This is a genomic window from Asanoa ferruginea (genome assembly GCF_003387075.1).
Classification (GTDB): Bacteria; Actinomycetota; Actinomycetes; order Mycobacteriales; family Micromonosporaceae; genus Asanoa; species Asanoa ferruginea.
The window spans coordinates 5,842,878-6,068,024 of sequence record NZ_QUMQ01000001.1 but is presented as its reverse complement, the minus strand read 5'-3'; the positions used below and the strand labels follow the sequence as shown (position 1 = coordinate 6,068,024).

Here is a 225,147-nt window from a genome sequence, read left to right as displayed (position 1 = left end):
CCGGGGTGCAGGCCGAGCAAGCGCAGGAGGCGCGCGGCCGAGGGCGTGAGCGCGCGGTATGACGACGAGAGGACCGCTCGGAGCCGGGTGGCGGCGTCTCCGCCGTCCAGCGCGTCCAGTGGCCGGCTGACGCCGCCCAGCTCAGTGGCCACCGCCGCCAGCGGGAACCCTGTCTGCTGGGCGCGGGCGGCGACGATCGCCAGCGCGAGCGGCAGCCCGGTGCAGACCGCAACGATCCGCTGCGCCACCTCCGGCTCGCACCGCAACCGTTGCGGGCCGAGCCGACCGGTCAGCAGGTCGTAGGACTCGGTAGGCGACATCAGGTCGAGGTGGAACGGGCGCGCACCCTCGGCCACGACCAGCCCGGTCAACTGGTCGCGGCTGGTGACGACGACGACAGCCGTCGGCGTGCCCGGCAGCAGCGGGCGGGCCTGCTCGGCATCGCGGGCGTTGTCCAACACGACGAGCATCCGGCGGCCCCGGATGAGGCCGCGGTATTGCGCTGCCCGGGCGTCGAGGCCCTGCGGGATTCTGGCGGCGGGAACGCCGAACGCGTCGAGGAAGTCCCGCACCGCGTCGGCGGGATCCAGTGGCCGGCCGCCGGGGTCGAAGCCGTGCAGGTTGACATACAACGTGCCGTCCGGAAACTGGTCGGACACCCGATGCGCCCAGTGCACGGCCAGGGTGGTCTTGCCGACGCCGGCCGTGCCGGACACCGCACCGACCCGTTGGTCTGCCCGCAACAGGCCGTCGAGCCAGGCGAGGGCGTCGGCCCGGCCGGCGAACGAGGGGACGCCGGCGGGAAGCTGCGCCGGCGGGCCGGACCGGCCGCCGGCAGTGTCCGACGCGCCGGTCTCCTGCCGGAGAACCCGCCGGTGCGCCTCGACCAGCGCGGTGCCGGGCTCGATCCCGAGATCCTCGACGAGGCGGCGGCGGATGTCGGCATAGACCTCCAGAGCGGCGGCCTGGAGGTTGCTGGCCGCGAGCACCGCCATCAGCCGGGCATGCAACGGCTCGTGCAGCGGATTGGCTGCCGCCAGCTCGCGCAGGCGCGGCAGGCTGCGTTCGGCTTGCCCGCCCGCCAGCGCGAGGTCGGTGTGCAGGAGCATCGCCCCGATGTATTCGTCGAGCACGCCGGTGCTCAGCGGATGCAGCCGCAACTCCGGGATGTCGGGCAGGACGCTCCCGCGCCAAAGGCCGAGCGCGTCGTCGAGCACCGCGAGCGCCTGACCCGGCTCGGCCGCGCGGGCCCGGCGCACCTGACGACGGAAGTCGGCCAGGTCGAGCTGGTCGTCGCTCAGGTTGAGCTGATAGCCGCCCGCCGTCCGGGCCACCGTCCGCACCGGACCGGCGTCGTCGGCCCGGAGCGCGGCCCGCAGCCGGGACAGGTGGGTCTGCACCGCCTGGGCCGGATCCGGCGGCGGATCGGCACCCCAGAGCAGGTCGATCAGATCGGCCGTCGACACCGTGCTGTTGGGTGACAGCGCCAAGCGGCCGAGCAAAGCCCGCCGCCGCCCCCGACCCACCCGCACCGGGGTCGCTCCCCGGCTCACCGTCAGAGGTCCCAGCACCTGCACCCGCAACGGACCCGACGGCGCCGGCACGGGTCGCGGCCGGTCGCTGGCCGCATCCCGGAACGCCGCGGCCGTGTCCGCGGTCAGCTCCAGCGCGGCGACCATCGCGTCCACGATCCCCCGCCGAGGCCGGCGCGTGCGTCCCTGCTCGAGATCGCGGACGGCGGTCACGCTCAGCCCGACCCGATCCGCGAGCTGCTGCTGGCTGATCGACACCGCCCGGCGCGACACCCGCAACAACTCGCCGAAGCCACCGTCTTCCGAAGTGATGCCCACGTAGCGTCCCCCTTCGCACACCCCATCGAAGGTGACGCTAGTGCCGGGCGGCTGGCAACGCTCGGCAGCGGGGATACGGCGACGTCGGTGGGATGCAGGGGCGACCAGATCGCGCCGCTATATACCGCGATGGTGGTATTTGGCCTGCGGTTCTTTGCCCCAGCTCACCGGAAAAGCACTGTTCCGCTGAGGTAGTAAGGCGCAAAGCCGTCGTCGCAGGTTCGCACGGACACGTTGTTGACGTCGTGCCATGCGTCCAACGCGGCCGCCGGACCGGCCGTCGCGACGAGCGTGCCCACCGAGGTGCTTACCGCGAGGGTCGCGACCGCGGCCGGCCGCTTCAGTTTCGAACGCATCTCTACTCCCGTTCGTGAGCGCGACGTGGAATGCGGTCACCCTCGCAGAGACACCTGGTCAAAGTTCTGTCGATTCGCTGCCCGCACCAAACCCGTACCAGCCCCGGGAGATCAACCAACCCGCTTTGTCAGCTTGCGGTCGCCGCGGTGATGGCCCGCTCGATACCCAGGTGCTCACCGGCCTGCCAGGCGCGGTCGTAGGCGTCGGCGCCGAGCCGGGACCTGGCCTCGTCCCGGTCGGGGCCGGTCGCCGGCCAGGGCGCCACGAACGCGCGCATCCACATCTCGTTCGAAGGGGTTCGCAGCGCCTGCGCGGCGGCGGCGAGCTGGACCGCCCGTTCCAGGTCGCCTCCGCTGGCGTCCACGTCGGCCAGTGCGGCCAGGAATTGGGCGATGGCGGCCTCGTCGCCCGAGACGGCGGCCAGTGACAGCCCTTCGATGAGGTGGTGGCGCGCGTCTGCGGGCTCGTCAACGGCGACCGAGCAGGCCGCCCAGGTGTAGTGCGCGACGAGCGCGACGAACTGGTCCTGCGCCCCTCGGGAGACGTCGACCGCGTGGCGCAGGTGTGCCAGCGCCTCGTCGTAGTCGCCGTTGGCCATCCTCACTCGGGCGACCCGGCTGTGGTAGAGGCTGGTCTGCCACTCCTCGCCCTTGTCCCTGGCTTCGTCCAGATAGGTCTGGGCACGTGCGGCTTCGCCGCGCAGGGCGGCGAACTGGCCGAGCGGCCCCAACGCGAGCGACACACCCGGGTCGTCGCCACCGGCCCGCAGGAACGGCAGGGCCCGCAGGAGATAGTTTTCCGCCTGCTGGTATTGCCCGGATACGAAGGTCAGCACGCCGGAACCGAGCAGGGCTCGGCCGGTCTCCGGGCCGTCCAGCAGCTCGCCGCGGTCGCGGATCCGGGCCACGTAGCGGCTGGCCTCCTCGATGTGTCCGCGACGCCACCAGAAAGCCCAACTGGCCCACAGCAGCCGCAGCGCCTGTGCCGGGTCGTCCTCCTCGAGGAACCAGTTCAACGCCGCATGGATGTTCTCCCGCTCCAGTTCGAGACGGCGCAGCCAGGTCGGCCCGTCCGCCCGGTTGAGATGCGGTTCCGCGGCCTGGGCCAGCGACAGGTAGTGCGCGGCGTGCGCGGCGCGTACCGGCGGCTGCTCGCGGCTGTCCTGTAGGCGCATGCGGGCGTAATGCCGGACGGTCTCCAGCATCGTGAACCGGCCCCGGCCGTCCGGCTCCGTGGTCCGCTGGACCAGCGCCGACTCGACCAACGCCTCGAGAATCGGCAGTGGGTCATGGTCGGGTAGGACGACCGCTTCGGCGGCGTCGAGATCCCAGCCGCCGGCGAAGACGCCGAGCCGGTCGAGAAGCGCGCGCTCGCCGGGGTTCAGCAGCTGATAGCTCCAGGCGATCGTGTCGCGGAGCGTGCGTTGCCGGTCGGGCAGGTCGCGGGCGCCGCCGGTGAGTAGGCGCAACGGGTCGGCGAGGTGCGCGACGATGGCCGCCGGTGACAGCAGCCGGACCCGCGCGGCCGCGAGCAGGATGGCCAGCGGCAGCCCGTCGAGGCGGCGGATGATCTCGACAACGGCGCCGGTGTTGTCCGGCGTCAGCCGAAAGTCCGGCGCGGCGGCGGTCGCGGCGCTGACGAACAGTCGCACCGCGGGCGACGCCGCGGCCGGGCCACCGGAGTCCGGCGGCGCCAACGGCGGCACCGGATAGACCCGCTCGTCGGTCAGGCGCAGCGGCGCCCGGCTGGTGACCAGGGCGGTCACCCCCGGTGCGGCGCGCAGGGTCTCGCCGATCACGGGTGCGGCGTCGGTGAGTTGCTCGAAATTGTCGATCACGAGGAGCAGTCGCTTGGTACGCAGCCACGATGCGAGGTCGGTGCCGGTCGGGACGGCGCCGGAGGTGCGTACGCCGAGCCCCTGGGCCAGCGCCTCGGCGACCAGGTCGGGTGAGACGACCCTGGAGAGGTCGACGAATCGCACGCCGTCCGGGAACCGGTCGACGACCTCCTGCGCGGCCGCCATCGCCAGCCGGGTCTTGCCGATCCCGCCGGAGCCGATCAGGGTGACCAGCGGGACCGCCGCGTCGGTCAGCATTGCCGCCAGGGCGACCAGGTCGTGCTCGCGGCCGATCAGCGGGGTACGCGCCGCCGGGAGCAGGCCCGTGGTCGGCGCGAGCCGTGGGGGCCCGGTCTGGTGGAACCGCTCCGACAGCAGCAGCGCCAGATCCTGCTCGACCTGGTCACGCAGCTCGGCCGGGGTGCGGAACCGGTGGTAGGAGACGCTGGCGTCACGTCGGATTCCGTCGAGCATGGTCGCCAGCCGATGGTCGCGCCGGTCAGCGGGTTCCTTGACGTAGATCAGCCGCGGCAGCGGTGTGGCAAGGCGGAGCTCGTCTTCCAGGCCCGACACGTCCATGCCAGGTGCGGTCCAGCCGTAGCTGTCGCCGTACACCCCGACAAAGATCCCGCTCTGCTCCAGGTAAGCGCGGTAGACGGCGTGCGGCGGGTGGGGGCGTGCGCCCTGCTCGAACATCACCGGTAGCTGCCCCAGCCGGCCAACCGCCTGCCGCACGGCGCGCCGCTCCGCGGCCATCTCGTGCAGCGTGGAGCTGATGAACACGCGTACGCGCTGGTCCGGGGTCAGGATCCCCGGCTGGGCGCCGTCACCCATATCTGAACCCTAGCGTCGATCGCGTTGGCGACCACGAACACCTAGGCGGGGCTGGTGGGTCTGGTGAGGAACCGGCGGCGCATGCCCGATCTGCTACTGCTCCGGCCGGAGCGTCACGGCGCTTTCGGGCCCGGCGATGGCGAACGATGCCGTGCGGCCGGCGTGCCGCAGCCGGTAGTCGCCGAGGAAACCGCGCACCTGGACGCGCCCGGCCTCGTCCGTCCGCAGTTTCGTCGGGGCCAGCCACCACTCTTCCTTGACCAGAGTGCGCAGCGCGTCGTAGGCGGGTTTCGGCGTGCCGTCGGCGCGCACGAGACCAGCGGGAGCACCGAGCCAGGCGCCGTCGTCCGACAGCCCCCAATAGGTGATCGCCTGGACCGAGGGGTGCGCGAGGAGCGTGCGGTAGTGCCGCACGATCTCGTCAGCCTGACGCTGCTCGCCGGCCGGAGTGGAGGGCCACGACGGTATCTGGTAGTCGTTGAGGTCTACGATCTCCGGCGGCATGAGCTGGCCGGAGACCAACGTGGTCTCGGTGAGGTGAATCGGGAGCCCGTAGCGGGAGAACCGCTCGAGGATCGCCAGCGTCTTCTCCTCACCCCAATAGCCTTGGTGCATATGGCTCTGCAAGCCGATCGCGTCGACCTGAACGCCGGCGTCGAGAACACCCTCGATCAGACACTCGTACGCCGTGGACATGTCGAAGTCGTTGAGGACAAGAGTCGCCGCCGGGTCGGTGGCGCGGGCCTCTTCGAATGCGAGGCGGACGGTCGCGATCCGGCCTCGGTCCCAGGCCAGCCGGGTGATCGCGTTGCGGTGCCGCTCGTTGCGGAACACCGGCATGATCACGGCCTCGTTGATCGCGTCCCAGGCTTGCACGACGTCGGCGAAGTCGGCTACGTCGCGCCTGATGCGCGCTCGGACAGCCGCCTCGACCTCGTCGGTCGACGCCTCTCGTAGCCAGTCCGCTGTCAGGGTGTGCCACACCAGCGGGTGCCCCTTCACCCGGCAACCGTGGTCGACGAACCACTTCGCGGCCCGATGCAGCCGCGCGGTGTCAGGCCGGCCGCGCTGTGGCTCGAAGAGACCCCAGTAGAACGGCAGTGTCGCCGTGTTGAAGACGTCGAACCACAGGTCGGCGAGCGCGCTGCGCGGCGCGTCGGTCTCTTCGGACGCCAGGGATATCAACTCGAAGCCGATGTTGCCGAAGGAGAAGGCATGGGCGCACTGCTCGACGCTGACCTCGCGGTCGCTCAGCGGTTGCCCATCGACGTCGAGCACGGTGACCAGGACGTCGCCGAAACGGTGACCAAAGTGGACCTCCGGCACATCGGGCCTCCTGTCGCATCCATCAAGACCTCCGAAACTTCCATATAGTTTCTCGGAGACTTTCAGTCGATCTTTGACGCCGAGCTCCCCCATCACGTTCGGTATCGAATCGTTAGCTGCCGCGTCCACTTCGCCTAGACGAACATCTTGACATGCACATGGCTCTGTTCCTAGCTTTGGCGTCACATTCCGGAAACACTCCGAAACTTTCGGTTCCGAGAGGTGAGCTTCATGGCACCTAAGAAGGCCCTGGCGATGGCAGCCGTGGTGGCGTTGACAGCCGCGAGCCTGGCCGCCTGCGGTAGCGGCGACGACAACGACAACGGCAGCTCCGGCGGCAACGTGACGATGCAGCTGTGGATCAACGCTACGACCGGTCCTGGCAAGGCGTACTGGGACAAGGCGGCCGTCGATTACCACACGGCTCACCCGAACGTCACGATAAAGATCCAGGCGATCCAGAACGAGGACCTGGACGGCAAGCTACAGACCGCGTTGAACTCCGGGTCCGCGCCCGACATCTTCCTACAGCGTGGCGGCGGAAAAATGGCCGCGATGGTCGAGGCCGGCCAGCTCAAGGACATCAGCAACGACATCACCGACAACACCGAACAGGCGGTCGGCGAGGCCGCGCTGAAGACCGGCGTGGTCGACGGCAAGGCGTACGCCGTGCCGATCTCGATCTTGCCCGGTGGTCTCTGGTACAGCAAGGATCTGTTCCAGAAGGCCGGAATCGCCACGCCGCCGACGACGCTGGACGAGCTCAACACCGCGGTGACCAAGCTCAAGGCCAACGGCACGCCGATCGCTCTCGGCGGCAAGGACGCGTGGCCGGCCGCGCACTGGTTCTACTTCTTCGCTCTGCGCGCGTGCAGCCCGGACACGCTCGACGCCGCGGCCAAGAGCAAGACCTTCAACGACGCCTGCTGGACGAAGGCCGGTGAAGACCTCAAGGCCTTCGCCGACACGAAGCCCTTCAACGAAGGTTTCCTGACCACCTCGGCTCAGCAGGGCGCGGGAAGCTCGGCCGGCCTGGTGGCCAACCACAAGGCGAGCATGGAGCTGATGGGCGCCTGGGACCCGGGCGTGATCGCTTCCCTGACGAAGGACACCAAGCCGCTGCCCGACCTGGGCTACTTCCCCTTCCCCGCGGTCCCCGGCGGTCAGGGTGACCCGGCCGCGATCATGGGCGGCGCCGACGGCTACTCGTGCTCGAAGGACGCGCCGAAGGAGTGCGCCGACTTCCTGAACTTCATCCTGACCAAGGACCAGCAGGAGGCCTACTACAAGGCCTTCAACGCGCTGCCGGTCAACAAGGAGGCGCAGGGCGCCGTCACCGAAGACTTCCTGAAGGCCGTTCTCGACGCCTACAACAAGGCACCCTACGTCTCGCAGTGGCTCGACACGGTCTACGGCCAGAGCGTGGGCAACGCGCTCAACGTCAGCGTCGTGAACCTGCTCGCCGGAAAGGGTGACGTCGCCGGAATCATCAAGGCCGTGAACGACGCCGCCAAGAAGGGCTAAGAGGTAACCAAGCGATGAGCGACAACTTCGGTGGCGACGGCTTAGCGGTCACTGAGGATGTGCCCGGCAATCGCGGGCGGGAGGGAGGTGGCGTGCAAGCGCCGCCTCCGTCCCGTGCCCGCCGGCGCGGAATCGGTTGGGCCCAACGCCTGGAGATCGCGGCGCTGTCCGGCCCGGCAATCCTGGTATTCCTCAGCTTTGTGATCTTTCCGGTGCTGATGGCCGCCTACTACGGCTTCTACCGGTGGAAGGGTTTCGGGGTACCGACCAACTTCGTCGGTCTCGACAACTACAAGACCATCCTCCAGGACAGCGCCTTCCTCGCGGCACTGTGGCACAACGGCCTGATCGTCGTGCTGTCGCTCGTCATACAGGGCCCGATCGCGATCGGGCTCGCCCTGCTGCTCAACCAACGCGTACGCGGCCAGTCGATCATCCGCGTGCTCATCTTCGTCCCGTTCGTGATCGCCGAGGTCATCGCGGGCACGGGCTGGAGCCTGATGCTCCAGGCCAACGGCGCGGTCAACGGCATCCTGCGGTCGATCGGCCTGGGCGGGCTGGCCGAAGACTGGCTGGCGAATCCGAAGCTCGCGCTCTGGAGCTTGATGGCGATTCTGACCTGGAAATATATCGGGTTCGCCGTGATCCTGTTCCTGGCCGGAATGCAGAACATTCCCGAGGAGCTGTCCGAGGCCGCCGCGGTGGACGGCGCCTCCTACTGGCAGACCCAACGCCGGATCACCCTGCCGCTACTCGCGCCCACGATCCGGATCTGGGCGTTCCTGTCGATCATCGGCGCGCTCCAGTTGTTCGACCTCGTCTACATCATCTGGGGCCAGTACGTCGCGTCGACTGCCGGCACCTCGACGATGGCGACCTACATGGTCACCGAGGGCCGGAACGCGGGCAACTACGGCTACGGCAATGCGGTGGCGGTCGTCCTGTTTGTCATCTCGTTGATCATCGCGCTCCTTTACCAGCGCTTCGTTCTGCGCCGGGACACCGACGGCGCGCTCACCGGAGGACGGTAGGACATGGCCAGACGCACTTCCGCCCGGCGCAGGCCGAGGAGGAACGGCTGGGGCAACCCGATCGTCTACCTGGCCGCCCTGCTGCTGGTCGGTCTCATGCTGGGACCCGTCATCTACATCATTCTCGGCGGCTTCCGGACCAACTCGCAGATCACCGTTGACCCCGCGGGTCTGCCGCACCCGTGGGAGTTCGGCAACTACGCCGATGTCCTGACCAGCGACACGTTCTGGCGACAGGTGACCAACTCGACGATCGCGGCTCTCGCCACGACCATCGGGGTCGTCGTGTTGGGTGTCATGGCGAGCTACGTCCTGGCCCGCTACAAGTTCCGGGGCCGCGGAGCGATGTACGCGTTGTTCGCCGCCGGCCTCATGTTCCCCATCACAGTGGCCATCACGCCGCTCTACATCCTGGTGAAGAACCTGGGCCTGGTCGACACCCTGCCCGGCGTCATCCTTCCCCAGATCGCCTTCGGTCTGCCCACGACGATCATCATCCTGGTTCCGTTCCTTCAGGCGATCCCCAAGGAGATCGAAGAGGCCGCCGCCATCGACCGTTGCAGCCGCCTCGGCTTCTTCTGGCGGATGGCGCTCCCGCTTTCGGTGCCGGGTCTGATCACCACCGGCATCCTCGCGTTCATCGGCAGCTGGAACAGCTACCTGTTGCCGCTGTTCATCCTGAACAACCAGGACACCTTCACGCTGCCGCTGGGGGTGCAGTCCTTCGCCTCGCAATATTCGGTCGACACCGCGAAGGTGCTCGCGTTCACGTCATTGTCGATGATCCCGGCGTTGGTGTTCTTCAGCCTGTTCCAACGCCGCATCGTCGGCGGTCTCACCGGCGCGGTCAAAGGATGAGCTGATTCAGAAGACGAGGGGCGGTGGCGGGCCGTCCACAGCGTCACCGGGCCGAATCTCCGCCGTGGCCGGAGTGAGAACGATGTCGGTCTTGCCGTCGTTCATCGCGATCAGCGCCTTCAACAACCCGATGTCAGGGGTCCACGTCAGCATGGCCTCATCGGCTCGGCATCCGGCCCGTCGGACTACTGGGCGCTCGGTGTTCGAGAGTGTACGAGGTTGTTCGAGAGCGTTCGTGCACTGTGGACGCCAGCGTTCCGTTGACTGACGATCCTCGATGACGGCCATTCCCGGTCGTCGTTCCAGGGGGAGGTTGAATGAACCGGAACAGCTCGGCGGTGCGGTGGACCGGCCGCACGGTGCTGGCGCTCGCGGTGGCGGTCGGTGGTCTCGCGGTCGCGCCCGGCGCGGCGTTCGCCGACTGGGCATACAACGCGACGTCGGCGAAGAGCCCTAAGGGCGGTTACGCCTCGGCCTACTACACGGGCGCGGGGGCCTACTACCCGGAGATCACTGTGTGTGACCTCGGCCCGGCCGACGGCCTGCGGGCGCGGGTTGAGTTCTGGTACGGAACAAGCGGACAAGGAGTCAACATCGAGGCCGCGGGTGGGAGCGGCAGTTGCGTGACGCGCGACTATCCGATCCCCCGCGACACCCGCTTCACCATGCGGGCGTGCCTTCGCGACGGGTCGGTGTCGGGCAGCCTTCCGAAGTACTGCGGACCCCTCACCCAGGGCGTGGTGCCGTAACCGCACCCCCGTCTCCTGAGGCCGGGCCGCCGACCAAGGCGGGCCGGCCTCGGGGCGTGCGATCATCGTGTACGGGATCGGGCCTGGGGAGGCTGCGATGGACGAGGATGGCGACGACCCATACCTGTGGCTCGAGGAGCTCGACTCGCCACCCGCGGTGCGGTGGGTCAGGGAGCGCAACGCCGAGACGCTGGCCGCGTTCGCCGGTGACGGGTTCGTCCGGACGAAGAACGCCCTGCGGGAGGTGCTCGACAGCAAGGACCGGATCCCTTATCCCGACTGGTACGGCGATGGCCTCTACTACGACTTCTGGCAGGACGCGGCTCACCCGAGAGGGCTGTGGCGGCGGACCACGCCGGAGCAGTACCGGCGCGACGAGCCGGAGTGGGACGTCCTGCTCGATGTCGACGCGCTCAACGCGGCCGAGGGCGAAAACTGGGTGTGGGGCGGCGCGACGGTGCTGCGGCCCGGTTACGACCGGTGCCTGGTCAGCCTCTCCCGGGGCGGCGCCGACGCCGTGGTGGTCCGCGAGTTCGACCTGCGCGGCCGGGTCTTCGTCGAAGACGGGTTCATGCTGCCCGAGGCGAAGAGCGATGTCGACTGGATCGACGCCGACCACATCTACGTCGGAACCGACTTCGGGCCCGGCACCCTGACGGCCTCCGGCTACCCGCGCGTGGTCAAGCGGTGGCGGCGCGGCACCGCGCTGTCGGAGGCGGAGCTCGTCTATGAGGGGCACGTCGACGACATCGCGGTCAGCGGGGGCCACGACCCGACGCCCGGCTACGAACGTGACTTCGTCGGCCGCTACCTGGACTTCTACCGCAGCGAGCTATACCTGCGCCGCGCGACCGGCGACCTCGTCAAGATCGACGTACCGGACGACGCCGGCTGTGACGTGCAGCGCGACTGGCTGCTGATCCGGCTGCGGTCAGCGTGGACGGTCGGCGGCGTGACGTATCCGGCCGGGGTCCTGCTGGCCACCCCGTTCGGCGCCTACCTCGACGGCCGGCGCGACCTGAGCGTGCTGTTCGAGCCCGACGACCGCACGTCGCTGCGCTCGTATGTGTGGACCCGCGACCATCTGATCCTCACCACGATGACCGACGTCCGGACCGCGCTGCAGGTTCTTACGCCCGGCGCCTCCGGCTGGCAACGGCGGCCGTTTCCCGGGGCCGGCGAGCTCGACAACGCGTGGATCGTCGATACCGACCCCGACAACGACGACTCCTACCTGACCGCCTCGGCCGGGTATCTGCGGCCGGAGACCCTCAGCTTGGGGACGGTCGGCGGTGGCGTCGAGGTGCTCAAGCGGGCGCCGGCGTTCTTCGACCCGGGCGGCATGGAGGTGCGCCAGCACTTCGCCACCTCCGCCGACGGCACGCGCGTGCCCTATTTCGTCGTCGGCGGAGCCACCGCCGCGCCGACTCTGCTTACCGGGTACGGCGGCTTCGAGATCTCGAACACTCCGCACTACAGCGGCGTCATCGGGCGTGGCTGGCTCGCGCGGGGCGGCACCTATGTCGTGGCGAACATCCGTGGTGGCGGCGAGTTCGGCCCGCAGTGGCACCAGGCGGCGCTGCGCGAGAAGCGGGTCAAGGCGTTCGAGGACTTCGCAGCGGTCGCGGCCGACCTGGTGGCACGCGGGATCACCACCCGGGCACAGCTCGGTATCGAAGGCGGCAGCAACGGCGGACTGCTGATGGGTGTCATGCTGACCCGCTATCCCGCGCTCTTCGGGGCGGTCGTCGCGACCGTGCCGCTTCTCGACCTGCGCCGCTACACCAAACTGCTCGCCGGTGCCTCGTGGATCGCCGAATACGGGGACCCCGACGACGAAGCCGACTGGGCCTACCTGCGGGAGTTCTCGCCTTACCAGAATGTCCGGCCCGACCGGCCGTACCCTCCGGTGCTGTTCATGACCTCGACCCGCGACGACCGTGTGCATCCTGGACACGCGCGCAAGATGGCGGCCCTGCTGCGCGAGCACGGCTACGACGTCTCCTACTACGAGAACCTGGAAGGTGGGCACGGCGCGGCCGCGGACAACGAGCAAGCTGCCACGCTCTGGGCGCTGACCCTGGAATACCTCTGGCGCGAGCTGCGCGGCGCCGCAGTCGTGTGCGGTGAGTGACTGCCTGGTCACTCATTCGTTATGTGGTGTGGGTCAACACGGCCCGCCAGTAACGGATCGCAGGAGGCTTCGTTGGACAAGTCCCGCTCGTCGTCAGGGGTGCGCGCCGGCAGCCCTTGGTGGCGGCATCTGCTCCAGTTGATCGTTGTGGCGACGTTGATGTCGCTCTCCCTCGCGGCGACGGGTGCCGCACCGGCCGCTGCCGGCGGGGGCTACCCGAGTGCCAAGCCGACCATCGTGCTCGTGCACGGCGCCTGGGCCGACGGCTCATCGTGGAACGGCGTCACGCAACGGCTGTTGAATGAAGGCTTCGTCGTACGCGTCCCACCGAACCCGCTGCGCAGCCTGCCCGGCGACTCGGAAACCATCGCCGACTTCCTGTCCACCATCCGGGGGCCGATCATCCTGGCCGGGCACTCCTACGGCGGCGCGGTCATCACCAACGCGGCCAGAGGCAACCGCAACGTGAAGGCGCTGGTGTTCGTCGACGCGTTCGCACCCGCGCAGGGCGAGAACGTCTTCCAGCTCTCCGGACCCGACTCCGCACTCTCCGGCGACCCCGCCCAGACCTTCGACTTCGTTCCCTACCCCAACTCGCCGCCCGGTGACGTCGACCTCTACATCAAGAAGAACGTCTTCCTCCAGTCCTTCACCAACTTCGTGCCCAGGCCGACGGCGAACATCCTCTACACGATTCAGCACCCGTTCGCGTTCAGCGCCGGCGGTCAGTCGTCTGGCCCGCCCGCCTGGCAGAACATCCGCTCCTGGTGGGTGCTCGGCACCCAGGACAAGATCATCCCACCGGCACAGCAGCTGTTCATGGCCAACCGCGCCCATGCCAAGATCACCCAGGTGCGCGCCGGCCACCTGTCGCTGGTCACCCGCCCAGACGTCGTAGCCGGCGTCATCCTGCAAGCCGTGCACAGCACAACCTGACGTGTTGGGCCGTGCCGGCTTCCAGGCCGGCACGGCCCCGCCTCATCGGTCCCCCACCCGCCGGCTGATCAGCAATCAGTCGCGGGGCAGATTCCGCCGGCGTCAGGGCCGTTCTGTGCCGCGCGTGCGACGCGCGTGATCATCGAGGAGAAGGCCGCCGCCTCCGCCGCGGTCAGCGGAGCCAGCAGGCGGCGCTCGTCCTCGCCTACCCGGTTGCTGTATTCGGTCAGGGCGACGCTTCCCGCGTCGGTGATCAGGACCTGCCTGGCCCGGCGATCAGATGGATCCGGGCGACGTTCGACCAGGCCGGCGGCCTCGAGTTCGTCGAGCAGGTAGGTCACCACGGTGCGGTCGAGCCCCAACTGGTTGGCCAACGCCAGTTGCGAAGGACGCCGACCCAGCGACAGCGCGGCCAACATGAGATATCCGCGCGGGCCGCCCGGCAGATCGCGTACCGAATCTGCGACCTGGTCGTAGAAGACGCGCTTCACCACTGCCAGGGCCCAGCCGAGCTGCGCGCCCGCCGCATAAGGCGGCGGGCTCTCCTCGCCCCGCGTTGCGCTGTCACCGGCGGGATTCATGCGGGAACCATACGTCGCCCATCGAGGCCGCCGGTCACCAGACCGATGTGCGGTCGATCACATCATCAGAACTCAGATAGTCTTGCCGACAGACGATCTGCGGGGTTGCATAGTCCACCTGGCCGGCAGCCCTTGCCGCGCGACTCCGAGGAGCCCTGATGACCACCGAACTGACCGCCCGCCTACTCGAGCCCGACGCTGTCGTCGGCTCGTGGGCGCTTGACCCCGCCCGCACCAAGGTCCGCATCTCCCACCAGACCCTCTGGGGCATGGGGACCGTGAGGGGCGCCTTCGCCGATGTACGCGGCGGCGGGGAACTCGGACCCGACCACTCCCTCACCGGCGTCGTCACCGTCGGCGCGGCGTCGATCGACACCGGGAACGCGACCCGCGACAAGCACCTGCGCGGCCCTCGGTTCCTCGCCGCCGAGAAGCACCCCGACATCGTCATGACGGTCAGGTCCGCTCGGACCTCCGGCAGCACGGTCGAACTGGCCGGCGAACTGATGATCAAAGGTGTACGCGAGCCGGTCACGCTGACCGCCGAGATCACCGCCTCGACCGGGACCACCCTGGCCGCACATGTCACCGGGAGTGTCGACCGGCACCGCTTCGGCGTGTCCGGCAACCAGCTAGGCATGATCGTCGGCCCCACCACCGTCGACGTCGACGCGGTGTTCACCCGCGCGGACCGGACGGAGCACGCCAAATGAGCGACACCAGCACCGGTCCGAAGATCGCGGTCATCTACTACTCGTCGACCGGCAACGTCCACGAACTGGCGAAGTCCGTCGTGGAGGGAGCGGAGAAGGCCGGCGCCGACGTGCGGCTGCGAAAGGTCCGCGAGATCGTCCCGGACGACGTCGTCGCCACCAACACCGCCTGGGCGAACCACCGGGCCGACACCGATGGCATACCCATCGCCGCACCTGACGACATGACCTGGGCCGACGGCGTCATCTTCGGATCGCCGACCCGGTTCGGCAACGTGTCCAGCCAGATGAAGCATTTCCTCGACAGCCTCGGCGGCCTGTGGGCACAGGGCCTGCTCGCCGACAAGGTCTACAGCGGCTTCACCTCGACCAGCACCCAACACGGCGGCCAGGAGTCCACCCTGCTCGCCCTCTACAACTCCGTCTACCACTTCGGCGGCATCATCGCCGCGCCCGGATACACCGACCCCATCAAATTCGTCGACGGGAACCCCTACGGAACAAGCCACGTCGTCGGCCAAGGGGACATCCCGGTCGACGACACCGCCCGCGGAGCGGCCCAGCACCAAGGCGCCCGAGTCGCCGCGATCGCTCGCATCACCCGGGCACTTCGGAACTAGATCACGCTTCGGCGGAACATCCAGACGCGGGCCGTGCCGGCTTCCGGGCCGGCACGGCCCGACGTCAACTCCCCCGCCCTCAGCCGGGGGTGCAGGAAATGATGCGGGGCCTGGCCGAGGTGTTGCCGTTGGTCATCGTGGTGAAGCCGAACGTATTGCCGCTGCCGTTGGGTTTGACCGTCATGGTGCTGCCGCCGCTGGTCCAGGCGAAGGTTCCGCTCCAGGTCGTGGAAACCCGCTGCGGCGCGGTGATGGCGACGGTCACGGTCCAGTCAGTGGCTCCGGCGACAGTGACCGAGGTGTTGTAGCGGTCGCCCCAGACCGTTCCCGGGGTGACCGTCGCGGTGCAGCCGCCAGGGGTTGTCGGCTCACCGGTCGGCGGGGTGCCCGGCCCGCCGAGGATCCGGTAGGTGACCAGCGAACGGGCCGGCACGGTGGCGGTGAACGTGCCGCCGTTGACGGATATACCGGGCTGGGCGGCCATGCTGTTGGCGTTGTTCGTCAGGTATGGGCTCGCGGTGCCGGTCGTAACACTATTGCGGAGCGCGTACGTCGTGGATTGGGCAGCGCTGCCCGCGTTGAGCGCGACCACGATGACCGACCCGTCGGTGTTGCGGAACGCCGACAGACGCGAGTTGCCGTCGGCCGTGGTGGCCCCGATGCGGACCGCGCCGGGACGGATGTAGCGGCTGTATTGGGCCATCGCCCACAGTCGCTTGGAGACGGTGTAGTTGCTGCCGTTGGCCTGGATGAAGGCGCGGGTGTTGGCGAGCGACACGGCATACCAGTAGACGTAGGCGTTGACGTTGCCGCTCGTCAGTGCGGTGTGGATGGAGCTGGCGACGGTGAAGCCGTCGATGCCGCTGCCGTCGTCCCAGTTGGTGTTCCAACTCGAGCTGCTGCCGCCGGGCGACCATTCCGACATCCAGGTGGGACGGCCACCGACCGAGATCGGCGAGCTCGGTGCGCTGCTGTAGTGGTGGCCGGTGAAGGTCTGGACATAGCGGTTGGCGTCGGCGTCGGCCGTGATGGCCGACGCGTAGGACCGTTCGTCGTTCCAGCCGACCGGGTCGCAGCAGGCCAGCTTGAGGCCTGCGGTGCTCGCCAGTGGGCCGACGATCTTCGCGAAGTTGGCCGCCTGGGCTGGGGTGAACAGCATCGAGGAATAGTTGGTCGTGTAGTTCGGCTCGTTGGTGAAGCCCAGATCGGTGATCGGGATGCCCTCTTGGGCGTAGAACTTCGCGTACTGGATCAGGTAGTTCGCGTATGCCTGGCGCCAGTCACCACTCGCGCACGAGGCACCGGGCAGCCCGCACAGCGTCCCACCGTTAGCCTCGTTGCCGTTGGTCTTCATATAGCCGGGCGCGCTCCACGCGTTGGCGTAGAACCGCTTGACGCCATACGACTGGGCCTGTTTGGACAGCCACACCTGGCCGTCGTCGTCGCCGTCCCACACATATCTCGGTGTGGCGCCCGGGCCGCCCGGGTTGGTCGGCTGGATGGAGCTGGCGGTGGAGCTGATTCCGTTGCGAACAATGCTCAGCCCGGCGCCGGTCTCCGGGCTGAAGATCAGGTCCAGGACCTGCCGCTGGTTGGTCTCCGACAGCGCCTGGATGACGGCGGTGCGATCGAAGGCCTGGGAGAAACCAAAACCTTCGATCGGTTGGTACGTGGTGGCGCCGTCGATCGTCGCCGTCGTCGCGGCGTACGCCTGGGACTGGTGCAGGACGACGGCACCGACGCAGAGCAGGGGAAGCGCTGCGGCGAGCACGCGTCTGGCGACACGGGTCATCGTGGTCCTCCGGTTCGGGAGCGCGGTCAACCCGCGGTGCAGGAGGTGATGCGGGGTCGGGCGCCGCTGTTGCCGTTGGTCATCGTGGTGAAGCCGAAGGTGTTGCCGCTGCCGTTTGGTTTGACGGTCATGGTGTTGCCGCCGCCGCTCCAGCTGAAGGTGCCGCTCCAGGTGGTGGAGACGCGTTGGGGTGCGGTGATGCCGACGACGACGGTCCAGGTGGTGGAGCCGGTGACGGTGACGGAGGTGTTGTAGCGGTCGCCCCAGACAGTGCCGGGGGTGATCGACGCGGTGCAGCTACCACCGGCCGGTGGAGGGGTGGTCGGCTCACCAGTCGGCGGGGGCGTCGTCGGGCCACCGCCGCCGCCGGTGTTGAGGCCCAGGAAGCTGATGGCGTACGCGATCATGCCGGTCTGTGGCAACGAGTGCCCGACACCCGCGACGCTGATGCCCTCCACCGGAGGCGTGAGGCTGTTGTTGCCGTAGCGGGTCCGGGTCCAGCCCGATTTCGGCGCGTCGGTCTGCACCGCCGTCTGGGAGACGCCGCTGACGTTGGTCCACTGCTTGAGCTCTTCGCCGAAGTTGTTGTAATTCAGCGTGGCGTCCACGGTGCCGTGCCAGAGCTGCATCCGCGGCCGGGCTCCGGTGTAGCCGGGGTCCATCGAGCGGGCCAGGTCCCCCCACTGCTGGGCGGTCTTGGAGACCTGCCCGTTGGCACACTGGGAGTTCCAGGTCGAGCCGCCGGTGGTGGCGAAACAGCCGGCCGGCACGCCCATGAACGCCGAACCCGCCGCGAACACGTCGGGATAGTCGGCCAGCATGACGTTGGTCATCATGGCGCCGGAGGAGACGCCGCTCGCGTAGACCCGGCTCGGATCGACGTTGTAGCGCGACTTGGCGTAGTCGACCATCGAGATGATGCCGACCGGGTCGCTGCCACCGCCCCGCCGCAGCGCCTGCGACGAGTAGACGTCGAAGCAGTTGCCGCTCCTGGTCGCCTCCGGGAACACGATGACATACCCGTATTGGTCGGCGGCGGTCTCGTAGTCCTTGAAATATCCGTTGGCCACGGCGGAGGCACTGCCACCGCAGTAGTGCATCGCGACCAGCAGGGCGGGCCGGGCGGCGACCCGGTCCGGCACGTAGATATACATGTTCAGGTTGCTGGGGTTGGCGCCGAAATTGGTCACCCGGACCAGCGACGCCGCGGCCGCTGGTCCGGCGCTGACCAGAACGGCCGCGGCCGACAGCGAGATCGCCGCCGCGGCCAATGCGGCGATGAATATCCGTTTCATGGGACGGTCCCTTCTCGACAACGGTCCGGAACAGCCGGGGTGGGGACTGGCAGGTCCCCACCCCGGGTCCGATTCGCAGAACTCAACTCGCGGTGCAGGAGGTGATGCGGGGCCGAGCGCTGGAATTGCCGTTGGTCATGGTCGTGAAGCCGAAGGTGTTGCCGCTGCCGTTCGGCCGGACCGTCATCGTGTTGCCGCCACCGCTCCAGGCGAACGTGCCGCTCCAGGTGGTGGACACCCGCTGGGGCGCGGTGATCGCCACGGTCACGGTCCAGGTGCTGCTGCCGGTGACCGTGACCGAGGTGTTGTAGCGGTCGCCCCAGACGGTGCCGGGGGTGATCGACGCCGAACAGCTTCCACCGGCCGGCGGCGGGGTTGTCGGCTCACCGGTGGGCGGCGGGGTCGTCGGCTCGCCGGTCGGCGGGGGCGTCGTGGGTCCGCCGCCGCCGGTCAGGGTCGGCGTCGTCCAGGTTCGCCACTCGGCGAGGTTGCCGAGCGCTTTGCTGGCGATCCTGATCGACCCCGGATCGTTGCCGGTCTTCAGCAGGAACTTCCTGATGTTCTGCTGCAACGGCGTCGTCCACTCCGGACGGTTGGCGCAGTGGTTGCCGTTGGCGACGTCGGACCAGTAGGTGATGTTGCTGCCCGCGCCGAGGGCCTTGTAGACCTCCGCACCACCCAGAGCCGCGACACTGCCCGACTTCGGCCCCAGGTTGGCGATGTGCGGGTTGTCCATGATGAACAGCCCACGCGGCGCCACCATGGCCACCATCTCGTGCGTGTCGACCGGCAACCTGCCCGGAGCGCTGGTGAACGAGCCGAACGCGTCACCCAGCCATGGCTGCTCGCCGTAGGCGCTGCTCAGGCTCTGCGCGCCCTCACCGGGAATGCCGCGGAAGATGGGCACGCCGGCGCTGCCCGACTCGATCGGCATCGTCAACGCGATCCGCTGGTCGAAGACCCCGGCCACGAACGCGCCCTTGCCGAACCGGGAACATCCCGTCACACCGGTCGCGTCGGCCCTGAGGATGCTGCCGTTCGACTTGGCGATCACGTCGATGATCCGGCTCACGCCCCAGCCCCAGGCCTGCAACAACCCGGTCGTGCTGGTGGAGCCGTAGAGGGTGTAGAACGCACCCTGCTTGTTGGCGCGCCCGGTGCCTTCCTTACCGACCGAGTACGGGTCGTAGTTGATGACCGCGGCACCGGCGGCCCGGATCGTGGCCGTGTCGGCGAACCCGCCGTAGACCACCACCACCGGGAACGGCCCGGTGCCACTCGGCAACGAGACCGACGCCGAGAAACTGGCACTCCTTCCGTTGTCGGTGACGTTCACGGTGATGTTCGTCGACGAGACCGTGCCCGTCACATTCGCCGGCGGAGCCGGCTTCGTACCGTAGACGTATTTCTCCGCCTGCTTCTTGATTTCTTCCCGCCGGCAGCGCCAATCCGCGATCGTCGAAATGCGCGTGCCGTCGATTCTCGTGAAGGGATCGGGAAGTTTGGCGTTGGTGGGCAACGAGCCGGCATCGGGCAGCGCCGGCACGGCGCAGTCGGCGCCCTCGTCCTCGACAGCCGCGGCGGCCGCGAGCACGGCGGTGGTCTGAGCGGTGGCGGTGTTGGTCAGGACGGCGACTGTTCCGGCGACCGCGAGCGCGCAGGCCAGCAGCGCGACGACCGTCGGACGGGCCCTGGAACGGCCCGAGCTGATATTCACCAGGGCTCTCCTTTCGGCGAATTCCGAAACTTCCGACGCCTTATCGGACACTTCCGGAGTGGTGAAGCGCACGTTACGACGCTGTATCCGGCCGGTCAATAGCAGTGACGTTGCTGAATTTACCGGGACTTTGTTGATAAGTTTCCGAGCGCGCTGAAACAGTTTCCGATCGACTCGATCGAAGCCGCGCGTGCCGTGCTCCGCGCGCCGCGCACGAGCGCCACGGGGTGGCGGAAGCACCGGCGCGTGGAGCTATGTGGAGTTGACGTGGAGCCACGCCGCACTAATGTTGGTCTATGGCATCGCCGGGTCGGCAACGCGCGGCACGCGGCGAGATCGAGCGGCTACCCAGCGGATCGCTGCGCGTACGGGTTTATGCGGGCATCGACCCCGCGACCGGCAAGAGGCGCTACCTACAGGAGACCGTTCCCGCAGGAGACGGCGCTGAACAGGCCGCCGAGGCCGCCCGCACCCGTCTCCTCCGCCAGGTCGACAAGCAGCGCAACCCGACCTCGCAGGAGCGGCCCGGGCGCCGGCGGGGCGAGCTCACGGTGGCGGCGGTCGCCCGACTCGCCGGCGTCTCGGCCCCGACGGTGTCGAAAGTGCTCAACGGCCGGTCCGGCGTAGCCCTGGAGACCCGGCGACGGGTGGAGGCGGCGCTGCGGGAACACGGCTACCGCCGCCCGGGAAACCTCGTTCAGGGCGCACACCTGGAGGTGGTCTTCTACGGCGTGCAGAGCAAAATGGCGATCGACATCCTGCACGGTGTGGAGATGGTCGCCGGCGCGCACGCACTGGCCGTCAGCTTCACCGACATTCTCCATCAGGCGTCGCAGGGCCGCGTGTGGGCAACCGAACTGCTCGCCCGCCGCCCCGTCGGGGTGATCGCCGTCCATCTCGGCCTCAGCGCGGAACAGCACACCCTGCTGGCGACCAGCGGGATCCCGGTGGTGTCGCTCGACCCCAACGGCGAGCCGGAGCAGCCGATCCCGTCGGTGGGTGCGACCAACTGGAGCGGCGGGTTCGCCGCCACCCGGCACCTGCTCGGGCTCGGGCATCGCCGCATCGCCGTGGTCGGCGGACCGGCCGACCGGTTGTGCGCCCGCGCCCGCCTGGAAGGTGCCCGGGCGGCGATGTCCGCCGCCGGGACGCCGCTCGACGAACGAATCCTCCGCATCGGCCGGTGGTTCGCGTTCGAAGACGGTCTGACCTACGGCGGCGAGTTGCTGCGCCTACCCGACCGCCCCACCGCCGTGCTCTGCGGCAACGACCTCCAGGCGCTCGGCGTCTACGAGGCGGCCCGGCAGGCAGGCCTGCGCATCCCGCACGACCTCAGCGTGGTCGGCTTCGACGACATCGCCTACAGCCGATGGTGCGGCCCGCCGCTGACCACCGTGCGCCAGCCCCTCGTCGACATGGCAGCCGCCGCGGCCGAACTCGCGCTCGCCCTCGCCGCGGGGCAGACGCCCACGCACACGCGGGTCGAGTTGGCGACCACCCTGATCGTCCGCGACAGCACAGCGCCACCAGCGGGCGGCTGATCGTCGTGGGAGATTCACAGTTCGGCGTGCGGCTGTGGCGCCTGCTGTCGCACCGCCGGCCGACGTTCGGCACCTCGATCGAGCAGATGCGGGCTGTCCTGGCCCAGGATGCCCGGGTGCCGGATGAGACGCTCGCCGAGGTCGTCGACGACGGCACGACACCGAGCCCAAACCTCGTCCGGAAGCTGGCACCGGCACTCGGTATCCACAGTGCGGACCTGTTCGTCTTCGCCGGCCTACCGGTGCCGGACGACCTGGCCTCGGCCTGGCCGACATCGCCGTGGAACGTGGGTTCGATCGTGGGGCACGCCTCGAGAATGGGCACGACACAGCGAAACCGGCTCGCGGCGCTGGTCAGGTCGATGCCGGCGCTGCCGCGGGCCGGGCCCGAGCCGACCGATGACTACCCGGACGTACCCGGTGCGTTGTTGCTCCGTCTCCTGCGCAACCGCAACATCCGCCCAACCGCGCGCATCCTCGCCGAGATCGGCGACGGTCCTTACGTCTCCGACTCCACCGTCGCCATGTTGGGGCGAGGGAAGGTCGTCATCACCGCGCGCTACGTGACGGCGTTCGCGCACCTGCTCGGCATCGCGCCCGGCGACCTGGTGGCGCTGACCGGCGTCGGGCCGGTCCGCGGGGACGCGCGGGTTCACCCGGCGAGCACGGAGATCGCCGCGCTGGCCTGGCAGGCCCGCCGGCTCAGCAGCGAACAGCTGAGCGAGGTGATGGACGCGGCCCAGGCCCCGCGATACGCCTGAGCCGCGACGCCGACTTCGGCGTCGCGGCTCAGCGCATGTCACCTCAGGCTGTACGGCCTGTCATGCCTCGACGTTGCGGCGCCGATAGAGGTGAAGGACGAGGACGCCGACAGCGAGCAGGAGTCCGCCGGCCGTGATCATGATCGGCACCGCGGGGCTGCCGGTGGTGGGCAGGTTGCCCTGTCCCCCGGGGCCGAAGGTGGGTCGGACATCGGCCGGAGCGTTGGAGCCGTGCGGGAACCCGGGGCCGTTCGGACCGTTCGGACCGTTCGGACCGTTCGGGCCGTTCGGACCGTTCGGAATGTCCGGACCGTTGGGGAAGTCCGGGCCGTTCGGGAAGTCCGGGCCGTTGGGGAAGTCCGGGCCGTTCGGGCCGTTCGGGAAGTCCGGGCCGTTAGGGCCGTTGGGGAAGTCCGGGCCGTTCGGGAAGTCCGGGCCGTTCGGACCGTTAGGGCCGTTCGGGAACCCGGGGCCGTTGGGGAAGCCAGGACCATTCGGGAACCCGGGACCGTTCGGGAACCCAGGACCGTTCGGGAACCCAGGACCGGTGGGCGTGGGTGTCGCGGTCGGCGTTTGAGTCGGCGTCGCAGTCGGTGTCGCAGTCGGCGTCGCCGTCGGCGTGGCGGTCGGCGTTGCCGTGGGCGTGGCGGTCGGAGTCGCCGTTGGACTCTGCGTGGGCCCAGCACACACCGGCGCGGTGATGGTGTTCGTGTCAAGCGTGACGGCCCCGGTCTGCGCCAGCGCGCGGCCTTGCAGCGTCGCTCTGGTCTGCATCGCGATCGAGGCGGACGCCATGATGTTGCCGATGAAGTCGGTGTCGACGCCGATCGTCGCCGAGCTTCCGACCTTCCAGTAGACGTTGCAGGTCGAGGCGTTGTTGAGGAAGACGACGCTGCTCGCGACGGCCGTGACGAGGGTGGAGTCGATCTGGAAGATGAAGACCGCCTGCGGGTCGTTCACCGTGTTGAGCGTCAACGTTCCGGTCAGTTGCGCGGCACCGATCCGATACACGCCGGGAGTGAGCGTCAAGCCGCCCAGTTCTGCCGGAAGGGGAATGAACGGGGTGCGGCCGGCGGCGTCGTTGTAGGCGGTCGTCAGGTCGTTCTTCGCGTTGAGCGCGACCATGTCACCCAGGTGGGTCTCGCCGCCGACGGCCGGTGCGCCGGTGACCGCGCTGCCGGGATGCACGCCGAGGCTCTGCGCCAGCGTCGTCGTCCCGGTGTTGGTGACCATGGAGCCGGCGAGCACGGAGAAGTTCGCCGCGGTGCCGAGGCCGACCGGCGGGTCGGCCGCGCGGGCGTCGGTCGGACTCAACACAACCAGGGCGGCGGTGATGGCGACGGCCGCACACCCCGCCAGCACGGACGGCATGGCGCGGCGCGCGTGGTGGGTTAAGGAAGAAGGCACAGCGGACCCTTTCGTGAGGGAATCACCTGGACGCGCCACAGCACCCCCATCCACCTCGGGCGTCGCTGTGGTATGCCCCCAAGGCCCACCATAAGACGTGAGATTCACATTTGTTGCGGAAAGGGACAAAGCCGCCAGGCACTCCGTGCGGACCTGGCGCGCCGCGAGCCCCGGCTCAAGGGGCGATCAACGAGGCTGCCGCCTCCGGGTCAGCGTGGCGACCAGGGCCACCGCCCAGACGAGCGCGAGGATGATCAGGAGCCCGCGGCCGTAGTCGAGCGGTAGGGCGGACGGGTCGTCCGGCCGGCGACCCCGGCCGAGCACGAACGGGATCGCGATGAGGGTGACAGCGAGGCTGATGATCGCCGCCACCCGGATCGGGCGCCGGACCGGGATCGGCGCGAACCGTCCGATCAGGAAGCCCAGCCCGATGATCAACGGCATCAGGATCGCGTCGTGGGCGATGACGACGGCGGCGAGGAAGGCGAGCTGGCCGGCCGGTTCGGTGGCCGGGTCGGTCAGGGCGCCGAAGAGGGCGTAGGCCATCACGCCCGTCCCGGCGGCGACGAGGATCCGGCGGGTCCATCTCATGGCGCGCGCCGCACGGTGAGCCGGGCCAGCCATTTGGTCTGGAGCACACCGGGCCGGTTGGGTGCGATCAGCCGAGCGGGATAACCGTGGTCGAGGTGCAGGGGTTCGCCGCGGAGCCGCAGCGCGACGACGGTGAGTGGGTCCCGCGCGTGTGCCGGGTCGACCGTGGTGCTGCGGTAGAGGCCGGCTGTCTCCAGCGACTCGGCGAAGACCTCGTACCCCGCGGTGTCGGCACCGGCCAGGGCCATCAGGTCGCGGAGGCGGACGCCCGACCAGACCGCGTCGGCGCTCCAACCCTCGACGCAGGCGATCGGGAGCGAGACGGTGTGTTGGGGAAGCGCTTGGAGGTCGGCCATGGAAAGCCGCGTGGTGCCGCCCGGGCCGTCGAGGACCAGCCGGTACGCCGGATCCACGGCCAGCGCGCGGACGCCGGCGGCCCCGGCGGTGCGGTTGACCGGGAGCTGCTGCGGCCCGGTCCGGGGACGCCGCGGGGCGAGGAGCGAGATCGACGACAGCGGGGCGACCGTCTGACCCACGGTCGCCAGCGTGATGACGCCCGCCGCTCCGGCCGTGGCCGCGAGCAGCCCACGCCGGGTGAGGGTGCCGGGCGGCACGGTGCGGCGGGGCCGGTGCGTGAGGCCGGCTCGGATCAGCGGGAGCTGCACACCGATGTGTGCCACGATCGCGCCGATCGCCAGCCACGCCGTCCAGTAGTGGGCGCTCGGGAAGAAGAAGTGCATCGGCCGATACCAGAGCGCGATGTTGAGCACTCCGGTGACGAGCTGGAACAGGCCGGCAGCGATCAGCACGAAGACGCTCAGCCGCTCGACCGCGTGCGCGAGGTCGCGTGCGGGTGGCCAGCGGAACAGCCGCGGATAGACCGACCACAGTTTGACGCCGAGGAGCGGGATCGTGGCCAGGCCGGTGGCCACGTGCACGCCCTGGGTCACCCGGAACAGCCAGATCGGCCGGGCCGGCCAGTGGAACCAACCAGGCGGGTGCTGGATGAGATGGTCGAGCAGGCCGGTGACGAAACAGGTGCCGAAGGCGACGGCGAGGCCCAGCCCGAGGAAGCTGGTCAGCCGCAGGGACCGCAGCTTCGACGGGAATGCTCCTTTGTGGAATGGCATCCGACGCCGAGCGGCCGGCCGCTCGGTCACGGGCGGGTCAGCGTCGCGAACCATCGGTTCGCCTCCGTCCATGTCGAATGGACTCGCATTGCCGCGGCCGCGGCGACCGCGGCGATGTCGTCGACGCCGACGTAGGCCCAGCGCAGCGGCGGGCTCTCGGCACCGTGGTGGGTGTGCAGCCGCACCTCGCCGGCCCAGAACGGCATCCCCGGCGGGTCGAGCTCCGCGATGATCCGCCCGTCGGGGGTGAGCAGCCCGGCGCACCGGCGCAGCAGTCGAATCGGGTCGCCGCCGATGCCGATGTTGCCGTCGGCCAGCAGGACGCTGCGCCAACTCCCCTCCAGCGGCAGCGGTGCGAAGACGTCGCTCAGCAACGCGGGGCCGCCGCGCCGCAGGGTGGACCGCACCGCCGCGCGGCTCACGTCGATGCCGAGCGCGATGCGCCCCCGCCCGGCCAGCGCCGCGGTCAGCCGGCCCGGGCCGCAGCCGACATCCAGTGTGGATCCGCTGGTGCGGGAGAGCAGCCCGGTGTCGCCCGGAATCTCTTTCGCGTGCCACCCCAACGGGTCCAAGGGGCGCCACCGCCCGGCCCGGTCGACGAGCCGGGCACCCGTGTCGTCACCGACGGCCGCCGCGCGGAGCACGGCGTCGAACGTCGGCGCCACCGACGCGGTCATTGAGCCAGGACCTTGGACATGTCGCGGACGGCGCGCGCGGTGCCGCGTACGGTCCCGGTCACCTTCGACCGGCTGCCGGCGGCCCGGGGCGCGTAGTCGACGTCGACCTCGGCGACCGCCCAGCCGGCGCGGGCGGCCTTGACCACCATCTCGAGCGGATAGCCGAAGCGGCGGTCGCGCAGGTCGAGGTCGAGCAGATCAACCAGCCGGGCGGCACGCATCGGGCCGAGGTCATGGAGTTGGAGCCCGGTGGTCCGGCGCAGCCGCCAGGCCAGGACCGCGTTGGCGAACCGGGCATGCGCCGGCCATGCTCCGGCGCTGGTCGGGCGGCGCCGGCCCAGCACGAGTCGGGCCCGCCCGGCGCGGACCGGATCGGCGACCCGGGGAAGTTGGGCGGGGTCGAACGAGCCGTCGGCGTCCATCACGCACACCAGCCCGTCGTCGGGGTCGGCGGCCATCAGTCCGGTGTGGACGGCCGCGCCGAATCCGCGCTGTGGTGCGGTCACGACGATCGCGCCGAGGGATGCTGCGATGTCCGGCGAGCCGTCGGTGGAGCCGTTGTCGGCCACGATGGCGCGGTAGCCGGACGGCATCCGGGCCAGGAGCCAGGGCAGCGCTGCGGCCTCGTCGAGGCAGGGAAGTACGACGTCCGTCATGAGCGTTGAACGTAGCGACAAACCGTACGCTAAAGCCTTACGAATCGCAGATCAGATATTAGGAACCAATTACACCCGGCGACGGTACGGGAGTTTGGGCGCGCCGACCCATACGGTCGGTGGGTGATGCGGGTTCTGGTCACCGGCGGCGCCGGTTTCATCGGTTCACAGGTCGTCGCGGCGCTGGCGGCGGCCGGCCATGACGTGCGGGTGCTCGACGTCGGTCATCCCGCGGCGCACCGAGTGCCGTTGCCGGCGACGGTGGCCGGCGCGCCGCTGCGGCTCGCCGACGTTCGCGACGCCGGCTCGGTCGAGGCCGCGCTCGCCGGCGTCGACGCGGTCGTCCATCAGGCCGCGATGGTCGGCATGGGCGTCGACCTCGACGACCTCCCCGAGTACGTCGGTTGCAACGACCTCGGCACCGCCGTGCTGCTGTCGGCCATGGCGCGGGCCGGCGTCGGCCGGCTGGTTCTGGCCAGCTCGATGGTCGTCTACGGCGAGGGCGCCTACGCCTGCCCCGCACACGGCCCGATCCGGCCGGCTCCGCGGGCACAGGCGGATCTGCTCGCCGGTCGGTTCGAGCCCGCCTGTCCGAAGTGCGCCGCCCCGCTCATCCCAGGGCAGGTCGACGAGGAGGCCCGGCTCGACCCGCGCAGCGTCTACGCCGCGACCAAGCTCGCGCAGGAGCACCTCAGTGCGGTGTGGGCGCGGCAGACCGGCGGGTCGGCGATCGCGCTGCGCTACCACAACGTCTACGGCCCGGGGATGCCACGCGACACCCCCTACAGCGGGGTCGCCGCCATCTTCCGGTCGGCGCTCGAGGCCGGGCGGGCGCCGCTGGTCTTCGAAGACGGCGGCCAGCGCCGCGACTTCGTCCACGTCCGGGATGTGGCCGCCGCCAACCTCGCCGCGCTCACGGCCACGGCCGGCCAGGCCGGGTTCCGGGCCTACAACGTCGCGTCGGGCCGGCCGACGACGATCGGGGCGATGGCGGCCGCGCTCGCCGAAGCGATGGCCGGCCCGGAGCCTCAGGTGACCGGGGCCTTCCGCGCCGGCGACGTGCGCCACGTCGTCGCCGCGCCGCGGCGGGCGGCGGCCGAGCTCGGCTTCGAGGCCCGCATCGAGCTGGCCGACGGCATGGCGGAGTTCGCGTACGCGCCGCTGCGGGGCTGACCGGTGACCGCCTCCCGCGAGAGCGTGCGAGCTCCGCTGCGCAGCACACCGCGCGCCGGTCTCGTCCGTGCGGACCTGCTCGCCGCCGGGATCGCCGTGGCGCTCGTGTGCGCCGCCGTGTTGGTCGCCGTCGCCGATCCGGCCGTGACCGGCGTGCCGTCGACCCGGATCGCCGCACCGTTGTTCGCCCGATGGCTGCCACACGTGGGTCCCGGCACGCCGGCGGCGTTGGTGCTCGCGGCCGCCGTCAGCTGGCACGGCCCGGCCCTGGCCGACCGGCTGCCCTGGCGCAGGCTGCTCGGCGTCAGCTACGTCGCCGCCGTCGCCTGGACGATGGCGCTGGCCATGGTCGACGGCTGGCAACGCGGGCTCGCGGGCCGGCTGACCACACCACACGAATACCTCGCCGAGGTGCCCGGCGTCACCGACCTGCCGGCCACGTTGCGCGGGTTCACCGGCCGCATCCTCGACTTCCAGCCCGACTCCTGGACCACCCACGTGGCCGGACACCCGCCGGGCGCGCTGCTGGTCTTCGTCGGCCTCGACCGGATCGGGCTGGGCGGCGGCGGATGGGCGGCGCTGGTCTGCGTGCTCGGTGGCGCGCTCGCCGTCGTCGCCGTTCCGGCCACGATCCGGACCCTCGGCACCGAAGAAGCCGCACGGGCGGCCGTACCCTTCCTCGTGCTGTTTCCTGGCGCGGTCTGGGTGGGCGCTTCGGCCGACGGCCTCTTCACCGGGGTGACCGCGTGCGGCATCGCGCTGCTGGCCGCCGCCGCTACCCGCACCGGAACGACCGGACGTTGGCTCGCCGCCCTCGCCGGGCTGGTCCTGGGGTTCGGCTGCTACCTGTCCTACGGGCTCGTGCTCATGGCGCTGCCCGCCGTCGCGGTGCTCGTGGCCGCCCGCCGGATCACCCCGCTGTTCTGGGCGGGCCTGGGCGCGTTGGCGGTGGTCGCGGCGTTCACGCTCGCGGGATTCTGGTGGCTCGACGGCTACCACACGCTGGTCGAACGTTATTACCAGGGAATCGCCAGCGACCGACCGTACGCCTATTGGGTCTGGGCCAACCTCGCCTGCCTGACCCTGGCCGCCGGGCCGGCGATGGCACCGGTGGTCCGCCGCGTTGTGGTCGACGCGGTTCGCGGCCCGCGGCGGTGGCCGACCGCCACCGTCGCGCTCCCCCTCGGGGCTCTCGTCGCCATCCTCGCCGCCGACGCTTCCGGGATGAGCAAGGCCGAGGTCGAACGGATCTGGCTCCCGTTCGCCGTCTGGCTACCCGCGGCCGCGGTGCTCCTACCGACCCGCGGCCGCCGTGGCTGGCTCGTCGTGCAGGCGCTCACCGCCATCGCGGTCAACCACCTGCTGCTGACCACGTGGTAGCCGCGCCGCCACGCGGCCGACGACGCGTGCGAACGCGGTGTCGGGGATGAGGCGGGCGACCGCGTGGGCGGCGGGCCAGTCGTCGACGTCGGTGAGCGTCGGCAGTTCGGTGATCCGCAGTCCCCGCGCGGCTATGGCGGCCCGGGTGTGGTCGAAGGTCGTGGCCGTCGACATTGGAACGTCGCGCAACGCGGCGGCGTGTGTAGGGTCGCGGAATCCGACCGCCCACCAGCCCCCGTCGGCCGCCGGGCCGATCACCGCGTCGGTGTCGTCGAGCTTGCGCAACGCGGCGCCCAGCAGCGCCGCGGTCACCTGCGGGGTGTCCATGCCGATCTGCACCACCGGCTGACCGGGCAGCGTGACCGCGACATCGGCGTGCGCGTTGGCGAGCCGCTCCGCGAGACCGTCGCCGCGCTGGGGCAGGCGGCGCCAGCCGGCGAAGACCCGGCGCAGCCCGGCCGGGCCTACGGCGTCGCCGAACGAGCCGGTGTGGGCCAACACGGGCGTGCGCGTCGCCGCGCGGACTGCCGCCGCCGTGCACAGCAGCGCCGCCCGGGCGACCTCGGCGGCCTGGCGCAGCGTGGCCGGCGGGCACAGCCGGGTCTTGGCCAGTCCCGGCACGGGTGCCTTCGCCACCACCAGCACCACGCCGGCCCGACGGTCGCCGAGCGGCAGCAACGGTGAACCCATGTGCGCAGGTTAGCCAGCCGGGCGCCGCCAGCACCGGCGTTCGCGCTTACGGAAGCCTTACGCCGCAACACTTTCCGGCGAGCGAAGGTGAGGCCCTCTCGCGTCGGCAGAGTTTCCCTCCGTAGTCGACGCGCTACCTACAGTTGCGGGGAAAGCGGTAAGGAACCCGCAAGATTTGCCGTGCCGCCCGGTCTCCGCGCGCTGGCTAACCTTGCGGCATGGCAGCAGGCAACGCGGTGGCCCAGCGGGTGCTGGTCGTCGACGACGACCAGACGGTCAGCGACGTGGTCTGCCGTTACCTGGAACACGCCGGCTACGAGGTCAGCCACGCGGCCGACGGCGTCGCCGCACTCGTCGCGGTCGCCGAACAGTCGCCCCATCTGGTGGTGCTCGACCTCATGTTGCCCGGCATCGACGGGCTTCAGGTCTGCCGGCGCCTGCGGGGACGGCCCGACAGCGTCCCGATCATCATGTTGAGCGCGCTCGGCACCGAGCAGGACCGGCTCGTCGGCCTTCAACTCGGCGCCGACGACTATCTCACCAAGCCGTTCTCACCCCGCGAACTCGTGCTGCGGGTGCAGTCGGTGCTCCGCCGCGCCGGCGCACCCGCCGTGCCCGAGCGTCCCGAGGTCCTCCGCGACGGCGACCTGGTCGTCGAGACCGGCCCACGGATCGCGTCCCTGGCCGGCGTCGAGCTGGCGCTGACGCTGCGCGAGTTCGACCTGCTCGCGCACTTCCTGCGTCACCCGGGCCGCGCGTTCACCCGCGCCGAGCTTCTCGACCAGGTGTGGAACTGGAGCATCGGCGACCAGTCCACCGTCACGGTCCACGTGCGGCGACTCCGCGAGAAGATCGAGACCGACCCGGCGCAACCGCGCCGCATCGTGACGGTCTGGGGCGTCGGCTACCGCTACGAACCGCGCAGGACCGCCGGTGCATGACCTGGCCGTGATGCTCGCGCTCGCCTTCGGCGCGGCCCTCGCGGTCGGTGCCGTCGGTGCCGCCGCGCTCCGCCTGCTGCGCCGGCGCTCGATCACGGTGCACGTGACGGTGCTGCTCGCGACGACGGTCGTGGCCGTTGTCGCGGGCGTGACCGCGGTGGCCGAGGCGATGTTCCTGTCGACCCACGATCTCGAGGTCGTGATCATCACCGTGTCGGCGGCCGCCGTGGTGAGTCTCGGCGTCGGTGTCGCCTTCGGCCGGCGGTTGGCGGCCGCGGCCGTCTGGGCCGACCATGCCCGCGCCCGCGAGCGCCGGCTGGAGAAGGAGCGGCGGGACCTGGTGGCATGGGTCTCGCACGACCTGCGTACCCCATTGGCGGGCTTGCGGGCGATGGCGGAGGCGTTGGAAGACGGCGTGGTCGACGACACCGCGACCGTCGCCGAATATCACCGGCGGATCCGCATCGAGTCCGACCGGATGGCGCGGCTGGTCGACGACCTGTTCGAGCTGTCCCGGATCAACGCCGGGGCCCTGCGGCTGTCGCTGTCGACCGTCCCGCTCGGCGACGTCGTCTCCGACGCCCTGGCCACGGCCGCACCGCTGGCGGCGGCCCGGCGGATCCGCCTCGAGGCCGGCCAGGACGGCTGGCCGACGGTCACCGCCAGCGAGCCCGAGCTCGCCCGCGTGGTGGTCAACCTGGTGCTCAACGCGGTCCGCTACACCCCGCAGGACGGCACCGTGCGGGTCGAGGCGGGCCGCGAAGACGACGCCACCTGGCTCGCCGTCGCCGACACCTGCGGCGGCATTCCCCCACTCGACCTGCCACACGTCTTCGACGTGGCGTTCCGCGGGGAGCCGGCCCGCACACCGCCGACGGGCGACGCGACCGCCTCCGGCGGCATCGGGCTGGCCATCGTCCACGGCCTGGTCGAAGCACACGGCGGCAGCGTCAAGGTGGAGAACACCGCCGACGGCTGCCGTTTCCTCGTCCGCCTGCCCGCGGCGTGAGGCGGTCTACAGCTCGGCGAAGCTGCCTTTGCCGATCGCCTTGAGCGTCTCGGTCCGCACGTCGGGGCATTCCTTCGTGGTGAGCTCGTCCATCACGGACCCGTCGGCCACCTTGCCGTTCTCGGAGAAGAAGTTGGCCAGTCCGACGGCCAGTTGCGCCATCGCGCCGACCTCGCTGCCGACCGCCTTCACCTTCGGCAGTTCAGCGCGCAGATAGTCACAGAGCGCCGCCGCGGACACCGTGCCCGAATCGGCCGGCGCATCGCTCGCGGGCGCGGCACTCGCCGGCGCCGACGTGCCCTCGTCCGTCGCGCTCGAACACCCGCTCAGCACCAAAGTGGACAGACAGACAAGCGCGAGGACCCTGGTCCGGACCATGGGGCATCCCTTCATCGGGCGAGGGCTGGTCTCGTGATCACGACGCCCCGGCGGGCACATCGTGGCACGGCCCGGCTGGATAACCCCGGTCCATGTCAGATCAATGACCCGGCGACCGATATGGATGGTGTGGCTCCGGCGCCGGTGGATCAGGTGGCTGACCGAGCCCGTTGATAGACGGCGAGATTGACGTCGGTCGCGTCGAGCAGTGGAGTGGCGACGTCGAGGGCTCTCGCGCGGCGTACCAGATCGGTGATGATGGCGTCGTTCTCGAGCGGCCGGCCTTGGCGAAGGTCGCGGAACACCGATGAGGTCGTGGCCGCTCCCGGTTGGGTGACCGTGTCGAGCAACCGTCGCGTGGCTGCGGCCCGCGGAGCGAAGCCGGCCGCCACCGCGACCCGGTTCCCCTCCTCGGTGACCGCGGTCGCGAACTCTCGGCCGCCCTCGACGGCGTTCACGTCGCCGACCGTCCCCCGCGCCAAACAGGTCACCGCCGTGACCGACGCCAGGAAGATCCACTTCTCCCACATGTCCGTCTCGATGGTGTCGGACAGTTCAGCCGGAAACCCGGCACCAGCGAGCGCATCGTGTACGTGGGCCGCGTGCTCGCCGGCACCGCTCCCGTTGGCGAGCGGACCGTACCGCAGCTCCTGCGCGCCTCCGAGCCAGACGATGTCACCGTCGTCGGTCAGCGTGCTGGCAACGTAGCAGACCCCGCCATACACGCGGCGGGCGCCGAACGCCTCGGTGAGCCGGCCGATGTGACCGATGCCGTTGAGGAACGGCACGATGGTCGTGGCCGGGCCCACGGCGGGGGTGAAGTCGCTGATCGCACCGTCGAGCGCGTAGGCCTTGACGGCCAGCAGCACGATGTCGAACGGATCGGCGAGCCGGTCCTTGACGACCGTGTTGACGTCGATCCGGTCGTCGTGGCCATCCGGTCCCCGGACTCGCAGGCCCCGCTCCGCGAGCTGGTCAGCACGGCGCGGCCGGACCAGGAACGTCACGTCCCGGCCGGCCTGGGCCAGCCGGGCACCGAAGTAGCCGCCGGTGGCACCGGCGCCGACCACGAGGATGCGCATGCCGCCTCCCGCCTCGCGTTGAGCCCGGTCACACCGACGTTACGTGCCGGTCGACACCGGTGCCGCCACGTCGCCGGAATTGTCCACGGCCCAGGTCCGGCCTTGACCGAAGACATGACCGCCACCGAGGTGGCGGTCATCGAGTCCTCGAGCGGGAGGCCGCCCGCCTACTGCTGGTAGATCCGGACGTGGTCGATGTCGTACCGGGTGGGGAACGAGGCCACGTCGACGCCGTAGCGGCCCGCCCACGGGCCACCGACCGCGAGATTGAGCATCACGGTGGCCGGGTTCGACTGGGTGCCCTCGTTGGTCTGCCAGTGGTAGTTCTGGCAGGAGATCTTGGTGCCTTCGACATACCAGCACATGCCGTCGACGGTCCACTCCATGCCGACCTCGGTCCACCGGTCCCGGATCGAGCTGGGCGCGATGTAGTTCTGCCACTGCGGGTCGTAGAGGTCCGGGTCGGCGTAGGTGAGCTGCGAGTGGCCGTCAGCGGTCTGCCCGCCCGGCACGCCGCCGTTGATGGCGTTGATGTGCAGCATGTTGACCTTGTCGTCCTGGACGTTGAGGGCGCCCTCCAGGATGTCGATCTCCGGCGGCCAGTTGGCCGACCCGAAGCGGCTGAAGCCGGGAGCCAGCCAGAACGCTGGCCAGGTGCCCTGCATGCTGGGCAGGCGCACCCGGGCGGTCAGGTAGAGGCTGTGGCCGGCCGTCGGCTCGATCTCCTTCTTGCTGCGGATCATCGCCGACTCGTATTTCAGGAAGGGGTCGTCCGGCCGGGTCGCGGTGGCGTGCAGCGACAGGTAGCCGTCCTGGACGGTGTGCATCGGCGCGCCGTCCACGTTGAAGTCCCGGTAGACCTGGTCTTCCTGGCCGGCGACCTGGTTGCCGTCGCTGTCGAACTTGAGGCCAAGGGTGTCCAGCCGACCCGCGACACCGTCGGCGCTGAGGCAACCCGGGTCGGGAACTTCGAGTGCGGGGCCGCCTTCGTACGGGAATCGCGTACACCAGATGGACCGGTTCAGTTCGGTGCCGGAGAACTCGTCCCGCAGCACTGTCTTCCGGTATCCGGGCAGGTGGTGGTCGGCGGTCGCATTGGTCACCCGCAGCACCAGCGGCACGGCGAAGACCTGGGGCGCGACCGAGTGACCGGCACCCCAGCCCCAGGCGGACAGGACGGTCAGGCCGTCGCGGAACTGGGCGGTGTCGACGGCGGCGACCGCCGACCTGCCGTCGGGGCTGACGGTGGCGGTGGCGATCGGCCGGCCGAGCCGCAGCACGCGGACCGCCGTCAGGTTGGTGCCGGTGAACGAGATGTCGACGGTGTCGTTGACCTTCGCACCCTGGCTGGGCGACGCGAACGCCAAGGTAACGCGGGGGCGAGCGGCCGCCGGCGCGGGCTGCGCACCGGCCAACACCAGCACAGCCACCACCGGAAGCACACTGAGGCGTCGAAAGCGACGCCATCTGGACCGCACCTGAACCGGTTCAATAGAGCGCATGCAGAAGGGTCTATCAGATCCGAAGGTCGCTGTCACCCCTCGGATCCGAACGACGAGGTCAGGCCTCGTGGACCCTCGCTAGCTCCGCGGAAGCACGCTCGCCGAGACGATGACGTTGTTGACGACGGTCGCCGTGACGGTGCGGGCGACGGCCTCGGCGGCGGCGCCGGCTCCCCAGTTGCCCCGCTCGAGTTCCTTTGCCCGGGTGATCACCGGTGACCTCCAGGGGATCTCCGGGTCGAACTGGGGAAGCGTGCCGCTTCCCGAGATCAGCGCGGCCAGCGCGGCGACTCGAGGCCGCGGCTCGACGCCGTCGACGAGCACCTCCCGGACGTCGTGCAGCAGCCCGGCCCGGCGCCCCGTCGCCCCGTCCTCGAGGGCTGTCGTGGTGAACAGCCCGAGTGCCTTGCGGCGGGTGCGGCGGATGTCGCCGCGTTCGACGAGGCGGTCGAGCAGCGGGCCACGCAACCTCGGCCCGATCGCGGCGAGCACGGTCTGGATGCCACGGGGCTTCTCGGACAGGTAGTCCCATGTGGAGCGAAGGAGCTCATCCGACGGGGCGCGATCGGCGACGGCCCGCACCCGAACCGTTCCGGCCCGACCCGGCGTCGTGGTCACCTGCTCGTGCAGGGCCAGATCGGCGACGACGGCGCCGCCGAGCACGTAGAACAGGGTGTTCTCCCCAGCGATGGTCCCGGAGTCGGGCTGGAACAACAGGAGCAGAAGGTCCTCCGCGAGCGTCGGCGCGACCCGGTCATCCATCATGGTTCCCTTCATCCGCTTCTCGTGCGATGCGTAGTTGTTCGTGCGCGAGGATGCTGGCGCGCCGCAGCACGTCGAGCTGAGCGGTGTTGTAAAGCTCGACCACCGCCTCGATGAACGTCTCCTGCGTCACGTGCTCGCTCTTCGACAGGTGGTGTGCCGGATCGGTCAGCCAGGGATAGTCGATGAGGTTCCGCGCGATGGTCGGCGCGAGTTGCTCGGCGAGGCGCTGCCGGGTGGCCTCGTCGGCGTCGGGCGGCAGGGCGTCGATCTCCTTGCTCAGCGAGTCGGTGTCGGCCTCCACCATGCGCCGCAGGTCGGCCATCGCATCCTCGTCGTACAACTGCGTGTAGATGTGAATGATTGAGGTGTCCGCTTCGGACAGACGTGACGCGACCGACTCGAAGCCCGCGGGCGCGTCGGCCGGCGCGCTGTTGTGCAGGATCGCGGCGATGTCCGACCGGGCTCGCTGCAGGTGCTCGATCCGGGCCGCGAGGTCGGCGTCGAGCTGTCGCAGGGCTTCCGGAGTGCTGGCCCCGCCCGCGCCGACCTCGCCGATCCGCGACAGCGGCACGCCGAGGTCGGTGAGCCGTCGGATGCGCAGCAGGCGCACGAGATCCTGCACTCCGTATTGCTTGTATCCGTTGTATCGGCGCTCGGGTTCCTCGAGCAGGCCCTGCCGGTGGTAGTGCCGGATGGTGTTCACCGTGGTGCCAGCGAGTTCCGCGAGTTCCCGTGTGCTCCAAGCCATCTTCTCCCCCTTACCGACCCGGCTCCCAGCGGAACATCTTCAGGGCGAACGCGATCGCCACGACGACCCAGGCGAGGGTCGGAGCCAGCAACGGCAGCGAGTCGGTGACCGGAACGCCGCCGTTCCAGGTGTTGACGACCAGCTCGGTTGCCGACCCTCCAGGTAGGAGCCGCTTCACCAGGGTGAGGCTCTCGGTACCGCTGATGCCGACCCAACTGGCCACGGCGATGGTCCCCAGACTCAACGGCAGCGTGGTGACCTGGGCGTGCTCGGGCGAGCGGGTCACGCCGGCGGTGGCCATGCCCAGGGCGAGCAGCATCACGAACGTCGACACGATCGCCACCGCGAGGAGCGCGGCGTTGGCCGGCCCGTCGCTGATCGCGGCGAACACGCCGAGGATCAACCCGACCTGGACGAGGGCGAGCACGCTGACCGGAAGCACCAGACCCGACAGGATGGCCGGATCGCGGGCCGCGGTGGACCGCAGGCGCTTGAGGAACAGGTTCTGCCAGCGAGCGGCCAGCGTCGTCACCGCCGTGGTGTAAAGGCTGAACGCGCCGATGGTGAAGACGATAACGGCAGCGACGTAACCGAGACTGCCGATCCGCTCGAACGCGTCGCGGTAGTAGACGAAGAAGACACTCACCGCCACCGGCATGATGAGGTTGGTGACCAGCACGGCCCGGTTGCGAAAGAGCTGAATCAATTCGCTGTACGCGATGGAAAGCATGACGGCTCCTGTTCTGTGGCGTTCAGGAGGAGACCGGATCGGTCTCGATCGCACGGAAGACGTCGTCCAGCCGGGTGGGCGCGGCGGAGAGCCCGAGCAACTCGACCCGATGCGCTGCTGCCCAGTCGAGCAGGTGCTTGAGGTCGGTCTGCAAGTCGAAGGTCTCGACGAGGTAGGACTGATCCGACAGCGCGGCTGCTCCCGCCGGCGGCGCTGGGGCGTCAGGCGGAAGTGCGAACTGGATGGCCGCGGGCAGGGTCCGGGTCAGCTCCGCGACCGTTCCCTGGGCGCGGAAGGTGCCGCGGTGCATCAGCCCGATGCGGTCGGCGTGCTGCTGCGCCTCTTCGAGGTAGTGCGTGGTCAGCACGATGGTGGAGCCGTCCGCGCGCAACTGCTCCACCGCCGCCCAGAGGGCGTCACGGGACTGGATGTCCAGACCAGTGGTGGGCTCGTCGAGGAAGATCAGCTCGGGCCGCCCGTACACCGTGGTGGCGAAGTCGAGTCTCCGCTTCTCACCACCGGACAGCTGGGACACCCGGTTGCCGGCCTTGCCGTTGAGGTCGACGATGCCCAGCACCCGCTCGACCGAGTCTGACCGCCCGGTAAGCCGGCCGATCAGCCGAACCGACTCCGCGACGGTGAGGTCGGGAGAGAACCCGCTCTCCTGGAGCATGATCCCCATCCTGGGCCGCACCGCACGCCGGTCCCCCGGACTCCTGCCGAAGACCCGCACCGTGCCCGACGACGCGTCCCGATGTCCTTCGACGATCTCCAGCGTCGAGGTCTTGCCCGCGCCGTTGGTGCCCAGCAGCGCGTAGAGCTCCCCCTGCTCGACGCGGAACGACAGGTCTTTGACTGCCTGGAAATCCCCGTAGGTGAGGTTGAGCCGATCGACCTCGATGACGGGAGACGTACCTGCGGACATGCCCGGTGACCCTTCCCAGCTTTAGATCCGATCGGTACAGAAGTCAAGGCTAACAGATCTGGCCCGATCGGTACGGAACTAGCGCGTTGCGGCTCCGCCGAATCAACACCGTGTTCCAGGCACAGGGTCAACGGACTGTCAGCGCGATCACAGCGGGTCAGTTCGGCTTCTGTACCGAGGGGTACGGTAGGGGTATGGGTGGTTCCTCGAGCACTGTTATCGGCCGGCCCAGGGGGTTCGACACCGATCAGGCGCTGGAGCGCGCCATGGAAGTGTTCTGGGCACGGGGCTACGAGGGTGCGAGCCTGTCGGATCTGACCGCCGCCATGGGGATCAACAAGACCAGCATGTACGCGGCCTTCGGCAACAAGGAGCAGTTGTTCCGCAAGGCCCTGTCGCGCTACGCCGAGGGGCCGGCCGCCTACGCGATCCACGCCCTGGCGGAGCCCACCGCCCGCGAGGTCGCCGAAGCGCTCCTGCGCGGAGCGGTTCGCACCACGACCCTGCCGGGCAGCCCCGCGGGATGTCTGACCGTGCAGGGCGCACTCGCCTCGAGCGCCGGCGGCCGACCCGCCTACGACGTGCTGGTCGCCTGGCGCAACGACGCGAGCCAACGCCTCACGGAACGCTTCCAACGGGCCGTCGACGAGGGCGACCTACCGCGCGACACGGATGCCCAGCAACTCGCCCGCTACGTCATGACGCTCAACTTCGGCATCGCCGTGCAGGCCGCCAACGGCCTCGGACACGACGACCTCCAGCAGATCGCCGACACCGCACTGCGCAACTGGCGGCCGTGAAGGCGAAAGCAGGGTTAGCGGCGACCCCTCGCGGACTAGATGGTCCGGTTCAGCGGGACGGCCGCACGAGGAACGACTTGATGTGGTCGAGCGCCATGTCGAGGGCGACCTCCATGGGTGCGACGTCGTGGGCGGCGTTCGCCAGCAGGTAGCCGCCTTGCAGAGCCGCCATCAAACCCGTGGCCAGCTTCTCCGGGTCGGCGTCCTGCCGCAGGGTGCCACTGTCCCGCATCCGGTGCAGACCGTCACTGATCAGCTTTTCCCACTCCGCGAACGTCTCCGACAGCATCGATCGGGACTGCTCATCCTGATCGGAGAGCTCGACGGCCATCGACCCGAGACCACACCCGTATTTGCCGTTGTTCAGCGAGTTGGCCTGGACCAGCGCGTTGCGCCACCGGACGAGCCCCGAGAACGACCTCAGCCGCTCGAGCCCGCCGCGTTCGCGCTGCAGCACGAGGGCGCCTCGATATTTGACCAACGCGCGCACGAGCTCCTGCTTGTCGGCGAAGTGGCGGTAAAGCTGGGACTTGCTCGTCTGGCTGGCCTCACGAACGTCGTCAAGGGTCGTGGCGTTGACTCCGCGCACGAGCATCAGCCGGTTGGCCGCGTCGAGGATCCGCTCTCGGGTCGCGATCCCGCGTTGGCTGATCCGCTGCTGCTTCGCCGGCGCAGCCAGTTGCTCGTCGCCCATCAGTCCAGTGTATCCAGCGGTGCGCCGGATAAGCCACGAACAATGGGACCTTTCGGTCCGCGAGCCATGACGCTGGACCGAGCAAGCGCCCCGCCATGGTGTTCGATCGAGGACTATCTGGTCCCCTTTGAGACCCGCACGAACGGTATGGTCGATCGGCCACGGCGAGGCGTTTCCGTTTGCAGGCGAAGCGTTCCTGGCCGCCTCACCACGAGGTGGCTGCCGGGCGACCCTCGCTATACTGGACGGGTTAGTCCCGCGAAGGCGGGGAACCAAGACGAACGGGAAGCCGAAATGTCCGATTCCTCCTCGCTCCCCACCGTACCCGAAGACGTCGTCCCGGCGCTGGTCGAGCGATTCAACTCCGGCGACGTCAACGCGATGCTGACCTTGTACGAGCCGCAGGCCGTGCTCGTCATGCGAGACGGGCGCACCGTCAGAGGGCACACCGAGATCGCCGCCCAACTCGCGCCCGATCTCCAGCACGGCCTGCCACTTGCGGCCAAAGCTCGCCATGTGTTCGTCAACGGCGACATCGCCGAGATCGTGCTGGACTGGACGATCGAGGGCACAGGTCGCGACGGCGAGCACGTGCACGTCGGAGGCTCGGCGAGTGATGTCGTGCACCGCGGCGCGGATGGATTCTGGCGATACCTGATCGACAACGGTCTCGGGACCGCGGTGCGCCAGCCCGCCTGACCACCTGGCCGACACATTGGACCAAATAGTCCCGCATGCGGGGAGGTGCTCGATGAAGGCCATCGTGGTCACGGACGAGGCCGCGGGAACGGGCGGGATGACGCTCGCCGAGCGCCCCGAGCCGGAGGCCGCCGGCAACGACGTACTCGTTGAGGTTCATGCCTCTGGTTTCACTCCTGGAGAATTGACGTGGCCCTCGACCTGGACCGACCGCCTCGGCCGTGACCGGACGCCGTCGATTCCCGGGCACGAGCTGGCCGGTGTGGTCAGCGCCCTCGGTTATGGAACGACGGGCCTGTCGGTCGGACAGCGGGTGTTCGGCCTCACCGACTGGACCCGCGACGGCACGCTGGCGGAATACGCGGCCGTCGAGGCACGCAACCTCGCGCCGCTGCCGGGAGACGTCGACTTCACGGTCGGCGCGAGCCTGCCGATCTCGGGACTGACCGCCTGGCAGGGTCTGTTCGAGCACGGTCGCCTTCAGCCGGGGCAGAGCGTGCTCGTGCACGGTGCGGCCGGCGGTGTCGGCTCGATGGTTACCCAGCTTGCCCGTGAGGCCGGCGCTTACGTCATCGGCACGGGACGCTCCCCCGAATCGCAGCCAACTGAGTCAGGTTGCCCAGCGGGTGCGAGACCGACGGCTGCGGACGGTCATCGGCAATGTCGCGACCCTCGACGATGCCGTCAAAGCCTTCAACCCGACCGAGCGGGTCAAGGGGAAGACAATCATCCGCGTTCGCCCCGCTTCCGGTTGACGAGGGACGAGGAGGAACAGGCATGACCACGATTCACCTTCATCAGACCACCACGGCTACACCCGGGCAGTTCGTCGCCGCGTTGACCGATTTCGGGCCCGGGCGGTCCGAGGTCTTCAGCCGCAGCGCTGACGGCTACCTGAAGGTGCACGACCGGGGCACCGATCAGGCCGACGTCACCGAGGGATCGGGCGGCATCTGGGAACGCATGCACTACGACTGGTCCGACGTGAACCACGTCGTGGTCACCACCACCGATTCCAACACCTGGGGTGGCAGGTCGGGCTTCACCTACACGCTGAGCCCGCAGCCCGACGGCACGACCGATGTGGACCTGGTCGAGGTGCGTGACGGCAAAACCGTCAAGGGACGTGCGCTCGGCTTCCTGATCGGTTTCATCGGCAATCGGGTGCTGGGCAAGGAACTGGCGCACGCCATCAAGGCCATCGAGGCCCGCAACGACGATGGTGGCGGCGAGCGCGACCTCTTACCGGCATAAGGCAGCGAGGCGGCAATCAGATGAAAGCGATCGTGGTTACGGACCGGGCCGCGGGCACGGCCGGGATGACGCTGGTGGAACGGCCCGGGCCCGACGCGGCGCGGCTCGCCAGTCTCGAGGGGGCCAACTACGGCGACGTCGTCGTCGAGGTGCACGCGTCGGGGTTCACCGGAAATGAGTTGGAGTGGCCCTCGACCTGGGTCGATCGCCTCGGCCGAGACCGGACGCCGTCGATCCCCGGGCACGAGGTGGCCGGTGTGGTCAGCGCGCTCAGCTATGGAGCAGCCGGGCTGTCAGTGGGACAGCGGGTGTTCGGGCTCACCGAGTGGACCCGCGACGGCACGCTGGCGGAGTACGTCGTGGTCGAGGCGCGCAATCTCGCGCCGCTGCCGGGCGACGTCGACTTCACGGTGGGCGCGAGCGTCACGATGACCGGCCTGACCGCGTGGCAAGGGTTGTTCGAGCACGGCGGCCTGCGGCTCGGCCAGAGCGTCCTCGTGCACGGCGCGGCGGGCGCGGTCGGTTCGATGGCGACCCAGCTCGCACGTGAGGCCGGCGCCTACGTCATCGGCACCGGACGCGCGGCCCAACGTCAGAAGGCGCTCGACTTCGGAGCGCAGGAATTCGTCGACCTCGAGAACGATGCGCTCGAAGGCGTCGGCAACGTCGATCTGGTCTTCGATGTCTTCGGCGGCGACATCGGCCGGCAGTCCGCGGGTCTCGTTCGAGGCGGAGGAACACTGGTGACCATCGCCGGCCCGCCCGAGGCACGGCCGGCCAACGGTCTGGCGGTCGACTTCGTCGTCGTGTCGGATCGCGCGCAACTGGGCGAGATCGCCCGGCGGGTCAGGGACGGACGGCTGCGCACGAACATCGGCCAGGTCGCGCCTCTCGATGAGGCCGTCGCCGCCTTCAACCCGACCGAGCGGATCAATGGGAAGACGATCATCCGCGTTCGTCAGTGACGACTTCTGCCCGGGCGCGTCCCTCGCTTCGACGGTGGACGCGCCCGCTCAGCTTCGCGTCAGGCTGAGGTCGCGGAGCGCCTGGGCAGCACCCAGTCAGGCCGCGGGAAGTGGCAGGTGTAGCCGGACGGGTAGTTGACCAGGTAGTCCTGGTGCTCGGGCTCGGCCTCCCAGAACGAGCCGGCCGGCTCGATCGTCGTGACCGCCTTGCCCGGCCACAACCCTGAGGCATCGACGTCCGCGATCGTGTCGCGGGCGACTCGCTCCTGCTCGTCGGTGAGCGGGAAGATCGCCGAGCGGTAGCTCGAGCCCATGTCGTTGCCCTGCCGGTTCAACGTCGACGGGTCGTGGATCTGGAAGAAGAACGCCAGGATGTCGCGGTAGGTCGTCTGCGTCGGATCGAAGACGATCTCGACCGCTTCGGCGTGGCCAGGGTGGTTGCGATAGGTCGCGTGGTCGTTGTCGCCGCCGGTGTAGCCGACGCGCGTGTCCAGCACTCCCGGCTGCCGGCGGATGAGATCCTCCATGCCCCAGAAGCACCCGCCGGCCAGAACGGCCGTCTCGGTGCCCGGCTCGCGGCTGACCTGTCCGGTGTCGTTGATTCCGCTGGTCATGATGCGTTCTCCTTCGTGGCGTTCGGGGCGGCCGGCTCGAACAGCGAGCGGTACTCGCCGTAACCCTGGGCCTCGAGCTCGGCGACCGGGATGAAGCGCAGCGCAGCCGAGTTCATGCAGTAACGCTGGCCTCCGGCGTCGGCAGGGCCGTCATCGAAAAGGTGGCCGAGGTGGCTGTCAGCCCCGGCGGACCGCACCTCGGTGCGGCTCATCCAGAGCGTTCTGTCGGTCTTTGTCCGGACGACGCCCGCTTCGATCGGCTTGGTGAAACTGGGCCATCCGGTGCCACTGTCGTACTTGTCGGTCGACGAGAACAGCGGCTGCCCCGAGACCACGTCCACGTAGATCCCGGCCTCGTGATTGTCCCAGTACTCGTTCCGGAATGCGGGCTCGGTCCCGTCTCGCTGAGTGACGCGAAACTGGCTGTCGGTGAGACGGCTGAGCGCGTCCGGAGTCTTGCTGTAATCGTGTGACACGATCTCTCCTCTTCTGCGCCGCTGGCTGCGGCGTCATCTGCAACAACACCGCGGTGAGCCGTTTTGGTCCCCCGCTTCCTGAGAACTCGCTGTGACTGAGGCCATCGCCGAAGGTAACGAGTTCTGCGCAAGACAGCCGGCTTGACGTGTTAGCGCAACGGCACCGGGGCGCCTCCGGACCGCGCTGAGCGATAGAGAGCGCACACCGCCGCGACGGCTTGCCGACCCTCGTCGGGGGTGGCCAGCGGTTGTCCGTGCAGCAACGCCTCGTATTGGCGGCGAAATGACGCCGTGTATTCCTGGTCGCCGTCCACCTCGACGACACGGCGGTCGCCGACGGTCAGTCCGGAGCCGTCAATGACGAGCCGGCCTCGCTCGCAAATGATCGTGGTCTCGTGGAAGAAATCCGGGGAGTCGACCAACGTGAGGTGAGCCCGCAGTCCCTCGGCGAAGTGGAGCGTCATCGCCGCGGCCGTCTCGACCGCCCAGCCCGCCGGGACCGCGACCGAGCCGGCTACCGCCTCCAGCTTGCCGCCGAGCAGCCAGCACGCCCGGTCGATGCTGTGCACGCCGACGAGCATGGCGATGCCACCGCCGGCCAGTGCGGGGTCCGCGAACCACGCGGGCACGTCGGCGCGGGCGTAGTCGGTCGAGCGGCGCTCCAGATACAACAGTGGCGCGCCGAGCCGCTCGAGTTCCTGCCGTGCGGCGCTGACCTGGGCGAAGAAGCGGCCCTGTTGACCGATGTGCAGGCGGTCGCCGATTTGCGCGATCATGCGGTCGCACTCTTCGACGGTGGTCGCCATCGGCTTCTCGACCAGCACCTCGCATCCGGCCGCGGCCGCGCGCAAGGACAGGTCGGCGTGGTAGGCGTGCGGCACGGCGAGCACGACCAGGTCGACCTCGGCGAGCAGCCCGTCGACGTCCGCCACGGCACGCGCGCCATACCGGTCCGCCAGCCGGCGAGCCCGGTCGCCGGCTGTGTCGGTGACAGCGGTGAAGGCCAAGCCGTCGACTTGCGTCGCCGCGGCCGCGTGGCGCTGCGCCACCTCACCGGCTCCGACGATGCCCAGTCGCATTGCGCGCTTCATCGGGCTGTCGGGCCGAACATCTTGCGGCGGAGCGCTGGCAGGTGTGTGCCGGCACGGAGGAGGGCACGGAAAGCGGCCCGGTTGGCGCGGGTGGCGAGGGCGGCGTTGGTGGCGTTGCGGGTGGAGAGCTTCAGGGCCTGGTTGGCGTAATCGCGCATGGCGGTCTCGTACGCGTTGATGGCCTGGACCGGATTGTCGCTTGTGGACAATGCGCGGCGGAGTTGGTCGGCGTCGCGTAGGGCGGTGTTGGCGCCGATGCCGGCCATGGGGGTCATGTTGTGGATGGCGTCGCCGAGCAGGGTGATCCGCGACGAGGTCCAGTCGGGGAGCTGGGGCATGGTTCGCAAGGGCACGGTGGTGATTGTCCCTGGATCGGTGGCGTGGACAAGGGTGCGCAGGGGTGTGGACCAGGTGCTGGTTCGCTCGGTGACGAGATGTTTGAGTGCGGTGCCGTCGAGGTCGCGCACGCCGGGCGGGTAGGAATCCTCGGCTGCCGCCCAGGCCCAGACGAGGTAGGGGTCGCCGGTGGCCCAGGTGGACAGGAACATCCAACCCGTCCTGGTGGGCACGACGTTGTTGATGCCACCGTCGGTGAGCTCCGCGGGCAGGGTGGCCGCGACGTCGCCGGCCAGTGGGACCCGTCCGGCGATGTTGACGATGCCGAGTTCCTGGCGTCGCAGATCCGGCAGGCGTTGGTGGCGGACACGCGAGTTGCTGCCGTCGGCGCCGACCAGGATGTCACCCTCGGCGTGGGTCCCGTCGGCGAAGTGGGCCCGCACGCCGTCATCGGTGAGCCCGTAGTGGGTGAAGGCCTTGTCCCAGTGCACGATCGGAGCCGAGTCGGTGCCGCGCAGCAGGGCTTCCCGAAGCTCACCGCGGCTGATGGCGCGGCGTTTGGTGACGGGGTCGGTGGCGTTTTCGGGGAAGCGTTTGTCGATGGTGGCGATCACGCCACGGTGCGGGTCGTGGAAGCGGACGACCATGGGGGCGGGCACGCCGTCGGCGTCGAGGTGTTTCCAGTTATCGGCCGGCAAGCTGTTGTGCAGGGCCCGCAGGCCGTTGGCGTCGAGGTGGATGCCGTAGCTGGCGGGCTGGCCGCCTTGCCGTGCCGAGCGTTCGTAGACGTGGGCGTCGATGCCAGCGGCGCGTAGGCCGTGCAGCAGGGTCAGGCCACCGAGGCCGGCGCCGACGATGAGGACACGCATGGTGCAGCCTTCCCAGAGGTGGTTCGGGAGGTTCAGTCGCCCGTTATCTTGCGGAGCAGGGTTTGCAGTTGCCGGGTTTCGCCCGGGCTGAGGGCGGCGGTCACCCCCGCCTCGGCTGGTCGGGCCGCCTGGTAGGCGGCGGCGAAGATCTCCCGGCCGTGGTCGGTCAGGGTCACCGCCCGCAGTCTGCGGTCGCCCTGCACCAACTGACGTGTGGCCAGGTCGAGCCGCTCGAGGTCGTCGACGATCCGCACGATCGAGGCCTTGTCGTGGTTGGTCTGGATCACCAGGTCGCGCTGGCTGAGGGGCCCGGCGGCGTGCAACAGCATCAGCACCACCAGATGCCGCCGTTCGATGCCGAACGGGGCCAGCGCCACGTCGACCGCTGCCGCGACCCGGTCATGCGCCCGGCGCAACAGCAGCCCCATCGCGAACGGTGAGCCCTCCTGCGGGTTGTCCGGGGTTTCGGCCGCGGCGGGCGTCTCGGCGCGGACTCGTTCGGTAGGCATCATCCGACACTATCTCGCCCGAGAAAGGTTTGCAAGAAACCGTTTCACGTGCAACCTTTGGCGTATGAACCAACGACACCATGCGCGGGACGCCGCACCGGCCTCGGGCTGGGCTGCGATCCGGCAAACCTGGAGCGACCCGCAACGCTGGATCGCCGTCGGGCTGGCCGCCGCGCCGAGCCTGCTGTTCGTGGCGGTCAACGCGATCGCCGGGCTGTATCCGGCGATCATCGCCGCGGCGCTGACGGCGGTCGCCGGGTTGGGCTACCGGCTGGCGCGCCGGCAGTCCCCGCGGTCGGCCCTTGTCGGCATCGCGGTGGTCGCGGTGTGCGCGGTCGTCGCCGCTGTCACCGGCCAGGCGCGTGGGTTCTTCCTGGTGCCCACGCTGATCCCGTTCGCCGTGATCCTGATCTGCCTGGCCAGCATCCTGTGGCGACGACCGCTGACCGGGCTCATCCTCAACCGGGTCACCGGCGGGCCCAGAGACTGGTATCGCAACCGCGCGCTACGCCGGGTCCATCTGATCGCGACGACCGCGGCCATCGCGATCAACATGGTGAACGCCGCCGTGCAGGTGATCTTCTACGGCCGCGGTGACACCGTCGTGCTCGCGGTCGCGCACGTCGCGACCGGTCCGGTCTTCGCGACCCTCGTGGCGGTGACGATCGTGGCCGTGCGCGCCACGCTGGCGCGGCAGCCGGAGGCGGGCTAGTACCGCTGCGCGTACCAGGTCGGTGGCTCGCCGAACATGCTCTTGAAGTCACGGATGAAGTGGCCCTGGTCGGCGTAACCGAGGTCGGCCGCAAGCGCGGCCCAGTCGATCGCACCGCCGGCGGCCATGCGCGCGGTCACCTCGTGCAGGCGGTAGCGGCGGATCACCCACTTGGGCCCGATGCCGACGTGCTCCGCGAACAGCCGTTGCAGCCCGCGCACGCTCAGCCCCAGCTCAGCGGCGAGGCGTTCGACCCTGGTCACGGCGTTGTCTTCGGCGATCAGCTCGACCGCTGACACCGCCTCGCGTACCCCTGGATCGTCGTCTGGCAGGTGTTGGAGCAGGAACGCCTCCACGGTCGGCACGTCGAGCGTCGTGGGCAGGTCTGTGCCGAACACCTCGGTCGCCGGGACGACCCGGTCGGTGATCGTCGAGACGGAGGCGCCGAGGAACGGGCGGAAGCCGCCCGGCCGGAACGCGACGCCGAAGACGTGGTCGTTGCCGTCGAGGACCTTGATCTGGTGGCCGCTGCACACGCCGTTGACGTCGGCGCGGCCGCCGCCGAACGACAGGTGCACCTTCGGGTAGGGCACGACCTTCTGCCGGTAGGGCTCGGCGTAGTCCCAGCGAGCCTCCCAGTATTGCTCCACCCACGGCGCGAGCGCCGGCGACGGGGTGTGGAACGCGTGGCGCTGATATCTGGTCCACGCACTCCGCAGCTCACGAACGTCCCGCCCCACACGGCAGAGTGTATGCCGGTCGCCTTTGTTCAATACCGCTCCGGCCCGCGCCGCCTAGCGTCGCCGCCATGTCAGCACACCTTTCCGACGCGGCCGAGGCCATGGCGTCAGTCGCCCGCAGCATCACCGACGAACAGCTCACCAACAAGACCCCTTGCACGGAGTACGACGTGCGAGCGCTGGTCAACCACCTGCTGTTCTGGGGCCCGTCGCTCGCCGGCGCCGGCCGCAAGGAGTCCGTTCCGCAGCCGGCGGCCGCCGAGTCCGATGTGGACCTCACGACTGGCGACTGCCGTGGCCGCCTGCTCGCCCTGCTGGACGACATCACGTCGGCCTGGGCGCCGCCGAGCGCCTGGGAGGGCGAGACGAGCATGGGCACGCCGCAAATGCTGCCATCGCCCCTCATGGGCAATATGATCGTCGGCGAGTTGGCCGTGCACGGCTGGGACCTCGCGGTGGCGACCGGGCAGCGGCTGGAACTGCCCGCCGACCTGCTGGCCCATCTGCGCGACACGATGTTCGCCGCCGTGGAGCAGGGGCGGGAGATGGGCCTCTACGGACCGGCGGTCGCGGTGCCGGCCGACGCACCTCCCTTTGACCGCATCCTCGGCCTGACGGGCCGTGATCCCGCCTGGGCGTAGGGGTCGGTTGGGCGCGCCCCTTGACCCCCTGCTCAAGGGGCGCTATGCCGATCGATATCGCCCAGCTACAGTCTCGCCATGATCGAGAACCTGACCTGGTTGCCGTACGTCGTGACGGCCTTCGTCGTGGGCGTTCCTGCCCTGGTCGGCGCTGGGTTGATCGTCGCGACGGCACGCCGGTGGCACAAGCTGCGCACCCTCGCCGCTTCGGGCCAGCGCGTGACCGCGCAGGTCGTGGACAACCAGTTGGAGTCGTGGTCGCACGGGAGAACCAGGTTCCGGCCCGTGGTCAGGTTCCAACCGAGCTCGGGGCAGGCGGTGACGACCGTGTTGGCTGATCTGAGCGGGTTCCGGTCGCACCTGGTTGGCAGCAGCATCGAGGTGCTCTACGACCCGCGGAATCCGACCGACGCCACGTCGGTGCGCGCGGGCGGCTGGACCCTGGTCATCCCACTGGTCTTCGGCCTGATCTTTCTGGCGTTCGCGTTCTGCGCCTACCAGATTGCTGACCCCGTCCTCGGCGTCTTCCGCGATGTCGGCGTTTTCGATCCCGGCGGCCCGGGAGGCATCCAGGGCCCTGGCTTCACCTTCGACGAGTTCGCCGCGCGATAAGTCCCTACCGCGGTCACTTCGGGTCGGGGGTGCAGACGGTCAGGAACGACTTGGTGTTCTCGCGCTGCACGTCGGAGGCGTCCATCCAGCCGCGCTGGCCGAACAGGTAGCTGTCGGACGGGTGCCGGGCCGACTCGCTCAACACCTGGGCGACGTCGACCCTGGCACCGAACGCCTTCGGGCCGTCAACGGAGAAGTGGATCGAGCCCGCCTTGGTCCAGTCGTAGTCGGCGGGCAGCGGTTTCTGGACCTGGAGAGGTCCGCCGGTGTCCGGGGCGGGTCCCCCGGCGGTGCTCAGCAGGTCTATCCGCTCGAGTGGCACGCCCGGCTTCGGCGCGGTCCACACCTGCTCCTTGCTCTGCGTCGTGCCGGAGTCGAAGATCAGCCTCAGGCCGATGACGCCCTGGCACGGGGTGCCCGTCCAGAGTTTCAGGACGCCGTCGTCGACGCGGAACCCGGCCGCCGTTGGCAGCGACGGCGCGAACTGCGCCTTGGTGTCGCACGCCGCCGTCAGTGTCGCCGTCGCCACGAGCAGGGCGGCGCAGGCGACGCGCAGCCATTTAGCGATATCCGCCATCGGAAAGCCCCGCGTCTTCCTCGGTCTTGTTGCCGCCGGTGACCTTCTCCCACGCGTAGGAGGCGAGGAAGCCGGTGTAACCCTCTTCCGCCCATTGTTGGGAGTGGCGCTCCTCATGGTGCAGCAGCCGGTCCATGTCGAGATTCCCTTGGTAGGCGCCGTCGTCGCCTTCGTACCAGGCGTGGCCCGACGTCGCCACCTCGCGGAGCTGTTGCGCAGGATCCTGCGGGTCGTCGATGTTCAGCATGAACGTGTCGCCCCACGTCGTGCCGCCGCGCTGGCTGAAGGCATCCTGGATGAGGTTGCCGCCCAGGCCCATCATCATGCCGTTGGGGGTGGTCACCAACCGCCCACCGTTGTCGTGCACGAATCCCACATCGTCGTCGTAGCTGAACGAGTTGTCCCGTTGCCGGTCGGTGATCCGTTGCAGCTCCTCGGATCCGTACGGCGTCGGTGTGAAATCGGTCGTTTCGCCTTCGGTCCCGTAGTCGGTGCCCGCGTTCAGGATGTAGGTCATCCGCACGGCCTTGACCGCGTCGTCACCGCTGAAGTCGGTCGGCATCAGGAAGTAGGACTTGAAGATCCCGTCGCCGTCTTCGTCTTCGCGGATCTCCTCCATCCGGTCGAGGATCGCGAAGTCCTCCGGCGTGATGTGGTGATCGGCGGCCATCTTGGTGATCGTGTCGATCGGCACGCCCCGGCGCACCGCGTTTTCCAGCCACTGCCGATAGTGGCCAGACGCGGGCGGCCCGGTCAGCAACCCGGCGTCGCGCAGTGCCTGCTCCATCTCGGCCACCTTGGCGTCGATCTCCCCGCCCTTGAGGGCGCCGGCCAGGGTGGTCGCGTCGTGATCGCTGATCTTGCGGTCGAGCGCCAGTTGCATCACCCGGGCCAGGGCGGCGTCGATGTTGTTCGCCGTGGTGAGGATCGCCTTGGTTTCCTGCTCCAACTGCTTCCTGATGGTCAGGCGGTAGCGCTGGGCCTCGGCTTGCTCTTCGGCTTCGAACCGCGACCTCGGCGGCGGGTCGGCCGGCGCGATGTCGACGATCGCGCCGTCGGCGGCGATGCTGAACTGATAGGTCTGCGCGAGGGAGTCGTTATCGGCGACCCGGTTCCTCAGGGTGGTCACGTCGTCCGACGCGGTGAGCAGGGCTCGTTCGACGGCGGACAGCTCCGCGACCAGGATCTCGGCGTTGTTCCGCGTCACCCCGAGCGACGTGCGTGCGCCCTCGCCCGCGGCGCCGTGCCAGTCGGGCAGTCTCCGGGCGTCGTCGAGCTCGTCCTGCAGCCCGATGAGTTTGTCCCGCCGGCCACGCAGCTCGGTCGCCGCGGCATCGACCGCCCCAGCGTCCCACTTGCGGACATCGTCGTAGCCGACAGTCATCCCCCGAAAGCCTTCTTCGCAGCATCTTCATTCTCGGCGTACGCGTTCGCGTTGGATGTGACCGACTTGCTCCACTGCTCGATCTCGCCGGCCCAACCCTGCCCACGCTCGTTGAACGTCGACGCCAGGGTCGGCGCGCGCATTGCCGCGACACCACCTGGCAATGCGGTCGCGATCGCATCCAGACCGGTGCCCGGGTTGACCGCCTTCGCCTGGTCAGCCGCAGATCCCGCCGCCTTGGCAGCGTTGCGCAGCTGGCCGATCTGAACCTCGAATCCGCTCACAGTCTGCGACCACCACCTTCTGCGTCGGTCATCATCCGGCACCGTACGCAAGGTTCGCAACCGTATGCCGAAGGCGGCGGTCCTGTGGGTAGCGGTGGCGCGCGCTGCGACGACATTGACTTGACAGAATCCCTGACGATAAGCCGGTGAAGCTGCGCCGGCGCCGGGCCGACCGGGCCTTTCGAGCGATCATCGGTCTGCTCCTGGTGACCGGAGCGACGGTCACCGCGCTGCTGTCCTTCCGGACCGCGCTTCGGGACTGGGACTTGTTCAGTCAGCTCGCGCTCGCCTTCTGGCTGGTGCTGTTCTTCGTGATCGGGATCCGGATGATCCGGCCCGCTGGCGGCGGGTTTGCCGTCGATATCGACGCCGACGGCTGGTCGCTGCGCCTGCCGTCGCTCGAGCGCCGGCTGCGGTGGGGCCAGATCGTCGCGGTGGTCGTGGCCGACGTCCCGAGCAGCGGAGGGCCGCGCAACGCCGCGCCGGAAACGCGCTTGTTTCTGGTGCCGGCCGACGCGGTCGGGCTGGGAGACGCCACCACCGTGCCCAGCCCGCTCGACGGGACCCCGGCGCTTGACCTGTGCCGGCTCGACGAGGTGGCAGACGACGAGGATCGCTTCGTCGACCAACTGGCGGTCCTGACCGGCGATCGGCTGCACGACCTGCGAAATGCCCAGCCACCGGCGGGAGCGCTACGCCTGAGCGAGTTCCCCGCCGGGTCCGACCTCGCCCGGTGGCATCTGCGGCTGGACCGGCGCAAGGCCGTGGTCTTCACCGGGTGGTACCTGCTGGTCCTCCTACCCGTCCTCGTTCTGGTGGTGCTGGCGACCCAATGGCACCAGGCGCTGGGTTTCGTCGCCCTGATGCTCGGCGGGGCTGCGTTGATCTTCGGCTTCTTCGCGGCCATGGACCTCTACGGCGATGGACGCTCCCTGAGCGACCGGGCCGCGCGGGTTGACGGGTCGACGCTGCGGGTCACCTCCGAACGCCGAGGAGAATCGGTCGACCTGCATTCGGGTACGACGCTCGTGCTGCCACCGGGAACGCTGAAGGGAACCGGCCGGGCCTGGGTGCTCGCGCACCGGGGTCCGAAGGGCAATCCCATCCCCGACCTGCTGCTGACCGATCCGCGCACCGGCTGTCCCCGCCAGCGGGCCGATCTCACCGCGCTGACCGAAGCCCTGCGCACCTCACCGCACGAGCCGGACCGCGTCGCCAGCCGGGACCTGGCCGACCTGGCCACGCGGACGTCGTCCACCGACGAGCCCAGCCCACCGTGGCCGGCCCACTCGCGGGCGCGCCTCGCCTACGACCTGTGGCGAACGGTCAAGGGCCTGATCCGGATCGTGCCACTGGCCCTGGTGGTCGCGACCGTGGCGATGGCCGGCGCGTGGGTGCTGGAAAGCGGACCGTTCGTCGCGTACGCGATCCTCATCGGGGCGACGCTCCTGTTCACGGTGTGGCTCTGCTACGCGCTCTACCGCGTGCACGCCTTCGTGATCAGACTCATCTGGACGGTCGCCCAGGCCTTCCGCTGAGTCGAGGCGGCAGGGTGACTCTTAGTCGCCCTCGATGTACAGATATCCGCTCAACTCACGGGCCTCTACCGCCGCCTCGACGACGGCGCGGGTGATGGCTGACTCGTGGGCGGCCAGCGCTCCGCTTTCCAGCGCGGCGTTGAGCTCGCCGATCAACCGATCGAGCTGGATGAAGTTGAGCATCGTATCGGCATACGGGTCGACGACGTCCAGGACAGCTGTGCCCCGGGCGGTCAACCTGCGGCACACGTTCAGAAAGGTGTTGCCCGGATCGTCGTGCAGACTGCGGATCCGGCGATGAGCCTGGTCCTCAACGAAGATCGTTAGCGCCACTATCCCTCGCCCGGCATAGTGATCACGGCGGACCCGAACGCCACCAATGACTCGCCTCCGGCCAACGTCCGAACGATGAGGAGCATGCGGCGGATCCGGCCAGCTTCGCCGCATCGTTGAGGCCGGCCGGCGGAGACCAGTTCACACCATGTCGAACTCTTCGACCAGACCCACCCACCACGCGCCGTCCACCAGCGCGTCCTTGTCGAGCCGCGCGAGATGATCCCGGACGACCGGCACCTCGCGAAGGTATGCCTCGACGCTGACCTGCTGGTAGACGTCGAGGAGCACCCGCAGATGGCACAGGAACGCCATGAACGTGGCGTAATCGCGGTTGACGTAGAGCTCGTCGACTATCCGGCCGTCCTGGACGACCACGCCGTGCACCGTGGGTGTCTCGCTGTCGAGGCAGAAGGCCGTCGTGTCGTTCCAACCGGTGCCGAACGTCCGCAGCCGCGACGAAGACCCGGACGGGCGGAGCCCGGCGTCGAGGAAGCTCCACGGCTCGGCGGCGAAGTAGTCGCCGCAGCTCACCGGAGCGCCCAACGCGGACACGACCCGGCACACCTGGTCCGGCAGGCCCATCGGCCCCAGCTCATCCGGCCGGGCCCGCCGCACCGCGCCACGGAAGACGCGATCGACCAATCCTCGGACCGGCGGAAACAAACCCGGCGGACCATCGAACAACTCGGATGAGATGGCCACCGCCAAGGCTTCTACCCGATCGTTGAGCGCATGCACAGATGAAAGCTAGCGCAGCGAAGGGACTCCACAGTCGACGGTCGTCGTTACTTTCTGTAAGGACTCTTTACGGTAGGTGGTCGCTGCGCCTACCATCAACGGGCGTTGATCGATTCAGCCCGTGGTCCCCGGAGCAGGGAGGTCTGACATGCAGACGTCGAACAGGACCCGGGGCACGCGAGCCAGACGGCGGCTCGGCCCGATGGCGCTGGTCGTCATGCTCGCGATCCAGGCAGTGGCACTGACCGGTCCGGCGGCCACGCCGGCGCTGGCGGACACCGCGCCGGTCACGGCACCGCAGGTCGTGCCGCTCCCGGCCGCCATGGAGGCGATACCCGGGGAGACCTTCGTGGTCGGGCCGACCACCAGGATCGTGGGAGCCGAGGAAACGCGGGCGGTGGCGGACGCGCTCGCGGCGACCATGCGGTCCTCGACCGGCTATCCCCTGCCGGTGTCGACGGCCGCGCCGCAACCGGGTGACATCGCGCTGGGCCTGACCGACGACGCGGACCTGGGCGACGAGGGCTACCGGCTCGACGTTTCGGGCAGCGGCATCCACCTCGAGGCGCGGCGGCCGGCCGGGCTCTTCTACGGCATGCACACCCTGCGTCAACTGCTCCCGCCCTGGATCGAGAGCCCGACCGTGCGGCCGGGCCCCTGGACTGTGTCCGGCGTGCGGATCACCGACACCCCGCGGTACGCGTATCGCGGCATGATGCTCGACATCGCCCGGCATTTCCAGCCGCCAGACGTGGTCAAGCGCGTGATCGACCAGGCGTCCGCGTACAAGCTGAATGTGTTGCATCTGCACGTCAGCGACGACCAGGGCTTCCGGATCGCGATCAACGGCCGGCCCGAGCTCACGGCCATCGGTGGACAATTTTCGATCAACAATGACCCGGGGGGCTTCTGGACCCAGGCCGAGTATGTCGACGTCGTCAACTACGCGGCGGCGCACTTCATGACCGTCATCCCGGAGGTCGACTCGCCGGGGCACACCAACGCGATCGTCATGTCCTACGCGGGGCCGGAGGCCAACCCCGCGCTGCCCGACGTCAACTGCACGACCCGCACGCCTCCACAATGGAACCTGACCGGTGCGGTCGGCTACAGCGCGATGTGCCCGGAGAGCCCGAACACCTGGGCGATCCTGACCGACATCATCAGCCAACTCAGTGCCATGTCGGCCGGGCCCTACTACCACCTCGGTGGTGACGAGGTGCCGGCGTCCACCCTGGCCAGCGCGCGCTACGTCAGCTTCGTCGACCAGGAAGCGCAGATCGTCAAGGCGCAGGGCAAGATCGCCATGGGCTGGGCCGAGATCTCGCAGGCGAACTTCGGCCAGCCCGGCTCGCCCGCAGCCGTCGCCCAATTCTGGAACAACGGGAACCCGGCCGGCTCCGGCGGCGACACCGCCAGGCGGGCTGTGCAGAAGGGCATGAAGGTCGTGATGTCGCCGGCCAACCACAGCTACCTCGACATGCAGCAGTTCGTCGGCAGCCCGCTCGGGCTCAGTTGGGCCGGCCGGCTCGACGTATCCCAGTTCTACAACTGGTCGGGCACCAGCAGCGACCCGGCCACCTACATCCCGGCGCGGACCACCGGCGGTGTCACCCTACCGGCGGTGACCGACGCTGACATCCTCGGTGTCGAGGCGGCGATGTGGTCCGAAACGTTGCGAACCCTCGACGATATCGGGTTCCAGATGTTCCCGCGGCTTCCGGCGACCGCGGAGCTCGGCTGGTCGCCGCAGGTCCACCCCGACCGTAACCTCGCCTCCTTCGTCAGCCGGGTGGCCGGGCACGGACTGCGGTGGCAGCTCCAGGGTCAGAACTTCTACCCCTCGCCGCAGGTGCCGTGGCGGGTCGACGTGGCGGCGCCGGACATCGCCACCGACGAGCGGACGGTCGCGGGCGACATCGCGTCCGTGTCCACTCCGGGCGCGACGGTGGAGCAGGTTTCCGCGACGGTCGACTGGGGCGATGGAACCAGTTCGCCGGCGACGCTGAGCGGCACGGCCGGCACCAACAAGACCGCCAACGGCATCTACACGGCAACGGCGAGTCACACGTACGCCCGCAATGGTGTCTATCAGGCGACGATCACGGCCACCCGGCCGACCGGTAGCGCGACCGCCCGTTTCACGGTCGTCGTGGACACCTGCACCTCGACGGTGTCGGGCACCCACCGCGGCCCGCTGGTGGTCAGCGCCGGGGTCACCTGCCTGGCCGGCGCCACCGTCTCCGGGCCGGTGACCGTCCGGCCGGGCGGGTCGCTGATCGCCACGGACGCCGTGGTCCAGGGCCCGGTGAGTGCCACCGGCGCGGCAATGGTCGAGCTGATCGGCGGGTCGGTCAGCGGACCGGTCACCCTCACCGGCACAACGGGTGAGGTCGAGATCGAAGGGGTGCGGATCAGCGGCCCGCTCACCCTGACCGGCTCGACTGTCGCCGCCGCACCCGTGCTCGCCGGCAACGTCGTCAACGGCCCGCTGTCGTGCACCGGCAACACTCCCCCGCCGGTCAACAACGGCCAGCCGAACACGATCCGAGGCCCCGCGACCGGCCAATGTAAGGGCCTGTGACGGGTAGCCACGACGGTCGGCTGTCAGGTTCAACCTGACAGCCGACCGCGCGGAACCTAGCCGACGATGGTGACCGTGTCGCAGCCGTAGAAGCTCGTCTGCGCCGACGGGCCGCTGGTGAACTTGCCGAAGACGCAGCCCATCGTGTCGGTCGGCGTGAACGCGTCGCCGGCCGGTCCGAAGTGGAGCACCGCGTCGAGGTCTCGGTCGTGCGTTCGCTCGTCGCGCTCCACCGAATCCTCCTTGTGAATCTTGTCGTGTTTCTCCGTCACGCCGAGGCCGCGCAGGAGGAGGTCCGGCGAGCCGAACCTGGTCGCGCTGACGACGATGGTGGTCGCGTCGAACGCGAGCGGGTTGCCGTATTCGCCGGCGCGGGTGGTGAGCACCGCGGTGGGCACGTTGGCGGCGTGCAGGTTGACGGGGTTCGGCGCGCTGCCGGGGTGGATGTTGATGGTCACCGGAACCGCGCAGTCGAGCGTCAGCCGCGCGGTCCGCCGGTTGTTGTCGGCCCGCGCGTCGACGACGGACGCCCGTCTCGGAGTCACGGCCGTCGTGAAGTCGAGCGTGCGGGGTCCGGGCTGAAGACAGGTCACCGTGTACGCCTTCTCCAGCCGCTGCGGCGTGCCGACCGCGAGAGTGGCCGGCGTCGTGGCCGGAGCGTCGGGGGTGACGGTGATGCCCGGACCGGCCAGCACCTTGCGTTCGACCTTGGCCTCGGTCGGACCGTCGGGGCCGGCGTTGGCGACCGTGCTGGCCACGGTGATGGTCACCGGCCGGCCGAGCACGCCGAACAGCGGCCCGGGTGCTGCGACGGCGTCGACCGACAGGTCGCTTTCGCGGCAGTCCGGGTCGTTGGGGTTAGCGACGCAATAGTCGTGGACCGCCTGCGTGGTGTCGACCGTGGCCACCGTGGCACCGGCCGGGCCGGCCAACTGGAGCTGCTCGACCCGACTGTCGTAGGGCACGAGCACGTAAGCGCGGCCGGCCTGGCTCGTGAAGCCCACATTCTCGGCGTACGCCAGAGCCGGGTTCGGCATCGTCGTGGAGCGCACCACCGCGCCGTCGGCGATGCTGGACACCGTCAGGTCCGGCTTCAGGAACGCCGTGCCGGGCGTGGCCACATTGGACACCACAACGCCGGCTGACGTGCCGGACTGCGCGGACTGGAAATCGATCGCGGCGACGAAGCTGCGGGCGTCATCGACGTATTCGGGCCGGGGAACCGGGTCGCTGAGCGGATTGGCGGCATTGGGGACCGCCTGTGCGGTCGCGTGGAGCGCGCCGATCGTCAGGGCGACGACGCCGATTATCAGCATGGGTAGGCGGGCCCGCCGCAGCCGGCGGGGAACGAGATTCGGCATCGTAGGACCCCTCAGCACTTTCCCTGGTCGCATTGACCGAAGACGAAGGTTATGCGTCGGCGGTCGGCTCGCCGGGCGAAGTTGTTGTCGTTCATCAGGTCGTTGGACGCGGGATCGGAGACCCAGAAATCAAAATCGGTGCCGGGGTCGACCGAGTCCATGCCGCGGCAGTCGCCGGCCACACCGCTGAGGCTGCCGACGTCGTTGAGGCACGCGTCGCGGCTCTTGTAGACGTTGGGAACCTCGGGGGTCTGGAAGTAGCCGCCGTCGCAGCAGTATTCGTCGGCCAGGCCGAATCCGGCGTGGCCGGTCTCGTGGATGAACACCCCGGTCTCACCGGACTCGGCACTCATCACCCCGCCGACGGCGCATTCCCGCAAGGTGTTCAGGTCACCGGGTGCCGGTGTCGCGGGATGCAGGATCGCGCGGACATTGCCGAATCCGTAGTCGGTGCCGAGGTTGGCCGGCAGTTGGTGCTGGCACAGGTCCGGGTTGCCGTCGCCGCTCGTGTCCCGGTAACCGCCTGTCCCGGCGGGGTCGCGGGCTATCCAGACGTTGATGTCGCGCTGGTTGTCGAGCAGGAGTTGCTCTCGCATCAGCTCGAGGACGGCGTCGTGGGCGTGGTTGAGGAAATTGGCGTCTTTCGGCCCGCTGTAGACCGGGAAGGTCAGCAGGCTGGTGTTCGACGGGTTGTTCGGTTGACTGCGCACGTTGGTGGTCGCCGGGAACAGCACGACGTCGAGCGCCCGCTCACGGGAGCCCGTCAGCAGCACCGGCACGGCGCGGCCCTGCGGCGGATCACCGACCTGCACCGTGTGCCACCCGGAGTCGACCGGCTCGAGGCGATCGATCGCCAGGCAACTGTAGGAGAAGGTCGAGCCCGCCGCTCCGGCCGTCTGGCTGGCGCTCAACGTCGTCTGCCGGCCCGAACCACCGATCTTCTGCCGGGTCGCGCCGCCGTCGGTCGAGAAGAAGATGTCCAACTGGTCGGAGATCAGCGGCGGAAGCGGAGCGCCGTCGGGTTGGTCGCCGAACGCTTCGGCGGTGATGGTGACCGGCTCGCCGGGCTGCGGCCACAGCGGCGAGTGCAGGCACCTGACGTGGCGGCCGGGCGCCTGTGGCGGCTCGTTGACCTCGACCATGAGGATCATGTCGCCGACATCGCCGTCGTCGGCGTTGCCCTCCGTCGTGACCTCGACACCGCACGGTCCGCTGACGTCGCCGGTGAAGTAACAGCGGGAGTTCTCCGGATGCAGGTCGATCGAGAAATTCACCGCGCGGTCGGCATCGTTGTTGGTGAGATCGATCTGGTTGTCGCGGAAATTCAGGCCGTCGTCCTCGTCGAATACCTCGATCTTCACATCGGTCGTGGCATTGCTGTGGTCGACCGTTTGGGTGGCCTTCCAGTCGTCCGGCGTGATAATCGATTTGTCCTCGATCTCCCCGAAATCGGTCGACGAGCCGCCGATGGTCGTGCGGCCATAGAAATCGGCTTCCGAATCCAGGTCGATCGGGCCACCCGGACAGCATTCCGCCACCCTGACAATCGTGACGGTCACGCTCAACGGCAGCGCCTGCGCCGGCGCCGCCCAGGCCACCAGGCACGTCGCGGTCACGGCGACGGCCACGAGCCCTGCGCGTATTCGCCGGAGGGCGAGCCGTCGCGCATTTCGGTTTACGCCCAAGCTCATTTGCGTACACCTCTTTCCAGGAAAAGAATTTCCTGGAAATCGTTGCCGCGTCTCGAAGGTATCGTCAAGGCGACTTACAGCCGGCCTTCAAGTCAGATCAAGGACTCGCGAACGCAATTCTTCACTCGCAAGAATGAAATAGCGATCCGCACAGAAATGACCTGTATCAAATGACGTCCGAGTCCATCCGTGTCATCGGCGCCTGGGGTCCGGCCACGTCCCCCGCGGCCTCGCTGCCTCGCCGTGCCTGCTGTGGGAGAGCGCCGACCCGGAGCCGGATGTCGGCATAGTCGATCGGCAGTAGCAGACCCGCCAGCACGATGGCCGCCCCGAGCGCGATGGCGACCACCACCAGGGCCACCCGAAGAGTCGCCGCATCGGCGAGCACGCCGATCATCGCGGGGCTGGCGAGCACACCGGCATAGGCGATGACGCCGAGTTGCGCGATCGCGGCGTCGCTGCTCTGTGCGTCGCTGGTGCCGGCGAGGGAGAACGCCAGCGGCAGAACCGGGCTGATGGCGACGCCGACGCCGCAGATGCCGACGAGCACGACGAGCGGTTGTGGAGCCGCGGTCAGGGCGAGGAGTCCCGCGGTCGCGGCGCCGGCCGACACGAGCACAACTCGCGCTCCCAGCCAGGTGCGCAGCCGGTCGGCCACGACTCGCCCGGTGAGAATGCCCGCCTGAAACAAGGGATAGGCGAGCGCCGCGACGGCTTGCGACGTGCCGAGGCCGTCATGCAGCAGCACGCCGGTCCAGTCGGTGACCGCGACCTCGATCGCGAGCGCGGCGAACGCTATGACGCCGAACCCGTACACCACCGGCCGGGTCCGACTGCGCGAACGATCGTGCCGACGCGGGTGGCCCCCATGCCGGGTGTCGAGCAGGGTGCGGCCCAGCGCCAACGCCACCGGTAGCGCGAGCACCGCCGCGCCGACGAGAGTCGACCGATAGGGAACACCGAGATGTGCGCAGAAGGCCGCGACCAGCCCGCCGACGCCTGCCCCGACCGGCCAGCCCGCGTGGATGCCGGCGACAAGCGGCCGGCCGTACGCGCGTTCGGTGGCCGACCCCTGCGAGTTGGCGGCGACGTCGACCGCGCCCAGGCCCATGCCGAACACGGCGACGGCGGCAAGCAGCAGCCCATAGCTCTGCGCGCAGGCGACCAGCGCCAGGGTCGACGCGTACAGCGGCGCCGCCACGCGCAGCACCGGTGCGCTGCCGGTGCGCGCCATGACCCACCGCAGCGCCTGGGTGCTGGCGACCGCACCCAGGCCCCACACGAACAGCACGCCACCCAACTGGCTCGGCGAGATCGCGAGCTCGTCCATCAGCGCCGGGATGCGCGAGGTGAGGACGCCGCACAGCGCGCCGCCGAGTGCGAAGGCCGCTGTCACGCCGACTCTGGCCCGGCGCAGCCGCCCGTGCGCCGGAGCCCGCAGGATCGACCCCAGCCCACGTCGGCCACCCATGCCTGCCCGCTTCCATCTGCCTCGGTGACCCGTCTGCGTTCGTCACGCTCTCAACGGTGTGCGGTGGCCTTGGGCGTGGCCGCGGGTGGATAACCCCGCGCGCGAGTGAGGCAAGGCACCCGGGCGCGGGTGATTCGGGGCGAGACCCCTTGACTCGAGAGCGGGCGCTACGGCGTCCTGCGGTAGGCACCGGGCGGAATGCCGATCTCGCGCTTGAAGGCGGCGGCGAACGCCATCTCGGACCGGTAGCCGACCTGGGTCGCGACCGCCGCGACAGTGGCGCGCTCGTCGCGGAGCAGGGCGCGCGCCCGTTGCATGCGCAGCGCGAGCAGGTAGCGCATCGCCGGCTCGCCGACCGCCTCGGTGAACCGGGCCGCGAACGCCGCCCGGGACAGGCCGGCCGTGGTGGCCAGCGCGGCCAACGTCCACGGTCGGGCCGGGTCGGCGTGCAGTGCGGCGAGGGCGGGGGCCACGTATGGGTCGCGCAGCCCGGCCAGCCACCCGGGAGTGTCGACGGTCTTGCTGTGGTGGCGGATCGCACGGATCAGCAGCGCGTCGGACAGCCGCGCCATCACCAGGTCGCTGCCGGGCCCGCCGTCGAAGGCCTCGGTCGCGAGCGCGTCGACCAGCGGCGCGAGCCAGGCTGCGGGGCGCCCGCCGGTGCCGGGCACGTGCAGGCGGCGGGGGATGCCGCGCAGCGCCGGATGATCGGGCTCGCCGACGAGGAACGCGCCGCAGACGACGACGGTGTCCACCGTCGGGTGGCCGGCCCGCAGTCGGTTGCCGGGCGTACGCGTGGCCAGGTCGAAGCCCGACACGGCCGGGACAGTGCCGGCACCGGGCGAGCGCAGGGTGTGTGCGTGGCCGCGCGGGAAGATGACCAGGTCGCCGGCCTCGAGCCGGGTGATCGCGCCGTCGTCGAGCTCGCACGCGCCGCGCGCCACGAGGTGCACGCCGCGAAGCCCGGGCCGGTCGAACGTGACCCGGTAGGGCGCACCGAGCTCCAGCCACCGGTAGCCCGCGCTCTCGAATCGCAGCTCCCGCAGCACGGCGCTCAACAGGTCCATTCCACCAGCGTGCCGTACGAGACGCCCGCTGGGGTTCCCCGGACGCGCACGCATGGTTCGCCGCCGGAATCCTCCCTAGCGTCAAGCACATGAGAGACGACAAACCGACGGCGGTCGTGACCGGTGGCACCGGTGGGATCGGCCGGGCGTGCGCGGTGGAGCTGGGCCGGCGCGGCTACCGGGTGCTGATCGTCGGCCGGGACTCCGCGCGGGCCGCCGCGGTGCTGGCCGACCTGGACGGCTCCTTCGTCCGTGCGGACCTGGCCAGCATGCGCGAGACCGCGCGGGCGGCCGACGAGATCGCCGCTCGCGCACCACGCCTTGACGCGCTGCTCCTCTGCGCCGGCGTGCTCGCCCTCGCTCCGGAGTGGACGGAAGAGGGCATGGAACGCACGTTGGCGCTGAACTATCTCTCCCGCCACCTGCTCGTCCGCCGGCTGCTGCCGCTGCTCACGGTCGCGCCGTCGGGCCGGGTGGTGCTGGTCGCCAACGCGGGCCGCTACCGCGACACCCTCGACCTGACCGACCCGCACCTCCGCCAGGGTGGCCGCGGTCTGGGCGTCGTCTCGGGCCGCACCCAGTTCGCCAACGACCTGCTCGCCGTCGAGCTGGCCGACCGGCTGGGCGACACCCGCGTCGAGGTCAGCTGCGTCTACCCCGGCCTGGTCGCGACCGACGTGTTCGCCCAGGCCCGCGGCGTGCCGCGCCCGGTCCGCGCGGCGGCAGCGCTGGTGCAACGCCTGCTCGGCGCGGCACCGTCGGTCGCGGCCCGTGGCCCGGTCACCCTGGCCACCGACCCGGCGATGACGGGCGGCTTCTTCGGCCCGGGCCCACGCCGCCTCCGCATCCCGGCTCGCGCCGCCGACCCCGCCCGCCGCGCCGCGCTCTGGACCCTCGCGGAGGACCTGGTCGGCCCCTGGCTACCCAGCGGCCCGAGGCGTTTCCCCGACGGGCACGATCCCGAACGCCCGGCCCACGGCCAGGGCCGCGTCCAGGGCCTCGGCGTGCAGCTGGGCGGCAAGCGGGCGTAGCGGCTCCATCGCGGGGTTCACCTCCGCCAGGGTCAGTTCCCGCTCGACCACGGTCAGGTCGGCGCCCCAGAGGTCGCCGAGCATCCGGCGCAGGTACGGCGTGGAGTGGTCCCAGCCGTGCTTGGGCATGCCCGGGGCGTATCCGCCGCCGCGGACCGTGGCCAGCACCACCGGCTTTCCTCGCAGCAGCGGCTCGGGTGCGCGCACCCGCGGATCGGTCATGATCAGGTCGAACCAGACCTTGACGTGCTGCGAAACGCCCCAGTTGTAGAGCGGCACGGCCAGCAACACGGCGTCGGCGCTGACCAGCTCATCGGTCAGCGTGGTGGCCAGCTTGAGGGCGGCGGTCTGCTCGGCCGTTCGGTCCTCGGCCTGCACGTAGCCGGCACTGACCGCGTGTCCCCACGCGTCGGCGGGTAGCACCTCGACGCCGATGTGCCGGCGCTCGACCGTCTCGCCCGGGTGGGCCGCCAGCCACTCCTGCTCGACGATGTCGGCGATCTCGCGGCTCGCGGAGCCTTCGGCCCGGATGCTGGCGTCCAGCCGGAAAAGCGTCACGGTGGCCATCCTTCGCTCGTGTGACTTCACGCTTGAAGTCACCGTAAGCTTACTTCAAGAATGAAGTCAACGTTGAAGTGATCTACGTCAAAGGCATGCCGTGGGCCGGTAGGCTGTACGCCGTGGAGGGCCAGACCGAACCGCGATGGCTGTCGCCAGACGAGCGCGACGCCTGGCTCGCCCTGTCCTGGCTCATGATCAAACTGCCGGGCGCGTTCGACGCCCAGTTGCAGCGCGACAGCGGCATCTCGTTCTTCGAATACCTGGTCCTCGGTGGGCTGTCGATGTCGCCCGACCGGCGGATGCGGATGAGCGACCTGGCCCAGTTCACCAACGCCTCGCTCTCCCGGCTGTCAAACGTGGTCAAGCGCCTGGAGGAGCGCGGTTGGATCTCCCGCGAGCCCTCCGCCGAGAACGGCCGCTTCGTCGAGGCGACCCTCACCGAGGCCGGCTGGGCCGTCGTCGTGCAGGCCGCGCCCGGGCACGTCGAAGCGGTCCGGCGAGCCGTGTTCGACGCGATCCGCCCCGAACAAGTAGCCGAGCTGCGCGACATCGGCCGCCAGATCGCCGAACAGGTCGATCCGCAGCGCTCCTGGCCACCGCCCGTCCGGGAGACCGCGCAATAGGCACGACGAGCGGTTAGCGCTGAGATGCCCGGGTAGTCAACCCTCGTGCAGTGAGGGGGACCACGGCCATGGCATTGCGAACACTCGGGGTAGCCGCCGCTCTCGTGGCCGCGCTCGGCGCCGGTCCTGCCGTGGCCGGGGCGGCAAGCTCACCCACCGCGGCGCCGTCCGCGCAGGACGTCGCCTATCTCCAGGCCGCACATCAGTTCAACCTGTTGGAGATCGCCACCGGCCAACAGGCTCAGCAGAAGGGGCAGAGCCAGCAGGTCAAGGACCTCGGTGGGCGGCTCGTCACCGACAACACCCGGCTGGACCAGTCCCTCCAGAAAACCGCATCGTCAGTCGGCGTGGCGCTGGGCCCGGCGGACGCCGCACGCCAGGCGACGACGCGGCTGGACAAGGTGCCGGACAGCCAATATGACCGGGTCTGGATTCCGGTGCAGCAGGCGGCCAACACGGCGGCAACGGCAAACTGCCAGCGCGAGACCACCAAGGGCTCGGACGCCGCGGTCAAGCAGGATGCCGCCGCGGCCGCTCCGGTCATCGAGGAGCACCAGAGCCTGCTCAATCAGGCGACGAGTCAGCTCTAGCGGATCCGATCACGGACGGGTGAGACCAGCGACGCCGTCCGCGTCGGCGATGACCGAGCGGGCGACGTCGCCGAGCCTACGGTTGTTGCTCCGCGCGTACCCACGGATGAGCTCGAACGCCTCATCGACGCTGACGCCGCGGTGTTGCGCCACCGCTCCCTTGGCCTGCTCGATGACGACCCGGCTGTTGAGCGCGCCCTGAAGCTGTTCGGCCAGCACCTGCCCCTGCCGGACGGTGCGTTCCTGCACGAGGGCGATCGACGCCAGGTCGGCCAACGCCTGCACCAGCGGCACGTCTTCGGGATCGAGGCTCTGGCTGGCCGTGGTGCCGAAGACGTTGAGGGCGCCGATCGTCTGCGCGCGCAGCCGCAGCGGGAATGCGTGCACGGACCGGAACCCAGCGGCGGTGGCGTGCGGCGCGAACAGCGGCCAGCGTCCGCCGTCCTTCCGCAAATCAGTGTTGATCACCGCCGTGCCGGTGCGGAACGCGTCGAGGCAGGGTCCCTCGTCGTTCTGGAGCTGGAACAGCTCCAACATTCGGGCATCCTCGCGCGAGGCCGCCATGAAGTGCAGGTGACCGTTTCGGTCGGCGAGAACCAGCCCGACGACGCCGGCCGACGCGATCTCCGCGGTGCGCATGGTGAGCACGTGCAGGAAGTCGACCAGGTCGAACTCGTCGACGAGGGTGTCGGAGACCTCGACGAACACCTCGGCCAGGCGCTGCGCGGAAAGGGTAGTCACGGCAACCTCCGTTCCCTATCGAACCGCAATGCGCGGCCGACCACATCCCGAGCGACGTCCGCGAGCGTGCGGTCATTCGCGTACGCGTGGGCGCGGAGCCGCAGGAGCGCTTCCGCGAGCGTGACACCGAGCTGCACCATCACCATCCCCTGGGCCTGGAAGACCTCGGCGCGGTAGCCCGGACTCTCGTCGAAGCCGTCCGGCACCTCGTCGACCGGCGCTTCGTGCTGCCCGTCGAGAATGGCGGTGCGGGCGATGTCCGCGAACGTCAGCGACTGGGCGACTTCCTCCTCGTTCATCGCCCCGGCCCGGCCGCGGAAGACGTCGAGCACGCCCACACTCGCGGAACCGGCCAGCAACGGAAACGCGAACACTGACCGCACGCCCTTCTCGCGCACCGCCGAACGGTAGATCGGCCAGCGGCCGGCGACATCGTCGGCCACATCGGCGACGAGAACCGGCCGGCCGGTCGCGAGGGCGTCCACACACGGACCCTCCCCGAGCGTGAACTGGAGCTCCTCCAAGACTTGGCAGGCCGGGTTGGACGCGATCGCGAATCCCCAGTCGCCGTCGCTGGTCACCACGCTGACACCGACGCCGGAGGCGGTGAGCGCCGTCGCCGTCGCACCGCAGATCCTGCGCAGCGCGTCCGCGACATTGCCCGGCCGGTCGAGCTGGCTGCCCTGTCGGGCGATCAACTCGTGAGCGTGGGCCCAGCGGCTGATCGATGCCATGGGTGGCCGCACCTTCTGTGAGTCGTCGGCACTGCCGAAGACCGGGGCAGCGATGTCTGGCTCACCCAACCGTACGCCGCAGGTATGCCTCAACGGCCGCACCGAGCTGTATTCCGGCCGTGGTGACAGCGTTATGGGCGGCTCCGGCGATCGTGAGTCGTTGCGCGTCCGGCATCAGCGCGGCGGCTTTGGCGAGCCACGCGTCCGGGGCGATCCGGTCGGCGCTGCCCCGCACCAGCAAGGTGGGCACATTGATCGCGCTCAACGCGTCGGTCATCGGATGGCCGACCGCATGCCGCAGCGTCGCCAGGATCCGGCGCACCCCGGCATCGCGGATGTCCGCAGCCAGGATCCGGGCCTGCCGTGGATCTTCACCGACGAGATCCAGCAGCAGCCGGCGGAGTTGACCCCGGACGCTCGCGGCCGTCGGGTCGGTGGTCGGCCCGACCAGGATCAGGCTCGTGACGAGGTCCGGCCGGCGGACGGTCAACTCCGCCGCGACCTGAGCACCGAACGAACAGCCGAGCACCGCGACCGGCGAGATGGCCATCTGGTCCACCAGGGCGGCGACGACCTGTGCGTGCTCACCGACGTCGAGAGCCGCGGCGGGCTTGTCCGACAGGCCGAAACCAAGGAGATCGGGGAGGAAGACCGGATGGCGCCGGATGGCGTACGCCGTGGGTATCAGGTGTCGGTGCGAGCAGGCCAGGCCATGCAGCATCACGACGGGAGTTGTCGCGTTGCCGTTGTGCCGTTGACGGACGTGCAGCCGTCGGGCTCCTACCCGCTCCCAACTGCTGCTGAAGCCGTCCCCATCGGCGGGCGCGGCGAGAGCCGCTTTGCGGCCGCTCCTCGTCGACATCAGTGATCCTGGCCGATTGCGATAACCGCACGCCACGAGGCCTCCGGGTAGTGCCCGGCGTCCGCTATCTCGGCGGTGTAGAAGGCGGGTGTCGCCGCCGCGTTCGCTTCGTGGTGGTGTGGCGGGATGGTCTTGTCGGTCTCCGCGGCCGGCAGGGTGGCCGCGCGTAACGCCGGAGTGAGCTGGGGCGGCAGGTCACGCAGGGCGGTGGCGTGGGCGCCGAGGGAGTAGTCCCCGTCGGGTGCGCCGGAATCGCCGTGACCGGGCAGGTCCGGTGCGATCACGGTGTGCGTCTGGGCCAGGGTGCTGATGAGGTGGCGCCAGGTGTGGCGGCTCCCGCCGAGGCCGTGAACGAGCAGCAGGGGCTCTCCCCTGCCGGCGAACGTATAGGCCAGCGTGCCGCTCACGCGTCGTTGTCGTCGAGGTGGCGGCGCAGCGTGGCCAACGCGCGGGTGATCAGGCGGGAGACGTGCATCTGGGAGATGCCCACCTGCTCGGCGATCTCGATCTGGCTGAGGTTGCCGTAGAACCGCAAGGTCAGGATCCGGCGTTCCCGGTCGTCGAGCCGTTGCAGCGCCGGGCCCAGGGCCAGGCGGTTCTCGGCGAGCTCGAAGTCGGGATCGACACCACCGACCACGTCTCCAAGCTCCATCACACCGCCGTCGACACCGACCGGTGTGGACAGTGAGGTGGCGCGATAGGCGCGGATCCCGTCGAGGCCCTCGAGGACGTCATCCTCGCTGACATCCAGATAGGCGGCGACTTCGGCCACGGTCGGCGAGCGATGCAGGGTGTGCGTCAGCGCCACGTCGGCCGTGGTGATCGCGATCCGCAGTTCCTGGAGCCGGCGCGGCACCCGCACCGCCCACGTGAGGTCACGGAAGTGGCGCTTGATCCCACCGACGATGGTCGGAATGGCGAACCCGGGGAAGTCGATGCCACGATCGGCCTCGAACCGGTCGATGGCCATCACCAGCCCCAGCGACGCGGTCTGCACCAGGTCGTCGGTCGGCTCGCCGCGGCCGGCGTAGCGATGGGCGAGGCGGCGGGCCAGCGGGAGCCACGCCTCGATCGCCCTCTCCCGCGCACGGGCGCGACCCGGGTGGTCGGTGGGCATGGTGGTCAGGACGGTAAGTAGTGCGGTCGCGGTCGACGCGTCATCGGCGTCTGTGCCGCGTCGCCGCGCGACGGTGGTGGTCATCGCTCTCCTCGGCGGGGTTCGATTCCAAGCCAGTCCACCCAGGGTCTGGAGGCGAACCCGCCGACTACGGCGGTGCTTGCGCTAAGGCAACCATAGCTCGGTCCCATCCATCGACCAGTCGCTGTATGGGTCGTGCGTCGAAATGTGCGTCGGGGGCGGTTCGACGTCTATTCTCCGAAGAGCTGCCCCAGACCCCGGCGGCGTGTCAGTCCGACGAACGCTGACCCGCCGAGGTGCGCGATGACCATCCAAGCCCTGCCGCCTGCCCGCATGACGACCATCGAGCGCCGGCGCCGCGGATACGCGCGCATGCTGTGCCGCTACCACGCCGCCCCGCTGCTCTGCCTGGCGTCAATGCTGCTCGACGACGTCGACGCCGCGAGCGACATCGTCGCGGCGACGTTCGCGGCCGCTTCCCGGCCCATCCACTACCCGCAAGCGTCGAGCAGGCACACCCGGGTGGGCCTGGCCCGGTCCGTCTACTGGCGCTGCATCGGCCGGTTGGCAGCCATCGAGCGGTTCGGCACCGCGCCGCCGCAGTCACCGCCCGACCCTGGTGGGAGCACATCGGAAGACGCTGAGCCCGACGTCAAGGTGCTCTCTTCGGTCCAGCGGTCGGTGCTGGCTTTGACAGTGTTCGGCGGCCACGACCCGCGGCAACTGGCCAACACCCTGCAGATCCCCAGACCGATTGTCATGCGCCAGCTAGGAGAGCTCATGTCGTTGTTCGACCGCGGCAACGGCACGGATGCGCTGGCTCCGCCGAGGCCGATCCTCACCCTCGTCCCGCCGGCCATCTGACAACGTGGCCCCGGCAAGATGGTGCCCCGGCCGTTGGCCGGGGCATCGATAGAACCGATCAGCGGGTGACGCTGCGCCGACCACGGCCGGCGAAGCCCACGACCAGCGCGACACCGACAGCCGCGAGCACGATCTGCAGAAGCAGCTCACGCCAGTCGATCCAGCCGTCCGTGTCGGCGAAGCCACCGGCCCGCGCGATCGCGGAACCGATCAGCGCCGCGACGACGCCGATAACCAGCGTCAGCCACAACGGGATGTTCTGGCGGCCGGGCACGACCAGACGCCCCAGCGCACCAATGATCAAACCGATAATCAGTGCGGTGATGATTCCACCTGCGGTCATGGCCGTTCCTCCTCGGGGGGTTCATTGTCACTGCGTGACGGCGGCCAAGTTCCCGCCGCCCACGGAACCCAAACCGCGATGGAACCTGCGGAGACGACGCCGCCGAGACGTTCGAGGCTCAATGACGAGCCGAACTCACGCAGCGGTCGCCTTCGACGAACCCGTCACCCGGGAAAGCATCGGCTGGAAGCTGGCCAACGCCTGCTCGGTCACGTTGAGTCGCACGGCGTAATCGACGACCCACATGACCTGCGCCCAGTCGCCGTGCCACCGGCGATTGCGGGCCTCGCACTCAATCTCGAAGTCGCTGGGCCGGTCGTGCGACGACGCCCCTGTCGACGCCGGCAACGTCAGGAGTCCTAGGTAGAGGCCGTCGGCGTCGATGACAGCCATCCCAGCGGAGACCGCTTCGTCGATCGCACGGCCTTCCGCCGGCGCGCGGGCCGGGAGAGCGGGCCACGCCGCCGGCAGGTCGTGCCTCATCTCGGCAATGCCCTCCGCCGAGGTCAGGCGGAGCAGCCGGACCGTTTCGGCGCCGGGGCGGCACAACGTGGTGGTCGACCTGGTCGGGAGTGCGTGCACAACCCGGACCAAGAAGTTGACCAAGGTGGCACCGGCGAACGCGACGCCGCCGAGATCGATGAAGAGCCGCTGTGGCGCGTATCGGCGGAGGTGTCCGACGGCATCGTTCAGGGCTTCGACGCAGTCACCGTCGATGTCGCCGTCCAGACGCAGGAAAGCCTCGACACCGTCGGTGCCCAGGCAGAGGGAGAAGAACTCGAAGTCGTGCCGCAAGATCGCCATGTGCCCTGCCCTCGCATTCGAGCATGCGTCTTCGATGCATGAATGAATGCCGGGGTCCGGGGCATTTGTAGATGCGTTGTTGCGAGCGTAAGACTCCGGCGGGGACCCCGCAACCAACGTCATCACCAGCCCAGCCGACCGGCAATCTCGGCAATCGGGCGCTACCACCCGAGCCGGCCGTTTGGCTTTGGTTGACGTGGGGCAACTGACCCTGTGCTGGCGCACGTCCTGGCCAGGATGAGCTGATGAAAGGGTCACCATGGACGGCATCGTGCTGCTGAAAGACGACCACAAGACGGTCAACGCCCTGTTCAAGGAGTTCGAGAAGACACACGAGTCGGCGGATCCGTCGACCAAGCGCGCGCTCGTCAACAAAATCATCAAGGAACTGGTGACGCACGCCTACATCGAAGAAACGATCTTCTACCCGGCCGCCCGCGCAGGTGCCCCCGACACCACCGACCATGTGCTGGAGTCGGTCGAAGAGCATCACGTGGTGGCCTGGCTGCTCTCCGAGCTGGGCAGCGCCGACCCCAGCGACGAGAGCTTCGACGCCAAGGTGACCGTGTTGATCGAGAATGTGCGGCATCACGTCGAGGAGGAAGAGAAGGACTGGTTCCCCGACGTGCGCAAGGCGCTCGGCCGCAACCGGCTGGTCGAGCTCGGTGAGCAGATGGCCGCGGCCAAGGCCAAGGCACCGAGCGACCCGCTCAAGCTGATGTCGGCAGCGAAGTGAGCCGACCGCGCGGACAAGCATGACGTAGACGGCGAGGTCATCCGCGTCGCCGACCGCGGCGCGGATCCTCCTGATCTAGATGGGTCACCGCTCGCGAGTCGGTGCCCGGAAGCCGACCAGCTTGTGGCTGCCGTCGCAGAAGGGCTTGCTGGCCGACTTGCCGCATCGGCACAGTGCCACGGTGCCGCGGCCCGGCTCGATCCGCTCGCCGTCCGGCGTGAGGATCGCGAAGTCACCGCGGATCAACAACGGACCGTCCTCGTACGGGGTGACCGTCGCACCCGGCTCACTCATCGCAGCGTCCGCAACGAGCTGTGCCCGGCGTGCCACGCGTCGAGCATGTGGTCGGATGCCGCCGCGTCGACCGCCAGACAGCACGCGGCTCCGAACAGCACCTCCGCGGCGGCCGCCTTCTGGTCCGCCGCGGAGGAGACGTAGCCACCGCACAGGTCGACGGCCGCGATCTGTTCGTGCACGGCGTCGGCCTCGACATGCTCGTCGAAGAAGCGGGTCGCCGTGCGGTCGCCGCCGAGCCGGCGCAGCCCGTCGCCGTAGCGCCGATTCGGGATCGACGAGGTCATCTCGAACGCGGCCAGGTGGCCCACGAGCGCTCCCCGCAGCCGCCGGTGTAAACCGAAGAGTGAGATCACGTTGCTGGTCGAAAGCGTCACCGCCGGAACGGCGTTGACATGCGCGCCATACGTGCTGTCGACGCCGACACTGTCCATCATGGAGCGGAAGAGTTCGGCGTGCATCCGCTCCGGCCGGCCGCCGCCGTACTCGTCGACCTGGATCTCGACCAATGCCGCCTTCGCGCGCCCGGTCAGCCGTGGGATCCCCCACGTGTGTGGGTCGGCTTCCTTGAGGTGGTAGACCGAGCGGTGGATGACGAACTCGAGGAACTGGTCGCGGGTGGCGCGACGTTGCAGGAACCCGGACGCGGTCGCGCTCGGAACCCGGTCGTCGGCGCCCACCAGTGCGGCAAGGGCCTGCGGCACCTCGGTCACCGGCTCGTGCTCGGGGATCCGGTCGCGCAGGTCGGCCTCGAAGCGCTTCTCGAGACCGGCCCGCAGGGCCAGGAGCGACGGGTTCCATTCCCAGGCCTCGTCGACCTCGTCCCAGCCTTGATAGTGCAGTTCGTAGCAGACGAACAGCGCCAACTGCAGGTCTTCCTCGTCTGCGGTCTGGACGATCGGCACGACGTGCGGCGGCCGGCGCAAGCTGTCGATCAGCATCGCCGACACCGGTCCGCGGGGTTCTGGCAGCCTCATGTTTGTGGGTTCCCGGAGCGATGGAGATCAAACACCAGCGGTCCGCCAGCGTGGCTGCTGAGACAGCCGAGTGCGAAGGAGTCCAATGGGGCTTGCCATCAGGAGACCGACGCGGGGAATCGTTCCCATACGCGGTGCGCCGCGAGCAGCCGCGTGACGGCCGCGAAGGCCTCCGTGCCGGAGTCGGCGATGGTAACCCCGGGTGTGCCGGCCACGCCGGCCTGTTCGACGACGCTGCCGCCCGCGTCCCATGCACCGATCGCCTTGGCGTGCCGCCAGCATTCGTCGACCAGCAGGAGGATTCGCGGATCCACAGTGGCGGCCTTGTCGGCACCGGAGACGTCGGGGGCCGGCGCCGGCGCGGCGGCGAGCAGGATCGCGTCGTACTCGATCGACCGGGCGGTCGCGAACGTGCGTTGCACGGCCAGGTCACCCACCGTGCCGCCGTGCGGCGCGATGAGCAGCGGCAGCATGCCGGCGGCGAACACCTCGGCGCGCACCTGACCGACAGCGGCAAGGTCGGCGTCCGGGCCGACGACGATTCCGATGACGCGCCCGTCTCCCGGCCACTCCTGACCGATCTGGGACAGGGCAGCGCTGGGTGTGGCGTCGGCCAACTGAACGGTCGGCTCTGGCGCGGGCAGGCCCAGGCCGGTGGCGACCCGCGCGCACAGCGTGGGGTCGATGTTGGCCAGAGCTCGCAGCTGACGCTCCTTGAGCGGTTGTTCGTAGCACTTGGCCAGCTCGAAGGTGTATGCCGCGACGATGTGGTCCTGCTCGACCGGCGACATGCTCAGCCAGAACAGGCGCGCCTGACTGTAGTGGTCGTCGAAGGACGCCGGGTTGGCGCGCACCTTGGCCGCCTCGGCGACCCTGACCGGCACGTCGAGGAACGCGTTCTCCGCGTCGCCGGCCGGGAAGGGATTGCCGCCGTCGAGCGAGTTGGGCCGGTATGGCGCGGCACCCGCGTGCACGGCGTGCTGATGGAAGCCGTCGCGGAGCATGTCATTGACCGCGGCGTGCGGGCAGTTGATCGGGATCTGCGAGAAGTTGGGGCCACCCAGTCGGGTCAGTTGCGTGTCGACGTACGAGAAAAGCCTGCCTTGCAGCAGCGGATCGTTGGTCACGTCGATCCCGGGAGGCAGGTGGCCGACGTGGAAAGCGACCTGCTCGGTCTCCGCGAAGAAGTTCGTCGGCGTCCGGTTCAGAACCAGTTTCCCGATCGCCTGCACAGGCGCGAGTTCCTCGGGTACGAACTTGGTCGGGTCGAGCAGGTCGATGCCGTCGAAGGTCTCCTCCTCGGTGTCGGGGAAGACCTGGATGCCCAACTCCCATTCGGGGAAGGCGCCGGCCTCGATCGCGTCATAGAGGTCGCGCCGGTGGAAGTCTGGATCGATGCCGCTGGCGAGTTGCGCCTCCTCCCACACGAGCGAGTGCACGCCGAGCTTGGGCTTCCAGTGGAACTTGGCCAGCACCGTCTCCCCCGCCGCGTTGGCGAGCCGGAAGGTGTGCACCCCAAAACCCTCCATCGTGCGGTACGACCTGGGAATGCCGCGGTCGGACATGTTCCACATGGTGTGGTGCTGCGCCTCGGTGTGCAGCGACACGAAGTCCCAGAACGTGTCGTGCGCGCTCTGCGCCTGCGGGATCTCCCGGTCCGGATGCGGTTTGGCGGCGTGGATGATGTCCGGGAACTTGATGGCGTCCTGGATGAAGAAGACCGGAATGTTGTTGCCGACCAGGTCGAACGTGCCCTCGTCGGTGTAGAACTTCGTCGCGAAGCCGCGGGTGTCGCGGACGGTGTCGGCCGAGCCGCGCGAGCCCAGAACCGTCGAGAACCGCACGAAGACCGGCGTCTCCTTACCCTTCGCGAGGAAGCCGGCCCGGGTCATGCCGTCGGCGGTTCCATACCCGGTGAAGAAGCCGTGCGCCCCCGTGCCACGCGCGTGCACGACGCGCTCCGGGATCCGCTCATGATCGAAATGGGTGATCTTCTCGCGGAGGTGGTGATCCTGAAGCAGCGTCGGGCCGCGCGGTCCGGCCTTCAGCGAATGATCGGTGTCCCGCAGCCGCGCCCCCTGCGACGTCGTCAGGAACGCACCCTGCTGTCCGTTCGCGGTCGACGCGGCGCCGGTCTCCGCGCCGGTGGCGGTCCGCGTCTCCGGTGTGCCCTGCTCCGATTTCGGCGGGAGCGGATCGCGCGGTGACGTCGGCTCGTCGATCGTCGGCGGAGCGCTGCCCGGCCGGCCGGGGACATCCGGCGTCACGACCGCGGCAACCTTCGCCGCTGCTGACTTGACGGCGCTCTTGGCCGACTTGCGGGGCTTCCTGGCATTCATCGGGCGGAGTTCCTCCATCGCGGATGAGACTGCTGACAACGGGTCGGAGGACGTGATGCCACCGCACCACGCCCCTCCATGGACCTAGCGGCGAACTTCGTCGCGCGCTTCCTCGGCCCGAACCCTGACGTCGCTCGCGGCCGAACGGCCTTCGTCCTTGACGGTGGCCGTCGCGTCCTGGGCTGTTGACCGCACCGAGTCGACCGCGTCGTGGGCCGGCCCCTCGAGGTTGGTCTTCGCCTCGTCGACGAGATCCTTCGCCTCCGCCTTCAACGTGTCGGCGTGGTCGGCGACCTTGTCCTTCAGGGCACCGGCCGCCCGTTGCTCCCGCTCGCTGGCCGGCAACATCGACGACACGAGCCAGCCGAGACCGAACGCGACGATGCCGGCGGCCAGCGGGTTGCCCTGCGCCTTGCGGCGGATCGCCGCGGGGGCGTCGTGCACCGCGTCCGTGACGGTGGATGCGGCGCTGCCACCACGATCGGCGACATCGCTCGCCGTACCCATGACGGAGTGACGGACGTTGCGGAGCGCGTCGCCGGCCCGCCGCTTCCGGTCATTGACCATGCGACGCGGGCTCGCCTTGTAGGCCAGGGCGTCGACGTCCTCGCTGAGGCTGGAGCGAGTCTGTTCGATCTCGCGCCGGATCTGATCCGGATCGGTGCTCATCAGTAGCCTCCTGTGTCCGGCTTGAGGGCCGGGGGAATGTCTTTGACGGTCTCCGCGGTGCGGGAAAGTCCCCGCACCTCGCGCAGCTGGCCGCGGGCGACCACGAACATGGCAACGGCGACAACTGCCCACAGGACAGCCACGATCAGCGCGGCCCAGCCTTGGTCCATGACGTTGGACAACCCCCACCACAGTGCGATGGACGAGAACAGCAGGACCATGTAGCCGGCGAAGCCAGCGCCGCCGAACATTCCGGCGGCCTTGCCGGCCTTCTTCGCTTCGTCGCGTAGTTCGGCCTTGGCCAGCTCGACCTCTTGGCGGACGAGCGTGGACATGTCGCGGGTGACCTCGCCCATGAGGTCGCCGAACGAACGGTCCGCGGGTGTGCTGGATTCGGTGGTGGTCACGCCCGGGTCCCGGCACCCATGGCCGGGGCGTAACCGCCGTTGTCGGGCGCATCGGCCGTGACGCCGCGGGTCAGCCGGCCGGCGAGCACGCCGAGGACGGCGGCGCCGGCGAGGAAGGCACCGGGGTGCCGGCGGGCGAACTGCTTGACCTCGTCGACGACCTGACCCGGCTCGCGGGCCTCGATCCAGTCAGCGACATCGGAGATGCGGCCGGATGCCTGGCGGGCCAACTCGCTGGCCGGACCGTCCTGGCCGCCCTTGTCCGCCATCGACCTGATCTCGTCGCCGAGCGAACGGATGCCACCGGCGGCCCGCTTCTGCTGTGCGCCGGCCTGGTCGCGTAGCTGTGCGCGGGTCGTCCCGTAGAGGTCCCGGGCCTGACGGGCGGTCTCGTGTGCGACCTGGCCTACCTGGTCCTTGGCGGTCGAGACGACATCGCCGCCCGCGGCGGCCGCTACGCGACCGACGTCCGCGGCTTCGGACCTCGCCTTGTCGGTCGTTGATTGCTGGCCGTCGGACGGCGGCCAGGAGTTGACGGTGCCCGTCATCGCGGACCCTTCTTTGACGTGGAGCACCCTCGCTAACGGTGCCGATGGGAAGAGCGGTACCCGAGGGGCGGCAGGTCATGCGAGTCCGAAGAAGATAATTGCCGACAGACAACTTTGGTGCCGGATACCGCCGGGCGGCTACCCGTCGGACGGGTGGAGGTGGTCGCGCAGCGTGGCGAGGGCCCGGGCGATCAGGCGGGAGACGTGCATCTGCGAAATGCCGATCTCCTCGGCGATCTGCGTCTGGGTGCGGCTGCCGTAGAACCGCAGGATCAGGATCCGGCGGTCCCGGTCATCGAGCAGCCCGAACGCCGGCCACAGGACCAGGCGGTTCAGGATGTGCTCGAGGGAAGGATCGACCGCGCCGAGCAGGTCACCGAGCTCGGTGGCGTCGCTGCCGTCACCGACCGGCGTGGACAGTGACACCGCCCGGTAGGCGCGGATGCCGTCGAGCCCGTCGAGGACGCTTTCCTCACCCAGGCCGAGGTAACCGGCGATGTCGGCCACGGTCGGCGAGCGACCGAGCGTCTGGGTCAGGGTGGCGTCGGCCTTGGTGATCGCCAAGCGCAGCTCCTGGAGCCGCCGCGGCACCCGGACCGACCAGGTCCGGTCACGGAAATGGCGCTTGAGCTCACCGACGATGGTCGGGATCGCGAAGCCGGGAAAGTCTGTGCCGCGTTCGGCATCGAAGCGGTCGACGGCCTTCACCAGCCCGAGCGACGCGGTCTGGACGAGGTCGTCGGCGGGTTCGCCGCGACCCGTGTAGCGCTTGGCGAGGTGGCGCGCCAGCGGAAGCCAGGCCTCGATCGCCCGCTCCCGCGCTCTGGCCCGGCCCGGATGGTCGGCCGGCATGGCGGTCAGGGTGGCGAGAAGCGCGGTCGCCGTCGACGCGTGACCGGCGTCAGCGACCAGATCGGCAGCGGTGATGGCCATCGTTCTCCTGAGCCCGGTGCGACGGGGGAGCCAGTCCACCCGGGGTCCGGAGGCGAACGCGCCAAAGAGCATTAGTTGTTCCGGGGCAACCATAGCCGAACGGCCAGCCGATAGCTACCCGAAACTATGAGGCGCGGCTGACAGCGCCTCCGCGCCGCCGTGGCGCGTGCAGCCGCCGGCCCGCGGCCGCACCCGCGACCAGCGCCACGGCGGCGGCCGAGGCCGCGACGGGCCTGAGCCACTGCCGGCCCCACGACGCGGTGGTCGCCGCCTGTCCGGGCAGCGGTGCGAAGACGTTGCCGGTGTGCGCGGCGACCGGTTCGCGGGACAGTCCGCCCCGGCGCATGAGCGGGCCGACCAACGCGTCGTAGACCGCCGGCATCGTGGAGAACCCCACCCGGATCAACGGATTCGCCCAGCCGACCGAAACCGAGCGCCGAGGATGATCAGCCACCTTGAGGATGGCGGCGGCGACCTTCTCGGGGCGGTCGACCGGCGGCGGCGGCCGGCCGACCCGGCCGGCATAGTTGGCGGCGGTGCGATAGATCGGAGTGTTGACGCCACCGGGATCGACCAGGCACACCTCGATCGCCGGGGCGTCCCGGGTCTCCTGCCGGAGCACCCGTGCGAGGCCGCGCAGGCCCCATTTGCTGGTGATGTACGCGCTCATATAAGGCGCGGTGATGCTGCCGAGCAACGAACCACCCAGGACCAGCACGCCGGAGTCCTGCGCCCGGAAACGGGCCAGCGCCACGCGCGCCACCGCCGCCGAACCGAGCAGGTCGGTCCGCACGACACGGTCGAAGACGTCGGCGGGGACGTCTTCGAAACGCCCGTAGGCCATGACGGCCGCGGTGTGCACCCAGACGTCGATCCGGCCGAACGCGCCGACGGCCAGACCGCCGAGATCACGGACCGCCCTCGCGTCGTTGACGTCGACGGCTTCCACGATGACCCGCGCGCCGCGCGCCGCGCACTCGGCGGCGACCGTCTGCAAGGCGGAGTCCGACCGCGCGGCCAGGACCAGATGATCGCCACGGTCGGCGAACGCCAACGCGGTGGCACGGCCGATCCCGCTCGAGGCTCCGGTCACCACGACGACGCGGGAGTGCTGTGTGCGGGTTCCCATGCAAGAGGGGCTACCCGTGTCGCCGGATGTTACCCATTTCGGCGCAGCCCAGGGAGGTTTGACCGTTACGGGCGGAGATGGAGGGGCTGGCCGGGATTAGCCGCGCCGCCGATGGGCACCCTTTTCCTGGGACGCGGCCGGCAAGGGTCGCCGTGACGACGGGAGGCGCGCCCGTGAAGGCGCTGACGTGGCAGGGCACGGAGAAGGTCTCGGTCGAGTCGGCTCCGGACCCGCGGATCCAGGAGCCGACCGACGCGATCGTACGCATCACGTCGACCGCCATCTGCGGCTCGGACCTGCACCTCTACGACGTCCTCGGGATGTATCTCGACCCCGGTGACATCCTCGGCCACGAACCGATGGGCATCGTCGAGGAGGTCGGCCCAGAGGTCACCCACATCGCGCCCGGCGATCGGGTGGTGGTGCCGTTCAACATCTCCTGTGGCCACTGCTGGATGTGCGAACGGGGCTATTTCGCGCAGTGCGAGACGACCCAGGTCCGCGACGAGGGCAAGGGCGCGGCGCTGTTCGGCTACACCAAGCTCTACGGCCACGTCCCCGGCGCCCAGGCGGAGTATCTGCGGGTGCCACAGGCCCAGTTCGGACCCATCAAGGTTCCGGCCGAACACCCCGACGAGCGGTTCCTCTTCCTCTCCGACGTGCTCACCACCTCGTGGCAGGCGTTCCGTTTCACCGACGTCCCGCCCGGCGGCACCTGCGCCGTCATCGGCCTCGGTCCGATCGGACAGCTGACCGCCCGCGTCGCCCGCCACCTCGGTGCCGAGCGGGTCATCGCCGTCGACAACGTCCCGGAACGGCTCGAGATGGCACGCCGGCACGACATCGAGGTGATCGACACCAGAGCCGTCGACGACGTACCCGATGCGATCATGAATTTCACCGACGGGCGCGGTGCGGACGGCGTCGTCGACGCCGTCGGCATGGAGGCACACGGCTCACCCCTCCAGCACCTGGCGCAACGCGCCGCCGGCAAGCTGCCCGACAGCGTGGCCCGCGCCGCCATCGAGAGGTTCGGCGTCGACCGCATGGCGGCACTCAACACGGCCTTCGACAGCGTCCGCCGGGGCGGCACCGTCTCGATCATCGGCGTGTATGGCGGCCAGGCCAACCCGCTGCCCATGATGGACCTGTTCGACAAGGGCGTGACCCTCCGGATGGGCCAGGCGCACGTCAAACGCTGGGTCGACGAGATCATGCCCGCCCTGACCGGCGACGACGACCCGTTGGGCACCGAGGACCTCACCACCCACCAGCTCCCGCTGACCGAGGGCCCGCACGGCTACGAGATCTTCAAGGAGAAGCAGGACGGCTGCGTCAAGGTCGTCCTCAAACCGTGAGCCTGCCGTTCCTATCGGTAGACGAGGCCCGCGCCGACCTCGATGACCTGGCCGGTCATCCCACCGGCGCCGGCGGAGATCAGGAAGCGCACGGCGGCGACGAGGTCGTCAGGCACCAGCCGCCGCGGGATCGCCTGCGCCGCCTCGGTGATCGCGTCGATGTCGACGTCGGTCTCGCCACGGGTCACCGCCAGTTCGGCCTCACTCTCGGTCTTGATGGCGCCGGGCGACACGGCGTTGACGGTGATCCCGTCGGGACCCAACGTCCGCGCCAACGACCTGGTCAGTCCGACCAGGGCGGCTTTGCTCGACACGTACGACGGTCCCGATGGCCCGCCGAGCCGCACGGTCGCCGACGTGACGTTGACGATCCGGCCCCAGCCCCGCTCCCGCATGCCCGGCGCGAAAGCCTGTGCGAGCAGCATCGGCGCGGTCACGTTGACCGCGAAGGTCGCCTGCCACTCGTGCAGGGAAAGCCCGTCCAGGCGTACGTCGGAAGCGCGCGCGGCGTTGTTGACGAGGATGTCGGCCGCTCCCGCCCGTTCGCCGAGCGCGACGACGTCGGCCGCGTCGGACAGGTCGGCCTCCAGCACCTCGACCTTGGCCCCCGCGGCCCGGCAGCGGGCGGCGACCGCGGCGATCTCGTCCGGTGCGGCGAGGTGGTGCAGCAGCAGTTCGGTGTCGTCCGCGGCCAGGCCCACCGCGATGGCCGCGCCGATGCCGCGCCGGGCACCGGTGATCAGGATGCGTTTCGGCACGGTGCTCCCCCGCCTACGGTGTGATGAGCGTCTTGATGGTCTTACCCGACCGGACCAGCGTCAACGCCGCCTCGATGTCGTCGAGCCCGAAGGCGTCGGTCACCAGCGGGGCGAACCGGTCCGCGTGCCTGCGGATCGTCGCGATCGCCGGCGGGAAGCTGTGCAGGATCGCCATCGAGCCGACGATCGTGAGCTCGTCGGCGTAGACGCGGTAGGGCGAGATCGCCGCGGTCGCGAGCGGGTTTGCGACGCCGAAGACGAGCAGCGTGCCGGCCCGGTCGACGCAGGCCAGCGCCGCCTCGAAGGCGGCCGGGTTGCCGGTCGCCTCGATCACCCAACGCGCACGCAAGCCCTCGGCCGACCCGCACACCGCGGCGCCCGTCAACCGCGCGGCGAGTTCGCGGCGGGCCGGGTTGATGTCGACCACCGTGACCGGCCCGACGCCCTGGAGGTCGAGCAGGATCGCCAGCACCAGGCCCATCGTGCCGGCGCCGAAGATCACGGCCGGCTCGTCGGCCCGCGGGTTGAGCCGGCGCAGGCCGCGCACCGCGCACGCCACCGGCTCGGCCAGCGCCACCGCGTCGAGCGGGAAGTCGTCGCCGAGGCGGTGCAGGTTGGCGACCGGCACGGCGGTGAACTCAGCCCAGGCGCCTGGCCGCGTGGCGCCGATCGCACCCCACCGCTGGCACATGTTGCCCTGGCCGCGTCGGCAGGGGTCGCAGGCGCCGCAGTGCAGCGAGGGATCGACGGCGACCAGCTCGCCGACGGCGAACCCGGTCGCCGAACGGCCGACGGCGACGATCTCGCCCCACGGCTCGTGGCCCGGGACGAGCGGGAAGCGGTCGGTGCCCAGCTCGCCGTCGACCAGGTGCAGGTCGGTGCCGCAGATGCCGCAGGAGCGCACCTTGACGACCACACCGTCGGCGGCCGGGGACGGGTCGGCGACGGTCTCGACCGCCAGCCGACCGGGCGCGGTGACCAGGGCGGCGCGCATCAGTCGAAGACGATCAGGCCGCGGGTGGTGGTGCCGGAGCGCAGCGCGTCGTAGGCGGCGTCCATCTGCTCCGGACGCCACCGCTGCGAGACCATCGCGGCCAGATCGAGCCGGCCGGCGAGGTAGAGGTCGACGAGGTCGGGGAAGTCGACCGGCGGGTTCGAGGAGCCATATTTGGAGGCGATGATCCGGCGTTCGCCGTTGAGCAGGTGCCCGGGGTCGAAGGTGACCGTGGCGCCGTCGGGGTAGCCGGCGATCAGCACGCAGGTCCCCCGCGGCGCGAGCACGCCGACCGCGAGCGGAAACGCCGTGGCGGCACTGGTCGTCACGAACGCGTGGTCGACTCCCCCGCCGGTCAGGTCGCGAATCCGGTCGAGCGCGTCGGGCTCGCGCGCGTCGACGCAGTGAGTGGCGCCCATCCTGATCAGGGCGTCGAACTTGGTCGGCTCGACGTCGACGGCGACGATGGGAAAGGCCCCGGCGAGCGACCCGGCGTGCAGCGCGCTGATGCCGACGCCACCGCAGCCGACCACGGCCATGCTGTCGCCGGTGCGTACCCGTGCGGTGTTGCGGACCGCACCCACCCCGGTGGCCGCCGCACACCCGATCAGCGCGGCAAGATCAAGAGGCATGTCCTTGTTCACGGGTACGACGGCGCGTGCGCGGAGGACGGTGAACGGCGCGTTCGTGGCCGGTCCATAGTGGAACACTTCCCGGCCGCCGTGGTGGAACCGTGTCTCGCCGTCGGCCATCCGGCCCAGCGGCGGTTGACGCTGGCAGAGCGCGGGCAGGCCCTGGTGGCAGGTGCGGCACGCGTCGCAGCCGGGTGCCCACGACACGACGACGTGGTCTCCGGCGGCGACGGTGGTGACGCCCGGCCCGACCGACTCGACCACGCCGGCACCCTCGTCGCCCAGGATGATCGGCATCGGGATGGCGGCGTGCTCGCCGTCGATCGCGTAGAGGCAGCTATGGCACACGCCGGAGGCCGCCATCTTCACCCGCACCTCGCCCTCGCGCGGCTCGGCGACATCGACGTCAACCATCCGATGTGGAGTCCGGGCCCCGAACAACACGGGGGTGTTCACTCGCATCGCGCTTCCTCTCAGACAGCGGCCGGGCCGGCCAGGTGGATCTTGACCTCGTCGCCGGTCGTCGCCGCGCGCAGCGCGGCGACCGCCTCCGACAGCGGGTGGACGGCCGTGATCAGCCGCTCTACCGGCACTCCCCCGGCGATCAGCGACTCGGCGCGCGCGAAGTCGGCCGGCGTATACATCGCCGAGCCCGCGATCCGCACTTCCTGGTCCTGCACCGTCTCGATCGCGACCGTCAGCGGGCCGTGGCCGACGCCGACCACGACGACCGTGCCGCCCTTGACCGCCAGGTCGATGGCCGAGCCGAGCGAGCCGGCGCTGGCCACGCAGTCGAAGACCACGTCCGGACGGCCGTCGAGCGCGGCGCGGACGGCGTCCGGCACGGCATCGGGCGGCAGCGCGGCCGCCGCGCCGAGCGATAGGGCCAGCGCGCGCTTGCTCGCCACCGGATCGGTGACCACGACCTGCTCGGCCCCGGCGGCGCGGGCCGCCAGCAGCACCGACTGGCCGATCGAGCCGCCGCCGAGGACCGCGACGGTGGAGCCGGCCACGTCGCCGGCCGCGGCGACCGCGTGCACGGCCGTCGCGAGCGGTTCGATCATCGCGGCCGCCGCCAGCGAGACGCCGTCGGGCACCGGCGCGAGCGCGGCGGCCGGCACGACGAACGCCTCGGCGAAGGCACCCGGCGTGTGCGAGCCGACCCCGATCAGGGCGTCGCACAGGTTGGGCTTGCCGCGCTTGCAGTAGAAGCAGACCCCGCACGCGATCGCCGGCCGCAGGTAGACCCGCTCGCCGCTGTCGAGCACGCCGGAGGCCTCGTGGCCCGGTGCGATCGGATAGGGCAACCAGGGGTGTCCACGATGGAGGGTGTGCAGATCGGAGCCGCAGATGCCGGCGTACGCCGTGTGCACCAGCACCTCCCCCGGCCCGGCCGACGGCGTCGCGACCGTGCGGACCTCGACGGCCTCGGGTCCCGTGATCCACACCTGATGCATCGTCATCCCTCCGGAAAGGCGTAGCCGGGCAGGCCGGTGCGGCCGACGTCGAGCAGGTGCACCGCGCCACCCGGGCCGCCGGGGTCCGCGGCGGTGGTGACGGCCAGCACGTCGAGCCCGGCCGAGACGAACGCGCACGACGTCACGTTGCGTTCGGGCAGTGCGATCCGGTCGATCGGGTTGCCGGACGCGTCGAGGTGCAGCACGCAGTGCCCGCCCCAGACCGCGAGCCACAGGTCGCCCGTGCTGTCCACGGCCAGGCCGTCGGGAATGCCATCCACCTCGCGGTCCAGCGTGAGCAGGACCGTTGGTTGCCCGAACGGGTCGAAGGGGCCGCAGGACAGCGTTCCCGCACCGCTGTCGACGAAGTAGAACAGCGAGCCCGACGCGTTCCAGGCCAGCCCGTTGCCGTGCGTGACCCCGGTCCAGTGCCGCCGGACGTCACCGCCGGCCCCAAAAGACCAGAGCGCCGCCGCTGCCGGCTGTGAGCGATCGACCGTGCCGGCCCAGAGCCGCCCGTCGGGACCAACCTTGGCGTCGTTGAGCACGGCGCCGGGCGGGACCTGCGCCACCACGGTGGCCGTACCCGTGAAAGGGCCGTCCGGGACGCGCCAGAGCTCGCGGCCGACGGCCAGGAGCAGGTCGCCGCCAGCGCCTTCGGCGACCGCCGAGACCAGACCGTCGGTGACCGACCACGACTCGTGCCGGCCGTCGCGCAGGGCGTGCAGGTCCCCTCGGCCGGCGTCGACCCAGCGGATGCCCCGCTGCGAGTCGAGCCAGAGCGGGCTCTCGGCCAGGTCGCAGCCGGCGTCGACGACCTCGATGGTCGCGACCGATCGGGACGGCACGTTCACGGCAGCTCCGGTGGCAGGCAGACGATCGCCTCGGCGTTCCCCGTAAACGTCAGCGGGCCGGCCGACGCGGGGACGACCAGCGTGTCGCCCCGGGCGATCGGCATCGGCTCGGCTCCGGCAACGATGGCTCCGGCGCCGCCCGTCACGACGACGACCGCGAAGCTGGCGACCGGCAACGTCACGTCACCGCGCACCTGCCAGGCCCGAAAGAAGCTGTCGGCGTCGAACAAGCTGCGCAGGCCCGGCCCGAGCGACCGGGCGGCCGGCATGAGGGCGTCCAGGCGGTCGGCGTAGCCGTCAAGGTCGAAGCAGGACAGCGCGAGGTCCCAGCCGAGCCCGAGAGTGGCCGCGTCGGCGTCGACGCCGAACGCGGAATAGTCGGCGAGCACCGAGAACGAGGTCGGCTCCTGGAGTTCGACCACGAAGACGCCGGGGCCGATCGCGTGCGGCAGGCCCGCGGGCACGTAGAACACCTGGCCCGGCGCGACCGTCAGCGCGTTCATCGCGGCGATCATCGCGGCGGTGTCCTGATCCTCGATCCAGCGCGACAGATCGCCGCGGTCGACGGCGTCGCGCATGCCGAGCCAGACCTGCGCGCCGGGTGCGGCGTCCACGACGATCCAGCCCTCGGTCTTGCCGAACAGGCTGCCGAGGTGCCGCTGGGCGAAGTCGCGGGTCGGGTGGCAGTGCACCGGGAGCCGGACGCCCGCGTCGAGGAGCTTGACGAGCAGGGCCGGGTCGCCGCCGTAGGCGGCCGCCAGTCGCGGGCCGAGCCAACCTTCGGGGTCGGCCGCGACCAGGTCGGCGAGCGAGCCTTCGTCGGTCCGCGAGACGCCGGTGTCGGGCGGGAAGCCGGCGGGCAGAATCGCGGCCGGCAGCCGGGAGAGCGACGCCACCCAGTCTTCGGGGCCGGGTGCCGGCGGAACGCCGCGGAACGCGCTGATCCGCGCGCCGCCGTCGTAGTAGACCGGGACACGGTTGTCGTAAACCCGCAGCGGCGCGGTCATGTGTCGCCTCCGTCGAGGGGATAGAGCGGCCGGGGCGCGTGGGCGAAGGTGAGGTAGTCGAAACGGGGGGTGCTGGCCCCGGGCAGGTCGAGCAGCACGGCGCGGCGGTAGAGCCCCCGGAAACCCGCGCGGTACATGGTCGCGGAGCGCACGACGACCACGTCGGCGTCGGCCGGCTCGAGGCCGACGTGGCGATAGCCGGCCGGGTCGAAGGTGGGTGCCGGCCGCTCGGTGACGAGTACGGTCAGGCCGGTGCCCGTATCGACGGTGGCCCAGCGGCCCATCGCGATCGGCTGCCCGGTCATCGAGTCGCCGGTGAGCACGACCGGGCTGTCACCGGTGCGCGTGACGACTCCGCTCAGGCGAGCGGACGCCGACCAGCGCGGGTCCAGGGTCGCGCCGACGCTGGTCACGACCCGGCCGCCGGCGCCGCTGGCGAAGCAGGCCGCGACGGCCGGCGCGTCGACGACCGTCGCCAGGCTGCGCAGCCGGCTCGCCAGCAGTGCCGCCACGACCGTCGCGCTGTCGGCGGTCGCGCCGGAGGTCGGCGAGTCGGCGGACTGCACGAGCAGCACCGGGCCGCCGCCCGGCTCGATGCCGGCAATCGCGTCGGGCACCGGAACGGGGTCGACGGCGAACTCCGCCCGGACCGCCCACGCCTCGCCGACCAGCCGGTCCGCGAGTGCGGCCGCCGCGGCTGGGGCGCCCGCGTGGGTGACCGTCACACCGAATCCGAGTTCGGGTACGTCGAGCCAGGGCTGGACCGGGAACAGCGACACGTCGAGGATCGGCCCGGCGGTCGCCGCGTCCGCGAGTGCCCGCAAGCGCCGCATCGGCTGGTCGGCGATCGCCATCGACTCGGCCGGCACGAGCATGGGCCGCTTCGCGAGCACGGTCCCGATGCGCTCACCGCCGCGCAGCAGGCGCAGGGCGAGGTCCGCGCCGCGCCGGCCCGTGTCGCCCTGGTCGACATGGGGGTAGGTGTGGAACCCGATCAGCGCGTCGGCGGCGGCCACGACGCGCGCGGTGACGTTGGCGTGCAGGTCGTGTGTGACCACGACCGGCACGCCGGGCGGCAGCGCGGCCCGGGCCGCCTCGACCAGGTGGGCGTCGGCGTCGAACTCGCCGGCGGCGGTGAGCGCGCCGTGCAGGCACAGCACGAGCGCGTCGACGGGGCCGGCGGCGACGAGGTTGTCGACCAGCAGCGCGCGCAGGTGCCGGAGCGCGGCTTCCTCGAGCACGCCGCCCGACATCGCCCACGCGCGCACGATGGCGACGCCCTCGACGCCCTCCTCCGCGAGGCGGGCGAGGGCGCCGGCGATCTCGGTGTTGGTGCCCTCGCTGCGCCCGGCCGCCGCGGCGCCGACCCAGAGGCCCTGCGAGGTGAAGTCGTCCATGGCGGACGGTTGTGGGGAGAACGTGTTGGTCTCCTGGATGATGCTCGCCACCGCGACCCGCAGCGTCATGGCATCACCCAGCCGCCGTCGACCACCAGCACCTGGCCGGTGACGAACGCGGCGTCGTCGCTGAGCAGGAAGCCGGTCGCCCCGGCCACGTCGTCGGGCTCGCCGCGCCGGCGCAGCGACTGGAGGCCGGCCATCATGGCTTCGATGTCGGCCGGGTCGCCGTAGACCGCCTCGGACGGGGTGCGGATGGCGCCGGGGGCGATCGCGTTGACGCGTACCCCTTCGGGACCGACCTCGCGGGCCAGCGAGCGGGTCAGGCCGATCAGGGCCGCCTTGGAGGTGACGTAGGCGAGGTTTCCGGTCCGGCCCAGCAAGGGCGTGACCGACGACATGACCACGACGGCACCGTGCCCGGTCGCGACCAGGTCGTCGTAGGCGGCCTGGACGCAGAGGAACGTGCCGGTGACGTTGACCGCCAGCGTGGCCGACCAGTCGGCGGCGGTCAGCGTGCGCCAGTCGCGCTGCCCGGCCACGGCGGTCGCCGCGTTGCAGACCAGCCCGGAGATCGGGCCGAGGCGCGCGCGGACCTCGCCGACACACGCCGCGACCGCGGCGGGGTCCGAGATGTCGGCCGCGACAGCGATCGCGGTGCCGCCGGTCGCCGTGATCCCGTCGGCGACCTCGGCGGCCTCATCCGCGTCTTCGGGCAGGTGGTGGACGGCGACGGCGGCACCGTCGGCGGCGAGCCGGGCGGCGATCCGCGGCCCGATCCCACCGGTGGCGCCGGTGACCAGGGCGACCCGGCCCGACAGACGCATCAGAACCTCGGGAACTTCGCGCGGAACGAGGTCTGCGCGGCGTCGGCGAACTCGCTGCCCTCGCCGACCTTGCGGTGGTGCGCGGCGTAGAAGCGCAGCTTCTCCTGGTCGATCTCGACACCGAGACCGGGCCCGGTCGGCACCTGGAGGCAGCCCTCGCGAAACACGAACGGCGTGGTGATGATGTCGTCGGCCTGCTCCGGCAGGTGCGAGTCGATCGCGTGGCTGACCATCGTCTCCGCGCCGGCCAGGTGGAGCACGGCCGCCGTGGAGATGCCCAACTCGCGGTCGCTGTGCAGGCTCAGGCCCAGGTTGAACGTCTCGCAGATCTTGGCGAGCTGGAGCACCGCGCTCGGGCCGCCCCAGAAGTGGATGTCACCGAGGATCACGTCGACCGCGCGGGCGCGTACGGCCAACGGGATCTGCTCGAAGGTGACACAGCACATATTGGTCGCCAGCGGCACGGGTGTGCGCTCGCGGACCAGCGACATGCCCTCGATGCCCCAGGTCGGGTCCTCGCAAAACTCGAGCCCGAAGTCGTTGATCTCGTTGAGCACCCGGACGCTGGTCTCCACCGACCACACCGCGTTGGGGTCGAGCCGCAGGTTGCGGAGCCGGTCGCCGAGCCGCTCCCGCATCAGCCGGACGGAGCGGATCTCCTGCACCGGTTCGAGCACGCCGTTCTTGAACTTGATGTCGCGGAACCCGTGTGTCTCGAAGAGCTCCTCGGCGTGGTCGGCCGCGTCCTCGGCCAGGTCGCCGCGGCCGATGTCGGTCGGCGAGGCGTAGCGGTAGAAGACATACGCCGCGAACTCGACGCGCTCGTTCTCGATCCCGCCCCACAGGTCGCCGCAGCGCTTGCCGAGCGCCTTGCCGGTCAGGTCCCAGCACGCCATCTCCAGCGCCGCCCCGGCGAGCTTGGCCGCGCCGACCAGCGCGAGCTGCTCGCTGGTCATCCGGAACACGGAGAACCGGCGGGTGATCCGGCCGACCTCCAGCGGGTCGAGCCCGATGTAGAGGTCGCGGTGCAGCTCCAGGGCGCGGACCACTTCGTCGCCGCCGCGGGTCTCGCCGATGCCGACCAGGCCCTCGTCGGTGATCAGCTCCACGATGACCCGGGTGGTCGACACTTCGACGCCGAACGACCAGCGCAGCGGGCGCTTCAACGGCACGGTGACCGGGGTGGCCCGGATGTCGACGATCTTCATCGCGACCCCTTCAGCACGTCGTGGACGGCGGACAGGGTCGCGTCGACGTGGTCGCCGTGGCTGGTCGAGACGAACCAGGTGCCTCGCGGCAGGACGCGTACGCCGTGGTGGAGCAGGTCGGCGGCGAAGTCGACGTAGGCGGCGCGGTCGGCCTGGAGCGCTTCGCGGTAGTCGCGCGGCCGCACCGTGCCGAAGCGCACCTGGAACACCGCCGGATAGCCGACGATCCGCACCTCGACACCCGCGTCGGCGAACTCCTTGCGCAGCCCCTCCATCAGCGCGGTGCCAACCGGGCCGATCGTCTCGTAGGGCCGGCCGCTGGCGATCTCGGTCAGCGTGGCGAGCGTCGCCGCCATCGCCACCGACTGGGTGTTGTAGGTGCCGCCGTGCACGACCCGATCGGCGACCAGGTCCATATAGGACCGCTTGCCGACGACCGCGGCGACCGGGAAACCGTTGGCGAGCGCCTTGCCGAGCACGGTGAGGTCGGGTGTCACGCCGAACTCCTGCTGTGCGCCGCCGGGCCCGATCCGGAAGCCGGTGATCACCTCGTCGAAGATCAGCAGGGTGCCGCTCGCGTCGCAGGCCTCGCGGACCGCTTCGAGATATCCGGGCAGCGGCAGGATGCCGGCGTTGTTGAACATCACCGGCTCCATGATCACCGCTGCGACGTCGCCGCGGGCCAGCCGTTGGCGGACCAGGTCGGCGTCGTTCCACGGCAGCACCGCCAGGTCGACCGCGGGCTGCTGGCCGAGCGAACTGGCCACCGGGACCGGCGCCTCGGCCGGGCCGGCCTCCTCCAGCGTGGGCGAGACGCTCCACATCACGTTGTCGAACCAGCCGTGGTAGTGGCCCTCGAACTTCAGCACCGTCGAGCGGCCCGTGGCCGCCCGCGCCACCCGCAGGGCCGCCTGCACGGCCTCGCTCCCCGAGACCGAGAACCGCACCAGCTCCGCCGACGGGACGAGTTCGGTCAGCAGGCGGGCGGCCGCGTATTCGAGGTCGGTCTGGCCGGCGACCAGGATGCTGCGGTCGAGCTGGGCCCGGACCGCATCGACGACCGGCGCCGGACGGTGGCCGAGGAGCATCGGCCCCATGCCGAGGAAGTAGTCGACCAGGCGGTTGCCGTCGACGTCGGTGAGGATCGCGCCGTCGGCCTCGGCGAAGACGAGCGGGTGTGGGCGGATGCCGGACCGGAAGGCGCTGTTGACCCCGCCCGCGACGATCGCGGACGCGGCCTCTATCCGTTGGCGGGAGACGTCGAACTTCATGGGGTGGCTCCTAAAGCTAAGGCCGGGACGGGTAGCGGCAGCGGGGCCGGATCACGGGCCGCCGCTCACCACACGGTCCATCCGCCGTCGACCACGAGGCTGTGGCCGGTCACGAACGACGACGCCGGCGCGGCCAGGAACAGCACGGCCGAGCGCAGCTCGCGATCGGTGCCCAGCCGGTGCATCGGGGTGCCGGCCTCGAGCGCGGCGATGACCTCGGGCTGGAGCGCGTCGTCGTTGGCCGGGCTCGGGAACATGCCCGGGCACAGCGCGTTGACCGTCACGCCGGTCGGCGCGACCTGCGCCGCCAGAAACTTGGTGAGCCCGATGATGCCGTGCTTGCTGGCGAAGTAGGACGCGATGTCGAGGTCGATCCCGGGATAGCGCGAGGCGTCGCCGCCCACGAGGCCGTAGACCGACGCGACGTTGATGACCCGGCCCCAGCCGCGCTCGATCATCCCCGGGACGAGCCGCTGGAAGAGCCAGAACGGCGACTCGACGTTGAGCGTCATGATGAAGCGCCAGTCGTCGGAGCCGGCCTCGGGCCAGGGCGCGCGGTGCGACAGGCCGGCGTTGTTGACCAGCACGTCGATCGCACCGGCCTCGGCCACCAGTCGGTCCACATCGGACACGATGGTCACGTCGGCCTGGATCGGTATCACGCCGGGCAGGGCGGCGGCCGTCGCCTCCAGCGGCGCCGGCCGCCGGCCGCAGATGACCACGGTCGCGCCGGCGTCGACGAACGCCTCGGTCATCTGCCGGCCCAGGCCGTCGCCGCCGCCGGTGACCAGCACCCGCTTGCCGGTGAGGTCGAAGTCGTCGAGGGCCATCGCGTCAGTTTCCCTTCGCCGCGGCGGCGTCCAGGGCCGCCTCGTCGCCGACCGGTCCCGACGGGCCGCGGACGTCTTCCAGGCCGGCCATCAGGTGCAGCAGCCGGGTGTGTGTCACGTTGCCGATCTCGTCGTCGTAGACGACCTCGCCCAGCCGCAGCACCACGACCCGGTCGGCGGTCGCGAAGACGGTGCGGATGTCGTGGCTGATGAGGATCACGCCGGCGCCGTTGTCGGCCGCCTGCCGGGCGATCCGCAGCACGTTGCGGGTCTGCGTGACGCCCAGCGCCGCGGTCGGCTCGTCGAGGATGACGAGCTTCACGCCTTCCTTCATGGCACGGGCGATCGACACCGACTGGCGCTGCCCACCGGAGAGCCGGCCGACCGATCGGTTCATGTCGGTCAGCGCGATGCCCAGCGACGCCAGCCGGTCCCGGGTGCGGGCGATGGCCGCCGCGTCGTCGCGGACGGGGATGACGCCGAACATCCGGCGGCGCGGCTCGTCGCCGAGGATGAGGTTGTGCGCCACCCCGAGGTTGGGGCAGACCGCGAGGTCCTGGTGCACAGTCTCGATCCCGGCACGGCGCGCGTCGATCGGCCCGCCGAACTCGACCGGCTCGCCGTCGAGCGCGATGGTGCCGGCGTCGGGGCGGTGCACCCCCGAGATGAGCTTGATGAGCGTCGACTTGCCGGCGCCGTTGTCGCCGACGATGCACACCACCTGCCCGGCGCGCACCTCGAACGTGCCGTTGCGCAGGGCGAACACCGACCCGAAACGGCGTGCCAACCCGCTTGCTCTCAGGACCACTTCTCCGGGGGTACGCCGCGCGGCGTCGCCGAGTCCGTATTCGTCTTCGGCCGAACCCGACGCCGATGGCGGTCCCGCGGCCACCGGCGTCGGGTCGGCGGCCTCGATCGGTGCGTCCTTGCGCACCGACCGGGCCCGCCGGTGTTCCGCGATCTGGTCGGCGCCGAGCGCCAGCAGCAGCACGAGCCCCTTGCTGATCTGCTGCCACCAGTCTTCGAGCCCGGCGAAGATCAGGCCGGAACTGAGGATGCCGATCGTCGCCACGCCGACGAACACCCCGGCGGGATGGCCGCTGCCGCCGGCGAACCCGACTCCGCCGAGAATCACGGCGGTGAGCACGTCGAGTTCGAACGAGGTGCCGATCTGCGGCGTGCCGCTGCCGAGGCGCGCGGTGGTCAGCACGGCCACCACGCCCATCAGCAGCCCGTTGACCACGTAGAGCTTGACGACCAGCCAGTCGACGTCGACGCCGGTCAGCCGGGCCGCCTGCTGGTTGCCACCGATCGCGAACAGCCGCAGCCCGGTCGCGGAGCGCAGCAGCCAGAAGCCGCCGATCACGAACAGCACCGCGGCGATGATGACCGGCAGCGGCACGGTGTTGATCCGCGCGCGGCCCAGGAAGATGAACGCGTCCGAGAAGCCGAACACGGACTTGCCGCTGCTGACCAGATAGGCCAGCCCTTTGAAGACCGCCATCGTGCCCAGCGTCACGATGAGCGGCGAGATCTTCATGTATTTGACGAGGATGCCGTTGACCAACCCGAGGATCGTGCCGGTGAGCAGGCCGATGAACACCGCGAGCCAGACGTTGCCCGAGTTCTTGGCGAACTGGGCGGTGACCACGGAGATGAGCGCGTACTGGCCACCGATCGAGAGGTCGACGTTGCCCGAGACGACCAGGAACATCGCGCCGATCGCCGCGATCGCGATCGCCGAGACGTTCATGAGAATCGTCAGGCCGTTGGAGACGGTGAAGAAGTTGTCGTACGACAGTCCGAAGTAGGCGACGAGGACGACGCAGAGCAGTGCGAGACCGGTGCGGCGGCTGGGCTCCCCGGGAACCAGGTAACGGCGTGTCAACGGAACCCCTCAGGCGGCGTAGTTGATGAACTGCTCGCGATCCTGGTAGCGGATCGAACCGAGCATGGTGAAGTAGGTGGCCGAGTTCTTCCAGGTCTCGTCGACGGCCTTCATGTCGGCCTGGTATTTGTCGATGGTCTCGGCCGAGTTGAGCTCGATCGCGTTGAACTGCATGACCTGCGGGATGGGCTTGCCCTCGAGCCAGTCGGCCGCGAACTGGCCCCACGCGTAGCCCATGAGCGGGTAGGCGAACGCGAAGCTGGCCTTGTAGGCGCCGCCCTTGCGGATCTCGGCGAGCGCCTGCTCGTCGCCGTCGATGCCCGACAGATACATGTCGGGCCGGGCCTTGCCTGCGGCCTGGAGCGCGGAGAGCGCACCGAGGCAGTAGGTGTCGCCGCCGACGATCACGTTGACGTCGGGGTGCTGCTGGAGGATGGTGTTCATCGCCTTGAAGCCGCCGTCCTGCGTGATGGCGGCCGGCTGGATGTCGCTGACGATCTTCGCACCGGCGCCGGCGGTCTTGATGCCGTCGAGCGCGCCCTGGTGCCGCGCCTTGAGCACCTCGATCGTGTCGGTGTTGAAGTAGACGACGTTGGCGTTGCCGCCCATCTTCTCGGTGATGTATTTCGCCGCGGCCATCCCCTGTGCGTTGCCGACCTTGTACTGGTCGGCGACCGCCTGCGAGGTGCTGGGCGGGGTGACCAGCGACAGCACCGCCGCACCGGCTTCGATGGCCCGCTTCATCAGCGGGGCCTGCGCGTTGGCGTCCAGTGGCTGGATGCACAGCGCGCCGATGCCGCGTTGGAGGAACGTCTCGATCTGCTCGACGTTCTTGGCCGAGTCGTCGTTGGCGATCGCGGTGACGAACTCGAGGCCGCGGGCCTTGGCGGCCGTCTCGATCGAACGGGTGATCTGAAGGAAGAACTCCGCGTCGGACGTGTTGGCCCACGCGATGCGCTTCGGAACGCCGGCGGGCACCTCACCGGCGGCGCCGCCGAACTGGAACGGCGTCAACTGCTTCTTCTCGGTCAGCCCGTTGCCGATCACCTTCGGGCTCGCGCCGCCGGATCCGGAGCCGGAGCCCGAACCGGTGCCGCTGTCGACCGAACACGCACTCAACACCGGAGCGAAGATGGCTCCCGCTCCGGCCAGCGCGCTGAGGCGCAACAGATCGCGCCGATTGAAGTTGTGCCCCCGACCCCGTGCTGTGTCTTCAGACATTGGGACTCCTATGGGTCGGGTCCGCTATGCGGACTCCGATTCTGCTATGCGGACCACGGTAGAAACGTGAGGTGGCCGCTGTCAATCGTTCGAAGACCTGGGAATTTGGCGGCCCGCGACGGCGGCTTCCCACTCCGCGCCGCGTTCGAGGGGGTAGAGCGGCGCCGGTCGGGAGCGGTAGGCGAGTTGGTCGAGCCCGGCCGGGCAGTAGCCCGGCGTCCGCACGTAGACGGTCTGTGCGGCGTAGCCCCCGAACGCGGCCTTCCACGCGATCGCCCCCTTCGCGACGATCGCCCGCGCGTCGCGGGCGACCACGTCGACCGCGCGCAGGTGGTCGTCGTCGAACGGCACCACCCGGCGCTCGGTGAGCACGATCTGCCCGATGTCGGCTTCGAGCACCACGACCCGGCCCATGTCGACCCGCTGGCGGCGCATGTAGGAGCCGCTGCGCAGGTAGGTGACCGGCCCGTAGCGGCGGACCCGCCCGGTCGCCCGCAACGGCGGACCCATCATGGGGTCGCTGTGGCCGCCGACGTCGAGCGTCAGCCGGTCGCCGTCAGCGGCGTGCGCGGTGTCGACGGCCGCCGGGTCCCAAAGGACCGCGACCGCGGCGCGGGCGCCGGCCCTGGAGAGGGCGTGCAGCAGCGCGGTGCCGTCGCCGGGCGAGCCGCCGCCGACGTTGTCGGCCACGTCGACGAGCACGGTCGGCGCCGGCCCGGAGCGCGCGAGCGCGACGGCCCGGTCGGGGCTGACCAGCGGCGCGTCGAACGCGGCGCGCTGGTCCCAGACGTGCGCGGCGAGCTCGTTGGCCCGGTCGGCGGCGTGCCGGTCGCCGGCGACATACACGGTGAAGCCGAGCCGGTCGCTCTCCGCGTAGGCGAAGCCCGGCAACGCGCTCGCCGTCCAGACTCCGCTCTCCCGGGTGATCGCGTCGGCGGCCGCGAGGATCGACGTCATCGGCTCCGACGCGTCTTCCTGGGCCGGCGGGACCGTCAGCAGCGGCAGCTTGACGGCGTGCCGTTGTGGCCGGTCGCGGCCGCGGGCCATCCGGATCACCAGTTCCATCGTCTCGGCGCCGCGCTCGGCCATGTCGGTGTGCGGGTAGGTGCGGTAGCCGACCAGCACGTCCGCCAGCCGCGGCAGCGCAGGGCCGACGTTCGCGTGGTAGTCGAGGCTCACGCCGATCGGCAGCTCGCCGACGACCGCGCGCAACGCGGCGACCAGTTCGGCCTCCGGGTCGGGATGCCCGTCGACGACCATCGCGCCGTGCAGCGAGAGCATCAGCCCGTCGAGCGGCGGTGCCGCCCGGGTCCGCTCGACCAACGCGTGCAGCATCGTCTCGAAGGCCGCCCGGTCGACGGTCCCGGCCGGAAGCGCGGCGCCGAACAGCAGCCCGACCGGCTCGACCCGGCGTTCCTGCGCCGCTGCGATCGCACCGCCCAGCTCGGTGCCGGTGCCGCGCAGCCCGGCCACCAGGTCCGGGCCCTCGAAATACTGGTAGCGCTGGAAGTCGGTCAGACTCGTTGGTTGCGGTGCGAAGGTGTTGGTTTCCTGCCAGATGCCGCCGAGACCGATCCGCATGCTTCCCACCCGGCCCTTCCAAGCCAACGGTGTGTACGCTTACCGAAATCTAGTTCCGGTATGTGGACCAAGGGAAGAGCCAGCCAGTGGCCAACGAACGACGGACCGACGAGGTCGGCGTCCTCGTCAAGGCGCTCGAAATCCTCGACGCGCTGGCGGCGGACGCGCCCTGCACCGTGGCGCACCTCTGCCAGCAGACCGGTGTGACCAAGCCCGCCGCCTACCGCATCCTCAAGACCCTCGACCAGCGCGGCTACGTCGTGCGTGACGAGGTCCGCCGCGAATACTCGCTCGGCCCGGCCCTCTACGGCCTCAGCCGTGCGGCCCGCAACTCCACCGATCTGGTCCGGCTCGCCCGGCCGTCCATGCACCAGCTCCACGAGGAGTTCGGCGAGACGGTCAACCTCGGAGTGGTCAGCCACGGCCAGGTCGTCTACCTCGACGCGATCGAGAGTGAGCAGCGCCTGCGCACCACGGTCACGATCGCGCTCCGCGACAACGTGCACTCCACGGCGCTGGGTAAGGCGATTCTGCGCGCGCTCCCGGAGAAGGAGGCGCGCGAGCTGCTGTCCGAAGTGGACTTAACGCGGGCCAGCACGCCCCGGACCATCACGTCGATCGAGGACCTGCTCGCCGACATCGCGCGCCGCGACGCCGGCTACGCGGTCGACGACGAGGAGAACGAGCTCGGCTCCCGCTGCGTGGCCGCACCGATCCTCGACGGCACCGACCGGCCGATCGCGGCGATCAGCATCTCCGCGCCGGCCTACCGGATGACCGAGGAGAAGGTGGCGGCCGTCGGCCGGCGGTTGGTCGACGTGTGTGTGCAGCTCGGGAGCGTGCTGAGCTAACCCTGGCTGATGCGATCCCTGGGGAGGGACGATCGATTGGCTCTCGACCTGGTTCTGACCGGCGCGACCATCCATGATGGATCCGGATCGCCGCCGCGACGGGCAGACGTGGGCGTGCGCGCCGACCGGATCGTGCACGTCGGGCCCGACGCCGGCCCTGCTCGGGAGACCGTCGACCTCGACGGGCTCGTGCTCACCCCCGGCTTCGTCGACATACACACCCACTCCGACGTCAGCCTGATCCACGACCCGGCCGGGGAGAGCAAGGCGCTGCAGGGCGTGACCACCGAGGTCGTCGGCAACTGCGGCTACTCGGCGTTCCCGGTCCACCCCGACCGGCGCGCGGCCCTCATCGACCAGGTCGCCCGCCTCGGCGACCCGCCGGCCGCGATCGACTGGTCCGACCTCGACGGCTACGCCGCGGCGGTCGACGCCGCCGGGCCATCGGTCAACGTCGCGCCGCTGGTCGGCCACAGCGCGCTGCGCATCGCCGCCATGGCCGAGCCCTACGGACCGCTGCGCGACGGCGACCTCGACCGGATGCGGTCGCTGCTCGACGCGGCTCTGCGCGCCGGTGCCTACGGGATGTCGACCGGCCTGACCCACACCCCCTCGGCGCTCGGCGACGCCGACGAGGTCGCCGCACTGGTCGCGGTCTGCGCCCGGCACGGCGCGCTCTACGCGACCCACGCGCGGGCCGCGGCCGGGCGGGAGCTCGACGCGATCGACGAGGCGCTCGACGCCGTCCGGCGTACCCGGGGACGGTTGCAGTTCTCGCATCTGGCTTTGAACGACCCGGCCTGGTGGGGCCGCGCGGACGCCGCGCTGGCCCGCTTCGACGCGGCCCGCGACGAGGGACTCGACGTCGCCTTCGACGTCTATCCCTACGACGCCTCCTCGTCGGCGATGGTGCAATACCTGCCCGAGTGGGTGCAGGAGGGCGGCAGCGCCGGCCTGCGCGCGCACGCCGGCGACCCCGACTGGCGGCGGCGCGCGCTCGCCGACATCCGCCCCGGCTTCTTCGGTGGGATCCCCTGGCATTGGGACCGGATCGTGCTCACCGCGGCCGGCCCGCGCACCGACCTGTGTGGACTGTCGCTGGCCGAGGTCGCGGCCCGCCTCGGCCAGCCGGCCGAGGAGGTGTTGCTCGACCTCTGCGTCGAGCTGGGCAGCGCCGCCCAGGTGGTGCTCCACTACCGCACCGAGGCCGACATGACCGCGTTCCTCGCCCACCCCCTCGCGCTGGTGGGCTCCGACGGCAACGCACTGCCGCTCGACCCGGCCGCCACCGACAAGCCGCATCCGCGCGCCTTCGGCACGTTCCCGCGCGTGCTCGGCCGCTACGTCCGCGACCGCGGCGTCCTCGGGCTCACCGACGCCGTGCACAAGATGTCGACGGGCCCCGCACGCCGGCTCGGTCTCACCGACCGGGGCGAGATCCGGCCCGGCTTCGTCGCCGACCTGACCGCATTCGACCCCGCGACGGTCGCCGACCGTGCGACGTTCGAGGCGCCGCGACAGGCACCGGTCGGCGTCGCGCTCACCGTCGTCGCGGGGCAGATCGTCGTCCGAGACGGGGTCCTCGGCCCCGCCCGACCAGGAAAGGTGCTCCGCCGTGCGCGCTGACTTACCCCTCAAAGGGCTGCCCGACGACCCGTCCGCGCCCGGCGACGTCTTCGACGGCACCGTCGCACTGCCGACGGCGGTGTTGCTGCGCGACGCACTCGAGCACAACATCGCCACGATGGCCCGCTATTGCGCCGACAACGGCGTGCTGCTCGCGCCGCACGGCAAGACGACGATGTCGCCGCAGCTCATCCGGCGCCAGCTCGACGCCGGCGCGTGGGCGGTGACGGTGGCGACCGCCTGGCAGGCGCGCACGCTCGCCGCCCTCGGCTTCCGCCGGCTGCTGCTGGCCAACGAGGTCGTCGACGCGGGCTCGCTGTCCACCGTGGACACGCTGCTCGCGAGCCACGACGACCTCGAACTCTACTGCTACGCCGACTCCCCCGCCGCACTGGCCGCGCTGGAGAACGGCATCGCCGCCGACCGGCTGCCGCGACTGCGGGTGCTGGTCGAGCTGGGCATGCCGGGTGGCCGCACCGGCCTGCGCGACGACGACGCGGCACTCGCATTGGCCCGCGCCGTGGCGAAGGGGCCGGCGACGTTGGCCGGCATCGCCGCGTTCGAGGGCATCGTCGCCGGGGATAGCGCGGTCGAGGAGGTCGACCGCCTCCTCGACCGGATGGTCACGCTGGCCCGCGCGGTGGCCGGCGAGGGGCTGGCGGGGCCGGACCCGATCGTCACGGTCGGCGGCAGCGCCTACTTCGACCGGGTCGTGGAGCTGGTGCCGGCGGCCGTCGGGCCGCTCGGCTACCGCACCGTGCTGCGCAGCGGTTGCTACGTCACGCACGATGCCGGCACCTACGCGGAGCTCTCCCCCTTCGGCGACCATCCCCGCGCCGCACACCGCCTACGCGAGGCGCTGCTCGTCTGGGCAGTGGTGCTCTCGACGCCGGAGCCGGGCCTGGCGCTGGCCGGGCTGGGCCGCCGCGACGCGTCGGCCGACTCCGGCCTGCCGGTGCCCCGCTGGCGGCGCCGCGGCACCACCGTCGAACCGTTCGACGCGACCGTGTTCGCGGTCAACGACCAGCACGCCTACCTGCGGCTCCCGCCGGGATCGACGGTCGAGGTCGGTGACCTCGTCGCGTTCGGGATCTCCCACCCCTGCACCACGTTCGACAAGTGGACGGGCATCCCGATCGTCGAGCCCGACGGGACCTTCGCCGAGATCGCGTACACGTATTTCTGAAAGGAACCGGCATGGCACCTCACCGGCTCGCGGTCATCGGCTGTGGCGACATGGAAGACGCCCACCGGCAGGTCTTCGCGGAGCTCGGCGACCGAGTGGAGGTCGTCGGCACCGCTGACGTGGTCCCGGAGCGGGCGCGCCGGGCCGCCGCCCTGCTGGGCGCCCGGCGGGCCGTCACCGACTACCGCAAGCTGCTCGACGACGTCGACGCCTGTCTGGTCGTCACGCCGCACGACCTCCACCACGAGATCGGCGTCACCTGCCTGCGCGCCGGCAAGCACGTGCTCATGGAAAAGCCGATGGCGGTGACCGAAGCGCAGTGCCTCGACCTCATCCACACCGCCGCCGTGGCCGGGACGACCCTGATGACCGCGTACCCGATGCGCTTCCATCCGCTTGTCGCCCGCGTCCGTGAGCTGGTCGCGGCCCGCGCCTACGGCGAGGTCTTCCAGGTTTCGATTTTTACCGAGCAGCACACCGAGCACCCCGAAGGGCACTGGATCCGGTCGGCGGCGCGGCTCGGTGGCGGGCAGTTCTTCAGCCACGGCTGCCACTACGTCGACCTGCTCCTGTGGCTGCTCGGGCGTCCGGTGCGCGGCACCCACCTGGGCACCCGCGCCGGCACGCCGTGGATGGAGCGGGAGGGCACGAGCAACGCGACGATCGAGTTCGAGGGCGGCGCGCTCGGCTACCACTTCGGCACCTGGGGTGCCCGCGCGACGCGCCACGGGTACGCGATCCACGTGCACTGCGCCGGCGGCATGCTGGAGGCCGACCTGACGGGTGGGGTGCTCTACGCGCACAAGCCGTGGCCCGGTGACGCACCGCGCGGTGGGCTCTCCGGCCGGCTCTCCCCCGACCCCGCCGATGCCGAGGTCCTGATGACCGTGTCGGCCGACTCGAAGCACCTCGGAGCCGAACTCGTCCACTTCGTCGACTGCCTCGACAATTCGTCCCCACCGCTGACCGACGGCCCCGGCAGCCTCCAGGGTCTGCGGGTGATCTGGCGGCTCTACGAGGCCGAGCAGGAAGGCGTCGTCGCCGACCTGCGCGGCCTCGGGCTCGACGAGGAATGGGACCGACCGGGGCTCGCGCAGTTGCCGGCCGCTACTGCTCGATATCGGAGAACAGCCCCGTGAAGGTCACCTTCGTTCCTACGAGCCCACCGAACAGGGCTGCGTCGGCAGGCGTGGTCACCGCGGCCGAAGCGTCCTCGTAGCTGTCGAAATAGAGGTCGAGCGTCCGGTAGGCGGGCGTGGGCGAGCCGTCCTCCTTCGGCCACACCTTGGCCGACTCGACCCGCTGGACCTTCGGCAGCGTGTCCGCGGCCTGCCGCACCTCCGCGTAGGCCTTCTCGAACTCGTCCGGGTTCGCGGGATTGTCAACGATCAACGTGATCTTGGTTGGCATGACGCCCTCGTTCTCTCGTTGGGGTGGCCGGGTTGCCACCAGTCCATCTCAGTTGGTCTTCGGCGTGCGGCGCAGCCGGATGGCCGCGATGAGGAAGAAGATGGCGCCGGGGATGGCGTAGCCGATCGCGTTGGTCAGCGCCGGATCGTCGGCGGAGGCAGCGGCGACGAACGCCCCACCGGCGAGCACGGAGAGGCCGCCGCTGATGATCATCGGCCACTGGCCGCCCATGCCGCGGCGGGTGACGCCCACGACCAGTTGGACCAGCCCGGCCACCACCGCCCAGACACCCCACACGCGCAGGACTGCCGGAATGCCGGACGCGCCGGCGACGGCCAGACCGACGGCGGCGAGCACGCTGACCACGATGTTGACGCGCAGCAGAGTGGGCGAGCCGGTGGTGCGCGACGAGCGGAGGTCGATGACCGCGGCAGCCGCGTCGACCAGCGGGTAGATCACCAGGAGCGTGGTGGTGAGCACGGTGAGCTCGTCGGCGATCGCGAACGTCACGGCCGCCCAGACGACGGCGAACGCGAAGCGGGCGAAGTAGAGCCGCCGGAGCGCGGTCGCCGTCGTCGAGAAGCCGGGTGCGGTGAGGGTGGTCATGATCGGCCCTTCTGGAAGAACGAACGTTCTGTCTGGGCTCAGGATGACGCGGCTCAGTTCGCGCTGTCAAGACCGAACGTTCTATCCGCTACGCTGGGCACATGGATCGCACCGAACCCGAGACCCGGCCATCCGAGGCGCGCCTGCGGCTCCTGACCACGGCGACCCGGGTTTTCTACGCGGAAGGCATCCATTCGGTCGGCGTCGACCGGATCATCGGCGAGGCGAAAGTGACCCGGGCCACGTTCTACCGGCACTTCCCAGGCAAGGAAGACCTCGTTCTCGCCTATCTCCAGAGCGCCGACCAAGGCATCCGCGGCCAGGTGGAAACGGCCCTCACCGCTGGCGTATCACCGGGTGAGGGCCTCCGGGCCATCGCGGCGGCGATCGCACAGGGCATCCAGTCGCCCGGCTTTCGCGGGTGCGCGTTCCTGAACGCCGTGGCCGAATATCCCGATCTCGCCCATCCCGTGCACCAGGCCGTCCTCGCCCATCGGGAGTGGTTCCTCGACACGGTCACCACGCTGATGGCGCGCATCGAGGCGGCCGGGGCCGAAGCGGCCGCGCAGCAGTTCGTCATGCTCCGCGACGGCGCCATGGCGGCCGGATGTCTGTTCGACCCGGCCGCGATCTGCGCGACCTTCCTCCGCGGTGTCGACGGGCTGGTCGCGCTGCACGAGTCGCGCCGGCCGGCCTGACCGCGTTCGGATCCGTTCGAGGGTGTTCGAGATCCTTCCTCCGGGTGTCCGGGGCACCGACGATTGCCGCGTCAGTGTTTCCGAGGCAGTTTCCGAGACAGCAGGAGGAGCCCGCAAGACGCTTCCCTGGTGAGCGACTCGCCGGATGGGCAATGAGTTCGGGGGCCGTCCGGCGCGCATGTCAGCCGGCGATCGGCGTGGGCGCGCCGATCGCCGGCTCGTGCAGCAGTTCCGCCGCCTCGTCCTGGCACGCCCGCGCCCGCGCGGACTGGCCGAGGCTCGTGTAGATGTCGCCCAGCAATTGCAGGGCCAGACCGCACCCGCGGTCGTGGCGCAGCTCCCGGCTGATGGCCAGGGCCCGCTCGGCGTGGCCCAGCGCCTCGCGCCGCTGACCGGCGAGCTGCTCGGTCTCGGCGAGGTTGGTCAGCACCAGCGCCTCCCGGAGCCGGTCGTCCAGCTCACGGGTGATCGCGAGGCCGGCGCGGTGATGGTCGAGCGCCTCCTCGAACCGGCCCATCCGGCGCAGCACGATCCCGATGTTGTCCAGTGTGGACCCGGTCTTGTATTGGTCGCTCAGCTCCTTGCGCAGCGCCAGGCTCCGCTCCAGGCACCGCAGCGCGGCGTCGAGGTCGCCGTTGTCGCGGTGGGCGTTGCCCAGGTTGTTGAGGCACGCGGCCTCCCCCGCCCGGTCGCCGAGCTCCCGCCTGATCGCCAACGCCTGGTCGAGCAGCTCGATGCCCTCGCGCCGCCGCTCGTGCCGCAGCATCGCGATGGCCAGGGTGTTGAGCGCCTGCGCCGTGCCGCGCTGGTCGCCGAGCCGCCGCGCGGCCGCGATCGCGAGCTGGCCGAGGCGGGCCTGGTCGACGAAGTGGCCGGCATAGTCCAGGTATTTGGCGACGGCGACGCCCAGGTCGCGGATCGCCGGCAGCGCCCGGCCGGCCGCGAACTCCTGGCCGGCGAGCATCCGCAGGTTGACCCGCTCCTGTTCGAGCCACTGCCAGGCCTGCGCGGTGGTGGCGTCGGGTGCGATCAGACGCTGCGCGGTGCCGCCGAGCTCCGCGTACGGCAGCGGATCATGCGGGAAGAGCGAGCGCGCGGCGCTCGCGGCGGCACTGAACATCACCGCCGCCAGCCGCTCCCGCACCGCGAGCCGGACGGCCGGCGGATCCACGGCCTCGGCCTGCTCACGCGCGAAGATCCGCACACTGTCGTGGTAGCGGAACCGTCCCGGCGCGGGGCACTCGACCAGATGGGCATCGACGAGCAGGTCGAGGGCGCGCTCGACGGCCACCGGAGGCGTGTCGAGCATCGCGGCGCAGGCAGCCGCACCCAGCTCGATCCACTCGGGCACCGCGGCAAGGCGGAACACGGACGCGGCGATGTCGGCTTGCAGGCTCCGATATCCCACCCGCAGGCCCGCGCGCACGGACAGGTCGCCGACCTCGAGCTCGTCGAGGTGGCGGGCATGGTCGCCGAGGTGGGCGGCGAGGGCGCCGAGGATGCCCGGCGCCTGCCGGCCCGCGGCCCGGGCGCCCACGATCCGCAGCGCGAGCGGAGACCCGCCGCAGAGCCGGACGATGTCACCGGCGGCCGCGGCCTCGGCGGCCACCCGCTCCGGCCCGCAGAGGTGCGCGAGCAACTCCCGCCCGGCCGGGGCCGGCAGCGGCTCCACCGCGAGCCGCCGGGTCACGTCGAGGTCGGGCAACCGCCAGCGGCTGGTGACCAGCGTGGTCGACCGTGGACCACTGGGCAGCAGCGGCCGCACCTGCGCAGCCGACCCGGCGTTGTCGAGCACGACCAACATGGCGCGGTCGGCCGTCGTACTCCGGAAAAGCGCGCTCGCCTCGTCGACGGTGGCGGGTGCCGTGCGCACGCCGAGCGCCCGCAGGAAGCCGAGAAGCACGTCGTGCGGCTCGCTCGGCGCGGCGTCGGCGCTGGCCCCACGCAGGTCGACGTAGAGGCAGCCGCCCGGATGCCGGCCGGCCGCGCGGTGGGCGGCCAGCACCGCGAGGGCGGACTTGCCGACACCGCCGGCGCCGGTGAGCAGCCACACGCCCGGCGGCTGGGCCAACCCCTCGGCGAGCCGGTCGAGCTCGTCGTCGCGACCCACCAGCACGGGCGGCGCTGGTGGCAACTGGAACGGCCGCTCGACGGGCTCCGGATCCTCTACGGTGGCCGGTTTCGTCCCCTCGGCCAGCCGTTCCCACACGGCGATCCATTGCCGGACCGCCGCGGGCGGGACCTCACACGCGGTCAGGACGGCGGTGACCAGCTCCCGGCGCGGAAGGGTCTGCCGGGCGAGCATGGTGGCGAGCGTGCTGGCGGGCAACACGGCGCCGGCCAGCTCGGCCCGTTTCGCGATCGTCCGGTAGGACAGGCCCGACCGGTCCCGTACGCGGCGCAGCAGGACGACGAACTCCTCTGCGGTCGTCACTCCGCGTGGATCGAGCGCCTGCATGTACCTCCGGTCCCGGTAAGCCAGCCATCACCTGGCGTCGATGATCTCGCGACGGGCCCACGTCCGGCAACGTGCCGTCCTACTTCGTGGACATGCCGGGTGTGACGAGAGGCCAACCCGCTCAGTCGGCCGGGGACAGCCGCGCCCGGGTGACGATCAGGTTCTCTGCCCGCGCCGAAGACGGGACTTGGAAGCGCAGTTCGTGGGCATCGACGTCGACGGGGCCGAGGACGAGCGCCACGTCGTATTCGCCGGCCGAGGACCAGACCTCGGGCCAGGTCTGCGAGCCGCAAAGCGTCGTACGCGGACCCAGATTCTGCACGTGAGGGCTGCCAGGAGCCACGTCGAATCCCTCACGCACCGGGTCGACGCCCTGCCCTCGGGTGTCGCCGGGCTGGTTGAGCATGGGGCCGCCGCCGACGATGATGCCGTCTTTGAGGTAGAGCACTTGCATACCCGACGGACGACCGGCCGCCACGAAGACCTGGCGCGTCGTCTCGAACGTTGCGGTGAGGGCGGGTGCCGCCTGGTCGGAAACCTTCTGCGAGGTCACGGTGACCGTCAGCGCGTCGACCGTGGGCGAGTCGGGCACGTCGTAGGGCGCGCCACAGATGAACAGCGCGGGTGGCTGTTGCGGACGCGGCGAGTAAGACGGACCTGGCGTCGCGACCATCAAAGGTGTGCCTCCGGTCAAGCCACCCACGGCGAAGGCCACCGCGGAGATCACCGCGATCGAGGCGATACCCGTCCCGGCTGCGACAAGCCGCCGACGGCGTTTCACCCGCGACCTGACCTGGTCGGTCGTCACCCGCAGCGGGGCGGCCCGGTTGGCCGTGTCGTCGAGCCGGGCCCGGAGCAGGTCATCGGAACGCATGATCGTCCTCCTCGTCCAAGAGCCCCACCAGCCGGCGCCGCCCGTCATGCAGGTGCCGTTTGACCGTGCCGGCACCACAGCCGAGCTGGGCGGCGATGTCAGAAACCGGCAGGTCGAGGTGGTAATAGAGCACCACGCAGGCGCGCTGTTGCGGCGTCAACGTCAGCAGAGCGGCCCGGAGGTCATGGCGGGCATCGGCGCCAGCTGATTCGTCGGGCGCTGATGCCGGCGCCGCGACCACCGGCATCAGGCGGCGCCAGATCGCGCGCCGTCGGGCCTGGTCGAGAAAGAGGTTGAGCATTGATTTGCGCACGTATTGCTCCAGGTGCGCCACCTCGTGGCGCCGCCGCCGGGTGAATGCCTTGACCAGGGCGTCCTGGACCAGGTCATCCGCCTCGGTGTCGCTGCCGCACAGCAGGAAGGCATAGCGCTTCAGTGCCGCTCCGCGCATGGCGACCAGGTCTGCCAGCGCGGACTCCCACGTCGCCATCGATGCCTCCTTCAGCAACTTAGACGAGTGGCGACGCCTTTCGGTTGGGGCAGATCGCTCCGTTAGCGGGGGCGGAGGGTGTCGACGCGGGTCACGGCCTGGTCGATCTGGGCCTCGGTGAGCTGTCCGGTGCGGACCAGGTTGACGACGTTGTCGAGGGTCTCGTCGACGACGTTCGGGTCGTACACCTGCTGGTTGGCGAATACGAGCAGGTCAAGGCCTGCCTTGAGGGCCAGCGCGACCGATTCGTCGCGGCCGTAGCGCCGGGTGATGGCGGCCGCCTGCATGTCGTCGCTGACGGTGGGGCCCTTGAAGCCCAGTTGGCCGCGGAGCAGGTTCGTGACGACCGCCGGGGACAGCGAGGCCGGCAGGTTCGGGTCGAGTTGCTTGATCAGCAGGTGGGCGACCAGGACGGAGTCGGCGTTGCCGCTGGCGATCAGGCGCTGGAACGGTTCGAGTTCGATGGGCCGCCAGGTGGCGCTGACGTCGACGACGTCGAAGTCCGTGTTGCCGGTCGCGGTGCCGAAGCCGGGGAAGTGCTTGAGCGACGTCTTGACCTTGCTGGCCCGGTGGACCTGGATCTCCTCGGTCGCGTTCGTGACGACGACGTCGACGTTGGCCGAGAAGCTGCGGCCGAGCTGGCCGATCGCGGGGTTGTTCGGGTTCAGGTTCAGGTCGACGACCGGCGCGTAGTTGAGGTTGGCGCCGATCGACGTCAGGCTGCTGGCGATCTGCTGGGCCCAGGCCCGCGTCGCGGCCGGCGAGTTCTCGGCCCCGATCTCGGCCTCCGATTTCGTCGCCGGGAAGCCGTTGCTCGGGTTGAGGCGGGCGACCTGGCCGCCTTCCTGGTCGATCGACACGATGAGCCGGCCGGGTGAGGCCTGCCGCAGGCTCTTCACGAGCGCCGTGACCTGTGCCGGCGAGCTGATGTTGCGCGGGCCGTTGGTCGCCAGTTCCTTGTCGAAGAGGATGACGCCGCCGAGGCCGTTTCGAATCGCCTTCACGATCCAGTCGTTGCTGTTGACCGTCTCGCCGCGGAAACCGACCACGAGCAGGCTAGCGATCTTGCGGCGGAGTGCGGCCTCGTCGGTGACGCGGGGTGAGGGCGTCGGACTCGCCGGCTGCCGCGGTGGCGTCTCGGCCGTGCTGGCACCACAGCCTGCCAGACCCGCGACCACGGCCGAGCCGACGCCCGCGAGTAGCCGCCGGCGGGTCACGGATGCATTCTTCACCCGACCCAGGCTACGGCCGATCTTCGGACCTAGCGGGCATATCGATGGGGCTCGGGTAGCGCAAACTTTGTAGGCGGGTTCGAGTTCGCGAAACCGCGCGGCGGCATCGCACCGGTCGCGTCCGGCGAGGTAGGCGGTGAGGTCTTCGACATGGATCTGGTTCCCGGCACCGTAGGCGGGCAGCAGGTGCAGCGGCATGCCGCGCGCCTCCCAGACCAGCATGGTCTGGTCACCGTCGGCGGTCAGCGTGACCTCGGTGACATGATCACCGGCGTCGACCACGCGCAGGCGCCGCGGCGGCTCACACACGTCGATCCGCACGTCGCCCTCCCAGCCACTGGCGTGGTAGCGCGCGTGGTAGCTGCCGCCATCCCTGACGATGTCGCCGAGCCAGCGGGCCAGCCGCGGCGGATCAGTGATCGCTGACCACAGGTCGTCGATATCGGTGCCGTAGCGCTCCTCCATGCGGACGACACCTCTGCCGCCCGCCGATCCGAGACTGCCCAGGATCCGCATCAGCTCGGTTCCCCCCACGTCGACAGGCAGAAGGCGTGCCCGGCCGGATCGGCGAAGACGGTGCAGTGGTCGTCGTTCGGCTGGTGGTCGAACTTGACCGCACCGAGGTCGAGCGCGAACCGTTCGGCCGCAGGGCGATCGGTGACGTAGAAGTCGAGGTGCATCTGGATCGACGCGGCCGGGTCGGGCCACACCGGTGGTTGATATCCGGGTGTCGCCTGGAAGGCGATCTCTCCGTCGCCGGTCCGGATCAATGCCCAATGATCCTGTCGTACGATCACCGCTCCGCCGGTCAATGCCGCGTAGAAGTCGGCGAGCGCGCCGGCATCCGCGCAGTCGACGGTCGTCCCGCTGTAGCGGATGCTCGGCCTCTCGTTATGGTCCACCAACTCGCTCCTTCACTGGTCGTCAGGAGATAAGACCGGCGCGGCGGGGCAGAATCATCGGTCGTGGAGTTCACCGAGCTGGTCGCACCGCTGCGTGACGAGCTGCACGCGCACTGCTACCGCATGCTCGGTTCCAGCCACGACGCCGACGACGCTTTGCAGGAGGCCATGCTGCGAGCCTGGCGTGGCCTCGGGGCGGTCCGGTCGCCCGATGCGGTCCGCTCCTGGATCTACACGGTGGCCACCCGCACCTGCCTCGACGTCATCCAGCGCCGCGGCAAGCGGGCCCTCCCCGTCGATCTCGGACCGGCCAGCACCTTCGCGTTGACCGCCGACGTGCCGGACGACGAGGTCGCCTGGCTCACCCCCTACCCGGCCTACGAGCATCGCGAATCGGTCGAGCTCGCGTTCGTCGCGGCGTTGCAGCACCTGCCCGGCAACCAGCGTGCCGCGCTCCTCCTGGTCGAGGTGCTCGGGTTCACGCCAGCCGAGGTCGCACACATGATGAGCACCACGGTGGCGTCGGTGAACAGTGCGCTCCAGCGCGCCCGGGCCCTGATCGCGTCGAAGGCGCCGACCCCGGTCCAACGGGTCGACGACGCGCGAGCGCGGGCGCTGGCCGCGACGTACGCCGACGCCCTGCGCCGCGGCGACGTCGGCGCGCTGGTCGCGATGCTGACCGAGGACGTCACCTGGTCGATGCCGCCGCTGCGCGGCTGGTACGCGGGGCTGGCGGCAGTGCGCGACTTCGCCGAACGGATACCGATGGGATCGTGCGGCCAGTGGCAGCACCTGCTCACGCGGGCCAACGGCCAACCGGCCGTGGCATCGTATTCGTGCCCCGACGGCGGCGACGCGTTCGGCGCCTGGTCGATCGACGTGTTCAGCTTCCGCGACGACCGGGTCTGCGCCATCACCTCGTTCATCGGGGTAACCCACTTCGCCGCGTTCGGCCTGCCGGCTGTCTATCAATAAGGGGACGAGATCGAAACCTGCCTTGCTCTACGGTGGACCGGACGGGACGCGCCGGGGGGCGGGGGCGGGGGTCGAGTGGTCTATGCAGTTTCGTCTACTGGGTCCGGTCGAGTTGTGGGACGGCGACCGGCGGGTCGATCTGGGCCCGATGAAGCAACGCACGGTGCTGGCGGTCCTGCTCGCCGACGCCGGCCGCGCGGTCGGCCCAGACACGCTGATCGACCGGGTGTGGGGCGACCACCCGCCCGCACAGGTGCGAAACGCGCTGCACACCTACATCGCACGGCTGCGCGGGCTGCTCGGCCGCCTCGGTGACGACCCGCCTCGGCTGGTGAAACAGCCGGCCGGCTACCGCCTCGACCCCGGCGGCGCGGCCGTCGACCTGCACCGCTTCCACACCCTGAGCACGTCGACCGGCTCCCCCGACGAGCAGGCCCGGCTGCTGCGCGAGGCCCTCGAGCTGTGGACCGGCGAGCCGCTCGACGGCGTCGGCGGCGCCTGGGCCGACGAGTGCCGGACCCGCTGGCTGGCCGAGCACCGCGACGCCACCGTCCGCTGGGCCGGCCTGGAGCTCGGCCTCGGCCGGAGCGCCGACACGCTCGGGCCGCTGGAGCGGCTCGCCGACCGCTATCCGTTGGTCGAGCCGGTCATCGACGCGCTGATGCGGGCCCTGCACGCCGCGCAGCGCGATCCCGAGGCGCTCGAGCGCTACGAGCTGCTGCGCCGCACGCTCGCCGACGAGCTGGGCGTCGACCCGGGCAACGGCCTGCAACAGCTCCACCAGTCGATCCTGCGCGGCGAGCTCGGCTCACCGCTCATCACGCCGGCCGCACAGATCCCGGTCGGCGTTGCCGGTTTCGTCGGCCGGCGCGAGCAGCTCCAACGCCTCGACGAGCCGTCCGAGATCACGATCCTGCACGGCACGGCCGGCGTCGGGAAGACCTCCCTGGCCGTGCGGTGGGCGCGCGGCGCCGCCGAACTGTTCCCCGACGGGCAGCTCTACGTCGACCTGCACGGCTTCTCGGCCAGCGACGCGGTGACCGCGCCCGCCGCGGCCCTGCGCGGCTTCCTCGAGGCCCTCGGGGTGCCGCGACAACGCATTCCCGTCGACCTCGACGACCGGGCGGCGCTCTACCGCAGCCTGCTCGCGGGCCGGCGCGTGCTGGTCGTGCTCGACAACGCCCGCGACGCCGACCAGGTGCGGCCGCTGCTGCCCGGCACCCCCACCGCGCAGACCGTGGTGACCAGCCGCAGCCGGCTCACCGGCCTCCAGGTCGCCTACGCCGCCCGCACCGTCGCCCTCGACCTGCTCGACGAGGCCGAGGCGGAGCGGCTGGTCGTCGCCCGCATCGGCCACGAGCGAGGGGCCCGCGAGCCCGACGCGCTGCGCGAGATGATCGGCCGCTGCGCCGGGCTGCCGCTCGGGCTCGCGGTGCTGGCCAGCCGCATCGAGATGCGCCCCGACGTGCCGCTGGCGGTGCTGGCCGCCGAGCTGCGTGAAGACGGCAACACCCTCGACGCGCTGGCCAGCGACGACACGGCGATCGACGCGCGCACCGTGTTCTCCTGGTCGCTGCGGCGGCTCAGCCCCGCCGGCGGGCGCCTCTTCCGGCTGCTGGGCGTGCAGTTCGGCAACGACATCAGCGTGCCGGCGGCGGCCAGCCTCGCGGCGCTGCCGGTGGCGCAGACCCGGCGGCTGATCCAGGAGCTGCTCGGCGCACAGTTGCTCGCCGAGGCGCGCCCGGGCCGCTACGCGATGCACGACCTGCTCCGGGAATACGCGCAGGAGCTCGTCGAGGATTCGGACCGCGGGCCGGCGGAGGTTCGCCTGCTCGACCACTACCTGCACGTCAGCCATGCGGCCCGGCTCCGGATGACGCCCATCTACAGCTACCTGACGCTCCCCGACGCCGCGCCGGGCGTGCAGATCGTGCCGATGGCCGACTACGAGGCCGCCCACATCTGGTTCGCCGCCGAATATCCGGTGCTCACCGCGGCGGTCCGGCGCGCACTCGCTGTCGGGCTGCCCTCGGTCGCGTGGCGGCTGAGCTGGACGTTCAGCAAGTTCCAGCAGCAACAGGGCAACTGGCGCGACCGGATCGACGGTGGCCGGCTCGTGCTCGACGCCGTCGTGCGCGCCGGCGACCGGGTCGGTGAGGCGCACGTGCGGCACGGCCTGGCGGTCGCCTACAGCCGGATGGGCCAGGCCCAACTGGCCCGGAGCACAGCCGAGGAAGCGCGGCGGATCCACGAGGAGATCGGCGACCCGTCGGGCGAGGCGCTCACCCTGACCACCTTGGCCATCATGGTCCATCGCACCGGCGATCCGGCGCTGGCCAGGCACTACTACGAGCGCTCGTTGCTGCTCAACCAGATCGCGGGAAACCGCCTGGGCGAGGGCGCCGCGCTCAACTCCCTGGCCTTCCTGGCCTGCACGGTCGGAAACTTCCAGGAGGCTGTCGACTACGGGCACCAGGCCCTGGCGGCCCTGGCCGATCACGACTACCTGCTCGTCCGCGCCGCCACCTGGGACACACTCGGCGCCGCCTACCAACACCTGGGCCGGCTCGACACCGCGGTCGACGCCTTCCGGCGCGCCATCGCCTATTTCACCCGCGGCGACGACCCCTACTATCTCGCCGCCTCGCACATCCATCTCGGCTCCGCCCTGCTCGACGGCGACGACCGCGAAGGCGCCCGCACCGAGTGGCAACGGGCCGAGCGGCTGCTCTCCGATCTGGAGCACGACCGGGTGGCGGAGGTGCGGCGGCGGCTGGCCGACCTCGACCGCCCGGCCGTCCGGAACGCCAACTCCGTGTTCGGCGAGGTGGTGTAGTCAAGAACAATCAAGAATCGTTCATGTCGTACGCCCGAAGCTTCGTCTCGTGGATCTGAACTTCGGCAGTCAGTTGCGCCTGAAGCGCCAGGATGCGGGTTTGACCCAACGCGAACTGGCCACCCGGTCGGGGCTCAGCGTCGCCGTCATCCGTGACCTGGAGCAGGGCCGAACCAAGCAGCCGCAGCCCCGCTCGATCGAGGCGCTCGCCGGCGCCTTGCGGCTGCGCCCCGCTCCCCCGGCCCGGCCGGCACCGCCACAGCGCATCGAGACTGCGAGCCAACCGGTGATCCAGATCCTGGGACCGCTCACCCTCCGGTTCGCCGGCTGGGGCGCGGGTTTCGGTCCTGGACCGCGCACCGTGCTGGGCCGGTTGGCGTTGACTCCCGGCCAGGCCGTGCCACGGGCGGAGCTGATCGACCTGCTGTGGCCGGCCGAGCAACCACCCGCGTCGGCGGTCAACCTGGTCCAGACCTATGTCTCCCGCCTCCGGCGCGTGCTGGCCCCGGCGGGGCTGCTGAGCCTGGTGCCCGGCGGCTACGCGCTGGCGGTCTCCGCCGACCACCTCGACGCGCTGCGGTTCGGCGACCTGGTCGACGAGGCTCGTGAGGTGGCGACCCGTGATCCGGCCCGAGCCGGCGAGCTGCTCGACCGGGCCCTGGCGCTGTGGCGGGGCGACCCGCTCGCCGACCTGGTCGCCCTGGCCGAACACCCGTCCGTCGTGACGTTGCGCGAGGAACGGGTCCGGGCCGGGCTGCTGCGCGCCGATGTCGCGGACGCCTGCGGTGAGCACGACGTGGCAGTGCGGATGCTGCGGCCGCTGACCGACCGGCATCCGCTGCACGAGCCGCTGCACGCCCGGCTCATGCTGGCTTTGGCGGCGACGGGACGGCAGTTCGAGGCGCTGGAGCTCTACGACGGGATCCGGCAGCGGTTGCTCGAGCAACTCGGCGTCGACCCCGGCCCCGAGCTGGCCGGCTACCGGCAACGGGTGCTGCGCCAACAATGGCGGCCCGCCGCCGCCCGACCCGTCCGGGCAACCGTCCCGTTCCAGGTGCCCGCCGCTCCCGCCGACTTCACCGGCCGGGCCGCGCCGCTCCGCGAGGTGCACCGCCTGCTGGATCAGCCGACGGCCGCGGTGGTCTGCGCGATCTGCGGGGTCGGCGGTGTGGGCAAGACCGCCGTAGCCGCCATGGTCGCGTCCGGGCTACGCGCCGCCTACCCCGACGGGCAGCTCTTCGTCGACCTGCGGGGCTCCGGGCCGGCGCCGCTGCACCCGGTCGAGGCGCTCGGGTCGCTGCTGCGCGCTCTCGGGGTAGAGCGCGACCTGCCGGCCGACGTAACCGAGCGGGCCGGGCTCTACCGCAGCATTCTGGCCGACCGTCGGGTGCTCGTGGTGCTCGACGACGCGCGCGACGCGGCTCAGGTCCGGCAACTGCTGCCCGGCCCGGGCCGGTGCACCGCACTGGTCACCAGCCGCCGGCGCCTGGTCGACCTCGCGGGCGCACGGCTGGTGGATCTGGACCTGCTCTCCGCCGGCGAGGCGGTCGAGCTTCTGGCGGCGGTGGCCGGCAGAGCCCGCGTCGAGGCCGAGCCGCGCGCCGCCACGGCGCTGGTTGTCGCGTGTGGACGGTTGCCGCTCGCCGTCCGCATCGCGGGCGTGCGGCTGGCGAGCCGGCCCGGGTGGAGCCTGCACGCGTTCGTCGAGCGTCTCGCCGACGAGCGTCACCGGCTCGACGAGTTGCGCGCCGGCGACCTCGACGTGCGTGCGACGTTCGAGCGCAGCTACGCCCAGTTGGCGCCGCCCGAGGCACGGACCTTTCGGCTGCTCGCGTTGGCGCCGGGCGTGCAGATCGGGCTTCAGGCCGCGGCTGCTCTGCTGGGCATCGACCCGGCCGCCGCGGAGCACGGGCTCGACTCGCTGGTCTCCGTCAACCTGCTCCAGTGGCTGCCGGGTGACCGCTTCACATTCCACAACCTTCTCCGCTTGTACGCCATCGAACTGGCCGGTGCCCTTCGCGTCCGGGCGGTCGGGTTGACCGCCCGGACGGGGTGAGGGGTTAGTGGAAGGTGCCGGTGCCGGCCCAGGCAGGGACGCCGATCCCAGGTCCGCGGCGCATGGTCCAGTTGCTGAAGGTGGTGCCGGTTGACTCTCCGGTGTGGAGGGTGCCGTCGGCGCCGTAGTACCAGATCAGGTCGTCGCGGCCGTCGTGGTTGTAGTCCCCGACCCCGGCCCAGGTGGGTGTCCCGATCCCATCGACGGACCCGATGGTGGCCAGGCCGGTTCCGGAGAAGGTGAACACGGCTGATCCTTGGTGCCAGGCGATGTCGTCGCGGTAGCCGTCTGCGTCGAAGTCGCCGACGCCGGCCCAGTCCGGGGTCCCGATCCCGGGTCCGCGGCGCATGGTGCAGTTGGCGAAGGTGCTGCCGTTCGATTCGCAGGTGTGGATCGTTCCGTCGGGGTAGAACCAGAACAGGTCGTCGCGGCCGTCGTGGGTGTAGTCCCCGACACCGGCCCAGGTTGGTGTCCCGGGCCCGTCAACGGAGCCGGTCGTGGCTAGGCCGCTGCCCGAGAGGGTGAAGATGGTTGAGCCTTGGTGCCAGGCGATGTCGTCGCGGTAGCCGTCACCGTCGAAGTCACCGACTCCGGCCCAGTCGGGTTTGCCGACTCCTGGTCCGCGCCGCATGGTGCAGTTGGTGAACGTGGTCCCGTTCGCGTCGCAGGTGTGGATGGTCCCGTCACCGGCGTAGTACCAGAACAGGTCGTCGCGGCCGTCGTGGTTGTAGTCACCGACACCGGCCCAGTCCGGAGTGCCGATCCCGTCGACGGAACCGATCGTCGGGAACCCGGCCCCGGAGAACGTGAACAGGCCCGAGCCTTGCATCCACGCGACGTCCGCGCCTGACCCCGCGTGTGCGCCGGCGAGTTGGGCCAGCTGGGCGAGGCTTCCGTTGAAGACGTTGGAATCGCGGTCGCCGCCGCGCTGGCAGTCCGGGATGTCGTACTGCCAGAAGGTCCAATGGTTGCCCCAGCCCGGCACCGATGGTGGCGAGGAGTTGCAGCTCGCGACGTCGAGCAGGTAGCCGGCGAACGCGGTGCTGTTGCCGGTGCACGGATTCCACCAGTTGACGTTGGTGTAGATCATCGGCGTGACGCCGATGCGGGCCTGCACCTGGCTCAGGAACGAGCTGATCCACGAACGCATCTGGCTCTGGTTGAGGCCGTAGCATGCGGGCAGGTCGTTGTAGGGCCACTCGATGTCCAGGAACGGCGGCAGCGTCCGGCCGTCCCGTGACCACTCCATGTGGTCGACGAAGTAGTTCGCCTGGCCGACCGGGTTGCCCTTGTCGGGCCGCCCCCAGGCATACGCGCCGACATAGAGGCCGGCGGCTTTCGCGCCGCGGTAGTCCTGGGTGAAGTACTCATTCGTGTACGTGGTGCCCTCGGTCGCCTTGACGTAGGCGAACTCGTCTCCGGCTGCTTTCTGGGCCGGCCAACTGACGGTCTTGCCGCCGTTGTGATCGTGGCTGGACACGTCGCGGCCGTTGATCGGGTAGCCGGCCGGCGGCGGCACGATCGTGGCCAGGGCTGTCGACGTGCCGGACACGCTCGTTGGCGTGCCGCTGCCGGCCCAGCCGTTGTCGCTGTTGGACGGTGTGATCGACGGTCCGCTTGCCATGGCCCCGCCGGGCGCCAACACGGCCGTCACGATGGCCGCCGAGAACGCGACGGCCAACCGTAGTCGGCGATGGGTCAGGTCTGTCCTGATGCGCATCGAACTCCTCGGGTCAGGTGATCTCGGCGCACGCGCGCCAACACCGGGACCTTCGCGGTACGGGCTATCCGAACGCTGGACGCCCGCGCCCGTACTCCCGGCGTCGGCGTCCAGTCCTTGGATAGCCCGTACCGCGACGGTCTGTCCGCAACGACCGCGGACCGGACCCGAGGGAGAAGTCTCGATGAAGCCCAATCAACGACGGCACAGCGTGTTCCGCTGGCGCCACATCCTGGCCGTGCTCGGCGCGGCCGTCGCCCTGGCGATGGTGGCGCCCGCCACGGCGCAGGCGGCGGCCGGCAGCGACGACACCACCGTGCGGCCGCAGGGTGTCACCGCCGTCAGCTCGGCGACGCGGGCCGCAGGGGCGGCGGCGGCCGACAATCCCGGACCGTGGATCACCCGGAACGAGATCCTGAGCCGCGCGAAGTCCTGGTATGACGCCCACGTGCCCTACAGCATGGAGAAATATCGCGACGATTATCGCACCGACTGTTCGGGATACGTCGGGATGGCCTGGCACACCAACGACAACTACTGGTGGACCGGCGACCTCGACACCATCAGCGTGCAGATCACCTACAACGCGCTGCGTCCCGGCGACATCCTGCTCTACCACAACGAGGCCAACCCGGTGAACGGCTCGCACACGGTGATCTTCGACCACTGGGTCGGTGCCGTCGGCGGCGACTTCATGATGTACGAGCAGACCAAGCCGTCCACCAAGCACCGGCTGTGGTCGGAGGCCGGCTACAGCAGGTCTTTGTACAAGCCCTTCAAGTATCGCCGCGTCCTGGAGGCCGGAACCTCGGGTGCGGATGTGGCGTGGATGCAGGGCTCGGGCCTGTTCACCTTCTCCGGGGCCGGGTTCCCGACCATCGGTTCCGTCGACGGGATCGGCACCCCCGATTGGGCCGGTGTCGGTGACTACAACCACGACGGCCGCGACGACCTGTTCTGGTACTACGCCGGTGACGGGACCATCCACACCTGCGACGCGAACGGGACCACGTTCACCAACTGCACCATGCGCCGCGGACCAGGAGTCGGCAAACCCGACTGGGCCGGGGTCGGTGACTTCGACGGTGACGGCTATCGCGACGACATCGCCTGGCACCAGGGATCTACGATCTTCACGTTCTCGGGCAGCGGCCTGGCAACGACCGGCTCCGTCGACGGGCCCGGGACACCGACGTGGGCCGGGGTCGGGGACTACACCCACGACGGCCGCGACGACCTGTTCTGGTTCTACCCCGACGGAACCATTCACACCTGCGAATCGAACGGCAGCACCTTCGCCAACTGCACGATGCGTCGCGGGCCCGGGATCGGGACCCCGGACTGGGCCGGCGTCGGTGACTTCGACGGCGACGGCTACCGCGACGACATCGCCTGGCACCAAGGCTCAGCCGTGTTCACCTTCTCCGGAAGCGGCCTGGCCACCATCGGGTCCGTCGATGGGATCGGGACACCGACCTGGGCCGGCGTCGGGGACTACAACCACGACGGTAAGGACGACCTGATCTGGTACTACGGCGCCGACGGCACCCTCCACACCGGAGAGTCAACCGGCACCACCTTCACCAACTGGACCATGCGCCGCGGACCCGGCATCGGCATCCCCGCCTGGGCCGGCACCGGCACCTTCCACTAGCCGTTGATCGCGTCCGGGCGGTCAACCGACCGCCCGGACGCCAGCTTGACCTGAGAAACCCCTCGGGAAGAGGATCCCCACATGCGATTCGGACTGGTCGGCTACGGATTCGGCGGGCGCTACTTCCACGCGCCACTTCTCAGGTCAGCGCCTGACATCGACTTCGCCGGCGTGGTGACCCGGTCACCGGACCGCCGGGCCGAGCTCGAGAAGGACCATCCCGGCGTCACCGCCTACGACTCGCTGCAGGCACTGGTCACCGACGGTGTTCAGGCGGTCGCGATTTCCACCCCGGCAGACACCCACATTCCGCTCGCTATGGAGGCGATCGGGCTCGGCATGGCGGTGGTGGTCGACAAACCGTTCGCCCTCGACGCGGCCGAGGCCCGCACCGCGATCGAAGCGGCCGAGCGGGCCGGCGTCGCGCTCAGCGTCTACCAGAACCGCCGCTGGGACTCCGACCTGCTGACCGTCCGCCGCCTGATCGACACGGGTGAGCTGGGCGACATCACCCGCTTCGAGTCCCGCTTCGAACGCTTCTCCCCCGACCCGGGCCCACCCGCGGCCGGCGGCGGCGCCCTGCGCGACTTCGGCGCGCACCTGGTCGACCAGGCCCTGTTGCTGTTCGGTCCCGCGGACCACGTCTACGCCCGGATGAGCGCCCGGCACACGCTCGACGACGACTTCTTCGTCACCGTCGCCCACACCGGCGGCGTCGAATCACAGCTCTGGGGCAGCTGGGTGCAGGGCGCCCCCGGCCCACGCTTCCGGGTCACCGGCACGACCGGCACCTACATCGTCGACGGCGTCGACGGCCAGGAGGCCGACCTCATCGCCGGCCGCACGCCCGCGACCGAGGGCGACCGCTGGGGCACCGAGCCGCAAGCCCGCTGGGGCAACCTCTACCGCGGCGGCCCAGCCGAGCCGGTCCCGACCGAACGCGGCCGCTGGGACACCTACTACCCGGCGTTCGCGGCTGCTGTCCGCGGCGAAGCGCCGCTCCCGGTCGACCCGTGGGACGTCCTCCGCAACATCGAGGTCCTCGACGCCGCCCGAACGAGTGCCACAACCGGCACCACGATCAGGCTTTGATGAGCGGTCGTGGCTCACGAAGTCTTCCGACACGTGCCCTTTCCCTTCCCGGACGGCCGTTTTCCGCCACAACTCGGCGCCACCGTGCAGCGGACGGTCGCCGACGGCCAGTTACCGGCGCTCACCGTGATCCACACGGCCGACAACTCGTGGGTAGTGCTCGACGGGGTCAACGACCCGAATCTCCACGGTGCCTGCGTGATCGACGCGATGGTCCACCTGGTGGAAGACGACCCGTCGCTCGCCGTGGTCGCTCGGCTCGAGGTCGGTTACCGCGCCGACCGTGAGCGTGCGGGCGACGTATGGCATTCGTTCCCCTACGAGATGGAAGGCTGAGCTGGTCGCCGGGTTGGAGCGGCATCAGGTCGCCGTCTATCTGGGCGCGATCGGCGCGGGGGCTGCTGTCGGCTGGGCGCTGCCGGGCGCGGGGCCGGGCCTCGAACACGTCATCAGTCCGGTGCTGGGTGCCCTGCTCTACGTGACGTTCCTCCAAGTGCCGGCACGGGATCTGGTGCGCTCCCTGCGCGACGGCCGATTCCTCGCCGCCGCGCTCGTCGTGAACTTCGTCGTCGTCCCGCTCGTGGTGGCGGCGATGTTCACGTTCCTGCCGGCCGACCAGGCGGTGCGGCTGGGTGTGCTGCTGGTGTTGCTCACCCCCTGCGTCGACTACGTGATCGTCTTCAGCGGCCTGGCCGGCGCGAGCAGCGATCGGCTGCTTGCCGCCACGCCGCTGTTGCTGATCGCCCAGATCCTGTTGCTACCGCTGTTTCTGCTGTTGTTCCTGGGGTCAGACCTGGCCGAGACGGTCGACGCCGGACCCTTCGTCGAGGCCTTCCTCTTCCTGATCGTCGTCCCGCTCGTGCTGGCCTGGGCCACGCAGGCGTGGGCCAGCCGGCGCCGGGCCGGGGCAACGGTCGCCCGGCACCTGGGAACGGCGATGGTGCCGCTGATGGCCGCGACGCTGTTCGTGGTCGTCGCCTCCCAGATCCCCAAGATCCACAACGACCTCGGCGACGTGGTCGGCGTGGTGCCGTTCTACGTCGTCTTCCTGGTGGTGATGGCCGTTGCCGGGCTGGGCGTCAGCCGGCTCTTCCGGCTGGACACGGCACCGGCCCGGGCCGTGGTGTTCACCGGCGCGACCCGCAACTCGCTGGTGGTGCTCCCGCTGGCGCTGGCCCTCCCCGACCGCCTCGCCGTCGCCGCGGCGGTCGTGGTCACCCAGACGCTGGTCGAGGTCCTGGGCATGGTCGCCTATGTGCGACTGGTGCCCCGCCTCCTACCCACGGCTAAGGGAGGATCTCGGCGACGAGCGCCCTGACCCGGCTGCCGATGTCGTCCCGGATGCGCCGGACGGCTTCGATGTTCTGGCCGGCGGGGTCGTCGAGCTCCCAGTCGAGGTGGGTCTGTCCCGGGAAGTAGGGGCAGACGTCGCCACAGCCCATCGTGATGACCACCGACGATGCCGCCGAGTCACCCGGCGTCAGGATCGTGGGTTGCTGGTCGGTGATGTCGATGCCGAGTTCCTCCATCGCGCGCACGGCGACCGGGTTGATCTGGTCTGCCGGAGCGGACCCGGCGGACCGCACTTCGACGCGGTCACCGGCGAGGTGGCGGAGGAATCCGGCCGCCATCTGCGATCGGCCCGCGTTGTGCACACAGACGAACAGGACGCTGGGCTTCGTGGCGGTCGTCATCGGTCGGCGCGCTCCGTGGTCGTGGCGGTCAGGACGCGACGGTCGGCCTCTTCGGACCCGCGCGGCTGCGGGTAGAGGACCACGACCAACAGGGCACCCAGGGCTCCGCCGACGAGTTGCGCTCCGATGAACGCCGGCACGGAGGCCGGCGCGATGCCGGCGAAGGTGTCGGTGAACCCGCGACCGATGGTCACGGCCGGGTTGGCGAAGCTGGTCGAGCTGGTGAACCAGTAGGCGGCACCGATGTAGGCGCCGACGGCGGCCGGCGCATCCCGGGTGTTCGCGGTCCGAACCAGGGCGAAGACGAGCAGAATCAGCCCGGCGGTCGCGACCGTTTCGCCGATCCACAGGTGCGACGCGGCGCGGTCGGTGGTCGACCAGGACACCGCCGGCAGGTCGAACATCACGTTGGCCAGGACCGCCCCGCTGACGGCACCGGCCACCTGGGCGACAACGTAGCCGGCGACAAGCGTCGGGGCGGGTGCCGCACCGGCACGGCGGCGCAGCCACCAGTCGACGGCGGTGACGACCGGGTTGAGGTGTGCGCCGGAGACCGGTCCCAGCACCAGGATCAGCACCGCGAGCGCCAGCATCGTCGCGAACGCGTTCTCAGACAGCTGGAGGCCGGCGTCGCCCGGAGACAGCCGCGCCGCCATGATCCCGGAGCCGACGACGGCGGTCACGAGCAACGCGCTGCCGAGGTATTCGGCGAACAGCCGGCGCCCGAGGGTGGCGCTCACGGTCTCGATCCCCCGACCGTGATGGCGGGCACGAGCCGGCCGATCCGCTCGGAGATGTCGGCGAAGGCCGCCTCGAACGCTACGTCGGTGTCCACCGGCACCGGGTCCGGAACCGACCAGTGCAGGCGGGTCAGTGCGGCGGGCAGCGTCTCGTGGACGTGGTCGCAGACCGCGATCAGCAGGTCTCCGTCGGCCGCGACGGCGTCGAGGCTCGCGGTGCGCTGCGCCGCCAAGCGGAGACCGTGCCGCCGCGCCGCACGCACCGCACGCGGGTTGACCCGGGCGGCGGGCTCGGTGCCCGCAGAGGCGGCCGGCACGGCGCTCCGCGACCTCCAGACCGCTGCGGCCAGCTGCGAACGCGCGGAGTTGCGCGTGCAGACGAACACCACCCGGCGAGGGACCGCGAACCCGGGGCTGCCGAACGCGGCGAGCGAGTCCGGCCGGAGGCGGACGTAGCTGCGGCGCCGATCATGCTCAGACCGGGACCGGGTGATGACGCCGGCGTCCGTCAGCACGCCGAGGTGGTGGGCGACCAGGTTGCTCGACATCCCGAGCCGGTCGGCGATCTCGCTCGGCGACGCATCGCCGATCGCGAGCGCGTCAGCGATCACCAGGCGCGCGGGATCGCCGAGCGCGGCGTGCACCCGGGCCCGCCGCTCGACCGAAGACATCTCAACGTTCATTGACTCAATATTCGCTGAGTCAGTCTCCCGAGTCAACCGGCGGCTGGCCCGGGCTTGACGGCCCGCGCGTAAAGAACGTTCACCTGGAGCTGGCTCACCTCGTGGTCGCGTAGCCACGCGACATTGGCAGCGCGTACGCGTGCAGCTCCTGATGGGTCGAGTTGCTCGACGGTGGCCCGGTAGCCGGTGCCGAGCACGATCGTCCACCAGTCGTCAGGGTCGGCGAGCGGATGGGTGCCCGGCTCGGCCTCGACCGTCGGCGCCGGCGTGCCGCCGGACCGCAACAGCTCGGCCACCGCCTCCGCGGACGTGACCCGGGTCCACGGGTGGAAGGCCTTCACCAGGTCGGGGCGTTCGGCGCCGACCGCGGCCCAGAACTCGGTGGTCGCCGGTTCGAGCCACTCGGGTCCCCACACCGTGACGGCCAGCACGCCGCCGGGGCGGACCAGCCGCCACAGCTCCGCGACCGCGGCGACCATGTCGGGCAGGAAGAAGACACCGAAGACGCAGACCACGGCGTCGAAAGCCCCGGACGGCAGCCCGATGTGTTCGACATCGGCCGACCGGAACTCGACATTGGACAAACCCTGACCCCGCGCCTTGGCTCGGGCCAGCGCGAGCGCCGGCTCGGCCAGGTCGAAGCCCAACACCCGCCCGCCGGCACCGACCTCGTGCGCGGCGGGCAGCGCCGACGCACCCGTGCCGCAACAGGCGTCGAAGACCCGGTCGCCCGGGCGCAGGCCGAGCCGCGCGACCGTCGCACGACCGAACCTGTCCCAGAACGACAGCGCCGAGTCGTCGAAGTGGTCGGCCGCGGCGGCGTAGGTCGACGCCGACACCGCCTTCATGCCGGAGTCGTCCGCGACCGCGCCGCCGTCGCCCACCCGCCCATCATGCTCCCCGACCACCAACATCGGGAGGGCTACCGCCCGACCAACTCCCGCCGCTCGGCCGCGGTGAGGTGCCTGCGGACCACCTCGGCGACGTCGGCGGCCGAGAACGGCGGGTGCGGCATCTCCGGATCGACGTCCATTGTGGTCCCGGTCGCGACCTCGACCACCGGCAGGTCGACCAGCGCTCGCAGCCTGACCAGCTGCGGGTGACCGAAACCGGGCCAGGGGCGGATCACCACCACGAGCGGCTGGCGCCGGCGGATCTCGCCGACCACGTCGGCGCCCCATCCGTGCCACACGGCGCAAACCGGCACACCCAGGAGGTCGCACAGTGCCGGGGCCAGCGCGGTGCCGGGTTCGATGACCAGGACCGGACAACGTGTCAACGACGACATACCCGCATCGTGCGTCCGGGCCCGGCCGGAGAGCGGCGGTCGCTACGGAATCCATACGCACCGGGCAGCGATCCCAATACGCCCTTGACACACGCGGTTGGCCTTGGAAAGGGCGCGCCATGTGATCGGATCAGGCATGGGCGGTGCATCCGCGCGTTTTAATGCAGGCGAGGAACCGGGAGGGAGGCGGTGGTGGCCGACGAGCAGAACCGGTCTGCCATGGACTGGGTTGTCGACTGCGCCGTCTACGTGGCCGGGCGACGGATGGGTGGGCAGTTCGACTACGCGCAGGCGCTGGAGATAGCCCGGGCCGGCGAGGGGTTCGTCTGGCTGGGGCTGCACGACCCGACGCCGGCCAACATCATCGAGGTGGCCGAGGTGTACGGGCTCGATGAGCTGACCGCCGAGCACGCGCTCAGCCCGGATCACCGGCCGGCGGTGGAGCGCTCCGAAGAGGTCACGGTGATCGTGCTGCGGACCACGAGGTACGTCGATCATCCGGAGCTGACGGAGACCTCCGAGGTGGTGGAAACGGGCGCCGTGGTGGTCTTCATCGGGCCGCAGTTCGTGATCACCGTGCGACACGGCGCGCCCGGCGCATTGGGGCCGGTCCGGAGCGACCTGGAGGCTCGGCCGCAGCGGCTGGCGCTGGGGCCGTGGGCGGTGGCACACGCCGTGTGTGACCGCGTGGTCGACGCCTACACGGCGGTGGCGGCTGCGGTGGAGACCGATATCGACGCGGTCGAGGAGAGCGTCTTCGCGCGGTACGCGGGTGCCGGTGGGCGGGTCTCGCACATCTATCAGCTCAAGCGGGAGCTGGTGGAGTTCAAACGGGCGGTGGCACCGTTGCAGCGTCACTTCGGTGCGCTGCTCGAGGATCGGACCCTGCTGTCCAAGGAGATCCGCCGCTATTTCCGCGACGTCTACAACAACCTCCTGCGCACGGTCGAACGGATCACCGCGTTCGACGATCTGCTCAACTCGATCCTCCAGGCCCGGCTGGCGCAGGTCACGGTGGACCAGAACAACGACATGCGCAAGATCGCTGGCTGGGCGGCGATCTTCGCGGTGCAGACGTTCATCGCCGGCATCTACGGAATGAACTTCACCTTCATGCCGGAGCTGGGCTGGCGCTACGGCTATCCCGGCGTGATGCTGGTCATGATCGTCACCGCGGTCGTCATGTATCGGGGTTTCCGCCGCAACAACTGGCTATAGCCGCGCTAGCTGATCAACACGGTGATCGTCGCCACCCAGCCGAGGGCCGCCAACACGAGCAGCAGCGGAAGGGCCCGCCGGACGCGCCGGGCCGCGGAAGTCACATCCACTCCCCAACCCTGCCACGAGCGCCCAGCCCTCGGGTGTCAGACGGCGATCCGGGAACCCATGATGACCGTGCGTTCGCGCGGCAGGCCGAAATACTCGGCTGCGTCAGCCGTCACGTAGGACGTCGCGATGAACAGCCGTTTGCGCCAGCCGGCCATCGTCGGCGCATCGCCGCGGGTGAGCTCGATCTTCGAGAGGAAATAGGAAGCGCCGTCGAGCGAGACCAGCCCCTCGGTGCGGTCCGGTTCGAGCAGCGCGAGCGTCGCGGGCACGTTCGGCGTCTCGATATAGCCGAACCGCGCTACGACATGGATGACCCCGTCCTGCGCGAATCCCAGGTCGTCGACCACGATCCGCTCGCTGTCCGGCACGTATGGCACGGTGTCGGTCTCGATCGACAGGATCACCACGTGCTCGTGCAGCACGTGGTTGTGTTCGACGTTGGCCCGCAGCGCCAGCGGCGCGGTCTCCTTGCCCCGGTTGAGGAACACGGCCGTGCCCGGCACCCGGGTGAACGTGTCCGGCCGGTCGTGCAGCTCGGTGACGAACTCCCGCAAGGGACCCTCGGCCTGTTCACGTTCGCGGGTGACCACAGAACGGCCCCGCTGCCAGGTCGTCATCACCGCGAACGCGGTCAGCCCGATCAGCAACGGCAACCAGGCCCCGTGCAGCAACTTGGTCAGGTTGGCGGCGAGGAACAGCACGTCGACGGCCAACAGGATGCCGGCACCGGTAAGCACTATCCACAATGGCGTGTGGAAGCGGACCCGGGCGAGGTAGAAGAAGAGCAGCGTGGTGATGGTGATGGTCGCGATGACGGCCATGCCGAAGGCGAACGCGAGCGCGGCCGAGGAGCGGAACGCGAAGACGAGGATCAGCACCGAGACCATCAGCAGCCAGTTGATCCAGGGCACGTAGATCTGGCCGATCGTCGACGCCGACGTGTGCGCGACCCGCAACCGGGGCAGATAGCCGAGTTGCGCGGCCTGGGACGCGACCGAATAGGCACCGGTGATGACCGCCTGCGAGGCGATGACCGTCGCCGCGGTCGCCAGCACCACCATCGGCAACCGGGCCCAGTCGGGGGTGAGCAGGAAGAACGGGCTGCTGATCGTGCTCTGGTCGGAGAGGATCAGCGCGCCCTGGCCGAAATAGCTCAGCACGCACGCCGGCAGCACCAACGACAGCCAGCCGCGGGTGATCGCCCGCCGCCCGAAGTGGCCCATGTCGGCGTAGAGGGCCTCGGCGCCGGTCACCGCGAGCACGATCGCGGCCAGCGCGAAGAATCCGATGTGGAAGTTCCCGGCCACGAAGCTGATGGCGTACGTGGGTGACAGCGCCGCCAGGATGTGGGGGTTCTCGACGATCCCGCCGATTCCGCACGCGGCGATGGCGACGAACCAGGCGATCATCACCGGGCCGAAGAACCGGCCGACCGCGGCCGTGCCGCGCCGCTGCACGAGGAAGAGCAGCACGATGATGACCGCGGTGATCGGCACGACCAGGTCTTCGAGCCCCGGCTGCACGATCTTGAGTCCCTCGACCGCCGACAGCACCGAGATGGCCGGTGTGATCATGCTGTCGCCGAAGAAGAGCGCGGCGCCGAACACGCCGAGCGCGGCGAGCACCAGCGCCGCCCGCCGGCTGCGCCCCCCGCCGAGCCGGCGGAGCAGGGTGATCAGGGCCATGATGCCGCCCTGCCCCTGGTTGTCGACCCGCATCACCAGCGTCACGTAGGTCAGGGTGACGATGAGCATGACCGACCAGAACACCAGCGACACGACCCCGTAGACGTTGTCGGTGCTGACCGGCACCGGGTGCGGGTCGGCCGGGTTGAAGACGGTCTGGATGGTGTAGATCGGGCTGGTCCCGATGTCGCCGAAGACGACGCCGAGGGCGCCGACCACGACGGCCGCGCGCACCACGTCACGGCCGCCGGCCGACGATGCTTCTTCCATCCGGTGCTCCTCGACAGGGGCCGCTATCGCGCCCTCATCCTGCCGGTGCGAACGCGGATCACGACGTCAAGAAATCGTCAAGATTCACCGTTGGCAGGGTGCGTCCAGCCGCTCCAGGCGGGTCCAGCCGACCCAGCCGCGCTCGCGCATCAGCTCCAGCATCCGGCCCGCTCGCGGGTCGGACTCGAGGAGCAGGCCGTCGAGCAGGCCAACCGCTACCTCGTCCTGCGCCATCTCCTCGAAGTTGAGCTCGCCGGCGGCGAAGGCCTGCTCGGCCAGGTTGGCCATGATGTCGGCGGCTTCCTCCAGCAGCCGGTCGTCGACCGGGTCGCTGTCGATGATCTCCGACAGGAGGCGGTAGAGCCGGACGTGGTGCGGATCGTCGAGCTGTGCGAGCTTCCCCGCCATCACCTCCGGGATCTGATCGGGCCAGCGGGCCGCGACCAGGATCCACCCTTCCCGCTCACCGTCGATCATCCGCTCGGACGCACCGATCTCCCGGAGCCGGTCGAGGTAGTGGAGCACGTCCGACGGGAGCGCCAGCGTGTCGCCGGTGGTGAGCTGCGCGATCTGCTTGCGGCTGGTCTCGAGCCGGTCGATCTCGTCGCGCAGGTCGCGGTCGATCCGTTGGAGAGCGTCAGCGAAAGCCGCCGGTTCGGCTTCGAGCAGCGGGCCAACCTGGGACAGGGGTACGCCGGCGTTGGCGAGCGTGCGGATCTTGATGAGCGACACGACCGCCTTGGCGCCGTAGCGCCGGTAGCCCGAATCGTCACGCTCCGGCTCGGGCAGCAGCCCGATCTGGTGATAGTGCCGCACCGTTCGTGCCGTGACGCCGGCGTACGCCGCTAATTGTCCGATCGTCAGCATGCTTCCATCCTCACCCCGCCCCTCAGGAGATCCGCCGACGGTAGGCCATGTTCGCGAACACGTAGGCGACCACGAGGATGCCGACGCACCACGCGAGCGCGATCCAGATGTCGGTGCCGACGGGTTTGCTGGGTGAGCAGGCTGCGGATGGCGTTGACGATGGAGGTGACCGGCTGGTTCTCGGCGAAGGCGCGCACCGGGCCGGGCATGGTCGCGGTGGGCACGAACGCCGAGCTGATGAACGGCAGGAAGATCAGCGGGTAGGAGAACGCGCTCGCACCGTCGACCGACTTCGCGGTCAGGCCGGGGATCACGGCGATCCAGGTCAGCGCCAGGGTGAACAGGATGAGCGTGCCGGCGACCGCGAGCCAGGCCAGCACGCCGGCGCCCGAGCGGAAGCCGATGGCGATGGCGGCCAGGACGACGACCAGGAGCGAGATCAGGTTGGCGACCATCGAGGTCAGCACGTGTGCCCACAACACGCCCGACCGGGCGATCGGCATCGACGAGAAGCGCTCGAAGATGCCGCTCTGCATATCCATGAAGAGCCGGAACGCGGTGTACGCGATCCCCGACGCGATCGTGATGAGCAGGATGCCGGGCAGCATGTAGTTGACGTACGAAACCGACCCGGTGTCGATCGCGCCGCCGAACACGTACACGAAAAGCAACATCATGGCGATGGGTGTGATCGCGGTCGTGATGATCGTGTCCAGGCTGCGGGTGACGTGGCGCAGCGTGCGTCCGGTGAGGGCCGCGGTGTCGACGAAGAAATGCGTGGCCATTGTCGTTCCCTACTTGGTCTTGGTGGTGTCGCCGACGACCGCGAAGAAGACGTCTTCCAGGGTGGGCTGCTTCTCGATGTATTCGACCTTCGCCGGCGGCAGCAGCGCCTTGAGCTCGGCCAGGGTGCCGTTGACGATGATCCGACCCTCGTGCAGGATCGCGATCCGGTCCGCGAGCTGCTCGGCTTCGTCGAGATACTGCGTGGTGAGCAGCACGGTCGTGCCGCCCGCGGCGAGTTCCCGGATGGCCTGCCAGACCTCGATCCGCGCCTCGGGGTCGAGCCCGGTCGTCGGCTCGTCGAGGAAGATGACCGGCGGGTTCCCGATCAGGCTCATCGAGATGTCCAGCCGGCGGCGCATGCCACCGGAGTAGGTCGCCACCCGCCGGCTCCCCGCCTCGGTCAGCGAGAACCGCCGCAGCAGCTCGTCGGCGATCGCGCCGGGTTCCTTGAGGTGCCTCAGCCGGGCGATCAGCACGAGGTTCTCCCGCCCGGTGAGGATCTCGTCGACCGCCGCGAACTGCCCGGTGAGACTGATCGACTCGCGTACGTCGGCCGCCTGCGACGCGACGTCGAAGCCGTTGACCCCGGCCGTGCCGGCGTCGGCCTTGAGCAGGGTGGCCAGGATCCGCACCACCGTGGTCTTGCCCGCCCCGTTGGAGCCGAGCAGCGCGAAAATGCTGCCGCGCGCCACGTCGAAGTCGACGCCGCGCAACACGTGCAGCTCCTTGTAGGACTTCTCCAGGCCCTGCACGTGGATCGCAGGTCCCTGGGCCGCAGGGATACTCATGGCAGCCAGTTTGGGGGGTTGACGCTACGTCAAGGTCAAGCCCTCCGCGTATGGATTCCGTCAAGAAGGAGCCTGCGGATCGATCGCCGGACGTACGCTCGCCGCATGTCAGCGGCTCCGGTCTATGGACCACCGTTCGGCCCACCGCCCAAGCGGAGGCGTTGGGGACTGATCATCGGCCTGAGCGTGGCGGGCGTGGTGGTCCTGTGCTGCGGCGGGGGCGTCACCCTGGTTGGGCTGATCGCGGTGCAGACCGGCCCGGCCAAGTCGGCGGCCGCGTCCTACGTGGACGCCGTGATCGCCAACGACGACGCCAAAGCGCAGCAATACCTCTGCTCGGCCAGCGTCGCCAAGGCCCACCACGACAGCTTCGCGAGCCACGTGCACAGCAGTGGCGTCAGCGACAGCCAGGTGGTCAACACCAAGGTCACCTTGTGGAACCTGTCGTGGAAAGCCGATGTGCAGGTGGAGCTCACCGGCACCACCGGCGCGCAGGAGGCGCTCGACCTGCCGCTTGCCAAGGAAGACGGCAAGTGGAAGGTGTGCGGCTGACCTTAGGCGGCTGAGCGGGCGGCCGCCCGCACGGTGGTGGCAAAACTGCTCCACGTGAACCAGCTCGGGAAGGCGCGGACGAGCGCCGGATCCCCGGCCAGGGCGAGCCGGCCCGCGGCGATCTGCGCGTTGAGCTCGCACCGTCCTGAGTAGACGCCGTAGAGGGCCGCCACGTAGCCGTCGAGATGCACGTAGCTCGCCGGGTCCAGGCCCGGGTCGGTGTGGCAGATCGACACCCCGGTCCGTTCGAGGACCATCCACAGGCGTCCGGGTTTCGGCCCTGACAGCCGGAACGCGACCACGGTCTTGTGCGCCGGCAACGCGTCGGCGGCGACATGCCGGCTGATCCACAGGATCAGCAGATCCGGGTCGAGCTCCGCCTGGGCCGGATCTTCCATGACCCAGTGCACCGCCCACTCGCCAAGAGCCCTGACCACACCGCTGAGCTGCCGACCGGGCCCGGTCAGCTGGTAGCCGGCTCCGGCGCCGGCCAACTCGATCAGACCGAGCCGCTCCAGGTGGCGCAGCCGGCTGCTGAGCACGCTGCGCGAGATGCCGGGCAGGCCGCGGGCGAGCTCGTTGAAACCGAGCGGGCCGAAGAGCAGATCGCGGACCAGCAGCAGGGTCCACCGGTCGCCGAGGACCTCGGCGGCCTTGGCCACCGGGCAGTACTGGCCGTACGTCTTCATGCCTGGCAGTGTGCGCCCGCACGTGGCCGGCCGGGCAGTACGAAATCCGTACTTCCCGCGATCTGTCGAACGGCCGAACACTCCCCCTCATGAATCGTAGAGAGCTTCTGGTCGCGGTCGGCGGCGCTGCCGCCCTCGTCGCCACCCGTCCCGCACCGGCTGCCGGGCACAGTCGCACGGCCAGGCCGCCGAACGCCGCGCTGCACTGGAGCGGGATCGCCGAGGCGGCGATCGCTCCCGGCCGGCCCCCGGGCAGCGCCGGCGTGCTCGGCGGCATCGTGCACGGTGCGATCCACGATGCCGGCGCGGCGGCATCCGGGCGTTATCCGGCGCTGCTCGTCGCCCCCTGCGCACGCGGGAGGGCCGACGCGGACGCCGCGGTGGCGACGGCCGCCTACCTGGTCCTGTCCGCCCGGGTGCCGGCGCAGGCTGATTCGCTGGCCGACAGCTACGCCGCCTATCGGGCCCTGCTCGACAACAGTCCGGCGGTAGGCCGCGGCCTGGACAGAGGCCGACAGGTCGCCGAGGCGGTCCTCGCACTCCGCGCCGACGACGGATTCGACGCGACCGTGCCGTGGACCCAACCCGCGCCCGGCCCCGGGGTCTTCGAACCGGTCCTCACCAACCCCGACGGCACGCCGGCGACCCCGGTCGATGTCAAACTCGGCCGGGTCACGCCACTCGTCATCGCCGCGGCTGACCAGTTCCGCCCGCTCGGGCCCTACCAGTTGACCAGCGCCGCGTATGCCGCCGATCTCGTGGAGGTCGCCGCCTACGGCCGGGTCGACTCCACCGTGCGCAGTCCGGCGCAGACCGACACCGCCAGATTCTGGGCGGAGAACACCTTCACCCAGTGGAGTCGTACGCTGCGCGGCCTCGGCGCCGAGCGACGGCTGGACACGGCGGCAGCGGCCAGGATGCTCGGCCTGGCCCAGGTCACCGCAGCCGACGCGCTGATCGCCTGCTTCAACGCCAAATACCACTACCTCTTCTGGCGGCCGGTGCACGCCATCGCCCGCGCCGACAGCGACGGCAACCCGGCCACCACCGCGGACCCGACGTGGCGGTCGCTGCTGACGGTCAACCACCCCGAATACGTCTCCGCCCACGCGACCTGGAGCAACGCCATCACGACCGCGCTGGCCGGCTACTTCCACACCAGCCGGATCCCGCTCACGATGACCAGCACGATCACCGGAACCACCCGCACCTACCGCACGCTCCCCGACGCCGCCGCCGACGTCACCGGCGCCCGCATCTGGGCCGGCCTGCATTTCCGCAAATCCCTGATCGACGGCGCCCGGCTGGGCCGGCGGGTCGCAGGCGCGGTCGCCGCACACGCCCGCCACCCGCGCCAAGAACGTCTTTGAGGAAGGCCTCACCCGGCCGACTGACGGCAGTCCTCCTTGATGATCAGGGCGAAGCTCTTCGCGGCCTGGGCGGTGAAGCCCTGAGCCCGGTGCCAGTCGGCGTGCTCGTCCACGCTCGCGGCGCAGGTGGGCACCGGGAGCATCCGGTCTTCGGGCGCCGGGCCGGAAATGCCGGCGGCCACCATCGCGGCGGTCAGGATCCAACATGCGTTCATGGCGAACCTCCTGGTTGTCGGCTTGTGCCTCCAGGCTTCGCCGGCGGGCGACCGGCCACATTGGGCCTGACCCCTGAGATCGGGCGACGTACCCCTTATCCCTACGAGTGATGACCGCGCGGGCCGCCGGTGCCAGACTCGGCACATGGCTGCCGCCGGCGGCGACCTCCTGGTCGGCCGGGCCGCGGAATCGCACGCGCTGCTCGACCTGACCGCGCGGGCTGCCGCCGGGCGCCCGGGTTTCCTGCTGGTCGCCGGCGAGGCTGGCGTCGGTAAGACCGCGCTCGCCCGTGACCTCCGTAGTCGGGTGGCGGGCGAGTTCGGCGTGCTGTGGGCGCCGTGCCTGCCGCTGACCTCGCTCGCCACGCCGTTCCTGCCATTGCTGTCGGCGCTGCGGGACTGGCCCGCCGGCGGCCCGCCCGATTTCCAGCCGTTGACCTTCGACCGGTGGCTCGACGACGCCTGCCGGGAACGGCCCCTGCTGCTGGTCGTCGACGACCTGCACTGGGCCGACGGCAGCACGCTCGAAGTGCTCACATTCGTGCTCGCGATGGCGCCGCGCCGCCGGCTCGCCGTGCTGGCCACGCTGCGGACCGACGACCTCGCCGACGGGCATCCCCTACATCGGTGGCTGGCCGACGTCCGCCGGTTCCCCGAGTTCGGGGAACTCCCCGTGGCTCGGCTGGACCGGGCCGGGACCGCCGATCAGCTCACCGCCCTCTTCGGGCGGCCGCCGCGCGAATCGGTGGTCGACGAGGTGTTCGCGCGTACCCGCGGCAACCCTTATCTGACCGCCCTGCTGGCCCGCGGTCTCGACCCGGACGCCGGTGCGCTGCCGCCCGGCCTGCCCGATGGCCTGCGCGGCGCCGTGACGCGGGCGTGGCACGGTCTCGCCCCGGCGGACCGCCGGGTCAGCGTGTTCGTCGCGGTCGCGGGCCGACCGGTCACGGCTGCCCTGCTCGCCGAGGCGGTCGGCGGCCCGGTGCTGCCGGCGTTGCGTGCGGCGGTCGACGCCCGGGTCCTGGAGGTGACCGACGATCGTTACTGGTTCGTGCACCCGCTGCTGGCCGAGGTGCTCGAGGCGACGCTGCTGCCCGAGGAACGGCACTCGGCGCACACGGCGTTCGCCGCCATCCTGTCGGGCCGGGTCACCGACGTCGCCGGCACGGTCGCCGTGGCCGACCACTACCACCGGTGCGGCGATGTCGGGCAGGCCTACGCGTGGGCGCTGCGCGGCGCCGAGGCGGCACAGCGGGAGGGCGGCGCGGCCGAGGCCGTACGCCTGCTGGATCGTGCCCTGTTCCTGTTGCCTGCCGTGCCGGCCGCCGCGCTGTCCCGCCTCGACTTGCTGGACCGGGTGCGCGTCGCGGCCGACCGCGCCGGCGACCAGTCACGGGAGTTGCGCGCGGTCGAGGAGATGATCGGCCTCGTCGACCGGCGCCAGGCCCCGCTGGCCGCCGCCGACCTGCTGGTCCGCCGGATGCGCCTGCTGCACACCACCGGCGGCTCGTTCGCCGACGTCGGCCTGGCCCGCGAGGCGCTGGAGCTGACGGTGGACCACCCGGACAGTCCGGAACGCGCGCTGGCCACCGCGGCGCTGGCCCACGCCGAGCTGTTCCGCTCGCTACCCGACGGCGCGGCGCGGGCGCGTGCGGCGGTCGAGCTGGCGGAGGCGAGCGGCTCGGCGCGGGCGCTCGCCTACGCGCTGACCGCCGACACGATCGCCCGCTGCATCGCCGACGACCCCACGGCGGCGGACCGCGGGCGGCAGGCACAGACCGTCGCGGCGGGCATCGGCGAGTTCTGGGCCTACAAGTCGGCCGGAGCGTGGGTCGCGGGCACCCTCGGCGACATCGACGACCAGGCGGTGATCGACTATCACGCCGAATGCCGGGCCGAGATGACGGCGCTGGGGATGCCGCACAACTACGCGGCGATGGAATGTGCCCTCGAGGCGTTCGGCCTCTTGCTGCGGGGCGATCCACAGGCCTGCGCGGAGCGCCTGCGCGAGGTGTTCGCGGCCAACCCGGGCCCGTTCGCCAACGCGCACGCCCGTCTGGTCGCCGCGCTGCTGGCGGTGCGGCAGGGACGGACCGCCGAGGCACGCGGGCACCTGGCCCGGGCCGAGGAGCTCACCGACGGCTCGGGCTTCCGCACACAACCGTTCGACCTGGTCCGCGTCGAGATTGCCGGCGCCGCCGGCGACGCCGCAGCGGCCATCGCGGCCGCCGACCGCGCCCTGTCCGAGCGCCTACAGGAAATGTATGAGCGGGTCCTCCCACCGGTCGCCCGGGTCCTCGCCGACCAGATCCGCGACGCGGACCCGGAACCGGCCCGGGCCGCGCTCGCCGACCTGCGCCGCCGCTACCCCACCGTCCCGGCCGTGCCGGAAGTGCCGGGCGCTCGCTACCCGTTGGTAGCCGAGGCCCTGCGGGCGTTGTACGACGCCGAGGTCGAGCGGGCCCACCGCACGCCGGCGGCGGCGGACGCCTGGCGCCGAGCCCACCGGGCCTGCCACACCGCGTCGTTGCCGTGGGAGGAGGCGTACGCGGCCTGGCGGGTCGGGCAGACGCTGCTGGCTGGTGGCGGCCACCGCGACGAGGCCGCCAGCGCGGTGCGGCGCGCCCACCAACTCTCGACCGACCTCGGCTCTCCACTGGCGACGGAGGTCGCGGCGCTGGCGACCACGGCCCGGATCTCCCTGACCGAGGTAGCGGCGGAACCGGTCCGCACGCCTCCCCGCTGGGGACTGACCGACCGGGAGAGCGAAATCCTGACCCACATCGTCGCCGGCCGCACCTATGCCGAGATCGCCCGCACCCTGGTGATCAGCGAGAAGACGGTCAGCGCCCACGTCTCCCACATGCTCGCCAAGACCGGCGCGACCAACCGCCTCGAGCTTTCCCAGTTGGCCCTCCGCCACGCCTAGGATGCACAAATGGCGGCGTGTCCCGAGCTGACCGTGCCGCGTCTCCGCTGGAGGCGGGGCGATGGTCTCTCCGGGGCAACCCCGGGGGCGTGTTGTCTACCTGAGCACCACACCGCAGGTGCGCGGGCACGCTTCGCGAACCTCTGCACCCGCACGACCGGGCATCGTCGGGGCACGCCGCCGTGACCAGCGCCCGCAGCCTCGCGGTGGCTCTGGCCGACGCCTTTCTCGCCGACGGCGAATGGCGCCGCCCGGCGCTGGCCGATCGTGGTGGGTTGGTCCTTGGGGTGCGCCGGCGCTGGCTGGTGCCGGTCGCCGACGCCGTGCTCACCGCCTATCCGCGTCGGCCGAGTGACCGTCCCCGTGAGCTGGCGGCGTTCGTCGCGGGCCTGGAGCCGCTGCGCGAAGCGGTCCGTCGCCCGATCCTCATAAGCTCGCGCCAGGTGGTCGCGACCCGGACGATCACCCACCGCTGGCACACCCCCGTGCTCGACCACCTCGGCGACCTGGCCGCCCAGCTCGGGTTGAGCATCGAACACCTCGACTGGTACGCCGACCGGCGGGCGATGAACCGGCGGGCGGCCGACCCACGCCTCCACCACTACCGGTATCGATGGGCCGGCACGCGGCTCATCGAGGCGCCCAAACCCCGACTGCGCGACCTGCAGCGACGCCTGCTCACCGACGTCTTCGGCCGCATTCCGGTCCACGACGCCGCACATGGGTTCGTGCCGTCCCGTTCGGCATCGACCTTCGCGACAGCCCACTCTGGACAGCCGATCGTCGTACGCGTCGACCTGTTGGCGTTCTTCGCCACGGTCACCGCCGCACGCGTCTACGGTCTGCTGCGCACCGCCGGTTACCCCGAGCCGGTCGCGCACGCCCTGACCGGGATCTGCACGATCCGCACGCCGGCCAACGTCCTACGGATGGCGCCACCGCACCTCATCGAAAGACCCGCGCGAATCGCGGCGCTGCGCGCGGGCCACCTACCGCAGGGCGCACCCACCTCGCCGGTCCTGGCCAACCTGTGCGCGTTCCGGCTGGACCGCCGCCTCACCGGACTGGCCGGCGCCTTCGGCGTGAGCTACCGCAGGTACGCCGACGACCTCGCCTTCTCCGGCGGCATTTCGGGGCAGCGGCTCGATGACCTGCTCGTCGCCGTGGCCGATGTCGTTCGCGACGAGGGGTTTCGCGTGCACCCCACCAAGACCCGGATACGCGGACGCGGCGACCGGCAACTGCTCGCCGGCCTCGTGGTCAACGAACGGCCAGCCGTGCCTCGCGACGAATACGATCGGCTGCGCGCCATCCTGCACAACGCCGCCCGCACCGGCCTCGCCGCACAGAACCGGGGCGGCCACCCGGCGTTCGCGGAGCACCTCGCGGGCCGCGTCGCCTGGGTCGGACGCGCGAGCCCGCACCGGGCAGCCAAGCTGGCCAGCCTCCTTGACGCGGCACTCGCCACTGCGGCGAACCCCGCCCACCCGCACCAACGGGATATCGTTGATATGTGACAAATGTGTCACCGAGCACCGATGACGACCGTGACGACGAGTTCGCGCGGATCCTTCGAGCTCGGCGTCTCGAAAGCGTTTTTCAGCCGATCGTGCATCTGGCCAGCCACACCACGGTCGGTTATGAGGCGCTGGTCCGCGGGCCCGCCGGCTCGCCGTTCACCGACGCCACGACGCTGCTGCGGCACGCCTACCGGAGCGACCTGGTCGTCGAGTTCGACTGGGCGGCCCGCGCCGCCGCGTGCCGCGCCGCGATGGCCGCCAACCTCCCCTATGACCAGCTCTTGTTTCTCAACATCGAGCCGCTGGCGCTCGGCTCCGACTGCCCGCCCGACCTGTGGCCCGACATCGAGGAGGCCTTCGCCCGGTTTCAGGTGGTGCTGGAGGTGACCGAGCGGTCGTTGGAGCGCGACCCGCGTTCCCTGCTCGCCGGGATCGATCACCAGCGACCCGACGTCACCGGACTCGCGATCGACGATCTCGGCGCGAACCCCTCCGCCCTGTCGATGCTGCCCATCCTCGCGGCCGACGTGATCAAGCTGGACCAATACGTCACCCAGGGCGGACCCACACCGATGGTCATGCAGATCATGGATATCGCGTACGAGGAAGCCGAGCGCACCGGCGCGACGATCCTGGCCGAGGGCGTCGAGACGGCGGCCGACGCCGAGTTTGCCCGCTCCGCCGGAGCCACCCTCGCACAGGGCCGCTACCTGGGACGACCGGGACCGCTGCCCACCGGCCGTCGGGCACCGGCACCCACCTTGAACGTCAGGTCGGAGCCGATCGCCGACCTCGCCACACCGTTCGATGCCCTCGCGGGTCGGTCGATCAGCCGCGCGAACCTGGCCTACATCACCGCGCTGAGCCGCCACCTCGCCGAACGGGCCGCGGAACTGACCGCCCCGGCGCTGTCGCTCCTGCTGCTGCCCGACCCGCGCCTGCTGACTGCGGTCGACCAGGCCCGGCTGGCCCGGTTCGCCGGGCGCGGGGTGATCACCGGGGCGCTCGGGCCGGGACTGCCCGACCCACCCGCCGCCGGCGTGCGAGGAGCCCGCGACCATGACCGGACCCTCGACGGCCACTTTGCCACCCTGACCCTCAGCCCCGGCACCGCATCCGCGATGTTCGCGCGGGCCGCGCCCGGCCACCCCGACGAGTTCGAGTTCGGTGTGACCCACGACCGCCGCCGGGTGGTCGCCGCGGCGCGGTCTCTGCTCCGCCGACTCGGCGCCGGTGCCTGATGCGGGCCTACCGATCCCTTTCCGCCAGCGAAGCGGTCTTCCGGGACCTGCTGGCGGAGTACGGGCCGCAAGACCCGTTCGTCTGGCACGACGGCGGTCGTACCGGCTCCAGCAGGTTCGCCGCGATGCTCATCCACATCATCGGCCAGCGCACATCGGCGATCGCCGCCTTCACCATCTACGACCGGATCGCGGCCCGCTGTGGTCACATCCCGACCGCGGCCGACATCACCGCACTCGGCATCGGCGAACTGCGCCAACTGGGGCTGTCCGCCACGAAGGCGGGATACGTCCTCGACCTCGCCGCCCGCCAGTCCGACGGCCGGATCGACCTGGAAGACCTGGCCGACCTGACCGACGACCAGGTCGTCGCGCTGCTCACCGCCGGCCGCGGGATCGGCCAATGGACGGCGCAGATGTTCCTGATGCGCCAACTCAAACGGCCCGACGTGTTGCCTGCCAGCGACCCCGGCCTGGCACAGGCGATCGCCACCCGGTGGCGCCTGTCTTCCACTCCGTCACCGGCAGAGGTGACCGAACGGGCCTCAGCCTGGTCGCCTTACCGCAGCTACGCCGCCGCGCTGCTCTGGCGATCCCTCGCCCCCGCCGGCGAGATCTCCGACGCCAAGGAACGGGCCCTCCGCCAGCTCAGCGAGCGGGTCAGGTCCGCAGGTGGTGGTCGAGGAACGCGGCGACGGTCGTCATGACCGGCAACGAGGTCCAGAACCGGGTCTGCGCGCTGCTGCGGGCCAGCCGGCCGTGACCGGCTCCGGTGATGACGTAGTGGGTGCTGTCGGCCCCGGCCGCCTTCAGTGCGTGGTGCAGCGACAGCGTCTGGTCGGGCGGGATGACACGGTCGTCGTCGCCGTGCATGAGCAGGAACGCCGGTGCACCCGTCGCGACGAGGTCGATCGGATTGGCGGCGACGGCGCCGTAGCGGCGGATCGGGTGGCGCGGGTCGGCGGCGGCCGCCCGCATGCCAGCGTCGAACCCCTCGGCGACGCGGGACAGGTCGGAGGCGCCGAACTGGTCGACCACGGCCCGCAGGCGTGAGTCGGTGAGCCCGGCCATCGAGGCGAGGTAGCCGCCGGCCGACTCGCCCCACACCGCGATCCGGTCCGCGTCGATGCGGTATTCGGCCGCGCGGCTGGTGAGTGCGTCGACGGCGGCCCGGATGTCGGCGAGGCCGTCGGTGTAGGTGGCGCCCTCGCGGACGGTGCGATAGCCGACGCTCGCCACGACGTAGCCGGCGGCGGCGATGAACGCCCGCTCCCGGCGAGCCATGGCCGTCGGCGCCCGGACGAAACCGCCGCCGGGCAGGTAGACCACCAGTGGGTAGCGCCCTTCGGCCGCCGGCATCAGCACCTCGGACCGGAGCCCCGCACCGTAGGCCGGACCGCGACGCCGCACGACGCCCGCAGGCCGGCGCGGGATCTGCTGTGCCACGTCGACCGCCAGCCGCTCGGCACCGGCCGGTATCGGGGCGGCGACCGACGAATAGCGGAACCCCGGCAGCAGACTCATGATCTTGAGGTTCACGTAGCTACTCCTCCTTGGGCGGCTCGGTCCAGTTCCAGCCGTCCCACTTCCTGGACCTGACCTGCTCGTTGCGGCGCACGATGTAGACATGGCGCCAGATGGCCCGCAGCAGATAGGCGAACGGCGCCACGAAGACCAGGAAACAGCAACCCAGGCCGCCCATGGCGGCGGCCAGGACCCGCCAGTCGCCGTTGCCGCGCTCGTCTGGCGGAAGCGCGGCCCAGCCCGTCCAGACCGCGTAGTTGGCGTAGGCCAGGCAGGCGACCACCACGGCCACGAAGATGCCGACCCACCTGGCCGCCGCCCGGCGCTGGCGGCGCCGGCAGCGCGCGCAGCGGACGATGTCCCAGGCCTCGGACCGGGGCGGGAACGATGCTCGTGCAGCACCACGCGCCGCCACTGGTCGTGATCCGGCGCAGGGCCACCGCAGTAGCGGCAGGGCTGCGCCACCTCCACAGACCGCTCCGATCGCTCGACGCTCCACACTAGCCAACCAGGGGGTAGGGACAACCCCCCGAACGCCTTGCTGCTCCCCGCCGCTCAAAGGTTGCAGCCAGCGGGATCGTGCCGGAGCCCGGCGAAGCCAAGGATTGATCTCGTTCCGCACCACCGACAAAGATTCCCAAGGGAAGTTCCATGCCCGCAAAATCAAGGTCCTGGCGTCGCTCGATCGCGCTGGGGCTCGTCGTGCCCGCGGCCCTCGGCGCCGGATTGGCCGCCTGCGGCAACTCGCCGGCGTCCACCCCCGCCCCAGCGGCGGCATCCTCCAGTGCCGCGGCAACAGCCAGCCCGCCGGCTTCCATCTTGAAGATGATCACCGTTGACGGGCGCCGGCTGGCCTTCCACGTCACCCCTGGACACCAGCCCGCGATCGTCCTGGACGCCGGGGGCGGCGAGGACTCCTCCTATTGGAAGGGGCTGGTCCCACGGCTCGCGCAGGACACCGGATCCATGATCATCACCTACGACCGGGCCGGTCTGGGCGACAGCGATGAGGTAGCCGGCCCGTGGGATGTCCACTCCGCCGTCTCCGACCTGGAGGCCGGTCTGCACCAGCTCGGCGTTACGCAGAAGGTGGTCCTGGTCTCGCACTCGCAGGCCGGCGAGGTCGCCACCTACTTCGCACAGGCGAACCCGCAGTTGCTCTCCGGCGCGGTGCTCGTCGACGCCAACCTGCCGCCGTTCTTCACTGATGAGGAAATCGCCCGCCTCGTGGCCGCCACCGCGCCGCAGATCGAGGAGGCGAAGAAGCAGCCCTCGACCAAGCAGAACCGGCAACTCATCGCCACGGCAGCCAACTTCGGCCCCGCCCACCACGACTACCACGCGGCCTCCTGGCCGACGACGGTGCCGGCGATCGTGATGGTCTCCACCAAGACGCCCTTCGACGGCTCACCGGAAGACGCACAGCGGTGGCGCGACGCGGCCGCGGCGTTCGCGAAGGCCGGGCCCGACCGCGAACTCGTCACCGCCGAGGGAAGCTCCCACGACATTCCCCTCGACCGGCCCCAACTCGTTCTCGACCAGATCGAGAAGATGGCCAGCGGCGGCTGACATCTACTACTGGTCGATGGACACCAGATAGCCGGCCGCCGCCAGCGTCGCAGCCACCGTTGTCGCGGCCAGCACCACGTGTCCGTAGCGGGTGCGGCGGTCGACCTGGCCATCGCTCGGTTCCGCCGGAACCCGGTCGAGCATCGACGTGATGCCCTGACGTTGGTGGCGGCCCGCCGTCATCGCGTACCCCTCAGGCAGGTTGAGGTTGAGGGCCGCGAGCCAAGAACGCGTGTAGCGGCTCCAGCCGCCGGTGAGTCTGCTGGATGTCGGCCACAGCCGGGATGGTAACGAGCGTGCGCGAGCACCCAGCCTCAAAGGCCGTAGCCGTAGGGGAACAGCGGGCGGTAGTCGCGGTCGCCGGTGTTGATCGGGATCTGGGCTTCGGTGCGCGGCCAGGTCATCGGGAGTTTGCCGGTGAACGGGCTTCGGCCGAAGAGCACATCGGCGACCCCGGCGCCCTCGCTGCCGGGCAGCCACGAGGCGACCAGGGCATCCATCTCGCCCAGTTGGTCCGTCAGCACCTGTGGGCGCCCGGAGACGACCAGCACGACGCACGTGTCGATCTCGCCGCAGACCTTGTCGACTACCGCCTTGTCGGAAGGCTGGAGCGACAGCGACTTCTCCTCGTGCTGCGGAGCCGAGCACCACGTGCACACCGGGCCGCCGACGTCGCCGAAGCCTTCCGCGTAAGGCGTTTCGCCGACCACCACGATGCCGACGTCGGCGCCGTCGGTCGGCGCTGACGCGTCGGCGCTGAAGGTGACGGTCGCCCGCGGCGCGACCTCGCGGATGCCCGAAAGGATCGTGGTGCCCGGGATGGTGTCGCCCGAGACGCCCTGCCACTGGATGGTCCAGCCGCCGGCCTGGTTGCCGATGTCGTCGGCGTTGCGGCCCGCGACGTAGAGGCTCGCGTCGTCGGCCAGTGGCAGTGCCCGCCGCGAGTTCTTCAGCAGCACCTGCGACTGGGCCACGGCGCGGCGGGCCAGGGCCCGGTGCTCGGCACTGCCCACCTGATCGAGGTTGTCGGGCGAGGCGTAGGGCTTCTCGAAGAGGCCGAGCTCGAACTTCGCCCGCAGGATGCGCCGGACCGCGTCGTCGATCCGGTCGATGCTGACCCGGCCCGCCTCGACCTCCGCGGTCAGCAGGTCGATGAACTCGCTCGCGTTGTTGGGCACCATGAACATGTCGATGCCGGCGTTCGCCGCGGTGCGTACCTTGTAGGCGGTCAGGCCCTTGTTCGTCGGTTCGGCCGGGTCGGCGAACCGCTGGACGCCCTCCCAGTCGGAGACGACAAAGCCCTCGAAACCCATGTCCTTCTTGAGTACGCCGGTCAGCAGCTCGGCATTCGCGTGCATCCTGACCGGGTTGCCGACGCCGTCTTCGGTCCAGTCCACACTGGAATAGGACGGCATCACACTGCCGACGTGGTAGCGACCAACGGCCTCGCGGAAGGGCGCCAGGTCGATGCGGGCGAAGTCGGCCCGGCTGGTCACCGTGGTGCCCTGGTCGATGACGAACGCCTGGTTGGCCGGTGACAAGTTGTTGCCACCACCCGTCTGGTCATACTCGGTGTCGCCGTCACCGGCGTAGTGCTTGGCGGTGGCGAGCACGCCCGCGCTCTGGAGGCCACCGATGTAGCTGGCCAGCTGGCTCACCAGCGCCGGATCTTCACCGAAGCTCTCGTAGGTGCGGCCCCACCGCTCGTCGCGGGCCACGCAGAGGCACGGTGCGAAGTTCCACGGTATGCCGGTGGCGATGAGCTCTTCGGCGGTGGCGCGCCCGATCTCCTGGACCAGGCCCGGGTCGCGGGTGGCACCGAGGCCGATGTTGTGCGGAAAGACCGTGGCGCCGTAGACGTTGCCGTGCCCGTGCACGGCGTCGATGCCGTAGATGAGCGGGATGCCCAGCCGGGTGCTCAGCGCCTGCCGCTGGAATCCGTTGACCATCTCCAGCCACGCTTGCGGGGTGTTGGGTGTCGGCACGGACCCGCCGCCGGACAGCAGCGAGCCGAGGTGCGACTCGGCGATCAGTTCGGGGTTGTCGGTGACCGCCGCCCGTTCGGCCTGGGTCAGCTGGCCGACCTTCTCGGCCAGCGTCATCCGGCGAAGCAGATCGGACACCCGCTGCTCGACCGGCAGCCCGGCGTCGAGGTAGGCCGGCTTCTCGCTCGAGCCGCCACCGCTACGCGTTGGGTCGACCGGTGCCGCGGCGGCGGCGATGGGCAGCAGCGCGACGAGCAGCAGTGCGGCGACGAGGGCAGTGGGCTTGGTGCGGGACCGCCGGGTTGGACGCATGCCCTGCCCTCCACAACCAACTATTCGGGTGGCTCGAACGCTTCCATCTGAGCCACACCTAAGCCGATTCTGGCGAGTACGTCGAGGGGTGTGCCGCCCTCCTGCTCGGCGGCGACCTCGGTCAGCCGCCCGGCGATCGCGCCCAGGCCGACGATGACCTCCGCCGCGTCGACGGACGTGGGTAGTTCGCCGCCGGAATTGATGACCTCGATCGCGAAGGCCGCCATCCGCTGGATCACGTCGGACCGGCCGGCGGCCGTCGCCTCGATCATCTCCGCGGCGGTGCCGCCCTCGCGTTCGGCGACGATCTTGGCGAGCAGATTGACAAGGTCGAGCATGCCGCCGGCGACGGCGACCGCCTCGTCGGGCGTCATCCTCAGCAGGATCGACAGCGCGTCTCGGTCTTTGCGAAGTCCGGCAGCGACCGAGGCGACCGCCTGGCCCATGGCTTCGACAGGTGTCATCAGAGACAACGATACGCGCCGCCCGGTCACGCGGCCCCAACTCACCGGACGTCCATCGTGGACCCTCCGCCGACGCCGATCCGTGACCTACGACTCCTCGTTCCGCCGATGTGATAGTGCGCTCACCTTCTAGTAAACGCTTGTTCATCTGGCGCATGATTCCGATCTTCAGTAGCGCTCGTTCGGGGGAGGGCGTGTGCGATGGTTCGGCTGCGTTCAGTAACAGGCGAGTTCTTCCTGGTCGCCTTTCTCTTCCTGGCCTACAAATGGATCCGGCTGCTGGTCGCGGGTCACGCCGACCAGGCCATGGCCAACGCGACGACCGTGTGGCATCTCGAGCGCTGGCTCCACCTGCCCAGCGAACTCGCCGCGCAGCAGGCGGTGGCCGGCCACCACGATCTTGTGCTCGCCGCCAACTGCTACTACGCCTACGTCCATTTCCCGGCGACCATCGCCTGCCTGATCTGGTTGTACGTCCGCCGCCCGGTGCTCTATCGCCGGACCCGCCGGATCCTGGCCGGCGTCACCGCGGCCGCGCTGGTGTTCCACATCTGGTTCCCGCTCGCGCCGCCCCGGCTGGTCTCCAGCACCGGGCTGGTCGACACCGGCACGCTGTTCGGGCCCGCCGTCTACGGCCCGCCGGATACCGACACCCTGAGCAACCAGTACGCCGCCATGCCGTCGCTGCACGTCGGCTGGGCCCTCGCCGTCGCCGTCGCCCTGGTGACCGCCACCCGGGGCCGGTTCCGCTGGCTCTGGCTCGCCCACCCGGTGATCACCCTGGCCGTGGTGGTGACCACCGGCAACCACTACTGGCTGGACGCGATCGTCGCCGTCGCGCTGCTCGTCGCCGTCAGCGCCCTGGTCGAGCGGGTCCCCCAGGTGCGCCTCACCCCGGCCGCACGGCGCTACGGGGTCCGCGCCCTGGCCGTCGGCCTCGCCACCCTGATGGTCTCGTCGCGCGGACGCCTGCCGGATCCGGTGGACGCCACCCCGGACCTGGCCACCGCCAACGCGGGCTGGCTCGCCACACCGGGCAAGAGCGCGGCCCGCCTGCCGGCCCAGGCGCCGCCCAGCGGGAAACGCCCGGTGCCGGTCGCGTGGGTGGGTCCGCCCAGCCCGGCAGCACGCCCCCGGCCTCGCCAGGCAGCGGGCGGCCCGCGCGCCCGGTGCCGGCGGCGGCGGGGCCGCCCGACCGGGCCCACGCCGGGCGGTTCATAGATCCGTCTGGAATGGACGGATGTACACCCGCCGATACCGCGAAGCCAGGGTGACTCACAGTCACTGCAATGGCTGGACTCCAGCACACCCCAACCTGGACGGAAGCTGACAGCCAGCAGGGAGTCGGAGCACGATCCCGCAGGTCAGGTGATTGGAATCATGGGGTGGGCCCGGCGACAGCCGTCTAGTTTGGCGATCAGGAAGTTCGAGTGGCCGACCCGCTCGTCGCTACTGGGAGGTACCACTCGTGTTCGGTGTGCTGGGGCGGGTCGTGGTTCGGCACCCGATCTGGGTGATCGTCGTCTGGCTGATCGCGGCGGTGGCGATCATCGGGTTCGCGCCGAAGCTGACCACCACGACCGACGAGGCGTCGTTCCTCCCGACGCACTACGAGTCGATCCAGGCACAGGACATCCAGGAGGCGGCGTTCCCGCACGCCGCGACGCCGTCGGCGATCATCGTGCTCGAACGCGGCGACGGCGGGCCGCTCACCGGTGCCGACTCGGCGAAGGTCGCGTCGATCGCGCAGACGCTGACCAGCCAGCACATCCCGAACCTGACCAACATCGCGGCGGCGCCGGCCTCGGCCAACAAGCTGATCCAGATCATCGCCGTGCAGATGCCGCAGCAGACGGATCCGGGCGACAAGGCGCCCGGTGAAGCGGTGCAGGCCCTGCGCGACAGCCTCCAGCAGCAACTCCACGGCACCGACCTCAAGGGCGGCATCACCGGCGGAGCGGCGCAGGCCCTCGATCAACAGGACTCGGGCAACCGGGCCAACATCATCATCGGGGTGGCCACGATCGGCCTGATCCTGGTGCTGCTCCTGATCATCTTCCGGAGCCCGATCATCGCCCTGCTGCCGATCATCACGATCGGCGTGGTGTCGCAGGTCGCGACCGGTTTGATCGGCTGGGCGAACAGCGCGTTCAACCTCAAGACGGACAGTTCGATCAGCGCGTTCCTGATCGTGGTGCTGTTCGGCGTCGGCACCGACTACATCCTGTTCCTGATGTTCCGATATCGGGAACGGCTGCGCCTCGGTGAGGATCCGAAGACCGCCATGGTCAGTTCGGTGACCCGGGTCGGCGAGGCGATCGCCTCCGCGGCCGGCGCGGTGATCATCGCGTTCCTCGCGCTGACCCTGTCGACGCTGGGGTTGTTCAAGTCGCTCGGCCCGGCCCTGGCGATCGCCGTGGCCACGACGCTGCTCGCCGGCCTCACGCTGATCCCGGCGATCGTGTCGCTGCTCGGCACGAAGGTGTTCTGGCCGTCGAAGGCGTGGAAGAAGGAACCGACCGGCGCCCGGTTCGCCGCCCTCGGCCGCTCGGTGGGTCGCCGCCCGGTCGCGTACGCCGGAGCCTCGGGTCTTGTCCTCGTGGTGTTGGCGATCTTCGCGCTCGGCTTCTCACCGAACTTCGACCTCGGCGGCGGGTCCACCTCGAAGGCGTCCGAGTCGACGGTCTGGCAGGCGGAACTGCTCAAGGGCCTGCCCGCCGGCGCGACCGAGCCGTCGCAGGTGTTCCTCAAGTCCGACGGCGGGACGCCGCTGGCCGCCGACCAGTTGACCGCCTACCAGGCCAAGCTGAGCGCGGTCCCGGGCGTCGGGCAGGTCTCCCCCGCGACTCTCTCGGCCGACAAGACGGTCGCCGACTTCCAGGTGACGCTCGCGACCAATCCGCAGTCACACGCGGCCCTGGAGACCGTCAAGGGTCCGCTGCGCGACGCGGCGCACGCGTCGGCGCCACCGGGAATGACGGCGTACGTCGGCGGGATCACCGCGGTCTTCGTCGACATCCAGGCCGCGGTCAACCACGACTACCTCGTGGTCTTCCCGGTCGCCGCGATCCTCATCATGATCATTCTCGGCCTGCTGCTGCGGAGCCTGGTCGCGCCCTGGTATCTGATGCTCTCCGTCGGTCTCGGCTTCGCGGCCACGCTCGGCGCGACCGTGCTGGTCTTCCAGAAGATCCAGGGCGAGCCCGGCCTGATCTTCATCCTCCCGGTGATCATGTATTTGTTCGTGGTGGCCCTCGGCACCGACTACAACATCCTGATGATCGCCCGACTACGCGAGGAAGCCCGCGAGGGCCGAAGTCCGCGCGAAGCGGCCTCGATGTCGGTGCGGCACGCCGGCCCGACCGTCGCCGCCGCCGGGCTGATCCTGGCCGGCACCTTCGCGTCGCTCATGCTCGCCGGCAACAGCCTGCTCACCGAGATGGGCTTCGCGATCTCCGGCGGCATCGCCATCGTCGCGTTCGTCATGGCGCTGTTCCTGACTCCGGCGCTCACCGCCCTGATGGGCCACGCGGCGTGGTGGCCGGGCCATCAGGACCGCAACGGTCGGCACCGGGCCGACCAGGAAGCCGCGGCCCAGGAAGTCACCAGGACCGGCTGATACGGTCGCCGATCATGGCGAACTTGCTCGGCGACCTGATCGTCAACCGGGTCGGCTACGGAACCATGAAGCTCACCGGCTGGCCGAGGGGCGGCCGGCCCGACCTCGACACCGCGCTGGCGATCCTGCGCCGGGCCGCGGACCTCGGCGTCAACCACCTCGACACCTCGCACTACTACGCCCGGGACGGCGTGGCCGCCAACGAGTTGATCCGCGCCGCGCTCCACCCGTACCCGGATGATCTGGTGATTGTGACCAAGGTCGGCGCTCTGGTCGAGGGCGGCGACATCACCCTGCCGGCCGGCGAGCAACGCGGCCTCACCCCGGAAGGGCTGCGCCGCGGCGTCGAGGCCAACCTGCGCTCCCTCGGCGTCGACCGGCTCGACGTGGTCAACCTGCGGATGGGCGACCGCGGCCACACCGACCCGCCGCTGGAAGCCGCGCTGGAGACCCTGATGTCGCTGCGCGCGGAGGGCCTCATCCGGCACCTGGGCATCTCGAACGTGACCCTGGCCGAGTTCGCCCGGGCCCGCGCGGTCGCCGACATCGTCTGCGTGCAGAACCTCTACAACATCGCGGCGCGCGACGACGACCCGATCGTCGACGCCTGCGCCGAGGCCGGCATCGCCTACGTGCCGTTCTTCCCGGTCGGCGGCTACCAGCCACTGGCCGCCGAGCGCCTGACCGCCGTGGCCGACCGACTCGGGGCCACCGTGCCCCAGGTGGCGCTCGCCTGGCTGCTGGCGCGATCACCCAACATCATGCTCATTCCGGGTACGAGCTCCCTGGCGCACCTGGAGCAGAACGTCGCGGCCGGTGAGCTCAAGCTGACCGAGGACGATCTCCGGCAGCTCGGCTAGTCGATCAGGGCCTGGGTGCCGAGGACGAGGGCGAGGGCGAGCCGGTCGGCGTCGTCGGTGCCGGGTTCGGCGGTGTAGACGGTGATCCGCAGGTCGTCGATGGCGACGACGAGGGTGTCGCAGTCGAGGGTGATCCGGCCGACCGCCGGGTGGTCGATCGTCTTGTGTTTCGACGGATCCGGCGGTGGCGGCGGGATGTCGGAATCCCAGAGCCCGGCGAAGCGGGGGCTCTGCGCCGCGAGGTCGCTGACGAGGCGGCGCAGGGCCCGGTCGGCCGGATAGCGGGAGGCGGTCAGCCGCAGGTCGGCGACCAACCGCGCCTCGTGGTCGGCCTGCTCCTGCTTCGTGTGCACGACGCGGCTTTCTGGGCCCAGGAGGTTGCGCCAGACGGCGTTGCGCTCGATGCCACGCCAGCCCGAAGTCGCGCCCATCAGGGCGTCGTAGGGTGCGTTGGCCAGCACGAGCGTCCAGGTCGCGTCGTAGACGACGACCGGGGTGTGTGCCAGGCGGTCGAGCAGGCGCTGCACGCTCGGCGTCAGCCGCGAGGGGACGATCCCCTTCCCGGGCGCGGCGTGACCGGCCAACTGGTAGAGCAGGTCGCGTTCGGCGTCGGCCAGCCGCAGCGCCCGCGCGAGGGCCTCCACGACCTGGGCCGACGGTGCGGTCGCGCGGCCCTGTTCGAGGCGGGTCAGGTAGCCGGCGGAGATTCCGGCGATCGCGGCCAGTTTCGCGGCGCAGCCCGGCCGCTCGGCGCCGCCGTCCCGCCGGCAGGCCCACCGACTCGGGCGCCGCCCGGTCACGCCAGCGGCGGACGGTCCGGCCGAACTCCCACGCCTCCACGTCTTCCAGTATTGCCAGGCCGCTGCGGGGTGTCCTGGCCCTGGTAGTCCTACGAAAACCCGACGACTGCCTGGCCCCGCGGAACCGTCGTTAGCTGGATCCATGACTTCTGTAGTGATCACCGGCCCGACTCGGGGCCTCGGCCGGGCCGCGGTCCTGGCGATGGCGGCCCACCCGGCTCGGCCCGACCTGTTGCTGGTGGGGCGCGGCGGTGTGGCACTGACCGGCGTCGCCGACGAGGCCCGGGCGCTCGGCGCGGTGGCGCACGAGATCGGTTGCGACCTGTCCCGGCTCGCCGACGTGCGGGCCGCGGCGGCGACCGTGCGGGAACTGCTCGCGAGCGGCGCGGCGCGGCCGTTGGGGGCGCTGGTGGCCAACGCCGGGGCCATGTCGGCGGACACCCGGCAGGCCTCGGCCGACGGGTTCGAGCTGACGTTCGCCGTGAACTATCTCGCCCACGCCCAGCTCATCGGCGACCTTCTCGGCTCGCTCAGCGCGCCGGCCCGGATCGTGCTGCTGGGCTCCAACACCTACTACGCCAACGTCTGGCGGCGGCTGCTGCGCGTGCCGGCGGCGCGATGGCAGGATCCGGTCGAGCTCGCGCGGCCGGCGGCGGGTAGCGCCGGTGTTGCCTACTCCAACGCCAAGCTGGCCGTCCTCTACTACGCCCACGAGCTGCAACGACGGGTCGGGCCGGGTGTCGGCGTGTCGGTGTTCGAGCCCGGCTGGATGCCCGGCACCGCCCTCGGCCGCGGTGCGCCCGCGGCGCTCCAGGCGATCGGGCGAGGGCTCGCGCGGCTGCCCGGTGTCGCCACGCCCGAGCGGTCCGGGCCGATGCTGGCGTCGATCGCGCTCGACGAGCGATGGGCGGGGCTGCGCGACGGCGCGTTCGTGGTCCGCGACACGGTGGCACAGGTGCGACCGACGGCACACGACCGTGATCGGGAACGCCGGTTGTGGGCCGCGACAGGCGAACTCCTAAGTAACTCGAGGGACGGAAGTTCAATTAGCGTTGCCTCTCCTGAATTAGCCTAGGCTTACCTCGTAATTCGCCGTCGCGCTATTCTTTCTTCGCCATTCTGCACCCGTCTGACCTGCGGTTATGCTTGTACCGCCGACACAACGGCGCACGCCTCCGACCATTTGTTGCTACCCTTAATCGCGCCCGGAATGATTGGCGCGAACAATTCAGCAAAACGGAGGACGTCATGAGAACTCTCCTGCAGATGCCCGCCGTCCGCGAATGTGCCGCCACCGCGTGCAGCTTCAACGACGGTGGCTGCCACGCGCCAGCCGTGACCGTTGCGTCCGCTGGTGACTCCGCTTCCTGTGCGACGTTCGTCGAGTCGTCGGTGCGCGGCGGCATCGCCGATGTCACCGGCACCGTCGGGGCCTGCGCGCGCACGCAGTGCGTCCACAACACCAACCTGGCGTGCAAGGCCGAATCCGTGAAGATCGGTCCCGGCGCCACCGTGAGCGACTGCCTGACCTACCAGCCCCGCTGACCAGGGCCGGCCTCCTTCCGGTCGGGAATTAGGTAAGGCTATCCTTTAGGCCTCCTCATTCCCGACCAAGGAGGCCGCATGGCGCCGGACGCGAGCCGGATGTCGGACGGCATGCCCATCCGCGACGCGGTCGCGACGCGATCGGTCCTGGCGGTGTCCGGCTCGTTGCTGATCCGCACGGGCGACACGGCCACCGAGCTCATCGCCGCACACACCATGCTCCCCGACGGCTCGATCGCGCTCGCGGTCGACGCGATGACACCGGCCGGAGGCCAGCTCGTCGCGGCGCGCAGCCGACCCGGCGGGCTGCGGCTCGAAGTGACCTCCGTGGTCCCGGTGCCGGTGCGCTGCCGGGTGCGGGCCCGGGTGACCGTCACGGGGACCGTGCGAGCGCTCGACCCGGCAACCCTCGACGACTGCGACGCCGGCACCATCGATGCCCTGCTCGACCTGCCCCCGGTCGCCCTGTGGGCCGTCGAGCCGGTGGCGGTGCGCCTCGAGCGGCACTCGACCTCCGATGACGTGGCAGTCGACGCCTACCGCGCCGCCCGGCCCGACCCTCTCGCGGCTATCGAGGCCACCTACCTGCACCAACTCGTCCGGCACGGCCTCGACGGGCTGACCCTGCCGGCCCGGCTCGCCTCGGCGCGCGGGCGGCTCGCCCCGGTCGCGATCGACGCCGACGGGCTGACGCTGCGGTCCGAGACCCGCCAGGGGCATCACGACGCCCGGCTGCCCTTCGCTTCGCGGGTCACCGCCGAAGCCGAGCTGGCCCGCGAACTCGCACTGCTGACCCCCGCGATTACCGCGCCCGACCGGTCGCGTCCGAACCCCGGCTGACCGCACGGGACGTAGGGTCTTCGGGCATGGAGATCCTGCGGTACGTGGCGTTCAGCGCCGACCCGGCGGGTGGCAATCCGGCCGGCGTGGTGCTCGATGCGACCGGAGTCAGTGACGCCGACATGCAGCGCGTGGCCGCCGAGGTCGGCTATTCCGAGACGGCGTTCCTGGTGGCGCGCGGCGACGAGGACTTCGACGTGCGTTACTTCAGCCCGAAGGCGGAGGTGCCGTTCTGCGGTCACGCGACCATCGCCTCGGCGGCTGCCTACGCCGAGCGGCACGGCCCGGGAACAATGCGGCTGGACACCCGCGCCGGCCTGGTCGAGGTGTCCACAAAGGTCGGTGCGGATGGCATCGTCACCGCGACCCTGGTCAGCGTCGCACCACGGACCGAGCCCATCGCCGACGGCGATCTCGTGGCGCTGCTCGACGCCCTCCGCTGGGCACCGGAAGACCTCGACGCCACGTTGCCGCCGCGGGTCGCGTTCGCCGGCGCCTGGCACCCCATCGTCGCCGCCGCGAGCCGGCAACGCCTGGCCGACCTGGATTACGACCTGGCCGCCCTGGCCAGCCTGATGGCCCAACGCGACTGGACCACCATCGACCTGGTCTATCGCGAGGCCACGCACGTGTTCCACGCGCGCAACCCCTTCCCGCCCGGTGGTGTCGTCGAGGACCCGGCCACCGGCGCGGCGGCCGCGGCGTTCGGCGGCTACCTGCGCGAGCTGGGGTTGGTGGCTCCGCCCGCCACGGTCACGGTGCACCAGGGCCTCGACATGGGGCGGCCGAGCGTGCTGACGCTGTCGATCCCCGCGGAACCGCGATCCGGCATCTCGGTGAGCGGTGCCGCCGTCGCACTACCCAGTTGAACGGCGTTTGCGTGGCGCGGCGGAGCGGGGCGGCTGCGCACGCATGTGGTCGCGTATCCGTTGCATGATGTCGCCCAGGTGGTCGACGTCGTCGCCGGTGAGCGGATCGAACAGCAGGCTCCGGACGACCTCGACGTGGCCGGGCAGGACGCGGGCGAACAATGCCAGCCCGGCATCCGTGATCGTGACCAGCGTGGCGCGCTCGTCCTCGGCCGACGGGGCGCGGGTGATCAGGCCGGCCGCCTCCAGCAGGCCGGCCTGGTAGGTCAGGCCGCTGCGGCTGTAGACGACGCCGTCGGCGAGCTCCGTCATGGTGAGCTGCCCGCGGGCGTTGGCCAGGCGGGCGAGGAGCTGGAACTGCACGTAACGCAGATCACCCTCGGCCCGCAGGTGCTGTTCGACCTGGTGAGAGAGCAGGCTGCTGGCTTCCATGAACGCGAAGTAGGCCCCCAGCTCCTGAGGATCGAGCGCGCTCGTCATGTCCCTCACGATAGCGGAGTATGCTTCGAGTTCGAAGCAAACCACGGGAGTGAACATGATCTGGACAGCCGGTTTCCGCACCGCCGTGATCAGTCCCTACGAGCAGATCCAGCTCTCCGAGCCGCGCGGTTTCGCCGACCAGACGATCGAGCAGGCGCTGCGCATGGCCGGTGGTGGAGAGCGTCTTCGGGTACGCCTGACCAACCGCTTCGGCCGGGCCCCCTTGACCATCGGCGCGGCGAGCGTCGGCAGCGCCCACGGGCAGGCCACGCTCACCTTCGACGGCGCGAAGGAGGTCACCATCCCCGCGGGCGACGAGGCCGCCAGCGACCCGGTCGACCTGCGCGTCGATCGCCGTGCCGACCTGGTCCTCAACCTCTCGTTCCCAGGCGAGACCGGGCTGGCCACCTATTCACACAAGCCTGCGGTGAACGCGCGGGTCGGCGACGACCAGATGGAAGGCCGCTTCTTCGTCGAAGGCGTCGACGTGCTCGCCCCAGACGACACTGCGGTCGCCGTGGCGTTCGGCGACTCCTGGTTCGAAGGCGTCGGCTCCACGATCGACGCCAACAACCGGTCCGTCGACTTCCTCAACCGGCGCCTCGACCGGGGTTGGGTGGTCAACCAGGGCATCGCCGGCAACCGCCTGCTCCGCGACGAGGTCGGCGAGCACGCGCTGGCCCGCTTCGACCGAGACGTTCTCGACGTTCCCGGCCGCACCCATGTGCTGGTCCACTTCGGAATCAACGACTTCGCCCTCCCCGGCATGGTCGGCGAGCCGCCCGCGACCGCGGCCGATCTCATCGCCGGTTTCGAGAACCTCGCCGAGCGCGCCCACGATGCCGGCCTGAAGATCCTGGTCGCCACCGTCGGCCCGTTCGCGGGCGCCATCTACCCCGGGATCAGCACGCCGGAAGGCCTCGCCGCCCGGCGCGAAGTGAACGACTGGATCCGTACAACGGACGCTTTTGACGCGGTCTTCGACGTGGCCCGGGCCGTCGCCAATCCGGCGGCACCCGACTTCATCGCCCCGGACCTCGACGCCGGCGACGGCATGCACCTCAACGACAAGGGTGCCCAGGCCATGGCCGACGCCGTGGACCTGGACACCCTCGCGCTCTAGTTATCGGTCAGGTGCGGCCCCACTTCTGGTTTGCTCCACCGGTGCAGGTCCAGATCGCCAGCAGGGTTCCGTTGGCGGTGCCGTGACCGGTGGCGTCCAGACACTTGCCCGATCCGACGCCGACCACGGTCCCGTCGGGCCGCACGGTCCAGCGCTGGTTGGTGCCACCGTTGCAGTCCCAGATCTGGACCGGCGTCCCGTTCGCGGTGCCCGCGCCGTTGACGTCGAGGCACTTGGCGCCGTAGACCGTGAGCTGACCGGACGAGGTCGCCGTCCAGACCTGGTTGCCGCCGCCGTGACAGTCCCAGAGGGCGACCCGGACGCCGTTGGCCTGGCTGGCGCCGGGCACGTCGACACACCGCCCCGACTCCTGACCGCGTAACGGCCCGGCGACGCTGCCGAGCGCGGCCACCAGCGCCGCCGCGGCGCTCGCCTGCGTGTTGTAGGACCACAACGCGAACGGGCCGACGAACGAGTTGCCCTGCTGGCCCGCGGCGTTGGTGTTGTTGGCCAGGATCGAGGTGGCCGTGGTGGTGATGAACGTGTCGTACTCGGTGGTGTTGGCGGCGGTGGCCAGCGCCCGCAGGTATCTGATGAAGATGCCCTTGAACGACTGCCCGTCGCCGGTGCAGTTCGGCTCGCAACCCTCGTGGAGGACGCCGTTGCGATTGAAGCGTTGCACCGCCGCGGTCGCGATCGACCTGGCCGTGGTCAGCAGGCTGGTGTCGCCGGTGGCCCTGGACAGCTCGACCAGCCCTTGCAGGATGACGCCCTGGTTGTAGGTGTAGTTGGCGTTGCTGTAACCACAACCGGGCACGTTGACCCCGTCCCGGACCAGGTTCGAGCTGATCAGGCCCGAGTTCCTCAACCAGTTCCACTCCGCTGTGGCCCAGCCCAGGTAGGTGGTGTCGCCCGGGATCCGGTTGTGCAGGCCGGCCGTGGCGGCCAGAAACAGCTCGTTGGCGATGGAGGCCTTGTAGCGCCTGTCGTCGCGCCAGTAGACGCCGCCACCGCATTGCGAGTCCCAGAAGTCGTGCATATACCGGGTGGTCGTCTCGGCCATGCTGAGGTAGGCCCGATTGCCGGTGATGTCGTAGGCCTGGAGCCAGACCAACGCCCACCAGCCGGTGTCGTCGATGTATTCGTTGGTGAAGTCGGTGTTCTTCGCGAACGCCTCCGTGATCGCATAGTCGTATCGCGTGTCGCCGGTGGCCTGCCGGTAGGTCATCACCGTGCTCAGCGCCACCGCTCCGGTCCACCAACCGCCGCCGATCCGGCCGCTGGCGGAGTCGTAGGACTGCATCAGCACCGCGACGCTGTTGGCGGCCGGCGTCGGTGCGGCGGCGACACTGTTCGTCGCCACCGTGACCGACGCGAGCGCCACCATGCCCGCCAGCAGACCTCTGACCCACGATCTGGGCATCGTCACACCACCGGCTCGACCCAGATGTTGCGGTAGAAGACGTTCGCGCCGGCGTCGCCGTGGTCCTGTAGGCGGATCTTGCCGGCGGTGGGTCCCTCGGCCGCGCCGGCGCCGGTCGGGCCGTCGATCGCCACGTTGTTGTGCACCGTGACGCCGTTCCACACGACCGTGACCCGGGCGTTCTCCGTCTTGGCGCCGGACGCGTTGAACCGGGCCGCGCGGAAGGTCACGTCGTAGGTCTGCCAGGTCTCCGGCGCGGTCGCGGCGTTGCTGGTGGGCGCGATCTTGTTGTAGATCGACGCGCACTCGTCGATGCCGATCGACGTGTCGCCGAAGGAGTCCAGGACCTGGAGCTCGTAGCGGTCCTGGAGGTAGATGCCACTGTTGGCCCGGGCCTGGCCGGTGACGTTGGCCGGCAGGTTGGGCAGCCAGAACTCGAGGTGCAGCTTGAAGTCGCCGAAGCTCTCCTTGCTGCGGATGTCGCCACCGAGCACCTCGACGCCGCCGTTGCCCAGCGGCCAGGTCACCGCGCTGCCATTGGTCTGCTCGAAGTTGTTCATGTTGGAGCCGTCGAAGAGCACGACCCGGTTCGGGTTGGCTCCCCCGGAGCTGTTGTAGGCCTCGAACTCGTAGATCCGCGCCGCCCCGTTGCCGTCGCTGGCCGGCGTGGTCACGTTTAGGCGCAGATACCGGGCCTGCACGGCGGTGAAGTCGTGCGTGGTGGTGCTGGCCGTGTTGCCGGTCACCGTCGCGACCGTCGTCCACGACGTGCCATTGGTGCTCACCTGGAGGTTGAAGTCGCGGGTGTTCCAGGCGCTGCTCTCACCGCCGGCACCGGCGTGCTTGAGCACGATCCGGCCCACGCTCTGGCTCGAGCCCAGATCGACCTGGAGCCACTTCGTGGCGCCGAGCGAGCACCACTTGTCGGCGTTGCCGCCGGAGACGCTGCCGTTGACGGCCTTGGCCGGCCCCTCCGTGGTGCCACACGAACTGTCGGCGGTAGCGGTCTTGTTCAGCGCGAGGTTGCCGACGGTGCTGGTGCCGCCGTACGCCTCGAGTTCGTAGACCCGCGCCGCCGCGTTGCCGTCGCTGGCCGCGGTGGTGACGTTGATCCGGACGTATCTCGCCTGGGTCGCCGTGATGTTGTGCGTGGTCGTGCTGGCCGTGTTGCCGGTCACCGTCGCGACCGTCGTCCACGTTGTGCCGTTGGTGCTCACCTGGAGGTTGAAGTCGCGGGTGTTCCAGGCGGTGTTCTCCCCACCGGCACCGGCGTGCTGGACGACCAGCTTGTTCACGCTCTGCGTGGCGCCCAGGTCGACCTGGAGCCACTTGCTGGCACCCTGCGAGCACCACTTGTCGAGGTTGCCGTTGGTGACGGTGCCGTTGACGGCGCGCGCCGGGTTCTCGTTGACGGAGCAGGAACTGTCGGCGGTCGCCGGCTTGCCGAGGGCGAGGTTGACCGGCGGCACCTGGCCGGGAATGGCGTTGAGCGTGTACCAGACCTCGGTGCTCCACAGTGACTGGCCGTTGCTGGCCGCGAACGGCCTGGGCGAACGGATGTGCACGACCCGGCCCGCCTTGAGCCCGTTGATCACCAGGGTGACCTTCTTGCCGTCGGAGGAGAGCGTCGCCGACGACACGGTCAGCGTCTCCTCGTCGATCTTCGGGCCGCCGTAGGCGGCGGTCGGCACGTAACGCCACTGCTTCACGCGGTATTTGCTGGCCAGCGCCGTGGCGGTGGCGGCCGACAGCGGCTGGGTGTATTCGATCTCGAACCCGTTGGGCGTGGCCCGGGTCGCGAGCATGTCGAAGTAGTTGGTGCCGTTCGGGGTCAGCTTCTGTAGGCCGTACATCAGCTTGCCGGTCTGGCCCCAGTTGCCGCCGGCGCCGAGGCCACCGACGTAGACCGCGCCGTCCGGGCCGAGGTTGACCTCCGAAATGCCGGCCTCGAGGCCCTGGGTGAGCCGGTAGAGCGCACCCTGGTATTCGCCGTTGACCTTCTCCACGAACGCGCGCTGGAGGCCGCCGTAGGTGACATCACCGATCAGGAACTGTCCGGCGTACGTGCCGCTGGGCATCAACAGCGGCGTGCTGGGCGAGTTGCCGATCTCGTTCTGCGGCAGCCACAGCACCGGCGGTGTCACGGGCGCGTTGTCGAACGGACCCTGCGGGTTGAGGTAGTGGTTGAAGAAGCGGCCCTGCTTGATGTGCAGCAGCTTGGACGCGGGTTGGTAGCCGCCCTGGTTGTCGGTGACGAAAATGCTGTTCTCCGGACCCCAACCGATGCCATGCGGGGTACGCAGCCCGCCGGCCACGTAGGTCCACTGGCCGTTGCTGGCGTTGATCTTCAGCGTGGTGCCCCGGTTGGCGATGCCCTGCGGGTTGGTGGTGTTGCCGCCGTAGTCGATCGACACCGACAGGTTCACGTAGAAGAAGCCGTCCTGGTAGAGCAGGCCGAACGCGAACTCGTGGAAGTTGCCGTCGTAGGGCCAGGTCGCGACCGTCTGGTACTGGTCGGCGACCTCGTCACCAGTGGTGTCCACCAGCCGGGTCAGGCGCGCCTTCTCCGACACGTACACCACGCCGTTGACGACCTTGAGGCCCATCGGCTCCTTGAGGGCGCTGCCGATCCGCTTCGTCGTGATGTTGGCGGGCGAGGTCGCCCCGCCGGTGTTGGACAGGATCCACACCTCGCCGTCCTGGGAGGTGCCGGACTGGTCGCTGCCGCCCCAGGTCGAGATGACGAGGCGGCCGTCGGGCAGCCAGTCCATGCCGGTGACCTTCGGCTGGAAGCCGTTGGGCCGCAGGTTGGTCAGAGTGAAGTTGGGGTGCACGGCGGTGAGCGGAAGGCCGTCGCCGGGCGAGTCGCCGCTCGCCTCGCACTCCTTGCGCCCGGGCGCGGTGACCCGCACGACGCCGGCGTCGGTGCTCAGCACCGAGTTGGGCACCGTCACGAACGAGGTCGAGCCCGGCGTCTGCCACTGCAGGGTCAGCTGCTGCCCGCCACCGGCCTCGAAGAAGTCGATGTTGAGCGAGTGGTAGCCGGTGGTCAGCGCGACGGCGCCGTCCTTGGCGGTCGCGCCGTGCAGCCCGTCATGGTCGATCACGACATTGCCGTCGATGACGAGCCGCGATCCGTCGTCACTGATCAGCCGGAACGTGTAGTTGCCGGCTGTGGTGATGTTGATGTTGCCGATGACCTGGGAGAGGAAGTTGTCCTCCAGGCCGAAGTCGGCGGCTGTCGTCCAGTTGACCGTCGACATCAGCTTGTCGACGTTGGGCGTCTGTGCCGGCTTGAGCGTGCAGATGCTGCTCAACGCGGTCTGTAGGTCGAAGGTCCGCAGGGTCACACCGGGCGTCTGGGGCGGTGGTGCGGCGGCAGCGCTGGTCGCGGGTAGGACAATGCCGGAGACGGTGAGCGCGAGAGCGAGCGCACCCAGGATCGGGATGCGCGCGCGTCGGGACGGGACGGGCACGGTTCCTCCAGGGAGAGCGGGAGACAGCGCTGCACCATCGGGTGCCACGGCCGCTCTGCGCGGCGCACACGGGCAACTGGCGGGCATCGCTGTCGATGTCGTTGGTTGACCCGGCACGCCGAATGCCTGGGGTGGGAACTCTACGATTCATTCATTTCGATGTCCAGATGTTTTGCTGGAACCCGCCGAACTTTTGTCCATACAGCGAAAAGCGAAGCCGCTAGGCGAAGGCGGCGCGGGGGTCAAGGTGCTGGCCCTGGGCGTACTCCTGGGTGAATCGGGCCTCGCCGATGGCGTGCACAGCAGCGGTGCGGACGGCGGCGAGTTCGGCGGCGTCGTCGGGGTCCGGCACCTGGCCAAGAGCCGCGAAGGCCGCGTCCGCGAGGCCGACCATCCGGGCCGCGCGGTGCTGGTCGCCCTCGGCCGAGGCGAGAGCGGCGCCGGCCACGCAGACATAGGGCACGAAGTCGTCCCAGCCCTCCCGGAAGACCCGCTCGCGGCTGGCGGCCCACAGGTCCCGCGCCGCGTCGAGGTTGCCCAGTCCCAGCTCGCAGAACGCCAGGTTGTGCCGCTCCGAGTTGACCACCTCGGGGCGGCCCAGCGACTCGTTGAGCGCGATGTTCTCCAGGTAGAGCTCGCGCGCCCGGGTCAGGTCGCCGGACATCCTGGTCACCGCGGCCAGCACGTGCCTGGGCCGTTCCGGGAGGGCGCGGTCGCCGGAGCGCAGCGCCACCGCGAGCGCCTCCTGCGCACGGGCCGCGGCGCCGGCCAGGTCGCCGCCGCGCAGGGCGACGCGGGCGAGGCTGTAACGGGCCTCCACCTCGCCGGCCAGATCGCCGGCCGCCCGGGCCCGGTCGATCTCGGCGCGGCTCATCGCCACGACGGCGTCGGTCTCGCCGCGCCGGAAGGCCGACCGCACGTCGTCGCTGAAACTCACCGGCAGGACCCTAGCTGATGGTGCCGTCCGGGCGGCACCTATCGTCGGGCGGCATGAACACTGACGCCATGTCTGAGGTCTTCGTCCACCCCACCGCCGAGGTGGACGAGGGAGCCACGATCGGTGCCGGCACGAAGGTGTGGCACCTGGCCCACGTCCGCTCGACCGCGACGATCGGGGCCAACTGCGTGATCGGCCGCAACGTCTACGTCGACGCCGGTGCGGTGGTCGGCGACCTGGTGAAGATCCAGAACAACGTCTCGGTCTACCACGGGGTCACGATCGAAGACGAGGTGTTCGTCGGCCCGTGCGCGGTCTTCACCAACGACCTGCGGCCCCGGGCGCAGAACCCGGATTGGGAGATCACCCCCACTGTCGTACGCCGTGGTGCCTCGATCGGCGCGAACGCGACGCTGGTGTGCGGTGTCGAGATCGGCGAGTACGCCATGGTCGCGGCCGGCTCGGTGGTGACCCGGAGCGTCGAGCCCTACCAGCTCGTGGCCGGCAACCCGGCCCGGCCGAAGGGTTGGGTCGACGCCGCGGGCCAGGTCGTCTCCCGTGAACCGCGGCGGCCGGCGAACGCCTGACTCACGCCCCGATGACGATCCGCCGCACCCCGTCCCACCGGGCGGGGTCGGTCACCCGCCGGCCGTCGACCAGCACCCGCACCCCGGGCAGGTCGGCGGCGGCCAGGGTCCGGTATTCGGCGTGGTCGGCCTGGATCACGGCGGCGGTGACCGGCTGGCCCTCGTGCGGCGGCAGGCCGTCTGCGATGAGCTCGTCGGTGGTGTACATCGGGTCGGCGACGTAGGGCACGGCGCCCCGGGCCCGCAGCGCCTCGACGGCCGGGAAGACGCCGGAGAACGCCGTCTCCTTGACCCCGCCGCGGTAGGCGGCACCCAGCACCAGCACATTGGCGCCGGTCAGGTCGCCGTAGGCGTCGGCGAGCAGCGAGACCGCGTACGCCGGCATGTCGGCATTGGCTTCCCGCGCGGCCCGGACGACGGTCGCGTCCGGGTCGTTCCACAGATACATCCGCGGGTAGATCGGGATGCAGTGCCCGCCGACCGCGATCCCGGGCTGGTGGATGTGGCTGTATGGCTGCGAGTTGCAGGCCTCGATCACCTTGGTGACGTCGATCCCGGCGGTGCCGGCGAACCGGGCGAACTGGTTGGCCAGCGCGATGTTGACGTCGCGGTAGGTGGTCTCGGCGAGCTTGGCCATCTCCGACGCCTCGGCCGAGCCGAGGTCCCACACCCCGTTGGGCCGGGGAAGATCGGCGCGGTCGTCGAAGTCGAGGACCGACTCGTAGAACGCGACGCCCCGCGCGGCCGACGCGGCGTCGATGCCACCGACCAGCTTCGGGTATTTGCGCAGGTCGGCGAAGACCCGGCCGGTGAGCACCCGCTCCGGGCTGAAGACCAGGAAGAAGTCGCTGCCGGCGGTCAGGCCGGAGCCCTCGGCGAGCATCGGCGCCCATCGGTCGCGGGTGGTGCCGACGGGCAGCGTCGTCTCGTAGCTGACCAGCGTGCCGGGCCGCAGGCCGGCGGCGATGGCCCGGGTCGCGTCGTCCATCCAGCCGAAGTCGGGAATGCCGTCGGCGTCGACGAACAGCGGAACGACGACGACCACCGCGTCGGACTCGGCGACGGCCGCCGCGGTGTCGGTGGTGGCCGTGAGCAGGCCAGCCGACACCGCCGTGCCGAGCGCGGCGTCGAGGCCGGCCTCGCCGGGGAACGGTGCCACCCCGTCGTTGACCAGGTCGACCACCCGCTTGGAGGTGTCGGCGCCGCGGACCCGGTGACCCTTCGACGCGAACTGCACGGCCAGCGGGAGGCCGATCTTCCCCAGAGCGACGACGCAGATGTTCACGGGCCTACCTTCCTACACGGAGCCCAGCGCGCTTGAGGTGGGCCACCACCCGGCGAACGCTCAACGGAGTCACCCCGATGATGACCTGGCCAAGCGGGTCGACGCTGACGGCCACCAGGTAGGGGCGGGCGCCCCGGCGGCGGATCACGGGGGTGGGTGCCCTGAAGCCGGGGGCGCGCAGCAGCGCGGTGGCCGGGCCGACAGCGGCCTTGATCGCCCGGCGCTCCCCGGCCGCCGAACTGGTGGCGAGCAGTTCGTTGGCGGACAGCCGGGCGTGCACCCGGGTGCCGTCGCCGTCGCGCGTCACGACCGCGGCCGCGCTGACGCCGCCGGCGCTGAGCACCACCGGTTCGGCCACGTCGGTGCGGGGGCTGCGGCCGCTGATCACCAGCGCGCGGCCCTGCGGGCCGCGTTCCCAGGCGACGGTGGTGGCGTCGAACTTGGCCCGCCAGTCCCGCGTCGCTGTCACGTCGAAGCATCCGTCGGGCGGCCCGCCTGCGGAGCGGAAACCCGGGTAGGCCGCGTAGGACCGGTCGCCTTCGATCACCGTGACCGGCACGCCGACCTCGGCGTCCTGGCGGATGACGGCGAGGAGCGCGTCGACGTCGCCGTGCGCGGCGACCGCGAACCGCACCCTCGACTCGACGTCGAGCTGCGCGCGGATGCCCTCGGTGAGGTGGCCGCGCACCAGCGCGCCGACGCCGGCGACGAGCGTCTCCTGGTCGGCGCGATCGAGCCGGCGGAACTCGTCGCCGACGAGCTTGGCCAGCTCCCAGCGGAAGTGCCGGACCAGCACGGCGTCGCGCTGGTCGCCGGCCGGCACGAGCGCCGCGACATACTCGACGAGCTGCGCCAGCGCGTCCAGCCGCACGCTCTGCCGGCTGCCGTAGGTGATGTTGCCGGAATCGAGCCGGCGCACCGCGTAGTAGTAGTCGTAGTCGGCCCGCACCGAGATCCGCTGGGCGTGGAACAGCGCCGCCAGGGTGAACGGCTGGTCGCTGAGCACCGGCATGCCCTCGGGGAAGCGGACACCGTGCTTCTCGATCAGGGCGCGGCGGAACAGCTTGGTGTTGGCCAGTGCGTAGGGCAGCCCGGAGTCGAACAACCCGATGTGGTCGGCGTCGGCGGCGAACACCGTCTGGTCGACGTGCCGGCTGTTGACGCCGACGACGCGGCCGAGCACGACGTCCGAGCCGAGCCGGTCACCGGTGGCGACGAGGCGTTCGAGAGCCTCAGGACCGAGGTAGTCGTCGGCGCCGAGGAAGAAGACGTAGCGGCCGGTTGCCCGGTCGAGGGCCCGGTTGCTCGGCGCTGCCGGGCCGCCCGAGTTGGGCTGGCGGAGCACCGTGACGAGGCCGGGGTGGAGCCGGGCGAAGCGCTCGAGCTCGGCGGAGCTGCCGTCGGTTGAACCGTCGTCGACCGCGATGACCTCGAGCTGGTCGGGCCCGATGGTCTGTGCGGCAAGGGATTCGAGGCAGCGGGTGAGGTAGGGCATCGTGTTGTAGACCGCGAGGACGACCGTCACCGCCGGCGGTGGCGGCGTCTCGGTCACGACGCTCCCCCGCGGGCCGGCGCCAGGTCTGGCAGCAGGTCGCGATAGAGGTCGTCGAGCACGGCCGCCTGGCGTTCCCAGGTCCAGGAATCCAACAACTCCGGATCCTCATAGGCCGCCCGATAACGACCCCGATCCGCCAACACCAACCCAACCGCACGCACAAAATCGTCCAGGTCCTCCGACCGGAACACCTCACCAATACCCGCCGCACGCACCGCATCCGCCATCGTCCGCACATCCGACACAACCATCGGCAACCGCGCATGCGCATACTCAAAAAACTTGGTAATCAACGCAATCTCATGATTCGGCCACCGATGAATCGGAATCACCCCGACATCAGCCCCCGACAACAAACCCACCACCCGGTCATGCGCCACATACGGCAACACATGCAACCGACCACCCACACCGAGGACCTCCGCACGGGCCACCAACCCCCGCACATAACCATCGGACGGCGCGTTCACCACCAACGCGACATGCACCCCGCCCAACCTCGGCAACGCCTCCACCATCAAATCCAAACCACGCTGCACCGCCGCCGCACCGCTGTAAACCACCAACGGAACCCCGACCCCAACCCCACACAACCCCCGCAGATCCGGACCCACACCCTCCGAACCCGCCGCCAAAGGCGCGTTAAGCACCACCGTCGGCAACGACGCCAACCCATGCTCCACACGCAACAACTCCGCCAACCCACCCGACACCGTCACCACCGCATCCGCAAACCGCGCGTACTCCCGCTCATGGGCGAGGTGTGCGGGCAGCCAATGGGCGTCGTCGCGGCGTGGCTTGATCCCGGGCAGGAACTCGTGCGCGTCCCAGACCAGCTTGACCTCACGGCCCGCCGCCGCGGCGCGGGTCTTGGCGCGGGCACCGACGCCGACCATCCGGAAGTCGTGTGCGTGGATCAGATCCGGCTCGAGTTGGTCGACGACCGGGCCGAAGACCTCTTCGTAGTCCCACAGCGCCGGCTCGAGCCGCCGCCACGCGGCGTCGCCGCTGACCCGCGTCCAGAACCTGGTGCGCGCGCGGTCGTATGGCTGGTAGGCGCGGCGGGCGGCGGCGACAGCGATCGAACGGGCGCCCCGGGGCTTGGCGGCCGGAGCGGCAGCGGCGGCGACATTCTTCGACGTGGCCGTCGGACGCTTGAGGAGCCGATGGGCGAGGCGGCGCAAGGCGGAGGCCCGCAGGAGCGGGTCGGGCATCGGCAGCAGCCGGACCTCGGCGGCGCCGATCTGCCAGGTCTCGGGACCGGCGGGCGACTTGCCGAGAAGCACGACCTCCCAGCCCGCGTCGGCCGCCGACCGGGCCACCTTCTGCACTCTTGAGTCACCGTGCACGCCGTTGTCGACCAACATGACAACGCGTCGACGGCCGCCACGGCGCACACTGGCGGCATCTGCTGCCATACCGGTCTTTTCGCCTTCCGAGGGCACGGTGAGGGCCACCGCGATCGTCGTGAGATTACCAAGATGTTGCGGGTCATCGTCAATGCGAGCGAAACGGCTAGGGTTTGTGCCCATGGCCGCACCGACCACCGTAGACAGCGATGCACGCACGGCGCCAGCCGAGCCGCCGCCCGCCCGCTCCTGGCGTGACCGCGCCCGCTCGGCCGGGTCGGCCGCCGCGCCCGCGATCCTCGGCTACCTGGTCGTCCGCTGCGTTGGCATCCTGTTCCTCTGGGTGATGGCCCACCGGCAAGGCACCGACCTGAGCTGGCTGCTCGCCGGCCGGTTCGACGCCACCGCCTACCGCAAGATTGTCGACGTCGGCTACGACCCCGCCATCCCGGTCGGTGTCGACGGCAGCCTGCGACCTTCCAACCTGGCGTTCTTTCCGCTGTTCCCGGCGTTGACGCAGGTCGTGACCTGGGTGCCGACGGTGGGTTCGCTCGGTGCGGCGCTGGTCGTCTCGTGGCTCTCGGCCATCGCCGCCGCCTGGGGCATCTATGCCATCGGTGTGCGGCTGTGGTCGCAGACCACGGGCATCCTGCTGGTCATCCTCTGGGGCGTGCTACCGCACGCGCTGGTGGAGAACATGGGCTACAGCGAGTCGCTGTTCACCGCCCTGGCCGCCTGGTCGCTCTACGCGCTGCTGCGCGAGCGCTGGCTCACCGCCGGCGTGCTGTGCCTGCTCGCCGGCCTGACCCGACCGGTCGCCGTGGCGCTGATCGCCGCGGTGGGGATCAGCGCGATCGTGGCGATCGTGCGGCGCCGCGACGGGTGGCGGCCCTGGGTCGCCGGTGCCATCGCCCCGATCGGCTACCTGGGCTTCCTCGCCTGGGTCGGCGCGCGGTTGGGCCGCTGGGACGGCTACTTCTATATGCAGCGGGAAGGCTGGCGCGTCTCGTTCGACGGTGGCGCCGACACGGTCCGCACCTTCGCCAAAGTGCTGACCCAGACCAACCAGCAACTCGAGTTGTACGTGATCGTCTTCTCGGTCTTCGCCGCGGTGGTGCTCCTCGCGCTCCTACTCGCGCAGCGCCCGCCGCTGCCGATCGTCGTCTACACCGTGGTGATGCTGGTCTTCCTCGCCGGCGCGGCCGGCGGCCAGCAGGGCAAGGCGCGCTACCTGATCCCGGTCTTCACCCTGCTGCTGCCACTGGCGGCCGGCCTGACCAAGGCACTCAACAGCACGAAGGTGATCGTGCTGGTGGCGCTCACCCTCGGGTCGGCGTGGTATGGGACGTATCTGACGCTGGTGTGGAAGTGGTCGCCGTAGGCGCCAGCCGGGCGTAGACGGATTCGTCGAGGATCGCGAACTGGCGTTCCCAGGTCCAGGAATCCAACAACTCCGGATCCTCATAGGCCGCCCGATAACGACCCGGATCCGCCAACACCGACTCCACCGCACGCACAAAATCGTCCAGGTCCTCCGACCGGAACACCTCACCAATACCCGCCGCACGCACCGCATCCGCCATCGTCCGCACATCCGACACAACCATCGGCAACCGCGCATGCGCATACTCAAAAAACTTGGTAATCAACGCAATCTCATGATTCGGCCACCGATGAATCGGAATCACCCCGACATCAGCCCCCGACAACAAACCCACCACCCGGTCATGCGCCACATACGGCAACACATGCAACCGACCACCCACACCGAGGACCTCCGCACGGGCCACCAACCCCCGCACATAACCATCGGACGGCGCGTTCACCACCAACGCGACATGCACCCCGCCCAACCTCGGCAACGCCTCCACCATCAAATCCAAACCACGCTGCACCGCCGCCGCACCGCTGTAAACCACCAACGGAACCCCGACCCCAACCCCACACAACCCCCGCAGATCCGGACCCACACCCTCCGAACCCGCCGCCAAAGGCGCGTTAAGCACCACCGTCGGCAACGACGCCAACCCATGCTCCACACGCAACAACTCCGCCAACCCACCCGACACCGTCACCACCGCATCCGCGAACGATGCGTACTCCCGCTCGTGCGCCTGGATCGCCGGGTTCCAGCGGGCGTTGTGCGGTAGCGGTCGGATGCCCGGCACGAATTCGTGCGCGTCCCACACCAACTTGACCTGACGGCCCGCCGCCGCCGCGCGGGTCTTGGCGCGGGCACCGACGCCGAGCATGCGGAAGTCGTTGGCGTGGATGAGATCGGGCTTCAACTCGTCGATCACCGGGCCGAAGGCCAACTCGAAGTCCCACAGGTGCGGCGCGAGCCGCCGCCAGGCGCGGTCCCCAAGGGTGGCCTGCCAGAACCTGGTCACCGCGCGGTCCCAGGGGCCGTGGAACGTGCGGGGCTTGCGGTTGAGCTGCCAGTAGCGGAACGAGACCCACCGGCTGGTCACCTTGGCCAGCGCCGACTCGACGCTCAGCCGGAGCTTGGCCGCGCCGGAGCGGGTGCCGAGCGCCCGGCGGAACCGCAGGTCGGCCTGCCACGCCTTGACCTTCTGGGCGCGGATGGCGGCGATGCCGGTGGGCGGGTAGCCGAGCGGGCCGCGCAGCCAGCGCCGCCGGGTGGTGTGCGACCCCTTGGCCAGCGGGGACGGCGTCGGGATGAGGCGCACCTCCGCGCCGCCGAGCTGCCACGTCTCCGCGGCGCCGCGGCCGAGCAGCACGACGTCCCAGCCCGCTGCGGCGGCCGAAGCGGCCGTCTTCTGCACCCGCGAGTCGCCGTGCACACCGTTGTCGACCAGCATGACGATGCGTCCGCGACCGGTGGGCTTCATCGCAGGGGCTCCTGACGCTCAGTGACGGTGGTTTGTGGTCATCACACGGGCTCGGCGGTCGGCTACTGTAACGTACCGTCGTCTACCCGGGCAGGATCATCAGTGTCGACCCGCAGTGCCAGTGACCTCGTTCGCCGGTCTCCGACGCGGCCAGGCGGGTCCCGGCCGCACGTCATCTACCTGGCCATCGGGTTCCCGCCGGCGGCCAAGAGCTCGGCATACCGGATGCGCGAGACGGCCAACCAGTTCGCCGCCGCGGGTTGGGACGTCACCGTCGTCACGATCCGGCAGGAGGCGTGGGAGCGCGAATACGGTCTCGACCACACGCTGAGTGCCGGCGTCGACCCCCGCATCGAGATCGTCGAACTGCCGCTGGAGCGGGTCGACCTGGAGACCGACATCCGGCGCTTCTCGGCGGCCCGGTCGCTGCGCCCCCGCGAGTGGATCTACGAACAGCGCCAGCAGGCGCTCAAGCTCTTCCCGGAGCCCGTCTTCGGCGGTTGGCGGCCGGCGTTGGAGCAGGCCGTCCTGCGGCTGCACAAGCAACGGCCGGCCAACCTCCTGGTGGCCACCTGCGTGCCCTACGTCAACCTGGCCGCGACCTGGCGGCTGTGGGAGGAGCACCGGGTGCCCTACGTCGTCGACTTCCGCGACGGCTGGTCGGTCGACGTCATCAACGGCGGCGAAGCCTTCACCCGCGACTCGGTGGCCGGCCAGTGGGAGGCCAAGCTGCTGGCCGACGCCACGGCCTTCTGGTGCGTCAACGAACCGATTGCGGGCTTCTACCGCGACCGCTACCCGGAGGTGGCGGAGCGGGTGCGGGTGGTGCGCAACGGCTTCGACCGGGACAGCATCCCGCCGCAACCACATCGGGCCGATCCGGCCGCCGGCCTCACCTTCGGCTACCTCGGCGCGCTCAACCTGCCGCTGCCGTTGCTGGAGGCGACGCTCGAGGGCTGGCGAACGGCGCGCGACAGTGAGCCGCTGCTGGCCGGCGCCCGCTTCGAGGTGCGCGGGCACGTCGGCGCCGGCTGGGCCCGGGAGGACAATCCGCACATGGAGGCGTTGAAGGCGGCCGGCGTCGACGGGGTCACCTTCGGCGGCCCGGTGCCCAAGGCCGAGGTCGCCGCGACCTACGCGCGGTGGGACGGCCTGGCCTTCATGGTCACCGGCGGGCAATACATGACCTCCGGAAAGGTCTACGAGTTCATGGCGACCGGCCTACCGATCGTCTCGGCACACGAGGCCGAGCACGACGCGTCCACGGTGCTCGCCGACTATCCACTGTGGGCGGGTCCAGCCACAGTGGAGGCCGCCGGCATCGCGGAGTCCTTCCGCCGGGCCGCCCGGCTGGCCGTCGACACCAGCGACACCGACCGGGCCGCCGCCCGCGCGTCGGCCGACCGATACGCCCGTGACACCCAGCTGGAGCCGGCCGTGCGCGACGTCACCGAGCTCGTCCGATGACCGACGTGCTGCTCGTCGCCGGCGCCGTCCCGACCCGGCCGACCGTGCTCGTCGAGGCGCTGACCAAGCTGCGCGAGCGGGGCGCGAAGGTTTACCTGGCCTGCGACTTCGACCCGGGCCGACTGGGCGGCGCCGCGGAGCTGGCCGAGATCCGGCGGCTGGGCACGGCCAAGGGCCCGGTCTTCAGCAACCTGGTGCGCGGCGCCACCCCGCCGGTGAAGGTCTGGCTCCGCGCCTCACGCGACCGCTGGGTCCGCGAGCACGCGCGGTCGGCGGAGGTCATCGTCGCGCTCGACAACAACGCCGTGCACACGGTGTGGCAACTGGCCCACCGCAACCGGCGGGCCGACGCGGTGTTCGGGCTGACCCCGGCGCTCAAGGCCGTCGACGACCGGCTGGCCAACCCGATCCGGCCCGGCTGGCGGGCCGCCCTCCCGTCGGCTCCGTCTCCGCGGCTGGTCGCCAGCGACGCGGCGCGCCGCGCCGGTGCCGTGGCCCGGCTCGCCGGGCTGGTCGCGACCGGCAGCCGGGCGATGCGGATCCGCCCGGTGCGGAAGATGTGGGCGGTCGCGGCCGCGGCGCCCGGCGTCCCGGAGCGGCGCCGGGCCGCGTTGGCCCGCCGGCTCCAGGCCAGCATGCTCAACGCCGGCCAGCCGGGCAGCGCGCTGGCCATGGCCGAGCGGGTCGTGCCGCTGGTGACCGACCCGCGCACGAGGGCCGAACTGCTCGGCCCGGCCGCCGACCGCGACCTCGCCGCCGGCCGCGTCCCCGCCTCGCTGCACGACGTGGTCGAGGGCGAGCTGGCGCGCGCCGAGTTGCTGCGCGCCGGCACCCACCCGATCAAGGCACCACCGGTCGTCGGCCGCGCCTTCGACCTGCTCTTCCACCGGGTCCTGCACTTCGACAGCCTGTCGTCGCCGCTGAGCGACGATCCCGAGCAGTTCCTGGCGCCGCTTCACGAGAGCGCGATCGGGCGCCGGTTCGCCAGCCCGTCCGGGCGCGGCGCCAAGGCCGAGCCGGCCACCGGTCGCCCGCCCCGGGCGCTGTTCCTGACCGGCCTCAACGACAACTTCCTCACCCCGATCCGGGAACGCTACGAGGCGATGCCGGAGGTGGAGACGCGCAGCCTCGACATGTCGCCGGGCACCCCGGTGCGCACGTTCCTCAACAACGGGCGCGCGAAGCTGATCGCACACCGGCTCATGGGCGACTCGAAATACGCCCGGGAGGCGCAGGAGCTGTTCGGCCCGGGCCTGGAGTGGGCCGACACGGTCTTCGTCGACTGGTGCGCGGTGCCGGCCGGCCTGCTAAGCCTCGTCGACCCCGGAACGACGCGGGTCGTCGTACGCCTGCACAGCTTCGAGGCCTTCACCTGGTGGCCGCACCTGGTCGACTTCTCCCGGGTCGACGACCTGGTCTTCGTCTCCGACCACCTGCGCGACCTGGTGGTGGCCGCGGTGCCCCGGCTACGTGGTCCCGACGCGCCGCGCCTGCACGTGCTGACCAACGCGATGGATCTGCGCGCCTACCCCGCGGAGAAGACGCCGGACGCCCGCTTCACCCTCGGCCTGGTCGGCATCAGCGCGATCGCCAAAGACCCGCGCTGGGCGATCGAGGTGCTGCGCCTGCTGCGCGCCCACGACGAGCGCTACAACCTGGTGCTGGTCGGCAAGGAGCCGAGCGCCGACGTGAGCGCGGCGGCGAAGGCCTACTGCACGGCGTTCGAGCGCGAGGTCGTCGAGTTGGAGGCGCAGGGCGCCGTGCGCCGGCTGGGCCAGCGCGACGACGTCCCGAAGGTGCTCACCGAGGTCGGCGTCATCCTCAGCACCTCGGTGCGGGAGAGCTTCCACTGCGCGCTGGTCGAGGGTGCGGCCAGCGGTGCCGTCCCGGTCGTGCGCGACTGGCCGTTCTTCGCCGGCCGCGCCCACAGCGCCCGCACGGTGTTCCCCGACGACTGGGTGGTCGGCACGCCCGCCGAGGCCGCGGCCCGGATCCTGGAGCTGACCGCGACCGACGACGGGTGGCGCGAGGCCGGCCGGGCCGCCGCCGAGCACGCGCTGGCAACCTGGGACTGGTCGGTGGTGCAGCCGACCTACGACCCGCTCTTCCTGCCGCCCATCAGCTCGACGTAGCTCTCGTCGAGCACCCGGGTCTGCGCTTCCCAGGTCCACGCCTCCAGCAGCGCGGGCTTGTCGTAGGCGGCCCGGTAGCGCTGCGGGTCGGCGAGAACGGCGCGCACGGCACGGACGTAGTCGTCGACATCGCCGGCCGTGAAGACCTCGCCCTGGCCGGTGGCCCGGGTGGTCTCGGCCATCGTGCGCACGTCGCTGACCACGATCGGCAGCCGGGCGTGCGCGTACTCCAGGAACTTGGTGATCAGAGCCAGTTCGTGGTTGAGGTTGTGCAGGATCGGCACGACACCCACGTCGGCCGCGGCCAGGAACTCGGCGACCTGCCAGTGCGGCACATAGGGCAACAGGTGGACGCGGTCGGCGACGCCGAGCGCTACCGCGCGCTCGCGCAGCGCGTCGGCGGCCGGAACGCTGACGCTGGGGTGCAGCGTCACGAGCGCGATGTGCGCGTCGGGCAACTGTGGCAGCGCGTCGACCATCACGTCGACGCCGCGGGACGGGTTGACGGCGCCGCTGTAGACGAGCAGCGGCGTGCCCGGACCGACCCCGCAGAGGGCGCGCAGGTCGGGCGTGGGGATGCTCGGGTCCTTCTCCGGCGGGTCGGCGGCGGGGGCGTTGAGCACGACCCGCGGCCGGGACGCCAGCCCGTGGGTCTCCTGGAGCAGGTCGGCGAGGGTGTCGGAAACGGTCACGACCGCGTCGGCGGCCGGCGCGTACTCCGCCACGTAGGACACCTGGCCCGGCAGCCAGCGCGGGTTGTCCGGCCGGCCGTTGATCCCGGCGACGAACTCGTGCGCGTCCCAGAGCAGGCGGGTGTCGCGGCCCACCGCCCGCGCCCGCATCCGGGCCCGGACGCCGACGCCGACCATCCGGAAGTCGTGCGCGTGGATGATGTCGGGCGCCAACGCGTCGATCACCGGCGCGAACGCGATCTCGTAGTCCCACAGGCCGGGGTCGAGCCGGCGCCAGGCCCGGTCGCCGAGCAGCTTCTGCCAGGCCGCGATCGACAGCCTGGTCAACGGTGTGGCCGGGTTTTCCCGGGCGGCCTTCAGCCGGCGCAGCTCACGGGCCCGGAAGCGGACCCAGAGGCTGGTCGCCTTCGCCAGCGCCCGCAGCGGGGTGAGCACGGCCTTGCCGGACACCTCGCGCAGCCGACCACCGGCAACCTCCAGGGCCGTCCAGCGCTCGCGCAGCGCGGCCTGCCGGGCCTTGATCTTCTGGATCCGGTAGCCGGCCTGGTAGCCCGGCGGGTAGGCCAGCGGGCGTCGCAGGGAGCGCTGGAACTCGGTGGGGCGCCGCCCGAGGCCGCGGCCGACCCGCAGCAGCCGCACCTGCGCGTCGCCGATCCGCCAGGTCTCCTGCGGTGAGCCGCCGCCGAGCACGCCGAGCAGGACGACGTCCCAGCCCAGGTCGGCGGCCGATCGGGCGGCCTTCTGCACACGCGAGTCGCCGACGACACCGTTGTCGACGATCATCACCACGCGGCCGCGGGTCGGTGACGTCATAGCGAGACGGTAACGCCACGCTTGGCCGAGTCGAGCACCGCCGCCGACACCTCGACCGTACGCAGGGCCTGGCGCAACGTGACGATGTCGCTCTGCTTGCCCTCCACCGCGTCGCGGAACCGCTCGTGCTCGACGAGCAGCGGCTCCCGCTTCGGTATCGCGTAGCGGATCATGTCGCCCTCGGCGACGCCGCGGAACGCGCGCAGCGCCTCCCACTCCGTGCCGAACGCGCCGTTGGCGTAGAACGTCAGGTCGGCCGTGAGCGTGTCGGCGATGAAGCAACCCCGGTCGCCGGTGACCACAGTGGACCGCTCCTTGAACGGGCTGAGCCAGTTGACGAGGTGGTTGACGATCGTGCCGTCGGCGAGCCGCCCGGTCGCGGCGACCATGTCCTCGTGCTGCCGGCCGCTGCGGAACGCGGTGTGCGCCGAGATCGAGGTGTAGGCCTGCCCGGTCACCCAACTGGTCAGGTCGATGTCGTGGGTGGCGAGGTCCATCACGACGCCCACGTCGGCGATCCGATGCGGGAACGGGCCCTGCCGCCGGGTGACGACCTGGAGCACCTCGCCGAGCTCACCGGCCTCCAGCCGCGAGCGCAGGCTCTGCAACGCGGGGTTGTAGCGCTCGATGTGACCGACACCCGCGACCAGCCCGGCCGACTCGAACGCCTCGACCAGCCGGCGCCCGGCCTCGACGCTCGGCGCCAGCGGCTTCTCGATCAGCGCGGCGACACCGCCGGCGGCGAGCTCGAGGCCGACCTCCTCGTGCAGGCCGGTCGGGCACGCGACCACCGCGTAGTCGACGCCGAGCGCGACGAGTTCGGCGACCGTCGAGAGCACCGGCAGGTCGCGCACCGAGCCGGCGGCGTCACCGGCCGGGTCGACGACGGCCACCAGGTCGACGCCGTCGAGCCCGCGCAGGACCCGGGCGTGGTTGCGGCCCATCGCACCGAGACCGATCAGGCCGGCGCGCAACGTGTTGGCGCTCATCGGGCACCCGCCGTGCCGTTGGTCGCCTCCGCGATCCGGTCGAGCTCCGCCGGCGTCAGCGTCGGGAACACCGGCAGGGAGAGCACCTCGGCCGCGGCCCGCTCGGTCTCCGGCAGATCCCACGGGCCGGGCCTGCCGTCGGCGCCGAGGTAGGGCTTGAGCCGGTGGATCGGCGTCGGGTAGTAGACCGCGCTGCCGACGCCCTGGGCCTTGAGGTGGGCCTGCGCCGCGTCGCGGTCGCCCCGCACCCGCACCGTGTACTGGTGGTAGACGTGCTGCGCGCCGTCGGCCACCGGCGGGACGGTGCACGCGGTGATCCGCGAGTCGAGCACCTTGGCGTTGGCCCGCCGCTGCTCGGTCCAGCCGGCGAGCTGGGTGAGCTGCACCCGGCCGATCGCCGCGGCCACATCGGTCAGGCGCATGTTGGCGCCGACGATCTCGTTGGCGTAGCGCTGCTCCATGCCCTGGTTGCGCAGCAACCGCAGGGTGCGCGCGAGCCCGGCGTCGGCGGTGGTGATCATGCCGCCCTCGAGCGAGTGCATGTTCTTGGTCGGGTAGAAACTGAAGCATCCGGCGAGCCCGAACGCTCCCACCGGCTTGCCGTGCAACGCCGCGCCGTGCGCCTGTGCCGCGTCTTCGACGACGGCGATGCCGTGCCGCTGTGCCAGCTCCATGATGCGGTCCATCGCCGCGGGCTGGCCGTAGAGGTGGACCGGCATGACGGCGGCGGTGCGCGGGGTGATCGCGGCCGCGATGGCGTCAGGGTCGATGCAGAAGCTGGCCGGCTCGATGTCGGCGAAGACCGGCGAGGCGCCGACCAGGCGGATGGCGTTGGCGCTGGCGGCGAACGAGAACGAGGGGACGATCACCTCGTCGCCAGGACCGATGCCCATGCCCAGGAGGGTGAGCTGGAGCGCGGAGGTGCCGGAGTTGACGGCGACGCAGTGCCGGCCGTCGACGATCTCGGCGAACTCCTGCTCGAACGCGGCGACCTCGGGTCCTTGAACCACCATTCCGCTGCGTAGCACGCGGACGGCCGCTTCGATCTCACGCTCACCGATCACCGGTCGGGCCGGCGGGATCGGGTCCTGACTGGAATTGGTCATGAATGGGTTCCTTCTGGACGAACCCGGTTGAGGGGCGGGTGGTTCGACCGGGGCACCGACCCTAACCTGTCGCGCTACGCGGCGCGAAAGACCATCACGTCTCCGCGGACAGCGCTGCCAGGGTGGCGTCGGCCAGCTTGGACAGATCGTCGGGCGTCAGCGGGAGCCGCGCGATCGCCAGCCGCCAGTAGAGCGGACCGACGACCAGGTCGACGGCGAGGTCGGCGTCGGTGTCGGCCGGCAGTTCGCCGCGCTCGATCGCGCGGTTGATCAGGCGTACGCCGACCTCGTCCTGGACCGTCCGTCGCGCGCGGTCGAGCGCGGCGGCGATGTCGGGGTCGCGGCCGGTCTCGGCCAGCAGGTCAGGGATGATCTGGGAGGCCAGCGGGTGGCGCAGCGCCTCGGCCAGAATCTGGAGGACGAGCCGCAGGTCACCGCGCAGGCTGCCGGTGTCGGGCAGCGAGAGCTTGCGGCCGGCGACCTCGGTCACCACCTCGAGCACCATGTCGAGTTTGGCGTTCCAGCGCCGGTAGACCGCGGTCTTGGCCACGCCGGCCCGCCGGGCCACCGCTTCGATCGAGAGTCGCCCGTAACCGTTGGCCGCCAACTCCTCGAGCAGGGCGCGCCGCAGGGCGGTGGTGATGTCACCCCGCAACACCGCGGCGCCCGCCACGGAGCGTCTATTCTCGATCGTCATCGAGGCAATATAGCGCAGCGACGGTACGGTTGCGTCGCGACGTACGCGCGGTTAGCCTCTGCTGATGTCGACGGGGCTTGCGCCCGAGTCGCGACGTCCATGACCGTTTTCGCATGACCACGTGGAGTGACCAGCATGGCCGATACCGCAGTCACCGAGCCGGGCTCGGATCTGCAGCTGCGGCAGTTGGCCGCCCGTCACGGGCTCAAAGTCGCCGGATCCCGCCCCAGCCTGGGCGTATACACCCGACAACTCTGGCAATACCGAAACTTCATCACGGAGTACGCGAACGCCAAGCTCGTCGCCGCGTTCAGCACCGCTCGGCTGGGCCAGCTCTGGCAGGTGCTCACGCCGCTGGCCAACGCGGGCGTCTACTACCTGATCTTCGGCGTGGTGCTCAACACCCGCAGCCAGGTCGACAACTTCATCGCCTACCTGTGCACGGGCCTGTTCGTCTTCACCTTCACGCAGACGGTCGTCCAGCAGGGCACCCAGTCGATCGTCGCGAACCTCGGCCTCATCCGGGCGCTGCACTTCCCGCGCGCCGTGCTGCCGATCTCGGTGATGCTGACCCAGTTCCAGAGCCTCATCGCGGCGATGGTCGTGCTGATCGGCATCGTGCTGGTCAGTGGCGAGCCGATCACGATCGAGTGGCTGCTGCTCATCCCGACGCTGCTGCTCCAGTCGGTGTTCAACGCCGGCCTGGCCCTGGCGATGGCCCGGCTGGGCGCCAAGCTCACCGACCTCAAGCAGGTCATGCCGTTCGTCATGCGCACCTGGATGTATGGCTCGGGCGTGCTCTACAGCGTCGCGAACTTCGAGGACCACCTGTCGCCGCTGGCGTCGAACATCATCGAGGCCAATCCCCTGCTGGTCTACATCGAGCTGGCCCGGCACGCCCTGATGGAAGACGTCCCGCTCGCCTCGCCGGTGGGGCAGCTCTGGGCGTACGCCATCGGTTGGACCGTGGTGATCGGGATCGGCGGCTACATCTACTTTTGGCGCGGAGAGCAGGAGTACGGCCGTGGCTGAGGCAGAACTGAACGGGCGCACCCAGACCGCGCCGACCGACCGGCACCCGACCGTCGTGGTCGACAACGTGCACATCGTCTACCGGGTGCACGGCTCGGGCGGCGCCGCGGCCAGCCCGGTCGCCGGCCTGCGCCGGATCCTCACCGGCACCCGCTCGCCGATGATCCGCGAAGTGCACGCGGTCAAGGGCGTCAGCTTCGTGGCGTACGAGGGCGAGGCGGTCGGCCTCATCGGCAGCAACGGTTCCGGCAAGTCGACCATGCTGCGGGCGATCGCCGGCCTGCTGCCGCCGCACAGCGGCGCGGTCTACACCTCCGGCCAGCCGTCGCTGCTGGGCGTCAACGCGGCCCTGTTCAACGACCTGTCGGGCGAGCGCAACGCCCTCCTCGGCTGCCTCGCCATGGGGATGAGCCGCGCGGAGGCTCGCCGGCTGGTGCCCGGCATCATCGACTATTCCGGCATCAACGAGCGCGGCGACTTCGCCTCGCTGCCGATGCGCACCTACTCCTCCGGCATGGGTGCCCGGCTGCGCTTCGCCATCGCGTCCGCCAAGAGCCACGAGGTGCTGCTCATCGACGAGGCGCTGGCGACCGGTGACGCCAAGTTCCGCAAGCGCAGCGAGGATCGGGTCAAGCAGATGCGCGAGGAGGCCGGCACGGTCTTCCTCGTCAGCCACCAGATCAGCACGATCCGGGAGACCTGCGAGCGCACGATCTGGCTCGAGTCCGGTGTGATCCGCGGCGACGGCCCGACGGAAGAGGTCGTCGAGGAATACGAGAAGTTCTCCAAGGCGCGCTAGAGCATTCGGAGCACCATCTCGACCAGCGCGTCGACGTCGGATTCGGCCATCGGCGCGCCGGTCATGCCCATCCGGTGCAGCAGGGTGCCTACGATGACGTCGATGAAGAACAGCACCCGCTGCTCCGGCTCGCCGAGCGCCTCCTGGAGCGCGACCCGGTAAGGGTCCTGGAACTGCGTCGACAGGATCTCGCGTAGGGCGGGATCGTTGATGGCGTCGGTGAACACGCCCGCGAAGGCGGCGCCGACCCCGGGCTCGGCGACCTTCGCGGCCCCCCAGCGCACCGCCGACGACAGGATCTCCTGCCGGCTGGCGCCCTCGACCGGCACCGGCCCGAACGCGTCCAGCAGGCACGCGGCGATCAGCGCGCCCTTCGACGGCCAGCGGCGATAGAGCGTGGTCTTCGCGACCCCGGCCGCGGCGGCGATCCGATCGACGGTGGCATGCGTGTAGCCCAGCTCGTCGACCGTGCGCAGCGTGGCCGCGAAGACGGTGGCGTCGACGCTGGAGCGGGGCCGGCCGGGCGGCCGGGCGGGTGCGGTTGCTCGAGCCATGGTCACACGATAACCAATTGTGCTACCTTCGGTATCGATACTTCCAGTAGCGAAATGTCGACCGAGGAGGAGCCATGACCATTTCCACGGGTACGCGGCAGCAGCCACCGCTGGGCATCCGGCTGCTGTCCGCCCTGCGCAAGGAGCCCGACTGGCTGACGATGCCGCCCGAGGCGCTGACCGCCTTCCGCGACGCGGAGAACCGCCGGCGCTCGTCCCCGTTGATGCGGATCGTCACGGGGTTCCCCAACCGCGGCACCACGATCGCCTGGCAGGAGGTGGCGCTGCCCGACCGGACGCTCCGGGTCCGGGTCTACCGTCCGTCGCCGGCCCGCGCCGGTTCGGCCGCCCTGCCGCTGGTGCTGCACGTGCACGGCGGCGGCTTCGTCGGCACGGCGGCGCAGAGCGACTGGATCAACAGCCACCTCGCCGGCCGCCTACCGGCCGTGGTGGTCTCGGTCGAGCACCGCCTGGTGGCACCGGGCCTCCCACTGTCGGCGGCGATCGACGACGGCTGGGACGTGCTGGGCCAGGTCGTGCGGGACCCGGCACGGTGGGGCATCGATCCGGCCCGGGTCGCCGTCTTCGGCGAGAGCGCCGGCTCGATCGTGACCGCGCTGGCCGCCATCCGGGCCCGCGACGCCGGCCTGGCCCTGCGGGCCCAGGTGCTGGTCAACCCGTGCGTCGACCTGACCTCGACGGCGCTGGACTATCCGTCGATGGCCGAGCACGGCGACAGCCCGACGCTCACCGTGACGCAGATGAAGCTGTTCCAACGGCTGGCCGCTCCCGAGGGCACCGACCCGCGCGCGGTCTCCCCGCTCTACGCCGACGACCTGAGCGGCCTGCCCCCGGCGCTGGTGGTCGTGCCGACCCTCGACCCGGTGGCCGACCACGGCCGCACCTACGCCGGGCGGCTGCGCGACGCCGGCACGACCGTCTCCCTCACCGAGCACCCCGGCGCGGGCCACGCGTTCCTCAGCATGCCGGGCATGGTGCCCACCCAGGCCAAGGCCGCGAAGGCGGCGATCGTCGACTTCCTGCGGGCCCGCCTGGCCCGCTGACGTGGTGCCGGGCGGAAAATGCGCGCATCATGGTCTCCGCCGAACTGGAGGACGATGCCATGTTGTTCCCGACTACGCTCGTGGGCAGCTTTCCCCAGCCCGAGTGGCTGATCGACCGCGCCAAGCTCGCCGGCCGGTTCCCGCCGCGGGTGCGGGCCAAGGAACTGTGGCGGCCCGCGCCGGAGCACCTCGCCCGCGCGCAGGATGACGCGACGCTGCTCGCGATCCGGGCGCAGGAAGACGCCGGCCTCGACATCCTGACCGACGGCGAGATCAGGCGGGAGAGCTACTCCAACCACTTCGCGACCGCTCTGATCGGGCTCGACCTCGACAATCCCGGCGAGGCGCTCGACCGCAGCGGTCATCCGAATCCGGTGCCCCGCGTGGTCGGTGACGTCAGCCGGCCGCGGCCCGTGCAGGTGGCCGACCTGCGCTTCCTGCGCGAACACACCAAGGGCACTATCAAGATCACCGTGCCCGGCCCGTTCACGATGTCGCAGCAGGCGCAGGACGACCACTACGGAAACCCGGAAGACCTCGCCTATGCCTACGCCGACGCCGTCAACGCCGAGGTGCACGACCTGTTCGCGGCCGGGGCCGACATCGTCCAGCTCGACGAGCCCTACCTTCAGGCCCGACCCGAACCCGCCCGGGCCTACGGCGTGAAGGCCATCAACCGCGCCCTGGCCGGCGCGACCGGCACCACGGCGGTGCACCTCTGTTTCGGCTACGCCGCGATCATCCACGAGCGTCCGTCGGGCTATTCGTTCCTGCCGGAACTCGCCGACTGTAGCTGCGACCAGGTCTCGATCGAAACGGCCCAGTCCAATCTCGACACGTCGGTGCTGAAACACCTGACCGGCAAGACCATCATGCTGGGCGTGATCGACCTGTCCGACCACGCGGTCGAGTCGGTCGACACGGTCGTCGACCGGGTCCGCCGGGCGCTGCCCCACGTCGCGCCGGAGAAGGTCGTGATCGCCACCGACTGCGGGATGAAATACATCCCCTGGGAGTCGGCGGTCGGCAAGATGCGCGCGATGTCAGGCGCCGCCGAGGTGCTGCGCCGCGGCTAGCGCGTCGTCGATGGTGAGGCCGCGACCCGCGTCGAGGTCGGCGGCCAGCAGCGCACCGAGCCGTTCGGTGGTGCGGCGCTCCAGGTCGGCCGCCGAGGGCCACGGCGCCAGGCCGATGGTTTCGCGGGCAGCCGCGGTCGCGCCGACGAGGCGGGCGGCGAGGTGGCTGTCTCCACTGTCGAGCGCCAGCGCGCCCAGTTGGGCGAGGCACCGGGTCAGGCCGTCGAGGTGGTCGATACCGCGATAGCCGGCGACCGCCTTCGCCAGGTGGGAGCGCGCCGCGGCGCGGTCGCCGAGCAGCATGGCGTCGACGGCCAGGTCGTAGTGTGCCTCGGCGCGCAGGTTCTCGTCGTTGAGCGCGTCGGCGATCGCCAGGGCCTCGTCGTGGTGGTCCCGCGCCCGGTCGGCCTCGCCTTCGACGCTCAGCAGCAGGCCGTAGTGGGAGAGCACGTAGCCGGACACCAGCGGGTCGTCGGCCGCGCGCGCCACCGCGAGCGCCTCCTCGAAGGTCGCCCTGGCCCCGCCGTGCGGGCCGGACGGCGCGACGATCGCGCGGGCCGAGACCAGCAGCGCCAGCCGCACCGGCGGCTCGATCCGGCGCGCGGTGGGCAGCACCTCGTCGAGCAGCGCGCCGGCCTCGTCGAAGGCGCCGTCGTTGAGCAGCCGGCTGGCCGCCAGCCAGTGGAGGGCCAACCGGTCGCTGTCCGTACGCAGAAGGCTTTCTGGCAGGGCTTGGATCCGGCGCCACAGTTCTGAGGGTTGCCGCAGGTGCCCGCGGGCCAGCAGCCACACCCAGACGTCGCCGAGGGCGCGCAGGAGCGGTCCCGACGGCTGGCCCGCCTGGCCGACCCAGTCGAGCACGGCCTGGAGGTTGGGTTGCTCGCTGTCGAGCCGCCGCAGCACCAGTTCCTGCGAGCCGAGCCTGGTGTCGGCGGCCGCCAGCACCGCGAGCACATGCCGGTGGAGGCGGCCGAGCACGGCCTGCGGGTCGTCGAGCCGGGCGGCGGCGAAGCGGCGGATCGGGTCGAGGAGCTGGAACCCGCGCTGACCGTCGGGCCGCTCCCCCGGGCCGACCATGCTGGCGTCCAGCAGGCGCGACAACTCCTGGACCACGTCGACGGATTCGGTTCCGCAGACCGCAACCGCGTCGTCGACCGTGAATGGCGCGACGAACACCGACAGCCGCGCCAGCAGCTCGCGCGCCGCGGGCGGCAGCAGGTCGTAGCTCCACGAGATCGTGCGGGTCAGGGTCTGCTGCCGATCGGGCAGGTCGGCCAACGCGCCAGGCTGATCCAGACGCGCGTCGAGATCCGCGAGGAGCTGGTCGGGGGTCAGCAGGCGCAGCCAGGCCGCCGCCAGTTCCAGTGCGAGCGGCAGGCCACCGAGCCGGCGGCACAGTTCGGCCAGTGCCGGCGTGTTCTGGTCGGTCAGCTCGAACCCGCCCTGGACGTCGCGGATGCGGTCGACCAGCAGCCGCAGCGCCGGCGGCACCTCCAGCGCGTCGACCCGGATTTCCCGCTCCCCGCGCAACCGCAGCGCCACCCGACTCGTGGCCAGGATCTGCAACCGCGGTGCCTGGCGTACGAGGTCGGCCACCACCGGTGCCGCGTCCAGCACCTGCTCGAGGTTGTCGAGGACGAGCAGCATCCGCCGGCCGGACAGCGCGCGGCGCAGCGCGTCCACCGGCCGCTCGTTGCCCTGCCCGACCACGCCGAGCGCGGACGCGATCGCATCGGGCACCAGCCGGCCGTCTGTGGTCGACGAGAGGTCGACGAACGCGACGCCGTCGGGCCAGCGGCCGGCGGTGCGCTCCATCGCGGCCAGGGCCAACCGCGTCTTGCCGATGCCGCCGGTGCCCGTCAGCACCACCAGCCGGTGGTCCGACTCCAACTCGCCGACGATCCGGGCCAGCTCGGCCTCGCGTCCGACGAGGGCGGTGGCCGGTTCGGTGGGCACGGCGGCGCGCTCCCGGCGCGGCTCGTCGAACCGTTCCGCGAGCAGCGTCGCCAGGTCGGTCAGGATCAGCGCGCGGAGCTCGGCCGCCCCGCTGAAATACTTGTAGGACGACTGGCCATCCGCCTTGATCCGCTCCAGCATCCGGCGCAGGGCCGGGTCGCGGTCGGGCGCCGGTGACGTGACGTAGAGCAGCCGCGGCAGGCTCGCCGCCCGCTCGAACTCGTCTTCGAGGCCGGAGACGGTCATTCCCGGACCGACCCATCCGTAGCTGTCGGCGTAGATGCCCACGAAGACATCCGAGCGGGCCAGGTAGGAGCGGTAGACCGCCTGCGCCGGATGTGGCCGCGCGCCGGACTCGAACATCACCGGGGCCAGCAGCAACTGCTCGATCGCCGAGCGGGCCGCGCCGCGCTCGGCGGCCAGCTCGACCAGGGTCGACGACACGAACACCCGCAGCCGGTGGTCGGGCGTCCTGATCATGCGTTGTTCCTGATCCACCGGGCCCAACGCTACTCCGGCGGCTCCCTCAGCCGTGTGGATCCAGCGCCGGCACGTCGCGGAGCCAGGCCGGTCGGGTGCGCCAGGCGTCCGTCGGCACGCTGCCCCATTCGCAGGCCGGTCCGAGACCGTCTTCGATCATCAGGGTCGAGCCGGCCGGATCGGTCGCGAACCGTTCGAGGTCGTCGGCGTAGCGACCCAGCAGGCGCGTCCAGGACGGCGCGAGCACGGCCCACGACGCGCATTCGACGTCGACCCGCACCACTTGGCCGGGCGTCCCGCCCGGTGGCGGATCGAGGTCGAGGAACCACCAGACGTCGCCGTTCATGTCGCCGACCACCACCGCGGCGGTCGCACCGACGATCGGCCGCACCGGGCCACTCAGGCCCAGATTGCCGCGGTCGATCTGGTGTGCCCAGACCCGAGGATCGTCGAAGATCGGGTCGGCGGCGTAGTTGTCGCGCCACATCCGCGTCGTCTCGACGAGCCCGTCGGTGTCATAGAGATAGTCCAACGGCACCGGGCTGGGAGTGCCCCACCCTGTTCCATTGTGGATCGTCAAGCTGCGCCGGAAGTCCGGCGGCAGCGACACACCCAACGCGGCCTCCACCGCATCGATCGCCGCCGCGTCGGCCGGGGGCGAGAGGTGCTCCCGCGACGCCGGCAGCACCAGCCCCAGACCGGCCTCGACCCGCTTCCACGCGACATCCACGCTCTCGTCGTCCGCCACGACGGGAGTTTACGCATCACCGCTGGCAGCCGATCCAGGGATTAGCCTGGCCTGGTGCCGACGCAACGCCCGCGGCGGGCTGCCGCTGCCCTGGTCACGCTGGTCGTGGCCGTCCTGACGGTGCTGCTCGCCGCACCCGGGCCAGCCCACGCCGACAATCCGTTCCGCCTCAACCAGCAGCTCACCGATCGCTCCGATGTGCTCGGGGCGCGGGCGGGCGAGGCCAACGCCGCGTTGCAGCGGCTGCGGGCCGGCACCGGGCTCCAGCTCTTCGTGGTCTTCGTGCACACCTTCAGCGGCACCAACGCGCAGCAGTGGACCGAAGACACGGCCGCGCGCAGCGGGCTCGGCGATCGCGACGGGCTGTTGGCGGTGGCCACCCATGACCGGGAGTTCGCCTACTCCTTTCCCCGGAACTTCCCGCTCACCGACGCCCAACTCGCCAACGTCGCGGCGATCGCGATCGAGCCGCCACTGGCCCAGAACGACTGGGCCGGCGCGGTCGTCGGCGCTTCCAACGGCTACGCGGCCGCGCTGGCCGGTCAACCGGTGCCGGCGCCCGCGATCCAGCCCGGCCAGCCCGACCCGGACTCCGGCGGTGGCGTCAGCGGCGGCGCCCTGGTCGGTGTGCTGGTGGCGGCGGCCGCCGTCGTGGTCCTCGGCATCGTCGCGTTCGCACTGCTCCGGAGCCGGCGCCGGCGCGGGCCTGCGGCGACGACCGCGGCCACGGGCCCGTCGACCGCCCAGTTGCAGGACCGGGCCAACACCCTGCTGATCGAACTCGACAACGAGTTGCGCTCCAGCGAGCAGGAACTGGCGATCGCACAGGGCCAATACGGCACCGAGGCCACCGCCCCGTTCACCGCCGCGCTGGACAACGCGCGCGCCGAGGTGGCGGAGGCCTTCCGCCTGCGGATGACGCTCGACGAGCAGGCCGGCGACGAGCCGGCGACCCGGGCCACCCTCGGCGAGATCATCCGGCGCTGCGAGGCGGCCGACCAGCGTCTCGACGCGGAGTCCGACGGCTTCGACCGGCTCCGCGAGATCGAGGCGAAGGTGCCGGAGCTGTCGGCCGCCCTCGGCCAGCGCGCGACGGCGCTCCAGGCCCGCCAGCCCGCCGCGGAGGCCGCCGTGGCCGACCTGGGCCGCCGCTACACCGGGCCGGCGATCGCGACCGTGGCCGGCAACCCGACGCAGGCCCGGGAACGGCTCGGCTTCGCGACCACCGCGCTGGCCCGTGCCGACGCGGCCGCCGCCGCCGGCAAGCGACCCGAGGCGGCCCTGGCCATCCGGGCCGCCGAGGAAGCACTCCGGCAGGCCGAGACGCTGCTGGACGGCGTCGACCGGGCCGGCACCGACCTCGCCGCCGCCCGGACCGCCGCCGACGCGCTGCTGGCCGAGATCGACGCGGAGGTCGCCGCCGCGCGCGCCGCGCCCCAGGACCCGGACGGCGCCCTGGCCGCCGCGGCCGAGGCGGGCACCACCGCGGCGGCCGCCGTCCGGGCGGGCCTGGGCGCGCAGACGGGTCCGTCGGGCGACCTGCGCCGGTTGCAGGAGGCCGACGCGCAGCTCGACCGGGCGTTGGCCACGTCACGCGAACAGTCCGAGCGGGTCGCCAGGGCACGAGCGCAGCTCACCCAGGCCCTGCCGGTCGCCCGCGCGGAGGTCGCCGCGGCCGACCAGTACCTGACCACCCGCCGGGCCGCGGTGGGCATGCAGCCGCGCACGATGCTGGCCGAAGCACACCGGCAACTCGCCCGCGCCGAGGCGCTGGCCGCCGACGACCCGATGGCCGCGCTCGCGGCGGTCCAGGAGGCCAGCCGGCTGGCCAGCACGGCCAGCCAGGCCTCCTACGCCGAGGTCGACAACTGGCAGCCCGGCTATTGGGGACAGCCCCGGTATGGCGGAGGCGGCGGGGACATGATGATCGGCGCCCTGCTCGGCGGCATCCTCGCCGGCGGGGGTCGCTCGCGCCGTTCCCGCTGGGGCGGCGGCTGGGGTGGCGGCGGTGGCTTTGGGGGCGGCGCCGGTTGGGGCGGCGGTTTCGGCGGCAGCGCGAGCCGGGGTCGCCGGTCCGGTGGCGGCGGCTTCGGCGGCGGCGGCCGGCGCGGCGGGGGCGGCCGGTTCTGAAAGCGGTAGCGTCGACAGCATGTCGCTGGAGGCCATCGGGGCGCTGCGGGAGCCCGCCCGCCGGGCGGTCTACGACTATGTCGTCGCGCAGCCGGAGCCGGTGAGCCGCAACGAGGTGGCCGAGGCGGTGGCCATCGGGCGCACCCTGGCGGCCTTCCATCTCGACAAGCTCGCCGAGGCGGGGCTGTTGGAGACGGCTTTCGCGGCGCGCACCGGTGGACCCGGTGCGGGCCGCCCGGCCAAGCTCTACCGCCGGTCGTCGGCCGAGCACGCGGTGACCCTGCCGCCGCGCGACTACCGGCTACTGGCCGAGGTGCTGGCGAGCGCGGTCGAACGGTCCGGTGTGGAGCCGGCGGCCTACGCGGCGGCCCGCGAGCGGGGCGCCAAGCTCGCCGGCGGCGACCCGGTCGCCCGCCTCCAGGAGCTGGGCTACGAGCCGTTCGAGGATCCTGATCGGACCATCCGGTTGCGCAACTGCCCGTTCGACGCGCTCGCGCAGGCCCACCCACCCTTGGTCTGCGGTCTCAACCTGGCCCTGGTCGAAGGCCTGGCCGGCGAACGAGACGTGCGCCTCGACCCGGGCCCGACCGGCTGCTGCGTCGCCATCGGTTCTAAAAACAAAAAGCGTTGACATAGACGGTACGCTCGGCGCATGGCCGAGCATCACCTCGCGCAGCTGAACATCGCCCGCCTGCGCGCCCCGATCGACAGCCCCGAACTCGCCGACTTCGTCGCGCTGCTCCCCGAGATCAACGGTTTGGCCGAGCGCTCCCCTGGCTACGTCTGGCGGCTCCAGGACGAGTCCGGCGACGCCACCGCGCTGCGTCCCTTCGAGCCGGACGTGATCGTCAACCTGACGGTGTGGCAGTCGGTCGACTCGCTGCGCGGCTTCGTCTACCGCACCGCCCACCTGGAGCCGATGCGCCGCCGCCGCGACTGGTTCGTGCCGGCCGACGAGGCCTACCTGGTGCTGTGGTGGATCCCGGCCGGCGACCTGCCGACCATCGCCGAGGCCGCCGACCGCCTCGACCTGCTGCGCCGCACGGGCCCGTCACCGGAGGCATTCACCTTGCGTGAGCCTTTCCCCGCCGAACCGTCCACTTCGGGCTCTTAGGCCGCCGCGAGGCCGGCAACCGTCGTCGGAAGGCCGCCCCAGGAGCCGATCGCCGACAGGGAGCCCGCGGCGCCGACGGACCAGCCGAAGATCTGGCGGGAGTCGGCGTCGAGTGCGTAGAGGAAGCGCCCATCGGGGGTGAGGTCCTCGTCGCGCAGGCCCGTGTGGCCCTCGATGCCGACGCCGGCGGCCGGGTCGTCGAGGGTGAGGCTGCCGTCGTCGCCGATCGTGTAGCGGGAGATGCCACTGTCGGCGAAGTTGGTCGTGTAGAGGTAGCGGTTGTCGTCGGAGACGACGGCCCAGCAGATCTCGCTGCGTCCGTTGCGGACCGACGTCGACACCGGCGTCACGTCGACGCCCCGGGTCGCGTACGACGAGGTCGCGGCCTTGCCCTTCGCCGCTTCGAACGCCTCGACGACCAGCAGCGTGCCGTCGTCGGTGAACGCGAAACCATAGGGCGTCTGGCCCGACGAGGAGCGGGTGTGCGGGTCGCCGAGTTGGCCGTCGGAGCCCACCGGGTAGCTGACGATCGCGTTCGCCACCCGCTCGGTGATCATCAGCGCGGAGCCGTCGGGGCTGAAGCCGACCTGGGCCGGGTCGGAGCCCGCCTCCAGCGGGCGGGTCGACCCGCTCAGCGGCTCCAGGCCGGTGACCGTCGTCCGGAAGCCGCACACCGACGGGTCACCGGTGTTGAGCACGTAGACCAGCCCGTCGTGCTCGGCCACGCTCTTCGGTGCTGCGCCGACCGAGGTCGTACCCATCGCGATTGGTCCTTCGCCGTCGACCGCGAACAGTGAGACGTCGCCGCTGCCCGCGTTGGTGACCAGCACGCCCTGGCCGTCGCCGGTCATCGTCACGGAGCCCTGCGACGCCAGATGCGCGAGGCCGTCGCCCGCCCCGCCGGTCGCGACGGGGCCCGGTCCCGACAGCGCGCCGTTCGGACTCGTCCGGAAGACCAGAAGCTGGTTGCCGTCACGCTCATTGCTCTGGACGTAGACGGCGGTGGGCGCCGCATCAGTGCGCATGGCCGATCTCCCCCGACAGATGGCTAAAGGATCGCCATACCCGCCGTGGGGCACCCCAACCACCTATCCGCGAAAGCATGACAAACGCGGTACGCTCCCCCGAGTTGTCCGAAAGGGGATAAAAGTGGCCACTTACCTGATCACGCACGAGGTCGACGACGTCGAGGCGTGGAAGGCTTCGCCCAAGCGCGACGAGGTCTTCGGGCGGATGGGTATCGCCATCCGCACGTTCTCCGACCCGTCGGGCTCCAACCGCGTCGCGCTGATCGCCGAGATTCCCGACCTGGCCGCGTTCCAGAAGTTCATGCAGAGTGACGAAGCGGCGGCGGCGATGAAGCACGACGGGGTCCACCCCGACACCCTGCTGATGCTCCGCGAGAGTTAGCCGCCCCCACCGGCTGTGACCAGGACCATCGTGAAGGTGCGCTAGTCCCTTAGCGCACCTTTTCTTGTGCCGGTAATCGACGTCCCGTCCGCTTCGGCGGCCTCCCGTCGTCCCGCCGCGCGCCGGCCCGGGCTGAACCCCTGCCTAATATCGGTGTGCATTCGGCGGAGGTGAATGGTTTTGAGGATGCCGCGCGGCGCCCGGGCGTTGGCCCTGCTGATCCTGGTCGCCTGTTTCGGCTACGCGCTGGCCGCCTGTTCCGGTGTGCCGGCGGGTCGAGGAAGCGCGGCCGTATTCGTCACACCGTCAGCGTCTCCCGCTCCGGCGCCGTCGGCGTCGGCGTCGCCCGCTCCGGTGCCGTCGGCCTCGTTGGCGACGCACCAGCCGACGGTCAACAGCGCCACGGCCGCACCCGCATGGCTCGGGACCCGGGTGCTCAAGCCCGGGCCGAACGGCGTGATCGCGGCCCGGGCCACCCCACCCGAGCTGCGCGACCGATCGATCATCACCGTCGACGACCTGCCACCGCCGGCCGACGGCCGCTTCCACGCGACGTCCAAGCCGGTCCCGGCCAGCGTGCTGGCCCGGTCGAGCTGGACCGAGGACTGCCCGGTGCCCTCGACCGACCTGCGCTATGTCACGGTCAGCTTCCGCGGCTTCGACAGGCACGCCCACACCGGCGAACTCCTCGTCAACAAGAAGGCGGCCACCGGCCTCATCTCCGTGTTCCGCCAGCTCTTCGCCGCCAACTTCCCGATCGAGCGGATGCGGATCTCCAGCGCCGCTGAGCTCAACGGCCCACCGACCGGCGACGGCAACACCACCGAGGCGTTCGCCTGCCGGCCGGTCCGGGGCCAGACCTCGTGGTCGCAGCACGCGTATGGGCTCGCGGTCGACATCAACCCGTTCCAGAACCCCTACCACAAGGGCAAGACGGTGTTGCCCGAGCTGGCCACCGCCTACCTCGACCGCACCTCGACGTGGCCCGGGATCGTGAAGCCGGGTGGCCCGGTCGTGCGGGCGTTCCACTCGATCGGCTGGAAGTGGGGCGGCGACTACCAGTCGCTCAAGGACTTTATGCACTTCTCCGCCAACGGCGGCTGATTGTAGGGTGCGCGGATGCGCCTGCTGCCGCGTTCGACACCGGGCCCGTCGGGTGTCTCGTCCCGTGCGATCGGGGCTCTCGTCGACCGGCTCGAAGCCTGGTCGGAGTGTCACTCCATCATGGTCGCCCGCCATGGTCACGTCATCGCCGAGGGCTGGTGGGCACCCTACTCGGCCGACCGCCCGCATCTGCTCTATTCGCTGACCAAGTCGTTCACCTCGATCGCCGCCGGGCTCACGATCGCCGACGGGTTGCTCGCGCTGGACGACCGCGTGGTGGACGTGTTGCCCGACCACGTGCCGGCCGACATCTCGGAGCAGGGTCGTCGAATCACGGTGCACCACCTGCTCTCCATGACGTCGGGGCACGACACCGACAGCCTCGAGGAGGCCTGGCGACTCGAACCCGGCGACCTGGTCAAGGGCTTCCTGCGGGTGCCGTTTCCCGAGCCCGAGGGAACGCGGCACGCCTATGACAACGCGACCACCTTCGTCCTGGCCCGAATGGTGGAGCGGGTCACCGGCCGCGGCCTCCCCGAGCTGCTCGACGAGCGCCTCTTCACGCCGATGGGCGTCGACCACGCCGAATGGGACCGGGTCGCGAGCGGCGCCGCGTTCGGGTTCCACGGGCTGCACCTGCGGACCGAAGTCATCGCCGCCTTCGGTCAGCTGCTCCTGAACGGCGGCCGGTGGGGCGACCGGCAGCTCGTGCCGCGCGAATGGGTGGAGCTCGCGACCCGCCGGCACATCGAGACCCAGCCAGAAGAGGACGGGTCGGGCGACAGCGACTACCTTCGCGGCTACGGCTACCAGTTCTGGATGTCGCGGCACGGCTACCACGGCGACGGCGCCTTCGGCCAGCGATGCCTGGTCATCCCGGCGCACGATCTGGTCGTAGCCATCACCGGTGGCGACGGGCAACGACAGGAAACGGTCGACGCGATCTGGGAGTGCCTGCTGCCCGGCATCGACCAGCCGGACAGCACCGCCGACGACGAGATCCTCGCCGACCGGCTGCGGCGGCTGTCGTTCGCGCCGGTGCCGGGTTCGGCCGACCCGGGGCGTTCCGCCAAGGCGCGACTCGACGCCTCCGCCGAGGCTTCGGCGCTGCCCGACGGCACCACGGTGATCGTCGATCCGATAGATGGTGGGTGGCTCGTGCGATTCGGATCGCTCTTCGACGTCGAGGTCGGCCACGCGGAATGGCGGGAGAGTTCGCCGCTCGGTCGCCCCATCGTCGCGACCGGCGGCTGGCAGGACGACACGTTCGTCGCCGAGCTTTACGTCGTCACCACCCCACACCGGGTTCGGCTGGTGGTCGACGCTTCCGCTGGGACCGCGGTGGCGACGTGGAACACCGTGCCGCTGACCGGCCCCAATCTGGTGCTGCACGTGCGGTCGCCACTGATGACCCGGCCCGACGTCGCCTAGCGGTGGGCGGAGCCATCTCCGCCCACCGCTTGCTCCCCGATCGGTCAGACGGTTTCCAGCGCCCGTTCCTCGGTCGTGGCCGGCATGGGCTTCGCCGTCGTGGCGTCGCCGTGCCCGGGCCACCAGGCCTTGTGTCCCAGCAACGCGGTCACGGCCGGCACGAAGAACAGCGACATGACGAACGCCGACAGCACGATGCCCACCGAGACCGCGAAGCCCATCTCGGTCAGGAACGACACCCCGGCGAACAGCATCGAGGTGAACGTGCCGGCGAGGATCAGGCCGGCCGCGGCCACCGACGGGCCGCCGTGTGCGATCGCGAGGCGGGCCGCGGTGCGCGGATCGTGGCCGGCCCGCGCCTCCTCCCGCAGCCGGGCGATCATCAGGATGTTGTAGTCGGTGCCGATCGCGACGACGAACAGATACAGGATGATCGGCAGGGAGAAGGAGAGCCCGGCCCGGTTGCCGACGCCCTGGAAGGCGAAGACCGTCGCGCCGAGGGTCGCGACGAAGCCGAGCCCGACCGCGAGCATGAGGTAGAGCGGGGCGACGAGGCTGCGCAGGAGCAGAGCCAGGATCACCGCGATGAGTACGCCCGCCACCGGGAAGATCACCCAGAGGTCACGGTTGTTCGCGGCGCGGATGTCGGCGAACGTGGAACTGATCCCACCGACAAGCACGGTCGTCGCGGGTGGCGCCTGGGCGTGGGCCGCCTGCCGCAGGTCGTCACCGGCCAGATCCAGGGCCGTCTTCGAGTACGGGCTGGTCGCCAGCAACAGGTTGATCTGCGCGACCGTACCGTCGGAGCTGATGGTTGCCGGGTTGCCGTCAGGTCCCGGCATCAACTCGCCGACACCGGGCACCCGGGCCAACGACTGCGCGAAGCCGCCGAGCGTCGCCGGGTCGAGACGCTGGCCGTTGTCGGACCGCACATACACGGTGGTCGGGTTGAGCGCACCGGCCGGGAACCCGGCCTTCAGGTCTTCGACGGCGCGTGCCGACTCGGTGCCCGCCGGCAGTTGCCCGACCTGGTCGTAGTCGACCTTGAGGCTGAAGACACCCAGCGCGAGCACCACCAGCACGCCACCGGCGGCCACGGCGACCAGCGCCGGCCGGCGACCGGTGAGCCGGCCGAGGCGCTGGAACACGCTGCCCTTCGGGGTGCGCTGCCATGACTTCGACGGCCAGAACACCTTGGTGCCGATGAGCGAGACGATCGCGGGCACCAGCGTGACCGCGGCGATCGCCATGATGACGACGCCGATGGCGAGGCCCGGGCCGAGGCTGCGGAAGCCGCCGAAGACCGCGAGCAGGAGGGCACCGAACGCGATGACGATCGCCGCCGCGGCCGAGGCGATGACCTCACCGACCCGGTTGACGGCCGCGGCGAGTCCGGGCTTCGACGCGTCGCCGGCGCGGAGCCGTTCGCGGTAGCGGAACAGCAGGAAGACGATGTAGTCGGTGCCGACGCCGTAGAGCACCACCGTGAGGATGGTCGTCAGCGACTGGTCGACCTGCATGCCGAACGCCTTGACGACCAGCGCGATGGCCGCGCTCGACACGGCCGACACGACGCCGACGACCACGACCGGCAGCAGGGCGGCGACCGGGCTGCGGTAGATGAGCAGCAGCAGCCCGACGACCAGCACCAGGGTCACGATGCTGACGACCACCAGCGCGGTGTCGAAGGCGCCCTGGTTGTCGACCAGAAAGGCAACATCGCCGGTCACGGCGTACGACAGCCCGGAGCCGTCCAGTGCCGCCGCCGTTTTATCGCGGATGCTCTTGACGGAGTCGCCGAGGACCGGATCGGCGGGCGCGCCGGTCAGGGCGATGTTGACCAGTTGGACCTGTCTGTTCGGGGAGACGGCCTGCGGCCCGGTCACCGCCCCGGCGACCCGGTCGATGCCGGCGCCGGCGAGCGTCTGCGCGAGGGCGCCGACCCGTTCGGTGTCGGCGGTGCCGAGGGGTTGGCCGTTGGTGCGCTTGACGACGATGGTCGCGCTCGCTCCGGCACCCTGGCCGAAGGCGCGCTCGCTGACTTGTTGCGCCTGGACCGATTCGTAGCTCGAGGGTAAGAAGCTCGCCTGGTCGGTGCTGACCTGGTCAGCCAGGCTTGGTGCGAAGAATGAGCCGACGAGCAGGACGAGCCATACCGCGATGACCTTCCATGGATTGTGAACGATGAATCGTCCGAAGTTTTTGAGCATGGTGATACCAACCTCCGTGCTTGTGGTGTGGTGGGGGCGCGCGCGCTGAACTCCCGCCCGGCCCCGTGGTCCGGGCGGGAGTTCGGCGCGTCACTCGCAGAAGACCTTGATCTTCGATTCGGGGTCGTCGATGTCGACGATGATGTCGTCGAGATGCTCGACGAGGTCTTCGATGTGTTGCGGCTTGAGCTGGGTGAGGTCGATCGGCACCCCAGACTTCGCCAATTGGGCGTTGACCTGGGTGAGCGCCTGCGGAGGGATGAGGCTGGTGAGCCGGACCCCGGCTCGCAGGAGTTGGAGCGGGACGCGGATGTTTATCCGGCTGGGCCCACCGCCGGCGCCGTCGTCTTCCGCGTTGACCACGACGCGCAGGTATTTGGGTCGGGACTTCGTGCCGGACGCGGCTCCGGGCGGCGATCCGGGCTGTTCTCGTGCGAGGGCGTCGATCAGCCGCTCGGCCTCCTCCGCGGTGACCTTGCCCTCGGCCAGCATCTCCAGGATCTGGCGGCGGTGCTCGTTCATGGTGCTCCTCCCCGTTGTTGACTCATCGAACGCTTACCTGGAAGGCCATCCGGCCCTCTTCGATCTCGAACCGGCTGCCGGGCAACGCCCACAGCAGCCGCCCGAGGCCGCGCACCGCGCCCACGGCGCTCACCTTGAAGATGTGGCACGCGACCAGCCCGCCGATCACGGCCAGCAGCAGCAGTGGTGACAACACCAGCAGCACCGGCAGGACGGGCACGTAGAACCGGAGCCAGCGGCCGTTTGCACGGCGATGGCGGACGGTCACCAACTGCGGGATCACCGGGACTTCTCCAACTCGGCCAACGCCTCCTGTGCGGTGATCTCGCCGCGCCGCAGGCGGTCGACGACATCGGTGCCGGGCGGCGGCGGGTCGGTCTCGACGAAGTCGAGGTGCTCCGCGATCCGGTTGAGCCGCGACTTGATCGTCGGGTAGCTCACCCCGAAGATCCGCTCCATCTCCTTGATGGAGCCGTGCGACCGCACGAACGCGGCCACGAACACCTGGTCGTCGATGCTGAGCGCGGCGAGCTGCGGCGGCTCGAACTGCCCCTCGATCGCGACACCGCTGCCTTCGAGGCGGACCCGCTCGACGACGAACGGCTGTCCGCGGGTCAGGTCTGTCAGTTCCTGCCAGTCCACCCTCTGCCCCCTTGACCTCGCTACATCGTTGCCATTCATTTCTACCTTGACTTTTTTAAGGAGTCAACGCACATGCCTTGATTATCTTAAGTCGATCTTGAAACGTAGAGATGAGTGCGGCGGACGAGACGGAAGCCGAGATCCTGGAGGTGGCGATCGCCCTCGGCCGTGGCCGTCTCGATTCCGGTGACGTGCGGGTGCACCTCGCTCAGTCGCTGGATCAGGGCGGCGTTCACCCAGCGGCCCAGCCGCCGGCCGCGATGCCCGGAAAGCACGGCCGGCCCCCACTGCTGGGCCCGGGTCTCCGGGAGCACGCCGACGACCGCGACGGCGTAGGCGGCCAGGTCGCCGTCCGCGTCCACGGCGGTCAGCAGGGCGTTGCCGGGCCGGCTCGGGCTGCGGAGCAGTTCTTCGACCCGGGGCGCGTCGGGAAGGTCGCCGGTCCAATGGGTCAGGCGATAGCCGGCATGCTCCGCGTCGACCAGCTCACCCAGCCAGGCCCGGTGGACATCGCAGTAGGTGAGCAGGTGATGACGCCTCGATCGGGCGTGCCGGAAGCCGTGCCGCTGGCAGAACGCCTCCCCCGGCGAGCCCGGGACCACGTCGGCGACGAGCCGCGGCTCGGCCACCTGCGCGCGGACGGCGGCCAGGAGCCGTGAGCCGATACCGCGGCGGCGCCAGGCCGGGTCTACGTACACCGTCAGCTCTGGTGTGCTCGGCCCCACTGGGATGATCGGCCGGAGGCTGGCCACTCCGGCCACGGCGCCGCGGGGCGCCACCGCCTGCCACCGTGCGGCCCCGAGGTGACCCGACACCGGCACGATGTCGATCAAGGGTTCGCTCATGGAGACCACGATCGCGTGGCCGTCCGCGCGGAACAACGCAAAGGATCGAACCGCCGGATAAGCCACCGATTATCGTTCCGGTGGGTCGTCGCCGTCGACCGCCGTAGACTGCCGGCCTGCGCCGAGCTAGCGAGAGGGACTGCCGGGTGGAGCTGCGTGACATCGAGATCTTCCTGGCACTGGCCGAAGAGCTTCATTTCGGGCGTACGGCCGAACGCCTGCGGGTGTCCCAGGCCCGGGTCAGCCAATCGATCAAGCAGCAGGAGCGCCGGATCGGCGGTGCCCTGTTCGAGCGGACCAGCCGCAGCGTGCGGCTCACCCCGCTCGGCGAACAGCTCCGCGAGCGGCTCGACGCGGGCTACGGCGCGATCATGGCGGGCATCGACGAGGCCGCTGCCGCCGCGCGCGGCCACACCGGCACCCTCACCATCGGCATCCTCGGCCCCCACCACCAGGAGATCGCCGCCGTCGTCGACCTGTTCCGGCAGCGGCATCCGCAGTGCGAGCTGCGGATCCGGGAGATCGTGCCGACCGACCCGTTCAGCCCGCTGCGCGCCGGCCGGGTCGACATCGCGCTGCTCTGGCTGCCCAACCGCGAGCCCGACCTCACCGTGGGGCCGGAGCTCTACGCCGAGCCCCTGGTGCTGGCGGTCGCCGCAGATCATCCGTTGGCCGGTCGCGACCAGGTCGAGATGGAAGACCTCGGCGACCACCCGGTGGCGTATCCGGAGGGTCCCATCCCGGACTACGTCTGGGAGGCGCACACCCCGTCGGTGACCCCGGCCGGTCGGCCGATCCGGCGCGGCGCCGCCATCGCGACCCTCGAAGAGGCGTTCACGGCGATCGGCACCGGCGTCGTCGTCTCACCCATCGGGGCCTTCGCGGCCGGCTCCCGACAGCGCACCGACATCACCTTCGTGCCCCTGAAGGACGGACCGGTCATGCGTTTCGCGCCCGTGTGGCGCAGCGCGGGCGAGACGTCGCTGATCCGCGCGTTCGTCCAGGCCGCCGGGGCCGCCCGAAACTCCTAGCCGCCCCGGGCCGCGCCCTTGCCCGGCCGGCGCGCTGGCGTCCGCGCGGCTGGTGGGCGCGGTCCCCGGCGCGTTGGTGTCCGCGCGGCTGGTGGGCGCGGTCCCGGGCGCGCTGGCGTCCGCGGCGGCTCTTGGACGCGGGTCCCCCGCCGTGCTGGGTCCGCGCGGCTCTTGGGCGCGGGTCGTCGGCGCGCTGGCGTCCGCGGCGGCTCTTAGGCGCGGTCGTGCAGGGTGACCTGGTAGCCGTCGGGGTCGGCGAAGGTGAACGTGCGGCCGAACGGGCCGTCGATGGGAGCCGAGACGATCGGGTGGCCGTCGGCGGCGAGAGCGTCGTGGATGGCCTGGACGTCGGTGGCGTGCAGCCAGACCGCGGCACCGATGCCGGGTTGGGCCACGGATGCGAGGTCGGTGCCGGGAACGACGTCGCGCAGCGCGAACGCGATTGGTGTCGTCTCGAAGACGACGGCATGGGGCGGGCCCGCCGGAGAGCGGACCAGGCCGAGGTAGCGCTCATAGAACGCCTGCGACGCGTCGAGGTCGCGGGCCTGGAGGGAGATGAAGTCAGGGCCGGTGACAGGCATGATGATGCTCCTTCATGTTGTGTCAGTTTTCTGACATCACCCAACCTATGTCAGACTGCTGACATGAGTCAAGACGGCGTCGACCTCGATACGTCACTGGGCTACCTGCTGAAAGAGGCGTCGAGCGCCCTCCGCGCGGCCATGGAGGCGGTGCTGCGGCCGCTGGGGATGACGGTGACCCACTACTCCTGCCTCGAACTGCTCGCACAGCGCCCGGGCCTGTCCAACTCCGAGCTCGCGCGCGGAGCGTTCGTGACCCGGCAGTCGATGAACGTTTTGCTGCAAGCCCTGGAACGGGACGGCTACGTGACCCGGCCGGCGCAGGCCCCGGTCGGGAAGGCTCTTCCCACGCGCCTGACGCCACGCGGTCGACGGAGCCTCGAGAAGGCGACCGTTGCGGTCCGGTCCGTCGAGGTCAGGATGCTGAGCGGCCTGACGCAGGACGAGCAGTCGGCCGCGTTGAGAATTCTGCGGAGCATGGTGCACTCCTTGCGGGGCTAGTGGTTCAGCCGCCGCGAACGCTGTGCAGCGCTGTCGCCACCAGGTGTCGCAGTTCCGTCAGGTGCAATAGCCGCCCGGCGGCGACGTAGCCGAGGCCGCCCGCCAGGGCAGCCACCGCGATCGTGACCGGTGACCCGGCCCAGCCCGGCGGGACCAGCGGCGCCACCGCCTGAACGGTGACGGCCGCGCAGCCTGCGCCGACGGTCGCCGCGACCAGGATTCGCAGGTGCGTGCGGACGAGCCGGTTGCCGTCGATCCGGCCGAGGCGGCGGCGCAGCACGAGAGCCGTGGTGATGAGCCCGACGGTGTAGGCGGCGGCGTAGGCAAGCGGGATGCCGACCACGATGTCGGCGGACGGCAGCAGCCACGCGGCACCCAGGCAACCCGCGACCCCGATCGCGGCGACACCCGCGGCGATCAATGCCGGCGTCTTCGTGTCCTGCAAGGCGTAGAAACCGCGTTGCAGGATCATGTATCCGGTGAACGGCACCAGGGCCAGGCCGAACGCCGCCACGACGAGGCCCAGCAGGCTCACCGTCGCCGCCGCGCTGCGGCCGTGGCCGAACAGCAGGATGGCTATCTGTCCACCTAGGACCATCATCGCCACCGCGATCGGTGCCATGGTCACGGCGGCGACCCGCACCGCGAGCGACAGGTCCCGGATCACCCGGGCATGGTCGAGACGGGCCGCGCTGCGGCTCAGCCGCGGCAGCATCGCGGTCATCACCGACAGTGCGATGACCGCGAACGGCACCTGGAACACCGCGTAGGCGTTCTGGTAGGCGGTGATGCCGCCCGGCCCGCTCAACGACGCCGACCGGGTCGCCACCGCCAGCAGCACCTGCGCGGCGACGACCGAGATCAGCACCCACCCGCCGAGCCGGCCGATCCGGCGGATCGCGATGCCCCGGGGATCCAGCCGCAGGCGCACCGGGAAACCGCTCCGCGCCAGCGCCCACACGACGAGGGTGAGTTGGGCGAACACACCCGCGGTGGTGCCGACGGCGAGCAGCGTCAACTGGCCCGTCGTCAGGCCCGCGATGCCGGTCGAACCACCGATCGCGAGGTAGGTCAGCCCGACCGCGATCACCACCAGGCTGTTGCACAGCGGCGCCCACATGGGCGCGGCGAACCGGCCGCGGATGTTGAGCACCGCGCCGGCCGTCGCGCTCACGCCGTAGAACAGGATCTGCGGGAGGAAATAGCGGCTGAACACCACGGCCAAATCGCGCTGCTCGGCGGTGAAGCCCGGCGTGTAGAGGTCCACCAGCAGCGGAGCGGCGAACACGGCGACGACGGTGACGGCGCTCAACCCGTAGACCATCAACGACAGCAGGCGTTGCGCGTAGACCACGCCGTCGTCGGGCTCGGTCAACGCCGCCCGGGTCAGCAGGGGCACCACCACGCTCGCCATCGCACCGCCGACCACCAACTCGTAGACGGCGTTGGGCAGCGTGTTGGCCACGTTGTAGCTGTCGAGCAACCGGGTGCCCAGGCCCAGCGCGGCCGCCAGCACCACGATCCGCAGGAAGCCCGCCGCCCGCGACGCCAGCGTCGCGATGGCCATCCCCCGACCGGCGCGCTCCAACGAAGTCACGCCGCCATTCATAGCGCATCCATGCACGGCCGCCGGTCAGTCGATAGTCTGCCGGCGTGACTCTGCCGCCGGCGGTATCGGATTTCTTCCTGAGCGAGATCGACGACCGGCTGCCGGGCCGGGTGGCGGGTCTCTTCCTGCACGGCTCACTCTGCTGGGGCGAGTTCTTCGCCGGCAGTGACGTTGATTTCGTCGGGCTGTGGGAAGAGTTGCCGACGGGTGCCGACCTCGCGCTGCTGCGCGCGGCGCACGAGGCGACGAAGGTCCGCTTCCCGTCGCTCGTGTTCGACGGTTTCCATTGCACGTCCGCCGATCTGGCCGCGGCACCCGCGCTGGTCGGCCGGCGGCCAGTCTTCTACCAGGGCGAGTTCGCCGCCGCCGGCACCATCGACATCAATCTGGTGACCTGGCACGAGCTGGCCGAACGCGGCATCACGGTGCGCGGTGAGCTGCCACCTGTCTTCACCGACCTGGCGGCGCTGCTCGAGTTCACCCGCAACAACCTGGACACCTTCTGGCGCGGCATCGCCAAGCAGGTCGACGACGCGGGTCCGACGGTGTTCGGTGGTCACGACGCCTCGGTGGCGTTCGTCGGGCTCGGGCCCGCGCGACTGCACCACCTGTTGACCACCGGGACGCTGACGTCGAAGAGCGGCGCGGGTCGATACGTCCGGGACAGCCTGGACCAGCGGTGGAACCTCATCGCCCGGGAGTCGCTGCGCCTCCGGGAAGATCCCGGATCGGCCAGCCTCTACGACGATCCCGCGCGGCGCGGCCGGGATGCCGGCGGTCTGCTGCGGTGGCTGATCGACGACGGATGTCGAGACCGGGCTGGCGGCTCCGCTCGACGGATTGACGCGGCCGCACGACACCAGGGAGACCCGGCATGACGCTCCAGCGGATGGACAACGTACTCATCGTCGTCGAAGATCTTGATCTTGTCATCGCGTTCTTCGTCGAACTGGGCATGGAGCTGGAGGGCAAGGGACCGGTTGAAGGACCTTGGGTGGAGCAGGTCATCGGGATCAGCGATGTCCGGCAGGACGTCGCGATGCTCCGGACCCCAGACGGTCACGGCCGGGTCGAGCTGGCGATGTTCCACGCGCCGAAGGCGATCAGCGCCGGGCCGGCGGACGCGCCGGCCAACACGCTGGGCATCCGCCGGATCATGTTCGCCGTCGACGACATCGACGACGTCGTCGCCCGCCTGCGCACCCACGGCGCCGAACTCGTCGGCGAGGTGGCCCGCTACGAGGAGATCTATCGGCTCTGCTACGTCCGCGGCCCGGAAGGCATCATCGTCGGGCTGGCCGAAGAGCTCGGGAAGACCACTCATGACTCCTGACCGATCGCCCGGTGGGCGGTTCCACTCAACCTGTTGACCCGAAGGCGCCGCCTTCGATGAGGATGAGCAGGCCGATGCCGATCAAGACGACGGGCAGCAGGATGTGGCCCCATCGGCTCAGGGCTCTGGCGACGACGGGACGGGTGGCGAGGTAGCGCCCGGCTGCGACCCAGACGGCGACCAGGATCAGGAAGACGACCACGTAGACGGTCATGCCGCCGGTGCCGGCGGTGGCGAAGACCGGCACGTAGACGCCGATGTTGTCGCCGCCGTTGGCGAACGTGATGGCGGCGACCTCGAGAATCCGCGGGCCGCCGTGCGTGAGCTCGGGTTCGCCGTCGTCGTCGCCGCGGTGCCGCCAGGCCTGCACGGCGGCTTTGATGCCGAGTGTGAGCGGGAGAAGGCCGAGATACGGCACGGCGCTCTCGGGCAGGAACGTGGCACCGAACGCGGCGGCCACGGCGACCGCGAGAATGCCCGCGAAACCGAGATATTGGCCTGCGCCGATGTTGCGGGTGGCGTCGCGGTGCCCGGCGCCCTAGGCGAAGAAGAGCGCGAGGACCAGGATGTCGTCGATGTTGGTGACGGCGAACAGGCCGGCGGCCTGGCCGATGATGCCTAGGTCCATGGAACGGTCTTCTGATCCGGGGGTGGGGGCGCCGAGGTGAGCGCCAGCGTCTCACAAGGCGCTGGTCGGGTTCGAGTCGGGCGGATCGATACCTCTCGGGTATCGGTCCTTGCCGAATTGATCATTGTTGGTGCAGCTCCCGCGAGATGGACTGGCTGCGGCGGGCGGTCAACCGGCCGGCCGCGCGGACCAGCGAGTCAGGGGAGAAAGCAATGGGTCAGCTCGACGGCAAGGTCGCGGTGGTGACGGGTGCCAGCGAGGGCATCGGGTTCGCCAGCGCGCTGCGCTTCGCCGAGGAGGGTGCCTACGTCTACCTCACGGGACGGCGCAAGCCGGAGCTCGACGAGGCCGTGGTGCGGATCGGCGCGGCCCGCGCCAGCGGGGTGCAGGGCGACGTCACGGACGTGGCCGACCTCGAACGGCTCTTCGCCACCATCGGAGCCGACGGGCGGCGGATCGACGTGCTGTTCGCCAACGCGGGCGGTGCGCCGATGCGGCCGCTGGCCGAGGTGACCGAAGACGACTACGAGCACGCCACGCGGCTCAACCTGCGCAGCGCGGTGTTCACCGTGCAGAAGGCGCTGCCGCTGCTCAACGACCACGCGTCGGTGATCCTCTGCTCGTCCACCATGGCCAGTCGGGGTGGCGTCGGCATCGGGCTCTACGCCGCGGCCAAGGCCGGGGTCCGGTCGTTGACCCGCAACTGGGCCATCGAGCTCAAGGAGCGGGGCATCCGGGTCAACGCGCTCGCGCCGCACACGACGGACACGCCGATGCTGCGCGGCAACGCCCCCGCGGGTATGACCGGGGACGAGTTCATCACGTTCCTGGCCTCGGGCGTGCCGTTGGGACGGGTCGCCGACGCGGCCGAGCAGGCCGCCGCGGCCCTGTTCCTGGCCTCCGACCAGAGCAGCTACATCACCGGTTCCGAACTCGTGGTGGACGGCGGCGTCAACCAGATCTGACCGCCACGTCGACCGCGCTGCGGACGAGTCGCTCGCGCTCCGCCGAGTGGGTTTCGCGCGGCCACGCCAGCACGATCCGGTTGATCGGCACGTCGCGCACCGGAACGGCCACCACGGCCGAGCCGAGCCGGTCGGTCGAGCTCGCACCGGACAGCACCACGAGCTCACCGAGCGCGATCCGGTCGACGAGTTCGTCGATGCCCAGCGGCGGCGGCTGCGCGCAGAAGCGGTCGTCGGCTTCGAGCTCGCGCATCGTCAGGCCGTCGCGCGCGGCGAGCCGGTGGCCCGCAGGCAGGAGCGCGACCGGGGTCTCGTCGAACAGGTCGACCGAGTCGAGCCCGTCGAGATCGTCGCTGCTGCACATGAGCGCCGCGTCGGCGGCACCGCCGCGGACCGCGCCGCCCAGGTCGGTGGTGAAGAGCATTTCCACGGGTACGGAGTCCGCGCCGCCGCGGTATTCGTCGAGCATCTCGGCGAGCCGGCCCGCGCCGGTGCCGGCCGGAGCGGCGAGCACCAGCCGCCGGGGCCGGGCCGCCTGCTGTGCCCGGCGCACGGCAGTGTCGAGCGCGGCGAGGGTCTTGCGGGTCTCCCGCAGGAACACCTCGCCCGCTTTCGTCAGGTCGACCCGTCGGCTGGTGCGGTCGAACAGCAGGACGCCCAACCGGCGCTCCAGCCGGCTGATCGCGCGGGACAGTGGCGGCTGTGCCATACCCAGTTGCTCGGCGGCGCGGCCGAAGTGCCGGTGCTCCGCCACCGCGGCGAAGTAGACGAGGTCGCGAACCTCCGGTCGATCCATACCCCAACCCTAGTAAGGTGCGCCGGGTGGCGGGAAAGTCGGACATCAAGCGCGATCGTAGGGATCTCTACGCACCGCGGGCCGGCGCGTTCCAGCTCCTCGACGTGCCGGAGCTGCCCTTTCTGATGGTCGACGGCAAGGGCGACCCGAACACGAGCGGTGCCTACTCCGAGGCCGTGGCCGCGCTGTTCGCCGTCTCCTACGCGCTGAAGTTCGCCAGCAAGCGGCAGCTCGACCGCGACTACGTGGTCGCGCCGCTGGAGGGTCTGTGGTCGGCCGACGACCCGGCGAAGTTCATCGACCGGGCCAAGGACGACTGGGAATGGACCATGATGATCACCCAGCCGGAATGGATCACGCCGGCCATGGTGGACGAGGCCGTCGCCGCGAAGAAGGCTTCACCGGCGGTGCGGCTCGCGCCCTACGCGGAAGGGCTCGCCGTGCAGGTGCTCCACATCGGATCCTTCGACGACGAAGCACCGCTGCTGCACCGCCTACACCACGAGTTCATGCCGGCGAACGGCCTCGCGTTCGACGGCCGGCACCACGAGATCTATCTCAGCGACCCGCGGCGGACCGAGCCGGCGAAGTTGCGCACCATCCTCCGCCAGCCCGTGTCCAGGATCAGCGCCTAGGGAAGTTGTCCGGTGGCCGCGAGCCGCTGGTACCAGTGGGCGCTCTGCTTCCAGGTGCGCACCTGGGTGTCGTAGTCGACCCGGATGATCCCGAACCGGCGGTCGTAGCCGTAGCCCCACTCGAAGTTGTCGAGCAGCGACCAGAGGAAATAGCCGCGGACGTCGGCGCCCTGTGCCCGCGCCTCGGCCACCGCGGCGATGTGCCGGTGCAGGTAGTCGATCCGGCGGTCGTCCTGGATCGTGCCGTCGGGCGAGACGACGTCGTCGAACGCGGCGCCGTTTTCGGTGATCATCAGCGGCTGTCGTGGATATTCGTCACGCAGCCGCAGCAGCAGCTCGGTCAGCGCCGGCGGGTCGATGTTCCAACCCATCGCCGTGTAGGGGCCGGGCTGCGGCAGGAAGTCGACGTTGTCGGCGCCGACCCACGGCGAGGCCGCGGACTGGCCGTGACCGTCGGCGTCGGACCGGGGCGAGACCCCGTCCCAGGCGCGGACCAGGGTGCTCGAGTAGTAGTTGACGCCGAGCACGTCGAGCGGCACCGCGATCAGCTTCTCGTCGCCCTCGCGGACGAACGACCAGTCGGTGATGGCGGCGGTGTCGGCCAGCAGGTCGGCCGGGTAGGCACCGTCGAGCATCGGGCCGAGGAACGCCCGGTTGGCCAGTGCGTCGATCCGCCGCGCCGCGTCGCGGTCTTCCGCCGAGTCTGACTCCGGGCGGATGACGTGCAGGTTGAGCGTCACCGAAAGCTGGGCCGCCGGGGCCAGTTCGCGGACCACCTGGCCGGCCAGGCCGTGCGCCAGGTTGAGGTGGTGGACCGCGGCCAGCGCCGCCGCCGGGTCGGTGCGGCCCGGCGCGTGCACGCCCGAGGCGTAGCCCAGGTAGGCCGAGCACCACGGCTCGTTGAGGGTCGTCCAGGTGTGCACCCGGTCACCGAGCGCCTCGACGATGCCGGCCGCGTATTCCTGGAAGCGCAGCGCGGTCTCCCGCGTCGCCCAGCCGCCGGCGTCTTCGAGCTCCTGCGGCAGGTCCCAGTGGTACATCGTGGCCACCGGCCGGACACCGCGCTCCAGCAGGCCGTCGACGAGCCGCGAGTAGAAGTCGAGCCCGGCCTGGTTGAACGGCCCGGAACCGCCCGGCCGCACCCGCGGCCACGCGATCGAGAACCGGTAGGCGTCGAGGCCCAGCGCCGCGATGTGGTCGAGGTCTTCCTGCCAGCGGTGGTAGTGGTCGGCGGCCACGTCACCGGTGTCGCCGTTGAGCGTGCGCCCCGGCGTGTGGCTGAAGGTGTCCCAAATGGACGGTGTCCGACCGTCCTCAGTGGCCGCACCCTCGATCTGATAGGAAGCCGTCGCCGAACCCCAGACGAAGCTCTCCGGAAAATCGCTCACTGTCCCACCTCAACCCGGTAACCCGAAGACGACCCCGCGATCAACTCCGCGGTGACCTCTCCATTGTCGTAGCGCACTTCGAACTCGGCGCCGGGCCCGTCTCCAGGCGACGGAACGCTGACCCGGGTGCGCTGCCCCTGTGCCGGAGCGTACAGGCGCAGCCGCACGCCGTCGGCCCACTCGTAGTCTGGCCGGTCGTCGCGGTCGCCGAACGGGATCACCGCGCCGGGCCGGGCCAGCACCGGGACGCTGTCGAACTCGTGCTTTTCGGTCACCCAGGCCGGCCCGGTGAGCCGCTCGCCGGTCACGAGGTGGGTCCAGGTGCCGGCCGGCACGTAGAACGTCACCTCGCCGTCGGCGCTCATCACCGGCGCCACCAGCACGTCGGGGCCGAGCATGTATTGCCGGTCGAGGTAGGCCGCGGTCGGGTCGTCGGGGAACTCGAGCACCATCGGTCGCATCATCGGCAGGCCCTCGCGGTGTGCCTCCTCGGCGACGGCCGCCAGGTAGGGCATCAGCGAGAGCTTGAGCCGGGTGAAGTGCCGCAGCACGTCGACCGCCTCGCTGTCGAACGCCCACGGGACCCGGTAGGAGCCGGATCCGTGTAGCCGGGAGTGCGAGGACAGCAGCCCGAAGGCGACCCACCGCTTGAACACCGCCGGGTCGGGGGTGCCCTCGAAGCCGCCGATGTCGTGGCTCCAGTAGCCGAAACCGGACGCGGCCAGCGACAGCCCGCCGCGCAGCGACTCGGCCATCGAGGCGAACGTCGACTCGGAGTCGCCACCCCAGTGCACCGGGAACTGCTGCCCGCCGGCGGTGGCGGAGCGGGCGAAGACGACCGCCTCACCCTTGCCGCGCTCGGCCTCCAGCAACTCGAAGACCGCGCGGTTGTAGACCTGCGCGTAGTAGTTGTGCATCCGCTGCGGGTCGGAGCCGTCGTGCCAGACCACGTCGGTCGGGATGCGCTCGCCGAAGTCGGTCTTGAAGCTGTCGACGCCCAGGTCGAGCAACGTCTTGAGCTTGCTCTGGTACCAGGCGACGGCTTCCGGGTTGGTGAAGTCGACCAGCGCCATGCCGGCCTGCCACTTGTCCCACTGCCAGACCGAGCCGTCGGGCCGCAGCACCAGGTAGCCGTTGCGGCGCCCCTCTTCGAACAGGTAGGAGCGCTGGGCGATGTAGGGGTTGATCCAGACGCACACCTTGAGGCCGCGCTCGTGCAGCCGGCGCAGCATCCCCTCCGGGTCGGGGAAGGTCTCCGGGTCCCAGATGAAGTCGACCCAGTGGAACTGCCGCATCCAGAAGCAGTCGAAATGGAACACCGACAGCGGCAGGTCGCGCTCGGCCATCCCGTCGATGAACTCGGTGACGGTCTTCTCGTCGTAGGACGTGGTGAACGAGGTCGACAGCCACAGCCCGTAGGACCAGGCCGGCACGCGGGCCGGGCGGCCGGTCAGCGCGGTGTAGCGGCGCAGCACGTCTTTCGGGGTCGGGCCGTCGACGAGGTAATAGGTCAGCGACTGGCCCTCGACGCTGAACTGGGCCTGCGAGACCACCTCCGACCCGATCTCGAAGGAGACGTGCTCAGGGTGGTCGACGAAGACGCCATAGCCGGCGCTGCTCAAATAGAACGGGACATTTTTGTACGCCTGCTCGCTGGCCGTACCCCCGTCTGCGTTCCAGATGTCGACGGTCTGGCCGTTCTTGACGAAGGCACCGAACCGCTCCCCCAGGCCGTAGACGGTCTCGCCGACCCCGAGCGCCAGCCGGTCGTGCACGTGTGCCCGGCCGTCGGCGTCGGTGACCAGGCCGACGCTGCGCTCGGTCGACGAGGTGAGCACCCGGTCGCCGTGCAGGAAGTCGACCCGCCAGCCGTCGACGAGCGCGACCCGGGCGGTCAGCTCGCCGGCGGTCAGCGTGGCGGACAGGCCGGAGACGTCGACGGTGACCGCGTGGTCGTCGCCGGCGGCCAGCGCGAACGCCGGCTGCTTGGGCAGCCCGCCGAGGTGGTGGGCGATGGTGACGCCGATGACGCCGTCGGCTGGAGAGAAGAACCGGGCGGTGACCATCGGCCGGTTGAGGGTGTCGCCCCGGCTGGTGATCCGGCCGGTCGGTGCGAAGACGGTGAAACCGCGCTGGTCGAGCTCGACCGACTCGACCGCACCGGGGCGCAGCACGCTGACCCCCGGTCGCAGTTGCCAGTATCCGTCGGTGAACTTCACTTCTCGGCTCCTGCTGTGATGCCGCGCGAAAACGTGCGCTGGAAAATGATGAAGAAAAGGATCGCCGGCACCAGGCTGATCAGCGCGCCCGCGTTGGTCGTCGGCGCGTCCATCAGCCGGTCGCCCTGCAACGAGGCCAGCGCGACCGGGATGGTCTGCGTGCTGTTGTCGATGAGCATGACCAGCGGGATCAGGAACTCGTTCCAGGTCCAGATGAAGAAGAAGATCAGCAGCACGATGAGGGTCGGCCGCAGGTTGGGGAAGACCACCCGCCGCAGCACAGTCCACTTGCCCGCACCGTCGAGCGCCGCCGCCTCGAGCACCGAGCGCGGGAAGGTGCCCAGCACCGAGGAGAGCAGGTAGGTGCCGAACGCGCTCTGGATGACGGTGAAGATGATGATCACCGAGAGCTGGGTGTTGTAGAGACCGATCTGCTTCGAGATGTAGTAGAGCGGATAGATCAACGCTTCCTGCGGCAGCATGTTGGCCAGCAGGAAGAGACCGACGATCCAGAGCCGGCCACGGACCCGGCCGATGCCGAGCGCGTAGGCGTTGAGCACCGAGACCGCCACGCCGAGCACCGCGACGGAGCCGGCGATGAGGAACGAGTTCCAGAACTTGAGCGGGAAGTTGACCGTGGTCCAGTAGGTCGACAGGCCCTTCGTGTAGAACTCACTCGGCCAGCTCAAAGGGCCGCCGTTGGAATAGTCGGCGGGCGACTTGAACGCGTTGAGCAGCATGAACACGAACGGCACGAGCATGACCAGCGCGGCCAGCGTGATCAGGGTGAGCACGAGCCAGCGGCTCATGCCCCGGTGGTGCCGGTCGCGGGTCTTGCGCCGCCGGGTCGATGCCGGGGCCGGTGCCGGCGCGGGCGCCGGTGCGAGGGTTGTGGCCATCTCAGACCTCCCGGTCCTGGCGCTCGCTGCGGTATTGCAGCCAGATGAACACCGCGGCCACCACGACGATGATCAGGGTGAGCACGGTGGAGATGGCTGAGCCGTAGCCGACCTGGAGCTTCTTGAAGAACGTGAAGTAGGCGAAGTAGGACGGGACGTTGGTCGCGTTCTCGGGACCGCCGCGGGTCAGCGCGAACACCGGGCCGAACACCTTCAGCGCGGCGATCGTGCAGGTCAGCGCGACCACGAAGGTCTCGGGCCGGATCTGCGCCAGGGTGATCGACCGGAAGCGGTGCCACCAGTTGGCACCGTCGACCTCGGCGGCCTCGTAGAGCTCGGGATCGACCCGTTGCAGCGCCGCCATGAACACGACGATCGGGTAGCCGATCTGCACCCAGATCATCACCGCCATCACGCTGGGCAGGGCGGTGTGGGGGTCGCCGAGCCAGTCGTGCCGCAGGGCACCGAGACCGATCGAGTCGAGCAGGCTGTTGAACGCGCCGTCGGGCCGCAGGATCCAGCCCCAGACGATGCCGGCCACCACGACCGGGAGCACCTGCGGCAGGTAGAACGCCGCGCGCAAAGCGGCGGCGGTGCGCGGCTTGAACCTGCGGGCGATGACGTCGAAGAGCACCGCGGCCAGGAGCAGCCCGAGCAGCGTCGGCACGACCACCATCGCGACGATCATCGCGAGGGTGTTCTTGAACGACGTCCAGAACACCTCGTCCTGGAACAGGCGCGTGTAGTTGTCGAAGCCGATGAAGGTGGGGTCACCGACGCCGGACCACTTGGTCAGTGACAGGTAGAGGGTGCCGGCCAGCGGAGCGCCGATGACGAGGATGAAGAGCACCGCGCCGGGCAGCAGGTAGAGCCAGTAGCCGGCGCCGCCACCGCGGCGCTTGCGCCGTGGTTTGGCAGGCTCGATCTCGGTGAGTGCCATGGGAGATCCTTCCGGGTGGGGTGGGCGCGCCGGGCGCGCCCACCCCTCGCCGTTCTACTTACCGGTGATCTCCTTGACGCCGTCGCTGTAGGGCTTGGCGATCGCGTCGAGCACCTGGTCGGGCGTCTTCGAGCCGTTGATCAGGCTCTGGAAACCGGAGACCAGCACGTCGTAGTAGCCGGGCACCGGCCAGTCCGGGTAGAACGCCAGACCGTCCTGCTGGCTGACCGTGTTGAAGTTCTCGATCAGCTTCTTGTTCTTCGGGTCGGTGATCTGCGAGGCGTCGGCGGCCACCGGAACACCACCGTTGTTGCCGATCAGCGCCTGGATCTCCGGCCGCATCGTAATGTCGATGAAGTCGTAGGCGAGGCTCTTGGCCTTGCTGCTGGTGGGAACCACCCAGAGGTTGCCCGACGAGCCGGCGTTGAGCTTGTTGCCCGGGAACAGGAACGAGTCCCAGTTGGCCTTCATCTCGTCCTTGAACCGGCCGTACCACCAGCTACCGGAGACGATCATCGGGACCTTGCCGGAGATGAACGCGGTGCCCATGTCCTCAGCCTTGAGGCTCGCCGAGTCCTTGGCGACGTAGCCCTTGGCCACGTAGTCGGCGAAGGCCTGCGCGCCGGCCTTCAGCGGGTCGGCCTTGAAGTCGACCGGGTTCTTGTAGAGCTGGTAGTTGTCGACGAACGAGCGGTCGGCCTTGGCCAGCGCGAGCTGGTAGAACAGCTGACCGGCCGGGTATTCGGCGCCGGCCTCGGCCAGCGGCGTGATGCCCTTGGCCACGAACGTGTCCATCGCCTTGGTGAACTCGTCGTAGGTGGTCGGCACGGCGACGCCGTTCTTGTCGAACAGGTCCTTGTTGTAATAGACCATGACGTATTCGCCGTAGTTCGGGATGCCGTACCAGTTGCCGTCGCCCATCACGCCCTTGTCGCTGTAGCGGGCGGTGGTCTGGAGGCTGGGGCTGAGCTTCTTGTCCCAGCCGCGCTTCTCGGTCTCGGCGGTCAGGTCGGTCAGCAGGCCCTGGGACGAGAGCAGGCCCGCGGTGGCGTTGCCCTTGTTGTATTCCATGATGTCGGGACCCTCAGTGGAGTTGAGGATCATGCCGGCGTTCTGCTGGATCTGCTCGAACGCCTTGCGCTCGAACTGGACCTCGACGCCCGGGTGCTCGGTCTTGAAGATCTCGATCGCCTTGTCCCAGGCGATCCCCATCGCGCTGTTGTCGCTCTCGTAGTGCCAGAGCTTGAGAACCTTGGCGTCGCTGCCTTCGCTGCCGCCACCCCCATCGCCGCCACACGCGGCCAGCGTCGTGCCGGCTATTGCCGCCAACACGACAGCGACGCCCAGCTTGCGGAATCGCCCCATTGCTATCCTCCTGATGAGTATCGAGCCGGTACTTGCCCGCCCGTCGTCGCGTGCCAGCGCGGCGACGGGCTTTTTGCTTGCTCAGCTGCCCGGCGGTCCCGAGCCGGTCAGCTCGTGTTGCTTCCTGGTCGGACAGGTCGATCCACGGATCTCCAACTTGCACGGCAGCAGTTGCTGGTGGGTCTCCCCGCCCGCGCCGTCCAACTGGCGTAGCAGGGCCTCCACCGCGATCCGGCCGAGCGCCGCACCGGGTGAGGTCATCGCGGTCAGTGCCGGGTGGGCCAGCTCGGCCACCTGCGGCGAGGTCACCATCGAGACGACCGAGACGTCGTCGGGCACCACCCGCCGCCGCACGGCCAGCTCGCCGAGGATGCCGAAGATCGCGTTTTCGTTCATGGCCAGCACAGCCGTCAGGTCGGGAGCTCGCTCGATGGCCGCGCTCAACGCGGCCCGGCCGCCGGCGGCGCTGTCCTCGGCCGGGATCATCACGGGCTCGAGCCCGTGCCCGGTCATCGCGGAGAAGAACGCGTCGCGGGTGCGCACCGCCGGCCCGTAGCCGGCCGCCAGCGCGGCGGCCGAGTGGTTGACGTAGACGATCCGGCGGTGGCCTAGCCCGACGACGTGCGCGACGGCCTCGCGGACGGTCTGGTCGAAGTCGATGTCGACGAACGGCAGGCCGGTGGTGTCGGCCGTCCGCCCGATCAGCACCACCGGCAGCCCGGCCTCCTGGAGGGCGGCGACCCGGCCGTCTTCGACCTGCACCTCCATCAGCACAACGCCGTCGAGCATCCGCTGGGTGGCCAGCCGGCGCAGGTCGTCGACGTCGGCGGCACCGACCGGGGAGAGCACCAGGTGGTAGCCGGCGACGCTGGCGGCGGCCGCCGCACCGGTCACGAAGGCGGTCTCGGTGGCGCCCAGGCCGCGCTCGTCCATCGGCATCAGCAGGCCGACGATCCGGCTGCGCCGGGTGGCCAGGCCGCGGGCCATCGCGTTGGGCTGGTAGTCGAGCTCGGCCATCGCGGCGAGCACCTTGGTGCGGGTGGCCTCGGAGATCGGGCGGGTGCCGGTGAGCACGTAAGACACGGTGCTGACCGAGACCCGGGCAAGGCGGGCGACGTCGTGCATGGTGGCCACCGCGCACCTCCCTTGGCCAGCAGTGGGATCGCTCCCGGGCCCGTCGTCGAAGCGTTTCGACTAACCGGTTCGACGAACGGTAAGACACGTGTTACGACGGCGTCAATAGCTGATGTCGAGACGTGATCCGGGGTCAGATCGTGGCGCGCATGACCCACCGCCACTTGGCGATCTTGCGGACCCGGGCGAAGCCGTGCCGGGCGTATAACTCCTCGGGCCCGGTGTGCAGGAAGGCTCCCCGCTGCGGCGGCCGCTCCTCGGTCTGCTCCGGGTAGGCCTCGACGACACCGCCGCCGGCCCGCTTGATCTCGTCGAGGGCCGCGGCGACCGCGGCGGCGGCGACACCCTTGCCACGATCCTTCGAGTTGGTGAACACGCAGCCGATGCGCCAGTCGGGCAGTTCGTCGAGCCCTCGCTCGTATGCGCGGAGATTCTTGATGTTGGGCAGTTCGGGCGGGGAGCCGAACTGACACCAGCCGACGCAGCGATCGCCGTCGTAGACGAGCACCTGGTGGACCGATCCGCGCGTCACGTGCTGACGCTTGGCCTCGCGGTTGCCGGCCGCGGTGTGCCCGGCGCCGACGCCCTCCGGATGGAAGCCCATGCACCAGCAGCCACCCCACACGCCATTGTTGGCCTCGACCAGCGCCGCGAAGTCGGACCAGGTCTCCGGCGCGAGCATGCGAGTCGTCAATGTCATGCGGGCAGTGTGGCCTAGCGGTCCGACAAAACCTCCGGACTCTCGATCACCACGCGGTTGCCGAGAGGAGCGGCGAGGTAGACGTCGTAGGGCTCCCCCGCTCGAGCGATCGCGACGCAGGGCTGGTCCCGCTCCTCGGGGCCGGGTGTCGACACGGTCTCACCCACGGTGGTGAGCAGGACGGTGGTCGCGGTCTCGGTGACCTCGACCCGGTAGCGCATCACCGGGTCGCTCCGACAGCCTCTCCCCGGCACGGCGGTCCGGATCCGCCGGCCGTCGGGTGAGACGTGGGTGGGCGGCAGCGTCGCGGCGTTGTTGGGCTCGCCGTAGCGCCAGAACGCCTCCTTGCCCACGGCCGGCCAGGCGACGGTGCCGTTGACGTCGGGCCCACCGAACAGCCAGGCCGGCAGCCGCAGCGGGCCGCGGTCGGTGTCGAACGCCGCGGAACCCAGCGTCACCGTTGTGAAACGGACGGGCGCGAGGCTGGCATCGGCCGAGCCCTGCCCGCGCAGCGATGCGAACGCGTCGGCCGGGGGCAATGCCGGAAGGGTGAACCGCCCGTCGAACAGGTAGGCATCGACGGTCGCCGGCGCCTCGGGCGCCGTCGTGGCCAGCTCGATCCGCCCGGCCAGGAACGCCAGCTTGGCATCGCCGGTGCGGAACCCGGTGGCCGCGCCACCGGCCGCGGCCGCCCACCCGACCATGCCGCCGCTCACGATGATCGGGCGCGGCACCCGGTCGACGGGGAACGTGTCCCACTCCCCCGCGCTGTCGATGACGCCGGGGCCGCGCGGAGCGCCAACGACGTCGTGCGTGCCGGGCCGCGCACACGCGCCGACCAGCGCGACGACAGCGAGCGCCATGCAGAACACGGGAAACACACGCCGGGCCATACGAGCTGTGACGTCGCCACTGCCCGGGCGGTTCCGCGATGGCTGTAGTGTTCGCCGATGCTCGACGACGCATCGCTCCTCCGCAGGATGGCGGCAACACCATCAATCTCTGGCGTGCTGCGGCAGTTGGTCTACTTCGATGTCGAAGACATCGCGTCCGTGACCGGATCCGGTGCGCGGTTGTCCTCTGGCGCGAGCCTGCACCTCATCGCGTGCGACGGCGCCGCGGGGAGGTTCTTCTCCGTCGGCGCGGAGGCGCCCACGCAACGCGTCATGTATGCGGACTCCGAAGGTGGCGCCGGCATGGTCGGATCCAGCCTAGGGAGCTCGCTGGCCACGATGGTCGCCTTGCCCAACTGGCGCGACCTGCTCGGCTTCTCCGGCGGCGGCGATCTCGACCAGATGCGCAGAGCCCAGGCGTGGCTCGAGGATGACATGCGACGCGGATGTCCTGACCTCGATCAGGTTCAGGCCACGCTGGTCGGCGGCCTTGAATTGAATCTGCCCGACGACCCCGTACTGACCTTGTGGGAATCCGTGCACACCACGGATCCGACGGACTTCTTCACCGACGATCAAGACGGTGGGCTGCCATGGGGCTCGCTCTTCGGGGAATGGACGATCGAACGTCTGATGCGCTGACGCCAGCGGCCTGCGTTGAAAGTGGAGGTCGGCGTGCTCGAGAAGCTGATCATTCAGAAGACCTTGCGTGTCCCGGCGAGCACCGGCGCGGCCGGCGACGGCACTCCCGTGGCCCGCCAGCTCGATGCGGCGCTGCTCGATGTCGGGTTCTCCGCGTCGGAGGCGCTGCTCGCACACATCGGCACGCTGGCTCCCGGGCCGGCGATGGACCTCGCCGCCACGGTCGTGTCGGCGGTGCGCGAGTTGGTCGGCGACCACGTCCCCCGGAGCGGCGGGTCTTGCTGGCCTCGCTCGACGAGGTCGTCGGCGCGAGCCCGGGCAAGCTCGCCGACGTGGCGCGCTACGCGGAGCGGTGGAAGCGGCTCGGCGAGCGGCTGCACCCGCACGAATACGCCCAGTGGCCGCACGCCCAGGAGGTTTTCACTGTCGCACGTGGACAGCGTCGAGTGCCCAGCATCGCCGGCCGCACCGAGGCGGCGATCCGCGCCGGAGCCATCGCCCCGGCCGCGTCGGTGCTGTCGGCCGCGCCGGGCCTGCTGCTGCGCTCCACCGACCGGTTGCTGCGACTGGCATCGCCGGCCGAGCGGAGCGTCGTGGTCGAGGCGGTGACGGGTGCGCTCGGCTCGGCGTCGGGCCGGGTGCTCTGCTCGCTGCGTGAGCACGTGGCCACCCGTCTGGCGCCCGCGTCGGCCCGGATCTAGCCGGGTCGTTCGCGCCGCGCCTGGGTCGGTCCGGACAAGCGGCCGCCGCTGCCGGCCGAGCTGGTGGCCGAGCTGTCGGCGTTGCTGGACAAGGAGATCAGCGCCCGGCTGCCGGAACCCGAGCGGCCGCTGGTGGTCGACCCGGCCGTGCTCGACGTCGCGCTGCCGCTGTCCGGCAAGGCGACCGAGGCCGGATTCGCGGTGCTGCCAAGGGGTTCCCGGGCAGCGGTGTCCGGTGAGCTGCTGCGCTTCTTCACCTACTGGCGGCAGACCAGCCGGCGCACCGACTACGACCTGTCGGTGCTGCTCCTCGACGGCGACTTCCACACCGCTGGGCAGGTGTCAATCACCAACTACCACCACGGCGGCGTGGTGCACTCCGGCGACATCACCGACGCGACAAACGGTGCGACGGAGTTCATCGACGTGCCGCTCGACGTCGACGCGCCTTACGTGGTTCCGCAGGTCTTCATCTACGCGGGCGAGTCGTTCGACGAGATCGGCGAGTCGATGTTCGGCTACCAGACCCGCACGCGAGACCAGAAGGGAGCACCGTTCGACGCGCGGACCGTGCGGGCGCGTTCCCACCTGCGCGGCCAGGGCCGGGTCGCGCTGCCGATGGTGTTCGCGAAGGGCGAGACCGGCTGGCAGGCGGTGTGGCTACACCTTTACCTGCGCGGCCGGCCGTCGTTCAACCGGGTAGAGGATAACCCGGGTGTCGATCGGGTAAGAGAGGGCATGGATCGCAATGTGGTCAAGGTGCTGCTGGCCGCTTGGGAACGTCCCGACTTCCGGGCCGGCCTCCAGCATCTGATCGACCTCGACGAGGTGACGTCGCTGCTCGCCGCACTCGCCGTCGACGACCACGACGACGAGGTGCGGCAGCGGGCGATGGACCTGCTGCGGTCGGCGCTGGAGGAAGCGGAGATCCGCCGTGCGGTGCTGCTGCTGATCGAGACCGACGACATCCGGCACAGCCTCGCCGACGCGATCGCCGACAACCTCACCGATCGGCCCGGGCTCGCGACCGCGATCCGGTCCGCCCTCGACGATCCGGCCGTCCGCGCCGAGTTTCGCGACGCCCTCGAGTCTCCGGCGTTGCGGGCGCTGGTGTGGAAGGTGGCCGAAGACGAGTTCCGCGGCCGCCGGCTGACCCTGATCGGGCAGGCGATCCTGCTGCTCCTGCGGCACCGGCCCGCCCGCCGGCTGGCCTGGGCGCTCAAGCGGCATGGCGTTGTCCGGGAACTGCGCCGCAAGCCGACCGACCCCGATCAGGCGTAGGCCACCCCCGCGATCTGCGTGTTGAAGGTGACGAACGGGGTGTGCAGCCGGTAGGGCTCGATCTCGACCCGGGCGAACCCGGCACCACGCAGCAGGCCGGCCAGATCCCGTTCGCACGAGCAGCCCTCGAAGGTCCAGGCCCACGGCCGGCGCAGCGCCCGCTGGAGCGCCCGCGTGGGAGTGCCGGACCGGGCGGCCACGTGCTCCACGAAACGGAAGGTGCCACCGGGACGCAGGATGCGCCGGATCTCGGCCAGGACCTCGGCGGGGTCGGTCACCGTGCACAGCACGAGCGACGAGATCACCGTGTCGACGCTCTGGTCAGGCAGGCCGGTGCGTTCGGCGAGACTGTCGCGCAGGTCCAGCTTCACACCGCGGCGCGCGGCACCGGCCCGCAGCCGCGGGTGCATGGGTACGTTGGGCTCGATCGCGACGAGCGTCGATCCCGGGCGCAGATAAGGGAGGTTGGCGCCCACACCGGCGCCGAGCTCGACGACGGTGTCCGGCAGCGAGGCGTACACCCGTCGCTTGTGTTTTCGCACGTTCAGCTCGATGAATGGGCCGAAGAGGCTGAAGAACGCGGCGTTGAACGGGCCTCGCGCCCGATGCAGCTCGAAAAGGGTGTCGGTCACCAGAACCACTCTGCGCGGATCCCGGCCGCGTTTCAGGCGTATTACTACCCCAGTTGGTCGCGCCACCACGCGGCGATCTGGGCGCGGGACCGGAAACCGAGCCGCAGCCGGATCCGCTCGACGTGACCCTCGGCCGAGCGCTCGTCGATGCCCAGCCGGGTCGCGATCTCACGGTTGGTGCGGCCCTCGCTCACCAGCTCGGCCACCTCCCGCTGGCGTGCCGTCAAGCCGTCGGCACGGCGCCGCGCCACCGGCAGGCCGAGGAAGCGGCGGACCACCCGCACCAACTCGTCGCGCTCCCCCGCGTAGGGCAGGTGTGATCGGCCGGGCAGCAGCACGAGCTGGGCACCGTCGATGCCGGCGGCAAGTGCCTCGGCCTGCGCCACGGGGGCCGCGCGGTCGCCGGTGCGATGCACGACGAGTGTCGGCGCCCGCACCTGACCGAGCAGGTCGCTGACGTCGAGCCGATAACTCAGGGCCAACAGCTCCCGCGCGGTCACGGCGCTCGAGCACGCGCGCTGGTAGCGGGCCAGCTCGGCACGCGTCGACCGGTCGGCGTCGGGCGCGAAGATGTCGGTCAGCACATCCGAACCCAGACCCCAGTGCGACTCGATCAAACCTAGAACATTTTCGCGTACGCCCGGCGAGGAAAGCTCGTCGCCGCGCACCCAGCCGCCGTAGAGGACCAGGCGCCGCACCGTCTCGGGGTGGGTGGCGGCCCACGCGACGGCCACCGGTGCACCCATCGAGGTGCCCATCAGATCGAAGGGTTCGTCCAATGTGGCCGCGATCGCGGCCAGTTGCTCCAGCTCGAACGCCAACGACGCCGGGCGGTTGGTGGCCGGCGACAGGCCGCTCCCGGCGCGGTCATAGCGGACGAGCCGGCAGCCCCGCGCCAACGCCTCGTAGAGTGCGCGTTCGGCTGGCAACTCCCAGCCCAGCTCGAGATGGGTCAGCCAACCCATCACGTAGACCAGCGGGCGGCCTTCACCGACCGAGGCGTAGGACACGGCGGTGCCGTCTGCCAACGTCACCTGCGAAAGCCGCTGCCGCACCAGACGATTGTCGCGCACGCTCAACCTGGAAGGCCGTCGTGTCGTCCTTGGATGCGACGGAAGGAGAACGTGTGCCTCGTAAGGAGAGGTTCGAGGGCCTGGACGCCTTCGTCGCTGAGCGCGGCGGTGTCCTGCTCGCGACGGCCGTGCTGCTGACCGGCAGCCGTGCGGCCGGCGAAGACCTGCTGCAATCGGCGCTGGAACGGCTGATGCGGCACTGGAACCGGGTCAGTGGTGACCGGGAGGGCTATCTACGCCGGACGTTGTATCACCTCGCGGTCGACCAGTGGCGCAGCCGGAAGCGGCGGCCGGAGGTGCTGGCCGAGGTGGAGCAGCCGGGACAGAGCGACGGCACCGACACGTTGGATCTGCGGCAGGCCCTGATCGAGGCGCTGGCCACGCTGCCGCCGCGGCAGCGGGCGGTGCTGGTGCTGCGCTACTGGGAGCAGTTCAGCGAGGCGGAGTCCGCCGAGGTGCTCGGTTGCTCGATCGGCACCGTCAAATCGACCGCCTCGCGGGGACTGGCCCGGCTGCGCGAGGTCACGGCCGTGTGGGCGAAGGACGACGTTCGGAATGGAGCGAGAGGATGACCATGAATATCGAGGATGAACTGCGGGCCGGGATGCGCGAGCAGGTCGCCGGCGTCGCGGTGCGCACCGGGCTCGTCGCCGCGGCGGCCCAGCGCCACCGCCGCCGGACGATGGTGCACCGCGCGATGTATGCGACCGGCGTCTTCGGCCTGGCCGGGGCACTGGCCGCGGTCGTGGCCGTCAGCGGCGGCGACGCGCCCGCGGTGAACGCCCAACAGCCCGCGGAGCCGCGGCTGGAACTTGTCGCCGCCGTCACCGCGAGCCAGAACATCAGCTACCGGATGAAGGTCACGCTCGGCAGCCGGGAGGATCCGGACGGCTGGGGCTCCGCCGAGGGCGCCTACGACCCGGCGACGCGTTCCGGCTATCTCAACTCACCGCAGCTCGACGGCCCCGGCGTCTACTACCAGCGGCTGGTCGACGGGGTGCTCTACCTGGGATCCAACGGCGGCCCGACCTGGAAGCAGGAGCTCGGCGACCGGCTCGAATACGGTGACGCGCTCCAGGGCGCGGCCTCCGCGTCGGCGGACCCGGAAGTGCTCTTCGAGACCCTGCGTCAGGCCGGCCTCACCGTCACCGAGACCCCGGCCGGCTATCACTTCGAGACCAGCAAACCGTTGGACGGCACGCTCTTCGTGACCGGCACCGCCACCCTCGCGGGCGACATCAGCCTCGACACGGCCGGCCGGATCGCCAAGGTCACCGCCAACGAGTCGATGAAGGGCCAGTTCAAGCCGAACGTGAAGGGTGGCGTGGCGATCGACTCCGGCAACGTGGTGACCGTCGAGCTGTCCGACTACGGCACGCCGGTGCAGGTGGAGAAGCCGACCGACGTCGTGGTCGTCAAGTAGGCGGCCGAACGGACCCCGGGCACCCGCCCGGGGTCTGTTCACGAGTAGCGCACGGTCACGCCGGCCGCGGTCATCGCCCGCGCGATTTGTGGCGTCATCGTCTTCACGTAGGTGGCCGTGAGGTGCGAACTGCGGCGGTAGATCATCACGTTGCCGATCACCGCGGGGCACCGGTCGGTCGGGCAGATCGTGTCGAACATGTCGATCATCTTGACGCTCGGGTGTCCGGCGACGGCCTTCTGCTGGGTCTGGAAGCCGAGGTCGGCCTCCTGCCGCGCCGGGTCGAACGAACACGCCGACAGCTTCGTGCGGTGCGCGTCGACGCACTGCATCTCCTCGAACCCCGGACCCGAGTTGTTGGCGATCACGACGACCTTGCTGCCGTTGGCCTCGAGCCTGCCCCACGTGTCCTGCATGCCGTCGACCATCGCGTCCACCGACGCGCCGCCGTCCGGGTCGGCGGCCTTCGCCGACGTCTGCGAGGTGAACACGTACGCCGGTTTGTCGGCGAGCAGCCGGGCGAGCAGTGCCTTGTTCCATGCGGTGCAGTCGGCGTAGGGCTTGTCGGGGTCGTCGCCGGTCAGGGCCGTGGCGCTGGTGAACGCGCAGGCGCCCTTGAACGCCACGACCACCTTCCAGTCGTTCTGCTCGGCCAGCACCTGGAACGCCGGCAGCCACTGGTCGGCCTTGGAGTCGCCGACCAGCGCGACCGTCGTCTTACCCTTCGGGTTGCCGTAGGTGCAGTAGATGAGATCCGCGAGCACCATGAGCTGGAAGCATTTGTCGGCGGTCGTGTCGGGTAGGTCGTCGCGGGCCTTCAGCGGTTCGGGCGTGATGAACGCGAACCGCTCCGGGACCGGGCCGCCGCGCCGTTCTTGTCCAATGAGGACGCCCGCACCGGGCGCGTAGCGGGCCGCGGGCGACTCGGCCGGTGTGGCGGCGGCGCTCAGCAGCACCAGGACCATTCCCGCGCAGACGCCGGCCAGCGTGAAGTTGCCGCCGAGGCTGAGTGCCAGGCGGGGCGAGCGGGAGATGGCAGGCGCGTACCGCAGCGGATTTTCCACGATTTTGAAGGTGAGCCAGGCCGGTATGAACGATGCCGCGGCGACGATGAGGCCCTGCGTGACCGACAGGTCGCCGAAGCGCGCGGCGGCGATCACGATCATGGGCCAATGCCACAGATAGAGGGAGTACGAGATGTCGCCGACCCACTGGAAGGGCCGGGTGCCCAGGATCGCGACCGGTCCGCGCGCGCCGGCCGAGACACCGGCGGCGATGACGGCGGCCGAGCCGAGCACCGGCGCTGCCGCGAGGTAGCCGGGCCAGGCGCTGTCGGTCGTGACCAGGAACCCGGCGGCGACGATCGCGCCGAGGCCGAGCCAGCCCAGGGCGATCGCGGCCGAGCGTGGCAGCCGGCCCAGGTGCGCCGCGACCAGCGCCACGGCGGCGCCGACGGCGAGTTCCCACAGGCGGGTGGTGGAGACGAAGAAGGCCCGCTCCGGCGACGCGGCGGTCTGGATGATCGACCAGGCGAACGAGGGCACGGCGATGACGAGCAGGCCGATCCACAGCACCGGCCGCGGGTCGGAGCGGCGCAACCGCCGGGCGACCAGGATGGTTCCGATGATCAGCAGCGGCCAGAGCAGATAGAACTGCTCCTCGACGGCCAGCGACCAGAAGTGCTGCGCGGGCGACGGCGCGAGGCCGGCCGCCAGGTAGTCGACGGCGCGGTCGGCGAACCGCCAGTTGACCAGGTAGACCGCGGACGCGAGCAGGTCGCCGCCGATGTCGTGCCAGCGCTCGCGGGCGACGAACAGCCACGTCGCGACCGCCGTCGCGATGAGCACGACGGTCGCGGCGGGCAGGATCCGCTTGGCCCGGCGGGCGTAGAAGCCGGCGAGCGAGATCCGGCCGGTGCGCCCGATCTCGCCGACGAGTTGGCGGGTGATCAGGAAGCCGGAGATGACGAAGAAGACGTCGACGCCGACGAAGCCGCCGGGCAGGAACCCGACGCCGGCGTGGTAGATCAGCACCAGCCCGACGGCGACCGCGCGCAGCCCGGCCACGTCGGGCCGGAAGCGCCCGGACGTCTCCTCCACCGCCGGCGCCACCTGGTCTTCGGTGGCAACCGCCGGCGGGGCGCTGGTCACGTGCGCGGATGTCATCCGGGTCCTCGGTCGAAGGGGGTCTCCGGCCAGGAACCCTACTGGAGGCCGGAGCGCACCGAGGTCACACGTTGGGTGTTGAAGCCGAGCCAGTGCATGCGGCCGATGTAGCGGGCGTGCTCCACCTTGATGCAGCGGTCGACGACGACCTCGACGCCGCCCTCGTCGGCGATGCGGGTGCCCTCCTCGTTGATGACGCCGAACTGGCACCACATGAGGCCCGCCTTGATCTGCACCGCTTCGCGGGCGATGCCCGGCAGCGCGTCGGGTGCCCGGAAGACGTCGACGATGTCGACCGGGACCGGCACGTCGAGCAGGCTCGGGTAGCTCGTCTCACCCAGGATCTGCTTCTCGCGCGGGTTGACCGGGATCACCCGGTAACCGTGCCGTTTGAGGTAGTAGCCGACGAAATAGCTCGCCCGCAGCTCGTTGCTCGACAGGCCGACGACGGCGATCGTCTTGGCGGTGTGCAGCACCCGCTGGATCGTCGACGTGTCCTGATAGCGCGCCAGGTCCATCAGAGGTCACCTTTCGAACTGGCCACGTTGGCGAAGCCCTGCTCCAGGTCCCAGATCAGGTCGTCGGCCGACTCCGTGCCGACCGAGAGTCGCACGGTGCCCGGCGCCACGCCGGCCGCGCGCAACTCGTCGTCGCTGAGTTGGCGGTGCGTGGTGCTCCCGGGATGGATGATCAGGCTCTTGGCGTCACCGACATTGGCGAGGTGTGACCACAGGGTCACGCCCCGGATCAGGTCCTGGCCGCCCGCCCGGCCGCCGGCGCAGTCGAAGGAGAACACCGCTCCCGCGCCGCGCGGCAGGTATTTCTCGACCAGGGGCCGATAGACACTCCCCGGCAGACCCGGGTAGTTGACGTTGCTGGCCAGCTCGTGCGACTCGAGGAAGCTCGCGATCTTCCGCGCGTTCTCGACGTGGCGGTCCATCCGCAGCGACAGCGTCTCGAGCCCCTGGAGGAACAGGAACGCGTTGAACGGCGACATCGCCGCGCCGAGGTCGCGCAGGGTCTCCGCGCGCAGCTTCATCAGGTAGCCGTAGGTGCCGAACGTCTCGTGGAACTTCAGGCCGTGGTAGGCCGGCGACGGGTCGGCGATCACCGGGAACCGGCCGTTGGACCAGTCGAACGTGCCCGCCTCGACGACGACGCCGCCGATGCTGGTGCCGTGCCCGCCGATGAACTTCGTCGCCGAGTGGATGACGATGTCGGCACCCCACTCGATGGGGCGGCACAGGTAGGGCGTCGCGAAGGTGTTGTCGACGATCAGCGGCAGGTCGTGCTCGTGCGCGATGCCGGCCACGGTCTCGATGTCGAGCACGTTGCCGGCGGGGTTGCCGATCGTCTCGCCGAAGAACGCCTTCGTGTTGGGCCGCACCGCCTTGCGCCACGCCTCGGGATCGTCGGGGTCGACCCAGGTCAGCTCGACGCTCATCTTGCGCAGCAGGTGCTTGAGCTGGTTGACCGTGCCGCCGTAGAGCGCCGACGACGAGACGACGTGGTCGCCGGGCTCGAGCAGCGTGAACAGGGCGGCGGCCTGGGCGGCGATGCCGCTGGCGAAGCCGACCGCGCCGCTGCCGCCTTCCAGGTTGGCGACCCGCTCCTCGAACACGGCCACGGTCGGGTTCATGATCCGTGAGTAGGTGTTGCCGTATTCCTGGAGGTTGAAGTAGGCGGCCGCCGACTCCGGGTCTTCGAAGACGTAGCTGGTCGTCTGGAAGATCGGCACCGCGCGGGCGCCCGTGTTGGGGTCGGGCCGCTGGCCGGCGTGCAGTTGCCGCGTCTCGAACCCGAACTCGCGGTCCTGTTCGGCGCGGGGGAGCTGATCAGTCACAAATGCCTCTTCCTCGGACGTCACGCCGCGCCGCCCTCGGCGAGGAAGCGGCGGATGATGGGGATCTGCCGGGCCTCCTCGAGGAGGAAGCAGTCATGCCCGTACGGCGCCTCGATCAGGTGATATTCGACGGGCTTGTCGAGGGCGCGCAGCGCGTCCTCGATCTGCGTCGACGCGACCGGCGGGTAGAGCCAGTCGGAGCTGAAGGCGATCAGGAGCGTCCGCGCCGACACGTCTTTGAGCGCCGTCGCGAGCGAGCCGCCATGCTGCCGGGCCAGGTCGAAGTAGGTCAGTGCCCGGGACAGGTAGAGGTAGGTGTTGGCGTCGAACCGCCGCACGAAGCTGCCCGCCTGATGGCGCAGGTAGCTCTCGATCTCGAACTCGGGCTCGGTGATCGTGTAGCGGATGTCGTCGGCGAACTGGAGCCGGCGGGCGAACTTGTCTTCCAGCGCCACGGCCGACAGGTAGGTGATGTGGCCGACCATCCGGGCGACGCCCATGCCGGCCTCGGGTGCGCGCCCGGTGCCGTAGTAGCGACCTTCCTGCCAGGCCGGGTCGCGCATGATCGCGTCGCGGGCGATCGAGTTCCAGGCCACCCCCTGCGGGTGCAGGGCGTGGGTGCTGGCGATCGCCACGACGGCGTCGACCCGGTCGGGATAGAGCACCGCCCATTCGAGGGCCTGCATGCCACCCAGCGATCCACCGGCCACGGCCGCGAGCCGCTCGATGCCCAACTCCGCGAGGAAGGCCCGCTGGGTGCGGACCATGTCGGCGACCGTGACGACCGGGAAGTCGGCGCCGTAGGGCGCGCCGGTCGCCGGGTCGATCGACGAGGGGCCGGTCGTGCCCTTGCAGCCGCCGAGCACGTTGGTCGAGACGACGAAGAACTCGTCGGTGTCGAACGCCTTGCCCGGGCCGATCATGCCGTCCCACCAGCCCAGGGCCCGGCCGGCGGCACCGTCGCGGGCCTCGGCGGCGAACCCGTCGCGGGTGCTGGCCTCGGCCGGCGACTCGGACAGCCCGGCCGCGTGCGCGTCGCCGCTGAGGGCGTGGCAGACCAGGATGACGTTGTCACGGGCGGGGGAAAGTGTGCCGTAGGTCTCGTATGCCACCCGCACGCCGGCCAGTTCGCGGCCGCAGTCGAGCCGCACGGGCTCCGGCAGGTCGAGGTGGCGCGTCTCGACGGTGCCGACCGACTGCGAGGTCATGTCTGGTCCTTGCTGGGAGGGGCGGTGTAGTTTCACGATGTCTGGCAATCCGATAGGAATTGTAGATCGACTTTCGAGGGGGGCTCACGGACATGACGGACGTGGACAACGGGGTCAATGTGCAGGCGTTGCTCGACGCCCGCGAAGTGCTCAAGGGTGCGGCCGAGGCCGCCCAGTTCACCTGGCGCGCCACCTCCAAGTGGGAGAACGGCGTGCACAGCACCACGAAGATACAGAACTTCTATGGGCTCGGTGAGGAGCACCAGCACAAGACCGAGGCGGTCTTCGACGCCGACCACCCGGAGGTGTTCGCCGCGCAGGACCAGGGCATCACCCCGATCGAGTATCTGCTCGTCGGTCTGGCGAGCTGCCTGACGGCCGGCGTGGCGTCGGTCGCCCAGAACCGCGGCATCCAGCTTCGCTCCGTCGAGGCCCAGGTCGAGGGCAACCACGACATCCGCGGCATCCTCGGTGTCGACAGCGACGTCCGCAACGGCTACAACGACATCAAGGTCACCTTCTCGATCGACGCCGACGCGTCGCGCCAGGAGATCGAGGCGCTGGTGGCCCAGTCGCAGAAGCGCTCCGCGGTCTTCGACGCCCTGACCAACCCGACCGACGTCACCGTCGAAGTCGCCTGAAAGGCCGATTGTCATCGAGCACGTCACCACAGTCGTCATCGGCGGGGGGCACGCAGGGCTGACGGCGAGTGCGCTGCTCGGCGAGCGGTCGATCGACCACGTCGTGCTGGAACGCGGCGAGGTAGCCAACTCGTGGCGGCGGGAACGGTGGGACTCACTGCGAACGCTGACCCCCAACTGGATGAACCGCCTGCCGGGGCAAGGCTACGACGGCCCTGACCCGGACGGCTATATGGCGATGGGCGAAGTGGTCGACCTCATCGACCGCTTCGCCCTGGCCACGAAGGCGCCCGTCCGCACCGGCACCGAGGTCACCTCGCTGCGCCGTCTCGGCGACGGTTACGCGGTGACGACCAACGACGGCGAGCTCGGCTGCCGCGCGGTGGTCATCGCCAGCGGTGCCTGCAACCGCCCGAGCGTCCCGGCTCTCGCCGCCGCCGTGCCGGCCTCGGTCGCGCAGTTCACGCCGTTCGACTACCAGGGTCCGGAGAACCTGCCCGACGGTGGTGTGCTGGTCGTGGGCGCCTCGGCGACCGGCGTCCAACTCGCGGCCGAGATCCGCCGGTCCGGCCGGCCCGTCGTGCTCTCGGCCGGGGAGCACGTCCGGCTGCCGCGCCTCTACCGCGGCCGTGACGTGCTGTGGTGGATGGACGCGTCCGGGGTGTGGGACCAGCGCTACGACGAGGTCGACGACCTCACCCGGGCCCGGCGGCTCCCGTCGCCGCAACTCGTCGGCACGCCGGAACGCGCGACGCTCGACCTCGGCACGCTGGCGTCTCTTGGAGTGGAGCTGGTCGGCCGCCTGTCGGCGATCCGCGGCACCGAGGCGTTGTTCTCCGGCGGCCTGCGCAACGTGTTCGCGCTCGCGGACCTGAAGCTGACCCGCCTGCTGGACACGTTCGACGAGTGGGCGATCAGGTCCGGATTCGACGGCCCACCGCCGGAGCGACCGGCGCCGACCCCGGCACCGAAGACGCCGCGGCTGCGGCTCGACCTGGCCGGCGGCGACATCAGCGCGATCGTGTGGGCGACCGGCTTCCGGCCCGACTACGGCTGGCTCGACGTGCCGGTCGTCGACGAGAAGGGCAACCTGCGCCACGACGGCGGCGTGGTGGACAGCCCGGGCCTCTATGCCCTGGGCCTGCCATTGCTGCGGCGCCGCCGGTCGACGTTCATCCACGGCATCGAAGACGACGCCCGCGCGGTGATCGGACACCTCGCGAGCGCGCTCTAGTCCCGGACCGTCTCGAGCGAGATCAGCGTGGTGCCGAGGTCGCGGATCTTCGTCAGGATGCCGTGCAGTTCGGCCTGGTCGGCCAGCGCGCCGCGGAGGGTGGTGGTGCCGTCGTCCTCGCGGACGACGGCCAGGCCACCGAACCAGGCCGACCAGTGCTCGTCGAGATGACCCTCGATCCGCAGCTCGTAGATCACCGCGACCCCGCGAGCACCGCCTGGGTGCGGGCAGCCACGCCGGTGCGCCACAACGCGTACCCGAGGCCGATCAGCGCGATGCCGTTCGGGAAGGCCAGGAACCGATAGAAAGCGTCCGGCAGCACCGAGAGTACGACCGTGACGACTCCCCCGACGGCCAGCAGCACAGCGGCCCAGCGGGCGAGGACCCTGGCCCGATAGAGCGCGATGCCGAAGATCAGGCCCCCGGCCAGATAGCCGAAGCCCTGCACCCGGATGACGGTCTCCAACAGGCCGATGTCGCCTTCCGGGGTGCCGTTGGTCGCCGCCGCCAGCACGTCGTTGACGTAACCGGGATCGGTGTCCGAAAGGGACGGAAGGACGGCGGCCGAGACCAGCGCCGTGCTCAGGATGAGCAGATAGCCGCCGCCGAGCACCAGGAAGCCGATCAGGCCGAGCACGCCGGACTCCTTCACCTGGCGGAGATACATTCCGGCGATGCCGGCCAGCGCCAGGGCGGCCATCAGCACCTTCAGGCAGTTGCGCACGGCCCACTCGGTCGTGCCGACCGAGGTGACGTCGGAGTGTGGGTGGTTGATCTGGACGCCGATGAAGATGAGTCCGGCGAGGACGGCGGCGACGCCGGCCGCCCGGCTCAGTGCGGTGGGGGTGATAGTCATGCCCGCAACCTATGAACGGACCGGCCAGCGGCGCGTCACCACATGATGTGACCCCGCGATGTGACCCCTTAGATGAGCCCCCGCTCGCGGGCCTGGCGCACCGCCGCCGCCCGGGTGGTCACGTCGAGCTTCGTGAAGATCCGCTTGGTGTGGGTACGCAGCG

219 protein-coding genes and 2 pseudogenes (2 of these 221 running past the window's edge) are annotated in these 225,147 nt (G+C 70.5%); 85 read left to right on the top strand and 136 right to left on the bottom strand.

The annotated features are described in order from the left end of the window. The 4 genes from DFJ67_RS28415 to DFJ67_RS28400 form a co-directional block, all read right to left on the bottom strand. Positions 1-1,850 carry the 5' portion of a BTAD domain-containing putative transcriptional regulator gene (locus DFJ67_RS28415; RefSeq protein ID WP_147315632.1) on the bottom strand. The gene continues 1,162 nt to the left of window position 1, outside the view, so 1,850 of the gene's 3,012 nt are visible here — the first part of the coding sequence; it begins with the start codon at positions 1,848-1,850; the stop codon falls past the left edge of the window. Positions 1,851-2,014: 164 nt separating this feature from the next. Then, positions 2,015-2,206, bottom strand: coding sequence for a hypothetical protein (locus tag DFJ67_RS28410; RefSeq protein WP_116070837.1), 192 nt, complete (start codon positions 2,204-2,206; stop codon positions 2,015-2,017). A 128-nt stretch (positions 2,207-2,334) separates the two neighbouring features. Continuing rightward, positions 2,335-4,878, bottom strand: coding sequence for an ATP-binding protein (locus DFJ67_RS28405; RefSeq protein WP_116070836.1), 2,544 nt, complete (start codon positions 4,876-4,878; stop codon positions 2,335-2,337). A gap of 93 nt (positions 4,879-4,971) precedes the next feature. Beyond that, positions 4,972-6,333 carry an endo-1,4-beta-xylanase gene (locus DFJ67_RS28400; RefSeq protein ID WP_239097357.1) on the bottom strand — a complete coding sequence of 454 codons (1,362 nt, stop codon included), beginning with the start codon at positions 6,331-6,333 and terminating at the stop codon, positions 4,972-4,974. 102 nt (positions 6,334-6,435) lie between these two features. Here DFJ67_RS28400 and DFJ67_RS28395 point away from each other — a divergent pair, with 102 nt between their 5' ends. The 3 genes from DFJ67_RS28395 to DFJ67_RS28385 all read left to right on the top strand — a co-directional run bounded on the left by DFJ67_RS28395 (position 6,436) and on the right by DFJ67_RS28385 (position 9,617). After that, a complete protein-coding gene (locus DFJ67_RS28395) occupies positions 6,436-7,728 on the top strand; it encodes an ABC transporter substrate-binding protein (protein ID WP_116076735.1) in 1,293 nt (430 codons plus the stop codon). Between the two features lie 92 nt (positions 7,729-7,820). After that, complete coding sequence (locus DFJ67_RS28390; RefSeq protein ID WP_239097356.1) at positions 7,821-8,759, top strand: carbohydrate ABC transporter permease; 939 nt, start codon at positions 7,821-7,823, stop codon at positions 8,757-8,759. Positions 8,760-8,762: 3 nt separating this feature from the next. After that, entirely contained in the window at positions 8,763-9,617 is an 855-nt protein-coding gene (locus DFJ67_RS28385; RefSeq protein ID WP_116070833.1) for a carbohydrate ABC transporter permease, read from the top strand. A 6-nt stretch (positions 9,618-9,623) separates the two neighbouring features. Here DFJ67_RS28385 and DFJ67_RS42920 read toward each other — a convergent pair whose 3' ends face one another. Next, entirely contained in the window at positions 9,624-9,770 is a 147-nt protein-coding gene (locus tag DFJ67_RS42920) for a hypothetical protein (RefSeq protein ID WP_170216017.1), read from the bottom strand. A gap of 164 nt (positions 9,771-9,934) precedes the next feature. Between DFJ67_RS42920 and DFJ67_RS28380 the strand changes: the two genes are divergently transcribed. The 3 genes from DFJ67_RS28380 to DFJ67_RS28370 all read left to right on the top strand — a co-directional run bounded on the left by DFJ67_RS28380 (position 9,935) and on the right by DFJ67_RS28370 (position 13,436). Beyond that, complete coding sequence (locus DFJ67_RS28380; protein ID WP_116070832.1) at positions 9,935-10,366, top strand: hypothetical protein; 432 nt, start codon at positions 9,935-9,937, stop codon at positions 10,364-10,366. Between the two features lie 97 nt (positions 10,367-10,463). Continuing rightward, positions 10,464-12,500, top strand: a complete 2,037-nt coding sequence (locus DFJ67_RS28375; RefSeq protein WP_116070831.1) for a prolyl oligopeptidase family serine peptidase — start codon at positions 10,464-10,466, stop codon at positions 12,498-12,500. Positions 12,501-12,572: 72 nt separating this feature from the next. Then, entirely contained in the window at positions 12,573-13,436 is an 864-nt protein-coding gene (locus DFJ67_RS28370) for an alpha/beta fold hydrolase (RefSeq protein ID WP_203783904.1), read from the top strand. Positions 13,437-13,504: 68 nt separating this feature from the next. On the opposite strand, the gene DFJ67_RS28365 is transcribed toward DFJ67_RS28370, so the two are convergent. After that, positions 13,505-14,017, bottom strand: coding sequence for a MarR family winged helix-turn-helix transcriptional regulator (locus DFJ67_RS28365; RefSeq protein ID WP_116070830.1), 513 nt, complete (start codon positions 14,015-14,017; stop codon positions 13,505-13,507). 158 nt (positions 14,018-14,175) lie between these two features. Here DFJ67_RS28365 and DFJ67_RS28360 point away from each other — a divergent pair, with 158 nt between their 5' ends. Then, the gene (locus tag DFJ67_RS28360; protein WP_116070829.1) at positions 14,176-14,730 is read left to right on the top strand and encodes a YceI family protein; all 555 of its coding nucleotides are present in this window, start codon (positions 14,176-14,178) and stop codon (positions 14,728-14,730) included. Then, positions 14,727-15,350 (top strand): NAD(P)H:quinone oxidoreductase, encoded by a 624-nt coding sequence (wrbA, locus tag DFJ67_RS28355; protein WP_116070828.1) that lies wholly within the window; start codon positions 14,727-14,729, stop codon positions 15,348-15,350. Before DFJ67_RS28360 ends, wrbA begins: the two co-directional genes overlap by 4 nt. Before the next feature lie 79 nt (positions 15,351-15,429). Here the strand turns inward: wrbA and DFJ67_RS28350 are convergent, their stop codons facing one another. The 3 genes from DFJ67_RS28350 to DFJ67_RS28340 form a co-directional block, all read right to left on the bottom strand. Next, positions 15,430-17,142, bottom strand: coding sequence for a glycoside hydrolase family 30 beta sandwich domain-containing protein (locus DFJ67_RS28350; protein ID WP_116070827.1), 1,713 nt, complete (start codon positions 17,140-17,142; stop codon positions 15,430-15,432). A gap of 26 nt (positions 17,143-17,168) precedes the next feature. Further along, a complete protein-coding gene (locus DFJ67_RS28345; RefSeq protein ID WP_116070826.1) occupies positions 17,169-18,437 on the bottom strand; it encodes an extracellular catalytic domain type 1 short-chain-length polyhydroxyalkanoate depolymerase in 1,269 nt (422 codons plus the stop codon). Positions 18,438-18,519: 82 nt separating this feature from the next. Then, a complete protein-coding gene (locus tag DFJ67_RS28340) occupies positions 18,520-20,394 on the bottom strand; it encodes a glucuronyl esterase domain-containing protein (protein WP_239097513.1) in 1,875 nt (624 codons plus the stop codon). Between the two features lie 56 nt (positions 20,395-20,450). On the opposite strand from DFJ67_RS28340, the gene DFJ67_RS28335 reads away from it, so the two are divergent. Together DFJ67_RS28335 and DFJ67_RS28330 are read left to right on the top strand one after the other, a co-directional pair. Further along, entirely contained in the window at positions 20,451-21,695 is a 1,245-nt protein-coding gene (locus DFJ67_RS28335; protein ID WP_116070824.1) for a LacI family DNA-binding transcriptional regulator, read from the top strand. 5 nt (positions 21,696-21,700) lie between these two features. Then, positions 21,701-22,456 (top strand): XRE family transcriptional regulator, encoded by a 756-nt coding sequence (locus DFJ67_RS28330; protein WP_116070823.1) that lies wholly within the window; start codon positions 21,701-21,703, stop codon positions 22,454-22,456. A 60-nt stretch (positions 22,457-22,516) separates the two neighbouring features. Here DFJ67_RS28330 and DFJ67_RS28325 read toward each other — a convergent pair whose 3' ends face one another. The 5 genes from DFJ67_RS28325 to DFJ67_RS28305 all read right to left on the bottom strand — a co-directional run bounded on the left by DFJ67_RS28325 (position 22,517) and on the right by DFJ67_RS28305 (position 26,917). Further along, positions 22,517-23,863: an ice-binding family protein gene (locus DFJ67_RS28325; RefSeq protein WP_170216016.1), complete on the bottom strand. Its 1,347-nt coding sequence runs from the start codon at positions 23,861-23,863 to the stop codon at positions 22,517-22,519. 186 nt (positions 23,864-24,049) lie between these two features. Next, entirely contained in the window at positions 24,050-24,454 is a 405-nt protein-coding gene (locus DFJ67_RS28320) for a hypothetical protein (RefSeq protein WP_116070821.1), read from the bottom strand. Beyond that, positions 24,451-25,638 carry a molybdopterin-dependent oxidoreductase gene (locus tag DFJ67_RS28315; protein ID WP_116076731.1) on the bottom strand — a complete coding sequence of 396 codons (1,188 nt, stop codon included), beginning with the start codon at positions 25,636-25,638 and terminating at the stop codon, positions 24,451-24,453. The genes DFJ67_RS28320 and DFJ67_RS28315 overlap by 4 nt, the downstream gene beginning before the upstream one ends. Next, positions 25,611-26,261: a methyltransferase domain-containing protein gene (locus tag DFJ67_RS28310; protein WP_116070820.1), complete on the bottom strand. Its 651-nt coding sequence runs from the start codon at positions 26,259-26,261 to the stop codon at positions 25,611-25,613. The genes DFJ67_RS28315 and DFJ67_RS28310 overlap by 28 nt, the downstream gene beginning before the upstream one ends. Then, entirely contained in the window at positions 26,258-26,917 is a 660-nt protein-coding gene (locus DFJ67_RS28305; RefSeq protein ID WP_116070819.1) for a glycosyltransferase family 2 protein, read from the bottom strand. Before DFJ67_RS28305 ends, DFJ67_RS28310 begins: the two co-directional genes overlap by 4 nt. 126 nt (positions 26,918-27,043) lie before the next feature. Between DFJ67_RS28305 and DFJ67_RS28300 the strand changes: the two genes are divergently transcribed. Then, complete coding sequence (locus tag DFJ67_RS28300; RefSeq protein ID WP_116070818.1) at positions 27,044-28,090, top strand: NAD-dependent epimerase/dehydratase family protein; 1,047 nt, start codon at positions 27,044-27,046, stop codon at positions 28,088-28,090. Between the two features lie 36 nt (positions 28,091-28,126). Then, positions 28,127-29,470 carry a hypothetical protein gene (locus DFJ67_RS28295; protein WP_425321078.1) on the top strand — a complete coding sequence of 448 codons (1,344 nt, stop codon included), beginning with the start codon at positions 28,127-28,129 and terminating at the stop codon, positions 29,468-29,470. Here the strand turns inward: DFJ67_RS28295 and DFJ67_RS28290 are convergent. Next, positions 29,384-30,160, bottom strand: a complete 777-nt coding sequence (locus DFJ67_RS28290) for a TIGR04282 family arsenosugar biosynthesis glycosyltransferase (RefSeq protein ID WP_116070816.1) — start codon at positions 30,158-30,160, stop codon at positions 29,384-29,386. The genes DFJ67_RS28295 and DFJ67_RS28290 overlap by 87 nt on opposite strands. A 236-nt stretch (positions 30,161-30,396) precedes the next feature. Here DFJ67_RS28290 and DFJ67_RS28285 point away from each other — a divergent pair, with 236 nt between their 5' ends. Together DFJ67_RS28285 and DFJ67_RS28280 are read left to right on the top strand one after the other, a co-directional pair. Continuing rightward, positions 30,397-31,101, top strand: a complete 705-nt coding sequence (locus tag DFJ67_RS28285) for a response regulator transcription factor (RefSeq protein ID WP_116070815.1) — start codon at positions 30,397-30,399, stop codon at positions 31,099-31,101. A gap of 10 nt (positions 31,102-31,111) precedes the next feature. After that, entirely contained in the window at positions 31,112-32,110 is a 999-nt protein-coding gene (locus DFJ67_RS28280; protein ID WP_409362973.1) for a sensor histidine kinase, read from the top strand. Positions 32,111-32,116: 6 nt separating this feature from the next. On the opposite strand, the gene DFJ67_RS28275 is transcribed toward DFJ67_RS28280, so the two are convergent. The 7 genes from DFJ67_RS28275 to DFJ67_RS28245 all read right to left on the bottom strand — a co-directional run bounded on the left by DFJ67_RS28275 (position 32,117) and on the right by DFJ67_RS28245 (position 38,240). Continuing rightward, positions 32,117-32,488, bottom strand: coding sequence for a hypothetical protein (locus tag DFJ67_RS28275; protein ID WP_116070813.1), 372 nt, complete (start codon positions 32,486-32,488; stop codon positions 32,117-32,119). Positions 32,489-32,637: 149 nt separating this feature from the next. Next, entirely contained in the window at positions 32,638-33,570 is a 933-nt protein-coding gene (locus DFJ67_RS28270) for a ketopantoate reductase family protein (RefSeq protein ID WP_116070812.1), read from the bottom strand. Positions 33,571-33,737: 167 nt separating this feature from the next. Further along, entirely contained in the window at positions 33,738-35,003 is a 1,266-nt protein-coding gene (locus DFJ67_RS28265; protein WP_170216014.1) for a glycoside hydrolase family 16 protein, read from the bottom strand. A 147-nt stretch (positions 35,004-35,150) separates the two neighbouring features. Beyond that, complete coding sequence (locus tag DFJ67_RS28260; protein WP_116070810.1) at positions 35,151-35,834, bottom strand: GOLPH3/VPS74 family protein; 684 nt, start codon at positions 35,832-35,834, stop codon at positions 35,151-35,153. Continuing rightward, positions 35,827-36,585, bottom strand: a complete 759-nt coding sequence (locus tag DFJ67_RS28255) for a MerR family transcriptional regulator (protein ID WP_116070809.1) — start codon at positions 36,583-36,585, stop codon at positions 35,827-35,829. Before DFJ67_RS28255 ends, DFJ67_RS28260 begins: the two co-directional genes overlap by 8 nt. A 10-nt stretch (positions 36,586-36,595) precedes the next feature. Then, positions 36,596-37,315 carry an ABC transporter permease gene (locus DFJ67_RS28250; RefSeq protein ID WP_116070808.1) on the bottom strand — a complete coding sequence of 240 codons (720 nt, stop codon included), beginning with the start codon at positions 37,313-37,315 and terminating at the stop codon, positions 36,596-36,598. A gap of 22 nt (positions 37,316-37,337) precedes the next feature. Further along, a complete protein-coding gene (locus tag DFJ67_RS28245) occupies positions 37,338-38,240 on the bottom strand; it encodes an ABC transporter ATP-binding protein (RefSeq protein WP_116070807.1) in 903 nt (300 codons plus the stop codon). A gap of 194 nt (positions 38,241-38,434) precedes the next feature. On the opposite strand from DFJ67_RS28245, the gene DFJ67_RS28240 reads away from it, so the two are divergent. Beyond that, the gene (locus tag DFJ67_RS28240; protein ID WP_116070806.1) at positions 38,435-39,040 is read left to right on the top strand and encodes a TetR/AcrR family transcriptional regulator; all 606 of its coding nucleotides are present in this window, start codon (positions 38,435-38,437) and stop codon (positions 39,038-39,040) included. A gap of 49 nt (positions 39,041-39,089) precedes the next feature. On the opposite strand, the gene DFJ67_RS28235 is transcribed toward DFJ67_RS28240, so the two are convergent. Continuing rightward, positions 39,090-39,734, bottom strand: a complete 645-nt coding sequence (locus tag DFJ67_RS28235; protein WP_116070805.1) for a TetR/AcrR family transcriptional regulator — start codon at positions 39,732-39,734, stop codon at positions 39,090-39,092. A 294-nt stretch (positions 39,735-40,028) separates the two neighbouring features. On the opposite strand from DFJ67_RS28235, the gene DFJ67_RS28230 reads away from it, so the two are divergent. Genes DFJ67_RS28230 through DFJ67_RS28215 form a run of 4 tightly spaced genes read left to right on the top strand, consistent with a single transcriptional unit; the run spans position 40,029 to position 42,652 of the window. Next, positions 40,029-40,433 carry a YybH family protein gene (locus tag DFJ67_RS28230; protein WP_116070804.1) on the top strand — a complete coding sequence of 135 codons (405 nt, stop codon included), beginning with the start codon at positions 40,029-40,031 and terminating at the stop codon, positions 40,431-40,433. A 52-nt stretch (positions 40,434-40,485) separates the two neighbouring features. Next, complete coding sequence (locus DFJ67_RS28225) at positions 40,486-41,214, top strand: NADP-dependent oxidoreductase (protein WP_239097514.1); 729 nt, start codon at positions 40,486-40,488, stop codon at positions 41,212-41,214. After that, complete coding sequence (locus DFJ67_RS28220; protein WP_116070803.1) at positions 41,211-41,687, top strand: hypothetical protein; 477 nt, start codon at positions 41,211-41,213, stop codon at positions 41,685-41,687. Before DFJ67_RS28225 ends, DFJ67_RS28220 begins: the two co-directional genes overlap by 4 nt. 20 nt (positions 41,688-41,707) lie before the next feature. Then, positions 41,708-42,652: an NADP-dependent oxidoreductase gene (locus tag DFJ67_RS28215; RefSeq protein WP_116070802.1), complete on the top strand. Its 945-nt coding sequence runs from the start codon at positions 41,708-41,710 to the stop codon at positions 42,650-42,652. 59 nt (positions 42,653-42,711) lie between these two features. On the opposite strand, the gene msrA is transcribed toward DFJ67_RS28215, so the two are convergent. The 5 genes from msrA to DFJ67_RS28190 all read right to left on the bottom strand — a co-directional run bounded on the left by msrA (position 42,712) and on the right by DFJ67_RS28190 (position 46,547). Continuing rightward, complete coding sequence (gene msrA, locus DFJ67_RS28210) at positions 42,712-43,266, bottom strand: peptide-methionine (S)-S-oxide reductase MsrA (protein WP_116070801.1); 555 nt, start codon at positions 43,264-43,266, stop codon at positions 42,712-42,714. Further along, positions 43,263-43,742, bottom strand: a complete 480-nt coding sequence (gene msrB, locus DFJ67_RS28205) for a peptide-methionine (R)-S-oxide reductase MsrB (RefSeq protein WP_116070800.1) — start codon at positions 43,740-43,742, stop codon at positions 43,263-43,265. Before msrB ends, msrA begins: the two co-directional genes overlap by 4 nt. 149 nt (positions 43,743-43,891) lie before the next feature. After that, a complete protein-coding gene (locus DFJ67_RS28200; RefSeq protein ID WP_170216013.1) occupies positions 43,892-44,821 on the bottom strand; it encodes a Gfo/Idh/MocA family protein in 930 nt (309 codons plus the stop codon). A gap of 8 nt (positions 44,822-44,829) precedes the next feature. Continuing rightward, positions 44,830-46,038 (bottom strand): FAD-dependent oxidoreductase, encoded by a 1,209-nt coding sequence (locus DFJ67_RS28195; RefSeq protein WP_116070798.1) that lies wholly within the window; start codon positions 46,036-46,038, stop codon positions 44,830-44,832. Between the two features lie 32 nt (positions 46,039-46,070). Then, a complete protein-coding gene (locus DFJ67_RS28190; RefSeq protein WP_116076729.1) occupies positions 46,071-46,547 on the bottom strand; it encodes a MarR family winged helix-turn-helix transcriptional regulator in 477 nt (158 codons plus the stop codon). A gap of 64 nt (positions 46,548-46,611) precedes the next feature. On the opposite strand from DFJ67_RS28190, the gene DFJ67_RS28185 reads away from it, so the two are divergent. After that, positions 46,612-47,259 carry a DUF3159 domain-containing protein gene (locus tag DFJ67_RS28185; RefSeq protein WP_116070797.1) on the top strand — a complete coding sequence of 216 codons (648 nt, stop codon included), beginning with the start codon at positions 46,612-46,614 and terminating at the stop codon, positions 47,257-47,259. Here DFJ67_RS28185 and DFJ67_RS28180 read toward each other — a convergent pair. Beyond that, complete coding sequence (locus tag DFJ67_RS28180; RefSeq protein ID WP_203784207.1) at positions 47,256-47,999, bottom strand: helix-turn-helix domain-containing protein; 744 nt, start codon at positions 47,997-47,999, stop codon at positions 47,256-47,258. The two genes, DFJ67_RS28185 and DFJ67_RS28180, sit on opposite strands and share 4 nt — an antisense overlap. Positions 48,000-48,067: 68 nt before the next feature. Here DFJ67_RS28180 and DFJ67_RS28175 point away from each other — a divergent pair, with 68 nt between their 5' ends. Both DFJ67_RS28175 and DFJ67_RS28170 read left to right on the top strand, forming a co-directional pair. Continuing rightward, positions 48,068-48,640, top strand: a complete 573-nt coding sequence (locus DFJ67_RS28175; protein WP_116070796.1) for a TIGR03086 family metal-binding protein — start codon at positions 48,068-48,070, stop codon at positions 48,638-48,640. A gap of 78 nt (positions 48,641-48,718) precedes the next feature. Beyond that, a complete protein-coding gene (locus tag DFJ67_RS28170; protein WP_116070795.1) occupies positions 48,719-49,252 on the top strand; it encodes a DUF3592 domain-containing protein in 534 nt (177 codons plus the stop codon). Between the two features lie 13 nt (positions 49,253-49,265). Here the strand turns inward: DFJ67_RS28170 and DFJ67_RS28165 are convergent, their stop codons facing one another. From DFJ67_RS28165 to DFJ67_RS28155, 3 genes are read right to left on the bottom strand one after another with little or no spacing between them, the layout of a single operon-like run. Further along, complete coding sequence (locus tag DFJ67_RS28165) at positions 49,266-49,829, bottom strand: hypothetical protein (RefSeq protein WP_116070794.1); 564 nt, start codon at positions 49,827-49,829, stop codon at positions 49,266-49,268. Beyond that, positions 49,813-51,213, bottom strand: a complete 1,401-nt coding sequence (locus tag DFJ67_RS28160; protein ID WP_116070793.1) for a hypothetical protein — start codon at positions 51,211-51,213, stop codon at positions 49,813-49,815. Before DFJ67_RS28160 ends, DFJ67_RS28165 begins: the two co-directional genes overlap by 17 nt. Beyond that, entirely contained in the window at positions 51,210-51,497 is a 288-nt protein-coding gene (locus DFJ67_RS28155) for a hypothetical protein (RefSeq protein WP_116070792.1), read from the bottom strand. Before DFJ67_RS28155 ends, DFJ67_RS28160 begins: the two co-directional genes overlap by 4 nt. Positions 51,498-51,643: 146 nt before the next feature. Here DFJ67_RS28155 and DFJ67_RS28150 point away from each other — a divergent pair, with 146 nt between their 5' ends. Continuing rightward, positions 51,644-53,035, top strand: coding sequence for a hypothetical protein (locus DFJ67_RS28150; protein WP_116070791.1), 1,392 nt, complete (start codon positions 51,644-51,646; stop codon positions 53,033-53,035). A gap of 21 nt (positions 53,036-53,056) precedes the next feature. Here the strand turns inward: DFJ67_RS28150 and DFJ67_RS28145 are convergent, their stop codons facing one another. Together DFJ67_RS28145 and DFJ67_RS28140 are read right to left on the bottom strand one after the other, a co-directional pair. Beyond that, positions 53,057-53,368 carry a hypothetical protein gene (locus DFJ67_RS28145; protein ID WP_116070790.1) on the bottom strand — a complete coding sequence of 104 codons (312 nt, stop codon included), beginning with the start codon at positions 53,366-53,368 and terminating at the stop codon, positions 53,057-53,059. Positions 53,369-53,509: 141 nt separating this feature from the next. Further along, positions 53,510-53,953, bottom strand: coding sequence for an SUKH-4 family immunity protein (locus DFJ67_RS28140; RefSeq protein ID WP_147315631.1), 444 nt, complete (start codon positions 53,951-53,953; stop codon positions 53,510-53,512). Positions 53,954-54,257: 304 nt separating this feature from the next. Here DFJ67_RS28140 and DFJ67_RS28135 point away from each other — a divergent pair, with 304 nt between their 5' ends. Then, the gene (locus DFJ67_RS28135) at positions 54,258-56,693 is read left to right on the top strand and encodes a family 20 glycosylhydrolase (protein ID WP_116070788.1); all 2,436 of its coding nucleotides are present in this window, start codon (positions 54,258-54,260) and stop codon (positions 56,691-56,693) included. Positions 56,694-56,749: 56 nt separating this feature from the next. On the opposite strand, the gene DFJ67_RS28130 is transcribed toward DFJ67_RS28135, so the two are convergent. Together DFJ67_RS28130 and DFJ67_RS28125 are read right to left on the bottom strand one after the other, a co-directional pair. Beyond that, positions 56,750-58,054, bottom strand: coding sequence for a hypothetical protein (locus DFJ67_RS28130; protein ID WP_116070787.1), 1,305 nt, complete (start codon positions 58,052-58,054; stop codon positions 56,750-56,752). A gap of 11 nt (positions 58,055-58,065) precedes the next feature. Continuing rightward, positions 58,066-59,328, bottom strand: a complete 1,263-nt coding sequence (locus DFJ67_RS28125; protein WP_147315630.1) for a metallopeptidase domain-containing protein — start codon at positions 59,326-59,328, stop codon at positions 58,066-58,068. Between DFJ67_RS28125 and DFJ67_RS42365 the strand changes: the two genes are divergently transcribed. After that, a complete protein-coding gene (locus DFJ67_RS42365; RefSeq protein ID WP_147315629.1) occupies positions 59,305-59,919 on the top strand; it encodes a hypothetical protein in 615 nt (204 codons plus the stop codon). The genes DFJ67_RS28125 and DFJ67_RS42365 overlap by 24 nt on opposite strands. Here DFJ67_RS42365 and DFJ67_RS28120 read toward each other — a convergent pair. Together DFJ67_RS28120 and DFJ67_RS28115 are read right to left on the bottom strand one after the other, a co-directional pair. After that, complete coding sequence (locus tag DFJ67_RS28120; RefSeq protein ID WP_116070785.1) at positions 59,912-61,216, bottom strand: MFS transporter; 1,305 nt, start codon at positions 61,214-61,216, stop codon at positions 59,912-59,914. The two genes, DFJ67_RS42365 and DFJ67_RS28120, sit on opposite strands and share 8 nt — an antisense overlap. Before the next feature lie 167 nt (positions 61,217-61,383). Continuing rightward, a complete protein-coding gene (locus tag DFJ67_RS28115; RefSeq protein WP_116070784.1) occupies positions 61,384-62,283 on the bottom strand; it encodes an AraC family transcriptional regulator in 900 nt (299 codons plus the stop codon). A gap of 89 nt (positions 62,284-62,372) precedes the next feature. Between DFJ67_RS28115 and DFJ67_RS28110 the strand changes: the two genes are divergently transcribed. After that, positions 62,373-63,314 (top strand): SDR family NAD(P)-dependent oxidoreductase, encoded by a 942-nt coding sequence (locus DFJ67_RS28110; RefSeq protein WP_116070783.1) that lies wholly within the window; start codon positions 62,373-62,375, stop codon positions 63,312-63,314. Here DFJ67_RS28110 and DFJ67_RS28105 read toward each other — a convergent pair. Then, positions 63,204-63,872, bottom strand: a complete 669-nt coding sequence (locus DFJ67_RS28105) for an FMN-dependent NADH-azoreductase (protein ID WP_116076726.1) — start codon at positions 63,870-63,872, stop codon at positions 63,204-63,206. The two genes, DFJ67_RS28110 and DFJ67_RS28105, sit on opposite strands and share 111 nt — an antisense overlap. A 122-nt stretch (positions 63,873-63,994) precedes the next feature. Here DFJ67_RS28105 and DFJ67_RS28100 point away from each other — a divergent pair, with 122 nt between their 5' ends. Together DFJ67_RS28100 and DFJ67_RS28095 are read left to right on the top strand one after the other, a co-directional pair. Further along, on the top strand, positions 63,995-64,498 hold the full coding sequence (locus DFJ67_RS28100; protein WP_116076724.1) for a MarR family winged helix-turn-helix transcriptional regulator: 504 nt from the start codon (positions 63,995-63,997) through the stop codon (positions 64,496-64,498). 104 nt (positions 64,499-64,602) lie between these two features. Beyond that, complete coding sequence (locus DFJ67_RS28095) at positions 64,603-65,088, top strand: DUF4142 domain-containing protein (protein ID WP_170216012.1); 486 nt, start codon at positions 64,603-64,605, stop codon at positions 65,086-65,088. Between the two features lie 9 nt (positions 65,089-65,097). Here DFJ67_RS28095 and DFJ67_RS28090 read toward each other — a convergent pair whose 3' ends face one another. The 5 genes from DFJ67_RS28090 to DFJ67_RS28070 form a co-directional block, all read right to left on the bottom strand. Beyond that, positions 65,098-65,829, bottom strand: a complete 732-nt coding sequence (locus DFJ67_RS28090) for a GAF and ANTAR domain-containing protein (protein ID WP_116070781.1) — start codon at positions 65,827-65,829, stop codon at positions 65,098-65,100. Further along, positions 65,826-66,563, bottom strand: a complete 738-nt coding sequence (locus DFJ67_RS28085; protein WP_147315627.1) for a GAF and ANTAR domain-containing protein — start codon at positions 66,561-66,563, stop codon at positions 65,826-65,828. The genes DFJ67_RS28090 and DFJ67_RS28085 overlap by 4 nt, the downstream gene beginning before the upstream one ends. A 61-nt stretch (positions 66,564-66,624) precedes the next feature. Then, the gene (locus DFJ67_RS28080; protein WP_116070779.1) at positions 66,625-67,425 is read right to left on the bottom strand and encodes an alpha/beta fold hydrolase; all 801 of its coding nucleotides are present in this window, start codon (positions 67,423-67,425) and stop codon (positions 66,625-66,627) included. After that, on the bottom strand, positions 67,425-67,832 hold the full coding sequence (locus tag DFJ67_RS28075) for an alpha/beta fold hydrolase (protein ID WP_116070778.1): 408 nt from the start codon (positions 67,830-67,832) through the stop codon (positions 67,425-67,427). Before DFJ67_RS28075 ends, DFJ67_RS28080 begins: the two co-directional genes overlap by 1 nt. Beyond that, positions 67,829-68,626, bottom strand: coding sequence for a SigB/SigF/SigG family RNA polymerase sigma factor (locus tag DFJ67_RS28070; RefSeq protein WP_116070777.1), 798 nt, complete (start codon positions 68,624-68,626; stop codon positions 67,829-67,831). Before DFJ67_RS28070 ends, DFJ67_RS28075 begins: the two co-directional genes overlap by 4 nt. A 240-nt stretch (positions 68,627-68,866) precedes the next feature. Between DFJ67_RS28070 and DFJ67_RS28065 the strand changes: the two genes are divergently transcribed. Next, positions 68,867-69,427 (top strand): hypothetical protein, encoded by a 561-nt coding sequence (locus DFJ67_RS28065; RefSeq protein WP_147315626.1) that lies wholly within the window; start codon positions 68,867-68,869, stop codon positions 69,425-69,427. 58 nt (positions 69,428-69,485) lie between these two features. On the opposite strand, the gene DFJ67_RS28060 is transcribed toward DFJ67_RS28065, so the two are convergent. Both DFJ67_RS28060 and DFJ67_RS28055 read right to left on the bottom strand, forming a co-directional pair. Then, positions 69,486-69,770 carry a GlsB/YeaQ/YmgE family stress response membrane protein gene (locus tag DFJ67_RS28060; protein ID WP_116070320.1) on the bottom strand — a complete coding sequence of 95 codons (285 nt, stop codon included), beginning with the start codon at positions 69,768-69,770 and terminating at the stop codon, positions 69,486-69,488. Between the two features lie 135 nt (positions 69,771-69,905). Beyond that, positions 69,906-70,574 (bottom strand): STAS domain-containing protein, encoded by a 669-nt coding sequence (locus tag DFJ67_RS28055; RefSeq protein WP_116070775.1) that lies wholly within the window; start codon positions 70,572-70,574, stop codon positions 69,906-69,908. Between the two features lie 259 nt (positions 70,575-70,833). Between DFJ67_RS28055 and DFJ67_RS28050 the strand changes: the two genes are divergently transcribed. Continuing rightward, positions 70,834-71,310 carry a hemerythrin domain-containing protein gene (locus tag DFJ67_RS28050; RefSeq protein ID WP_116070774.1) on the top strand — a complete coding sequence of 159 codons (477 nt, stop codon included), beginning with the start codon at positions 70,834-70,836 and terminating at the stop codon, positions 71,308-71,310. An 84-nt stretch (positions 71,311-71,394) separates the two neighbouring features. On the opposite strand, the gene DFJ67_RS28045 is transcribed toward DFJ67_RS28050, so the two are convergent. From DFJ67_RS28045 to DFJ67_RS28010, 8 genes are all read right to left on the bottom strand, one after another. Further along, a complete protein-coding gene (locus DFJ67_RS28045) occupies positions 71,395-71,604 on the bottom strand; it encodes a CDGSH iron-sulfur domain-containing protein (protein ID WP_116070773.1) in 210 nt (69 codons plus the stop codon). Further along, positions 71,601-72,545, bottom strand: a complete 945-nt coding sequence (locus DFJ67_RS28040) for an iron-containing redox enzyme family protein (RefSeq protein ID WP_239097663.1) — start codon at positions 72,543-72,545, stop codon at positions 71,601-71,603. Before DFJ67_RS28040 ends, DFJ67_RS28045 begins: the two co-directional genes overlap by 4 nt. A gap of 134 nt (positions 72,546-72,679) precedes the next feature. Further along, positions 72,680-74,920, bottom strand: a complete 2,241-nt coding sequence (locus DFJ67_RS28035) for a catalase (RefSeq protein WP_116070771.1) — start codon at positions 74,918-74,920, stop codon at positions 72,680-72,682. Positions 74,921-75,004: 84 nt separating this feature from the next. Continuing rightward, the gene (locus tag DFJ67_RS28030) at positions 75,005-75,589 is read right to left on the bottom strand and encodes a DUF3618 domain-containing protein (protein WP_116070770.1); all 585 of its coding nucleotides are present in this window, start codon (positions 75,587-75,589) and stop codon (positions 75,005-75,007) included. After that, positions 75,589-75,996: a phage holin family protein gene (locus DFJ67_RS28025; RefSeq protein WP_409363008.1), complete on the bottom strand. Its 408-nt coding sequence runs from the start codon at positions 75,994-75,996 to the stop codon at positions 75,589-75,591. The genes DFJ67_RS28030 and DFJ67_RS28025 overlap by 1 nt, the downstream gene beginning before the upstream one ends. Beyond that, positions 75,993-76,544 (bottom strand): M8 family metallopeptidase, encoded by a 552-nt coding sequence (locus tag DFJ67_RS28020; protein ID WP_116070769.1) that lies wholly within the window; start codon positions 76,542-76,544, stop codon positions 75,993-75,995. The genes DFJ67_RS28025 and DFJ67_RS28020 overlap by 4 nt, the downstream gene beginning before the upstream one ends. Positions 76,545-76,682: 138 nt before the next feature. After that, positions 76,683-77,477, bottom strand: a complete 795-nt coding sequence (locus DFJ67_RS28015) for an RNA polymerase sigma factor SigF (RefSeq protein ID WP_116070768.1) — start codon at positions 77,475-77,477, stop codon at positions 76,683-76,685. A 124-nt stretch (positions 77,478-77,601) separates the two neighbouring features. Beyond that, positions 77,602-78,606, bottom strand: coding sequence for an SDR family NAD(P)-dependent oxidoreductase (locus DFJ67_RS28010; RefSeq protein ID WP_116070767.1), 1,005 nt, complete (start codon positions 78,604-78,606; stop codon positions 77,602-77,604). 173 nt (positions 78,607-78,779) lie between these two features. Between DFJ67_RS28010 and DFJ67_RS28005 the strand changes: the two genes are divergently transcribed. Continuing rightward, positions 78,780-79,964, top strand: coding sequence for a zinc-dependent alcohol dehydrogenase (locus DFJ67_RS28005; protein WP_116070766.1), 1,185 nt, complete (start codon positions 78,780-78,782; stop codon positions 79,962-79,964). Positions 79,965-79,975: 11 nt separating this feature from the next. Here the strand turns inward: DFJ67_RS28005 and DFJ67_RS28000 are convergent, their stop codons facing one another. From DFJ67_RS28000 to DFJ67_RS27935, 14 genes are all read right to left on the bottom strand, one after another. Further along, positions 79,976-80,722, bottom strand: coding sequence for an SDR family NAD(P)-dependent oxidoreductase (locus DFJ67_RS28000; RefSeq protein ID WP_116070765.1), 747 nt, complete (start codon positions 80,720-80,722; stop codon positions 79,976-79,978). A gap of 13 nt (positions 80,723-80,735) precedes the next feature. Continuing rightward, on the bottom strand, positions 80,736-81,716 hold the full coding sequence (locus DFJ67_RS27995) for an alcohol dehydrogenase catalytic domain-containing protein (protein WP_116070764.1): 981 nt from the start codon (positions 81,714-81,716) through the stop codon (positions 80,736-80,738). Continuing rightward, positions 81,716-82,762: a zinc-binding dehydrogenase gene (locus DFJ67_RS27990; RefSeq protein WP_170216011.1), complete on the bottom strand. Its 1,047-nt coding sequence runs from the start codon at positions 82,760-82,762 to the stop codon at positions 81,716-81,718. Before DFJ67_RS27990 ends, DFJ67_RS27995 begins: the two co-directional genes overlap by 1 nt. Before the next feature lie 59 nt (positions 82,763-82,821). Then, entirely contained in the window at positions 82,822-83,796 is a 975-nt protein-coding gene (locus DFJ67_RS27985) for a zinc-dependent alcohol dehydrogenase (protein WP_170216010.1), read from the bottom strand. Between the two features lie 11 nt (positions 83,797-83,807). After that, positions 83,808-84,659: an SMP-30/gluconolactonase/LRE family protein gene (locus DFJ67_RS27980; RefSeq protein ID WP_170216009.1), complete on the bottom strand. Its 852-nt coding sequence runs from the start codon at positions 84,657-84,659 to the stop codon at positions 83,808-83,810. Beyond that, positions 84,656-85,666, bottom strand: coding sequence for a class I mannose-6-phosphate isomerase (locus DFJ67_RS27975; RefSeq protein ID WP_116070760.1), 1,011 nt, complete (start codon positions 85,664-85,666; stop codon positions 84,656-84,658). The genes DFJ67_RS27980 and DFJ67_RS27975 overlap by 4 nt, the downstream gene beginning before the upstream one ends. Further along, on the bottom strand, positions 85,663-87,132 hold the full coding sequence (locus DFJ67_RS27970) for a M81 family metallopeptidase (protein ID WP_116070759.1): 1,470 nt from the start codon (positions 87,130-87,132) through the stop codon (positions 85,663-85,665). Before DFJ67_RS27970 ends, DFJ67_RS27975 begins: the two co-directional genes overlap by 4 nt. Continuing rightward, entirely contained in the window at positions 87,129-87,890 is a 762-nt protein-coding gene (locus tag DFJ67_RS27965; protein WP_116070758.1) for an SDR family NAD(P)-dependent oxidoreductase, read from the bottom strand. The genes DFJ67_RS27970 and DFJ67_RS27965 overlap by 4 nt, the downstream gene beginning before the upstream one ends. Continuing rightward, positions 87,890-89,098, bottom strand: coding sequence for an enolase C-terminal domain-like protein (locus tag DFJ67_RS27960; RefSeq protein ID WP_116070757.1), 1,209 nt, complete (start codon positions 89,096-89,098; stop codon positions 87,890-87,892). The genes DFJ67_RS27965 and DFJ67_RS27960 overlap by 1 nt, the downstream gene beginning before the upstream one ends. Further along, positions 89,095-90,369 (bottom strand): aspartate aminotransferase family protein, encoded by a 1,275-nt coding sequence (locus tag DFJ67_RS27955; protein ID WP_116070756.1) that lies wholly within the window; start codon positions 90,367-90,369, stop codon positions 89,095-89,097. The genes DFJ67_RS27960 and DFJ67_RS27955 overlap by 4 nt, the downstream gene beginning before the upstream one ends. Before the next feature lie 65 nt (positions 90,370-90,434). After that, complete coding sequence (locus DFJ67_RS27950; protein WP_116070755.1) at positions 90,435-91,199, bottom strand: SDR family NAD(P)-dependent oxidoreductase; 765 nt, start codon at positions 91,197-91,199, stop codon at positions 90,435-90,437. Between the two features lie 4 nt (positions 91,200-91,203). Then, entirely contained in the window at positions 91,204-93,087 is a 1,884-nt protein-coding gene (locus DFJ67_RS27945) for an ABC transporter permease subunit (RefSeq protein WP_116070754.1), read from the bottom strand. Between the two features lie 9 nt (positions 93,088-93,096). Continuing rightward, entirely contained in the window at positions 93,097-94,308 is a 1,212-nt protein-coding gene (locus tag DFJ67_RS27940) for a sugar ABC transporter substrate-binding protein (protein WP_116070753.1), read from the bottom strand. An 81-nt stretch (positions 94,309-94,389) separates the two neighbouring features. Beyond that, positions 94,390-95,889, bottom strand: a complete 1,500-nt coding sequence (locus DFJ67_RS27935; protein ID WP_116070752.1) for a M81 family metallopeptidase — start codon at positions 95,887-95,889, stop codon at positions 94,390-94,392. Positions 95,890-95,975: 86 nt separating this feature from the next. On the opposite strand from DFJ67_RS27935, the gene DFJ67_RS27930 reads away from it, so the two are divergent. From DFJ67_RS27930 to DFJ67_RS27915, 4 genes are read left to right on the top strand one after another with little or no spacing between them, the layout of a single operon-like run. Beyond that, positions 95,976-96,740: an IclR family transcriptional regulator gene (locus DFJ67_RS27930; protein ID WP_170216008.1), complete on the top strand. Its 765-nt coding sequence runs from the start codon at positions 95,976-95,978 to the stop codon at positions 96,738-96,740. Positions 96,741-96,776: 36 nt separating this feature from the next. Beyond that, positions 96,777-98,366, top strand: coding sequence for an N-acyl-D-amino-acid deacylase family protein (locus DFJ67_RS27925; protein ID WP_170216007.1), 1,590 nt, complete (start codon positions 96,777-96,779; stop codon positions 98,364-98,366). After that, positions 98,356-99,552, top strand: a complete 1,197-nt coding sequence (locus DFJ67_RS27920; RefSeq protein ID WP_116070749.1) for an alanine racemase — start codon at positions 98,356-98,358, stop codon at positions 99,550-99,552. Before DFJ67_RS27925 ends, DFJ67_RS27920 begins: the two co-directional genes overlap by 11 nt. A gap of 11 nt (positions 99,553-99,563) precedes the next feature. Further along, the gene (locus DFJ67_RS27915; RefSeq protein ID WP_116070748.1) at positions 99,564-100,691 is read left to right on the top strand and encodes a Gfo/Idh/MocA family protein; all 1,128 of its coding nucleotides are present in this window, start codon (positions 99,564-99,566) and stop codon (positions 100,689-100,691) included. Here DFJ67_RS27915 and DFJ67_RS27910 read toward each other — a convergent pair. Both DFJ67_RS27910 and DFJ67_RS27905 read right to left on the bottom strand, forming a co-directional pair. Further along, positions 100,660-100,962 carry an EthD domain-containing protein gene (locus tag DFJ67_RS27910; RefSeq protein WP_116070747.1) on the bottom strand — a complete coding sequence of 101 codons (303 nt, stop codon included), beginning with the start codon at positions 100,960-100,962 and terminating at the stop codon, positions 100,660-100,662. The two genes, DFJ67_RS27915 and DFJ67_RS27910, sit on opposite strands and share 32 nt — an antisense overlap. Before the next feature lie 48 nt (positions 100,963-101,010). Continuing rightward, on the bottom strand, positions 101,011-101,568 hold the full coding sequence (locus DFJ67_RS27905) for a hypothetical protein (protein WP_116070746.1): 558 nt from the start codon (positions 101,566-101,568) through the stop codon (positions 101,011-101,013). Positions 101,569-101,669: 101 nt separating this feature from the next. On the opposite strand from DFJ67_RS27905, the gene DFJ67_RS27900 reads away from it, so the two are divergent. Beyond that, positions 101,670-102,266, top strand: coding sequence for a TetR/AcrR family transcriptional regulator (locus tag DFJ67_RS27900; protein WP_116070745.1), 597 nt, complete (start codon positions 101,670-101,672; stop codon positions 102,264-102,266). 181 nt (positions 102,267-102,447) lie between these two features. Here DFJ67_RS27900 and DFJ67_RS27895 read toward each other — a convergent pair whose 3' ends face one another. The 5 genes from DFJ67_RS27895 to DFJ67_RS27875 form a co-directional block, all read right to left on the bottom strand. Continuing rightward, positions 102,448-104,700, bottom strand: coding sequence for an ATP-binding protein (locus DFJ67_RS27895; RefSeq protein WP_147315625.1), 2,253 nt, complete (start codon positions 104,698-104,700; stop codon positions 102,448-102,450). 145 nt (positions 104,701-104,845) lie between these two features. Then, a complete protein-coding gene (locus tag DFJ67_RS27890; protein ID WP_116070743.1) occupies positions 104,846-105,598 on the bottom strand; it encodes a hypothetical protein in 753 nt (250 codons plus the stop codon). After that, positions 105,585-106,088: an RNA polymerase sigma factor gene (locus tag DFJ67_RS27885; RefSeq protein WP_116070742.1), complete on the bottom strand. Its 504-nt coding sequence runs from the start codon at positions 106,086-106,088 to the stop codon at positions 105,585-105,587. Before DFJ67_RS27885 ends, DFJ67_RS27890 begins: the two co-directional genes overlap by 14 nt. 62 nt (positions 106,089-106,150) lie before the next feature. Beyond that, on the bottom strand, positions 106,151-107,785 hold the full coding sequence (locus DFJ67_RS27880; protein ID WP_244940441.1) for a glycoside hydrolase family 3 N-terminal domain-containing protein: 1,635 nt from the start codon (positions 107,783-107,785) through the stop codon (positions 106,151-106,153). Between the two features lie 50 nt (positions 107,786-107,835). Further along, positions 107,836-108,222 (bottom strand): VOC family protein, encoded by a 387-nt coding sequence (locus DFJ67_RS27875; protein ID WP_116070740.1) that lies wholly within the window; start codon positions 108,220-108,222, stop codon positions 107,836-107,838. Positions 108,223-108,285: 63 nt separating this feature from the next. Between DFJ67_RS27875 and DFJ67_RS27870 the strand changes: the two genes are divergently transcribed. The 3 genes from DFJ67_RS27870 to DFJ67_RS27860 all read left to right on the top strand — a co-directional run bounded on the left by DFJ67_RS27870 (position 108,286) and on the right by DFJ67_RS27860 (position 114,089). Next, positions 108,286-109,197: an RNA polymerase subunit sigma-70 gene (locus DFJ67_RS27870; RefSeq protein WP_116070739.1), complete on the top strand. Its 912-nt coding sequence runs from the start codon at positions 108,286-108,288 to the stop codon at positions 109,195-109,197. A gap of 82 nt (positions 109,198-109,279) precedes the next feature. Beyond that, positions 109,280-112,033 (top strand): AfsR/SARP family transcriptional regulator, encoded by a 2,754-nt coding sequence (locus DFJ67_RS27865; RefSeq protein ID WP_116070738.1) that lies wholly within the window; start codon positions 109,280-109,282, stop codon positions 112,031-112,033. A 49-nt stretch (positions 112,034-112,082) separates the two neighbouring features. Further along, positions 112,083-114,089: a BTAD domain-containing putative transcriptional regulator gene (locus tag DFJ67_RS27860; protein ID WP_116070737.1), complete on the top strand. Its 2,007-nt coding sequence runs from the start codon at positions 112,083-112,085 to the stop codon at positions 114,087-114,089. A gap of 4 nt (positions 114,090-114,093) precedes the next feature. Here the strand turns inward: DFJ67_RS27860 and DFJ67_RS27855 are convergent, their stop codons facing one another. Next, positions 114,094-115,809: a GH25 family lysozyme gene (locus DFJ67_RS27855; RefSeq protein WP_116070736.1), complete on the bottom strand. Its 1,716-nt coding sequence runs from the start codon at positions 115,807-115,809 to the stop codon at positions 114,094-114,096. A 184-nt stretch (positions 115,810-115,993) separates the two neighbouring features. Here DFJ67_RS27855 and DFJ67_RS27850 point away from each other — a divergent pair, with 184 nt between their 5' ends. The 4 genes from DFJ67_RS27850 to DFJ67_RS27835 all read left to right on the top strand — a co-directional run bounded on the left by DFJ67_RS27850 (position 115,994) and on the right by DFJ67_RS27835 (position 119,873). Next, the gene (locus DFJ67_RS27850) at positions 115,994-117,463 is read left to right on the top strand and encodes an FG-GAP repeat domain-containing protein (RefSeq protein ID WP_147315624.1); all 1,470 of its coding nucleotides are present in this window, start codon (positions 115,994-115,996) and stop codon (positions 117,461-117,463) included. Between the two features lie 81 nt (positions 117,464-117,544). Then, positions 117,545-118,555 carry a Gfo/Idh/MocA family protein gene (locus DFJ67_RS27845; RefSeq protein ID WP_116070734.1) on the top strand — a complete coding sequence of 337 codons (1,011 nt, stop codon included), beginning with the start codon at positions 117,545-117,547 and terminating at the stop codon, positions 118,553-118,555. 9 nt (positions 118,556-118,564) lie between these two features. After that, positions 118,565-118,891: a hypothetical protein gene (locus DFJ67_RS27840; protein WP_147315623.1), complete on the top strand. Its 327-nt coding sequence runs from the start codon at positions 118,565-118,567 to the stop codon at positions 118,889-118,891. Between the two features lie 13 nt (positions 118,892-118,904). Continuing rightward, on the top strand, positions 118,905-119,873 hold the full coding sequence (locus tag DFJ67_RS27835) for a bile acid:sodium symporter (RefSeq protein ID WP_239097535.1): 969 nt from the start codon (positions 118,905-118,907) through the stop codon (positions 119,871-119,873). Here DFJ67_RS27835 and DFJ67_RS27830 read toward each other — a convergent pair. The 5 genes from DFJ67_RS27830 to DFJ67_RS27810 are packed head-to-tail and all read right to left on the bottom strand — an operon-like array spanning position 119,842 to position 122,960. Further along, entirely contained in the window at positions 119,842-120,249 is a 408-nt protein-coding gene (locus DFJ67_RS27830; RefSeq protein WP_116070732.1) for an arsenate reductase ArsC, read from the bottom strand. The genes DFJ67_RS27835 and DFJ67_RS27830 overlap by 32 nt on opposite strands. Beyond that, a complete protein-coding gene (locus DFJ67_RS27825) occupies positions 120,246-120,989 on the bottom strand; it encodes an aquaporin (RefSeq protein WP_116070731.1) in 744 nt (247 codons plus the stop codon). The genes DFJ67_RS27830 and DFJ67_RS27825 overlap by 4 nt, the downstream gene beginning before the upstream one ends. Beyond that, on the bottom strand, positions 120,986-121,672 hold the full coding sequence (locus DFJ67_RS27820) for an arsenate reductase/protein-tyrosine-phosphatase family protein (RefSeq protein WP_116070730.1): 687 nt from the start codon (positions 121,670-121,672) through the stop codon (positions 120,986-120,988). The genes DFJ67_RS27825 and DFJ67_RS27820 overlap by 4 nt, the downstream gene beginning before the upstream one ends. Before the next feature lie 32 nt (positions 121,673-121,704). Further along, positions 121,705-122,556 carry a class I SAM-dependent methyltransferase gene (locus tag DFJ67_RS27815; protein ID WP_203784252.1) on the bottom strand — a complete coding sequence of 284 codons (852 nt, stop codon included), beginning with the start codon at positions 122,554-122,556 and terminating at the stop codon, positions 121,705-121,707. 38 nt (positions 122,557-122,594) lie between these two features. Beyond that, positions 122,595-122,960 (bottom strand): hypothetical protein, encoded by a 366-nt coding sequence (locus DFJ67_RS27810; protein WP_116070729.1) that lies wholly within the window; start codon positions 122,958-122,960, stop codon positions 122,595-122,597. 192 nt (positions 122,961-123,152) lie between these two features. Between DFJ67_RS27810 and DFJ67_RS27805 the strand changes: the two genes are divergently transcribed. Next, entirely contained in the window at positions 123,153-124,178 is a 1,026-nt protein-coding gene (locus tag DFJ67_RS27805) for a magnesium and cobalt transport protein CorA (protein ID WP_239097534.1), read from the top strand. A 146-nt stretch (positions 124,179-124,324) separates the two neighbouring features. Here the strand turns inward: DFJ67_RS27805 and DFJ67_RS27800 are convergent, their stop codons facing one another. The 4 genes and pseudogenes from DFJ67_RS27800 to DFJ67_RS27785 form a co-directional block, all read right to left on the bottom strand. Further along, the gene (locus DFJ67_RS27800; RefSeq protein ID WP_116070727.1) at positions 124,325-126,244 is read right to left on the bottom strand and encodes a potassium transporter Kup; all 1,920 of its coding nucleotides are present in this window, start codon (positions 126,242-126,244) and stop codon (positions 124,325-124,327) included. Positions 126,245-126,328: 84 nt separating this feature from the next. Beyond that, positions 126,329-127,111: a MerR family transcriptional regulator gene (locus DFJ67_RS27795; protein WP_116070726.1), complete on the bottom strand. Its 783-nt coding sequence runs from the start codon at positions 127,109-127,111 to the stop codon at positions 126,329-126,331. Positions 127,112-127,133: 22 nt separating this feature from the next. Then, positions 127,134-127,896, bottom strand: a pseudogene (locus DFJ67_RS27790) (ABC transporter permease). Positions 127,897-127,905: 9 nt separating this feature from the next. Continuing rightward, positions 127,906-128,685, bottom strand: coding sequence for an ABC transporter ATP-binding protein (locus tag DFJ67_RS27785; RefSeq protein ID WP_116070725.1), 780 nt, complete (start codon positions 128,683-128,685; stop codon positions 127,906-127,908). A gap of 105 nt (positions 128,686-128,790) precedes the next feature. On the opposite strand from DFJ67_RS27785, the gene DFJ67_RS27780 reads away from it, so the two are divergent. Further along, the gene (locus tag DFJ67_RS27780; protein ID WP_147315622.1) at positions 128,791-129,237 is read left to right on the top strand and encodes an Rv0361 family membrane protein; all 447 of its coding nucleotides are present in this window, start codon (positions 128,791-128,793) and stop codon (positions 129,235-129,237) included. 2 nt (positions 129,238-129,239) lie between these two features. Here the strand turns inward: DFJ67_RS27780 and DFJ67_RS27775 are convergent, their stop codons facing one another. Continuing rightward, positions 129,240-129,926 (bottom strand): winged helix-turn-helix transcriptional regulator, encoded by a 687-nt coding sequence (locus DFJ67_RS27775; RefSeq protein WP_116070723.1) that lies wholly within the window; start codon positions 129,924-129,926, stop codon positions 129,240-129,242. Positions 129,927-130,015: 89 nt separating this feature from the next. Here DFJ67_RS27775 and DFJ67_RS27770 point away from each other — a divergent pair, with 89 nt between their 5' ends. Next, complete coding sequence (locus tag DFJ67_RS27770; RefSeq protein ID WP_116070722.1) at positions 130,016-131,296, top strand: vanadium-dependent haloperoxidase; 1,281 nt, start codon at positions 130,016-130,018, stop codon at positions 131,294-131,296. Positions 131,297-131,304: 8 nt separating this feature from the next. Here the strand turns inward: DFJ67_RS27770 and DFJ67_RS27765 are convergent, their stop codons facing one another. Continuing rightward, positions 131,305-131,511 (bottom strand): hypothetical protein, encoded by a 207-nt coding sequence (locus DFJ67_RS27765; protein ID WP_116070721.1) that lies wholly within the window; start codon positions 131,509-131,511, stop codon positions 131,305-131,307. A gap of 145 nt (positions 131,512-131,656) precedes the next feature. Here DFJ67_RS27765 and DFJ67_RS27760 point away from each other — a divergent pair, with 145 nt between their 5' ends. The 4 genes from DFJ67_RS27760 (at position 131,657) to DFJ67_RS27745 (ending at position 137,908) form a co-directional block, all read left to right on the top strand. Then, on the top strand, positions 131,657-134,440 hold the full coding sequence (locus tag DFJ67_RS27760) for a helix-turn-helix transcriptional regulator (RefSeq protein WP_116070720.1): 2,784 nt from the start codon (positions 131,657-131,659) through the stop codon (positions 134,438-134,440). Between the two features lie 182 nt (positions 134,441-134,622). Beyond that, positions 134,623-135,957, top strand: a complete 1,335-nt coding sequence (locus DFJ67_RS27755; protein ID WP_203784248.1) for a reverse transcriptase family protein — start codon at positions 134,623-134,625, stop codon at positions 135,955-135,957. Next, positions 135,954-137,201, top strand: coding sequence for an EAL domain-containing protein (locus tag DFJ67_RS27750; RefSeq protein ID WP_116070719.1), 1,248 nt, complete (start codon positions 135,954-135,956; stop codon positions 137,199-137,201). Before DFJ67_RS27755 ends, DFJ67_RS27750 begins: the two co-directional genes overlap by 4 nt. Further along, entirely contained in the window at positions 137,201-137,908 is a 708-nt protein-coding gene (locus tag DFJ67_RS27745) for a DNA-3-methyladenine glycosylase family protein (protein WP_116070718.1), read from the top strand. The genes DFJ67_RS27750 and DFJ67_RS27745 overlap by 1 nt, the downstream gene beginning before the upstream one ends. Here DFJ67_RS27745 and DFJ67_RS27740 read toward each other — a convergent pair. From DFJ67_RS27740 to DFJ67_RS44000, 3 genes are all read right to left on the bottom strand, one after another. After that, the gene (locus DFJ67_RS27740) at positions 137,862-138,725 is read right to left on the bottom strand and encodes an alpha/beta hydrolase family protein (RefSeq protein ID WP_170216006.1); all 864 of its coding nucleotides are present in this window, start codon (positions 138,723-138,725) and stop codon (positions 137,862-137,864) included. The genes DFJ67_RS27745 and DFJ67_RS27740 overlap by 47 nt on opposite strands. Positions 138,726-138,744: 19 nt before the next feature. After that, positions 138,745-139,140 (bottom strand): hypothetical protein, encoded by a 396-nt coding sequence (locus DFJ67_RS27735; RefSeq protein WP_116070716.1) that lies wholly within the window; start codon positions 139,138-139,140, stop codon positions 138,745-138,747. Positions 139,141-139,225: 85 nt separating this feature from the next. Then, a complete protein-coding gene (locus DFJ67_RS44000) occupies positions 139,226-139,558 on the bottom strand; it encodes a hypothetical protein (protein ID WP_239097533.1) in 333 nt (110 codons plus the stop codon). Here DFJ67_RS44000 and DFJ67_RS27730 point away from each other — a divergent pair. Continuing rightward, positions 139,551-140,294, top strand: coding sequence for an alpha/beta fold hydrolase (locus DFJ67_RS27730; RefSeq protein WP_239097532.1), 744 nt, complete (start codon positions 139,551-139,553; stop codon positions 140,292-140,294). The genes DFJ67_RS44000 and DFJ67_RS27730 overlap by 8 nt on opposite strands. A 6-nt stretch (positions 140,295-140,300) precedes the next feature. Here DFJ67_RS27730 and DFJ67_RS42910 read toward each other — a convergent pair whose 3' ends face one another. From DFJ67_RS42910 to DFJ67_RS43995, 3 genes are all read right to left on the bottom strand, one after another. Beyond that, complete coding sequence (locus tag DFJ67_RS42910; RefSeq protein ID WP_170216005.1) at positions 140,301-140,477, bottom strand: hypothetical protein; 177 nt, start codon at positions 140,475-140,477, stop codon at positions 140,301-140,303. Between the two features lie 131 nt (positions 140,478-140,608). Next, positions 140,609-142,591: a glycoside hydrolase family 3 protein gene (locus DFJ67_RS27725; RefSeq protein WP_239097531.1), complete on the bottom strand. Its 1,983-nt coding sequence runs from the start codon at positions 142,589-142,591 to the stop codon at positions 140,609-140,611. Between the two features lie 20 nt (positions 142,592-142,611). Continuing rightward, complete coding sequence (locus DFJ67_RS43995) at positions 142,612-143,085, bottom strand: hypothetical protein (RefSeq protein WP_239097530.1); 474 nt, start codon at positions 143,083-143,085, stop codon at positions 142,612-142,614. A 171-nt stretch (positions 143,086-143,256) separates the two neighbouring features. Between DFJ67_RS43995 and DFJ67_RS27720 the strand changes: the two genes are divergently transcribed. The 3 genes from DFJ67_RS27720 (at position 143,257) to DFJ67_RS27710 (ending at position 147,534) form a co-directional block, all read left to right on the top strand. Further along, on the top strand, positions 143,257-144,276 hold the full coding sequence (locus DFJ67_RS27720; RefSeq protein ID WP_116070713.1) for a phosphatase PAP2 family protein: 1,020 nt from the start codon (positions 143,257-143,259) through the stop codon (positions 144,274-144,276). A 247-nt stretch (positions 144,277-144,523) separates the two neighbouring features. After that, complete coding sequence (locus DFJ67_RS27715) at positions 144,524-146,674, top strand: MMPL family transporter (protein WP_116070712.1); 2,151 nt, start codon at positions 144,524-144,526, stop codon at positions 146,672-146,674. 14 nt (positions 146,675-146,688) lie between these two features. Further along, on the top strand, positions 146,689-147,534 hold the full coding sequence (locus DFJ67_RS27710) for an oxidoreductase (protein ID WP_170216004.1): 846 nt from the start codon (positions 146,689-146,691) through the stop codon (positions 147,532-147,534). Here the strand turns inward: DFJ67_RS27710 and DFJ67_RS27705 are convergent. Continuing rightward, on the bottom strand, positions 147,531-148,334 hold the full coding sequence (locus DFJ67_RS27705; protein ID WP_239097529.1) for a helix-turn-helix transcriptional regulator: 804 nt from the start codon (positions 148,332-148,334) through the stop codon (positions 147,531-147,533). The two genes, DFJ67_RS27710 and DFJ67_RS27705, sit on opposite strands and share 4 nt — an antisense overlap. Before the next feature lie 142 nt (positions 148,335-148,476). On the opposite strand from DFJ67_RS27705, the gene DFJ67_RS27700 reads away from it, so the two are divergent. The 4 genes from DFJ67_RS27700 to DFJ67_RS27685 all read left to right on the top strand — a co-directional run bounded on the left by DFJ67_RS27700 (position 148,477) and on the right by DFJ67_RS27685 (position 151,588). After that, complete coding sequence (locus tag DFJ67_RS27700; protein WP_116070711.1) at positions 148,477-149,409, top strand: SDR family NAD(P)-dependent oxidoreductase; 933 nt, start codon at positions 148,477-148,479, stop codon at positions 149,407-149,409. A gap of 173 nt (positions 149,410-149,582) precedes the next feature. Then, positions 149,583-149,879, top strand: a complete 297-nt coding sequence (locus DFJ67_RS27695) for a DUF1540 domain-containing protein (RefSeq protein ID WP_116070710.1) — start codon at positions 149,583-149,585, stop codon at positions 149,877-149,879. Positions 149,880-149,957: 78 nt separating this feature from the next. Further along, positions 149,958-150,719, top strand: a complete 762-nt coding sequence (locus DFJ67_RS27690) for a DUF2470 domain-containing protein (protein WP_116070709.1) — start codon at positions 149,958-149,960, stop codon at positions 150,717-150,719. 26 nt (positions 150,720-150,745) lie between these two features. Continuing rightward, on the top strand, positions 150,746-151,588 hold the full coding sequence (locus DFJ67_RS27685) for a PhzF family phenazine biosynthesis protein (protein ID WP_116070708.1): 843 nt from the start codon (positions 150,746-150,748) through the stop codon (positions 151,586-151,588). Here the strand turns inward: DFJ67_RS27685 and DFJ67_RS27680 are convergent. After that, on the bottom strand, positions 151,577-152,068 hold the full coding sequence (locus DFJ67_RS27680) for a MarR family winged helix-turn-helix transcriptional regulator (RefSeq protein WP_116070707.1): 492 nt from the start codon (positions 152,066-152,068) through the stop codon (positions 151,577-151,579). The genes DFJ67_RS27685 and DFJ67_RS27680 overlap by 12 nt on opposite strands. A 55-nt stretch (positions 152,069-152,123) precedes the next feature. Here DFJ67_RS27680 and DFJ67_RS27675 point away from each other — a divergent pair, with 55 nt between their 5' ends. Next, complete coding sequence (locus DFJ67_RS27675; RefSeq protein ID WP_203784246.1) at positions 152,124-153,191, top strand: GDSL-type esterase/lipase family protein; 1,068 nt, start codon at positions 152,124-152,126, stop codon at positions 153,189-153,191. A 7-nt stretch (positions 153,192-153,198) separates the two neighbouring features. Here the strand turns inward: DFJ67_RS27675 and DFJ67_RS43990 are convergent, their stop codons facing one another. The 3 genes from DFJ67_RS43990 to DFJ67_RS27660 all read right to left on the bottom strand — a co-directional run bounded on the left by DFJ67_RS43990 (position 153,199) and on the right by DFJ67_RS27660 (position 159,027). Further along, positions 153,199-154,614: a glycoside hydrolase family 76 protein gene (locus DFJ67_RS43990; RefSeq protein WP_116070705.1), complete on the bottom strand. Its 1,416-nt coding sequence runs from the start codon at positions 154,612-154,614 to the stop codon at positions 153,199-153,201. A 2-nt stretch (positions 154,615-154,616) separates the two neighbouring features. Next, positions 154,617-158,090: a discoidin domain-containing protein gene (locus DFJ67_RS27665; protein ID WP_239097528.1), complete on the bottom strand. Its 3,474-nt coding sequence runs from the start codon at positions 158,088-158,090 to the stop codon at positions 154,617-154,619. Positions 158,091-158,310: 220 nt separating this feature from the next. After that, entirely contained in the window at positions 158,311-159,027 is a 717-nt protein-coding gene (locus DFJ67_RS27660) for a tetratricopeptide repeat protein (protein WP_116070703.1), read from the bottom strand. Between the two features lie 53 nt (positions 159,028-159,080). Between DFJ67_RS27660 and DFJ67_RS27655 the strand changes: the two genes are divergently transcribed. Then, positions 159,081-159,614 (top strand): acyltransferase, encoded by a 534-nt coding sequence (locus tag DFJ67_RS27655; protein WP_116070702.1) that lies wholly within the window; start codon positions 159,081-159,083, stop codon positions 159,612-159,614. 1 nt (position 159,615) lies between these two features. On the opposite strand, the gene DFJ67_RS27650 is transcribed toward DFJ67_RS27655, so the two are convergent. Genes DFJ67_RS27650 through DFJ67_RS27640 form a run of 3 tightly spaced genes read right to left on the bottom strand, consistent with a single transcriptional unit; the run spans position 159,616 to position 163,821 of the window. Next, entirely contained in the window at positions 159,616-160,899 is a 1,284-nt protein-coding gene (locus DFJ67_RS27650) for a nucleotide sugar dehydrogenase (protein WP_116070701.1), read from the bottom strand. A 4-nt stretch (positions 160,900-160,903) separates the two neighbouring features. After that, positions 160,904-162,451, bottom strand: coding sequence for a glycosyltransferase family 2 protein (locus DFJ67_RS27645; RefSeq protein ID WP_275407690.1), 1,548 nt, complete (start codon positions 162,449-162,451; stop codon positions 160,904-160,906). Further along, the gene (locus tag DFJ67_RS27640) at positions 162,448-163,821 is read right to left on the bottom strand and encodes a glycosyltransferase family 4 protein (protein WP_116070700.1); all 1,374 of its coding nucleotides are present in this window, start codon (positions 163,819-163,821) and stop codon (positions 162,448-162,450) included. The genes DFJ67_RS27645 and DFJ67_RS27640 overlap by 4 nt, the downstream gene beginning before the upstream one ends. Before the next feature lie 163 nt (positions 163,822-163,984). On the opposite strand from DFJ67_RS27640, the gene DFJ67_RS27635 reads away from it, so the two are divergent. Next, a complete protein-coding gene (locus DFJ67_RS27635; protein ID WP_239097677.1) occupies positions 163,985-165,184 on the top strand; it encodes a glycosyltransferase family protein in 1,200 nt (399 codons plus the stop codon). Here the strand turns inward: DFJ67_RS27635 and DFJ67_RS27630 are convergent. After that, entirely contained in the window at positions 165,123-166,625 is a 1,503-nt protein-coding gene (locus DFJ67_RS27630; protein ID WP_116070699.1) for a glycosyltransferase family 4 protein, read from the bottom strand. The two genes, DFJ67_RS27635 and DFJ67_RS27630, sit on opposite strands and share 62 nt — an antisense overlap. A 132-nt stretch (positions 166,626-166,757) precedes the next feature. Here DFJ67_RS27630 and DFJ67_RS27625 point away from each other — a divergent pair, with 132 nt between their 5' ends. Continuing rightward, positions 166,758-168,122 (top strand): glycosyltransferase, encoded by a 1,365-nt coding sequence (locus DFJ67_RS27625; RefSeq protein ID WP_239097279.1) that lies wholly within the window; start codon positions 166,758-166,760, stop codon positions 168,120-168,122. Next, positions 168,119-170,254 (top strand): glycosyltransferase, encoded by a 2,136-nt coding sequence (locus DFJ67_RS27620; protein ID WP_116070698.1) that lies wholly within the window; start codon positions 168,119-168,121, stop codon positions 170,252-170,254. Before DFJ67_RS27625 ends, DFJ67_RS27620 begins: the two co-directional genes overlap by 4 nt. On the opposite strand, the gene DFJ67_RS27615 is transcribed toward DFJ67_RS27620, so the two are convergent. From DFJ67_RS27615 to DFJ67_RS27600, 4 genes are all read right to left on the bottom strand, one after another. Then, positions 170,215-171,759: a glycosyltransferase family 4 protein gene (locus tag DFJ67_RS27615; RefSeq protein ID WP_239097278.1), complete on the bottom strand. Its 1,545-nt coding sequence runs from the start codon at positions 171,757-171,759 to the stop codon at positions 170,215-170,217. The two genes, DFJ67_RS27620 and DFJ67_RS27615, sit on opposite strands and share 40 nt — an antisense overlap. After that, entirely contained in the window at positions 171,756-172,748 is a 993-nt protein-coding gene (locus DFJ67_RS27610) for a Gfo/Idh/MocA family protein (RefSeq protein WP_116070697.1), read from the bottom strand. Before DFJ67_RS27610 ends, DFJ67_RS27615 begins: the two co-directional genes overlap by 4 nt. Continuing rightward, positions 172,745-173,854: a DegT/DnrJ/EryC1/StrS family aminotransferase gene (locus DFJ67_RS27605; RefSeq protein ID WP_116070696.1), complete on the bottom strand. Its 1,110-nt coding sequence runs from the start codon at positions 173,852-173,854 to the stop codon at positions 172,745-172,747. Before DFJ67_RS27605 ends, DFJ67_RS27610 begins: the two co-directional genes overlap by 4 nt. 94 nt (positions 173,855-173,948) lie before the next feature. Beyond that, positions 173,949-174,551, bottom strand: coding sequence for a TetR/AcrR family transcriptional regulator (locus DFJ67_RS27600; RefSeq protein WP_116070695.1), 603 nt, complete (start codon positions 174,549-174,551; stop codon positions 173,949-173,951). 135 nt (positions 174,552-174,686) lie between these two features. Between DFJ67_RS27600 and DFJ67_RS27595 the strand changes: the two genes are divergently transcribed. Together DFJ67_RS27595 and DFJ67_RS27590 are read left to right on the top strand one after the other, a co-directional pair. Beyond that, positions 174,687-175,583, top strand: coding sequence for an ABC transporter permease (locus DFJ67_RS27595; RefSeq protein ID WP_116070694.1), 897 nt, complete (start codon positions 174,687-174,689; stop codon positions 175,581-175,583). Then, positions 175,576-176,382, top strand: coding sequence for an ABC transporter ATP-binding protein (locus DFJ67_RS27590; RefSeq protein ID WP_116070693.1), 807 nt, complete (start codon positions 175,576-175,578; stop codon positions 176,380-176,382). The genes DFJ67_RS27595 and DFJ67_RS27590 overlap by 8 nt, the downstream gene beginning before the upstream one ends. Here the strand turns inward: DFJ67_RS27590 and DFJ67_RS27585 are convergent. Beyond that, positions 176,379-176,936: a TetR/AcrR family transcriptional regulator gene (locus DFJ67_RS27585; RefSeq protein ID WP_116076706.1), complete on the bottom strand. Its 558-nt coding sequence runs from the start codon at positions 176,934-176,936 to the stop codon at positions 176,379-176,381. The two genes, DFJ67_RS27590 and DFJ67_RS27585, sit on opposite strands and share 4 nt — an antisense overlap. A 74-nt stretch (positions 176,937-177,010) precedes the next feature. On the opposite strand from DFJ67_RS27585, the gene DFJ67_RS27580 reads away from it, so the two are divergent. Both DFJ67_RS27580 and DFJ67_RS27575 read left to right on the top strand, forming a co-directional pair. After that, positions 177,011-178,000 carry an alpha/beta hydrolase gene (locus DFJ67_RS27580; protein WP_116070692.1) on the top strand — a complete coding sequence of 330 codons (990 nt, stop codon included), beginning with the start codon at positions 177,011-177,013 and terminating at the stop codon, positions 177,998-178,000. A gap of 59 nt (positions 178,001-178,059) precedes the next feature. Further along, positions 178,060-179,076: a uroporphyrinogen decarboxylase family protein gene (locus DFJ67_RS27575; RefSeq protein WP_116076704.1), complete on the top strand. Its 1,017-nt coding sequence runs from the start codon at positions 178,060-178,062 to the stop codon at positions 179,074-179,076. Here DFJ67_RS27575 and DFJ67_RS27570 read toward each other — a convergent pair. Both DFJ67_RS27570 and DFJ67_RS27565 read right to left on the bottom strand, forming a co-directional pair. Beyond that, a complete protein-coding gene (locus DFJ67_RS27570) occupies positions 179,044-181,512 on the bottom strand; it encodes an ATP-binding protein (RefSeq protein ID WP_116070691.1) in 2,469 nt (822 codons plus the stop codon). The two genes, DFJ67_RS27575 and DFJ67_RS27570, sit on opposite strands and share 33 nt — an antisense overlap. A 46-nt stretch (positions 181,513-181,558) precedes the next feature. Next, positions 181,559-182,260 carry an SMI1/KNR4 family protein gene (locus tag DFJ67_RS27565; RefSeq protein ID WP_116070690.1) on the bottom strand — a complete coding sequence of 234 codons (702 nt, stop codon included), beginning with the start codon at positions 182,258-182,260 and terminating at the stop codon, positions 181,559-181,561. A gap of 54 nt (positions 182,261-182,314) precedes the next feature. Here DFJ67_RS27565 and DFJ67_RS44420 point away from each other — a divergent pair, with 54 nt between their 5' ends. Genes DFJ67_RS44420 through DFJ67_RS27550 form a run of 3 tightly spaced genes read left to right on the top strand, consistent with a single transcriptional unit; the run spans position 182,315 to position 185,504 of the window. Next, complete coding sequence (locus DFJ67_RS44420) at positions 182,315-184,390, top strand: TPM domain-containing protein (protein ID WP_275407666.1); 2,076 nt, start codon at positions 182,315-182,317, stop codon at positions 184,388-184,390. 19 nt (positions 184,391-184,409) lie between these two features. After that, positions 184,410-185,021: a helix-turn-helix transcriptional regulator gene (locus tag DFJ67_RS27555; protein WP_116076701.1), complete on the top strand. Its 612-nt coding sequence runs from the start codon at positions 184,410-184,412 to the stop codon at positions 185,019-185,021. Between the two features lie 21 nt (positions 185,022-185,042). Beyond that, the gene (locus DFJ67_RS27550) at positions 185,043-185,504 is read left to right on the top strand and encodes a DUF3291 domain-containing protein (RefSeq protein WP_116070689.1); all 462 of its coding nucleotides are present in this window, start codon (positions 185,043-185,045) and stop codon (positions 185,502-185,504) included. Here DFJ67_RS27550 and DFJ67_RS27545 read toward each other — a convergent pair. Continuing rightward, positions 185,501-186,529 carry a lactonase family protein gene (locus DFJ67_RS27545; protein WP_116070688.1) on the bottom strand — a complete coding sequence of 343 codons (1,029 nt, stop codon included), beginning with the start codon at positions 186,527-186,529 and terminating at the stop codon, positions 185,501-185,503. The two genes, DFJ67_RS27550 and DFJ67_RS27545, sit on opposite strands and share 4 nt — an antisense overlap. Positions 186,530-186,653: 124 nt before the next feature. On the opposite strand from DFJ67_RS27545, the gene DFJ67_RS27540 reads away from it, so the two are divergent. The 3 genes from DFJ67_RS27540 to DFJ67_RS27530 all read left to right on the top strand — a co-directional run bounded on the left by DFJ67_RS27540 (position 186,654) and on the right by DFJ67_RS27530 (position 189,449). Beyond that, positions 186,654-186,914, top strand: coding sequence for a hypothetical protein (locus tag DFJ67_RS27540; RefSeq protein WP_116070687.1), 261 nt, complete (start codon positions 186,654-186,656; stop codon positions 186,912-186,914). A 186-nt stretch (positions 186,915-187,100) separates the two neighbouring features. Beyond that, positions 187,101-188,018, top strand: coding sequence for a M15 family metallopeptidase (locus DFJ67_RS27535; protein WP_116070686.1), 918 nt, complete (start codon positions 187,101-187,103; stop codon positions 188,016-188,018). 15 nt (positions 188,019-188,033) lie between these two features. Further along, the gene (locus DFJ67_RS27530) at positions 188,034-189,449 is read left to right on the top strand and encodes a serine hydrolase domain-containing protein (protein WP_116070685.1); all 1,416 of its coding nucleotides are present in this window, start codon (positions 188,034-188,036) and stop codon (positions 189,447-189,449) included. Positions 189,450-189,493: 44 nt separating this feature from the next. Here DFJ67_RS27530 and DFJ67_RS27525 read toward each other — a convergent pair whose 3' ends face one another. From DFJ67_RS27525 to DFJ67_RS27505, 5 genes are all read right to left on the bottom strand, one after another. Next, positions 189,494-191,659 (bottom strand): MMPL family transporter, encoded by a 2,166-nt coding sequence (locus DFJ67_RS27525; protein ID WP_116070684.1) that lies wholly within the window; start codon positions 191,657-191,659, stop codon positions 189,494-189,496. Between the two features lie 90 nt (positions 191,660-191,749). Continuing rightward, a complete protein-coding gene (locus tag DFJ67_RS27520) occupies positions 191,750-192,181 on the bottom strand; it encodes an SHOCT-like domain-containing protein (RefSeq protein WP_116070683.1) in 432 nt (143 codons plus the stop codon). Positions 192,182-192,203: 22 nt separating this feature from the next. Further along, positions 192,204-192,464 carry a hypothetical protein gene (locus DFJ67_RS27515; RefSeq protein WP_116070682.1) on the bottom strand — a complete coding sequence of 87 codons (261 nt, stop codon included), beginning with the start codon at positions 192,462-192,464 and terminating at the stop codon, positions 192,204-192,206. Beyond that, entirely contained in the window at positions 192,461-192,823 is a 363-nt protein-coding gene (locus DFJ67_RS27510) for a DUF2089 domain-containing protein (RefSeq protein ID WP_116070681.1), read from the bottom strand. Before DFJ67_RS27510 ends, DFJ67_RS27515 begins: the two co-directional genes overlap by 4 nt. A gap of 86 nt (positions 192,824-192,909) precedes the next feature. Beyond that, on the bottom strand, positions 192,910-193,668 hold the full coding sequence (locus tag DFJ67_RS27505; RefSeq protein WP_147315621.1) for a GNAT family N-acetyltransferase: 759 nt from the start codon (positions 193,666-193,668) through the stop codon (positions 192,910-192,912). 146 nt (positions 193,669-193,814) lie between these two features. Here DFJ67_RS27505 and DFJ67_RS27500 point away from each other — a divergent pair, with 146 nt between their 5' ends. After that, positions 193,815-194,699: a LysR family transcriptional regulator gene (locus tag DFJ67_RS27500; protein WP_116070679.1), complete on the top strand. Its 885-nt coding sequence runs from the start codon at positions 193,815-193,817 to the stop codon at positions 194,697-194,699. Positions 194,700-194,911: 212 nt separating this feature from the next. Here the strand turns inward: DFJ67_RS27500 and DFJ67_RS27495 are convergent, their stop codons facing one another. After that, positions 194,912-195,280, bottom strand: coding sequence for a VOC family protein (locus tag DFJ67_RS27495; RefSeq protein WP_116070678.1), 369 nt, complete (start codon positions 195,278-195,280; stop codon positions 194,912-194,914). A gap of 63 nt (positions 195,281-195,343) precedes the next feature. On the opposite strand from DFJ67_RS27495, the gene DFJ67_RS27490 reads away from it, so the two are divergent. After that, positions 195,344-195,781: a MarR family winged helix-turn-helix transcriptional regulator gene (locus tag DFJ67_RS27490; RefSeq protein ID WP_116070677.1), complete on the top strand. Its 438-nt coding sequence runs from the start codon at positions 195,344-195,346 to the stop codon at positions 195,779-195,781. A gap of 4 nt (positions 195,782-195,785) precedes the next feature. Here the strand turns inward: DFJ67_RS27490 and murJ are convergent, their stop codons facing one another. Continuing rightward, complete coding sequence (gene murJ / locus DFJ67_RS27485) at positions 195,786-197,348, bottom strand: murein biosynthesis integral membrane protein MurJ (protein ID WP_116070676.1); 1,563 nt, start codon at positions 197,346-197,348, stop codon at positions 195,786-195,788. Positions 197,349-197,434: 86 nt separating this feature from the next. Here murJ and DFJ67_RS27480 point away from each other — a divergent pair, with 86 nt between their 5' ends. Both DFJ67_RS27480 and DFJ67_RS27475 read left to right on the top strand, forming a co-directional pair. Continuing rightward, entirely contained in the window at positions 197,435-198,268 is an 834-nt protein-coding gene (locus DFJ67_RS27480) for a hypothetical protein (protein ID WP_116070675.1), read from the top strand. Next, on the top strand, positions 198,265-198,723 hold the full coding sequence (locus tag DFJ67_RS27475) for a VOC family protein (RefSeq protein ID WP_116070674.1): 459 nt from the start codon (positions 198,265-198,267) through the stop codon (positions 198,721-198,723). Before DFJ67_RS27480 ends, DFJ67_RS27475 begins: the two co-directional genes overlap by 4 nt. A 25-nt stretch (positions 198,724-198,748) precedes the next feature. Here the strand turns inward: DFJ67_RS27475 and DFJ67_RS27470 are convergent, their stop codons facing one another. Then, entirely contained in the window at positions 198,749-199,231 is a 483-nt protein-coding gene (locus DFJ67_RS27470) for a cadmium resistance transporter (protein ID WP_409362938.1), read from the bottom strand. Positions 199,232-199,563: 332 nt separating this feature from the next. Between DFJ67_RS27470 and DFJ67_RS27465 the strand changes: the two genes are divergently transcribed. Further along, on the top strand, positions 199,564-200,316 hold the full coding sequence (locus DFJ67_RS27465; protein ID WP_116076699.1) for an SDR family NAD(P)-dependent oxidoreductase: 753 nt from the start codon (positions 199,564-199,566) through the stop codon (positions 200,314-200,316). Here the strand turns inward: DFJ67_RS27465 and DFJ67_RS27460 are convergent. Next, positions 200,303-201,112 carry a LysR family transcriptional regulator gene (locus tag DFJ67_RS27460; protein WP_116070673.1) on the bottom strand — a complete coding sequence of 270 codons (810 nt, stop codon included), beginning with the start codon at positions 201,110-201,112 and terminating at the stop codon, positions 200,303-200,305. The genes DFJ67_RS27465 and DFJ67_RS27460 overlap by 14 nt on opposite strands. A gap of 26 nt (positions 201,113-201,138) precedes the next feature. On the opposite strand from DFJ67_RS27460, the gene DFJ67_RS27455 reads away from it, so the two are divergent. Next, positions 201,139-201,747: a GyrI-like domain-containing protein gene (locus DFJ67_RS27455; protein WP_116076697.1), complete on the top strand. Its 609-nt coding sequence runs from the start codon at positions 201,139-201,141 to the stop codon at positions 201,745-201,747. Here the strand turns inward: DFJ67_RS27455 and DFJ67_RS27450 are convergent. From DFJ67_RS27450 to DFJ67_RS27415, 8 genes are all read right to left on the bottom strand, one after another. Continuing rightward, on the bottom strand, positions 201,744-203,135 hold the full coding sequence (locus DFJ67_RS27450) for a GH1 family beta-glucosidase (RefSeq protein ID WP_116070672.1): 1,392 nt from the start codon (positions 203,133-203,135) through the stop codon (positions 201,744-201,746). The genes DFJ67_RS27455 and DFJ67_RS27450 overlap by 4 nt on opposite strands. Then, positions 203,132-205,354: an alpha-xylosidase gene (gene yicI / locus DFJ67_RS27445; RefSeq protein ID WP_116070671.1), complete on the bottom strand. Its 2,223-nt coding sequence runs from the start codon at positions 205,352-205,354 to the stop codon at positions 203,132-203,134. The genes DFJ67_RS27450 and yicI overlap by 4 nt, the downstream gene beginning before the upstream one ends. Beyond that, positions 205,351-206,253 carry a carbohydrate ABC transporter permease gene (locus DFJ67_RS27440; RefSeq protein WP_116070670.1) on the bottom strand — a complete coding sequence of 301 codons (903 nt, stop codon included), beginning with the start codon at positions 206,251-206,253 and terminating at the stop codon, positions 205,351-205,353. The genes yicI and DFJ67_RS27440 overlap by 4 nt, the downstream gene beginning before the upstream one ends. A gap of 1 nt (position 206,254) precedes the next feature. Then, positions 206,255-207,193 (bottom strand): carbohydrate ABC transporter permease, encoded by a 939-nt coding sequence (locus tag DFJ67_RS27435; protein ID WP_116070669.1) that lies wholly within the window; start codon positions 207,191-207,193, stop codon positions 206,255-206,257. Between the two features lie 54 nt (positions 207,194-207,247). Further along, positions 207,248-208,558, bottom strand: coding sequence for an ABC transporter substrate-binding protein (locus tag DFJ67_RS27430; RefSeq protein ID WP_116070668.1), 1,311 nt, complete (start codon positions 208,556-208,558; stop codon positions 207,248-207,250). An 81-nt stretch (positions 208,559-208,639) separates the two neighbouring features. Further along, positions 208,640-209,683, bottom strand: a complete 1,044-nt coding sequence (locus DFJ67_RS27425) for a LacI family DNA-binding transcriptional regulator (protein ID WP_239097281.1) — start codon at positions 209,681-209,683, stop codon at positions 208,640-208,642. 142 nt (positions 209,684-209,825) lie between these two features. Next, positions 209,826-210,392 carry a GNAT family N-acetyltransferase gene (locus DFJ67_RS27420; protein ID WP_239097277.1) on the bottom strand — a complete coding sequence of 189 codons (567 nt, stop codon included), beginning with the start codon at positions 210,390-210,392 and terminating at the stop codon, positions 209,826-209,828. 14 nt (positions 210,393-210,406) lie between these two features. Then, positions 210,407-211,255 (bottom strand): hypothetical protein, encoded by an 849-nt coding sequence (locus tag DFJ67_RS27415; protein WP_147315620.1) that lies wholly within the window; start codon positions 211,253-211,255, stop codon positions 210,407-210,409. Between the two features lie 87 nt (positions 211,256-211,342). On the opposite strand from DFJ67_RS27415, the gene DFJ67_RS27410 reads away from it, so the two are divergent. After that, complete coding sequence (locus tag DFJ67_RS27410; protein ID WP_147315619.1) at positions 211,343-211,927, top strand: hypothetical protein; 585 nt, start codon at positions 211,343-211,345, stop codon at positions 211,925-211,927. Positions 211,928-211,960: 33 nt separating this feature from the next. Further along, positions 211,961-213,390, top strand: a pseudogene (locus DFJ67_RS44580) (TerD family protein); the annotation flags it as partial. 509 nt (positions 213,391-213,899) lie between these two features. Here DFJ67_RS44580 and DFJ67_RS27400 read toward each other — a convergent pair. Next, positions 213,900-214,541 (bottom strand): class I SAM-dependent methyltransferase, encoded by a 642-nt coding sequence (locus DFJ67_RS27400; protein WP_203783698.1) that lies wholly within the window; start codon positions 214,539-214,541, stop codon positions 213,900-213,902. Positions 214,542-214,585: 44 nt separating this feature from the next. Further along, complete coding sequence (locus tag DFJ67_RS27395) at positions 214,586-215,596, bottom strand: alpha/beta fold hydrolase (RefSeq protein WP_170216002.1); 1,011 nt, start codon at positions 215,594-215,596, stop codon at positions 214,586-214,588. A 71-nt stretch (positions 215,597-215,667) separates the two neighbouring features. Between DFJ67_RS27395 and DFJ67_RS27390 the strand changes: the two genes are divergently transcribed. Further along, a complete protein-coding gene (locus DFJ67_RS27390; protein ID WP_239097275.1) occupies positions 215,668-216,186 on the top strand; it encodes a SigE family RNA polymerase sigma factor in 519 nt (172 codons plus the stop codon). Beyond that, the gene (locus tag DFJ67_RS27385) at positions 216,183-217,037 is read left to right on the top strand and encodes a hypothetical protein (RefSeq protein ID WP_147315618.1); all 855 of its coding nucleotides are present in this window, start codon (positions 216,183-216,185) and stop codon (positions 217,035-217,037) included. Before DFJ67_RS27390 ends, DFJ67_RS27385 begins: the two co-directional genes overlap by 4 nt. A gap of 38 nt (positions 217,038-217,075) precedes the next feature. Here the strand turns inward: DFJ67_RS27385 and DFJ67_RS27380 are convergent, their stop codons facing one another. Genes DFJ67_RS27380 through metX form a run of 4 tightly spaced genes read right to left on the bottom strand, consistent with a single transcriptional unit; the run spans position 217,076 to position 222,253 of the window. Continuing rightward, positions 217,076-219,202 (bottom strand): acyltransferase family protein, encoded by a 2,127-nt coding sequence (locus DFJ67_RS27380; RefSeq protein ID WP_116070660.1) that lies wholly within the window; start codon positions 219,200-219,202, stop codon positions 217,076-217,078. 38 nt (positions 219,203-219,240) lie between these two features. Next, positions 219,241-219,720, bottom strand: a complete 480-nt coding sequence (locus DFJ67_RS27375) for a CoA-binding protein (RefSeq protein WP_116070659.1) — start codon at positions 219,718-219,720, stop codon at positions 219,241-219,243. Continuing rightward, positions 219,720-221,045, bottom strand: a complete 1,326-nt coding sequence (locus DFJ67_RS27370) for an O-acetylhomoserine aminocarboxypropyltransferase/cysteine synthase family protein (protein WP_116076694.1) — start codon at positions 221,043-221,045, stop codon at positions 219,720-219,722. Before DFJ67_RS27370 ends, DFJ67_RS27375 begins: the two co-directional genes overlap by 1 nt. A 20-nt stretch (positions 221,046-221,065) precedes the next feature. Continuing rightward, positions 221,066-222,253, bottom strand: coding sequence for a homoserine O-acetyltransferase MetX (gene metX, locus DFJ67_RS27365; RefSeq protein WP_116070658.1), 1,188 nt, complete (start codon positions 222,251-222,253; stop codon positions 221,066-221,068). Between the two features lie 92 nt (positions 222,254-222,345). Here metX and DFJ67_RS27360 point away from each other — a divergent pair, with 92 nt between their 5' ends. Both DFJ67_RS27360 and DFJ67_RS27355 read left to right on the top strand, forming a co-directional pair. Then, positions 222,346-222,894 carry an OsmC family protein gene (locus tag DFJ67_RS27360; RefSeq protein WP_116070657.1) on the top strand — a complete coding sequence of 183 codons (549 nt, stop codon included), beginning with the start codon at positions 222,346-222,348 and terminating at the stop codon, positions 222,892-222,894. 7 nt (positions 222,895-222,901) lie between these two features. Then, positions 222,902-224,128, top strand: coding sequence for an NAD(P)-binding domain-containing protein (locus DFJ67_RS27355; protein WP_308442542.1), 1,227 nt, complete (start codon positions 222,902-222,904; stop codon positions 224,126-224,128). Here the strand turns inward: DFJ67_RS27355 and DFJ67_RS27350 are convergent. From DFJ67_RS27350 to DFJ67_RS27340, 3 genes are all read right to left on the bottom strand, one after another. Continuing rightward, positions 224,125-224,325 carry a DUF8691 family protein gene (locus tag DFJ67_RS27350; protein WP_116070655.1) on the bottom strand — a complete coding sequence of 67 codons (201 nt, stop codon included), beginning with the start codon at positions 224,323-224,325 and terminating at the stop codon, positions 224,125-224,127. The genes DFJ67_RS27355 and DFJ67_RS27350 overlap by 4 nt on opposite strands. After that, a complete protein-coding gene (locus DFJ67_RS27345; protein ID WP_116070654.1) occupies positions 224,322-224,984 on the bottom strand; it encodes a hypothetical protein in 663 nt (220 codons plus the stop codon). Before DFJ67_RS27345 ends, DFJ67_RS27350 begins: the two co-directional genes overlap by 4 nt. A gap of 68 nt (positions 224,985-225,052) precedes the next feature. Next, positions 225,053-225,147, bottom strand: the 3' end of a protein-coding gene (locus tag DFJ67_RS27340; protein ID WP_116070653.1) for a winged helix-turn-helix domain-containing protein. 2,542 nt of this gene lie beyond the right edge of the window; the window shows 95 of its 2,637 coding nt (coding positions 2,543-2,637); the start codon falls outside the window, past its right edge; it ends in the stop codon at positions 225,053-225,055.

Coding starts and splice junctions, on each gene's coding strand:
- DFJ67_RS28410 (WP_116070837.1), bottom strand. CDS start 2,206: ATGCGTTCGAAACTGAAGCGGCCGGCCGCGGTCGCGACCCTCGCGGTA.
- DFJ67_RS28405 (WP_116070836.1), bottom strand. CDS start 4,878: ATGGGTGACGGCGCCCAGCCGGGGATCCTGACCCCGGACCAGCGCGTA.
- DFJ67_RS28395 (WP_116076735.1), top strand. CDS start 6,436: ATGGCACCTAAGAAGGCCCTGGCGATGGCAGCCGTGGTGGCGTTGACA.
- DFJ67_RS28385 (WP_116070833.1), top strand. CDS start 8,763: ATGGCCAGACGCACTTCCGCCCGGCGCAGGCCGAGGAGGAACGGCTGG.
- DFJ67_RS42920 (WP_170216017.1), bottom strand. CDS start 9,770: ATGCTGACGTGGACCCCTGACATCGGGTTGTTGAAGGCGCTGATCGCG.
- DFJ67_RS28380 (WP_116070832.1), top strand. CDS start 9,935: ATGAACCGGAACAGCTCGGCGGTGCGGTGGACCGGCCGCACGGTGCTG.
- DFJ67_RS28375 (WP_116070831.1), top strand. CDS start 10,464: ATGGACGAGGATGGCGACGACCCATACCTGTGGCTCGAGGAGCTCGAC.
- DFJ67_RS28365 (WP_116070830.1), bottom strand. CDS start 14,017: ATGAATCCCGCCGGTGACAGCGCAACGCGGGGCGAGGAGAGCCCGCCG.
- DFJ67_RS28360 (WP_116070829.1), top strand. CDS start 14,176: ATGACCACCGAACTGACCGCCCGCCTACTCGAGCCCGACGCTGTCGTC.
- wrbA (WP_116070828.1), top strand. CDS start 14,727: ATGAGCGACACCAGCACCGGTCCGAAGATCGCGGTCATCTACTACTCG.
- DFJ67_RS28350 (WP_116070827.1), bottom strand. CDS start 17,142: ATGACCCGTGTCGCCAGACGCGTGCTCGCCGCAGCGCTTCCCCTGCTC.
- DFJ67_RS28345 (WP_116070826.1), bottom strand. CDS start 18,437: ATGAAACGGATATTCATCGCCGCATTGGCCGCGGCGGCGATCTCGCTG.
- DFJ67_RS28335 (WP_116070824.1), top strand. CDS start 20,451: ATGGCATCGCCGGGTCGGCAACGCGCGGCACGCGGCGAGATCGAGCGG.
- DFJ67_RS28320 (WP_116070821.1), bottom strand. CDS start 24,454: ATGAGATGGACCCGCCGGATCCTCGTCGCCGCCGGGACGGGCGTGATG.
- DFJ67_RS28315 (WP_116076731.1), bottom strand. CDS start 25,638: ATGGTTCGCGACGCTGACCCGCCCGTGACCGAGCGGCCGGCCGCTCGG.
- DFJ67_RS28310 (WP_116070820.1), bottom strand. CDS start 26,261: ATGACCGCGTCGGTGGCGCCGACGTTCGACGCCGTGCTCCGCGCGGCG.
- DFJ67_RS28305 (WP_116070819.1), bottom strand. CDS start 26,917: ATGACGGACGTCGTACTTCCCTGCCTCGACGAGGCCGCAGCGCTGCCC.
- DFJ67_RS28300 (WP_116070818.1), top strand. CDS start 27,044: ATGCGGGTTCTGGTCACCGGCGGCGCCGGTTTCATCGGTTCACAGGTC.
- DFJ67_RS28290 (WP_116070816.1), bottom strand. CDS start 30,160: ATGGGTTCACCGTTGCTGCCGCTCGGCGACCGTCGGGCCGGCGTGGTG.
- DFJ67_RS28280 (WP_409362973.1), top strand. CDS start 31,112: ATGCTCGCGCTCGCCTTCGGCGCGGCCCTCGCGGTCGGTGCCGTCGGT.
- DFJ67_RS28275 (WP_116070813.1), bottom strand. CDS start 32,488: ATGGTCCGGACCAGGGTCCTCGCGCTTGTCTGTCTGTCCACTTTGGTG.
- DFJ67_RS28270 (WP_116070812.1), bottom strand. CDS start 33,570: ATGCGCATCCTCGTGGTCGGCGCCGGTGCCACCGGCGGCTACTTCGGT.
- DFJ67_RS28260 (WP_116070810.1), bottom strand. CDS start 35,834: ATGGATGACCGGGTCGCGCCGACGCTCGCGGAGGACCTTCTGCTCCTG.
- DFJ67_RS28255 (WP_116070809.1), bottom strand. CDS start 36,585: ATGGCTTGGAGCACACGGGAACTCGCGGAACTCGCTGGCACCACGGTG.
- DFJ67_RS28250 (WP_116070808.1), bottom strand. CDS start 37,315: ATGCTTTCCATCGCGTACAGCGAATTGATTCAGCTCTTTCGCAACCGG.
- DFJ67_RS28245 (WP_116070807.1), bottom strand. CDS start 38,240: ATGTCCGCAGGTACGTCTCCCGTCATCGAGGTCGATCGGCTCAACCTC.
- DFJ67_RS28240 (WP_116070806.1), top strand. CDS start 38,435: ATGGGTGGTTCCTCGAGCACTGTTATCGGCCGGCCCAGGGGGTTCGAC.
- DFJ67_RS28235 (WP_116070805.1), bottom strand. CDS start 39,734: ATGGGCGACGAGCAACTGGCTGCGCCGGCGAAGCAGCAGCGGATCAGC.
- DFJ67_RS28230 (WP_116070804.1), top strand. CDS start 40,029: ATGTCCGATTCCTCCTCGCTCCCCACCGTACCCGAAGACGTCGTCCCG.
- DFJ67_RS28225 (WP_239097514.1), top strand. CDS start 40,486: ATGAAGGCCATCGTGGTCACGGACGAGGCCGCGGGAACGGGCGGGATG.
- DFJ67_RS28220 (WP_116070803.1), top strand. CDS start 41,211: ATGACCACGATTCACCTTCATCAGACCACCACGGCTACACCCGGGCAG.
- DFJ67_RS28215 (WP_116070802.1), top strand. CDS start 41,708: ATGAAAGCGATCGTGGTTACGGACCGGGCCGCGGGCACGGCCGGGATG.
- msrA (WP_116070801.1), bottom strand. CDS start 43,266: ATGACCAGCGGAATCAACGACACCGGACAGGTCAGCCGCGAGCCGGGC.
- DFJ67_RS28200 (WP_170216013.1), bottom strand. CDS start 44,821: ATGCGACTGGGCATCGTCGGAGCCGGTGAGGTGGCGCAGCGCCACGCG.
- DFJ67_RS28195 (WP_116070798.1), bottom strand. CDS start 46,038: ATGCGTGTCCTCATCGTCGGCGCCGGCCTCGGTGGCCTGACCCTGCTG.
- DFJ67_RS28190 (WP_116076729.1), bottom strand. CDS start 46,547: ATGCCTACCGAACGAGTCCGCGCCGAGACGCCCGCCGCGGCCGAAACC.
- DFJ67_RS28185 (WP_116070797.1), top strand. CDS start 46,612: ATGAACCAACGACACCATGCGCGGGACGCCGCACCGGCCTCGGGCTGG.
- DFJ67_RS28175 (WP_116070796.1), top strand. CDS start 48,068: ATGTCAGCACACCTTTCCGACGCGGCCGAGGCCATGGCGTCAGTCGCC.
- DFJ67_RS28170 (WP_116070795.1), top strand. CDS start 48,719: ATGATCGAGAACCTGACCTGGTTGCCGTACGTCGTGACGGCCTTCGTC.
- DFJ67_RS28165 (WP_116070794.1), bottom strand. CDS start 49,829: ATGGCGGATATCGCTAAATGGCTGCGCGTCGCCTGCGCCGCCCTGCTC.
- DFJ67_RS28160 (WP_116070793.1), bottom strand. CDS start 51,213: ATGACTGTCGGCTACGACGATGTCCGCAAGTGGGACGCTGGGGCGGTC.
- DFJ67_RS28140 (WP_147315631.1), bottom strand. CDS start 53,953: ATGGGCCTGCCGGACCAGGTGTGCCGGGTCGTGTCCGCGTTGGGCGCT.
- DFJ67_RS28135 (WP_116070788.1), top strand. CDS start 54,258: ATGCAGACGTCGAACAGGACCCGGGGCACGCGAGCCAGACGGCGGCTC.
- DFJ67_RS28130 (WP_116070787.1), bottom strand. CDS start 58,054: ATGCCGAATCTCGTTCCCCGCCGGCTGCGGCGGGCCCGCCTACCCATG.
- DFJ67_RS42365 (WP_147315629.1), top strand. CDS start 59,305: ATGCAGGTCGATCGAGAAATTCACCGCGCGGTCGGCATCGTTGTTGGT.
- DFJ67_RS28120 (WP_116070785.1), bottom strand. CDS start 61,216: ATGGGTGGCCGACGTGGGCTGGGGTCGATCCTGCGGGCTCCGGCGCAC.
- DFJ67_RS28115 (WP_116070784.1), bottom strand. CDS start 62,283: ATGGACCTGTTGAGCGCCGTGCTGCGGGAGCTGCGATTCGAGAGCGCG.
- DFJ67_RS28110 (WP_116070783.1), top strand. CDS start 62,373: ATGAGAGACGACAAACCGACGGCGGTCGTGACCGGTGGCACCGGTGGG.
- DFJ67_RS28085 (WP_147315627.1), bottom strand. CDS start 66,563: ATGGCATCGATCAGCCGCTGGGCCCACGCTCACGAGTTGATCGCCCGA.
- DFJ67_RS28080 (WP_116070779.1), bottom strand. CDS start 67,425: ATGTCGACGAGGAGCGGCCGCAAAGCGGCTCTCGCCGCGCCCGCCGAT.
- DFJ67_RS28070 (WP_116070777.1), bottom strand. CDS start 68,626: ATGACCACCACCGTCGCGCGGCGACGCGGCACAGACGCCGATGACGCG.
- DFJ67_RS28065 (WP_147315626.1), top strand. CDS start 68,867: ATGACCATCCAAGCCCTGCCGCCTGCCCGCATGACGACCATCGAGCGC.
- DFJ67_RS28060 (WP_116070320.1), bottom strand. CDS start 69,770: ATGACCGCAGGTGGAATCATCACCGCACTGATTATCGGTTTGATCATT.
- DFJ67_RS28055 (WP_116070775.1), bottom strand. CDS start 70,574: ATGGCGATCTTGCGGCACGACTTCGAGTTCTTCTCCCTCTGCCTGGGC.
- DFJ67_RS28050 (WP_116070774.1), top strand. CDS start 70,834: ATGGACGGCATCGTGCTGCTGAAAGACGACCACAAGACGGTCAACGCC.
- DFJ67_RS28045 (WP_116070773.1), bottom strand. CDS start 71,604: ATGAGTGAGCCGGGTGCGACGGTCACCCCGTACGAGGACGGTCCGTTG.
- DFJ67_RS28040 (WP_239097663.1), bottom strand. CDS start 72,545: ATGCTGATCGACAGCTTGCGCCGGCCGCCGCACGTCGTGCCGATCGTC.
- DFJ67_RS28035 (WP_116070771.1), bottom strand. CDS start 74,920: ATGAATGCCAGGAAGCCCCGCAAGTCGGCCAAGAGCGCCGTCAAGTCA.
- DFJ67_RS28030 (WP_116070770.1), bottom strand. CDS start 75,589: ATGAGCACCGATCCGGATCAGATCCGGCGCGAGATCGAACAGACTCGC.
- DFJ67_RS28020 (WP_116070769.1), bottom strand. CDS start 76,544: ATGACGGGCACCGTCAACTCCTGGCCGCCGTCCGACGGCCAGCAATCA.
- DFJ67_RS28015 (WP_116070768.1), bottom strand. CDS start 77,477: ATGGCCATCACCGCTGCCGATCTGGTCGCTGACGCCGGTCACGCGTCG.
- DFJ67_RS28010 (WP_116070767.1), bottom strand. CDS start 78,606: ATGGGAACCCGCACACAGCACTCCCGCGTCGTCGTGGTGACCGGAGCC.
- DFJ67_RS27995 (WP_116070764.1), bottom strand. CDS start 81,716: ATGCGCGCCGCCCTGGTCACCGCGCCCGGTCGGCTGGCGGTCGAGACC.
- DFJ67_RS27990 (WP_170216011.1), bottom strand. CDS start 82,762: ATGGTTGACGTCGATGTCGCCGAGCCGCGCGAGGGCGAGGTGCGGGTG.
- DFJ67_RS27975 (WP_116070760.1), bottom strand. CDS start 85,666: ATGACCGCGCCGCTGCGGGTTTACGACAACCGTGTCCCGGTCTACTAC.
- DFJ67_RS27970 (WP_116070759.1), bottom strand. CDS start 87,132: ATGACGCTGCGGGTCGCGGTGGCGAGCATCATCCAGGAGACCAACACG.
- DFJ67_RS27965 (WP_116070758.1), bottom strand. CDS start 87,890: ATGCGTCTGTCGGGCCGGGTCGCCCTGGTCACCGGCGCCACCGGTGGG.
- DFJ67_RS27960 (WP_116070757.1), bottom strand. CDS start 89,098: ATGAAGATCGTCGACATCCGGGCCACCCCGGTCACCGTGCCGTTGAAG.
- DFJ67_RS27955 (WP_116070756.1), bottom strand. CDS start 90,369: ATGAAGTTCGACGTCTCCCGCCAACGGATAGAGGCCGCGTCCGCGATC.
- DFJ67_RS27950 (WP_116070755.1), bottom strand. CDS start 91,199: ATGGCCCTCGACGACTTCGACCTCACCGGCAAGCGGGTGCTGGTCACC.
- DFJ67_RS27940 (WP_116070753.1), bottom strand. CDS start 94,308: ATGTCTGAAGACACAGCACGGGGTCGGGGGCACAACTTCAATCGGCGC.
- DFJ67_RS27935 (WP_116070752.1), bottom strand. CDS start 95,889: ATGCGGATCGGTCTCGGCGGCATCTGGCAGGAAACCAACACCTTCGCA.
- DFJ67_RS27915 (WP_116070748.1), top strand. CDS start 99,564: ATGGCACCTCACCGGCTCGCGGTCATCGGCTGTGGCGACATGGAAGAC.
- DFJ67_RS27910 (WP_116070747.1), bottom strand. CDS start 100,962: ATGCCAACCAAGATCACGTTGATCGTTGACAATCCCGCGAACCCGGAC.
- DFJ67_RS27905 (WP_116070746.1), bottom strand. CDS start 101,568: ATGACCACCCTCACCGCACCCGGCTTCTCGACGACGGCGACCGCGCTC.
- DFJ67_RS27900 (WP_116070745.1), top strand. CDS start 101,670: ATGGATCGCACCGAACCCGAGACCCGGCCATCCGAGGCGCGCCTGCGG.
- DFJ67_RS27890 (WP_116070743.1), bottom strand. CDS start 105,598: ATGCGTTCCGATGACCTGCTCCGGGCCCGGCTCGACGACACGGCCAAC.
- DFJ67_RS27885 (WP_116070742.1), bottom strand. CDS start 106,088: ATGGCGACGTGGGAGTCCGCGCTGGCAGACCTGGTCGCCATGCGCGGA.
- DFJ67_RS27880 (WP_244940441.1), bottom strand. CDS start 107,785: ATGGAGGAGCGCTACGGCACCGATATCGACGACCTGTGGTCAGCGATC.
- DFJ67_RS27865 (WP_116070738.1), top strand. CDS start 109,280: ATGCAGTTTCGTCTACTGGGTCCGGTCGAGTTGTGGGACGGCGACCGG.
- DFJ67_RS27855 (WP_116070736.1), bottom strand. CDS start 115,809: ATGCGCATCAGGACAGACCTGACCCATCGCCGACTACGGTTGGCCGTC.
- DFJ67_RS27850 (WP_147315624.1), top strand. CDS start 115,994: ATGAAGCCCAATCAACGACGGCACAGCGTGTTCCGCTGGCGCCACATC.
- DFJ67_RS27845 (WP_116070734.1), top strand. CDS start 117,545: ATGCGATTCGGACTGGTCGGCTACGGATTCGGCGGGCGCTACTTCCAC.
- DFJ67_RS27830 (WP_116070732.1), bottom strand. CDS start 120,249: ATGACGACCGCCACGAAGCCCAGCGTCCTGTTCGTCTGTGTGCACAAC.
- DFJ67_RS27820 (WP_116070730.1), bottom strand. CDS start 121,672: ATGAACGTTGAGATGTCTTCGGTCGAGCGGCGGGCCCGGGTGCACGCC.
- DFJ67_RS27810 (WP_116070729.1), bottom strand. CDS start 122,960: ATGTCGTCGTTGACACGTTGTCCGGTCCTGGTCATCGAACCCGGCACC.
- DFJ67_RS27800 (WP_116070727.1), bottom strand. CDS start 126,244: ATGGAAGAAGCATCGTCGGCCGGCGGCCGTGACGTGGTGCGCGCGGCC.
- DFJ67_RS27795 (WP_116070726.1), bottom strand. CDS start 127,111: ATGCTGACGATCGGACAATTAGCGGCGTACGCCGGCGTCACGGCACGA.
- DFJ67_RS27785 (WP_116070725.1), bottom strand. CDS start 128,685: ATGAGTATCCCTGCGGCCCAGGGACCTGCGATCCACGTGCAGGGCCTG.
- DFJ67_RS27780 (WP_147315622.1), top strand. CDS start 128,791: ATGTCAGCGGCTCCGGTCTATGGACCACCGTTCGGCCCACCGCCCAAG.
- DFJ67_RS27775 (WP_116070723.1), bottom strand. CDS start 129,926: ATGAAGACGTACGGCCAGTACTGCCCGGTGGCCAAGGCCGCCGAGGTC.
- DFJ67_RS27770 (WP_116070722.1), top strand. CDS start 130,016: ATGAATCGTAGAGAGCTTCTGGTCGCGGTCGGCGGCGCTGCCGCCCTC.
- DFJ67_RS27765 (WP_116070721.1), bottom strand. CDS start 131,511: ATGAACGCATGTTGGATCCTGACCGCCGCGATGGTGGCCGCCGGCATT.
- DFJ67_RS27760 (WP_116070720.1), top strand. CDS start 131,657: ATGGCTGCCGCCGGCGGCGACCTCCTGGTCGGCCGGGCCGCGGAATCG.
- DFJ67_RS27745 (WP_116070718.1), top strand. CDS start 137,201: ATGCGGGCCTACCGATCCCTTTCCGCCAGCGAAGCGGTCTTCCGGGAC.
- DFJ67_RS27740 (WP_170216006.1), bottom strand. CDS start 138,725: ATGAGTCTGCTGCCGGGGTTCCGCTATTCGTCGGTCGCCGCCCCGATA.
- DFJ67_RS27730 (WP_239097532.1), top strand. CDS start 139,551: ATGATCACCGTTGACGGGCGCCGGCTGGCCTTCCACGTCACCCCTGGA.
- DFJ67_RS42910 (WP_170216005.1), bottom strand. CDS start 140,477: ATGACGGCGGGCCGCCACCAACGTCAGGGCATCACGTCGATGCTCGAC.
- DFJ67_RS27725 (WP_239097531.1), bottom strand. CDS start 142,591: ATGCGTCCAACCCGGCGGTCCCGCACCAAGCCCACTGCCCTCGTCGCC.
- DFJ67_RS27720 (WP_116070713.1), top strand. CDS start 143,257: ATGGTTCGGCTGCGTTCAGTAACAGGCGAGTTCTTCCTGGTCGCCTTT.
- DFJ67_RS27710 (WP_170216004.1), top strand. CDS start 146,689: ATGGCGAACTTGCTCGGCGACCTGATCGTCAACCGGGTCGGCTACGGA.
- DFJ67_RS27700 (WP_116070711.1), top strand. CDS start 148,477: ATGACTTCTGTAGTGATCACCGGCCCGACTCGGGGCCTCGGCCGGGCC.
- DFJ67_RS27695 (WP_116070710.1), top strand. CDS start 149,583: ATGAGAACTCTCCTGCAGATGCCCGCCGTCCGCGAATGTGCCGCCACC.
- DFJ67_RS27690 (WP_116070709.1), top strand. CDS start 149,958: ATGGCGCCGGACGCGAGCCGGATGTCGGACGGCATGCCCATCCGCGAC.
- DFJ67_RS27685 (WP_116070708.1), top strand. CDS start 150,746: ATGGAGATCCTGCGGTACGTGGCGTTCAGCGCCGACCCGGCGGGTGGC.
- DFJ67_RS27680 (WP_116070707.1), bottom strand. CDS start 152,068: ATGACGAGCGCGCTCGATCCTCAGGAGCTGGGGGCCTACTTCGCGTTC.
- DFJ67_RS27675 (WP_203784246.1), top strand. CDS start 152,124: ATGATCTGGACAGCCGGTTTCCGCACCGCCGTGATCAGTCCCTACGAG.
- DFJ67_RS43990 (WP_116070705.1), bottom strand. CDS start 154,614: ATGCCCAGATCGTGGGTCAGAGGTCTGCTGGCGGGCATGGTGGCGCTC.
- DFJ67_RS27655 (WP_116070702.1), top strand. CDS start 159,081: ATGAACACTGACGCCATGTCTGAGGTCTTCGTCCACCCCACCGCCGAG.
- DFJ67_RS27640 (WP_116070700.1), bottom strand. CDS start 163,821: ATGTTGGTCGACAACGGCGTGCACGGTGACTCAAGAGTGCAGAAGGTG.
- DFJ67_RS27635 (WP_239097677.1), top strand. CDS start 163,985: ATGGCCGCACCGACCACCGTAGACAGCGATGCACGCACGGCGCCAGCC.
- DFJ67_RS27630 (WP_116070699.1), bottom strand. CDS start 166,625: ATGCTGGTCGACAACGGTGTGCACGGCGACTCGCGGGTGCAGAAGACG.
- DFJ67_RS27620 (WP_116070698.1), top strand. CDS start 168,119: ATGACCGACGTGCTGCTCGTCGCCGGCGCCGTCCCGACCCGGCCGACC.
- DFJ67_RS27615 (WP_239097278.1), bottom strand. CDS start 171,759: ATGACGTCACCGACCCGCGGCCGCGTGGTGATGATCGTCGACAACGGT.
- DFJ67_RS27610 (WP_116070697.1), bottom strand. CDS start 172,748: ATGAGCGCCAACACGTTGCGCGCCGGCCTGATCGGTCTCGGTGCGATG.
- DFJ67_RS27605 (WP_116070696.1), bottom strand. CDS start 173,854: ATGACCAATTCCAGTCAGGACCCGATCCCGCCGGCCCGACCGGTGATC.
- DFJ67_RS27600 (WP_116070695.1), bottom strand. CDS start 174,551: ATGACGATCGAGAATAGACGCTCCGTGGCGGGCGCCGCGGTGTTGCGG.
- DFJ67_RS27595 (WP_116070694.1), top strand. CDS start 174,687: ATGGCCGATACCGCAGTCACCGAGCCGGGCTCGGATCTGCAGCTGCGG.
- DFJ67_RS27585 (WP_116076706.1), bottom strand. CDS start 176,936: ATGGCTCGAGCAACCGCACCCGCCCGGCCGCCCGGCCGGCCCCGCTCC.
- DFJ67_RS27580 (WP_116070692.1), top strand. CDS start 177,011: ATGACCATTTCCACGGGTACGCGGCAGCAGCCACCGCTGGGCATCCGG.
- DFJ67_RS27575 (WP_116076704.1), top strand. CDS start 178,060: ATGTTGTTCCCGACTACGCTCGTGGGCAGCTTTCCCCAGCCCGAGTGG.
- DFJ67_RS27570 (WP_116070691.1), bottom strand. CDS start 181,512: ATGATCAGGACGCCCGACCACCGGCTGCGGGTGTTCGTGTCGTCGACC.
- DFJ67_RS27555 (WP_116076701.1), top strand. CDS start 184,410: ATGTCGCTGGAGGCCATCGGGGCGCTGCGGGAGCCCGCCCGCCGGGCG.
- DFJ67_RS27550 (WP_116070689.1), top strand. CDS start 185,043: ATGGCCGAGCATCACCTCGCGCAGCTGAACATCGCCCGCCTGCGCGCC.
- DFJ67_RS27545 (WP_116070688.1), bottom strand. CDS start 186,529: ATGCGCACTGATGCGGCGCCCACCGCCGTCTACGTCCAGAGCAATGAG.
- DFJ67_RS27535 (WP_116070686.1), top strand. CDS start 187,101: ATGCCGCGCGGCGCCCGGGCGTTGGCCCTGCTGATCCTGGTCGCCTGT.
- DFJ67_RS27530 (WP_116070685.1), top strand. CDS start 188,034: ATGCGCCTGCTGCCGCGTTCGACACCGGGCCCGTCGGGTGTCTCGTCC.
- DFJ67_RS27525 (WP_116070684.1), bottom strand. CDS start 191,659: ATGCTCAAAAACTTCGGACGATTCATCGTTCACAATCCATGGAAGGTC.
- DFJ67_RS27520 (WP_116070683.1), bottom strand. CDS start 192,181: ATGAACGAGCACCGCCGCCAGATCCTGGAGATGCTGGCCGAGGGCAAG.
- DFJ67_RS27505 (WP_147315621.1), bottom strand. CDS start 193,668: ATGAGCGAACCCTTGATCGACATCGTGCCGGTGTCGGGTCACCTCGGG.
- DFJ67_RS27495 (WP_116070678.1), bottom strand. CDS start 195,280: ATGCCTGTCACCGGCCCTGACTTCATCTCCCTCCAGGCCCGCGACCTC.
- DFJ67_RS27490 (WP_116070677.1), top strand. CDS start 195,344: ATGAGTCAAGACGGCGTCGACCTCGATACGTCACTGGGCTACCTGCTG.
- murJ (WP_116070676.1), bottom strand. CDS start 197,348: ATGGCCATCGCGACGCTGGCGTCGCGGGCGGCGGGCTTCCTGCGGATC.
- DFJ67_RS27475 (WP_116070674.1), top strand. CDS start 198,265: ATGACGCTCCAGCGGATGGACAACGTACTCATCGTCGTCGAAGATCTT.
- DFJ67_RS27465 (WP_116076699.1), top strand. CDS start 199,564: ATGGGTCAGCTCGACGGCAAGGTCGCGGTGGTGACGGGTGCCAGCGAG.
- DFJ67_RS27460 (WP_116070673.1), bottom strand. CDS start 201,112: ATGGATCGACCGGAGGTTCGCGACCTCGTCTACTTCGCCGCGGTGGCG.
- DFJ67_RS27440 (WP_116070670.1), bottom strand. CDS start 206,253: ATGGCCACAACCCTCGCACCGGCGCCCGCGCCGGCACCGGCCCCGGCA.
- DFJ67_RS27435 (WP_116070669.1), bottom strand. CDS start 207,193: ATGGCACTCACCGAGATCGAGCCTGCCAAACCACGGCGCAAGCGCCGC.
- DFJ67_RS27430 (WP_116070668.1), bottom strand. CDS start 208,558: ATGGGGCGATTCCGCAAGCTGGGCGTCGCTGTCGTGTTGGCGGCAATA.
- DFJ67_RS27425 (WP_239097281.1), bottom strand. CDS start 209,683: ATGCACGACGTCGCCCGCCTTGCCCGGGTCTCGGTCAGCACCGTGTCT.
- DFJ67_RS27420 (WP_239097277.1), bottom strand. CDS start 210,392: ATGACATTGACGACTCGCATGCTCGCGCCGGAGACCTGGTCCGACTTC.
- DFJ67_RS27415 (WP_147315620.1), bottom strand. CDS start 211,255: ATGGCGCTCGCTGTCGTCGCGCTGGTCGGCGCGTGTGCGCGGCCCGGC.
- DFJ67_RS27410 (WP_147315619.1), top strand. CDS start 211,343: ATGCTCGACGACGCATCGCTCCTCCGCAGGATGGCGGCAACACCATCA.
- DFJ67_RS27385 (WP_147315618.1), top strand. CDS start 216,183: ATGACCATGAATATCGAGGATGAACTGCGGGCCGGGATGCGCGAGCAG.
- DFJ67_RS27380 (WP_116070660.1), bottom strand. CDS start 219,202: ATGACATCCGCGCACGTGACCAGCGCCCCGCCGGCGGTTGCCACCGAA.
- DFJ67_RS27375 (WP_116070659.1), bottom strand. CDS start 219,720: ATGGACCTGGCGCGCTATCAGGACACGTCGACGATCCAGCGGGTGCTG.
- metX (WP_116070658.1), bottom strand. CDS start 222,253: ATGACCTCGCAGTCGGTCGGCACCGTCGAGACGCGCCACCTCGACCTG.
- DFJ67_RS27360 (WP_116070657.1), top strand. CDS start 222,346: ATGACGGACGTGGACAACGGGGTCAATGTGCAGGCGTTGCTCGACGCC.
- DFJ67_RS27345 (WP_116070654.1), bottom strand. CDS start 224,984: ATGACTATCACCCCCACCGCACTGAGCCGGGCGGCCGGCGTCGCCGCC.